The following is a 221,807-nucleotide window of genomic DNA, read 5'->3' as shown; positions in this document are numbered from 1 at the left end:
GCCCGGAACGTCGATTCGCCCTCCGCGCTCTGCAAGCGTTCGACGCGGTCCTGGAGTTCGGCGACGCGGTCCTCCAGCCGATTGACCTCGGCCTCGGCCCGCTGGCGTTCGGTCGCTGCGTCGGCCCGGCGTTCCTTCTCGGCGTCGAGCTGTCGTTCGAGGTGGTGGGTCTCCTCTTCGAGTTCGGCCACCCGCTCTTTCAGCGACGCGCGTCCCAGCAACCGGTCAAGCATCGGTTTGAAGGCAGACGGCGACGGGCTTAAAAGTGACTTCCCGGACTGCCACTACATTGAGAATCCGTCGGTCAATCCGGAGGTTCGCTGTCATCCCGCAGCGACGATATGATGAGTCGCTTGATGCCACGTCGAAGGAGACCACTGGCTGCCGGCTGAGAGATATCCAAATCAGCGGCCACCTCGCTGAGGGTCGCGTTCCGTGGCTCTTCGAAATATCCAGTTTCGAAGGCGACGAGGAGCGCTTCTCGTTGGCTGTCGGTCAACCCAGCGTCCGTATCTCCTAAACTGTCGTATTCGTTCACACGCAGTAAATCGATATCAATCTCGTTCTGTTGTGCGTAGTCCCAGAGATGCACCAGATCCGTCCGATCTGGCATCCACACTGTTAGAATCCAGGCGCTCCCGTCGTTCTCCATGTCGAGGATGACACCGTTCGCGGAGGAAATTACGGGTGAGAGGATCTTCGCTTCGTCCGTATACTCGAAGCTGTAGATGGCCTCATCGTCTCGGGTTTCGATAACTCGTTCGAATTCCCCGATGGTACCATCCTTCCGTAAGCCGTCTTCGAACTGTTGAAAATCAGCTGATTCGATGTGATAGAAGAACTTTCCCGATGTCGGGTCTGTTCCCGCCTCAGACACCGACCTGACTTTCGAACTTCGGTCGTGGGTAACGGTCTCCGTGAGCACAATGTCGGGGTGCTCAGTTCGGACGACCGCCTTGATATCCGTCATAGTTCTGTAAGGTAGTGGGTTAGTGTGCTAAGACGCACAAGTAGGCATTTGGTTGAAATGCCTGGTGAAAATCTGTATCGTGGTTCTTGCTACTGGGGTTATAACAGTGGTCCTGCGGTAGCTTAATTGAGTCGGTTGGTCGTAATTTCTACACATGGGGCTACTGTCCGGTTATTACGTGGATACGAGCCGGTTAGTCCGGGAAGCCTCTCGGAAATCACCCCACCGTTGAACACATCCTCGCCCATCGATGTCGGTGGTTCAGACGCGATGATTGAACAGCACGGCCCAGAAGCGCTCGAACCAGCCGGCCCCGGACGACGGGGTGACCCCGGCGGGGAGATAAACGTTCGATTCGGTCGCTCTGTCCTGATCGCCTGCATGGTTCCGCTGTGGCATACAGGTAAATAGAACGCCCCCAGACCGCATTGCTCTGTAGCTTAAGCGTATAACCTACTTATACGGGCCTCGGAGGAGTGCATCGGTTTCTGCCCCTCGGCGGAAGCGGGGACGCTCACCAGAGCGGAGCTTCTACGCCCTCAGACAGCGGTGTCCGGGAGTGTCGGCGTCCCCTCGGAGATAGAGAGCAGTTGTGCGGCGTGGTCCGCCTTGGCCAGGAACACCTCTTCGAGGCTGGGCGGGTTCCGCACGTTGGCGTCTGCAAGCATCGTTTCTGGGACGACGAGTGTATCCGCCGGGACCTGTTCGTCACCGTGGACTGCGAAGTGCCGCGAGCCGAGTTTCATTACGAGGGGATAGTCTGTGCGCTCGACCCCCTCGCCGGAGGCGTACAACTGTTCGTTCACTCGTTTGTGCTGCTCGCGACACATCGCGGCCGCCGCGTCGTCTCTCGGTTCGACGTAGAGGCGGCCGAGGTAGTATCCGCGCGAAAACTGTTCGAACATCGGTGCATCCGAATGTGTGTCATTGACATACATAAGTGTTCGCCGGCAGCCTTTTGCCGTCGTGCAAACAGCGCGGATTCGGTGGTGGATTCAGCGGCAACGGCTCCCGTCCGACAGGGCTTTGCCGCGAGCGGTCCCGAGTCGATTCATGAGCGAGCAGCGGGGGCCGTTGCCACGTCGCTACGCGCGGTACTACCTTGAGCAGACGCCGAGCCTGGTGTGGCTGCTGGTCGTCAACGCCGTCGCAATGCTCGTCGGCATCCGGTACTACGTCGAGACGATGCCCGAGGTGTCGACGTTCCTCTGGCCGCTATACGCCGACTCGCCGGCGGCGCTGTTCCTGATGACGCTGTCGGTGGCGACCCTGTTGCCGTTTCTTGGGCAGTCACTCGACGAGGTACCGCTGACGGTGCCGCTCGCGTACCTCCACACCATCGCGCTGGTCTGGCTGGTCAAGATGGGGCTGTGGACTGTTGTCGCGTTAAACATCGGCTTCGACGCCTACTTCCCGGCCCCGTGGGCGTATTTCGGCATCATTGTCACCCACCTCGGCTTCGTCGCTGAGGGGCTGTTAGTCCCTCACTACGCCCGGACGACGAAGGGGGCGCTCGTGACGGCACTGGTGTTGGCGCTTGGCAACGACGTGCTCGACTACGGCTTTGGCTACCATCCGCCGCTGCGATACGACCCCGGCCTCGTATTGCCGGTTGCTACCGTCGCGCTCTCGGTGCTGTCGGTGGGAATCGCCTGGTACCTGCTCCCAACGGAGAAGCCGGCTCAAAAGACAGCTTAAACGCTATTGGACGGTCTGTATTTGTTTCAGGAGTCCGTGAACGACACGAACGAAGGCGTTTCTTTTTGATGTGGGAGGGCAGAGGTAGTGATACGAATGAGCCAACGCCAGGCCACGCTCCTCGCGTTGCTGGTCCTCGTCGGGACTGTCGTTGTCGGCCTCCCGGCCGTGACAGCGCAGGAGACCACAACGGAGACGGTGGCCACGCAGAACGACTCTGCCAGCGGGATGGGAGCGCAACTCACCGCGTTCCTCCAGTCGAACTCGGCTGCCGCCAACGACACGGTCAAAAACGGGATGTGGAAGTCGGCATACAACCAATCGAACGAGACCGAACGAACCCAGTTAGTGACGAAACGGGCTGGTTCGCTGGAGCGGCAACTCGAACGGCTGCAGGAACGCAACGCAACGCTCGAACAAAAGTACGAGAACGGAACTATCTCGTCGGAACAGGCCTACGTGGCACAGCGAAGCCGGCTCACCGCGGAAATTTCGGGCCTGCAGACCGCGATTAACGACACCGATTCGGCTGCCGAACAGGCCGGCGTGAACGACACTGCACTGGAGCGGCTGAAACAGAACGCCAGCGAGTTCTCCGGCCAGCAGGTCGCGTCGATCGCCCGCAGTATCGCCGGGCCGCCCGGGAATGTCGGACCAGCCGGGAATGGGCAGGGACCGCCGGCGGATGCCGGCGTCAACCGGAGTGAACAGGGACCACCCGAGAACGTCGGAGTTAACGAAAGCGAGCGGGGGCCGCCCGGCGACGCAGGAGCCAACCGAAGCGGACGGGGACCGCCCGACAATGCGTCTACACAGGGTGCGAACGAGAGCGAGCAGGGGCCATCTGACGGCGCGCCCGGACAACAGGGAAACAACAGCGACCGGGGGCCGCCAGATGACGTGGGTGCTGACAGCGAAAACGAAACCGACACCGCTGCCGGGAGCAACGGAAATGGACGTGACGAGGGTTCGGAACAGGGTGCCGACAGCGATTCTGGGGTTGAAACCGGTGACAACAACGGAGACGGCGGTGTGAGCGGCGATAGTGACGATCAGCCCGGAGATAGCGCCGATTCTGACTCCGCCGATACCGACGACTCTGACGATGGTTCCGACGGGAGCGCTGGCGGAGACACCCAGGGAAATGACAACAACGGGAACGATAGCGGAGACACACAGGGAAATGACAACGACGGAAGCGATAGCGGAGACTCCCAGGTAAATGACGACAACGGGAGCGATAGCGGAGACGCCAGAGGAAATGAGAACAGCGGCCAAGACAGTGATAGCGGAAGCAGCCAAGGGAGCGGGAACAGCGGCCAAGACAGTGATAGCGGAACCAACCAGGGGAACGGGAACAGCGGCCAAGGTAGCGATAGCGGAAACAGTCAGGGGAGCGGGAACAACGGGCCACAGAACGGACGGTAGCCCACTTGCTAACACAGCGCACCACCAAACCGCCCGACGAGAGTCATGCTTTTGAACCGTGACCCGCTACTCACGTATCGATGGACTCCGCCGAGTTACTCAATCTCCTTGGGAACGCCAACCGCCGGCGGATTCTCAAACTACTCGCACACAAACCCTGCTACGTCACCGAAATCAGCGAATACATCGGCGTCAGTCCGAAAGCGGTCATCGACCACCTCCAGAAGCTCGAAGACGCCGGGCTCATCGAGTCCCGGACCGACGACCAGCGCCGGAAGTACTTCTCTATCGCCCGGAACCTTCGCCTAGAGGTCCGTGTCTCTCCCTACGAGTTCGGCACCAAGAGCGCCTATCCGGCCAACCCCGAGTTCGAGATGCCCTCCTGTCGCCACCTCTCGATAGACGTGGGGGCCGCGTCCGACGGGGACTTTCACGACCTGGCGCGGGAACTGGAGCATCTCCAGCAGCTAGAGAACGAACTGTCGCTGGCCCAGCGGTGGGTCCAGGCCCGCATAACCGACGTGCGGGACCGCATCGACTCCGGCTTCGAGAACGGCGACGGGAGACTGTACGCGGAACTGGTCAGCGGCCTCGCAAACGGCATCGACACCGTCCCGGCACTGGCCCGGGAAATCGAAGCCCCGCCGGAGATCGTCGAGGAAGCACTCAAGCGGCTCGACGACGACGACGTGATCGAGCAGACCGACGACGGGTGGGAAATACTCTGAGAAGGCGGTTTGGGACTGCAAACGGACGGAGAGCCGACTCAATCAGCTTTCGACTCGTATGAGCTCGGTACCTCGACCGACAACTGTTCGGAGAGCAGGTACGTCACCAACCCGACAGCGACCAGTCCGATTGGGAGCGCAATATACGCCGAGACACCGTAGCCGGCCATCAGGAACAGCCCGGTCGAGACGACACCGGCCAGCACCGCATATGGAATTTGGGTGTTTACGTGGTCGACGTGGTCGCTCGCGGCGAACATACTCGACATCACCGTGGTGTCGGAGATGGGTGAACAGTGGTCGCCAAACAGTGACCCGGTCAGAATCGCGGCGATAGCTGGTGCTAGCGGCGCGCCCAGCGCGTATCCGAGCGGTATCGCGACCGGGAACAGGATACCCATCGTTCCCCAGGACGTTCCGATACTGAAGCTGATGACGACGGCGCTGAGGAAGACGACGGCGGGCAGCATACCCGGCGTGATGATCCCCTCGCTGATAGCAACGACATAGGGACCGACCCCGAGTGCCTGGCTCACAGCGCCGATAGACCACGCGAGCGAGAGCACCGCAACGGGGAACATCACCATCTTGAATCCCTCGAAAATGGCGTCGCTCACCTTGTCTACTGCGATCCGTGCGTGACCGACCAGAATCGTCAGGATGACCAGACAGGCCGAGAATGAGGCCCACACGATTGAGTCCGCGGTAGCTGCGTTCGACAGCGCATCGGTGAGGCTCCCCCCGGCGAACCCACCGCCGGAGTAATACAGCGAGAATCCGGTCACCGCCACAAGTGCAGCGATTGGCGCGGCGAAGTACCACCACCGCGGCTCAACGTGGTCGGGCGTCACGATATCATCGTCCTGGGTTTCCATCAGCGGGTCCGCGTTGTCGCCGAGGACTTTGCCTTCGTTTCTGGCTCTGCGTTCGGCCTTCGCCATCGGACCGAAGTCCATGTCTGCGAGAACGACAATAAACACCATCGCAAGTGCGAGCAGGCTGTAGAAACGGTACGGAATCGATTCGAGAAACAGCAGGAACGCGCTCCGATCCACTCCGATTGAGGTCAGTTGCTCGGCGATGAGACCGACCTCGAACCCGAGCCACGTCGAGACGACCGACAGCGACGCTGTGGGTGAGGTGGTAGAATCGAGAATGTACGCCAGTTTTTCGCGACTGATATCGAACTTGTCAGTTATCGGGCGCATGACCGACCCGGTGATCATCGTTGAGGCGTACGAGTCGACGAAAATGGTCATTCCCAGCAGCGAGGTGCCAATTGCTGCCTGCCGACGGCTTCGAATGCGCTTGACTATCTGGGAGGCTAGCGCGTTCATTCCGCCCGACAGGAATATCATCCCCAGCATGGCCCCGATGAGGAATGTGAACAGTAGCAGTTTGACGTTGAACGGTTCGGTTACGTTGTCCACGATAAACTGGAGACTCCGAGCGGCTCCAGCGGCTGGGTTCCACCCGATAAGCACTGTCGCACCGATCCAGATGCCCGCAAACAGCGAAAGGAGTACTTGGCGAGTAACCAGGGTCAGTACAATGGCGAGCATTGCCGGAAGCAGACTGATAAGCCCGTACGTTTCTGGCGCCATACGTTGTATCTCTGATTTTACATACAAGAATTATAAGCGTTTTTATTCTAGTATATAAGGTTCAATACGCCCATAAAGAAAGTGTATATCCAAATAATGCCCGAATATATGTACATATGGGATCGAGATATAAATCACTTGAGTGGACAAGCACTATTGAGGTCGCCTGGCGGAAATTCGCTCGGAGAGATGCCGGCTATCCATATCTGTCACGAACAGAGCATCCCGACGCAGCATGTGGCCTCGTTTCATCAAGCTCGGTGGGACCCGATGCAACGAGCACCACGAGTACAGACCACAGTTCGTGATTCAAACGGGCGGGCTTACGAGATGCATCAGAACAGGGGACCAAACGAACTACAAGTCCTTCGTCAGCCCGCTACGGAGGTCCCGACCGAAGTAGTGTCCGACCAGCGCGAGCACGAGGCCGACACCACCGGCGATAGCGAACAGCCGGGTCCCGTTCAGCCCCGCGGCGAGTTGCGGCAGCAGAGAGAAAACAGCTGTGGCACCGCCGCTGATACCCCCAGCAAGCCCTATTTCCAGATAGCGTCGCTCGCTGGCGAGCAGTCCGTAGACAAATCCGCCCAGCAGGACGCCGAGCAGTTCGGTAAAGGGAACGAGCGGTATCAGCCCACCGAGTACCATCCCGCCGCCGACCGCACCGAAGGCAAACAGCAACGCCCGCAGCGAGAAGTAGCTGCCACGCTCTTTCGTGGAATCGTCAGTGACAGTAGACCCATCAGTAACCGATTCCCCGACAGCAGCGTCCGTCTGTGCCGACTCTGACTCACCGATGTCGATCCCGAGGTCACTGCCCGACTGGGCGTCCGCGTCGCGGGTCCGTTCCTCGGTGCGTTCGGCCATACCAAGTGTCGGACCGCGAGCGGTATGGTCCTTGTGGAGGCATACCGCCAGTCATGGCCGTGGCAGCGCTGGCGCTCAGATACCGAGCCAGTCGTCGTTGCGGACGGAGTAGCCGTTCGACCGGCAGAACTTCGCCGCCTGTCGGCGCACGTCACGGGAGCCCGGGAGTTTCTCTTTCTCGTGAATCCGTTCGACGACCCAGTCAGCGATGACGCTGATACCCTCGTCGTCGTCATCCGCGTCGATGGCCTGCAGTTCCCGGAACGTCTGCTCGTACCCGTCTCGCTGGGAGGTGCCGAAAGACGCGCTCTGGTAGGTGTCCGCGGCCTCCACGACACGTTTCATCGCCCCCGCGACCGTCGGCCGCTGGACCCGCGTCCGAACTTCGGCGGGCGATTCGAAGGATTCGACCTGCGCGTCCGGGAGCAGGTCCGCCACGGTGTAGGTCCCCTCAGTCGACTCAACCTCGCGGTCGCCCACCGCAGCGACTACGTCGGCGGCCGTCGCCGGGAATTCGAGTGTTTCGAGCTCTGTTTCGAAGTACGCAAGCTCCGAGGGGTTGACCGGTGGCTCGGGGTCATCAGCGCGTTCAAGCTCCTCGGCGATGGCGCGCTCCCGCTGACGGCGCTCGTCGTTCTGGGCCTGGTTTTCGCGCCCGTTCTTGTTGTCTGCCATACTTGTTAGGAGAGTGTCTAGTCGGATAACCTTGTGGTCTGGTAGCAGTTGTGATTTTTAGTCACGACGTTGATTATTCCAGAGCGGGCGGCAAGGGACACTGCAGTCGGGGATTCCGGCACGTGATCGAGACCGCTCGCCGAAACGAGTGGGTTCAAGTCCCACCGGCGGAAAGTGCCGCGCATGAACGCAGGCGACCGGGTCCGCGTCGAGCGCGCGGCCCAGACCTACGAGGGCGTGTTGCTCCCGTCGAGTACGCCCGATCATCTCGTCGTCAAGCTCGACGGCGGGTACAACGTCGGCATCGACCGCGAGGACGCATCCGTCGACGTGCTGGAATCGGACGTGTACGATGTCGAGAGCGCACAGGACGAACAGGGCCAGTCAGCGATAGAATTCGACGACGACCTGCCGACGGTGTCGCTCATTTCCACCGGCGGCACAATTGCCTCGACGGTCGACTACCGCACCGGCGCGGTAACGGCCCAGTTCGACGCCGAGGACGTGCTTCGGGCAGTTCCGGACCTGGCGGGGATGGCGAACTACCGCGGCCGCGTCGTCGCCAACATCCTCTCTGAGAACATGACCCCGGCCGTCTGGCAGGACCTCGCGCAGGCGGTCCACGAGGAGATCGAGGCCGGCGCGGACGGCATCGTCGTCATGCACGGCACCGACACGATGCAGTACTCCGCGTCGGCGCTGTCGTTCATGCTCGACACGCCGGTTCCTATCGTCTTCACCGGCAGCCAGCGATCGGCTGATCGGCCCTCTTCGGACAACGTAATGAACGCCGTCTCGGCGGTCGAAGCCGCCACGAGCGACTGCGCGGAGGTGCTGGTCTGTATGCACGCCGACGAGTCCGACGACCGGTGTGCGCTCCATCGCGGGACCCGCGTTCGTAAGAACCACACCTCGCGCCGGGACGCCTTCGAGACGGTCGGCGCGAAGCCACTCGGCGAGGTCGACTACGACATCGACAGCGAGAGTACGGTGACGTTCCATCGGGAGTACACCGAACGAGACAGCGTCGACCTCGCGTTACACGACGACATCGAGACGGACGTGGAACTGCTGAAGTTCTCGCCGGGGATGGACACCACGCTGCTCGAAGCCGCCGCCGACGGGAGCGAGGGCATCGTCATCGAAGGGACCGGGCTGGGGCACGTCAACACCGACTGGATCGGAACCATCGAGGACCTGGACATCCCAGTCGTGATGACCAGTCAGTGTCTCGAAGGGCGGGTCTGTGACCGCGTCTACGACACCGGCCGGGACCTGCTCGACGCCGGCGTCATCGAGGGTGAGGACATGCTCCCCGGCACGGCGAAGGTCAAACTCATGTGGGCGCTGGCAAACAGCGACGACGTGGCCGACACCATGCAGGAGCCGCTGGCCGGCGAGATTCAGCAACGCTCGACGCCCTGGCTGTAGCATCGAGCCTGGTACGGTAGTCTGTGCGGGAGCGAGGCAAGCTGCTTGACGCACCGAAGCGATTCTTTTTCACCGTCGCGGGCGAGGCTGCCCGCATGTCGCCGACTGTTCGGACGGCCCGCCACGACGACTACGAGGACGTTGTCGACCTGACCAGCGACGTTTGGCCCGACCGCGTGATGGCCGACTACATCCCGGACGTGTTCCGCGACTGGGTTGAGGCCGACGGCCCGGACCGGAAAACCCTCGTCGTCGACGTTGACGGCCACGCCGTCGGCCTCTGCCAGGCCGTCATGCTCACTGACACCGAAGCGTGGTTTCAGGGCATGCGCGTCGACCCCGACCACCGGGGGAGGGGGTTCGGATCGTTGCTGACCGAGCGGCTCATCGACTGGGCGGCCGACGCCGGGGCGTCCGTCGGTCGGAACATGGTGTTTTCCTGGAACGAAGCCGGGCTCGGGCAATCGCTGGCCGCCGGCTTCGAAGCCGCAACGTCGTTCCGCTGGGCACAGCCCGAGCCCCGAGCGGAAACGCCCGATGCAAGCGTCAAAAACGACCCCGCAACAGCGTCGCGCTACTGGCAGGAAAGCGAGGGTCGGGAGGCACTGGCCGGCCTCGCGCTCGACAGCGACGAGAGCTGGGCGCTTTCGACGCTGACGCGGGAGACGCTGGATCGGCTGGCGACCGACCAGACAGTCCTGACCGTCGGCGGTGACGAACCACGGGGAATGGCCTGTCGCGTCCGAACGACCGAGAGCGACGGCGACCTGCTTGCCGAGTACGCGGTCGGAGTGTGGGACGACGTTGCCGCCGCGCAAGCGTTGTTTTCGGCGATAGCCGCTGATGCGGCGACTCTCGGTGTTGATTCGACACGAGTTCTTATTCCCGAGACGCCCCGCCACGTGGCCCAGGCAGCGTACGCCGGCGGGAACATCGACGACTGCCCGGACTTCGTGTTCGAAATCGACGGCCTCGAAGAGTTATCAGAAGCGATAACACGGACATAACACTCATTGAACGAACAGCCAAACCATCCGTAGATGGATCTAGTTGGGAGTTCACCGGTATTTTTTACGTACGTCGCGGCGTTCGCTCTCGCGGCAGTCGGGTGCGGTGTCGGGCTCCACAGAGCGGCCCGTATCGAGGACCCGGACACGCGCCGCGGAATGGTCGCGCTACTCCTCTGTAGCGGCGGCTGGGCGGCGCTGGAACTCGGATTTTTGCTTACACCGGGGACACTGGGGTACGCCTTCTATCTCGGCAGCCTCATCGTCGGCCTCGCCACGGTCGGCGCGTGGCTGTACTTCTGCTCAGCGTACACGGGCCGGGCCTTCCACCGGAACCGATTGTACCGTGCGGTCGCGGCGGGCACGTATCTCGGCATCGTCATGGTAAAGCTCACCAATCCGTTTCACGGGCTCTACTTCGCCACGCAGTTCGTTTCTGACCCGTTCCCGCACCTGACAATCACACACGGCGTGTTTCACTGGGTGGTGACAGGGCTCTCCTACGCACTCGTCGCCGTCGGCTTCTTCATGCTGTTTGAACTGTTCCTCGAAGCCGACTACGACACCCGCCCGCTCGGCGTCCTCGTCGGCATCACAGCGCTCCCGGCGGCGCTCGATATCGCCGGTTACGTCAGCAACGCCCTGCTCGACATCAACCACGAGCCGCTGGGCGTCGCGCTGTTTGCGGTCGGCATCCTCTACGTGTTCGACGAGGCGTTCCTCGCCGTGCAGTTGACCGACGGCGTCGACGACGCCGTCGTGTATCTCGACGACGACGACCACATCAAGGAGTCCAACGGTGAGGCAAAGCAGCTGTTCCCGACGCTGTCCGGGAGCCGCGGGCAGCACCTCGACGCCGTCCTGCCGGCCATCACGGAAATCCTGGAAACGGACGACCAGATTCTCGAACGGACCCGAAACGGGGAGACGGAATACTTCTTCATCAGCGATACCTCGTTCTCGCTGGGACAGGTCGATATCGGCCGCATGCTCGTGTTCACCGATGTGACCGACAGCGAGCGGCAACGCCGGGAACTGGACCGCCAGAACGAGCAACTGGAGGGGTTCGCCACCGCGATCAGACACGAGCTGCTGAACACGCTCCAGATAATCACTGGTCGCGTCGATGTCGCCGGCGACGCTCTGAACCGCGGGGATGTGGGACTTGCAAAGGAGTCCCTCCAATCGACAGCCGAGACAGCCGACCGGATGTCAAAAATCGTCGATGGACTCGCGACGCTCGCTCGACACGGGCAGACGATCGACGAGACGACGCCGGTCGACCTGCAGCCGGTCGTCGACGGGGCCTGGAAACGCGCCGACACCAACGGCCTCACCGTGGCGGCCGACGTGGACGGGCAAGTCATCGCGGATCCGACCCGCCTGCGCGATCTCTTCGAGAGCGGCTTCACGTTCGCGGCACACAACGGCGCGTCGACAGTCACGGTCACGCGCAACGCCGACGAGATCGTCATCACTGATGACGGAACCCCCGCGGGCGAGACAGCGCCGGAGGCGTTTTTCGAGTACGGCGGCGCAATCCCGGACGCTGCGGCCGGGATGACGCTTCCGAACCTGCGCATGCTCGCCCGGACCCACGGCTGGGATGTATCGCTCGACGTGACGTACCAGGACGGCGTGCGCATCGTCATCTCGAACGTGACGGTTGCGGGGCCGGTAGAAAACTAATTCGGACTGGAATCCGGATCAACCGCCGCTGACCGGCGGGAACAGCGCGAGTTCCGTTCCCTCGTCGACTGGTGTCGCCAGTCCCTCGCCCGCGGCGAACGGGTCCTCGCCGTCGACGAGCACCCGGATGTGGTCGGCCAACTCCTCGTTCTCGTCGAGCACCTCCTCGGCGAGCGCCGGTCGCGCCGCAAGCAGCGCATCGAGCGCCGCCTCGACCGTGGCCTCGCCCTCGATATCGACGCTGACCGACTGGCCGTCGGCCGCATCCCGGAGGTGTGCGAACAGTTTCCACTCCATACCAGTACTCCGGGCGTCCGGCAAAAGAGGGTTCCGGACCGCGGCATGTCCGGCCCTTTCAGGCGGCAGGCGATCCGCCGCGCCACGTTAGCCGTTCCTCCGCTGGAAACAGCGACAACCGCGCCTCAGTTCGGTTTCTCCGAGCCGTCGCCGGCGGTCGATTCGTCGTTGCCATCGTCTTCGGCGTCTGTGGGATCACTGTCGCCGGCCCCGTCGTCAGCAGCTTCGTCGTCCTGATCGCTGATTCGCTCCGCCGGATCCCACACTTCGACGGTGTCGTCGTCGCCCGGTGGGTCCTCGAACGTCTCGTCCGCGGGTAACTCCTCACCAGTGTCATCCGGATCGGCGCTCCGAAGTGCCGCCAGCGGGTCGTCGTCCGGGGACTCGTCGCTGTCGGCGGCATCCGCTATCGTATCGGCCCCGGAGTCCGCCGCTTCGGTATGCCCCGGCGTTCTATCAGCAGCAGTGTCAGCCGGCTCATCGGCAGCATTGGTCTCTGCCGTCCCGTCGGTCTGGGCTGTGTCGACATCTTCAGCACTGTCACTAGTCTTCGCATCGGTCGAATCAGTCGCTGACGCCGCCGTCTCATTGGTCTGCTCGCCGCCATCAGCGGGGTCAGACGCACCTGACGGTTCGTCGTTGTCGTCCGTATCGCCGTCCGGCTGGTCCGACACAGCCGCCGTGGTCCCTTCCGTCGCCTGCTCCAGCCGCCGGAGCGCGTCGGGCGTCGCAATCGCATAGATGGTGTCGCCGGCAGCGAGGACGCGCCCGCGGGACGGAATCGTCTCCGGAGCGGTGTCCTCGCGGGTAATCGCGACCACGGCGACCGACAGACTGCCGACCGCCGCGCCGTCGAGCACGCTTCCCGGTTCGACGGTTGCGGTCCCCATCGTCTCGTCGGCCGCCCGGAGCAGCGAGGCGAACTCCCGATCCGAGCGGTCCTGCACCGGAAGCGTGACCAGCTTGTACTGCGTTTGCGGGTCGAGTTTCGGCGTGTCGGCGGCGTCGATAGCGACCGTCACCACGTCGCCGGCAACGCCTCGGAGTTCGCCGGTGAGCACGCGCTTTGCCGGCGCTTGTTCCCAGACCTGGACGAGGTCGCCGGCGCTTGCGGCGTGGGCCGGGTCGGCCTGGATGGCGACGGCGTTGGTCGAGGGCGGCAACGTCGGACCGATGCCGGCCGCCCGCGATCCGACCGCGAGGTAGTCGACGTTGCCGTCGTCGGCGAGTTCGAGGTCCACGTGGCCGACGCCGTAGTCGGTCTTGAGCCGGGCGACCAGCCGGTCCCGGAGTTCATCTTTCGTCAGCCGCCGCGGGAAGAGAAAGCGGCGGTCTGCGAGCGTCTCTTTGGTCTCCTCGGGCATCGGGTCGTAGCCGATGATGTCGTCGATATCCTCGGGCAGGCGGACCGAGGTGACTCGACCGACGGTCTGGACGATCTCGCTCACGTCGGCGTCGATGTTCCGGCCGCCGGTCGCCGCGAAGAGGTCGACGCCCAGTCGGTCACCGATCCGCATTCCGCCGTAGGCCCCGATGCCGCCGGCGAGGAACGCGGCGAGGTTCAGCAGGATCGCGCCGGCCGCCAGCACGTCCTCGTCGCCGAGGATGACCTCGCTGAGCGCGGTCGTTGCGCCGATAACGAGGACGACCGCGGTGAGGCCGAACAGGAGCGCCAGCCCGGTCTGAATCCGCTCGCGGACGTACCAGCGGTAGAAGAGGGCGATACCGCCCGCCGGCGTCGCGGCGAGGACCGCGATGGCGAGGAGCCACACCACGCCCTGGACCAATGCCTGTGATATCGACCCCAGTTGCAGGTTCGTCCCGAGCTGTGCGACCAGGATGGGGCCAAGCGGCGTCATGCGACCGCCTCCACGAAGGCGTCGAGGGCATCGCGGTGGCCAATCGCGTACAGTTCGTCGCCGGCCTCGACAACCGCATCGCCCCGCGGCGCGACCTGCCAGCCGTCCGGCGTCCGAACGGCGACGATGGCAACGTCGTAGGCCTCCCTGACGTGGGCGTCCCTGAGCGTCGTCCCGTCCAGCGGGCCGTCGGCGCGGACGGTGAGCCGGCGGAACCGGCTACCGGCCCGCCGGAGCAGTGAGACGAGTTCGTACTCCCGGTGTGTCCCGCGGGGTTCGACCACGACCTTCGGCGTCGCCGAGCGCAGCAGCGGTTGCACGTCGGTTCGGGTCACAGCGACGGTGAGCCGGCCCTCGCCGCCGTCGGTCGTCGGTGCCTGGACCGGCGTCGGTGGCGTCTCGGTGTCGGCGATATCCGGGTCCGCCGGCGTCTCGGCGGGCGTCTCATCGGCCGACGACGCCGACCGGGCGCTGACGACGGTCCCGCGGACCTGTGCGTCCTCGGTCAGCACCGTCACCTCGTCATTGCGGGCGAGGCCGGTCGGCAACAGGGCGTCCGCGGAGACGGCGTGGCGGTTGTTTCCCACACGCTTCGACAGCCCGGAAAACGGCGGGGCAGCGACGATCGTTGCTCGACCTTGCTCGTCGATGGAGACGGAGGCGTCGCCGAGATCGAACTCCGATTTCAAGCGCTCCTCCATCCGGCGTTCGAGTTCGCCGATGCGGAGGTCCGCCGGGAACCGCCACTCTTCGCTGCGAATCTCGGCCCGGAGCGGCTCCGACAGCGGCGGATACCCCTCCATATCGGCCACGTCGCCGAGAACGCGGATGCGGACCTCGTCGCGGCCGCCGACGAACTCGACCATGTCCGCGGAGAGTTTCTTCTCACGGAGCCCCTTCAGCGAGAGCCGCTTCGGGAAGGTCGCCCCGAGTTGGTCCCCCTTGCTGTGGGCGTACAGCGACACCATCCCGACGAGGATAATCGCGGTGATGATTCGCTCGGCGTTGGGGGCCTGCGTGATCGACTTATCGGCCAGTGACATGAGCCCGCCGCTGACGCCGGCAAGCGCGATTGCCAGCACGACGACACCGAATCCTGGCACGGTAATGCCGGTAAAGTACTTGAAACTGAACCCCAGCGCCCACGACACGAGCGCCGGAATCACTCCCACCAGTAGCCCCAGATAGATTCCCATCAACACCTCGATCGGGAGTGAAGCCATGTCCACATCCTGCGTGTCCGGTAGTAAATCGCTTCCGGCCCGCGGACAGTACATTTACACCGGACGCTGTAATCTGGATGGGTATGGACAGACCGCGGGATTGGCTGGGGGCACGCGCGACCATCGTGTTGCCGGTGCTCGTGGCAGTGCTGTCGTTCGCCACGGGCGTCATCAACATCAGCGCGGTGTCGATAAGCGGCCCGCTCGGCGAGTTCGTTCCCCGGAGCATCCAGCGAACCGCCGGGTTTACCGGCGCGCTCACGGGGTTTACGCTACTTGTCAGCGTCGTCGGCCTCCGCCGTCGCCTGCGGGTCGCGTGGTACGTGACCGTTATCCTGTTACCCGTCTCGGCGGTGCAGGGCCTGGTCCAGAGTTCTGCGGCGTCGCTCCCGCTCGTCGTGCTCTCGCTGATTTCGCTCCCGACGATGCTGTTGAACCGCCACCGGTTCACCAGACCGGTCGATCTCTCGACGGCACAGCTGGCAGCCGGGGCCGCCCTGATCGGCTCGCTCATGTACGGGACTGCCGGTTCGTACGCGCTACGGGATGAATTTACGAACCTCTCGACGGCGACCGACGCGTTCTACTACACGCTGGTCACCGCGAGTACGGTCGGCTACGGCGACGTAACGCCACAGAGCCAGCAGGCGAAACTGTTTGGCATGTCGGTGGTCGTCGTCGGGACGGCCAGTTTCGCTATTGCGCTGGGGTCGTTGCTGGGACCGGCAATCGAGAAACGGCTTTCGGAGGCACTCGGAAACATGACTGACGCACAACTGGAACTGCTCGAGAACCACGTACTGGTACTCGGCCACGGCGACCTGACCGAACCGATTATCGAAGAACTGACCGGCGCGATAGAGTTCGTCGTCATCACGTCGGACACGGAGACGGCCACGCGGCTCCAGCAGCAGGACATCGCCGTCCTGACCGCGGACCCGAGCGACGAGGAGCCGATGCAACGAGCCGGTATCGAGGACGCCGCGGCGGTCGTCACAGCGACGAACGACGACGCACAGGACGCCTTGGCGATACTGACCGCCAAGACGCTCAATCCCGAGGTCAACATCGTCGCCGCGGCGACCGACCGCGAGAACATCGAGAAGCTCCGGCGAGCGGGCGCGGACACCGTCATCAGCCCGGCAGTGTTGGGCGGGCATCTCATCGTCCAGTCCGCGCTCGGCCGTCAGGGGATGGAGAACATCGCGGACCACCTGCTCGACGTAAAAGACGAGGACGACGCGGATATTTAGGCCCGACCGCGGTCGACGATGGCGATGTCCGTCTCTACGTCCTCCAGCCGTTCGAACGTCGGCGGTGAAATGAACCGCGAGGCTTTGCTGCGGTCGCGGCTCGCCCCGATCATGACCAGATCGTACTGCGGGCCGGTGTCAGCGAGAAACGTCTGGATGTCTGTCCGGGGAACCCGCGTCTCGAAGGCGCCCTCGTAGGGTTCGATGAGGTCCGCGAGCATCTCTTCGACCCGGCGTCGGTCCCCGCCGGAGCCGATACAGGTCGCGACAGCGACCCGGCCGCTCCGGCCCGCCAGGCGCGTGGCGAAATCGACCATGTTGTGGGCCACGTCGCTGACAGACCGCACGGGGACGAGGACGTGCTTCCAGCGGGTCCGGTCGCTACGCGAACGGTGGACGACCACGTCGCTCTTGCTACGAAAGAGTCGCTGTAAATACGGTGTCAGCGCCCCGTTGCGGCTCTCGTAGGGCGCGACGATGAGGTCGCAGTTGGTCTCCTGCGCGGTTCGCAGCGTTGTCGCCGCCGGTGACCCGTCGTCGCTCGCCACGACGACCTGACAGGAGACACCAGTCCGTGTCTCGATCCGAGCAGCATGCGTCTCCAGCCAGTCGACCTGTGCTTCGAGGTTGTGCTGTCCGGATGGCTCGGTCGCGTCTGTCGGCTCGCCGCCGTCGACGGCGAGACGCGTCTGGGCCGGTGGCGTGTCCGACCCGTTCTCGGATCGGATATCCAGCTGTATCGTGTCCCGTGTGAGAGACTGTTCGGTCGCGGCAGCGTCGGTATCCGCGACCATATCCAGCAAGACGACCTTTCCGGCCTCGTGGGCGGCCGCGAGCCGCGCGCCCAGCATCGCCGTCTGTCCGGCCGACTCGCCGCGCATCGGTACCAGCACGTGGTCGTCGCCGGTCATCGACTCGTAGAGGTACGTCGCCCGCTGCTCGTAGAACTCCTCGCGCCAGATGACGAAGATGATCGCGACGATAGAGCTGGCGAGGAAGATACTGACGACGAACGTCGCCCGCTGGTTCGGTTCGACCAGCAGCGCCAGCAAGGCGGTTGAGTACGACGACGGCTCCTCGATGTCCAGGGGCCAGGTGACCACGCCGGTAGCAAAGACGGCGAGACCGGCACCGAGCGCGTTGACGGCGAACTGGCCGCCCGGGGCCGTGAGGTAGCTGTTCGAGACGGCGAGTGCGCCCAGTCCGCAGACCGCGCCGATAGTGAGACCCGCGACGAACCGCTTGGGGTCGGAGTACTTGCTCGTCGGGTCCACGAACAGCGTGTACGACCCCGCCGCAAGCGGCGGAAACAGCAGAAAGCTCAGCTGTGGCACGGCGTTTGCCAGCGTCGTCACCAGCACGATAGCCAGCGGGACGAACACCAGCATGGAGAGGTGGACGAGGTTCTCGGTCACCTCGGCCCACCGCCTGAAATCCTGTAGTTCGCGGCGCTCGACCCGTCGGAGCCGTCTGGCAGCCGCGCGGAGCCGCTTCCGGAACTGGTCGAGCATACAGGTTTGCACGGGAGAACGTCTGTTAAGCCCTCCGCCGGTCGGTGCCACAGACGACTCTGGACACGACGGGAGGGACCTACAGCGACGCGGCCGCCGTCAGACTGATTTCGATGGCACGCTCGACGTTGTTCTTGGCTTTCTCGGGGAGTTCGTCGGCCTCGGTTTCGCCCTTCTGTGTCCCCTCGACGAGGTTCCCGTCGACGGTACAGATAGCGCCCGAGCGCAGGCCCTTGCGGCGACACAGGGAGAACAGCGCGGCGGCTTCCATCTCGACGGCGAGCAGACCGGCGGCCTCCCAGTCGGTGATGTACTCGTCCGTCTCGGCGTAGAAGGCGTCGTCCGTGGCGATGGGGCCGACGTGAACGTCCTCGTCGTTGGCCTCGGCGGCGTCGACCAGCGACGTGAGCACGTCGTAGTCGGGCACGGCCGGCACCGTGTCCGACTCGTAGCGCCCGGTCGTCCCCTCGTCCTTGGCTGCGCCGTTGGCGACGACCATATCACCGATCTCGATGCCGTGCTGGAGCGCCCCGGTCGTCCCGACGCGGATGAGCGTCTCGACGCCGACTGCTTCCAGTTCCTCGACGGCGATGGCCGTCGACGGTGAACCGATACCGGTCGAGCAAATGGTCAGATCGCGGCCCTTGTAGGTGGCGTTGACGAGCTTGTACTCGCGGTTCTGTGCGACGACCTCGTGGTCGTCACAGAGGCCGGCGATGCGGTCGACGCGGCCGGGGTCGCCCGGCACGAGCGCGATGTCTGTCAGGTCACCCGGTTCGACGAGGAGGTGCGGCTGTTTCGCCATACAGGCCCGTCGAACGGGACCGTTTAGTAGCCAGTGGATTCTCGCCGGCCGTAACAGTGAGGGAGGACCCGGACAGAGAGCGGGTATGGCAGACGACCTCTCGCTGTTCGACAGGCGGATGCGGGGGCCGGCGGGAATCGCCGTCGCTGCCGGAGTCGTCCTCGGAGTGCTGACCGGCTACACCGTCGGCGCGGGGACACCGGACGGACCATCGTGGGCGCTCGTCGCCCCCTTCGCACTGCTTGCCACCGTGTTCCTGTATCTCGGGGCCTATCGAAACCTCTCGAAGCGAGTCCGGAACCAGTAGTCAGATTTGTGTGACGAGCACCGGCACGAACAGGGCGAGCGCCGTGCCGTAGATGAACGCCGTCAGCGCCCACTGCTCGACAATTTCGTCACCCCGGTCACGGAGGCTCCCACCGAAGCGGGGCATCGCAATGCGGGCGAAAAAGTAGTAAATGAACGCGGTGACGCCCGCGGCACCGACGACGTGAGGGAGCAGTGGAACGCCGTTGAGCGAGACCGCAGTCGGCAGTACGAACGCGAGGACAGCGACGACCACGCCGTACAGTAGGGCCGCGATGACGGCGGTGACGTGATGGACGAGGACGGCGAGCGGACGACTCACTGCGGTCGGGTTGGTGCGGGTGAGGCCGCCCGCGGCGACGTACGCCGGCAGATACCCCTCGTCCTGCGTCACCATCGGAATGTTCAGCAGCAGGCCCACGAACGCACCGGTGACGGCACAGACGAACGCCCACTGCGAGAGGGGGAAATCGAGCACGTCTCCTCTCTTGCTCGCAGTGCCAATGAGCGTTGTGTCATCCGAATCGTCACGGCCAGAACATATATTTATTCCCGAGAAGATATGACATATCAAGCAATAATATGGCAGACATTCACTATCAGAAGGCAACGCAGGTGGTGGGGCGGTGGGACGACGTGTTCAGCGCGATCACAGCCGAGCCGCGCCGGCAACTCATCGTCGCGTTGCTGGACGCACCGCCAGACGAGACAGTACCGCTGCCGGAGAGTGCCGCCAACCCCAACATCCCACTAGATCCGGACGACCTCCGCCGAGACCTGTATCACCGTCACCTCCCAAAGTTGGCGGACCTCGGGTTCATCACGTGGGACACCGAGCCGCTGGTCGCTGGACGGGGGCCGCGCTTCGAGGAGGTCGCGGTCGTGTTCGAGTGCCTACAATCAGATGCGGCTGCCCTGCCCGACTCGCTCGTGTTCGGCTGTGAGCGGCTCGAACAGGAGCGACAGCGGCATATCAAGGATGCATCGACGGGGTAGTCTCAGACCGGGCTGAACAGGAACAGGACGATGTTGTTCGTGGCCGGACCGATGCCGACGGCGGTCACAAGCGCGAGTAGCAGACTGGCCTCGACAGGGTCCTCTTCGAGGTAGTCGTCCAGCAGGAAGACGACCCCAACCGCCACAAGCAATTTAACGAACACGAACAGCCAGCCCTGTCCGAGATACGGGGCCGTCGGGAGCGTGCCGGCGAACTCCATGATTCGGGCCGGAATCGGCGTTCGCTCCGTAATGCCGATGACATCGACGCCGACCGCCGTCGAGACGCCGTCGAGCATGTGCGCGAAGACGACCGTGGGGGCCGCGTAGCGCATCCGAACGATGATCGGCGTCCGCCACAGTGCGACAGCGAGCACCGTCACCGCGGTGACGACTGCCGCCACGACGACGGCGATAGTCGGCCAGATGAGACCCAGTAGCTCCGAGCGCAGTGCCATCACGACGCCGATGACGAGCAACACCGTCAGGAGACCGATCCCGATGTACCCCAGATTTCGCGATATCGTCTCGCTGTGACCCCGGCGGACGCTGAACAGCGTCAGCGTGATCCAGACCACGCCCAGCGTGACGAAGGTCGTGAGATACACCGCCGGCGCGCCAAATAGCGGCGCGACCACCGGTCTGTAGGCCTCTATCGGCGGCTGATGAAAGGCGTGCAGCGCGCCGCCGAGTGCCATCCACGGCGTCAGCGCCACGACGGTCCGCTGGTCGATCGGTGGTTCGAGGGCGTACAACAGCGCTGTCACCACGAGCGTGCCCGCAAGCAACGCGATAATGTACTCAAGCGGCGGGAGCGCTAACCCCGAAGGCAGTACCATGTCCCCCACGCCGACCCCGACGAGGGAAAACCTTCCGAACGCAACCGACACGGGTGGTACTGCCTCCGTCGCCCGCCGTCTTTACGTACACACCACGCCTCACCCCGCTGTATGGACGACGTGCCAGACCGGATCGAGCATACGGTCCTCGGACCGACAACGACGCCGGACGACGTGAGGGGCTGTCTCGACGAGGCGTTGCAGTACGGGATGCGGGCGTGTATTCCGCCTTGGGCACTCCCGCTGGCGACGGAGTACGCGAACGTCCCGCTGACGGCCGTCATCGACTTCCCACACGGGCAGGGCCAGACCGACAGCGTCTGTCAGGCGGCCAAACTGGCCTGGGATACCGGGGCCGACGAACTGGACATGGTGTGTAACGTCGGCCTCCTCAAGGCCGGGGAAGACGACGCCGTCCGGGACCACATCACGGAAGTCGTCGCCAGCGTCCCGGTGCCCGTGAAAGTCATCGTGGAAGCGCCGCTGCTTTCCGACGACGAACTCGAACGGGTCGGGCAACTCACTGCCGACGCCGACGCCGCGTACCTCAAGACCGCGACGGGATTCAGCGAAGGTGGCGCGACGGTCCACGACGTGGAGATTCTCAGCAAGTACCTCCCGGTGAAAGCCAGCGGCGGCGTCGGGTCGTGGGAAAAAGCGAAGGCGATGTTCGAAGCCGGCGCGGAGCGCATCGGGGCCTCCAGCGGCGACACCATCGTTCGAGAATGGCAGGCCGCGACAGAGGGCGAAACCCCGACCGGGACGGAAACAGACCGGGACAGCGTGGACACGACCGACGCGGATATGGACGGCGCGGACACGGACGACACGGATACGCACGACTCGAACGCGGATGACGGCTACTGACCGGTCCAATCCGTCGCCCTTTTGCCGTCCTGGCGATAGTGTTCGGATGAATGGCCCGGTATCACATCGAGACGTACGGGTGCACCTCGAACAGAGGTGAGACCCAGCAGATCGAGCAGGCGCTCCGGGAGGGCGGGCACCACTCCGCCGACGGGCCGGAGTCGGCCGACGTGGCGATCCTCAACACCTGCACGGTGCTTGAGAAAACCGAGCGCAACATGCTCGCACGGGCCAAAGAACTCGATGCGGAAACGCCGGCCGACCTCGTCGTCACGGGCTGTATGGCACTCGCACAGGGCGAGGAGTTCCAGGACGCCGACATCGACGCCGAGGTGCTCCACTGGGACGACGTGCCCCAGTACGTCCTCAACGGCGAGTGCCCGACGATCACACCGGACACCGAAACGGTACTCAACGGCGTCGTCGGCATCCTCCCCATAGCCCGTGGCTGCATGTCCGACTGCTCGTACTGCATCACCAAGCAAGCGACCGGGAAAATCGAATCGCCCTCCGTCGAGGTGAACGTCGAGAAGGCCCGCGCACTCGTCCACGCCGGCGCGAAGGAAATACGCATCACCGGCCAGGACACCGGCGTCTACGGCTGGGACACGAACCAGGGAACGAGCCGCCTGCCGGAGCTACTCGACCGCATCTGCTCCGACATCGACGGCGATTTCCGGATCCGGGTGGGCATGGCGAACCCGAAGGGCTTGCATGGCGTCCGCGAGGAACTGGCGCGGGTGTTCGCCGAACACGACGAACTGTACAACTTCATCCACGCGCCGGTCCAGTCCGGCAGCGACGACGTGCTAGCCGATATGCGCCGCCAGCACGCCGTCTCGGAGTACCTGGAGGTCGTCGAAACGCTGGACGAGCACCTGGACTACTGGACGCTGTCGACGGACTTCATCGTCGGCTTCCCGACCGAGGAGCCGGCCGATCACGAGCAGTCGATGGCGCTGCTGCGCGAGACCCGTCCCGAGAAGATCAACGTCACGCGGTTTTCCAAGCGGCCCGGCACCGACGCCGCTGACATGAAGGGCCTGGGCGGCCAGACAAAGAAGGACCGCTCGAAGGAGATGAGCGAGGCGAAGATGGAACTGATGGCTGAAGCCTACGAGGAGATGATCGGGCGCACCTCGTCAGTCCTGCTCGTCGAGGACGGGACCGACGAGTCGCTGGTGGGCTACGACGAGGCCTACCGGCAGGTCGTCATCGCCGACGCAGAGGATCGTGGCCTCGAAATCGGTGACACGGTCGACGTGGAGATCACGAGCCACAACACCGTGTACGCCTTCGGCGAGCCAATCGAGCGGGCGCAGGTCGCGGACTAACCGGGTCAGTGACGCAACTTTTCCGTCGGCCCCGACCGGGCGTTAGTCACCGCTGTAGGCCTCACGGAGAAACGTCAGCGCTGCGCCGATCATGGCGAGGTTCCCGAAGAACGCGAGGCGCTCGCCGCTGCGGTCGTCCGGGTCGGCGTTCCAGAAGTCATGCATCGTCGGAGTGACGACGGCAAGGAACGTGGCGACGGCACCGGTCGAGATGCGGGGGAGTCGCCAGAATGCCGTCCCCAGCCCGCCGACCAGCATCATCCCCGAAGCCAGCGGGGCCAGCAGGTCCGGTGCGGGGACGCCCGCCGACTCGGCGTACTCGATGGTGTCGTCCATGTCACGGAAGTCTTCAGCGGCCTGCAGGGCGACACCGAGACCGAACAGCAGTCGTCCGAGCGCTACCCAGCTACGTGATGAGTCGTCACCCATATGCTATCTGATGGCACGGCAGCTATTAAAACGTCATTCCAGGTCAGCGAGCCGCTCGACTTCCTCGTCGTCTTTCCACTCACCAAGTTCCTTCGGGTCGACGTGGACGAACACGTCGTCGACTTCCGGGAGTTCCTCGATAGACTTGATGACCGCCGTCTCGATGTCGTGGGCCTCGAACAGCGTCAGATCGCCCTCCACCTCGATGTGGAGACTCACGTCGATCTCGGGGCCGACGTAGTGGGCGATAACGTCGTGTGCGCCCTGAACCTGCGGGTGGTCGAGGGCGCGCCGGAGGATTTCCCGGCGGAGGTCTTCCGGCGGTGCGCCGCCAACGAGGTAGGTAACGTTGTCCTGGACGACCTCGATACCGGTGTAGATGATCCCGACGGCGACGACGAGTGCGGCCAGCGGGTCGGCGATGGGGTAGCCGATCATCGCACCGGCGACGCCGACAAGCGCCGCCCCCGCAGTGAGGATATCGTTGCGGTTGTCCTTCGCCGTCGCCACGAGCGCCGGGGAGTTCCGGTCCGTGCCCGCACGCAGACAGTACCGGTAGAGGCCGTACTTCGCAGCAGCCGAAAAGGCAAGCACCAGCACGGCGGCCGGCCCCTGTGTCACCGAGATGTTGCCGGTCAACAGAGCGTTTCCGGCGTTCCAGAGGACGAAACCGCCGGCGGCGAAAATTCCTGCGGCGACGAACAGCGAGACGAACGGCTCGATGCGCTCGTGACCGTGTGGGTGCTCGAAGTCCGGCGGGCGCGTCGTCAGGTAGAGTCCAGCGACGATGACCAGCGAGTAGGCGGTGTCGGCGGCGCTGTTGACCGCTTCGGACTGGACGGCAAAGCTCCCAGTTGTGAGCCAGACGCCGCCTTTCAGCAGGACGAGGAGGAGATTCACGCCGAGAACGAGCAGGCCGACCCGTCTGAGCGTCGCGCGGCGTGACATTGCACCACCGTTGTCGGGCCGCCGTCAAAGCCGCTTCGACACCGGATGAACCGCCACAGCATCTGTCCAGCAGCCACACCCGGCCGTCTCAGTCGATGCGGACAGCTTTGTCTTTGTCTTCAGGAGCGGTCGTCCCGTCCTGTGACGCGAACGCGGCGTACAGTCGGTCGTAGGTGTCTTCAACGGCCTCGACGATGACCTTCGTGTCGCTGATGACCGGCATGAAGTTGGTGTCGCCGTTCCATCGCGGCACGATGTGCGTGTGGAGATGGTCGTTGATGGAACCGCCGGCCGCGGAGCCCCCGAGATTCAGCCCGGCGTTGAACGCGTCCGGGGACAGCGCGGTTTCGAGGGCGTCGAAGGTCCGCTGTTTCAGTCGGGCGTGATCGAGCAGCGTCTCGTCGTCGAGGTCGCCGTATTCGCCGGTGTGGGTATGCGGGATGACCATCACGTGTCCGGGGTTGTACGGGTAGTTGTTCAGCAGGACGAAGGCGTGCTCGCTTCGTGCCACGAGGTTGTTCGCCCGGTCGTCGTCCTGGCCCTGAAACGCACAGAACACGCAGTCCACGTCGGGGTTCGTCTCCTCGCGTTCGACCCACTCGATGCGCCACGGTGCGAACACCTTGTCCATACTTCCGCTTGTCGAGCCACCAGCAAAAACGGCGTGACTGAGCGCGCAAAGCACATATATAAAATTGTTGGCCGTTCACGCGTCCAGGTGGCATTTTACGGCTCGACAGAGCCGGGTGAACGTTTTCGCCGATTCTGTGCCCGTCTTCCACAAAAATCGGCTACCGTATGGCGATAAACAGTCTGAACGGACCAGAACGGAAGGGGGTTTTTATGCTGTCTTCCCGGTTTGTCCCAGGTGGGATGGCAGCGATAAACGACGGCGTTGACATGGCTGAACACTGCTCGGCGTGTGACCGTGAGACACCGCACGCGGTGCGTGTCCAGATACAGACAGAATCAGATAAGCGCGAGAACGCGGCGTTTTCCCGAGAGCCGTACCGGGTCAGCGAGTGTCAGGTCTGTGGCACAACCACGTCAACGCGGATGAACAACGCCTGACCATCCCCACACCCCACCCCATCGTTTCCGTACGCCACGTGGTCTCTGACTGCGTGGCCCACACACCCCCACCCCACCGTTTCCGTACGCCACGCGGTCTCTGACTGCGTGGCTCACACACCCCCCACCCCACCGTTTCCATACGCCACGCGGTCACCGACCGTGTGGCATGCACACCCCTTTCCATCACACCCTTTCAGACCGAACATGGAGTGCTGCCGCTCTCGACAGTCAGTAGCAGTAACATAGCCGTCGACCCGTTGACGCACCGTATTCGAAAACGCAGTCCGCTACCGCGAGCGGGTCGTCACTTCACAGCCGTCCTCGGTGATGATGACGGTGTGTTCCTTCTGGCTGACGTAGGCCCCGTCCTGTTCCTTGAGCACCGGGTACCCGTGGACGATGTCCTGCTGTTTCAGCCGGCGGAGCGCCATCTCCGCGCGGGGCGAGTCGAGCCAGCGGGCAGCGAAGGGGAGGGTCCGATACTCCTCCGTGATCTGGTCGAGGACCTGGCGGGCCTGGCGGTTCCGGACCGATCCCTCCCGCTCGAGGGCGAAAATCTCCTCGTCAGCTCCCTCTTGGACCTTTCCGCGGCCGTCAGTTGCGAAGGGCTCGATAGCGACCACGTCGCCCACGTCGAGCGTCGCGCCCTGTGCGACCTCGCGGTTCGGGATGTTCGGCGACGTGTGCTGCTCCCAGTGGCCCAGGCCGTGACCGGTGAGGTTCACAACGGGGTTGTAGCCGTACCCCTCGATGACCTCCTCGACGGCCGCGCCGATCTGGCCCACGTCGACACCGGGGCCGGCAACGTCCAAGGCGGCGTCCAGCGCTTCGGCGGGCGCTTCGGCGAGTTCGTCCTGTCCGGAGAGGTCCACGGTGACGGCGGTGTCGGCGAGCCACCCGTCGACGTGGACGCCGATGTCGAGATTGATCATCTCCTCGCCGAAGGTCGCGTCGTCGTCGCGCTCGGGCGTGGCGTGGGCCGCCTCCTCGTCGATGGAGATGTTGACCGGGAACGCGGGCTTGCCGCCCAACTCCCGTATCTTGTCCTCGGCCCACTGTGCGACTTCGAGGTGGGAGACGCCGACTTCGACGCGCTCGGCGGCCTCGTCGCGTACCTGTGCTAGAATCTCGCCCGCTTCGCGGCATTTCTCGTACTGCTCGGCATCGAGGTCCACGTCGGTCATGCTCGCCGGTTAGTCGGTGGCGGGCAAAGGGGTTTCCCTCTGCTATCTCCGTGCGGTTTGCATCGCGGCGGTGTTCCGCTCGGCCCCGGCGTGACCGGCGTGGTCGAGGACGATGACGCCGGCGCGGCCACCGGTCGCGTCCTCGAAGTCCGCAATCGCCTCCTCGGCGGCCTGCCGCGGGCCGTAGGTATCGAGCATCTCGACAGCGTGGCGGGCCAGCCCGAACCGGGCGATAGCTTCCCCCTCGCCGGTCACACTTGCGCCCCCGCGGTCGTCCGCGTAGAATCCCGCACCGATCTGGGGCACGTCGCCGACCCGGCCCGCCAGCGCGAACCAGCGTCCGGCGGTCGATGTCGCCGCCGCGAGCCGGTCGCCGTCGGTTGCGACAGCGCCGACCGTGTCCGTCCCGGTAAAGTGCTCTCGCACCCATTCGAGATGGTCGGCGGGGCCGCCGTCGGGCGGGTCGGCGTCCGCATATCGCTGGCGCGTCTGCTCGGTCGTGAGATCGCGACCGGTCTCGACGCCGAGACCCGCCGCGAAATCGACGGCTTCGTCGCCGGCCAGCAGGACGTGTGGCGTCTCAGTTGCCACGGGATGGGCCACATCCGCCGCGTGTACAACGCCAGACATTGCACACACCGCACCGGCCTGGCCGTCGTCGGTCATCAGACCAGCGTCGGTCCGGACCTCGCCGTCGCTCTGGATAGCCCCACCGATGCCGGCGTTGAACGCCGGGTCGGATTCGAGCGGGCGGAGCGCGGTCAGCACCGCATCCATCGGCCCCTCCGACCCCGTTGCCCGGGCAGCGGCGTCGGTGAGGGTTTCCTGCCGGTCAGCCGGTGCCTCCGGGGGACTGCCCGCGCCGCCGTGGACGATGACGTGCATGCGTGACCTGTTGACACACAAACCCATATCAACTCCGACTGTGGCGTTGATGCCGTGCCGGCGTGGGGTCGTTGTCCTTTCTTTACGCACCGTGTTACCACGTCTGACGCAAAGCGGCACGCCTTTAGGGGCGACTGTCAATTGGCGGAATATGGGCTACGACTACGACAAAGTGGAGGTTCCCGACGAGGGACAGCAGATTCAGGTCACTGAAGACGACGAACTCGACGTTCCGGAGAACCCGATCATCCCCATCATCCACGGGGACGGCATCGGAACAGACGTGGGGCCGGCCGCACAGAAGGTGCTCGAAGCCGCCGCGAACGCTACCGGTCGGGATATCTCCTGGATGCGCGTCTACGCCGGCCAGTCCGCCCGGGACAAGTACGACGAGAACCTCCCTGATGACACCGTCGAGGCCATCAAGGAGTTCAACGTCGCTATCAAGGGGCCGCTGACGACGCCGGTCGGCGCTGGCTTCCGCTCGCTGAACGTCGCGCTCCGGAAGACACTCGACCTCTACGCGAACGTCCGCCCGACCTACCACATTGAGGGCGTCCCGTCACCGGTCAAGGACCCCGAGGAGATGGATATGGTCACCTTCCGGGAGAACACCGAGGACGTGTACGCCGGCATCGAGTGGGAGGCCGGCACCGACGAAGTCGAGGAGGTCAAGGAGTTCGTCGAGGACGAGATGAACTTCGACGAGACCATCCACGACGGCCCGGTCGGCATCGGCATCAAGCCGATCACCGAGTTCGGGACCAAGCGCCTCGTCCGCGAGGCCATCGACTACGCCCTCGAAGAGGACAAGGACTCGGTCACGCTGGTCCACAAGGGCAACATCATGAAGTTCACCGAGGGTGCCTTCCGCGACTGGGGCTACGAGGTCGCCGAAGAGGAGTACGGCGAGCACGTCATCACCGAGGACGAGCTGTGGGACGAGTACGACGGCGAAGCGCCCGAGGACGCGCTCGTTGTCAACGACCGTATCGCCGACAACATGCTCCAGCAGCTCCTGACCCGTACCGACGAGTACGATGTCATCGCGACGATGAACCTCAACGGGGACTACATGTCCGACGCCGCCGGCGCACAGATCGGCGGCCTCGGCATCGCCCCCGGTGCGAACTTCGGCGAGGCCCGCTGTCTCGCGGAGCCGGTCCACGGCTCCGCCCCGAAGTACGCCGGCGAGGACAAGGTCAACCCGACCGCGATGATCCTCTCCGGCCGCCTCATGCTCGAATACATGGGCTGGAAGGACGCCGGCCAGCTCGTGCGTGACGCCGTCGAGGAGACCATCTCCTCCGGCAACGTCACCTACGACCTCGAACGCCAGATCGAGGGCGGCACGAAGCTCGCCACGAGTGAGTTCGCCGAGAAGGTCGTCGAGAACATCGAGAAACTTGCGTAAGTAAGTTTCTGGGCTCTGGCGGCGAAGCCGTCAGAATATAGAGAAGCTCGCATAAGCGAGTCGTCGCTGACCACCCGGGTTCTACCTTTTTATTGCGCGTACCAGATCGAGACTGGTACGTAGAGCGGCCACGCTGTCAGGAGAGCGATGCTGTAGCTCGTGTGGCCAATATTCGATGATCGTGGAAACCCGGAAGCGTTACTCCGTCAGCGGAAGGAGGACGCCGAACACGAGCGGCGAGAAGAGGCCGATGAGGATACCAAGCATTTCCATGTCGATCAGCAGCGTGTTGCCCCAGGCTGGGAGTGTCCCGAGGACGGCGTGGCCGCCGACTTCGCCCGCGATTCCGAGCAGGAACAGCCCGACGCCGAGCAGGAACCCACGCTTTGCGAGGACGGCGTAGTCTGCGTTCCAGCTGTGACTCATACAGGTCCGTTCTCGTGAGCCTACTAAGCTTTCTCGGATCGAAAAAGCTACAACCGGGTTCACACTGATATCTTCGCACACATGGTTGGCTCAGAATCGGTTCCGGAACTACTCGAACTACTGCTCTCGACGCTTCTCGCAACCGCACTGACCGTCGGAGGGGCACTTACCGAACGGGCCGCACTCGCCGATCTGTCCGGCGGCATCTCCGCAATCGCGGTCTGGGAGGTCTACATGGGACTGGTCCTCCTGTACGCCGGCTACACGCTCGGGACCCGACGGGTGCTGCCCGCCATCCGGAGCGCCTAACGGTCGTCTTTGCGGGATTTCGCGGTGTCGCTTACTGCCGGCCTGACCGCCGGGTGGTGTTTGCGACCCAGCCCGGCTTGTCCACTGTCGTAGCTCCGATCTTTGTCACCCTGATGTCCTGTTTGACACGGACCCACCGCTCGCTCCGCTCAGCGTCGAAAGCAAGCCGAAGTGCCGTGACGGTCCCGTCGTGCCTGACCCGAAGTCGGACAGAGACGTTCCGGGGGTTACTGACGAACAGCGGCGTGATGAGCCGGTCCGGGTTCGTGAGGCGAGTCCCGGCGAGGATGACACTCCCGTCGGTCCGCCTTGCGACGGAGAGGTCGACAGCCTCCCCAACACCCAGTATCGTCCGCCGCTCCGAGAGGTCAGAAACCGGGCCGTCGTCGCGGACGGTCCATGTGACCCGGTGGGGCCGGTTCGCCCGCTCGTCGTACTGGGCCGCGACGATGGAGCCGTTGGTCCAGTAGTCGATGCGGGTGGTGAAGACGTTCAGTTCCGTGCCGTTCTGGTGGAAGTGGCCGGCGTATCTGGTGCTGTTCGCCGCGACGGAGCGCGTGTGGTTGGACCGCCGAAGGACCGTCCCGTTGCGGTCAGTGACCCGCTGGCGCGTGACCAGCGTGTAGTTCGTCGTCGCAAGCGTTCGCGCGTGAGCGCTGGCGAGAGCCTGCGGAACGACCGCGTCATCGCTCACGCCCGGCGGATAGCCGGCTCCATCGGTCGGTACCGGTGCCGGCGTGACCGTCTCGGGACTGTCCTGCTGGACGAACCCCGAGCAGCCGGCAAGCACGAGCGCAAGTGCCACGACAGCGGCCACTGCCCGAGTCATCAATTGGCATACGGTCGCAAGCCACAAACAGTTGTGGTTACTCTTGCCAGTCCGGATCCGTTCTGGGCGGGCTGAACACGTCGATACCGCGGACCGGCTCCTCGCCGTCGTTGCGAGCCTCGTGGGGCTCTTCGCTCGGGATCACGTAGGAGTCGCCGGGGCCGATAACGTACTCCTCGCCGTTGACGTGGAAGGTAAAGGTCCCCGTGGCGACGTAGCCGACCTGCTCGTGGTGGTGGCTGTGTTCCGGGACTGCCGCGCCGGGTTCGATGTGAAACTGCTGGACGCTCATCTGTTCGCCGACCGCCAGCTGTGTCAGGTGGACGCCGTCGACCGCTTCGACCGTCTCACAGGCCGCCTGTGGTACTTCCTCCATGCGCTTTGGTGTTGGTCGGGCTCCACCTAAGCGTTCGTCCGCTCGCAACAGTTGTTGCTGTCTTGGTTCGTACTGATGCCAGCCAGAACGCCCCCGCGCTATCGAACTCCTGCGGCTCTCACGGTTCGCTTCGCTCACCGTTCGGGTAACCGCGGCGCTTCGCGCCGCGCACTCGTTGCGCTCCTCGGCCAAGGCCTGCGGTGCTTACGTCGCCGGGGTTCGCCGATAGCGCGGCCCCTTTCAGTCCCACCCAACGTGGATTGGCCAACCGATTACGGGCAGGCTTTCTGGCTCTCGCCACTGTCCGAAACAACACTCACTCCGGCGTTCGCTGTCGGTGGATTCAGTACCGTCCGGCCCTGACAGAGAGGCATGTACGCGGTAGTGGGGTGTAGCGACTGCAGTGCTTTGTGGGTCACCGAGGGGCAGCCGGAGACGACCCAGTGCCCGCGGTGTGGCACGCGCCGCAAGCACGCAAAGCGCCGAAAGTTCGTCGAGACCGACGACGAGGCCCACGCACGCGAGGTGCGGGCGTCGATGCTGGCGAACCGGCAGGGAGAGGGCGACGCCTTCGCGGAGCTTGACTCCTACGCCGAGATGGAGCGGCAGGTCGACGACGCGGGGGTGGACGACGAGACGTATCTCGGAGATTCGGGGGTGGACACCGAGGCCGTGTCGGCGGCCGCGGACCGCGCCGAACAGGGGGCGACGGGCGGGTCGAGCCGCAAGGAAACGGTCACGAACGCGCTCCGAGATCTGGACGAGCCGACGGAGGACGACATCGTGGCCTACGCCGAGGAGCGGGGCGTCCCAGCGTCGTACACCAGGAAGGCGCTGCAAAAACTGGTTCGCGCCGGCAAGGCATCGGAAAGCCGGGGGCAGTACCGACTGCTATGACTGCGACGCTGGACCTGGAGCCCGGCCCCGTCGCCGTCGGCTCGCTGGTCGGACTCGCTGGGCTGCTGTTTCTGCTCACACCCGTGGTCGAACCTGTCGCCGTGGGTTCACTGCGGGTGAGCACGGTCGCGCTCTCGGCGGTCGTCCTCACGCTCGGGTTCGCGCTGGGGACGGTCGTGTTCGCCCGGCGGGGCCGGCGGTTGTTCGCTATCGCTCATGGCGTCTTCGCCGTGGCCTGGGCGCTGTTGGTGCTCGGTCCGCTGCTGGGCCGGGAATGGCTCCTGCTCGCCGGCGTCGTCGTGCTGGTGGCTGGGGCTGGGTTTCTTGTCAGCCAGAGCCGGCAGTGATAGCGAACTGACGCAGAGACGGCGTTACCGTCCGAGGTCGGCGTGTGCCGAAGACAGATGGCGCGAGGACAGCGCCGCGAGCAGAGAGAGTTCGCCTGCGAGTGCGCCAGCGGCGATGACCTCCGCGAGCGCGTCGGCGTTGCTGCCGGCGGGGTCGCCGCCGCCGCCGTACCCCAGCACGTCCAGCGCTTCGGACTGGGTCGGCAGACCCGTCCCGCCGCCGACAGTGCCGACCTCCAGCGACGCGATGGTGACTGAAGCGTACAGGCCGTCCTCGCGGGCGTCGACCGTCGTGATTGCGTTGCTCCCCTCGACAACCTGGGCCATGTCCTGCCCGAGCGCGAGGAAAGCCGCGGCGACGACGTTGGCCGCGTGGGCATTGAACCCCAGCGCGCCAGCTTTTGCCGAGCCGACGAGGTTCTTGCGGGTGTTGGCCTCGACGATGGCGTCGGAGGTGGTGTCCAATCGCTCCTCGACCTGCTCGTGGGGAATGAGCACGTCCGCGGCGACGGTCCGGCCACGGCCCTCGACAGCGTTGATGGCGGCGGGCTTCTTGTCCGAACAGAGGTTGCCCGACAGCGCCACGAGGTCGGCCGGCGTCTCGGATTCGATGACATCGCAGGCCGCCTCCGTGGCGATGGTCGCCATGTTCATCCCCATCGCATCCTTGGTGTCGTAGGAGAACCGGAGGAAGACGCTGTCGCCGACAACGTAGGGCGTCACGTCCTGCAGTTCGCCGTGGCTCGTCGTGGACTCGGCGGCGTCGGCGAGGACATCGACGTGCTCGCGGACCCAGGCCGATACCTCGCCGGCCTCGGCCACGTCCTCGACGCGGAACACCGGCGCGCGGGTCATCCCGGATTTGAGCACGCGAGCGGTCGCGCCGCCGGCAGTCCGGATTGTCGAGACGCCGCGGTTGACAGAAGCCAGCAGCGCGCCCTCGCTGGTCGCCAGCGGGAGGTGGTGGTCACCCTCGGCGGCCCCGCCGTCGACGGGCAGCGGGCCGACGACGCCCATCGGGACCTGCGCCGCGCCGATCATGTTCTCGATGTTGCTCTCGGCGTCGGCGGCGTCGAAGGTGTAGTCGCCGACCGCCGAGAGGTCCGCGCCGGTCTCCTCGGCCAGCAGGTGTCTGCGGGCCGCCGCCGCGGTGTCGGCGTCGGCGTGATCTTCCAGTTCGTAGAGCCGCAACTCGCCCTCACGGACGCGCTCCGCGAGCGCGACGGCGTCGGAGTCGGTCATACTGACCGGTGTGCGTTCGGGACCCCTAACAGTTGCTCTTGCGGGTCAGCCATCCGGACCGCTGTCCTCGTGTCACGCCGAGACTACCGGACTGCGGGCAGTCGATGCGGGCGAGACGAACAGCGGTCCGTCTCAGTCGTCGGCCGTCGGCATCCCGGTCGGTCCGCTCCCAGTCCCGCCGCCCTCCTCCGTGACCGTCACGTAGAACATGATGAGCATGGACGCGATGAGACAGCCGCCCCAGAGGAACCCGGTCGGCATGAGGAGCGCCACCCCCGCACCCTCGCCCAGCCAGACGATGCCGGGGATGCCCCACTGGCCGGCGACGTACAGCCCCGTGACGGCCGTCCTGAGGTTCCCCGTCACGCCCAGCGCCGGGACGGCAAAGCCCATCACAATGGCCAGTATCGACAGGACCCCCAGGTGCGCGTGCCCGCCGATCATCCAGCCCGGAACCCCGCTCCCGCCCGAGAGGAGGACGAACTGGTACATACCCACAGTCATCATCACCGCCAGTCCGAGGAAGCCGGAAGCTTTGAGTGTGCGTGTCATACACAAGCAAATATATTTTATGCAACAATAACGTTTGCTCCCTTCCCCACCACCCGTTCCAAATATTCTCTCTCAATATTGGTTGGTGATAACTCATATCATAACTGAACAACACCGCAGGTACAGACTCCGATGTTCCCCACAGAGCAGTATTGAAGATAAAATCTTTTCAATGCCGTAGTACGAACGCTAATTCACCCACAGGTGGATACACCGTGCCAGAAATGGAAACCGCTGCGTTCGAAACCGACCTCAGTCTCTTCAAGTACGACAACCTCGAACAACTTCCCCCCAAATACCGGGAACTGGAGAAAAACGAGCGAACGGAGCGCATCAAGAGCGCGCTCGACGAACTCGGCGACGATGTGGTCATCCTCGGCCACAACTACCAGCGCCAGGAGATCGTCGAGCACGCCGACTTCATCGGTGACTCCTACCAGCTCTCGAAGGAGGCCGCCGAGTCCGACGCCGACTACGTGATCTTCGGCGGCGTGACGTTCATGGCCGAATCCGCGGACATCATCACGGACGATGACCAGTCCGTAATTCTCCCGTCGATGGAGGCGTCCTGCCCGATGGCCGGCATGGCAGAGGCGCTGCAGGTCGACGCCGCGTGGGCGGAGCTGACCGCGGCGCTGGACGACGACGAGGAGATCATCCCCATCACGTACATGAACAGCTACGCCGACCTGAAAGCCTTCTGCGCCGAGCAGGGCGGCCTGGTCTGTACCTCCTCGAACGCTCACAAAGCGTTCGAGTACGCCTTCGAGAGGGGCGATAAAGTCCTGTTCCTGCCCGACAAGCACCTCGGCGAGAACACGGCCCACCGGCTCGACATGGCTGACGAGACCGTCGAGTGGGACCCGTGGGACGCCGAAGGCACCGACGCCGCCGACGCTGTCGAGAACGACATCATCCTCTGGGAGGGGTACTGCCAGGTCCACGAGCGGTTCCGCGAGCACCACATTGAGTCCATCCGCGAGGACTACCCCGACGCGAACGTCATCGTCCACCCCGAGTGCCGCCGCGAGGTCGTCGAGGCCGCCGACGTGTCCGGCTCCACGTCGACCATCTGTGAGTCCGTCGCCGAGGCCGACCCCGGCGAGACGTGGGCCATCGGCACCGAGATTCACCTCACCCATCACCTCCAGCGGTGGCACCCCGAGGTGAACGTCGTACCGCTGTGTGGCGAGGCCTGCATGGACTGCAACGCCATGCGCCAGATCGACCCGAACTACCTCGCGTGGGTGCTGGAGGAACTGGTCGAGGGCCGGGAACGCAACGTCATCGAAGTCGCACCCGAGGAGAAGGACCTGGCACAGGTCGCGATGGACCGGATGCTGGAAATCTAACCATGACAGACGACCCACTCACGACGGACGTACTCGTCGTCGGCTCCGGGATCGCCGGGCTGGCAGCGGCGCTCGCTGCGGCCCGCGAAGGTGCCGACGTGACACTGGCGACGAAGGCGACCCGCCCCGAAGGGGCCTCCTCCTGGTGGGCCCAGGGCGGTATCGCCGTCTCGCGGGACACGCCGGAACAGTTCAAGCAGGACATCATGGCCGCCTCGGACGGCACTGCCGACCCCGACGCCGTCGACGTACTGGTCGAGAACGCGAACGAAGCCGTCGAGGACGTGCTGCTGGAGACGCTGGACGTGGAATTTGACAGCGTCGAGCCGCGCTCGATGGGAACGGACGAGCGGGCGTCGGAGACGCCCGTGAGTCAGACGGGTTTCGACTTCACCCGCGAGGCCGCCCACAGCGAGGACCGCATCCTCCACGTCGACGCCTCGACGGGCAAACACATTCACGTCCCGTTCCTGAACTACGTCGCCGACCACGACGGCGTAACGGTTCTGGACGACACCGCTGCGCTCGAACTCATCCGCCACGAGGGCCGCGTTCACGGCGCAATGCTGGAATCCGACGGCGCGGTAGACCCCTGTTTCGCCGGCAGCGTCGTGCTGGCGACCGGCGGCATCGGCGACCTCTACCCGCGGACGACGAACCCCGACAACACGACCGGGGACGGCATCGGCATGGCCGCACTCGCCGGGGCCGAAGTCGAGGATATGGAGTACGTGCAGTTCCACCCGACAGCGTGCATTAGCGAGCCGCGGAGCGGCTCGGACGGAGGCGGTGGAACCGCCGGAGCAGACGACGCCGACAGCGCTGATGTGGCGTTCCTCGTCAGCGAGGCCGTCCGCGGCGAGGGCGGCCTGCTGCGCAACGGAGAGGGCGAGCGGTTCATGCCCGACTACCACGCCGACGCCGAACTCGCGCCCCGCGACGTAGTTTCCCGGGCAGTCAAAGCCGAGCGGGAGGCGACCGGCGAAGTCACGCTGGACGTTTCGCCGCTCGATTTCGCCGCGGAGTTCCCGGACCTCGCAGACAATTGCGAGGAACACGGCATCGACTGGGAAGACGGCATCCCGGTCGCGCCCGCCGAGCACTTCCTCTGTGGCGGCATCAGCGTCGACGACCGCGGCCGGACGACGCTGGACCACCTGTACGCCGTCGGCGAGTGCGCCCGGACCGGCGTCCACGGTGCAAACCGGCTCGCCAGCACGTCCCTGCTCGAAGGGCTGGTCTGGGGCCTGCGAGCCGGCGAAGACGCCGCCGGGGCCGAGCCACAGCCCATCGAAGCGCCGGAGTTGCTCGAACGCGACCCGGACCTGCCGGAGCAGTTCGCCCGCGACAAGTTCCAGCGGCTGACCCGCGTGATGGACGAGTCCGTCGGCGTCGAGCGCGACCCGGCCGACCTCCAGCGGGCGATGGCCGTCCTCCGCCGGCTCAAGGGCGAGGTCGACGCCTACGCCCGCACGCGGACCAGCCGTTCGCTGTACGAACTGCGCCACGCCAGCGTCACCGCCCTGCTGGTCGCGCGCCACGCCGCCGAGAACGAGGAGAGCGTCGGCACGCACAACCTCGTGGACGGCGCGAGCGAGGACCCACCGGAGTCCACGGCCGACTGATGCTCACCGACAGCGATGTCGAGCGGTGGCTCCGCGAGGACGTGGGCCACCACGACGTGACCAACGACGTGCCCGGAACGACGGAGGGCCGGCTGGTGGCCAAGGAGGGCGGCGTCGTCGCCGGTCTCGACGCCGCGACCGCGGTGTTCGAGTATCTGGACTGCTCGGTTGAAACGCCGGTCGACCCCGGGGACGCCATCGACGCCGGCGACGTGGTGTTGCGAGTCGACGGCCCCGCCCAGTCCGTACTTCGGGGCGAGCGCGTCGCCGTGAACGTCACCGGTCACGCCTCGGGTGTGGCGACGAAGACCCGCGCTGCCGTCGACGCGGCAGAATCGGCAACAGCGGAGCCCCCACCCCGCATCGCTGGCACCCGCAAGACGACCCCGGGACTGCGCGGCATCGAAAAGCGGGCGGTGGCGGCCGGCGGCGGCGACACCCACCGGCTGGACCTCTCGCACATGGTGATGGTCAAGGACAACCACATCGCCGAGATGGGCCTTGTTGCGGCCATCGAGCACTTCCGCGAGCGGGCCTCCGTCGCCACGAAACTTGACGTGGAGGTCGAGAAGCCCGAGGACGCTCCGCGGGCCGCCGAAGCCGGCGCGGACATCGTCCTGCTGGACAACATGTCCGCCGTCGAGACCCAGCGGGCCGTCGACCTCGTGGCAGCGGCCGACGCCGACGCACTCACTGAGGCCAGCGGCGGCATTACTGTCGAGAGCGTGCCGGCCTACGCCGAAACGGGCGTGGACATCATCTCGATGGGGGCGCTGACCCACTCCGCGCCGACGCTCGATTTCTCGTTCTGGACTGGGTGAGTCCCGGTTACTCCGGCCGACTCGACGAGGATTCAGTTCTGAGTTCCGGCGGGAGTTCGAGTTGCTTGATACCGACCCGGTCGTCGATCCGGAACCGGTACAGCGCTGTGGCCTCCGTTTCGGCCGCCCGTTCGAACACGTCGGGCGTCCAGGAGGTGTCTATCTGTTCTTCGATTGCGCTGCGTTCGTCGTCGGGAACTCGCTCGATGGACCCCGTCAGCAGGACGCTGCGCCAGTTGAACGTCGTTTCGATGTCGTAGACGAGAAACCGGGCAACGTCCGCGTGGTCGCTCGCGGTCACTTTCCGGCTGTCGGCACCGAGAACGTACACGAAGTAGAGCGCGGACTCGCCATCGTACCAGAAACTGAGCGGGCGCAGTAGCGGTGCGGAATCTGTCGGGACGCCGAGCACACCGACGCTCTTTCGTTTGAGGGTCTTTTCGATGTCCTCACTGTCCATCTGGAGCATCCCGTAGTCTTCCAGTTCGGCAACTGTCATGCCGCTACTTGTCGGCAGATAATCATAAAGCCATAGGGCACTATCGACGGCCGATCCGGTCGGCAGGCCCTGGCGCTCGGCGTCACTCCGTCTCAGTCCAGCCGGCGGGCGAGCATCACTTCGTCGACCAGTTCCCCCCTGATTTCGTAGTGGTCGGCGCGGACGGCCTCGACGGACCAGTCCGACTGTTCGAGGAAGTCGATAGCCCGCTCGTTCGTGGCCGGCAGGCTGTTGTACACCTTCCGGCAGCCGCGGCTGGCGGCCCATTCGACCCCGCGGTGCAGCAGATGGCTGCCGATCCCATGCCGGCGGTAGGTCGCCAAGACGCCGAGCGTGAGTTCGGCCATCGACGCGAGTTCGTCAACTTCGGACATGGTGACGTGGACCCAGCCGACGACATCATCGTCGACGGTAGCGACGAACACGGCGCGACAGCGGTTGGGACACCAGCGGACGAGCGTGTCCTCGTAGGCCAGTTGCTCGGCCATGCCGGCTGCAACGATGTACGGCTCCTCACTGGAGACCTCCCGGATCGTCCCGACGACGCCCGAGAGGTCCGACGGACGTGAGGGCCGTATCTCGTAACTGACGCCGGCCTCGTAGTGTTCGGCCGTCTCGCCGTGGTGGAGCGCGACGGTGAGCTTTCCGTCCTCAGTGGTCTCGATGAGGTCGTCGCGTTTGAGAATGGAGACGTGGTGCTGGAACCGTTCCGGGTCGACGCTGATGGTTTCGGCCACCTCGGCGGGTGCGACGGGGCCGTGCCGTTCAACGAACCGATACACGTCGGCCCGGTCGCCGCCGAGTTCGAGGTCTGTTGGGGACGGCATTTCGCTACGGGCAATTGATGACTGTATCCACTTGAAAATACCCGGCGTTCGTGCCAGATAATTCAGGCTATATCGGGGGTAGCGACGCCATGGCCGCCAGCAAGCCGTCGCTCGTCTGTCGGTGCTTGTGGCTCCCCAGGCCGGGCGCGTGACGCTTTTGTGCGGCCACGATCCATCCCCAACTATGCCAGACGCGGTCCGTCGCTGTCCCGAGGACGGCTTCTTCGAGGGCGAACCCTGCCCGGTCTGTGACAGGACGGGCACGAGCGTTCTCGACGGCCCGCGGCGACGACAGCTCTCGAAGTTTGTCTCCGGCGCACTCAGACACTTTCCCGAAGACGCGGGCATCGAGTTGGACGAGGCGGGGTGGACTCCGTTCGCGTCCCTGCGCACCGCAGTCAAGCGAAAGTACGACTGGGCCGACGGCAAGGCGCTGACGGGTGTTATCGCCACGGACCCGAAGGGCCGGTTCGAGCGGACGGGAGTCAGTGATGAATCGGGCACGATAGCCACTGACAGCCGCGTTCGGGCGGCGTACGGCCATTCGGTCGACGTGACCCTCGACGCGACCGACGACCCGGTCCCGGCGACGCTGTATCACGGGACCGCCCCGCGGAACGTCGCGTCGATACGCGAGGACGGACTGCAGCCGATGGGCCGCCAGACGGTCCATCTCTCGGAATCCGTCGCGGCGGCCCGCGAGGTGGGGCGTCGCCACGGCGACACCCCCGTCGTGTTCGTCGTCGACGCAGACGCGATGCAGACCGACGACCGCCGAATAGCCAAACGCGGGAGCGAGACGTACACGACCGACCGCGTGCCGCCGGCGTACCTCTCCTTGCTGGAAGAATAGCGTGATCGCGTCGCCCGTTACTCGACCAGCGGCGTGCCGGTCATCGCGTCCGGCTGGGCGATACCCATGAGCATGAGCATCGTCGGCGCGAGGTCGGCCAGCGTCCCGCCGTCACGGGCGGTCCGGCCGCCGGCAGTCCCGTCAGGGCCGAGATAGATGAACGGGACCGGATTGGTCGTGTGGGCCGTGTGCGGATCGTCTTCGGTGCCCATGTCGTCGGCGTTGCCGTGGTCGGCGCAGATGAGGACGTGGCCGCCGGCGGCCTGAATCGCCGCGACCAATCGGCCGAGTTGTTCGTCGACGGCCTCGACGGCAGTCACCGCCGCGTCGAAATCGCCGGTGTGACCGACCATGTCGGGATTGGCGAAGTTCAGTACCAGCGCGTCGGGGTTCTCCGTCTCGATGAACTCGATAGCAGTGTCTGCCAGTTCCGGCGCGCTCATCTCCGGTTGCAGGTCGTAGGTCGCCACGTCGGGGCTGTTGACGATCTCCCGGCTCTCGCCGTCGAACGCGACCTCGCGGCCGCCGTTGAGGAAGTAGGTGACGTGGGGGTACTTCTCCGTCTCGGCCAGCCGAATCTGTGTCTTTCCGGCCTTCGAGAGCACCTCGCCAAGGACATCCTCGGGCTGGTTCGGCGGGAAGGCGACCGGCAGGTCGAACGTCTCGTCGTATTGGGTCATCGTCACCAGCCGGGTGTCCGGCGGCTCGGTGTCGGCCCCCCAGTCTTCGGGCCGGATGTCGCCGAGCATGCGAGTGAGTTGCCGGGCGCGGTCCGAGCGGAAGTTGAAGAAGATGATCGCGTCGCCGTCTTCGAGGCCGGCGTGGTCGCCGACGGTCGTTGGCTCGATGAACTCGTCGGTGGTGTCGCGGGCGTAGGATTCGGTGGCCGCCGTGACGGCGTCGCCGGCGTGGTGGTCGCCCTCGCGGTGAACGATGGCGTCGTAGGCCCGACGAGTCCGCTCCCAGTTCTGGTCGCGGTCCATCGCGTAGTACCGGCCACAGACGGTGGCGACGTGGCCGGTCCCGTGTTCCTCGGCATGGGACTGGAGGTCGGCGAGGTAGTCCTCGCCGCCGGTCGGCGAGGTGTCCCGGCCGTCAGTGAAGGCGTGTGAAACGGCGTCGGTCCCGCGCTCGCCGGCGAGTTCGATGAGCGCGTGGAGGTGGTCCTGGTAGGAGTGAACGCCGCCGTCCGATACGAGGCCCATGAAGTGGACCCGGCCGCCGTGCGCTTCGGCGTGTTCGAAGGCAGACAGAATCGTCTGGTTCTCGAAAAACGGCGGGTCCTGTGCGGTGGCATCGGGCGGCGACTCGCCCCGCGAGCGGGCGATACTATCGCTGACGCGAGCGGAGTCCTGCTTGACGACGCGGCCGGCCCCAATGTTGAGGTGGCCGACCTCGGAGTTGCCCATCTGGCCCTCCGGGAGGCCGACTCGGCGGCCGTGGGTGGCAAGCGTCGACGCTGCGCCCGTGTCACGATACCGGTCGAAGTTCGGCGTGTCGGCGGCGGCGACGGCATCCCGGCCGTCGTCGTCCGGGTTCAGGCCCCACCCGTCCAAGATGATGAGTCCGATGTCCATATCCAGTGGGTCACGCGACCGGCCTAATACACTGTCGGTAAGGGGGAGAACGTGACGGTCGATAATGCGGAATTCAGCGGCTCTGGTGGTGCTATCCCCCGCCTCCGGCCCGCTATCGGTGTCGGTACCGGGAACCCCGAAATTAAGAGGATGGCCCGTCTTCAGTCGGGTATGACGCGGAACATTCTCTCGGACGATCTGGCCGACGCAATCGTCACGACAGCCCGGACGGCGACGGGCGATTCGCTCCGGTCAGTGACGTATTTCACACGTGCGAACTTCGAGCAGCTCTACCTGCGGGAGGACCTCGAACAGGACGCCGACCTCAACGACTTCGTCGGCCACGAGTGGCAGGGGTACAAGCAAACCAAGAACGCCTACCAGGAGTCCGAACTGGGCGACTACCGCTTCACCGTCCGCGCGTTCTCCAACGGCTACTTGCTCCGGGCGACGACCGAACGCCAGGGCGTGCTCATCACCACGGACGGCCTGACGATGCAGTCCTACGAGGAGATCGCCGAGGCCATCGAACGCCTGCTTCGCGAAGAATCCGGCAAGGAGTGAACGGCAACTCGGCGGGCGACCAAAGGGTTATGCCCCTTCCCGCGAACGCACGGGCATGACGCTGGACCCGGTCCACGTCGACGGGATCGCCAAGCTCGCCGGGCAGGTCCGCGAGACCGTCGAGACGAGCGACCAGGAGGCGGCCGCCGAAGACGTGTGGGACAGTTTTCTCGACCCGCTGTGGCAAGACGGGACGAAGATTCTGGCGCCACTGGACGAGCAGCGCCGCCGGAAAGTGCCAATCGAAGACATCGCGCTCGCGGACCCACCGTTTCCGACCCAGCACGGCCTGGATTCGGGGACGATCAACCCCACGACGTTCAAGAACGGGCTGGTGCTGGATGTGGCACAGGCGGCGATGGGCAGCGTCCCCTCGGACATCGAACTGCACCGCGGCCGGACCATCATCATGGCCGTCCACTCGAACGACGCGACGTTGGGGTTCGACGGCGAGTGGCAAGGCGGGGACCGCGGCTACGCCAAACGGCGCGTCCTCGACGTGCCACAGGTCGACCGCTACGAGCAGCGGGTCGTCCACGCGCTGGCGCTGTACCTCGCGGAGAGCCAGCACGCGCTGACCAACGCCGACATGGTCGAGGACCTGTTCATCCTCGACGGGCCGATCTACCCGACCGGTGTGCTCCGCTGGGCCGACCGCGACACCGAACTGGCCGACCTGCTCGCGGAGGACGACCGCCCAAAGACGGTGGTGAACAACTACGTCGACCTCGTCGAACGGTTCGTCGAGCGGGACGTTCCGATGGTCGGGTTCATCAAGAACTCCTCGACGAAGGCGCTCACGCGGGCGCTCCGTCGGAAAACGAACGCCCCGTGGGTGAACGACACCGCCTTCTTCCGCCGCATCCTGGAACGTGACGACGACGACGGCGAGCGACAGGCAGACTATCTCACTGCGACGAACTGGTTCCGCTCGCGGGCCGGCACCGACGGTATCATGGCCGCCGACGGGGACGCACTGGGCATCGAACGGTCGCTCGACCCCGAGGCCTACGAGGTGACGTTTTTCGTCCTCTACGACCCACGTTCCGACCTCGTGTTCCGCGTCGAGGCACCCTACGCGTTCACCAAGGACCCGGAGTGTCGCGCCAAGCTCACACGGCAGATACTCCACGACGTGGCCCGTGAGCAGGGACCGCCGCTGGCTATCGGGAAGGCCGACGAGTTGGCGAAGATCGACCGGCAGGGCAGCGAAGAGCTTACCCGCCGCATCGAACGAACCTTCGAGACCGACCGGGAACGGGAGTACAACGACATCCGGTGGGGAGCCGTCGAGGAGTCGTTCTGAAGCGTGCTATCCGCGGCGGGCCAGAACGATGGCGTACAGGAGGACGAGGAGCCCGACGAGTTCTGTGATAGTGCCCGGAAGGGGAAACACCATTCGCGGGAGTACCTGCACTGCACTAAGGGTAACGAGGTACGAGACGAAGGTGAGGAGGCTGATTCCGACGGCCAGCGCGAGCATGGAGCGGGTCCGCCGTCGACGGTAGCCAACGAGCGCTAAAGCGGCAATGAGCAGCCCGATCCCCGTCTGTGCGAGGTGGAGCGCAGTGTTCACGGTGACCCACATTTCGCCGGAGAGGCCGGCAAACTCCATCAGAGCCCCTCCCAGAGGTCCACCAGCGCGTCGGCGAACTCGTGGGTCGTCGACTCGACGGCGAGGCTGACATCGAAGGTCCCGTCGGTGAGACACACGGTGAGTTCGTCCATCTGTGCCTCGTACACGTCCGGGTGATGGCCGTCGTCCGCGAGTCGCGTTCGAGCGGCGACGAGGCCGCAGTCCTCAAGCGCGTCGAGGCGGCGATACACGGTCGAGAGTGACATGTCGCAGTCGTTGCTGAGTTCAGTTGCAGTCATCGGTCTGTGACTCGTGGCTGCAAGGAGCGCGCGAGCGTATTCGTCGTCGAGGAGGGCGAACACCTCGGTCGGGGACGGATCCTCGGCCACGCGCAGTGGCTTCAGCCGCCACTTTGGTATAACGCACTGGTCGTTCGCTGACCCAGAAAACGGACGGTCGGTTACAGCGGACTATGTAGCTACGCCGTTTCGGCCTGCTGCACCGTCACGTCGACTGTCTCACCCGCCACGCCGAGCCGGGCAAACTGCGTTCTGACGTGTTCCTTGGCCGCGTCGATGGCCGCATCGCGCGTCTCGAAGCCGCGGGGCATCGGGGATTCGAAGGCGATCCGGATCTCGCGGTCGCCGATGGACTGGACCTGTCCGCCGCTTTCGACCTCGTAGAAGGCGTCACAGACCCAGACGTAGGGCGTTCCCTCGTCCGGTGCGCCGTTGAATTCGGGCGGCTCCTCGCCCGGTTCGTACAGCGTCCCGGTCAGCGCCGTCCCGCCTGCTGTCCCCCGAATGAGCAACATAGCTCACTGTAGGAGCCACACGGGCAAAAGATTCTCCCCCGGATCAGGGCTCGCAGTCGACCACGACGGGCAGGTGGTCGGAGCCGTAATGGTCGTCGTCGCGGTCGGCGATGACCGCTCTAGTGTCGACAGCGATGTCCTCAGTGACGAACACATGGTCGATCCCCATATCGGGAAGTAAGTCGTGGAAGTCGGTCCGGCTCGTCGTCGGGCCGTGGGTCACGGTCGCTGTGTCGCGGGCATCGACGAGCGTGCGGCCGTCCGGGAGTTCGTGGCCCGCGGCCCGCTCGTAGGCCGGCTCGCCGACGACGCAGTTGAAATCGCCGGTCACGACCGCCGCGGCCTCGCGGGCGATGGAATCGAGGTGATCGAGCACCAGTTCGATGCCCTCGACCCGCGCGGCAGCCCCCTGGTGGTCCAGATGCGTGTTCAGACACAGCAGATCCTCGTCGGTCTCGCGGTCACGGAGGCGCGCCCAGGTCGCTACGCGGGGGTAGGCGGCGTCCCAGCCGACGCTGCTGGGCTCGGCGGGCTGTTCGGAGAGCCAGAACGTGTTCGTGGCCGCGCAGTCGAAGCGCTCGGCCCGGTAGCCGATGGCCGTGTGCTCCCCGCCGGCGTCGACAGAATCACGGGGATCACCGACCCACTCGTAGCCGTCCAGGAGCACCTCAAGCTCCCGGAGCTGGTGGGCCATCGCTTCCTGGACCCCGATGATATCCGGGCTGTGATACCGGATTATCCCCGCCACCAGCCGCCGTCTGTGCGGCCAGCTGTCCAACCCATCCCTGGCGGTGTCGTACCGCACATTGAAAGACATCACCCGCGTCCGCTTCATATGTGTTCGTTGACAGCCACCCGGGTAAGGTTTCACTTTCACGGCGCTGGGGAAAGGTGTTAATCCCCGGCTACCCTGGAGTGGGGTATGTCCGACCTCGGGGATTTCACTGATTTCGACGGCGACGACGCGGCGGCTGACGAGGCGTCCGCCGATTCGGCCGACACGAGCGACGGCGACCGGGCCGTCGACGCGTCGGCGGACACTGATACGACAGCACAGGCCACGGACGACTTCGAGGAGATGGACGTGGCTCCGGCGGGGAGCGACACTGGCCTCGGCGTCCTCTCGGCGGCGAACGGACTGAAAATCAGCGAAGAGGACGACGAGTCCGTCCTGCGGGCGTACGTCACGGCGCGGAACCGCTCGCGGCTGCGCATCGGGACGTACCTGCTTGTTCCGTACCCGGACGGAGAGCGGTTATTCTGTCGCATCAAAGCGCTGGAGTACGCCCAGGAGTTTCACGCCGACGACGCGACGGAGATTCACGCCCGCCGTGCGATGCGCGAGCAGGGTATCGACGAGCGGGACTTCAAGTTCATCGCGGAACTGGAGCCGGTCGCCGTTCTGTACGCTGACGACGCGGCGCCGAAGGGGTCGCGTGAAGCCGGTGAAACCGGCGACAGGGAACTCAAGCGGCGGATGACTGATCGGGTACCCAAGCCCGAAACCGTCGTCCGGGAAGCCACCGACAAGTCCGAGATCAAGACCGGCCTGAAGATCCCCGAAGACGGCGTCTTCCTGGGCCATCTCTCCGTCGGTGGCGAAAAAGTCCGAACGGCCGCCGAGCCGCCGACCATCGACTACCGGCTGAAAGACGACTACGACGCCGGGGACCCGCTCGTGTTCCGGCATACGCTCGTCGCTGGCGGGACCGGGTCGGGGAAGACCCACAGTTCGAAGAACGTCCTGCGGCAGTATCTCGGCCGGACCTACGAGATGGGCGACGGTCGTACCCCCGAACTCGCCGTCGTCCAGTTCGACCCGCAGGACGAGTACGCCCAGATGCACGACGACAACCCCGCAGTGACCGACGACTTCGAGCGCCGGTGTGAGCGGGAGGGGGTCGCCCACGGCGGCTACGACGACACTATCGCGTTCGTGCCGAAGGTGGCCGGGGCCGACTACAACGCCAGCCACCACCGCGCCGAGCAAGTAGAGTTCACCATCCCGTTCTCGCTCGTCCACGAGAACCCCTGGCTCATCGCCGGCTCCAGCCTGAACGACAACCAGTACGGCGCGCTGGTGAACACGCTACTCCCCCGGTTCGAGCGTGAGTACGGCGAAAGCGGCACGTATAACGACTTCCGGACATTCCTCGGGGACCCCGCGCTGAAGGAGGAACTGGACGAGGCCGGCGACGTTCACGAAGCCACGTTCGACGCGGTCAAGCGCCGCGTCCAGGGTTTCGGCGCGGTCTTCGACCAGGACGCCCGCCCCATCACTGACCAGATCTCGCAGTTCGTCCGCGACGGCGGGCTGACGGTCATCCCGACCTACCACATCACGGACTCCCGGACAGCTTCCACCATCGTGCTGGCGGTCTCCAGCCTGCTCATCGACCAGAAACTCTCGAACGACCCCGACTACGACCGCATCAAGGAGACGCCGCTCGTCCTGGGGATGGACGAGGCCCACAACTTCCTCACCGACGCCGACAGCGTCCAGGGCCGCAAGGTCATCGGGAAGTTCACCGAGGCCGCAAAGCAGGGCCGCAAGGAGCGTCTCGGCCTGTATCTCATCACGCAGGACCCACAGGACATCGCGGACCCGGTGTTCAAGCAGATCAACACGACGATGGTGCTGAATCTCGGCGACGAGGACGCCATCTCGGCGGTGAATATCCCCAGCAATCTGGAGTCGAAGGTCCCCTACATGGAGAAGGGCCAGCGCGTCGTCTACTCGCCCGACAACTCCGAACCGGTCGAACTCATCGGCCTGTCGACGTGTGTGACCCGCCACGGTCGAGAGTGAAAACCGCGGGTTCGCTCGGCGATTTCCGGGGCGAAGATTCAAACCAGCCCCAGCGGAAGGGGTGCGTATGGCGAAGCGAATCCTCGTTCCAGTCGACAGTTCCGACCAAGCAACGGCAGCCTGTGAGTTCGCAGCCGAGGAATACCCCGAGGCGACGCTCGTTCTCGTCCACGTCATCAACCCCGCTGAGGCCGGTTACAGCGCTGAGGCGTCGATCCCCTCCTTCTCCGAGGAGTGGTACAACCAGCAGGAAGCCGCCGCGACAGAACTGCTCGATGAACTCGAAGCGACGGTAACCGATGCCGGTGTCGAGTCCGTCGAACGGGTCATCGAGGTCGGGCGGCCGACGAAAGTCATCGTCGACTACGCTGCTGACCACGACATCGACCAGATCGTCATGGGGAGCCACGGCCGGTCTGGAATGTCCCGCATCCTACTGGGCAGTGTCGCCGAAATCGTCGTCAGGCGTGCGTCCGTCCCCGTAACGGTCGTCAGGTAGCTACGCGTGCCTGACGATGTGAACGTCGTACCGGGGGTCTTCCGACACCGGTGAGCCGACGCTACAGACCGGCGTCGACACCCGACCGGCGTTCTCGCTCCCGATGAACACGATGGAGGCCCCTTCCTCGTGAGCCACTTCTCTGATGGTGCGGGTGATGTCCGTCGCCGTCGACGCCATCGAACTCACGTCTTCCGGGATTTCATAGCGGAACGACACCGACGGGGCGACCGCCTCGGCCTGCTCGCGCATCCGGTCGGCGATGGCCTCGATATCCAAGGCCGTATCGGCGTCTATCCAGCCGCGTTCGCGTGCGTACTCCTCGTCATCGGGAATGATCGACAGCGCGATGATCTCCTCGTCTCGGTAGTCCGCGAACTCCGTCGCACGCTCTAGGGCGGCTTTCGACAGGGGCGAACCGTCAAAGGGCACGAGTAGCACCATATCACACGTGTTGCTCGGTTGTGGTTTATTGGTTCCGCACGCAGCCCCGCCACGCGAAGTCCGGATCTTCCAATACCGGTGCTGTCCTGCGGTAAGCCGAGCGAATATCTCGACAAGGAGCCTGTAACTAAGCCTGTGGCGTGTGAGCAATGCCCATGGAATCGATAGAAGATGCACTAACGTACCCCATGGAAAACGACGATTGGACCGTTACCGTCCTCATCGGCGGCATCTTCAGCCTCCTTTCGTTCCTTATCGTCCCTAGTTTCCTCGTGTCCGGCTACCTCGTCCGGGCGGTCCGTGAGCGGGTGCAAGGGGCGACCCAGCCGCCGACGTTCGGGGACTGGGACGAACTGCTCGTCGACGGCATCAAAGCCTGGGCCATCGGACTCGTGTACATGCTTGTCCCGCTCGTGGTGTTGGGCGTGACCGTCGGCGGGAGCCTGCTGACGATACTGAGCGGGACCGACGCCGGGATGGGTGCCGGGCTCGCCGGCCTGGTGGGCGGATTACTTATCACGTTCGTCCTGTCGCTGGTGTTTGGCTACGTTGCGACCGCGGCGATCATCCATTTCGCCTGTACCGGCGAACTCGGTGCCGCATTCGACTTCGGGACGCTGCGGAAACTGGTCCTGTCCCCGGAGTACGCGACGCCGTGGCTGGTCTCGGTTGCGCTGTTTATCGCCGCGAACGTCGTGGTGAACCTGTTCAACGTGATCCCGTTCATCGGGTCGCTCGTCGCCGTGGTTCTCAGCCCGTTTGCCACCTTCTACGTGGTGGTCGTCGCGACGGACCTCTGGGCCGGCGGCTACACCGCCGCGCTCGACGAGCGGGCGGCAGCGGAGTCGGCCGGAACGGCGACAGTTTAGAAAATGTTGGCCTGCTGGTAGACCGAGATGCCGTCGTTCGTGATCTCGTAGGGTTTGGTCTCCCGCGAGTGGTTCGCGTTCCGTATTTTCTGTATCTCGACAGCGAGTCGCGTCTCGCGGGTTTCGGCTCGGACGTACTGGAGGATGAACACGGCGTCGGTCAGGTACTCGATGATGCCGTGTCTGGATGCGAAGGGGTTGTTCTCGTTGGCCTCGGAGACGAGCATCGTCGTCACGCCGGCCTCCTTCAGCGACCGCGTGAAATCGAACACTTCGGTGCGGCGACGGGACTGATCGTCGTACATCATCTCCAGCAGGGAGACGGAGTCGAGCACTAGCCGGTCGGCGTCGAACTTCTCGATGAGCGCCGGGAGTTCCCCCCGGATGTTGTCGAGGCTGTTCGCCATCTCGACTGGGTCGAGGTCGACAATCGCTAGCTGGCCCTGTTCCTCGTACTCCTCGAACCCCCAGCCGCGGTCACCGGCGGTGTCCAGAATCGCCTCGTGTGACTGTTCGAGCGTCAGAAACACCGCGTTCTCGCCGTTTTGCAACCCGTGATGGAGGAACTGTAGCCCGAACGTGGTCTTCCCGGTCCCGGCCGACCCGATGGTGACGATGAGATGCCGTTTCGGAATTCCGCCCTGGATCATCTGGTCGAGGCCCTCGATACCGATGTCGACCCGCGGGATGTCGGACTCGAACTCCTCCTCGAAGCCGCTATCGTCGCCGCCACCGCTTCCGGCGGACTCGAACGCGGTGGCGAAGTCGTCGTCGAAGAGGCCGCCGCCGTCGTCGGGAGCGGAACCGGCAGTGGCGTCAGCGGCCCCGCTTTCGCCGCTGCTGAAGGGGTTATCACCGCTGTCGTCGAACGGGCTGCCGTCGGCACCGTGCTCTGATTGCCCGTCGTCGCTGTCGTCGCCAAACGGATCAGTGTCCGCGGCTACTGTCCCCGCAGCGTCGCTGTCGAATGCTGACGACGACGTGTCGTCGCCGTCTGCCGGTTCGGCGTCGCCGTCCTCGTCGTCCAGCGCGCTTTCGAACCAGTCGTCGTCGGACCCGTCGCCCTCGCTCATATGCACGACCACCGGCCACACGAACGGCCCATGGAAGTGGATACTCGTCAGGACGGATATAATTGCCGTCGTAGAGGGTTTATATGCGGCCGGCCGGAAATTCCGGGCAATGACTGTCGGTATCGTCGCCCAGCGGGACAACGACCGGGCTATGTCGCTTGCCAGTACACTGTGTGACCGGCTGCGTGCTACGTCGGCGGCCGTCGTCGTCGACGAAACGACAGCCGGGGCGCTGGGCGACCACGACGCCTGGGAAGCCGCCGTGCCCGAGTCGGCCCCAGTCGAGGAGATGTCCGCCTGTGAGCTCGTCGTGAGCATCGGCGGCGACGGGACCTTTCTGTACGCGGCCCGCGGCGCGGGGTCGACGCCGATACTCGGGGTCAATCTCGGAGAGGTGGGCTTTCTGAACGCTATCGCGCCCGAGGAAGCCGTCGAAACGGTCGTCGCGGAAGTCGAACACATCCAGAAGACCGGCAGCGCCAGAACGCGAGCCATGCCGCGGCTCCAGGCCAGCGGCGACGACTGGGCGCTGTCGCCGGCACTAAACGAGGTGGTCGTTCAGGGCGAACGCCGCGGTCACGGCGGCGGGGCGACGCTTGACGTGTACGTCGACGACTCGCTGTACACCTCGGGCCACGCCGATGGTGTGCTCATCGCTACCCCCACCGGATCGACGGCGTACAACCTCAGCGAGCGGGGGCCGCTCGTCCACCCCGACGTGGCCGGCCTCATCGTCACAGGGATGGCGGACGCGACGGGGACGCCGCCGCTGGTCGTCGACGTTGATAGCGAAATCGTCATCGAACTCACGGACGCCGACAGCGGTGTCGTCGTGAGTGACGGCCGGGTCCGAAAAGACGTGGTGCCACCGGAGCGAATCACTCTCTCGCGTGCGAGCGAACCGGTCAGGCTCGCCGGTCCGCCGCTGGATTTCTTCACCGCACTGGACAAACTGGCCTAACGCCGACCGACGGCGTACAGCACTGGTGCGAGGACGAGCAGGACCAGACCGAACAGCTTGTACTGGAACGACGACGCGAGGACGCTCGCGCTGTTTGGTTCCATCGCCGATGCCGGCGTAATCACGAGCAACGCGCCCAGCGCGATCGTGTGCAGTCCCAGCATCCGGAGTGATCGTTGTGGGAGAATCGCCACGAGCCCACCGACAAAGCCGAGTAGCAGGACATCACCGATGGTGTAGTTCAGTAGGAAACTATCGATGAGTTGCAGCGGTGACGCGAGCATTCCTATCCAGGATTTCGCCGTGATGGAATCTTTAAAGTTCCGTTCCGCCGCCGACCCACGGGCGGCGTTCGGCGTTTCAATCGCCCGCCGTCTCCAGCGGGGTGAGCAGGAGGTACCCGGTCGACGGGACTCCGGCCGTCCGCACCCGGAACCGACGCGGTTCGTCGTGTGTGGTCGAGAGGGCCACGACATCGAGGTCGGCCGCGCTAACCGTCTCGGCATCCACTTCATCGATACCGGCCACGAGCAGTGCCTCAGAGAGGGCCGTCCCGTCGAGCCGGTCGGACGGTACGTCGAACGTGGTCCCGAACGATTCGTTGGCCGCACGCACGACCGGACCGTGACCCTCGTCAATGAAGTACAGTACCGGGTCCGGGTGCCCGTCGAAGAGATCAATCGGTTGTGGCTCCGGGGCTTGGTCGGTCTCCGCCGAGACCGTCATCGTCTCGTCAGTTGTCTCGGCGGGCGAATCAGCCACCAGGAGATAGGAGACGCCGCCGAGCCCACCGCCGAGTGCCAGGCCGAGACCGACGGTGACCTGTTCCGATAACCCCAACCCAAGCACCGACTGCACTACCAGCGCGACGGTTGCGAGCACGACCGCTCCCGCCCCGATCCAACCGATGACGGCCGCGAGACTCCCGAGGCGCTGTCGGCCGCCTTTGCCCGCCGACGACTCACTCATCGGTATACACTCTATGGGCCATCGGTTAACGCTTTTCGAGAGCATCCCGCCGATAAAACATTTACAGTCGCCACCCCTAGCAGGCCCTACGACAGTGTCCAGAACGACAGGCAGCCAGCTGCGGGTACTCGTTGTCGACGACGAACGTGACGTGGCCGACACACAGGCGCTGAAACTCGGCGAGCGCTACGAGACCACGGTCGTCTACAGCGGCGAGACAGCACTCGACACTGCCGGGCCGGCGTTCGACGCCGTGTTGCTCGACCGGCGGATGCCGGATGTACACGGCGACGACGTGCTGTCGCAGTTGCGCGAACGCGGCTACGACGGCGTCGTTGTCATGTTGACCGCGGTCGACGCCGACCTGAACATTCTAGAGATGCCCTTCGACGACTACCTCCAGAAGCCGGTCGACCAGGCGACGCTCCTGTCGACCCTCGACCAGCATCTGGACCGGGCTGGTCAGGACGACCGACTCGACGAGTACTTCCGGATCTCGTCGAAGCTCTCCGTGCTGGAAAGCGAGAAATCCGCGTCACAACTGGACGCGAGCACGGAGTACACCAAGCTGAAAGAACGAGCCAGGGAGCTGGAGTCCGAGCTGCGAGCCGAAAACGAGGATTTCGAGGAGTTGAAAGAGACACACCAGTCGATCAGCCGGAACTAGCTGTCGAGCAACAGCGTGTCTTCGATGTACTCGTCGATGGTGTCCCGGACCGTCGAAACGGGGTCGTCGTCTCGCGTCGCGTTCTGGAGAATCACGCCGTCGAGTACCATTATCATGAACTGTGAGACCTTTTCGGCGTCGACCTCGGCGAACTCCCCCTGTTCGATGCCGTCCTCGATGATCTGTGCGAACTGTCGGGCGAACAGCTTGTCCGTCTCGGTGAACTTCTCCCGGAAATCCGGGTTCTGAACTGCCTGTGCGCGCATCTCGACGTAGGACCCGAGCACCGCGTTCTTGTCGGGTGTCTCGACGCACTCGGGGAAGTCATCGAGAATCAGGCTGACAAACGTCTTGAGGTCCTGTTCGGGGTCGCCGGTCGACTCTAGCTGGAAGATGCGGTTGAACTCCGTGAGGATGAACTCCTGAAACGACAGCAGTAGGTCTTCCTTGCCATCGAAGTGATGATAGAACGTCGATTTGCTGAGATCGGCCTCGTCCGCGATCCGTTGTATCGAAAGTCCGGCGTACCCGTATTCCCGAAGCGCACGGAACGTGGCTCGCATGATCGCCTCATGCGAGTCGTCCGGTTCCCCGGCGAACGGTATTCCATCACTCATCCCGACCGAATATTCGTTCGGGCTGTAAATACCTTCCCACTGTCACCGAACCACAACGTTGATAGGCGACCGAACGTTCGTTCGATGTACACGGTTCGGACGGGAGTCTGCGCAGAGGTATGTGGGTTGTGACCCGACTGCTCTGTTATACTGGCCCGTCCGAACAGAGCCAACCCAAGGAATGCCCGAAGTGCCCTAACGCATGAAACCACGAACAATACTGACGCTGACTGTTGTCGCATTGCTTATGGCGTCCGGAACGGCGGTCGCCGCCGTGACCGGGAGTCCCGACTTCGACGCGGTGTTCGTCGACAACACTGTTACACCGGGCGAGGAAACGACACTCGACGTTGTACTCGTCAACAGCGGGACGGTTGATCTCGGCTCCTCAAGCCAGGGGATTTCGAACGCCGAAGTAACAACGGCCCGCGGGACGATGGTGGATGTCAAAGACGGAAATGCCCCGATTACGGTATCGACGAACCAACAGGCGATCGGTTCCGTTCCGCAAGGCAAGACCGAACCGGTTCCGTTTGAAATCAGCGTCGAAGATGACGCCAGTCCGGGAAGCTACACAGTGCCCGTTGTCATCGAGTACGAGTATACGAGCTTTATCGCTGAGACCACCAACTTGCGTCGGGAGAATTCCACAACCAAGCGGGTTAGACTGAAGCTCAAGATCGACGATGATGCGGCGTTCGACGTAGTGAACGTCGACTCCGGTGCGCGTGTCGACTCGACCGGAACGGTCGCAGTCACCGTCGAGAACACCGGTGACAAGCGCGCTGAAGAAGCCTCAGTGACACTTGAATCGTCGAACTCCGAACTCACGGTTGGTGGCGACACCAGCAGTTCCCGGTTCGTCGACGCCTGGGAATCCGGCGAACAGCGCACCCTCCGGTACCGTGTCGGCGCAAGCGGTGATACCCGATCCGAGCCCTACCAGTTTGACCTCCAGGTCGACTTCGACAACACGAACGGGGTTCGAAAGAGCACCACCGCCTCCTCAATCGGGATCACACCCGCACAGGAGCAGACGTTCAGCGTCCGGGGAATCGACAGTGACGTGGCCGTCGGCGATTCGGGGACGTACAACGTCACGCTCCACAACGACGGGCCGGTGACTGTCAGGGATGCCACAGTCTCCCTGCGGTCACAGAGTAGCCAGATCGCGTTTGGCGGGTCAGAATCCGCCGAACAGTACATCGGGACGTGGGAGCCCGGAGAGACCCGCACCGTCAGCGTTGAAGCTTCGGTCGGTGAGAACGCGTCCGTCAGGGGCTACGCGCTGTCAGCCACTGTGGGCTATATCGACCCCGAAGGCGATTCCGGCGCTGACGACGGCATTGCCCTCGGCATCCGACCCGAGCCCGAGCAGTCCTTCGCGATGGGGGACGTGGAGTCGACGCTCCAGGCCGGTGACGACGGGACGCTGGAGGCGTCGCTGACCAACACCGGCGACCAGACGGTCCGCAACGTGGTCCTGAACTGGGCGAGCGAGCACGACAACATCTCGCCGAAAGAAACCCAGTACGCGGCCGGCGATCTCGAACCGGGCGAGTCAACGACCGTCTCGTTCGACGCCGATGTGTCCGACAACGCCAACGCCGGCCCGCGGCAGTTCGACTTCGTCGCCAACTACCGCAACAGCGAGGGCGACCAGCGGGCGAGCGATACGCTCGAAATCCGGCAGGACATCCAGGGCAGCGCCAACGAGTTCGCGCTCGAAACCACGAACGCGTCGGTGGATGTCGGCGGCTCCAGCACGTTCGAAGTGACGATCACGAACGAGGCCGGCGAGACGCTGACCGACATCGAGGCGAAGCTGTTCGCCGAGTCTCCGATCTCGGTGTCCGACGACCAGGCCTACGTCAACAGCCTCGAACCAGGCGAGTCCGCAACCATCGAGTTCGGCATCAGTGCGAGCGGCACCGCGATGACGAAAAGCTACCCCGTCTCGGTCGACTTCCAGTACGAGGAACCGGACGGCGACACGCCGGTGTCTGACACCTACCGGATCCCGATTTCCGTGACCGACTCAGGCGGTGGCGGTTCGTCGCTGACGGCGATTATCGGCATCGCGCTCGTGGCCCTCCTGGCCATCGGCGGCTACTTCAGGTTCCGCTAACGCATGGACTACCAGCGCTACATCGACTGGGCGGACGACCGCATCGTCAACGACTCGCGGAAGGTCGTCGTCGCCTTCCTGCTCGTGACGGTGGTGTTCAGCGCCGGCCTCGGGAGCGTCTCGACCAGCGCCGGTACGTCACAGTTCACGAGCGACCTCCCTGCTGAGGAGGCGCTGGAGCGGATCAACACCGAGTTCTCGCCGGCATTCTCGCCGGACACGGGAAGTACCCAGCTCATCCAGCGTGAGAACAACGTCCTCTCGAAACAGGGGCTGTTGCGGATGCTCCGGTCACAGCACCGCATGGAGGACCACGCCAGTCTCCGGGTCACCTCCTCCTCAAGCGCGGCGAGCATCGTCGCCACGCAGTTAGATCCCGAGGCGACGACGACCGAACAGCAGATATACGCCGTCGAGTCCGCGACCCCCAGTGAGATCGACGCCGCCGTTATGCGTGCGGCCGACGAGAGCTCGCAGTTCACGTCGCTGTTGAGCACGGATTTCAACCGCAAGTCGGCCTCGGCGTCAGCGACCATCGGCCTCGTGAATCACGAGGTGCCGGCCGGCATCTCCTCGGGGTCGGGGCAGGGCGGCTCCAGCCCGTTGACGAGCATCCAGCAACAGGCCAGGTTCACCGTCTCCTCCGCGAGCCAGGGGAGTATCACCGTCTTCGGGTCCGGAATCGTCGCTGCGGAGTTCTCGAACGTCATCACGGACTCGCTCATCCTGACCGTCCCCGCGGCGGTGCTGTTCATCCTGCTGTTCCTGACAATCGCCTACCGCGATCTCGCGGACATGGCGCTCGGGCTGTTTTCGCTGTTCATGGCCGTCATCTGGACGTTCGGCTTCATGGGGTTGGCCGGCATCCCCTTCTCGCAGATGCTCATCGCGGTCCCGCCGCTGTTGCTGGCGGTCGGTATCGACTTCGGGATTCACGCGGTCAACCGGTATCGTGAGGAGCGTCAGGACGGCGAATCGGTCGAAACCTCGATGCGGATCACGACCGACCAGTTGCTGGTCGCGTTCTTCATCGTCACCGGCACGACGGTCATCGGCTTCGCGGCTAACCTCACCAGTTCGCTGCCCCCGATTCAGGACTTCGGCTACGTCGCGTCGGTCGGCATCACCTTCACGTTCCTCATCTTCGGCGTGTTCCTGCCCGCCGCGAAGGTGGAACTGGACCGCCTCCGACAGCGCTACCCCATCCCCACGTTCAGCGAGAGCCCGCTCGGCTCCGAGGGGTCAGCGCTCGGGGGCGTCCTCCGTGGCGGGGTCGTCATCGCAGAGCGAACACCCGTCGTCTTCCTGCTGATAATCCTCGTGACGACCGCTGGCGCGGGCTACTACGCGACCGGCGTCTCGACCTCGTTCACGCAGGAGGACTTCCTCCCGCCGGAGGACAACCCCGATATCGTCGAATCGCTGCCGGAGCCGTTCGCGCCCAGCGAGTACACCGTTACGGGGGTGTTGAACTACCTCGAAGACAACTTCGCGTCCACGCAGTCCAGCCAAACGACAGTGTACGTCGAGGGGCCGATGCGGCAAGACTCGGCGCTCGAACAGATGTATCGCGCCGGTGACGACCCGCCGGAGTCGTTCGTCCGGCAGGACGGGCGGGCCGACTCAACCTCCATCGTGACGGTCATCCAGGACCGGGCCGAGCGCGACCCCGAGTTCCGCCGGATGGTCGAGCGAAACGACCGCAACGACAACGGCGTCCCCGACGACAACCTCGGGGAGATCTACGACTACCTGCTCGATTCGTCGTCCCGCAGCCAGGCGCTGAACTACATCACCGAGGACTACCGGAGCGCCCGCGTCGTCTACACCGTCGAGTCCGACGCGAGCGACTCCGAGATCACCGCGGACACGCGGACCGTGGCCGAGGACTTCCGGTACGAAGCCACCGCCACCGGCTCGGTGGTCGTGTTCCAGGCGGTCGCTGACCTGATCTTCGAGTCAGCCATCCAGTCGCTCGCCCTCGCGCTGGCGGGTGCGTCGGTGTTCCTCGTGATCATCTACAGCGTCCTTGAGGGGCGGCCGTCGCTCGGACTCGTCAACATCGTCCCCGTCATCGTCACCGTCGCGCTCCTGGCCGGAACGATGCGGCTGTTATCGATCCCGTTCAACGCGCTGACAGCGACGATGCTGGCCATAACTATCGGGCTTGGCGTTGACTACTCTGTCCACGTCACCCACCGGTTCGCCGACGAGTTCGACGAGAACGACCTCGAAACGGCACTTGACCGGACCGTTCGGGGGACCGGCGGGGCGCTGCTGAGCAGCATGCTGACCACGGTGTTCGGTATCGGCGTGCTCGGGCTGGCAGTGTTCCCCGCTATCGGCCAGTTCGGGATTCTGACCGCCCTGTCGATCGCGTACGCCTTCCTCGCGTCCCTGCTGGTGCTCCCGTCGACGATCATCATCTGGGACCGGGTTTTCAACGCTGACTGGTCGGTCCGTGACATACTCGGGGTCGGGCGGTCGCGCCCACCTGCCCCCGTCGACGGCGACGACTGAACGCGCCGTCCGACAGCCCGCTATTTGGTCGTGTCCGGCCGGGGCACGGCACTGAAGCCTTTATCCCGCGGCAACGCCCTAGCCACCGATATGACTCACGTCGTCATCATCGGCGCGTACGGAAGTGCCGGGGCCGCGGTCGCCGGCGAACTCGTCGAGGAAGAGGGGATCGAACTCACGCTCATCGACAACGGCGAGCCCGGCGGCGGCCTCTGTATCCTCCGGGGCTGTATGCCGTCCAAGGAGGTCCTCTCGGCAGGGGCACACCGCTTCCAGGCGCGCCACGACGAGCGCCTCGTCGGTGACGTACCCGAAGTCGACCTGGAAGCCGTCGTCGAGCGCAAGGACGACCACGTGCTGGGCTGGGCCGGCCACCGCCGGGACTCCATCCACGAGATGGCCGAGCGCGAGGACGTGACCTTCATCCACGACACCGCCACGTTCGTCGACGAGCACACCGTCCTGGCCGGCGGCGAGGAGCACGAGGCCGACTACGTCGTCATCGCGACCGGGTCCAGCGTGAACATTCCGGACACGCCCGGCATCGGCGAGGTCGACTTCATGACCAGCGACCAGGTGCTCGACGCCACGGAGTTCCCCGACTCCGGCATCGTCATGGGCTTCGGCTATATCGGGATGGAGATGGTGCCGTACCTCGCCGAGGCCGGCGGGATGGAACTCACCGTGGTCGAACACGACGACCGCCCCATCGACGAGGGCGACCCCGAGTTCGGCGACGCGGCACTCGACATCTACGAGGACAACTGGGACGTGACCATCCCGACGAACTGCTACGAGAAGGAGTTGGAGGAGACCGAGGACGGCGGCGTCCGCCTCACCGTCGAGTACGACGACGGGAGCGAGGAGACGTTCGAGGCCGACCAGCTGTTCCTCTTTACCGGCCGTCGCCCGACTGTCGGGGGGCTGGGGCTTGAGAACACGCCCGTCTCGGTCGAGGGCGACTGGGCGAAAGACACGATGCAGACCCGCGACGCCGACCACATCTACGCCGTCGGCGATGTCAACGGTAAGGAGCCGATCCTCCACGTCGCCAAGGAACAGGGCTTCACCGCCGCCGAGAACATCGTCCGCCAGGAGGCCGGCGGGAGCCTCGAAGAATACCGGAACGTCCACCACCACGTCATCTTCTCCGGGCTGGGCGTCTACCCGTTCGCCCGCGTCGGCCACAACGAGGAGACGGCGAAAGCGGCGGGCTACGATGTCGTCACGGCGACGCGACAGGCCAGCGACGACGGCGTGTTCAAGTCGAAGGACGTGCCCGAGGGGCTGGCGAAGCTCGTCGTCGACGCCGACGACGGGACCGTGCTTGGCTGGCAGGGGATGCACTACCACGCCGACAGCTTCGCGAAGAAATTCCAGATCATCGTCGAGTTAGGACTCGACGTGCGTGATCTGCCCGACCGGGCCTACCACCCGACGCTGCCCGAGAACGTCGACGGGCTCATCCGGGACTGCGTCGACCAGCTGTAATCACTCGATCTGAATACCGGTCACGTCGAAGCGTGTGCCACCGTCCTCGCTTTCTGAGATAGTGATCTGGCCGCCGTGTGCATCGACGATCTCGGAGACGATAGCCAGCCCGAACCCGGTCCCAGCCTCGCTCGTGGTGTAGCCACGCTCGAACACGGTGTCGCGCTCGTCCTCGGGAATACCCGGGCCGTCGTCCGCGACGTAGAACCCCTGGCCGTCCGAGCGTGTCCCGACGCGGACGGTCACCTGATCGGCGCCATGTTCCACGCTGTCGTCGGACTCCGTCCGACTGCTTGTGGAACCGTGTTCCACGCTGTTCCGGAAGAGGTTCTCGAACAGCTGTTGGAGTCGCGTCTGATCGCCCGTGATTCGTACGTCCGTGTCGACCCGTTCGAGCGTCGCAGCCGAGCTCTCGACGGTGTCCCAGGCGGCCGTAATGATCTGGTCTAGCGACGTATCGGTCGCATCGATGACCTTGTGGCCGCCGCGGGCGAGCGCGAGCACGTCGTCGATGAGTTCGTCCATCCGGTTGAGCGCGCGCCGGAGCGCGTCCACGTGTTCTTGATTCCCGGTGTACTCCTCGTCGATGAGCGTGAGCCGACCGGCGGCGACGTTGAGCGGGTTCCGGAGGTCGTGGCTGACGACGCTGGCAAACTCTTCTAAGCGGTTTCGCTCGCGGGTGAGTTCCGCCTCGCGGCGCTCGCGCTCCTGTTCGTAGCTGACCCAGTTGCCCATCAGCTCCACGAGTGTGACTTCCCACTCGGAAAAGGATTCCCGGGAGTGCCTGTCGTAGAAACAGAACGTGCCGTACACCGACCCGTCGACAACGACGGGCGTTCCCAGGTAACAGGAGACGCCCATCTCCGTGTAGCCGGCTTTCTCGGTCAGCTCCGGTCGGTCTTTGGCGACATCAGCGAGAACGAGCGTCTGCTCTTCGACGACGGCCCGCTCGCAGTTCGTCGCCTCCAGCGGGACCGTATCGCCCGCTTCGGTGTTGCCCGTCTTGTCACAGACGATTTCGAAGACGTACATCTCGCCCTCGATGCGCGACAGGGCGGCCGTTTCCGTCCCGAGAACGTTCTGACCGATTTCGAGCAGGCGTTCGACTTTCTCCTCGAAGTCCAGGTCCTTTCGCGAGATGACTCGGTAGATCTCTCTGAGCGTCCGCTCGCGGCCCCTGAGTTCCTCTTGCTGTTCGTGGCGCTCGGTGATGTCACGGAAGTACACCGAAATCCCTGTCGGCGACGGGTAGACGGACACTTCGAACCACGTCCGCAGCGGTTCGAAGTACGCTTCGAACGAGGTCGGTTCCTGCTCGCTCATCGCCTGCCGGTACTGTTTGCTGAACTCGGTGCCCTCAAGGGACGGAATCGCCTCCCAGAGGTTACGCCCCAACAGGTCAGTGATATCCCCGTCCGCCGCCATCGCACGGCCGATGACACGCCTGCCGCGCTCGTTGGCGTACGTGAACTCCCAGTTCTCGTCCACCGCGAAGAACGCGTCGGTCATCCGGTCGAGAATGTCCGCCTCCTCTTGATGGCGGGCGACGGCCGATCTGATTCGCTGTCGGAGCAGTTCCGTCTGCTCAGAGAGGGGCGTCTTCGTCACGTAATCCGTGACGCCGGCCGAGATAGCGGCGCTGGCGACACTCTCGTCGCCGTCGTCAGTGAACAGCAGAAACGGGAGGTCGAGTGACCGGTCTCGAATCGCTTGCAACAGTTCGACCCCGTCCTGGTCCGGCAGTCGGTACTCGCTGACGACGCAGTCGTACGACGCGCTGTCCAACGCGTCAAGTGCTGCCGACGCACTCTCACACACGGTCACGTTGAATTCGTCGGCACTGTCACGCAGTGTTTCGTTGACCGTTGAGGTATCGGTACTATCCGTATCGACGTAGAGGACGCGTAGCATTCCGTTGGTTCCGCTGTTCCCGTGACGGTTCGACTTGGTCACGGGCGTATCCATACACGGAACACGGCACGCGGGGCTAAAGGTGTACCGCCAGTAGGGTATCATTACCTCGGTGTTACCCGTCCGTGATGGCGTGGACTCAGTCGGGCCGGCGCGCCGACAGCACCGGTATCTCGTCGATGCGCTCCGCCGACAGCGCGTCCCAGTCGACGCCCGTTGGCCTCGCGTGTTGAGTCTCCGTTTCGACCGTTCGCTCCGGCGTCACGACCCAGTCCATCGGCACGTCGTGGGCGTTGACGGGCACGCTGGTGTCGACGACGCCCTCGGGACCGCCGACGACCTGTAGCTCGTGAACCGTGGTTACAACCGGTGTGGAATCGTCGACCAACCCCAGTTCCCGGAGGACGGCGTATTCGAGGTCGCTGTACCCCTCACCCTTGCCGATGCGCGCGCCGTCTTCAGTGACCGCGACGGAACCGGACACCACGAGGTCGACCTGCCCGACCGCCTCGGGGCCGACCTGTCGGGCGTGGTCGGCGACGTTCGAGACCGCCGGGGCCGCCTCGATGTCGTCGAGTTCGGCCGGGTCGAGTTCGTAGAAACAGCGCTCGTCCCGGAGCCGCGGGACGGCCATATACACCGTCTTGCCGGCCCGCAACGCCGCCCGCCGGACCGGGAGCTGTGGCGAGTCAGGATTGGCCTTGACCGTCTCAGCGGCGTCCCAGACCGCCGTCTCGGTAAGGCGCTGTGTGGCCTCGCTCGCGCCCTCGAAGTTCGGAATCCGGTCGTGTGGCGGGAACGGGAACCGGGCGATACCGCGCTCTTCCAGCGCGTCCCAGACCCGTTCGCGGATGGTCTGTTTGTCCATGGCGTTAGGCACCCCGGCGGCGGAGAGTGCCGATCAGCGCGAGCAGTGCGACGAGCGCCGTAACAGCGGTGAATCCGGGGCCGCTGGCGTCGGTCGTGGTCCGGTCCGGCGTCGCATTCGTTGTCGACGGCGCGGTCTGAGTCGTCGCTGTCTCGGTGGGAGTCAGCGCTACGGCCGACCGGGGGACGTAGCTGTCGCCGTCGTAGCGGTCCGGATAGAGCTGTGCGGTGGCGTTGTGGGCGAACCAGACCACGCTCCGCGGGGCGGGCTGATTGATGTCCTGCACCCGAACGGAGACCGTCGAGTTGGTCTCACCGGCGGTCGTGCTGGCGTAGGGTTCGGTCTCGGCGATAGTCGCCGTGTTCTCGGTGACAAACAGCACATCCGGGTCGAGCTGGAGAATGACCTCGTCGCTGAGTTGCGGGTACTGCGTGTGGTTGCGGGCCGCGACGTTCTCAGCGCCCACGAGTTCGATGAGCGACGTGACGAAGGTGTTGCCGGCCGCCACGTACCCGCCGCCCAGCGGGTACAGCGCCGCCGGTCGGTCCTCGACAGCCGCAGTGACCTGCCGAACGGCGTCGACGTTCGCGTCCATCCAGGCGTTGGCCTCGGTCGCGCCCTCGCAGTTGCCGGTCAGGCGGCCGGTCGTCGTCGTTTTGGCCCGAATATCGTCAATCGTTGTCGCAGCGGGGAAGTGATACACCGTGAGTCCGGCCTGCCGGAGCGGGGCCACGTCACCGGCGCTGGCGTTCGGCGCGAGCACCAGGTCCGGCTCCGTGCCGACGACCCGCTCGACGCTGACGCCGAAGCTCGCTGAGACGTTCGTCCGGTTCGCAGCGCCGTCCAGATAGCTCGCGTACTGAGTGAGCCCGACCACCTGTGAGCGGCCGCCGATCTCCCACATCGTCTGGGCGGCCGAGGGGTTGGTCGTCGTGATTCGCTCCGGGCGCTCCTCGATCGTGACTTCGGTCCCAGTCGCGTCGGTCATCGTCACCGGAAACGAGCAGTCGTCGGCTTGCGTTGGGGCTGTCGCTCCAGCCGGTGTGACAGCCGCAAGCGAACCCACGAGCAAGATACAGAGACACGCGAGAGAAAGTCGTCGCATGCTCTAGGCGGGTGTCAGGAGCAATAAATACTTATCTACTGCAAGTGGGCTTTCACACATGCGATTCGCGGGTCGGACTGTCGGGTGGTCGACGGGCCTCGTCGCCGTCCTCTGTGCCGTGGTGACGACGAGCGCCGGCATCGGCCCAGTGTGGATCCCGCCCGACATCGTCGGGAAAGTGCTGCTCAATGCAATCGTCGTCCCGACGGGCGTCACCCTTTCCGGGGCCGCTTTCGACGTGAGCACGACACACGTGTTTTCCTACGCCGTGAGCGACCTCCAGACGCAGATCGTGATGCAGGTCCGACTGCCACGCATCCTGCTCGGCGCGGTCGTCGGCTTCTCACTCGCCGCTGCGGGGACGATCATGCAGGGTATCTTCCGGAACCCGATGGCCGACCCCTCCATCATCGGAGTCTCCTCGGGCGCGGCGGTCGGTGCGGTCGGGTTCATCGTCGCGCCGGTCGTAATCCCGTTCGGGCTCGGCCTCCGCGGTGCGGCCTTTGCGGGGGCGCTGGTCGCGGCCTTCGGCGTCTATCTCATCGCGACGCGGAACGGCCGGACGCCGGTGGCGACGCTGTTACTGGCCGGCGTGGCGATACAGACCTTTCTCGGGGCGGTCGTCTCTTTCCTGTTGCTCCACAGCGGCGAGAGCATCCGCCGGGCGCTGTTCTGGCTCATGGGCCATCTCAAGGGCGCTTCCTGGCCCGAAGTGACCAGCAGCGTCGTGCTCGTTGCCGTTCCGTTTGTCGTGTTGCTCGCCTACGCCCGCGACCTGAACGTCATGCTGCTGGGCGAAGAGGACGCACAGAGCCTCGGTATCGAAGTCGAGCGGACCAAACGGGTCCTGCTTGCGCTGTCGGCAGTCATCACGGCGGCCGGCGTCGCCGTCGCCGGCATCGTCGGTTTCGTCGGCCTCATCGTCCCCCACGTGATGCGGCTGCTCGTCGGCCCGGACCACCGGATACTGCTCCCGACGGCAGCGCTTGCCGGCGCATCCTTCCTCGTGGCGACGGACACGCTGGCGCGCTCGGGTAGCGCCGAGGTCCCGGTCGGCATCGTCACCGCCGTCCTCGGCGCGCCGTTCTTCCTGTATCTGCTCCGGAAGCGGGAGGTGCACGAACTGTGAGCGATCCGAGCGGGTCCGACGGTGTGGACTCGGGACAGAACCGCGCCGGACCGATGCTCGACATATCGGACCTCGCGGTGTCTTTCGGCGACCAGTCGGTGGTCTCGGGCGTCGATTGCAGCGTCGAGCGGGGGACTCTCGTCGGCCTCGTCGGCCCCAACGGCGCGGGCAAGACGACCGTCTTGCGAGCGGTGAAGGGGACGCTGGACCCGGACGCCGGCACGGTCTGTGTCGACGGCGACCCGATCCGAGACAAATCCGCAAAAGCGGTGAGTCGTCTCGTCGCAAGCACGCCACAGGGAACTGCCCTGTCGTTCGATTTCAGCGTCAAGCAGACCGTCGAGATGGGACGGACGCCCCATCTGGGCCGGTTCGACCGGATGGACGAGACCGACCGCCGTGCCGTCGAGCGGGCGATGGAGCGTGCGAGCGTCGCCCAGTTCGCCGACCGTCCGTTCACGTCGCTTTCCGGCGGCGAGCGCCAGCGCGTCCTGCTGGCCCGGGCGCTGGCACAGGAGACACCGGTGCTCCTGCTCGACGAACCGACAGCGAACCTCGACATCAACCACGCCGTCCGGACGCTCGAACTGGTCCGGACGCTCGTCGACGACGGGAAGACGGCCGTCGCCGCGATACACGACCTGAATCTGGCCGCCCGGTACTGCGACGAACTGGTGTTGCTCGCCGGCGGCGGGGTTCGTGCGGCAGGTCGCCCGGTCGACGTGCTCACAAGCGACACGCTCCGTGACGCCTTCGACGCGGAGACGCTTGTGACGACCCAGCCAGGCACCGACGCGCCGCTGGTGACGCCGCTGGCCCAACAGGAGACAGTCGACCGTCGCGTCCACGTCGTCGGGACCGGCAGGCCGGCGGCTGCCGCCGTCTCGACACTCGTCGGGGCCGGCTGTCAGGTCACCGTCGGCGTCGTTCCCGCCGGCGACGCGGCTGCCGAGCGGGCGGCGGACCTCGACTGTGAGGCGGTCACGGTCCCGGCGTTCGCCGGGATCGACGACGCGGCCCGCGAGCGCGCCATTGATCTTGCCGCTGCCGCCGATGCCGTCGTGAGAGCGGGCGAGACCGGTGCCGGCAACAGTGCGGTTATCGATGCGGCCAGTGCCCTACTCAACGCCGCGGCCGGCGACAGAACCGATTCGACCGGTCGCCACGACGCCGTTCCGCTGGACACGCTCCCGGCGGCGGTTGCGTCCCTGTCGCCCACAGCGGAGCGGGGCGGGACGCCCGCGCCCACGCAGTCACCCACCGACTGAGTACACTCCGAGCGAAAACAGCAACACCGATACTTCTCGTCCACGTATCCCGCCCGTGGACGACACGATTGCGTGGCTCCGGGACCGCCCCTACTACGAGGGACAGATCGTCGACCAGCGGACGATCCCCGGTCGAGATGCGCGGACCGCGGACTGCGAGGTGCCGGACCGGCTCGCCAGTGTTCTCGAAGACCGTGGCATCACGGACCTCTACGCACACCAGGTGGACGCTATCGAGGCAGTCCGTGGCGGTGACAACGTCGTCCTCGCGACCGAGACGGCCAGCGGCAAGAGCCTCGCCTACACCGTCCCCGCCTTCGAGCGGGCGCTTGACCGCCGGGCGACGACGCTGTATATCGCGCCCCAGGTCGCGCTCATCAACGACCAGACCGAGACACTGTCGGAACTGGCCCAGGGGCTTGGTTTCGCCTCCGGCGTCTCCGTCGCCCAGTACACCGGCCGACAATCGAAATCCGAGAAGGAAGCCATCCGGGAGCGCCAGCCCACCGTGTTGCTGACGACGCCGGACATGCTCCACTACGGGATTCTACCCCACGCCCACCGCCTGTGGGACTGGTTCTTTCAGCGCCTCGAAACCGTCGTCATCGACGAGATCCACGGCTACCGCGGCGTGTTCGGCAGTCAGGTTTCGCTGGTGATGCGCCGCCTCCAGCGGGTCGCCGAGCGGTTCGACGCCGGAAGCGAGGCCAGCGAGAGCGATGGCGGCGGGAGCGCCAGCGCTACGGCGGGCGGTCCGGAGTGGGTCTGTTGCTCGGCGACCATCGGGAATCCGGTCGAGCACGCGGCGGCCGTCACCGGCCAGCAAGAGTCGTCGTTCGCACTGGTCGACGAGGACGCCAGCGCCAGCGGGCCGCGCCACTGGCTGCTGTGGAATCCCCCGGAGTACGAGGGCGGCGGCTGGGGGAGCGGCCGCCGGAAATCGAACCACGTCGAGACGAAACAGCTGTTCGTGGACCTCGTCGAACGCGGTCTCCAGACGGTCGTCTTCGCCGGGTCGCGCCAGACGGCCGAACGGTATGCCAGCGACAGCGCGGACGAACTGCGGAGCCGCGGCGAACACGACCTCGCCGACAGCGTCGGCGCGTACCAGGCCGCGCTGACCGACGACCGCCGGCGCGAACTGGAGCAGGGGCTGCAGTCCGGCGACCTCCGTGGCGTCTGGTCGACCAGCGCGCTCGAACTGGGCGTCGACGTGGGCGGCTTAGACGCCGTGTTGCTGGACGGCTACCCCGGGACGCGGATGCGGGCCTTCCAGCAGGCCGGGCGGGCCGGTCGGGGCACGGATCCCGCGCTGGTCGCGCTGGTCGGCGGCGAGGACCAACTGGACCAGTACGTCCTGCGCAACCCCGACGCGCTGTTCGAGACGGGGGCCGAACAGGCCGTGACAAACCCCGAAAACGAGCAATTGCTGCCAGCCCACGTCCACGCGGCCGCCTGCGAGAACTGGCTCTCTCCCGGCGACGACCGCCACTTCGGCGAGACGTTCCCCGATGTCGTCGCGGATCTCGAATCGGCCGGAAAGCTCGACCGCCGCCAGACCGACCAGGGGATGCGCTGGCTCGGCAATGGGAGCCCCCACCACGACATGAATCTGCGGACCGTCGACGACGGCGAGGTAAAACTCGTGGCGAAAGGCGACGTGATAGCGAAGCTTTCCGTCGAGGACGCGCTGCGGGACGCCCACCCCGGAGCCATCTATCACCACCAGGGCCGGCGCTACGAGGTGACAGCCCTCGACCTCGACACGGGCGTCGCCGAACTCGACCGGACGTGGGCGGACTACTTCACCCGCGTCCTCCACGACAAAACGATTACTGTCGAGGCCGATTTGGCGGAGCGGCGGCTGCCGACCCGCGAGGACGTGCCGGTCCGGTTTGCGTCCGTGACGATGCGAAAACAGATCACCGGCTACGAGCGCCGTGACGGTTCCTCTGGAGAGGTGCTCGGCCAACGCTCACTCGATCTGCCCGAGACGACCTTAGAGACGAAGGCGCTGTACCACACCGTGCCGTCGGACCTGGAAAGCGAGATCCGGCAAGGAGCCTACGGAGCCGAAAGCGATCCCGGGAGCGGTGATGGGAGTCAACCCGGCGACGCGGCAACCGACGGCGGTAGCGACCCCGGCGACTTCCCGGGGGCCATCCACGCCGCCGAGCACGCCATGATTTCGATGTTCCCCTTCGAGTACCTCTGTGACCGCGGCGACATCGGCGGCCTGTCGACGCCGCGCCATCCCCACACCGGCGAGCCGACGATCTTCATCTACGACGGCTACCCCGGCGGTATCGGCCTGACGCGGGCGGGCTACCACGACATCGGACCGCTGATGGACACCACGCTCTCGATGCTGACCTCGTGTGACTGCGCCGACGGCTGTCCGGCCTGTGTGCAGTCACCCCACTGCGGGAACGCCAACGATCCGCTGGACAAACACGGCGCGATACACCTGCTGGACGGGCTAACGGACGACGCGGCGGAGTAAGGAGACGGTGGGCTGGAGTGGGTATGCTATCGGAAGTCGTTGAGCCGCATCTGGTCGGGCGACAACCCGTCCGGTTCGCCGGCACCGAGCAACCGCGGCAGCGCCGTGTTCGCAAAGGTCAGTCCGATGACGAGCAGTATCGGCGCGAAAAAGAGGCCATAGAACCCGAGCACGACGGGGCCGAGCGTGTACGCGAGCATCAGGAGTCCGACGTGGGTGTTTTCGCCGCTGAGCAGCGGCCGGAGCAGGAGGTCGGGAACAGTGTCGACGACGACCACCGCAACGAGGAGGAACCCAAGCACGTACACGAGCAGCGAGGATTGGCCGTCGAGCACCACCGGGAGGGCGGCGATGCCGGTCAGCGGGAGGTACACTACTTTCATCCCCACGACGGGAATCAGGCTGGCGATACCGGTCAGCGCGCCGGCGAGCGTCGGATACGGGACCTCGACGGCCGCCGGGACGAGCGCGTTGTAGCCGGTGAACGCGGCGATAGCGATGAGCGAGATCGCCAGCACGTTCAGAAGGTTCCCGAACAGCACCGCCTCCAGTTCCTCGTCGACGGCTTCGAGATACTCCCGGATGATGGCGTCATCATCGAACCGGAGCAGCCACTCGCGGATGCGTCGACCGTCCACGAGGAGGTAGTACGTGACGATTGTCGTGATGAACAGATTGAGGACGAACTCGGAGACGACCGCCGTCAGGACCATGGCGTTCTCGCTGAGGAAGGTGACGAACGGCGAGAGCTGGCCCGACTGATAGGCCTCGTACAGCCCCTCGACGGTGAGGTCCGGAACCGAATCCGCCCCGTCGAGCCAACTGACGTGGGTCGCGGCCACGTCGATGAGCGCGTACTGCGTGACGAACTGCCGGGCTTCGACGATGAGGAGGACGGCCGCGTAGCTGACGAGCAACAACAGCGGGAGCGCCAGTGAGGCCATGACGACGACCGCGCGAATCCGCGCGGGGAGGCGCAAGCGACGCAGCGAGCTGTAGTACCGCCGCGTCGAGTAATAGAGGAACACCGACACAGTGAGCGCCGCGATGAACTGATACGCAAGCACACCGACCACCACCGCGACTGCGAGACCGAAGAGGGCGACGACGAAGCGCTTCTCGTCCATATACGTACCAGCTTATGGGCAGTTATAAACATACGGACGCCGGCTCTGTGCCTCTCGAAGGAGACGCGGTCACGCAAAACTGGTTGTCTGCACCGCGTACCGACTGGGAACTATTCGGTCCGCTCGTCCGCCGTCCCGACACCGTCGTGGACACCGATCTCGCCAGAAATATCGTGCTGACTCGTATCGCTGAGGTCGATACCCTCGGCATGGCAGCCCTCCTGGACCTGCTGAATGAACGCTGATCTGACTGAGACGAGTCGGTTCCGTCGCTCGTTGGGAATCCAGATTCGGCCTGTCAGGACGACCGCCGTCGACGCGAGGTCGCTAACCCTGGCTGTCGGCGTCGGCTTCTCCATGACGTGGTCGATGTCGCGGGCGGCGTTCTCGATGATGGCCCGGACTGTGTCGATGTCGTCCTCGTAGCTGATGCCGAACTGGTAGGAGATCCCGATAGGCCCGGTTGAGGTCTGGTTCGTCACCGCGCTCGTCGCCAGCGTCGTGTTGGGGACGATGATGCGCTCGTTGTCCGGTGTCTGAATCCGAGTCACACGCAGGTCGATGTCGACCACTGTCCCCTCCATGCCGTTCCAAGCGATGGTATCGCCGACGTTCAGGTCCGGGTCAGTCACGATGAACGCGCCGGCGACGAAGTTCCCGAGCACGTCCTGTGCGGCCAACCCCACAGCCAGCGTGATGCCCGCTGCCAGCAGCGTCGACCCCGCGAGCGCGCCCCGGAAGCCCGCGACGCTGGCCCCGATGACGACAGCGAGAATGACCGACACCAGATGGACGGCGCTGGTCAGCGCGCTCGCGACCGTCTTGTTAGTCTCCGTTCGCGATAGCCCCCATCGGACCAGCGGTACGGCAAGCAGCCGGCCGATGGTGTAGAGAAGCGCCGCGACGGCAAGAAACTGCGCCCCGTCCGTCGCAAGCTGTCCGTACGTCGAGACGATGTCAATATCCAGGCCCGCCGGGAACTGCATACCGGCTGTCGTAGCTCAATGGATATGAAATAGGGGTGTCACATCCGGACGAATCGGGGCCGCGGCTTCGCCCGGCCGTTCACAATAAAGCGAGGTCGCCCACTCCGTTCAGCGTCTCCCTGCTCCTCACGGCTCCTACCGTCGCCGTTCGGAAGTCCGGGACCTCTCCCTACGGTCGGGCTCTCCCTGCTCACGGCTCCTACCGTCGCCGTTCGCATATTCGAGGGCCGCGCTTCGCGCGCCTCGCTATTCCTCGCGGGTCGTTCCTCCCCGCTCGGACGTTTGGAGACGCTTCACTCTGTTCAGCGTCTCCCTACTCCCCTGCCATCCCCAACACATCATCGAAGAAGCCGAGCGAATCGTGCGGGCCGGGATTAGCCTCGGGGTGGTACTGGCGCGTGATGATGTTCAGGTCGTCGTTCTCCAGACCTTCCGGCGTATCATCGTTGACGTTGACCTGGGTCACGTCGAGCTTGTCGCCGGGGTCAGCGACGGTGTAGCCGTGGTTCTGGGTCGTCATCACGACCTGGTTCGAGCGCAGGTCGCGCACGGGCTGATTGACACCGCGGTGGCCGAACTCCATCTTCTCGGTCTCGCCGCCGAGCGCGTTGGCGACGACCTGCTGGCCGAGACAGATGCCCGCAAGCGGCACATCGCCGACGTAGGTCTCGACGAGTTCGCCGGCCTGCTCGAAGTTCTGGGGGTCGCCGGGGCCGTTCGAGATGAACAGCAGGTCGGGGTCCACCGCGGCCACGTCGTCTTCGCTGGCGTCGTAGGGGAACACGTGGACCTCAGCGTCGCGCTCGACGAGCGAGGAGGTGATGGAGCCCTTCGCGCCGCAGTCGACCAGCGCGACCGTCTCGCCGTCGCCGCCCTCGTTGTAGACCTCCACCTCGTCGACGGAGACCTGCGCGCCGATGTCGGTGTGGTCGGACATGTGCTTGCACTCGTGGAGTTCATCGAGCGCGTCCTGCTCGGTTACGTCCGGGCCAGCGGCGATGCCGCACTTCATCGCGCCCTCGTCGCGGATCTCGGTGACGATATCACGCGTGTCGAGGTGGTCGACGGCGGGAACGCCTTCGGATTCGAGCCACTCGGCCACGTCGTCGGTCATCTCGCGAGCGACGGCGGCGCGCGGGTGGACGCGGTCCGACTCGAAGCGTTCCTCCCGGACGCCGTAGTTCCCGATCAGCGGGTAGGAGAACGTCAGGACCTGCTCCTCGTAGGACGGGTCGGTGAGACTCTCCTCGTAGCCGGTGTATGCCGTTGTGAATACCAGTTCGCCGCGGGCCGTCCCGGGAGCGCGAGCGCGCGCCTCGATGACGCGGTCGCCCTCGATTGCCACGTATGCGTCAGCCATTACGAGATGCGTATACTACAGTCGGTCATAAGGGTTGCTTTCGAAGACGAGTTTCGAATTTCGTAATCCTCAAGTCACGACCGGTGATACTGTCACATCTCGATGGACGACCTCGACAGGGAGATACTCTCGATACTCCGCCGGGACGCCCGAACGCCGTACACGGAGATCGCGGACCGGGTCGGCACGTCGGAGGGGACCGTGCGCAACCGCGTCGAGCGGCTGGTCGATGACGGCGTCATCGAACGCTTTACCGTCGCGACGCGGACCGGCAACGTGAAAGCGATGATCGAGGTCAGCGTCGACGTGAACGTCGACACGGGCGAGGTTTCCGACCGCATCGCCGAGTGGCAGGAGGTCGATTTCGTCTGGCAGGTCTCCGGCGAGGAGGACATCGTCGTGGTCGTCGACGCCGCGGACACCGATGCGGTCAACGGGCTCATCACACAGGCGCGAGAGTTGGAAGAGGTCGTGGGGACGAAGACGAGGCTCATTCTGAACGAGCGAGTTGGGTAGCGCTTGGCGAAGCCGCGCGAGCCAACTCGGTGAATCGGAATTTGCCGAGTGAGGCTCATTCTGAACGAGCGAGTTGGGTGAGTAGCGAGGTCGCGGAGCGACCTCGAAAAGCGAGCGGGGAACGGAGTGACCCGCGAGCAGTAGCGCGGTTCGAGGCGAGCGACTGGGAATCGAGTGCCTCAGTCGTTGTCGTCGTCGATTGGCTGCCCGCGGTAGTATGTCGTCTGGTCGCTCTCCGTATTGTCGGTCGTGGTGTCTTGTGGCGCGACGGGTCGACCGCGATACATGACCCGATTGGCGTTGTCGTCGCCGTCGATGGAGTCCGGACTCTCCTGTTGATGGTTCTCGATGAACTCGGCGGCCGCCTTGAGGACCGATTTGTCGGTCTTGCGGTGGACCCAGCAGTGGTACATCTTCCGTGGGGTCCGGAGCGCGAGTCGGTGCGCACGGAACCCAGTCTTGGTGGTGACATCGGCAACCGACTCGTGTGGGACCTCGATGACTTCGTCGTTCTCGTCTTTCCCGATGAGACAGAGCGTCCGGCGGCCAGTGATGAGAATGACTGTCCGACGGTCCCCGACCGGCGAGTCGGTCTTTCGTTTCGTCCCGCGACCGATGCCACGCTTCCCGTTCGTAAGAACGTACGCCGGTGCCTCCGCGCCGTCGAGGTAGGTCAGCGGCGGGTTGTTCAGCGGCGGTGACGCCGAGAACCGGCTCTCGTGCCCAGCGAGGACCGCCGTCGTAACCGAGTCACTGGGAGCCATCTCCGCGACCGTCTCCGCCCGCTCGGCGACGTTCTCTATCATCGGGCTCCCGAAAGAGCGACAGCGGTTGCAACGCGATGCATACTGGTAGTGCCACAGCCTCGGAAATGAGTGTTACGAACGTGCCATTATTGTCCCAGAACAAGATAGATAGTCACCAGTTGGTGTTGATACCCTACAGATAGCCGAGGTTTAGGCGGAGATAGTTCTAAGTTGGAAGTCAGAGCGGAACAATCAGTTGCGAGTGGGTACCGCGTCAGAACGCCTGTTTGATACCGGTGAACTCAAACCGTGCGCCGCCGCCGTCGCGCTCGGTCACGGTCACGGACCAGTCGTGTGCCGCCGCGATCTCCTTGACGATAGCGAGGCCGAAGCCGGTACCCTCATCAGATGTTGTGTAACCGCTTTCGAACACTGTCTCGCGTTTCTCTGCCGGAATGCCGGGGCCGTCGTCGGCGACGTAAAAGCCCGAGTCGCCGATATCACCGACTTCGACAGTGACCGCCGGGCCGCCGTGTGTCACGGCGTTGTTGATGAGGTTTTCGAGGAGTTGGCGGAGGCGGCTCTCGTCGGCATAGATCGTGCTCTCAGCGGTGATTTCGAGGCTCGCGTCCGATGTCTCGACAGCGTGCCAGCAGGACTGCACGGTCGATTCGAGATCGAGCGGCTCCGTCTCCGAGACCGTGTCCCCCTCGCGGGCGAGGGTCAGCAGGTCCTCGATGAGCTCTTTCATGCGGTCGATTGCGCGATAGCAGCGGTCGAACTGCTCGTCGTCGCCGGTTTCTCTGGCCAGGGCGAGCGAGCCTTCGAGGACGCTGATCGGGTTCCGGAGGTCGTGACTGACGATGCTCGCGAACTCTTCGAGCCGGTCGTTCTGTCGCTCCAGTTCCTTACGGTACTCGATGCGGTCGGAGATGTCCCGGGAGATGACGACGAGGCGGGTGATCTCCTCGTCGGCGAAGATCGGCGTTATCTGCGTCTCCCAGACGCCGGTGGTGTGGAACGCGTCGGTTTCCTCGAACGTAATAGTGCTGTTGGCGGCGACACACCGCTCGTAGTGGGCAGCGATTCGACTCCCAGTGTCCTGGCCGGCGGCCTCGGTCGGGGTCTGGCCGGCCACCGATTCGGTGGCGAGTTCGGTTCGCCGTTCGTAGGCCTGGTTCGTCCGGACATACCGGAAGGTCGGGTCCTCGGTCGCCCCCACAACGTCGACGAGCGCGATGGCGTCGTTCGTGTTCTCGAACACCGCCTCGTATTCGTCGGTGAGTCGGGCCAGTTCCCGCTCGCGCCGTTTCTGCTCCGTGATGTCGGTCGCGACGACACAGAGGGCGTACGGCTCGCCCTCATCGTCGAGTATCGGCGTCTTCCGCGTCAGATGGGTCCGCTCCGTCCCGTCGACGGGAATCACCTCCTCGACTTCGACAGTTTCCTTCGTTTCGAGGGCCTGCTGGTCGTCGGCATAGGTCTGCTCCGCGATCTGGTCGGGGAAGAGGTCGTAATCCGTTAGCCCGACGATAGACTCGTCGGCATCCAGCCCGAGCATGTCGCGGGCCGCGTTGTTGGCAAAGAGAAACCGGCTGTCGATGTCTTTCATCAGGATGTACGTCGGCGCTGTGTCGAGAATCGCCTGGAGTTTCCGGCTCGTGTCTTCGAGTTCCTGTTTCCGCTCCTTTTGATCGGTCACGTCCCGATGGATCCCGACTGCACGAACCGGATCGCCGTTCTCGTCGCGTTCGAACACCTTGCCGATGTCGCGGATCCACCGGTACTCCCCGGTAGCCGTCTTGAGCCGGTGGTCGCATTCGTAGATCTCCGTCTCGCCGTCGAGGTGCGCGTTCAGCGCCTCGTAGGTCCGTTCGCGGTCCTCGGGATGGATCAGTTCGTCCCAGGTGTCCACCGACGGATCGAGTTCGGCGAGCGAGTAGCCGAGCATGTCGGCCCAGCGCTCGTCGAAGGTGACCGCGTCCGTCCTGATGTTCCAGTCCCAGACGCCGAGTTCGGCGCTCGCAAGCGCGAGTTCGTGCCGCTCCGTGAGCGTTCTGAGTTCGCGCTGTCGATCAAGCCTGGACAGCGCCTCCTCGGCGTTGGCAGCCAGCGTTCGTAGCAGGGAGACCGATGCGTCCTCGAACGCGGCGATTTCAGTCGAGGCGGCGATCAGGACGCCGTAGTCACCGAGTGGCATCAGAATCTCGCTCCTGATGTCCGTATCGGGGTTGTACCGGTCCGGATGGGTCGACACGTCGTCGAAGACGCGCGGTTCGCCGGATTCGGACACCGTCCAGGCGAGGCTGTCGCCCTCTCGGAAGGTCGGATGCTCACCGAGGACCGCCTGTGCCCGGTCGGTCACAGCGACCGGCCTGAGGCAATTGGCCGACTCGTCGAAGAGAAAGACGGCGCTCAGCGGGAGGGCGAGCAGATCACGGACAGTATCGACGACCAGTTCGGCAACCCCCTCCCGTGACTCGGCGTGCATCAGCTTCCGGGTCGTGTCGTGCAGCGCCTCGATACGCTCCTGTCGCTTCCGGCGCGCCGTTATCTCCTGGAACTGCGAGAAGATCGCGACAGTCTCACCCGCTTCGCGGATGAGGCGGTTGTGCCACTCACAGACGATCCGGTCGCCGTCGCCGGTCTCGATGTCGAGTACCGCGTTGTAGCCGCCGCTGTCGTCCTGCAGGGCCGTAATCGTCTCCTCGACCGCCGGACGTTCCGAGTCCGGGACGAGTGTATCGAACCGTTTTCCGACGAGGTCCGCTTCCGACCGCCGCAAGATCTCCTCACCTGTCTCGTTGACCTGGACGATCTCGAAGGACTCGTCCCACTCGAGGACGCCCAGTGGTGACTTATCGATAAACAGCGAGAGCCGCTCCCGGCTCGCTTCAAGCGCCCGCCGGGAGCGGTACTGCTCGACCGCGTTCGTGATTCGGTTTGCCAGCAGCGTGAACTGGTCGGTCCCCTGTTGCTTCTGGAGGTAGTCAGTCACACCGGCCGAAATCGCCTCACTCGCTACTTCTTCGGAGCCTTTCCCGGTAAAGACGATAAACGGGATGTCTTCGTCGATAGTCCGGACGGACTCCAGAAACTCGATCCCGTTCTGTCCGGGCATATCGAAGTCCGAAACGACACAGTCGACGGGCTCTTCGCCGAGCCGAGTGAGCCCTTCATCCGCCGACGGTGCCGTTATCACGTCGAAGCGGTCGTCGATACGGCTCAGAAACGCCGCCGTCAGCGACGCGAACTCCGGATCGTCCTCGACGTGCAGAACGCGAACGGCATCGGCCATTGCTCATGTGTGAGCGTGTCCGATCAATAAGTATTATTGCCGGTTTGTTCGAGCGACAGGATCGGTGCCCCGCAGTGAACGACCCGCTCTGAAAGCAACCGGTCGCCTTACTCAGCGCCCCAGTCGCGCTGGGTCTTGGGCCGCTCGTCGATGGCCTGGACGGCGAGTGGCTGGTCGGCGGAGTTGATGGCTTCAAGCGCCGCCTCAGCGCTCTCGTGGGTCGAGAAGTACGTCACGGTCTCCTCGACGCAGGCTTCCAGCACCTCGCGGTCGCGGGAGAGGACGAGGTCGACCTCGCCACTCCGGATGGCGTCGATGATGGCGTCGGTGTCGTCGTAGTCGTCGAAGTCCTGTACGTCGAAGTGCTCCTCGAAGCCGAGGATCGGCAGGTCGACGATGGCCGTCCCCTCAAGCGGGATCGGCTTGCCGACGGCCATCTGGGCCTTCTGGTAGGCCTTGCCGAAGGAGCCGGCGGTACCCATGACCTCGCCGGTGGATTTCATCTCGGGGCCGAGACGCGGGTCCGAACCCGGGAGGCGGTCGAAGGGCAACACGACCTCCTTGACCGACACCTGGTCGGGAATCTGCTCCTGTACGTCGAGGTCAGCCAGCGAGGCCCCGGACATCACCTTCGCGGCAATCTTGGCGATGGGGACGCCGGCGGTCTTGGAGATGAACGGAACCGTACGGGACGAGCGCGGGTTCGCTTCGAGGACGAACACCTCGCCGTCACGGACCGCCAGCTGGACGTTCAGCAGGCCGACCGTGTCCAGCGCGTCGGCGATGTCCTCGGTGACTTCGCGGATGCGGGGCATCACGTCCTTGATCTCCTGGGAGCGGGGCGGAATCATACAGGCGGAGTCCCCGGAGTGGACGCCGGCCGTCTCGACGTGTTCCATCACGCCGCCGATGAGCACGTTGTCCTCGTCGGCCACGGCGTCAACGTCCAGTTCGACGGCGTCCGCGAGGAACTCGTCGACGAGGATCGGCTTGTCCGGGCTCACGCGGACCGCTTCCTCGATGTACGTTTCGAGGTCCTCGTCGTTGTACACCACGTCCATCGCGCGACCACCGAGTACGTAGCTCGGGCGCACGAGGACGGGGTAGCCGATGTCGTGGGCCAGTTCCAGGGCCTCCTCCTCGGAGGTCGCGGAACCGCCTTCGGCCTGGGAGATACCCAGGTCGGCCATCAGCCTGTTGAACCGGTCGCGGTCCTCGGCGAGGTCCATCGCGTCGACGGACGTGCCCATGATCTCACAGTCCAGCCCACGGCGGTCGAGTTCCTGTTCGAGCGGGTGGCCGATGTCGACGGAGGTCTGGCCGCCGAACTGGACCATCACGCCGTCGGCGTTGGTCGCCTCGATGACATCGGCGACCTCCTCGGCGGTGACCGGCTCGAAGAACAGCCCGTCGCTGGTGTCGTAGTCCGTCGACACCGTCTCGGGGTTGTTGTTGACGACGTGGGCGTCGATGCCCAGTTCCTCCAGCGCGCGGACGGCGTGGACCGAACAGTAGTCGAACTCCACGCCCTGCCCGATGCGGATGGGGCCGCCGCCGACGACCACGACGCTTTCGAGGTCGGGATCGATCTGGAGCTCGTTGCGGTCGATGCCCGACACCGGATCCCGCGTCGAGTAGTAGTACGGCGTCGTCGCCTCGAACTCGCCGGCACAGGTGTCGACGAGCTTGAAGTCGCGGTCGGTCGTTTCGGTCTCGACGGTGTCGACAGTGACACCGGAACCGTCGGTAGCCGCTTCAACCTCCGCCTCGTCGCCGCCGTCGTCGCCGAGGTCAGCCGGGAGCCAGGAGACGTGCGTGTCGTTGAACTCGCCGCCGGCCAGCGCGGTGATCTCCTGGTCGGTGAAGCCGGCCTGTGCGGCGGTCTCGTAGTCGCCCTCGCGGGCGGCCTGGGCGGCGTCGGCGACCTCCTTGAACCGCTCGACGTACCACTCCTCGATGTCAGTTATGTCGACGACTTCCTCGATAGTGTAGCCACGCGTGAACGCCTCGAACATCGCGTACGGGCGGTCCGGCGTCGGCTTTTCGAGGTACTCCGTTTCGAGTTCCGAATCGTCGATTTCGTTGAAATCAGCGGCCGGGTTGTACTCCGAGGACCGGAGTGCCTTCAGCAGACTTTCGGGGAACGTCCGGCCGATAGACATCGCCTCGCCGGTGGATTTCATCGCCGTCGAGAGCTCGAACTCGGTGTCCTGGAACTTGTCGATGGGCCAGCGCGGCACCTTCGTCACGACGTAGTCGATGGCCGGCTCGAACGCCGCCGTCGTCTCGCCGGTGATCTCGTTGTCGATCTCGTGGAGGCGCTTGCCCATCGCCACTTTCGCGGTCACGCGGGCGATGGGGTAGCCGGTCGCTTTCGAGGCCAGCGCCGAGGAGCGGGAGACACGCGGATTGACTTCGACCACGCGGTACTCGCCGCCGGGCGTGCCGTCGTCGCGCCAGGCGTGCTGGATGTTACAGCCGCCCTCGATGCCGAGTTCGCGGATGACCTTCAGCGCGGAGTCGCGCATCTCCTGGTGGCCCTCGTCAGGGATGACCTGCGAGGGCGTGACGACGGTGGACTCCCCGGTGTGGATGCCCATCGGGTCGATGTTCTCCATGTTGCAGATTATGATACAGGAGTCGTCGGCGTCGCGCATCACCTCGTATTCGAGTTCGACCCAGCCCTCGATGGACTCGGTGATGAGCACCTCGTTGTTGCGCGAGAGGCGCAGGCCCTTGCGGACGCGCTCGATGAGTTCGTCCATCTCGTCGACGACGCCGGAGCCGGAGCCTCCGAGGGTGTACGTCGTGCGCGCGATGACGGGCAGCCCACCGACCTCGTCGACGGCTGCCTCGACCCGGTCGACGAGCGATTCCTCGTCCAGATCAGTGACCGACTCGCCCTCGTCGAGCGTGATGGTCGTCGAGCGTGCCACCGGCTCGCCGATGTCCTCCATCCGCTGTTTGAACAGGTCCCGGTCCTCCGTCGCGTAGATGGTGTCCAGTGGCGTCCCCATCACGTCCACGTCGTACTCGTCGAGAATGCCCTCCTCGGCGAGTTCGGCCGTGACGTTGAGGCCGGTCTGGCCGCCAAGCCCGGCGATGACGCCGTCGGGGTTCTCCTTCCGGATGATCTCCGAGATGGCTTCGGTGTTGATGGGTTCGAGGTACACCTTGTCGGCCATCTCCGGGTCGGTCATAATCGTCGCCGGGTTCGAGTTCACGAGCACGACGCGAGCGCCCTCCTCCTGAAGGGCACGGCACGCCTGTGCGCCGGAGTAGTCGAACTCGGCCGCCTGTCCGATCTTGATCGGGCCACTGCCGATGAGTAGGATTGTCCGGTCCTCGTCCGCTGTCATTGTACGAGCGGAGTCTACACATCGTAATAAGCCCGGCGAAAGGATGCGAAGCTCGAAGCCAAATTTCGAATATCGTAATGCGAGGGCGTCACACGGTGGGGCGTCTCACCCGCTGGTCTCCGAACTGTCACCCGGCCGGTGTGGCTGCTTCTGAGCGGTCAGTTGTTGCGGGCTGGCACGCGATAGCGGTAGGGCTGGCCCTGAATGACCTCGACCTCGCCGGTCTGGGCACGACGGCCGAGGACGGTCGCTACCCGGTGGGCGCTCCCGACCTCCGCGTCGTGTTCTTCGAGCAGGTCACAGATCTCGCTGGCCGTCAGTGTGCCGTCGGCGTCGGCTTCTTCGAGCACCGTCAGAATGCGCTCGAACTCTCCCTCGCGCATAGCCATACACTGTTACAACACCGCAGCCACCATATAACACCGTCAGACAGCAGTCAGACGGTGGATTTCGGCAAACCAACGGACGGCGTCGTGCCGGTGCTGTCAGACAGCGCGGAGTCGCTGTCTGTCGCGTTCGACCAGCGCTTGCTGACCCACACCGGCCGGGAGACGGCCGTATCGCCGATTGCGGAGTATCGAATTTCGTATCTGACCATGGCGTCCCTGGACGGGTCCCAGTACGAGACCGTGAGCGACTGGACGAATCCGTCCGGCCGGACATCGGCCCGAGCGCTGAAATTTTCGGCTGGTTCGAACGCTGCCGGCGGGTCCGTGGCCATCAGCGTCATGCCGCAGGTGTCGCAGTCGTTCCCCGGGTGCTCGACGCTGACGTTCGTGGCGAGATAGGCTTCGATGAGTCGAGCGGGATCCGGTTCGAGTACCCTGCTGACCGGGGCCGGCGGCCTCGTCGCGGTCCAGGCCCGCTGCGTTCGCTCGTCGTAGCTGTAGCGGCGGTCCCCGTTGGCATACACTCGCTTGGTGTAGTTCTGGTCGACGATCTCGGTTCGATATTCGTAGCGGTGCCTGTCTTCGACAACGACAGAGACGATCTGCGTGCCCCATTCGAGTGACAGTCGGATCCCCAGCACGTACGAGCGGTTCCGCGTCGCGCGCCGGTGTGCCGCCGCGAGTTCCCTTGCGTCGACAGTGTCCGCAGCCACTGCCGCGTCGAGGCGGTCGCCCTGGGACTCCTCGGGGACCGGAACTGGCGTCACAGTCTGGCGGTCCGTCCCACCGAAGGCTCCACAGCCGGCAAAAGCTACGAGTACGAGCGCGAGCAGGACTGCCGCGCGACCAGCCATACGTCACCGTGTGAGCTATACCCACAAAGTACTCGGGTCGCAGGCCGTCAGATTGCGGTGTCCGACCGCCCGTCGAAGTTCCGCTCCTCGCGGTACTGCTCGACGAACGCGTCGACATCGAACTGCAGCATCTGCTCCTCGAACTCGGCCATCACGTCGTCGTCCTCGGCGTGGCTGATGGCGTGTTCCATCAGTTCCACGAGCAGTTCGACGACGATCTCGTGGAGGCGGCGAGAGTCGAAGTCGCTCACCCACGCCAGCGAGAAGCCGACCGACCCGTCCTCGCTGGTGTCGGCGGCGACGACCTTTTCGGGGAACTCCTCCATGACAACGCCCATCAGATGGACCGTCGTGAACTCGTCGTAGTCGTCGTTGGTCTCGATAGTCGCGTGCAGCACCTCGGTGAGAAACTCCGGGACGAAGCGTGCCAGCGGGTGCGGGTCCAGCACGACGGCGTGTGTCTTCCCGCAGTCACACGCGAACTCTCGCATGCCCAGATGGAGGTCATGCGTGTCGACGCGTTCGCCACAGGGCAGTTCGAGTTCGGACTCGCGCCCGCCGGGCACGCGCGGTTCAGCCATTTGCTGTCCGTAGGAGTATCGCGGGGTTAAACGCCGCGGTCTCCGTTCGCAGGCGAGAACCGGTCACCGGCACCGGTCGAGACAGCGAGCGAAAGCAGAGTTCGTGCTCAGAGTTCGCTCTGCTCCTCCGTTGCCCTGACCTGGATGTAGGCGTCCGTAATCACGGCGAGACTGAACGCCTGGACCGGCGCGTTCAGCACCATCGACGTGACCTGCAGGATGGACTGGGAGGGCAGGTCGAACGAGCCGGGGAGGAACACCGACAGGACCGAAGCCGTCGAAGGAATCCCCGGAATGATACCGAGAAGGAACAGGAGAAACAGGAGGACGATGATCTGTGCCGGGGCGTCCATGAACCGCGCGACGGCGTGTTTGAGCGTCTCGACGTAGCCGCCGTCGTACAGAGCAATCGCCTGCAGCAGATACACGAGCGCAAGGCCGACAATCAGTGAGAGGAGGCCGCCGACGATTCCGGCCAGCCCCCCTATCAGTTGACGGCCACTGAAGCTCAGCACAGTGGAACTCATGGAAAACGCGAACGTGAGTATCGCAACTCCGCCGCCGAGAACGACCGCCATGATGGCTCGTTCGGACGTATCGGCTTCCATGATCTCCTGTGGGTCAGCGAACAGTCTGATCCCCCAGAACTTGACCAGTTGACCGATAACCAGGAACAGCAGGACCAGCACGACGGCGATTGGAAGCGCCACATCGAGACCGAACGGCCCAGCGAAATCCGACATCGAGAACCCCGGGGTACCCGCCCCACCGGGACCACCCGCTCCAGTGGGGCCGCCGCCGGCCATCAGTTGGTCGAACAGCGCCCGGGAGAACGACGAATTTGCGACAGTGTTTCCGAGGTTATACAGGAAGAAAACACCGGTAAGCAGGAGTCCGGTTTCACTGAGGAGATCGTCGATACCACTACGCAGGGCGTCACCGATTTGGAGGGCCATATGTGCGGTCGCTATCCGGGAGAATATAAAACCAGTCGAAACGTTGTCACCCGTTCGCAAGCAGGGGGGTCGCGCCCTACGGCCAGTCGTCGCGCTCGTCGTCCTCGGTCGGTGCGTCCGGAGCCTCGGGTTCGCCCAGTTCCCAGTCGGCCGCCTCAGCGGCCTGTTCGACCGGCAGGTACTCCCAGCCCGCCGTCTCGGCGAGGGCGGCGTCATCGTCGTTTGAACCGACAAAGACGTGCCGGTCAGTGTCGAACTGCTCTTTGACGTTTTCGAGGCTCTCCTCGCGGCCGCGTGGGCCGGAGAAGAAGTCCTGCCGGATCCGGTGTTTCCGGGTGAAGTTCGTCACGACGTAGGTGGGCTGTTCGGAGATGACGCCGACGTACTCTGACCACTGGCGCGCGTCGTTGAACACGCTATCGGGATAGGCCAGTTGCTTGAGGGCGTCGAGGTCGAACGCGAGGGTCATATCGCCGCTGCCGCCATCCATACGCAACTCTCCGCTTTAGGCCGAAAAAAGAGCGTCGTTCTCCCGCTGGCAGTCACCGCTCGCGGTGCCGGTCCTGTTCGGCGAGGCGATTGGCCTCGTCCTGTATCTCCGCCATCTCGCTGGCCGCCTGTGCATCGCGCTGGCCGTGGCTGTAGTTGACCGACGAATCGAGCACCGACCCGGCGAAGACACCACTGTCGTCCGAGCCGTCAGTGTCAGCCTCCCGCTCGTCCGTATCAGTCCCGGTGATCCAGCCAAGCACACGGGAAGCGATGTTGCGCATGCTCTTCGCTACGGCCACAGCGCGTAAAAAGATCGGTGTCGACGATTATTCGGCCGGTGCGGGCGTCTGGGCTTTCACTTCTTCGAGGTCCACTTCCTTCTCCAGCAGGAGCTCTTTTTTGTCCGCGACCTTGCGCTCTTCGCGGATGAGCTGTTTGAACGCCGACTGCTGTGAGAGGTCGCCGATCAGCACGCCGCCGACGAGCTGGCCGTCCTCGAAGGCGAGGCGTCGCCACTCGCTGTCGGAGTACTTCCGCTCTGCCTCGTCGTCGCCGCGGGTCGGATGACCGAAGGAGAGGAACGGGAAGTCGAAGTGCGTGATGGAGTACGAGGAGACCCAGCGGAACTCCTCTGCCTCGGCGTCTTCGACCATGTTCGTCCCGGCGACCGAGCCCTGCTCCTTGGCCGAGCCCCACGCGCCGTTTTGTGCCTGGGAGTCGAGGATGGTGTCGTAGAACTGAGTGAGGTCGCCCGCTGCGTAGATGTCCTCGACGTTGGTCTGCATGTACTCGTCGACGACGACGCCGTCGTCGAGTTCGAGCCCCGCACCGTTGAGGAACTCGGTGTTGAAATCGAGGCCGATAGCGACGCCGGCCCATTCGCCGTCGTAGTGGTTGCCGTCGGGATCGACTGCACCGGTGACGTGGCCGTCGTCGTCGACTTCGAAGTGGTCGACGCCGGACTCGAACACCGGCTCGACGCCGTTTTCTTTGAGTGCCTCGTGGATGATCTCCGCACCCTCCTCCGAGAGCGCGTAGCGCCACCAGCGGTTGCCACGCATCAGGTATTTCGCGTCGATGCCCTGGGCGGCACAGACCGCTGCGAGGTCGATACCGAGCAGGCCCGCTCCGACGATGATACCCTGGTCGGCTTCGGCGGCGTGCTCGCGGATGCCGCGCGCGTCCTGGAACGTCCAGAAGTGGTGGACGCCGTCGGCGTCGCTGTTCTCGACCGGTACCTGTGCCGGCGTCCCGCCCGTGGCCACCAGCAGCTTGTCGTACTCGTAGGTGTCACCCTTGTGGGTGTGGATTTCGTGCCCGTCAGGGTCGATGTCCGTCACGTGGGTGTTCAGCTGGAGGTCGATGTCGCGCTCCTCGTACCACTCCGGCTCGTGGATAGAGATCGGGGCCTCCGGCAGTTTCCCCTTGGCGAACTCCTTGATCAGGATCCGGTTGTACAGTGCCTCCCCCTCGTCGGTCAGGACCGTGACCGACGCGTCCGGGTCCGCTTCCCGGATTGTCTCGGCCGCGGACGCACCCGCAATGCCGTCACCGATTATCACGTGCGACGTGCTCATGTACGGCCGATACGAAATCGGGCTTAATGTGGATTGCTATCTGCGTATCGTTTGCGATAGTCCGCTGAATCGGACGGAAGACCGCCGATAGTCGGGGATTTGAAGGCGCTGGGACCCATATCCGGGAGTGACATGAAAATCTACCAGAACCCGCGCCACTGGGCGAGCAAGAAGGCGCTGACGACACCTGGCGTCCGGTCGGTGGCCAACTACGGGCTGGTGAAACTCCACACCAAGATCTTCCTCGGGAAGGCCGACGAGGCCCACCGGGAGGAACGGCGCGACCACCTCGATGACTTCTTCGACGCCACGATGGACACCTACGTGGCCGCGCTCCAGGCAGATTACTCGGAAGCCGAAGCCCGAGAAATCACCCACATTCAGGCGAACTTCGACTTCTACAACCACGGCTGGACGGAGATGATGGAGTTCCCGGCCGGCGAACTCGAAGCCCACTACGAGCGGTACGCGGACTTCTTCGAGGCCCACGACATCACCATCGACGACCCGCTCGGGACGTTCCGCCCGGCCGACGGCGTCGCGGACGCACCGTCGACGCCGGAGAAACTGGACGAGCCGGAACACCCCCACGCAGTCGGTGGGTTCGCCGACGACGTGTACGTCGAAACCGAGGACGGCGAGATGATCGTCGGCGGCGGCCGCGAGGAGCCGGACGACGTGAGCCCGGCCGACGCGCCGGTCATCGACGAGGACGACGTGGAAAACGCGGCCGGCGACTGAGCCGGGGACGTCACACCGGGGTTAGGCGTTCCACTAGCGAACGGGTTTTACTGCAACACAGCGCTCAGCGCTGGGCTTCCGAGAGCGGCGAGTCGTCGGCTGTCGCCGCTGCTGGGTCGCGCGCGATCCGGTCAGCGCACTCGAAGCCCGCGACGATCCCGCCGTTGAGCGACCGCTCCGGATACTGGGCGCGCGAGGCCATGCCGGCGTAGTAGAGCCCGTCCGCGACGGCGTCGCCCAGGTCGTAGGGGATGACCATGTCCAGATAGCCGCGCTCGTAGACTGGGGCCGTCCGGGGGTTGCGGCCCGTGCGGATCCAGTTCACGGCGTCACGGTCGAACTCGGGGAACAGCGATTCGATGCCGTCCAGCCACGTCTCGGCGACCTCGTCGTCGCTCTGTTGCCAGACGGCTTCGGATTCGTCCTGAATGTAGCGGGCGACGTACAGCAGATGCTCGCCGCCGTACCGCTGGGCGGAGACGAAGTTCGTGTGTTCGATGAGCGCGCCGAAAGGGGCGTCGTCGGCGATGTTCAGCCAGTACGTATCGAGCAGTGATTCGTCCATGCTGATGACCGAACACACCGTTCCCTGGAAGTCGATATCACAGGTGTAGCCGGTCAGCGCCTCCAGGACGTTGGGCATCGTCGCGACGACGACGCCATCGACCTCGTGGACCGTCGTCTCGGTTCCGTCAGTGGCCGTCAGCGACGAGACGGTCCCGTCGTTCGTATCGAGGTCAGTCACGCGCGTGCCCGTCTCGATGTTCTCGCGGCCCACGGCCTCGACCAGCGCGTCGAGCAAGCGGCCGAAGCCGCCGTCGAAGTACCCCAGGATCTCGCCGTTCAGGATGTCCCGCTCGCCGCGGAACTTGACCCGGCCGAGCAGCCACGCGGCGCTCACGTCGTCTTTCCGGTCGCCGAATTTCGCGTCCAGCAGCGGCTCGAAGAAGTTCTCGTAGACGCCCCTGGTGGTGTGTTCGACGACGAACTCCTCGATGGGCACGTCCTCGAAGTCCTCCAGTCGCTCGTAGGTGTCGAACGACGGAATACCGCCGCGCACGTCGATATCGAGGACGAGCATCCCCAGCCGGAACGTGTCGTACAGCGAGAGATGCGGATACGAGAGGATTTCCCAGGGCTTGTCCATCGGGTGGACGACGCCGTCGACGTAGTAGGCGTTCTTCCCGATGTGCCACTCGACGGCGTCACCGAGGCCCAGTTCCTCGGCGAGTTCGACGATGGTCTCCTCGGATTTCGAGAGGTGGTGATAGAACTTCTCGATGGGGTCCCCGGCCGTCTCGTAGGTCGCTGCCAGGCCGCCGAGGTCCTCGCTCGCCTCGAAGACACGGACCTCGTGACCGCGTTGCTGGAGCCGGTACGCTGCCGAGAGGCCGGCGATACCGCCACCGACGACGCCAATCATACCTCGACCTATCAGCGGTTGTGGGATTTAGCTTGCGCTTCGGTTGTCACCGTCCCGTCATCGCCGCTGTAATCGGGTCCGTCCTCCGGTTGTTCAGCCACCTGTACGCGCTGGAATTCGAGGATCGCAACGGTCCCCGTCGGCTGGTTGTCTTCGAACCAGAGCGTGCCGCCGTACAGGTCCATCATGACCGAGACGAAGTAGAGTCCGAACCCGCCGGCGGTCTGGTCGGGCGAGAGTCCGCGCTCGAACACCGTCGTCTTCAGTTCGTCGCTCATCCCGGGGCCGTCATCGGCGATGCGGACCTGCAGCCAGTCGCTGGCCTGCTGGACCGACACCGTCACCTGCGGGGTAGGGGAGCTGTTGTGGTCTATCGCGTTCCGGAGAATGCTCAAGAGGACTTCCTCAAGGAGGTCGTTCGCCTGCACGCAGTAGTCGGCGTCAAGTTCGCAGTCGACCGACGCCGAGTCGTACTCGGCCTGGAGCGCCTGGATGGAGCGCCGGATCGTCGCGTTGAGATCAATCGCGTCCAACCGCTCCGCTTCACTCGCCGTCACGGTGTTGTTGATATCGCGGATCGTCTCGCTCATGTCCGCGAGCTTCCCGCACCAGTCGCTAATGCTGTCGAGGTGCCGCTGTTTCGACGGCGACACGTCGTCTCTGATGTGTTCCGCGCGGCCGCGGATGACGACCATGGCGTTGTGCAGCGAGTGCCTGAGGACGCCGTTGAAGAACTCGATCTGCTCGCGGCGTCGTTTGACCGACCCGCGGCTCTGGCGGAGTTCACGCTCGCGCTCAACCTGATCGAGGGCCACCTGCGTGGTCTGTGCGAGAATCGCGGCGTACCGCCTGTCTTCGGTAGCAAAGGTGTTGTCGTGTGACGCGATTGCCATCACGCCGTGAGCGCCAAGCGGCAGCATCAGCGCGTTGTCGAGGGGATCAAGTCCGTCGAGGTCCAGCGAGACGGCCTGTACCTCGCCGGTTTCGTACGTCCGCCAGAGTTTGCTCTCGGGCTCGTCTGTCGGTGTCCCGTACAACAGTTCTTCATCGACGTGGTTTGTAATCGATTCGCTGACGACGGTCGGTTCGAGAACGTTGTCGTCTTCGAGGAACACGCCCGCCGCGTTCTGGTCGAGGACGGCCGTCGCGAACTCCACAGCCATTTCGGCGACTGTCTCGGCGGTTTCAGCCTCGATGAACTGCTGGGTCGCGCCCTGCAGCGCTTCGAGTCGGTCCTGGCGGCGCTGCTGTCCGGTCACGTCCCTGAGCACGACGAGGCGACCACGTTCCGTCCCGAACTGGTCGGTGAGGCTCGTCGTCTGCGGGTTGTAGTACGTCAGCGAGTCGCCGAAGGAAAACACTTCACCCCGTTCGATGTGGTTGGTGAGGCCCGGGATGAGGTCGTCAAGCGACTCCCCGGTGGGGTCTGGGTGTTCCAGTGCGGTCGCCGCCGCGGCGTTGTAATCGATAACGACGCAGTCGTCATCGAGCGCGACCACCGGGTCGGGGAGGTTGTCGACGAGCGTGTCACCCGACAGCGCCGTCACGGACAGCGATTCGTCTTCGAACAGCATCCAGCCCACGAGCACCGCGTTGAGTGAGAACGCGACCGGCGTGAAGTCGATAGCCGGATGTGGGGTGTAGCCGAAGTCGTACAGCACGGCGACGAGTAGCGGGAGACCGGCGCCGATGACGATTGTCGCAGTCTGTCGCCGGTAGACGTTCCGCGACCGGAACAGGAACTCGATGAGGAGGGCGTACCCGATCAGTAACAGCCCGTAGCTGATGGCGAGAAGCGCCGCGGAGGTGGGGCCGCGCTGGATGACGAACAACGTCGCCCCGCGCTGTGTGACCGGGAGTGCCGTCGCCGCAACGAGGCCGTGTACCGGCTCAGTCAGAAGGAGCAGTCCGTCCGCATTCACCACCAGGAACAGCGGAACGAGCCACGAGGGGCGGAGCCACGACTGTCGGCCGGTATACGCGAACGCGAAGACGACCCAGAGCCCGATGACCTGTGCGGCGGCGATCCGTTCGAAGATATGCACTGTCTCTGCGGCAGCAGGGTCGGAAACGAACACCTGCCAGATCGAGACGGCACACCAGCACCCCCCGGCCAGCGCGAGCCAGCCGTACTGGCGAGCGCCGGGGACATCCTGGTTCCGAGCGGCGATAGCCGCGATGGCGAACCCGATGAGCGCCCCACCCGCGTTCCCGAGGATGGCGACTGTGGCGATGTCGACATCCATATCGATACCTACTCGAACGTCATGGTTCCCTGTTTTATGCCTTTGGGCCGCGTTCTCAGTACTGGGAAAGAGTTCCAGTATCGGTTCGCTACCTTTTTGGCGACACTGCTGAAATTCGCAGGCATGCTGACAGTCCGGGCGCCGGCTACCAGTGCGAACCTCGGGAGCGGCTTCGACGTGTTCGGCGTCGCACTGGAGCGTCCGGCCGACGTTGTCCGTCTGGAGAAAGCCGACCGCGTCACGATCGAAATGACCGGCGCAGGCAGCCAGTATATTCCGGAGGACCCCGACAAGAACACCGTGGGCGCAGTCGCGGAGGCGCTCGACGCTCCGGCCCGCATCCAGATCGACAAGGGCGTCCGCCCCGCATCGGGGCTTGGCTCCTCCGCGGCCAGCGCCGCCGCCGCGGCCGTCGGGCTGAACGAACTGTACGACCGCGGGTACTCCCGCGAGGAACTGGTCCCCATCGCCGCCAAGGGCGAGGCCGTCGTCTCCGGCGACGCCCACGACGACAACGTCGCCCCCTCAATCCTGGGCGGGTTCACCATCGCGACCGAAAAGGGCGTCACGCAGGTCGACGCCGACATCCCGCTCGTGGCGTGTCTGCCCGACATCGTCGTGTCGACGCGGGACGCACGCAACGTCGTCCCGGAGACGGCCCGCATCGACCAGATGGTAGAGACAGTGGGCAACGCCGCAGCGCTGACGACGGGGATGCACCGCGACGACCCCGAACTCGTCGGTCAGGGGATGCACGACACCGTCGTGACGCCGGCCCGCGCGAAACTCATCGACGGCTACGAACAGGTCCGCGAGGCCGCCCTAGCGGCCGGAGCCACCGGCGTCACGATCTCCGGGGCCGGGCCGACGGTCATTGCGGCCTGTGCCGAAGAGGACCGCCGGAAGATTGCGAGCACGATGCTCGATGCCTTCGGCGAGCGCGGTGTCGACGCCCGCGTGTATCAGACCCGGATCGGCCGCGGCGCTGAAGTGTTCTAATAACGACCACGGACCGTCTCAAACGACACAGAGAGACAGCCGTCAGAGTAGCTTATGGTTCATTTTCCACGGAGTAAGACGTTTCTGGCCCAACAGAGTCAGGTGCGACCAGCGGCTCAATGAGAATAGTGTCATGAGCCAGAACCGGTCGCTTCGACCGTCCGTCCTGCTCTATGTCTACCAAGTCCGCTTCGATAAGGCGGTCCAAGTCCCGTTGGACTGCCCCGGGGTCACGACCGAGACGCTCAGCTAGCTTGCGCTTGGAGGCAACTGGTTCGCTGTCCAGCGCCTGCAATATCTCGTGGCGCTTGTCGGTAAAGACCCGTGCGGCTGCTTCATGCGAGAGCACCTTCGTGTCACCCCACTCCTCTCCGAGGGAGCGGGCAAGGTGTGTCCGCAGCAACGCCCGCTCGGTGGAAGACTCATCTGGAGTCTCATCAGTGGGCGGGGTTGCGACGGGGTTAGATTTGGAATTGCTCATATGTATAAGCCTCTGTACTGTTGTACGAGGCATCAACATAAAAATGTGACGGTTCTGGCGGTTAGAAGGCTGTTGTCACGACAGGGTGCCATTTTCTCGTACTACCGGAAACTTTATATGTCGGGAAGTTGTAGTAATAATAACGGGTGCGTGCTCAGGGAGATTCTTCCTCTGATTGAGTATCTGTTTAATCTAATATGACTGACGAAAATAGACTACCCTCAGAGAAGTCTGAGGGCAATCGGTGCGACGATAGCATAGCATTAGGAACACATCTCGGGTACGAAGTACACATCGCCATCAGCCAAGACCCGCAAGATGCCCCTGTCCCGCAGGACTACGGCGTCAACCTTTACGTGCGAAATACGGATGGCGAAAACGTCGATATCGCCCGTGTCGACACAGCTCATGCTGGATGCCACATCGACCGTTTTTACCTACCCGAAGGACATAACCAGCGGCTGGAAGACTACGGTGTGAGCTTCAAGAATCCCGAGAGTGCGGTGGCATATATGACCGACAACAGCCGATGGAAAGGCTGGGTGGAACGGTATCAGGACAACCACGGCTTACCATAGTGGTCCCTTGAGGACGGTCAGCTCGGTCTATCCGCCCTGAACGTACTCGTTGCGAACGTCGCGGAGTACTTCTTCGGCATGCCCCTCGGGGTCCGAACGATCCGGATCGTAGACGGACTTGACCTCGCCGTCGGCCAGCACGAACGTCTGGCGGTCCGTCCGGCCGCCGCTCGTATCCAGACCGAATGCTTCGGCGACGGTCCCGTCGGGGTCGGCCAGTAGGTCATACAACAGGCCTTCCTCCTCGGCGAACTCGTCGTGGGTCGACACGTCGTCCATCGAGACGCCGTAGACGGTGATACCGCCCTCGCGGAACTGCGGGAGGTGTTCCTGGAAGTCGCGGGCCTCGATGGTACAGCCGCCGGTGAAATCTTCGGGGTAAAAGTACACCACCGTCGGCTCCTCGAAGTCGGGCGTGACGGGTTCGCCGAACTGGTTCTGTGCGCTGACCTCGGGTGCGGGCATTCCGGGTTCGAGCATACCGTCGGTTGGTCGGCGGGGCCTACACACCTTTGGGTGGCGGCAGCGCGCATTCGCCGTCAAGATTTGGATAACCATTTAACGGACCCCTCGGAAACCCTGGATATGTCGAATCCGCGAATCCTGATTCTCGGACCGCCGGGAGCCGGCAAAGGAACCCAGAGCGCCAACCTCGCCGACGAATACGGCGTCGAACACGTCACGACCGGGGACGCGCTCCGGGCGAACAAGGACATGGACATCAGCGACATGGACACCGAGTACGACACGCCACGGGAGTACATGGAGGCGGGCGACCTCGTGCCAGACGCGGTCGTCAACGCCATCGTCGACGAGGCGCTCTCCCAGGCCGACGGGTTCGTGCTCGACGGCTATCCGCGCAATCTCGACCAGGCAGAGGAACTGGCGGGGATGACCAACCTCGACGTGATTCTCTCGCTTTCCGTCTCCCGAGAGGAACTGGTCGACCGGCTCACCGGTCGGCGGGTCTGTGACGACTGCGGAACGAACTACCACGTCGAGTTCAACCAGCCAGAAGCAGAAGGTGTCTGTGACGAGTGTGGTGGCGAACTGATCCAGCGCGACGACGACAACGAGGAGTCCGTCCGGAACCGACTGGACGTGTTCGACGACAACACCGCACCGGTCATCGACCACTACGAGGACCACGACGGCTTCGTCGCCGTCGACGGCGAGCAGACGCCCGACGAGGTCTGGAACGAGATCCGGGACGCCGTCGACGCGCAGACGGCCTGAAGCCAGAGAGGACCGCCGTTCGAGGCCGATGCCGGCGAGACAGACAGAGTAAAACGTTGATATGCCGTCGCACCTCAATCATATCCAATGGCACGTACCGCGCCGAAGGTAGAACGACTCGCCGAGGACGGCGAGGCAATGACCGACGCGCTCGGGACGGTACTCGCTGCGGCCGAAGAGAACGGGACCGTCACCTGGAGCGACGTGAGCGACGACCTCACGAGCGGCGAATGGGGCCGGCTCATCGAGTCCGGTCTGCTCATCGACGCTGACGGCGAGGGTTTCGTCATCGACGACCCCGAGGGCGTCCGCGAGGCACTCGAAGAGTCCGACGCGGCCCCGAGCGAGGATGACGAGGACAGCGGGTGGTCGAAATGGGATAAGCTCGCTGGCCTCGCGACGCTTGGTCTGTTCGCCGGCTACTCCATGACCTCCGTCCGCGACGTTATCGCGGGCGGGTTCATCGACATCTTCCTCGGGCCGCTCAACGACATGCTGCCGTTCTATGCCGTCATTCTGGTGCTCGCGATCATCACCGGAACCACCTCGACGATCCTGCAGGACAACCTCATGGACATGTCGGGGATGGGCGACCATCAGGAGAAGATGGAGGACCTGAAAGAGCGCCGCAAAGCCGCGAAGGAACGCGACGACCAGGAGGCCCTGGACCGGCTCGAAGAGGAGCAGATGGAGCTGATGACCGACCAGATGGGCATGTTCAAACAGCAGTTCCGCCCGATGGTGTGGATCATGCTCGTCAACATCCCGCTGTTCCTCTGGCTCTACTGGATCGTCTTCGGCGCCGGCGTCGGCACGAGCCCGGTGATTACGCTCCCGATCTTCGGTGAAGTGGAAGCGTGGCGCAACGGCGTCGCCGGCCCGATCCAGGCGTGGATTATCTGGTACTTCCTGTGCTCGCTGTCCTTTACCCAGATCATCCGGAAGGCGCTCAACGTCGAGACGACGCCGACCGGGTAGGCGCGAAGAGACAGCCCTTTCTACCGGGCCACCCCGAACTCCTGTATGTTGATTACCGTCTCCGGCCCGGCCGGCAGCGGCAAGAGCACACTTGCCAAGAGCCTGGCCGACGCCCTGAACTACGAGCATGTCAGCGGCGGCGACATCTTCCGCTCGCTGGCCGAGGAGCGGGGGATGACACCCCTAGAGCTGAACAAGGCCGCCGAGGAGGACGACCAGATCGACCGCGACCTGGACCGCCGGCTCCGTGACATCGCCGCCGAGCGCGACGACCTCGTGCTGGAGTCCCGCCTCGCCGGCTGGATGGCGGGCGAGTACGCCGACATGAAGCTGTGGCTGACTGCGCCACTGGACGTGCGGGCCGACCGCATCGCGACGCGGGAGAACAAACCCTTCGAGCAGGCCAAAACCGAAACACGGGAGCGCGGTGAGAGCGAGGCCCAGCGTTACAGCGACTACTACGACATCGAATTCGACGACCTCTCTATCTACGACCTCTCTGTCAACACCGCTCGCTGGGACCCGCAGGGCGTCCTGAGCGTGACCCTGCACGCCGTCGAGTCGTACAGCCCAGACGGCGACGAGGGGCAAGCGCCGGTCGAGAACATCCGGTACGAGTTCTGAGCCGATGACGCTCCGTGCCCCGCCCGACGAACGGGACCTCGATTCGCTCCGCTCCTTCGGCGTCGTCAACCTCGACAAGCCTCCGGGACCATCTGCTCATCAGGTCGCGGCCTGGATTCGCGACGCAACGGGCCAGGACCGGGTCGCCCACGGCGGGACCCTCGACCCGAAGGTGACGGGCTGTCTGCCCGTGCTGCTGGGCGACGCCGCCCGGATGGCCCAGGTGTTCGATGACGCCGTCAAGGAGTACGTCACCGTGCTGGAACTCCACGACCAGGCCCCGGCCGATATTGCGGACATCGTCGCCGAATTCGAGACCGACATCTACCAGAAACCGCCCCGGAAGAGCGCGGTCAAGCGGCAACTCCGCACCCGGCGAATTCACGCGCTGGATATCCTCGAACGGGGCGACCGGCGACTGTTGCTACGGGTCCGGTGTGCCTCTGGCACCTACATCCGGAAACTGTGTCACGACATCGGGCTGGCGGCGGGCACCGGCGCACACATGGGCGACCTCCGCCGGACGGCGACCGGCAGCTTCGACGACGCGTCGCTGTCGACGATGCACGACCTGTTCGACGCGCTCGCGTTCGCCGAGGACGGCGACGAATCAAACCTGCGCGAGATCATCCAGCCGGCCGAGCGCGCGCTGGTCCACCTGCCACGGGTCACGATTGCGCCGAGTGCCGCCCGCGAGGTTGCGGAGGGCGCGCCGGTGTACGCGCCGGGCGTCATCGAAGTCGGGCCGGCCACGGTGGGCGATGCGACGCCCGAGACAGATTCGCAGGTCGTCTGTGTCACGCCCGACGACGCTGCGGTCTGTCTTGGGACGCTCGTCGGCGACCCGGACGCTGAGCAGGGCGTCATCGTCGAACTCGACCGCGTGTTAGTTTAATTGACGCGTCAGCCCTGTGTGGTCCGCGCGAAGAGCTAAGAGCGATTCCTGCGTATTGGTAACATGGACAAGTGGGTCGACCCCGACGAGGCCGACCCGGCGCAGTGGCGTGGAACGGGACCGTACGACGACCTGCGCCGGGGTTCGGAGATGGTCTCGGTGCTCGAACGCGCAAGCCGGACGCCGCTGCCGTACCAGTACGAGATCGACATCCATTACACCGACGGCGTCGCTGAGCAGTTCCGGTCCGCCGAGTACGAACACGCCCGCATCATCTTCAACAGCGGCGTGGATGCCAACCAGCGGATCAAGCTTCTCACCCGCGGGGTACTGTGGGGTGGCAACGAGACACACCAGCGGTTCCAGGCACAGTACCGCCGGCCACCGCCACCCACTGAGAGCGTCCCCTTCGGGGAGTACACTGTCTGGAGCCGGTACCAGTACGGGACCATCGAGCGAACGGACGACGGGCTGACGTTCACTGCGAGCGAGGAAGGCCCGGACGAATCACTCCGAGACCTCGACTGGGCGACCCTTTTCGACCCGGTCCGTGAACGGCTCGCGGAACTGGAACTGGTTCGGAACCCCGCCTTTGCGAAGTACCGACTGGAAGAACTCGGGGAGTGGACAGCCTATCGAACGCGATTCCAGTACGACCCGGACGCCTTCGCCGTCGGCCCCTGATTAGGGGCTATATAATAAATCGATAGAGTACCCACACATAGCAGCATGAAGCACCTACTAACGATAGTCCCGCTCCAGCCCGGTGGCGGGTTCCTCGAACTGGCGCTACTCTTTCTCGTTCTCGCCGTCGTCGCCGGACTGGCCGGCCTGGGGGGCGTCGCAGGACTCAGTATGCGGATCGCGAAAATCCTGGTCGTCGTGTTCCTCGTCCTGATGGTCGTTAGTTTCCTCCTGTGACGACCGGCCCGAAAACGGTGTCGTCGCCGCACGGTTTCTGAATCCTTTTATCCACGTGACGACTTCTAGCGTGTATGACCGAGCAGGACGCAGCCGACGACACGGCCGCGACGGAGGAGTCGACCGCGAGCGAGGCGCACGCGGACGACGACGCTTTCCAGGGCGCGCCCGAAGACATCGCCGCGGACGAGGTCGACCTGGGCGAGTTCGAGGTAGACGACGAACTGGTCGACCGGGTCGCCGAATCGGACCCCGAAGATATCGCTCGGGAACTTTCTGCGCTGCGGACGCGTACTGACAGCCTCGAATCGCAGGTCGAACAGCAGGACGAGGAAATCGAGGAGCTAGAGGAGAAGCTCAAGCGCAAGCAGGCGGAGTTCCAGAACTACAAAAAGCGGATGGACAAGCGCCGCGAGCAGGAACAGAAACGCGCCACCGAGGACCTCGTGACACGCTTGCTCGACGTTCGGGACAACCTGGAGCGCGCGCTCGAACAGGACGAAGATACGGACATCAGAGGCGGCGTCGAGTCGACGCTCCGCCAGCTTGACGACGTGCTAGACGCCGAGAACGTCGAGGTGATCGATCCCGAACCCGGCAGAGATGTCGACCCGACACAGCACCAGGTGCTCGCGCGGGTCGAGAGCGACCAGCCAGACGGGGCAATCGCCGATGTCCACCGGCCGGGCTATGAGATGGCCGACAAAGTCCTGCGCGAGGCACAGGTGACCGTCAGCGAGAGCGAGGAGTAGCGGGTCGCGCCGGCAGTACAGCGGTCGTATTGCGGTACAGTAAATAAGCATCGGTCGGGGAAGGATACCGAGTATAAAACCGCCCGGAGGAGGGGTCGTCGGGCGCTTTTCGAATCAGTACATCTAGCAACTTTTAACCGGCCCAATCCGCTATGAGCGGGTAAGATGGCGAGCAACAAGATTCTGGGTATCGACCTCGGGACCACGAACAGCGCGTTCGCGGTCATGGAAGGTGGCGACCCTGAAATCATTGTCAACGGCGAAGGCGAGCGGACGACACCCTCTGTCGTCGCGTTCGACGACGGCGAGCGACTCGTCGGGAAGCCGGCGAAGAACCAGGCAATCAAGAACCCCGACCAGACCATCCAGTCGATCAAGCGCCACATGGGCGAAGACGACTACTCGGTCGAACTGGACGGCGAGGAGTACACGCCCGAGCAGGTCTCGGCGATGATCCTCCAGAAGATCAAACACGACGCCGAGGAGTACCTCGGCGACGAGATCGAGAAGGCGGTCATCACGGTGCCGGCGTACTTCAACGACCGACAGCGCCAGGCGACCAAGGACGCCGGCGAGATCGCCGGCTTCGAGGTCGAACGCATCGTCAACGAGCCGACCGCGGCCGCGATGGCCTACGGGCTCGACGACGAGTCCGACCAGACCGTCCTCGTGTACGACCTCGGTGGGGGGACCTTCGACGTGTCCATCCTCGACCTGGGCGGGGGCGTCTACGAGGTCGTCGCGACCAACGGGGACAACGACCTCGGTGGCGACGACTGGGACCACGCCATCATCGACTACCTCGCCGACGAGTTCGAGGCCGAACACGGCATCGACCTCCGGGACGACCGGCAGGCCCTCCAGCGGCTGACCGAGGCCGCCGAGGAAGCCAAGATCGAACTCTCCTCGCGCAAGGAGACCCGGATCAACCTCCCGTTCATTGCGACCACGGACGACGGCCCGCTCGACCTCGAACAGAAGATCACGCGCGCGAAGTTCGAGTCACTGACCGAGGACCTCATCGAGCGCACCGTCGGCCCGACGGAGCAGGCCCTCTCAGACGCCGACTACGACAAGGGCGACATCGATGAAGTCATCCTCGTCGGCGGTTCGACGCGGATGCCACAGGTCCAGAACAAGGTCGAGGAGATGACCGGCCAGGCGCCGAAAAAGAACGTCAACCCCGACGAGGCCGTCGCGCTGGGCGCGGCCATCCAGGCCGGTGTCCTGAGCGGCGACGTGGACGACATCGTCCTGCTCGACGTGACGCCGCTGTCGCTGGGCGTCGAGGTCAAGGGCGGCCTGTTCGAGCGGCTCATCGACAAGAACACGACCATTCCGACCGAGGAGTCGAAGATCTTCACGACCGCCCAGGACAACCAGACGCAGGTCCAGATCCGCGTCTTCCAGGGCGAGCGTGAAATCGCCGAGGAGAACGAACTACTCGGCGCGTTCGCGCTCTCGGGCATCCCGCCCGCGCCCGCCGGCACCCCGCAGATCGAGGTGTCGTTCAACATCGACGAGAACGGCATTGTCAACGTCGAAGCCGAGGACAAAGGCTCGGGCAACAAGGAGGACATCACCATCGAGGGCGGTGCCGGTCTCTCCGACGACCAGATCGAGGAGATGCAACAGGAAGCCGAACAGCACGCCGAGGAAGACGAGCAGCGGCGTGAACGCATCGAAGCGCGCAACGAGGCCGAGGCGTCCGTCCGGCGTGCCGAGACGCTGCTGGATGAAAACGAGGAGGAGATCGAGGACGACCTCCGGTCCGACATCGAGGCCAAAATCGAGGATGTCGAGGAAGTCCTCGAAGACGAGGACGCCACGAAGGAGGACTACGAGGAAGTCACCGAGACCCTGAGCGAGGAACTGCAGGAGATCGGCAAGCAGATGTACCAGGAGGAGGCCCAGCAGGCCGCCGGCGGCGCTGCGGGTGCTGGTCCGGGCGGCGCAGCCGGTGCCGGCCCCGGCGGGGCTGCCGGTCCGGGCGGCGCAGCGGGCGGCGCGGCCGAGCAGGGCGAGGAGTACGTCGACGCCGACTTCGAAGACGTAGACGAAGACGACGAGGACTAGCAGCACGAGTCCGAATCGTAGGCCCGACGGCGAACCGTTCGGAACCGGTATAACGGTCAACTTAAATATACTTTATCAGTGTAAGTATTTTCTATCACTTTGAAGTGAAGACACGGATTTCCTAGATACCGTCGTGCCAACGCCGCTACTCCGCTATGCGTGCCATTTCGGACAGGCACACGATCAAAGTAACCCTGATAATCAAAACAACACTAGATAGTGAAAATAATACATATATATCAGATACCCGAGCGTACGGCCGCGCAGTGAGCAATCAAAAACAGATCCAGCCGCAGTGTCTGAGCGCCCAACTCGATGCGGTACGAGACGAGGACCGCCGGCAGATACTGTTCGCCTTGCGCGACGCGGAGCGGTGGCGGCCGTCCGCCACAGAGTTCGACGACGACGGAGCACTGGTGGGAGAGCCGGCCATTCCGGCGACATGGTATCACCAGCAGCTTCCGAAACTGGCTGAGATGGGATTCATCGACTGGGACCGGGAGACCCATCGGGTGACACGCGGACCGGAATACGAGCGGCTCCGGCCGCTACTCGATTTTCTCTACGAGCACCGCGACGACTGAGAGAAGTGGACTGCGACGGCCCGCTCTGCATAGTTCGCTAATCCTGTTCTACTGGTGTCATTTCGACGACGCCCTGCGAGAGGAGGCGGCGCGCGATGACGATGAGCCCGTTTCTGAGCCCGGTCGCAAAGATGGCCTGTTCGCTGCCCGTCGGCGGGTCGATTGAACTGACCAGCAACGCCGACCGGTCGACGAGCAGGAGTCGGCCGACGGCGGCGTCCTCCTCGGGAGTCATTTCACCACGGAGCCAGTCCAGTTCCGACAGGAACGTGGTCGCCCGCGGGATCTCCTGTTCGACCCGGTCCTGTATCGAAGCGGACCCGCTGCCGATGATGAGGTCGGTGCCCTGGTCGAGCGAGTTGAGTTGTTCGATCAGCGTGTCGCTGAGGATCGCTTCAGTGCCGATAACGAGTACCACTTCGTCGGTCGCGTCATCGATGATTGCCGCGGCGCGGTTCTCGATGGCGTCGGAGCCGGAGAGCGACCAGACCTCCTGTAGCTCAGCCTCGTCGTCGTCGGATTCGATGGTCCCGATATCGCTCAGTGCGGATTGGAGCCGTTCGACCCGATTCTCGTACTGGTCTCGAAGCGTTTCGGTGGCCTCGGAGAGCGGGACCGCACGGAACTGCTGGGGGCTCGAATGCTGGACCTCGACCAGCCCTTTCGCTTCGAGGATCCGAACTGCGTCGTAAACGCGGGTCCTCGGGACTTCCGTCACCTCACTCAGTCCCTTCGCTGTACCGCCGGACATCCGTGAGAGTCCTACAAAACATTTCGCCTCGTACTCTTTCAACCCCAGCTCTTGGAGTAAACTGACCGCCTCTTCGTGTGTTGCATCAGATGTCATGTGTCCCAACCTTCATCTCGGTAGAAGCCGAGTGTGTCTAGGCGGATGACGCCCACAGGTAAAAGACATTGTTACTGTCACACTGTCGCCGTTTGTCTCAGATAGCATATTTTGACATTCAGGGCTCGGCGTTCTGCCGCGAAACGGCTCCCAGCGGTTGATATCGCCGATTCGAGAATTAGTTAAGGTTCTGTTATATTTTGTTTTACTCAGTTAATCACACAACTGTTATACATGGGTGTTGACTATGAGTAGTTGGCACGCAGCGCCCAATGTGTCCCAACCACATCGGCTGCGTGCCGTTTTCACGAAACCACACCTGCAGGCCGCAAGCGGCGCGTTTTGCCACACGCGGATAGTGGTGACGGCCGCTAGCAGTTGTCTGGCAACCGGATCGGTGTCTCCATCGCAGTCATGCCGTCGCCGCTCACAGTCAGCGCGGCATCTTGAATCGACGAACTCATGATATGGGTACTGTACCAGACCGCTATTATAATTTTAAATCATTAAATATATTGCTACGGGAGTATCCAGGGATTTACGCCGATATCGAGGATAGATAATTATATCAATAAAGAGACTTATAACTTGACCGTAGAGTTAATATGATAGATGTGTACATTTCACATAATGAGCGGGTCTGACAACCGGTCCGGGCGGGCACCCGACAGTACTGATCTCCTCCACGCCGAGTTCGACTGGAACGTCATCTCCCCGTCGTTAGCGGTCGTTCAGACGGTCGCAATCGCGGCCGACCGGAAAGCCATAGAGCTCCCACCGCTGATCGAAACGGTCGACCCGGACGCGCTCGACGAACTTTTCGAGTCTCCGACTAAACCGGACAGCAGCATCTCACTCTCGTTTCGGTTGGGTGACTACGCGGTCACCGTGACCGAGTACGGCGACGTGTACGTCCACAACAGCCGCCTCAATTCGTGACCACCCAACAGTCAGCCGGTCTCGTTTGAAACCGTCACCGTGTCGAGCGTCGTCGTCCGCTCGCTTGGGGCGCCGAGTGGCCGGCCGGTCCAGCGGACTGCGACAGTATCGCCGCTATCGAGGTAGAAGCCGACGGAGGCATCGCCATCGAGGTAGTTGCCGTCACCGTCCGAATCCACGCGCGGGTCGTCAACGACGAACATCTCACCCGACTCGATAGGGAGTCGGGCCGCATCCGCCCACAGCAGCGTGGTCGACCGGTTCCGGTCGGCATCGGTGACGACGATCTCCACCGCGTGCGTGCTGGTGTCCGTGAGCCGGTCACCGCCGGCGTGGGTGAGTGTGACCGTCCCCGCCTCAGCGTCGAACTCGCCGTCGATGGTGACCGACGGCGATGCCGTCCGAAGATCCGCGCCGGGACCGACGACAAGCGCGACCAGTCCGGCGACGGCCAGCGCCGCGAGTCCCCAGACGGCGACCCGCTCGACCGTGACGAGACCCCGGCGACCGCGCGACGACTCAGGACTCATTGCCCGAATCCTCCCCCGGCACCGAAATAAGCGCCCCGGTCCGGGCCGACGGTCGGAGTCGCGATGTCTCGCTGCGAGGGGCTGTTCAGTTGGACCACCAAGGCGTCAAGAAAGCGCTCACACGGACTGCTCTGGAGTGTTTCAGTTTGTTCGATACAAGGGTACTCGGTTGACCCTATTCGTGGGTCCCGCTGAGGCTGGTCATCGGCGTCGCACCGGCAACGATAGCACCTGTTGCGAGTAGCGCGGCCGACAGCACGACGAAGTCCCCGCTCGGTGAATACCCGGCCAGTCCAGCACCGGCCTGCACGATGAACACCGTCACGAAGAAACTGAGGATAGCAAACGCCAGCATAACGATTGCCGCGACGATACCGCTCGCTAACGCACCGAACGAATCAAGAAATCCCATTTGATAAGTAACCTCATTTTAAATGAGGAGTACACTGCGGAAACCACTTGGGTTATCTCCTCGTCCGGTGGTACCATTCTCTGTCCCTATGCAGCCGGCCCGCACAGTCGATTCAGGCTATCTTAGCGCCGTGGGACCCCTCGTAAACACCCTGTTGGATCACTGGGAAGAAAGAGAAAGACCGGTTGGCTACTCCGGGCTGGCTGGGCCATCTGCGACAACGCCTCCAGACACGACTAGTCGGCAACCCGTTCTTTTGAAGTAGCTCAATCGTCTATGCCTCGTACAACGAATGAGTCAGGATTTCTACGAGATACTGGGTGTCTCTCAGGACGCCTCCGAAGACGAAATCAAGGAGGCCTATCGAGAGAAGGCCCGGGAGTACCACCCGGACGTGAGCGACGACCCCGACGCCGAGGAGAAGTTCAAGCAGGCCAAGAAGGCCAAGGAGGTCCTCACCGACGAGGAGAAACGCCAGATGTACGACCAGATGGGCCACGACCGCTTCGAGCAGGCCGAGAAGCGCGGTGGCGCTGGCGGTGGCGGCGGCCGTGGCGGTATGGGCGGGGACCCCTTCGGCGGCGGCGCTGGTGGCTTCGATATGCAGGACATCTTCGACCAGTTCTTCGGCGGCGGCGGTGGTCGCGGTGGACGTGGCGGTAGCCGACGGCGGCAGGGCCAGGACCTCCAGACGCGACTCGAAATCGACCTCGAAGAGGCCTACAACGGTGCGACGAAGCAGTTGAACGTCACCCGACCGGAGGCCTGCGACGACTGTGACGGGGCCGGACATCCGCCCGGGGCCGACTCCGAAACCTGTCCCGAGTGTAACGGGCAGGGCCAGACGACGCAGGTCCAGCAGACGCCGATGGGGCGAGTCCAGCAGACGACGACCTGCCGCCGGTGTGACGGTGAGGGAACGCTGTACGACGAGACGTGTTCGACCTGTCGGGGCAACGGCGTCGTCCAGAACGACGCGAGCCTCGAAGTCGAGATCCCCGCCGGCATCGCCGACGGACAGACGCTCCGGATGGAACGCGAGGGCGCGCCGGGCGACCACGGCGGCCCGAACGGCGACCTCCTGATTCAGGTGAGTGTCCGCAACAACCCGGACTTCGAACGCGACGGGGACGACCTGCAACACCAGCAGGCTATCTCGTTCCCGCAGGCCGTGTTCGGCGACACCATCACCGTCCCGACGCTGGACGGCGAAGTCGAGGTCGACGTACCCAGCGGGACCCAGAGCGGCGAAGTGTTCCGTCTGGAAGGCAAGGGAATGCCGCGACTCCGCCGGCGGGGCCGGGGCGACCTCTACGTGCAGGTGCAGGTCGTCACGCCCGACAGCCTCAACGGCGAGCAGAAGGAGGCCCTCGAACAGTTCGCGGAGGCCGGCGGCGAGGAAGTCGACGTTGAGGAAGGCTTCTTCAAAAAGCTGAAGAACTCGCTGTAGTCAGTCGCCGCTCGCTGGCGTTCCGTTCCTGTCTGACCGGCCTTCGTATTTTGCGAGTGCCGCCGAGAGCGCAGCGTCAGCGTCGACATCGAGTTGTTCACACAGCGCCAGCAGCGCGAACAGGGCGTCACCGAGTTCGTCCTCTTGTACCGACAGCGCCGTCGAGTCGGTGCCGTAGCCAGTCGTCTCGTTGACCTCGCCCGCAATAGTGCCGAGTTCGGCCACCACGTCGAGTAATCGATAGGCGGGCGGCGTGTCGATGTCGTTGTGTCTGAGCACGTCGGCGACCTGTTGTTGGCGTTTCATTTATACAGCGTGGGGGAAGCCACCTACATCGGCTTTGTGGCCGCGCTGTTTTTGATCGGTGGGGCCGAACCACGACGCATGCAGGTACTCGGTGATCTCGTCGCGCAGGCCCGCGACCGTGACGGCGTCCTCTTTCGTTCGCCGGAGCGGTCGACGCCGTACAGCTACTCCGACTTCGCCACGAACGCCTGGAAGGGCGGGAATCTGCTGCGCCACTACGGCGTCCGGCACGGGACCCGAGTCGCCGTCGTCGTTGGCCCGAAGGAACCGACCGACGAGGACAAGCCGGGCTACCTTCGGGACGCGCCGGACGCCCTGCTTGCCTTCCTCGCGGCCGCCCTCGACGGTGCGGTCGTGGACATGGACCCGCCAAATGCGGTCGACGCGACGGCGCTGGTCGCGCCGGCGGCGTGGCTCGACCGCTACACACGAGGGCCGGGGACGAAGGGATTGGCCTACGGCGGCCCAGTCGAAGACGCCACCGTCGCCCAGTTCGAGCGGGAACTGTGGAGCGAGAACCCGCTCCAGCCGCCGGGCGAAGTCGCGCCCGACGACGACGTGCTGGCGGCCGACAGAACGTACACACACGGCGAACTCATGGCCGAAAGCGGCCGTGTTGTCGCGGATTACGATATCGACGCGGAGACGACACTCGCCCTTCGCGCGCCGATGACGACAGCGGGCGCGGTCGTCGCCGGATTGCTCGGACCGATGCGGGCCGGCGCAACGGTGGTGTTCGGCGGCGACGAGACCGCGGACATCGCCGTCGCTGACGGGGAAGCACCGGAAAAAACAGTGATCCGGCCGGCCGACGCGACGCCGTCGTAGCGGTCGGTCAGGCGGCTGTTACCGGGGTCGCGCGGTACTCGTTATATTTTATCACGGTAAGGAGCGCGACGAGAACGAACACCGAGTAATCGATCCGTCAGTTGAGAGCCTTTCTTAAAGAATTTACTTGTCCGGCTACAAATGGAACTATGGAATTTGACTTCGTGCCCGCAGTGGCCCCACTCGTCGTGATCGTCGCCGTTGCGACGGTCGCGCTCACGTCCGTCATGCAGCGTTCGACGGTCCTGATGATGGTCCTGCCCTCGATGATCGTATTCTCCGTCATCGCGTTCTTCCTCGGGATGAAACACGGCGAGTTCCGCGCCAGTCCGTAGCGGTCCGTCTCGGCCCCCGAGAGTAACTCATTGCTGCCCGGGTTCCGATTCCGCTCGGTGACCGGACCCTCCATCTCGGACGACACACTGAGCAGGATCAGAGACACAGGTTTCGCCAGTGTGGGACTCGGAGAACGGATTCAGCTAACTGCCGTCGTTCGTGTCAATCCGCAACCGACGGAATACCCCTAGATAGAGATCCGAAGCAACCGTACAGCAGTTGCGTCCTATGTAGCCGAATTCGGCTCTGTAACCTGCTGAACTAATTGAACGACCGGGAAGTCCTCTCGGTAGTCAAACGAGGCGAAAACTGCCCGGTAGCGGTCGGACGGAAAGACGAACACGATGATAGAGTCGAAAATTAACGATTGTGCCTTGTACTGTGCTTCGCCGATAAGCTGTTTAAAATCGTCACCGGTGACCTGGTTCGCCATTATTAGTTTGTACGCCTTGTCGAGGTCAGTATCCGAGTAGCGTTCTTTCAGGTCATCTCGGATATGCCGTACTTCAAAGTCAACGTTCCCCAAGTCAGCAACGACACGGGGTGTCGTATCCTCAAAATTCAGAATGGCGTCAGCGACTTTCGACATGGTGTGTAAACTTATAGCTCATTTTATAAATTTCTTGGTGTAGAATGGATGTTTCGTCTACACGTAGCGTTCATCACCAGCCTTTGACCGCTGGAATCGTGCGATTGCTCTGTATTGCAGTGGCTGCCCTGTGAGCGATGGGCCTGTTGTCTCCATCACGAGCGGACCTGACAGGTTTCAGTCAGCGGCCGCTGTTTCACTGCGCTCGGTAAGAGCCTCGGTGGGTTCGAGAACAACCGATGTTGGAGCCGGGTTCGTCTAACCGGTGGCCTCGCGGTCACTCCGTCGGGCGAACAAGGTCCGCAAGCGTCACCAACAGGCCCAGCACCCACCCCAGCGGGATGGAGATGCCGAGCCAGATAATGACGTAGGCGATGCCTTCCCGGTCGAAGTTCTGGATGAAGAACTCCGCGACACCGACCGAGGCCAGCACCTCATAGAGGAACCAGCGGGATAGCGAGTCGCTCGCGGGGATGACGACAGAGGCGACCGTCTTCGAGTACAGCGCCGCGACGACTGGCGGGAGGAAGATAGCCGTCATGGCGAACGGATACGCCAGTGCGACCGTCGTTCCGCGACCGCCGACGCGCCGAAACGTGACCGCGAGCGCGGCCGACAGCGTCGCGACCCCACCGGCGACAGCGACCGCGGTGAACCCGCCCGAGACGAGGTCGATGCTGCCCGGTTCGAACCGCGCGAGCGCCGCCAGACCGCCCCAGACAAGTACGGAGAGGAGAACGACGCCGACAACGCCCAACCGGGTCGCCGTCCCATCGATCCGACGGGTCTGGTACCGCAGGACGACGCCACACAGTACCAGCGGATAGACCACGGCGATGACTGGGACCCCGAGCGCAGACCAGAGGCGATAGAGGGCCATCCCGAACGAGGAGTCCGGCGTCCACGTCCCGAGGACAGTGTTGTCAGCGTTTCGCTGGCGTGGATACACCAGCTCCATCCACGTTTCATGTAACCTGTTGAGGTCGATACGGATACCGCCGACGACCCCAGTATTTCCGGTAGACATACCGGTGGTTTCGGCCTACCGGCGTTAAATGCTTCACGGCACCTGTGGCATGCGTGATAACGCTGCGAGAGAAGCACCCGATTCGAAACCGACATATTCAGGACGGGGAGTCCCAAACGGTCAGGTATGACAGACGGTAGAGCGGATGTGTCCCGTCGGGGCTTCTTACGGACGGCGGCGGGAGCCACGGCTGCGTCGGCCGCTGCAGGCACCGCAACCGCACAGGAGGAGACCGGCACAGGCGACGGCGGCGGCGGTGGCGGCGGGCCGCCGGACTTCGGCGGTTTCCTCGATGGGGTCGGTAACTTCGACGGGTCGGTTACCGATGCGACCGGACAGGACAGCGCCACTGTCGAAGTCGGCGTCGATAACGGCGGCCAGCCCTACGGGTTCGGTCCGGCGGCGATCCACGTCGACAACGGCGCGACCGTCCAGTTCGAATGGACAGGCGAGGGCGGCGGCCACAACGTCGTCTCGGACGGCGAAGGGCCACTGGATTCCGGGAGCGCCGTCTCCAGCACCGGCGTCAACTACGAGCACACCTTCGAGGAAGACGGCATCTACCCCTACGTCTGTGTCCCCCACGAATCCCTCGGGATGAAAGGGGCCGTCGTCGTCGGCACCGACTACCCGACACAGTCCTCTGGCGGCGATAGCGGCGGGAGCTCCGGCCCGCCGGAAGTACCAAACAGCGCGAAAACGCTCGGCGTCGCAACATCGTTCGTGATGGTCGCGACGCTGGGCCTCGCGTACTTCTTCATCCGCTACGGCGGCGACTACGAGACACCCGAATAGGGCGGCACCCGTTTTCCGGACCCCGCTTCGTCACACCGTGTCCGGACCCGTGTGAATCTCCAGATCAACGTCCCGCTTTTGCCCTTCGAGGTCCTCGACGACCCGTTCGACGATTTTAGTCGCCTCCTTCTTTATAAGCGGCTTCACCTTCTCGATGACCCAGTCCATCGAGACGAGCCTGGGGAGGTCGACGGCGTCGTCCGACGCCGACCCGGGATCGAAGGTGACGTGGAACCGGACGCGTGACGCCGTCTCCACATCTGCCGGGACGCCGTCGGGATCGGGTTCGACCGCCCAGTACCCCTCGGCATCGATGTCTTTGACGATCCGCCAGTCGATCCGTGTCGGCGGAGACACGTCAGTCACCTCCGACCGGGCGGTGTAGGAGAGCTTCCACCACGAGAACACGAGGTCGTAGTTCGTCCCCGGCGAGCCGTCGCCGTCCTGTGTCACGCGGTCGAGATACTCCGAGTATCGAGCATAGCCCGGGAAGTCAAGCAGGAACTCGTAGACTTCCTCAGGTGAGACGTACACGACTGTGCTGACCTCGACTTCGTCCACGTCTGTGACACCGGAGGTACTGAAGGTAAACTTTCGGGCATCGGTCACGGACTTGGCGACCTATGTTGCCGTATTATTTCCATCAAGCATAATTTGGAACAGTAAATATTATCATCCTGTATTGGATAGGGGAGAATACAATGAGTGCATCCGATATCCAGTCCGCTGATACCGACAGCAAACACGAGAACAGCGGGTGGGACGCCGTTCGTGACCTCCCGCCGAGCGCGAAGCTCGTCGCGAAAGTCCTCGAGTACAACGACACCCTGACCCAGAGCCAACTCGCCGAAGAGACGCTACTGCCGCCGCGAACGGTTCGGTACGCCCTCTCCCGGCTGGAAGATGTCGGTGTCATCGACTCCCGGTTCTCGTTTTCAGACGCCCGGAAACGGATCTACACGCTTCAGATCGAGTAGGCCGGTCCCGCTCCCGTGGGTCGCCTACGTGATCCTGCTGTTCCGTCGACTGGTCGTGTGAGGACAACGTTGATTAGTTACCCTCACAAGACATTGTGTATGAAAGTCGTCCTGATTGGTGTCGGGCAGGCCGGTGGGAAAGTCACCCAGTCCCTCACCCAATTCGACTACGATATGGGGTTCGACGCTGTACGGGGAGCCCTCGCCGTCAACACGGCGAAGGCCGATCTCCAGAACCTCGATATCGATACGGCCCTCATCGGGCAAGATCGCGTGAAAGGCCACGGCGTCGGCGGCGACAACGAGCTCGGGGCCCAGATCATGCAGGAGAACACCACCGAGATCCTCGACGAACTCGACGGCCGCATCACGACCGAGGCCGAGGCGCTCGTGGTCGTCGCCGGCCTCGGCGGCGGCACCGGCTCCGGCGGCGCACCGATGCTCGCCCGCGAACTCAAGCGCATCTACGAGAAGCCGGTGTACGTCCTCGGCATCCTCCCCGGTCGCGACGAAGGCGGCCTCTATCAGGCCAACGCCGGCCGCTCGCTCAAAACCGCTGCCCGCGAGGCCGATTCCCTCCTCCTCGTTGACAACGACGCCTGGCGCGGCAGCGGTGACAGCGTGGCCGATGGCTTCAAGCGCGTCAACGACGCCATCTCACAGCGCGTCGGATTGCTGTTTGCCTCCGGCGAGGCAGTCGAAGGGGTCGGCGAAAGCGTCGTCGACTCCTCGGAGATTATCAACACGCTCCGGGGCGGCGGTATCGCCTCCATCGGCTACGCCAGTGCCGAGGCCAGCGAAGACGCCGGCGAGAACGTCAACACGATCACCAGCGTCACCCGGAAAGCCCTCCTCACGAGTATGAGTCTCCCCAACGCTGTCAAAGCCGACTCCGCCCTTCTCGTCGTCGCGGGCGACCCAGAACGCCTCTCGCGGAAAGGCGTCGAACGGGCGCGCCGCTGGGTGGAGGACCAGACCGGCAGTATGGAGGTTCGGGGCGGGGACTTCCCGCTCGGATCCGACAAAATCGCGTCACTCATCGTCCTCTCCGGCGTCGAGCGATCCGAGCGGATCCAGGAGTTCATGGACCGCGCCCGCGAGGCGGCCGAGTCCCAGGGCGCGACGACTGACCCGGACGAGTTCACGAACGACGAACTGGACGGGCTATTCTAGCTGTTTTCGGGACGGAAACGGTACATACTCGACCGGGACGGCAACCTCAGGCGAGGCTGCTTCCGTCGAACTTCGCGCGGTCGAAGTCGTGGTCGAGCAGGTCGAGAATCGTCGGTGCGATGTCGTAGAGGTCGGCGTCATCGATGCGAACGTCCGGGTCATCGACCAGGAGCGTCGCGTTGTCGAAGCTGTGCATGCCGTTTCGCGGACCGACACCGAACACGTCCTCAGAGCCTTTGAACCCGGCCTTGAGGTCGAATCCGTGGTTCGGGACGACGGTGAGGTCCGGGGCGATGTCGTCGTGGTCGCCGCGGAAGGCGTCCTCCTTGGTGACGACGCGGTCGGCGACGGGCTTGCCGTCCGGTCCCTCAAGCGCTTCGAGCTTCTCCTTGAGTTCCGCGCGGACGGACTCGTATTCGTCCTGGGGCACGCTACCGTTCGGTTCGCGGCCCTCCAGGTTGATGTAGAAGCGACCGGGAATGAGCGAGTACGCCTTCGTGTCCTCGCTGATGTCGCCGAGTTCGGAGTGGTCGTCCGCGGCGTAGTCGAGCCACCCCTCCTGCTGGAGCCACTCGTTGAAGTGGACCTCGTAGTCCAGCGAGGTGAAGCCGTGATCCGAGGCGACGACCATCGTCACGTCATCGGGCAGTCGGTCGCGCAGGTCGCCGAGATAGGCGTCCACCTGCTTGTAGAACTCCAAAAAGGCCTCCTTGTTCTCGCCGTCGCGCTCGTAGTCCTTGAACAGGAAGTGATTCACCCGGTCCGTCGTCATGAACACGCCGAAAAACAGGTCCCAGTCGTCCTGGTCGACGTAGTGTTTGAACGCCTCGTAGCGCTTTTCGAGGGTCTCGTGGGCGTCCTCGACGAAGTCGCTCTTGTCGTCGTCGTGGCCGAGTTTGGCGTTAACGTCGATTCGATAGTCGCTTTCCTGGAGATGGTCCCGGAGCTCGTCGGGATATGCGGCCTTATCCACACCCGGTGAGAGGAAGCCCGACACCATCCGCTGGACGTTCCGCTGCGGTGGGAAGGTCACCGGCACGTTCAGGACCGTCGCGTCTCGGCCCTCGTCGGTGACGCGGTCCCAGAGCCGCGTGGCCTGCACGTCACGTCCCATCGGGACGTACGTATCGTAGGAGCCGACTTCGCGGTCCTGAAAGCCATACACACCGGTTTGTCCGGGGTTGACACCAGTCGTCAGCGCCGGCCAGCAGGCGCTAGACTCGGGTGGAACGATGCTGTCGATAGGGCCGGCACTACCCTCCGCAGCCATCTCAGAGAGGTTCGGGAACACGTCCGGGTGTTCGTCGATGAGGCTGAACGGTACGCCGTCGATGCCGAAGAAGGCAACACGCGGTGCGTCGTCTCCCTTCAGACGGTCGAATAATCCCATACGACCCGTTAGTCAGGTCAGGAACAAGAAACTTCTTTTCGCTGCCGCGTCACCGAAAGCGGCAATATCATCGACGCAGTGAACGGTTATGATGACTGGTCCGCGTTCTCCGGAACCACGGTCAGATGTGCGATTCCGGGTGTCGACCGCCGCTTTGCTCGCGGAACGACAGTCGTGTGGTCCAGCGCCGCGTCAGTGTCATCAGTAGCCATACACGTAGCGGTAGCCACTGTACGGTGAAAAGATTACCCATGCTCATACATAATCGGAGAGACCTGCCGGTATTACTTCTGGAAATACGCAGTGGCGGAAAAACCGCAAACGGAGAACGCCCGAAAGCCCTAGTTGAACTCTTCGTCGTACAGTTCCTGTGCGTGGACGATAGCGTCCTTGGCGGCTTCCTTGTCCTCCCAACCCAGCGTTTCGACTTCCTTGCCTTCTTCGAGGTTCTTGTACGTCGAGAAGAACTCGTCGATCTCGTCGAGGGTCTGCTGTGGGATGTCGTCGAGGTCTTCGATGTGGTCGTATCGCGGATCCTCGATGGGGACAGCGATGACCTTGTCGTCCTGCTCGCCGTCGTCGTCCATCTTCATCAGGGCGACCGGGCGGGCCTCGATGACACAGCCGGGGAACGTCTGGTCTTCGACCAGGACTAGCACGTCGAAGGGGTCCTCGTCGTCGTAGTACGACTGCGGAATGAAGCCGTAGTCGGAGGGGTAATGAACGTTTGAATGAAGCACGCGGTCGAGGACGACGCCGGGGATGTCCTTCTCGTACTCGTACTTGTTTCGCTCGCCTTTCAGACACTCAACGACAGCGTAGATTTCTTCCGGCGGGTTCGGTCCGGTTTCGAGATCTTCCCAGAGGTTCGTCATCACCGCCGACTGCGCGACGCCGTCAAAAAATCCTTTCGTAATAGCCACAGCTATCCGCTATTATGTGTTATATAACGCAATAATATCTAACTATAGATATGTTCTTAGATTACACTTACTCCCTGTAATCGACAATCAGAGAGCAAATAAATCGAAAATCCAATTCGGCTTTCCCCAGTACATATACATTTACTGTTATGACTGAGGCTGCTAGTCGTATGGTGGTTAATGGCCCACAGAAGGCGTTGTGCGCCAAATTTAACAAGTGTTAAATAGCCTGCTGACATTTACCCAACTATGTCAGAGGCACAAACAGTAACTGACAGTCCGGGCATTGCAAAAGAACTCACTGCTTTTCAGCAAAACATTCTGGTAATACTCGCTGAAGAGCCGCGGTATGGTCTCGCTATCAAGCGAGAGCTCGAGGAATACTACAACGACGAAGTCAACCACGGTCGCCTGTACCCGAACCTCGACGACCTCGTCGAGATGGATCTCGTCGAGAAGAGCGAACTCGACAAGCGAACGAACCAGTACTCCCTGACGGAGACGGGCAAGGATGCGGTTCTTGACCAGCTCGGATGGATATTCGGCAAGTTCGTTTCCGAGGACGGTCGGGCCGACGAACTCCGCGATCTGATCGCGACGCAGCAGTAGACTCGCAACTGGGCACTGCGAACTGCTGTTAACCAATTATTACCGCGAATTAAACACTGACTACCGGCGGGTGTAGTAGACGACTACGGTTCGGGAACGCGGCCGCCAGCTTCTTCCACAGTGAGTCGGATCGATCTGTCGAGGACCGACCGCTGTTCCTCACTCGGCCACGCGTTGCGACGGACGTAGTCGTCCCGGAACTCCTGTAGCTCCTCCGGCGTCGCCTCGGCGATCGGTTTCGCGTAGTGGTTGCCCATGAAATCAGCGAGCAGTTCCGCGTTCGCCCCGTGAGTCTCGCCGTGTGTGTCGGTAACAGCCTCGACGACAGCCCGGTTTGCAGCATCGATTTCGTCCCACGCGTCGGGGTCGCCGGGACCGGAGAGCCGTATCTCGACGCCGCGGTCGATGTCAGCAACTCGCTCGGGACGGATGACGCCGTCCTCGACCCATTCGACGGGATGGCAGACGAGCACGTCGCCGGTTTCGTCGTTTCTGATGCGGGCAGTGTAGTCGTACTCGGCGAGGATCTCGTCCCGTTCGGTCCTGTAGGCGTCCGCCTCGGCATCGTCGGCCGCCTCGCGGGCGAGTCTCGTGAGTCGTTCGGCCTGTTCAGTCACGTCTGTCGGCAGGTCAGTCATCGTCGAGTGCGTCGTTGGCTAGTTCGTCCGCACGGTCGTTTATTTCCCGCGGAACGTGCTCGATCTGCCAGTCGTCGAAGTCGGTCAGCAGTTCGCGCACGCGGATTCGGTTCTCGCGGAGTTCGGGATTGTTCGTATCCCATTCGCCACGGACCTGCTTGACGATTAGCTCCGAGTCGCCCCGGATGTGAACGTCGTCGAACCCGAAATCGCGCGCGACTTCGACCGCCCGGATGAGCGCTTTGTACTCGGCCTGGTTGTTCGTCGCCGTTCCGATGGTCTCGCCGCCCTCGGTGACGATTCCGCTGTCGTTGACAAGCACGTAGCCGACTGAGGCCGGACCCGGGTTGCCCCGTGACGCGCCGTCGAAGTACGCGTGGACGCGACCGCCGTCGCTGTCGCGCAACAGCGCCTCCAGTTGTGCAGTACCCTCGCCCTGTATGACGATTTTGCCCTCGTAGGCTACTGCGGTCGAACCGCCGTATTCGGCGCGCCACCGCTCGTGGTCGGTGTTTCCCTGCTGGATGTCCAGCCCCGCGTCCACCAGGCGCTCGCGGGCCGTCGTCTCGTCGCATTCGATGACCGGCATTGTCCGAGGTGGCTGACCCGTCGATATAGACGTTGTGGTCGCCCCTCAGTTCCCGGCGCGACCGCTGATTCGCTCCGCACCCGTCTGTCTGCCCTCTTCACCGCCCAGTAGCCGACCGAGGATACCGACGAGGCCACCGACAGTGACGATGGCCCCGGCGGCGAACATTATCGAGAGGATGGGGTCGACGGGCTCGATGAAGATCGGGGAGAGAAACAGGATGATGCCCGAAACGACCGCTAACGCCGCTGCGGCGGGACTTGCCTGCTTGCCAGACGAAACGCGATACGCGGAATGGGCGAGCGCGATAGCCGCGAGCTCCCCGACGAGAAGGTTGACGAGGGCCTGCTGGTAGGCGACCGGGATGATCGCCGAGACGACGATGACGAACATGCTGATCAGCGTGGCTCCGAGCAGGAACCATTTCGTTGTATCCACCATGATTTATATCACCTGTTGTTACTCAATCCAACCCTGTAAGAGTTACTCTCTCACGGGCCGCTGGAAAGGTTCTTATCGGGGAGGGACGAAGGCGTGACAGATGCAACTCGACGAGTTCATCGAGGGGTTCGAGGAAGACGAAGCCGCCCAGCGGCGACGCCTCGCGGCCGAGAAGTCCTACGCGATCACGGATCACCTCGAAAACGTCGAGCAGCAGTTCGAGGCAGCGGTACAGGGCGATTCGCTGTTCGGTTCGACGGCCCCCGAGATATTCGTCGGTCGCTCGGGATATCCCAACGTCTCGACGGGGCTGCTCTCCCCGGTTGACACCGACGCCGCCGCTGCCGGGTTCGCCACAAGCGGTGACTGGTATCAGGAAGGACTGGGCATCGAGGACGTACTCCAGCGTCGGACAGGGATGGTGAACTCCACGCAGACCACGTCGGTTGATTCCGTCAGCACCGGCAGTGGACGCGGCACCGGTGGTGTCCACGACGTGTGGAACGGCTTCGTCGGCGTCCAGCGGGAGGTCGCTATCGCGGACCATCCCGTCGACGTGGAGGTCGGCCTCGACGGCACTCCCGAGATGGACGTGAGCTTCGACGACGTTGGAACGCCCACGGGGCCACGGGCACACGCGACGGGGGCCGACCTCGCGGAGAACCCCCACGTCCCCCGCCCCGTCGAAAAGACGCTGTCGGACGACGACTGGCGCGCGGAGGGCGCGATGGCGTACCTGTACCGCCGGGGGTTCGACGTGTACGATATCAACACGATCCTCTCGGCGGGCGCGCTGGGACAGGCCAGCGAGCGGTCGCTGGTGCCGACGCGGTGGTCGATCACGGCCGTCGACGACACTGTCAGCCAGTACGTCCGCGGGACGCTCCGCAACGCCGAGACCATCGACAAGCCGGAGCTGTGGTACAACGAGTACATGGGGAACCGCTACTGGGTCGTCCTTGCCCCTGGCCGCTGGGAGTTCGAACTCGTCGAGATGAAAGCCCCCCAGAGTGTCTGGAACCCCCGCCCCGAGACGGGCTACTACATGTCGAGTGCCCACGAGGGCTACGAGGGGCGGACCGCCTACGTCGAGGAGACCGCGGGGGCGTACTACGCGGCGCGGCTCGGCGTCCTCGAACACCTACAAGAGCGCGACAAGCAGGCCAAATGTCTGGTGTTGCGGGAAATCACTGACGACTACTGGGCCCCGGTCGGCGTCTGGCAGGTACGTGAGGGGGTCCGGAATGCCTTCGACGGCGAGCCCGGAACCGCCCAGTCCTTCCGGGAGACGTTGACGGCCATCGCCGACCAGCTCCCCGTCAGCCTCGGCCAGTTACGCCGCAAGTCCGAACTCGTCGCCGGGCTTCAGTCGCAACTGAGCGATTTCTGAGGGAGGCGTATTTTGGTGCAAATCGACTGGTGGTCCGTCAGCGTCCGCCGCTGTCACTGTCACCGGCGTCGTCCCAGGCTGAGGTACCGAATCCGTCATCATCGGTGTCGTCACTCCAACCGGAATTATTGACATCGTTGTCACCCATCTGGTCGTCCACGCCCGAGACGGTCCCTGTCGTGGCTCGACCAGTGTGTGTCCCGCTGGTTGCGGTGGCAAGCGGCGGTTCGCCGTACTCTTCCTCGTATGCGTCGGCGAAGCCACAGCCCCAAACGTACATGATCGCCGACTGGCCGATGAACGCCAGAAACGGAACCGCGAAATACCCGATGAGGGTGATCCCAAGAAGGGTCGATCCGATGGACACGATGATGTTGACGGCAAACGCCATCACCACGGCCATCAGCATCGTTCGGTTCGTCCCAACCGACGTGAGAACGTCGCGGTCAAAGCCCGCGGCGATACTGTCCGCCCGGAGAAAGCTCCCCGTCGCAACGGGCAGAATCACTGTCATTGCGATGACGCCAGCGAAATAGAGCAACGCGATGACGAGGACCCCAGCGACCAACAGCCCCTCTGAGCCGCCGAGCCCGCCGCCGATAATCATCGCGCCAGGAATCGCGAGCACGAGGGTGAGCAACAGCCCATACCCCAGAACCACTACGGTATGTCGGACCCCGTCGACGGTTATGTCGACCAGGTCCAGTTCGTCCCAGGCCGGCGGCGTGTCAGTCTCGCCGTTGAGGGCGCGACGCATGACTTCGAGCATGTACCCCTAGAACGTGAACAGCGGAACGATCAAGAAGCCAAGAAACAGTACGACCCCACCGAGGGCGACGCGTTTGACCCAGTCCTCGCCCTGTGTCTGATAGCGGAGTGCCTCCTCTATCATGTGATAATCAGTCAAAATATAGGGTTAAATAAGTTGTGAACGCGCTGAAAACTGAGTTTCCGGTAGCGTGGCTCTCGCAGCAGCCAAGGCAGTGACGGGATGACTCAGGGCGTGTCGGTACTGTGTGGTGAGATTTCGACAAACGCCGGGGTATCAACTGACCCGGCACAGACTGGGCACCCGACCACCAGGAGACGCTCCCGGACACCACCGTCAACCGTTGCACACGCATCACAGTGCGGGCACGTGAAGCGGTACTCCGGCATGTACTCAGGCACGGACTGGGATAGGCGAAGGAACTACCGCCTCAATGTGGAGGGAATATAGGTGGTTGATGTCACATAACGTACTATCGACTCCCCTATCAGTGTCATAAGACGGGGCTGTCGTACGCACTACCGCGTTACGCCAGTGCAAGTGGCCACGTCGGAAAGGTGTCTCTGTTCGATATATAGTCCACAATAGTAGTCTTAGGAAACGTTATTTCACTCGCTTGGGACCACAGCGGTATGACTGATACACCACTGAAGTTCGGCTTCGTCTGTGTCCAGAACGCGGGCCGGAGTCAGATGTCCGCAGCGTTTGCCGAGCGTGAACGGACTCGCCGTGGACTCGAAGACGAGGTCGAGATCCTGACTGGCGGCACGGACCCCGCGGACGAAGTGCATCCGGAGGTCGTCGAAGCCATGCGGGAACGCGACATCGACCTGTCCGACCGGGTACCGCAGGCGGTCTCGAACGAGGACCTCAACAGTTGCACCGTCGTTGCGACGATGGGCTGTTCGACGCTCGACCTCGACGCCGACGTAGCGGTGCGTGATTGGGCGTTAGACGACCCACACGGGCAGTCCATCGAGCGGGTCCGTGAGATCCGAGACGAGATCGAGCGCCGTGTCAGCGACCTGTTCGACGAATACACCGCATAGACGCTACCACTCGACGTAGGTGAGATACTCGGTCCGCTCGTACGCCAGGAGCCACGTCCCATAGCTGTCAGTGACCTCGATTCCCTCGTGGTCCCGGATGCGATCAGTGATCGACTGAAAGGCCTCATCGTCCTCGAAGTAGCCGCCGTCAATCGCTTCCTCGACGACTTCCCGTTCGGCGTCGGAAAGCCCCGTGAGCGTGAACAGGTACTGATCTCGAATCCGGTCGGTAAACGGCTCGACGCCGGACGCGACCTCTGTCACCTCGTATCGGTATTCTGTCTCGGTCGCGGTCCGGGAACTGACGGTGATCCGATAGCGGTCCCCATCGTGGCTGATGATGTCGTACTGCTGCTCCGGAACGAACACCGACCCGTTGCCCACTTCCTCGGCAGTCCCGTAATCGGTGCCCACATCGTATCCCTCTCCGCCGGAGAAGTTCTTGTCCCCGATTATCGAGTCGAGACGGTCGCGGTCCGTCGCCGGGAGGTCCTCGTAGGCGATCTCACCGATTTCTGCGGTCGTGTCAGCGGGGTCGAAATCGATTCGCACCTCGTACACCGTCACCTCGCTACTGTCGAGTCGCGACTCCGAGACCTCGTAGAAGGTGTCCCCGATTCGGACCGTCTCACCGGGATCGAACAGTTCGGATCGGCCGCGGTGCGTCGCGGACCCGTTTTCGATGGCCGCGGAGGCGACGCTGCATGCTGTCGAGTTCGTCTCCGGTGACGTGGAAAGCTGATTAGTGATGTCGGTCGCTGTCGCCTCGTCCATATCGAGGACGACGGCGGGATGACCACAGCCGGCGAGGGCGACCGAAAGGAGGGCTGTTCCACTCGCGAGGAACTGGCGGCGTCGCATACAGCTACTGACAGGGAACTAGAACGAAAGTGTTCCGGGTGTGTTTGTTCGCGGTCGGACTCGTGCAGGTACGCCTCACTCGTGAGAACAGCCTGAGCCGTAGTAAACGCCAGACGGCGGCAGGGTCCGCAAGGTTCGCTTGCGAGTTGACAAATAATTCCTTCGATGGGATTTTTCGATTCCATTGAAACCGACGAACTACGGCGCTGTAGCTCCGGTTCTGGTAAAGCCAAGAACGGGAAGAACTCGGTATGGGCCAACGCGGATTTGAACCGCGAACCTCCCGGTTATCAGCCGAGCGCTCAACCTGATTGAGCTATTGGCCCAACGCATTCAGTTGTACCCGAGGGGTATTGAAAAGGGTAACGTTTCGCTGGCGGTTGGGGATGTGAAACCGCGTCAGGGCTTCACTTTCCGTCGCTGTCCTCGAAGTCAACGTCGGTGGCTTCGTCGGGGTCGAAGGAGCTGCCGGAGCTGGTACTGGAACCAGAACCGGAGCCACCTTCCGGGCCGGTCGGGCCGGAGCCGGCCGGGCCGCCCTCTTCGTCGGGGAACCCACCGATGTACACCTGGCCGCTGGCGAAGCCGCCGGTCTTGGCGTCGATGTAGGGTCGGACGACCCAGCGGCGCGTGGCGGCGCGGACGGGGTACCGGGTAAAGGGCACCGCCAGCAGGAGGCCGACGAAGTCAGTCACCAGGCCGGGGGTGAGGAAGAACGCGCCGGCGGCGATGAGGAGCCCGCCGTCGATGAGTTCGTCGGTGGGGAGTTCGCCGACTGCAAGCCGCTGTTGGATCTTTTGCAGCGTCGCACGGCCTTCGGCGCGGACCAGCAGCATGCCGACCAGCGCCGTCAGGACGACGAGGGCGACTGTCACGTATGGGCCGAGGAACGGTATCGCAACCGTCACCAGCAACACGATGTCGAACAGCGGGATGAGCAGCAACAGCCCGATGACCCGGAGCATACCACCGCTTGCAGGCCCGCCCCCAAACGCCTTTCGAGAGCGGGACCGCAGCGTACAGGCTGGCGGATCGGTCGCTCACCGCTCTCGCAGTCGGACTTCGACTGGCTCTGCGGGACTCAGTGTGATCTGCATCGCCAGCGAGAGTGGGGGTTCGGTGACGGCCTCGACGGCGTACTGCTGGGCGATGGTCGCCAGCGCGAGTTTGGCCTCCATGCGAGCGAAGCGCATCCCGATGCAGTGGCGCGGGCCACCACCGAAGGGGTAGTAGGCGTATTCCGGGAGGGACGCATCGAGGTCGTCGTCCCACCGCTCGGGACGGAACGCGTCGGGTGCGTCGTACCAGCGCTCGTCCCGGTGGACGAGCCACTGCGGAAGGGTAAGCTGGGCGTCCGTCGAGAGGTCGTACCCGCCGAGTGTCACCGGCTCTGTCGGCTGGCGAAACACGGTGAAGGCGGGCGGATACAGCCGCAGGACCTCGTTCAGTACAGCATCGAGATACGGCAGTTCGAACAGGTCCTCGGGCGTCGGCCGGCTGCTCCCCAGCGTCGCGTCGAGTTCCTCGTGGAGGCGCTGCTGGCACTTGGGATTGTTCGCCAGCAGGAACCAGGCGTAGGTCAGCGTCAGCGCCGTCGTGTCGTGGCCGGCGACGAGGAAGGTCAGCAGTTGGTGCCCCAGTCGCTCGCGGTCCATCGTCTCGTCGTCGAGCGAGAGCAGCAGGGAAAGCACGTCGTCGCGCGCCTCGCGGGCGCTCGCGTCCTCGCGCTGGCGGGCGGCGATAACGTCGTCGAGCGTCGACTGGAAGTCCGCAAGCGAGTGGTTGACGGCACGGTTCGTCCCCGTCGGGACCCACAGCGGGACGTACGCCGACAGCGTTCGGGGGTCGAGTCGCTTCCGCAGTGCGTCCAGCAGCGGCTCCAGCGCGTCCGCAGTGGTTTCGATGTCCACGTCAAGCAGCGTCTTCCCCAAAATGTTCAGCGTCAGCGACTGCATGTGCGGCAGCACGTCGATACGCTGGCTGTCGGTCCATCCCGTGGCCGTCCGGGCAGCGAAATCGGTCATCGTCTCGCCGTAGGTGGCGATGCGCTCCCGGTAAAAGGCCGGCTGCAGGGCCGTCCGCTGGCGCTGCCACTCCTCGCCCTCAAGCAGGAACAGCCCCTCGCCGATGAACTGCCCGAGCGTATCCTGGAGGAGTCGCCCCTTCTCGTAGGCGTCGGCCTCGGTCACCAGCACCTGCTCGACGAGATCGGGATGGCAGACGAAACAACCCGTCGTCCCGGCGACGTTGTACCCCACCACGTCCGCCTCATGTGCGCCGGCGCGGTCGTAGAACCCCAGCGGGTCACGCAACATCGCAACGGTGTTGTCCACGAACGGGACGCGACCGAGACGGGGTGGCCGGTCGCCCGGTGTGACCGGCTCCGGCGTGTCGACAGCGGCCTGATGGGCATCCATTACCGTGGTTTGGATCGCCCGACCAATCGGTCTTTCGCCGGGAGTGAGAGGGCCTTTGTACGCCCGCCGCCCAGGCCAGGTATGGACGAATACGCACGCGACACGAAGGTCGAGTGGCGCGAGTGGGGGACGGCTCCCTTCGAGGACGCCGCCGATGCCGGCAAGCCGGTGCTGCTGGCGCTGACGGTCCCGTGGAGCGCCGAGTGCCGGGCGATGGACCGCCGGACGTTCGGCGAGCCCCGCATCGCGGCCAACATCAACGACGGGTTCATTCCGGTCCGCGTCGACGCCGACCGCAACCCTCGGGTCCGCGAGCGATACACGATGGGAGGGTTCCCCTCAACGGTGTTCCTGACGCCGGCGGGCGAGGTCATCACCGGCGCGACGTTCCTCGGCCCGGACGGGTTCCGTGGTATCCTCGATTCCGTGCGAGAGTCGTGGGACGCCCAGGGTTCGGCGGCGGGCTCGATTCCCCGGCAGCTACAGGACGAGTCGCCGCCAGCCGGCGAACTCCGCCCCCGCATCGAGGAGCACATGGTCGAGCAACTGCTGGGTGCGTTCGACGACGAGTTCGGCGGCTGGGGCACCGACGTGAAGTTCCCGCTCCCGCGGACCGTGGAGTTCGCCCTCGTCCGAGCGCGGGACCAGGCCACCCGGACGCTGGAAGCGGTCCGGACGCACCTGCTCGACACCTACGACGGCGGCTTCTTCCGGTACTCGACGGAGCGTAACTGGGGGAACCCCCGCCGTGAGAAACTGCTCGACGAGAACGCCGCCCTGGTCCGGGCGTTCGCCCACGGCTACCGCTACACGGGGACCGAAGCGTACCGGGACGCCGCCCAGCGGACCGTCGACTACCTCACGACAACGCTGTGGGCCGGCGACGCCTTCGCCGCGAGCCAGGCCGGGTCCGACGAGTACTACCGGCTGGAGCCCAGCGAGCGCGAGGGGACGGTGCCGCCCAACGTCGACGAGACGGTGTTTGCCGACCGCAACGGGCTCGCCATCGACGCCCTGCTGTGGGTCGCTGCCTACACCGACGACGAGCGGGCACAGCAGTACGCCAGTCGCGCCAGAGACACCGTCTGTGAATCGCTGGTGGCGGACGGCGAGGTGGCCCACTACGACGGCGCGGACAGCGAGACAGGTCTGCTGCTGGACCAGGCCCAGCTCCTCCAGGGGCTGACGACGAGCTGGCAGGTCCTCGGTGAACCGGGGCCGGCGAGAGCCGTCGCCGACTGGACTATCGAGAACCGACAGCAGGACAGCGGCGCGTTCAGGGACGGCCCCGCGAGCGGGGCCGGGCTCTGTAGCCGCTCGCTCCACCCACTCGATGCGACGGTGGAACTGGCCGACGCGCTGGTCGACCTGGCGGCACTCACCGGCGAGGACCGGTACCGCAACGCGGCGCTTGCGGCCGTCGAGTCCTTCGCCGGCGCGGCCGAACGGATGGGCGTCGAAGTGGCCGGCTACGCGACCGTCGCGGCCCGCCTCCAGCAGCCCGGGACGCTGACTGTCGGGACCGAGGCGGGGTCGGACCTCCACCGCGCGGCGCTACGGCTGGCCGATCACGAAACCACCGTCGTCCCGGATCCGGACGGTGACGGCGCGGCACGACTGCTGGACGGCGACGCCATCGTCGCCGAAGGGACGACACCGGCCGAACTCGAAGCCGCGCTGACCGGCGAGAACTGACAGTTCGTTTCAACCGCCAGAAACGGTGACAAACGGTAAACGCCCGACAAGTTTTTGCGCGCGTGTCTTGATGTATGGGTATGTCCAGTCTCCGAGACCTCGGGCTGTCCGAGTACGAGGCCAAGGCGTACCGGTCGCTGCTGGAAACGGGACCGACAACAGCCAAGGAATTGTCACGGGCCAGCGACGTGCCGATGGGCCGCATCTACGATGTGCTCAACAGCCTCGAAACGTACAATCTGGTCCGCAGCCAGACCGCCAGCCGACCGAAAAAGTACGTTGCTGTCGAGCCTGATACGGCGCTGGACCGCCTGCTCGAAGACAAGAAACGCGAACTCCAGGAGAAGGTTGGCCAGTACGAGGAGATCGTCGACGACCTCTCGTCACAACTGGAGTCCGCGGACCCCGTCGAAGAACCGTTCTGGACGGCCGCCGTCGGCCCCGAGGACTCCCTGGACCTGCTGCTCGAACGGCTGGCCGCCGCCGACGACGAGATCATCATGGTTGGGTCCGCACCGGCCCGCCAAGTGGATATACTCTCTAGCACTGAGCGGATCGTTGACGAACTCGAAGCGGCGCTGGAACGGGGCGTCGAGGTGTCCCTACTCGTCCGGCCGGATCTGTTCGAGAGCTTGCCCGACGAAGCCAACCGCGAGTACTACGACCGGCTCTTCCACTACGACAACTACAGCGCCCGCGCCAGCTCGAACATCAGGTCGGCGTTTGAGCTACTGGACGGCATCGAGGTCTGTATCGAGGTCCCACACCCCCTGGGCCGCGAGGAGACGTTCGGCGTCATCGATATGAAGGACTCCGATTTCACTGCCGATATCAACAAAGCGTTCGAGGAGCACTGGGCCGAGGCGACGCCGGTCGGGCCGCCGTAACTGGGTCGCCCAGCCAAAGAGAGGTCTGTAACCGTCCGACAGGCAGCGACCGCAGTTTCGTGGATCGCATCGCTCAAAAACGACCGCAATCTCGCGAGTCGCTACGCTCACGGCTTCGCTGTTCGCAGCCGAGACGCGTCGCGTCTCGCGCTCCCTGCTCAACATTCCGAGGGCTTCACGTCGCTCAAAAAAGACCGCAGTCTCGCGGGTCGCTACGCTCCCCGCTCGACATTCCGAGGGCTTCGCGTCGCTCAGCCCTCGCTATTCTCGCTATTCGCTAACTTCCTTCCGCAGATCGGCCAGCTGCGCGACACGCTCGGCGTGGGCGTTGTGCTGATGGATGGACTCGTCGTTGGACTGTTTCATCGTCACGATAGCGTCGTCCGACAGGTCCGGGAACGTCTCCACGACGCCCTCGGCGAGTGCGCGGACACAGTCCTCGACGAACTTGGCGTCCTTGTGGGCCTCGTAGGTCATATGGTCCTCGTCGGGCCGCTTCGCGAGGTTGTAGATGCGCGCACTCATGGAGTCGCGGGCGACCTTGATGAGTTCGTTCAGGTCGACCTCGGGCGCGCCGTCGCTCTCGACGGTGAGCGTCGCGTGGCCCCGCTGTGAGTGGCCCGCCTGTGGGTTGGTTTCGAGAAACTCCTCGATGACATCGCCGTCCACGTCGAGCTGTTGCAGCGTCTCACGGGCACGGGAGGCAGACATACCCTGGGAACACGGACAGACCGTCATCCCGGTGACACGAGCGCCGATCTCCTCGCTCGTTCCGTCTTCGGTCGCCGTTGCCGAGGCGATGATGTCAGCGGTCGACTGCGTGGGCATCTCGGAGGCCGGCGTGGACTCGCGGGTGACGTACTCCGCTTCCATCCGGACCTCCGCCTTCGTCGTGTAGTCGTGTTTCTCAAGCAAGAGTTCGGCTGCGTCGCCACAGACATCCTCGACTCGGTACGCTTCCTCCGACACGGCGGTTTCCAGCGTCTCGTCGATGACCTCCATATTGCGGGACATATCCGCCCCTTTTCGCCAGGACGGCAGATCTACAAACACTTCGAACTCCGCCATGAGTACGATGGGATCGCGGTCACGACGCCCCAGTTTGACGAGCTTCTCGACGCCCGTCACACCGACACGATTGAGACCGACCGTTACGTCCGGACTCGACGCCTGCACGTCCGGGAGTTGCTGACTCATTGCCACTCCTAAGGCGGAGAATCGGTTAGTGCTTTCGAAAGGGTAGGCGGGTCACCGTGAACCGCACCGAGCCAGTTACGGCCGCGTGTTGTCCGGCATCTCTTCGCCCGTCTCGAAATCCCGGAACAGCATCTCGAAATCCGTGGCGTCGAAGGAGTCAGTGATCTCGTCAAGCTCGTCCCGCACCGCCGATATCTCGGCTTTCAGGTCGGCGAACTCCGCGCTCTCTTCGAGGACGGCCTCCGATTTCGAGGACTCCAGGGCGGCGTATTTCGCCGTGAGAGAGTAACACTCCCGGAGACGCTCCTCGTAGTCGGCGTACAGAATCAACTGCTCGATTGTCTCGAACAGCTCCGCCTTCGACACCGGCTTGATGACGTACTCGTCAAACGGCATCTCGATGATATCGAAGCCGGGATCCACCGCGGTCACCATCGCGACACGGGTCTCGTAGCGTTGCTCGCGGATCGCCGAAAGGACCTCATCGCCGGAGAGGTCCGGCATCCGTCGGTCCAGCAAGACGATATCGATAGCGGAATCTAACGCCGAGAGGGCTTCCTCACCACTGTATGCCGTCTCGACTGCATACCGGTCGCGCAACTGTTCCGCGTACACGTCGGCCACCTCTGGCTCGTCGTCGACCACGAGGATTTTCGCTCGCCGACCCTTTGTCATTATCTAGCACGTTTTAGATAGAATTTCAAAAGGGTTCCGGCCACCGTGCCCGATGACACCCGATTCAACAAGTGCTACTGGCCAACGATATCGTCGTACCGTGCGCCGGTCTGTTTGAGCGTCGCCGTCGAGTACAGGCGGTCGTGATCGTAGGGGAGATGCTCGGTCGCGAGTTCGTCGATTTTCCGGTCAACGGCGGCGGCTTCGCGGCCGTGAATCATCGTAAAGAGGTTGTACGGCCAGTCCTGGTCCGGGCGGCGCGGCCGGTTGTAACAGAGTGTGACGTACGGGAGTTCGCCGACGGCTTCACCACGCTCGTCGAGCGCGTCGTCCGGCACGTCCCAGACGACCATGCAGTTGTTGTCGAACCCGGTGACGATGTGGTTGACGACACAACCGATGCGCTTGATACAGCCGGTTCGCCGGAGCCGATTGATGGCTGCAAGGACTTCAGTCACGTCAGCGTCGACGGCCGCCGCAACCTCTCGGTAGGGTGTCGCGACGAGCGGGAAGCCGCTCTGGATCTCAAGCAGAAGCCGTCGGTCCAGTTCCGAGAGGTCGGCGGCGGCGTCTTCGCTTATCAGAGTCGCGCTGGCGTCAGTCGTCTCCAAACTCTCCCGTGCGAACCGGTCCCCGTTGACGACCGGAAACTCCAGATCGATGTAGTAGTCGGTCAGCATCGGCAAGACGAGTACCGAACAGCCGGTTCGAGCTTCGATGTCGGCCAGAATCTCGTCGCGCCGCTGTCGGGACCCCGCGGTGACGACGAACCACATGTTCCACTCGTGGTCGCGGGCGTAGTTGTGGTTCACCTGCCGGTATCCGTTGATGACTTCGGCCACCTCGTCGAACCGTTCCTCCGGGGCACTGACGGCAGCCAGCGTCGAGGAGCCGATAACAGGCGGGTTCAGAACCGGACCGAACCGACGGAAGATACCGTCATCCCGGAGCGCAGTAACGCGGTCGAGTGCCGTCTCCGCCGAGACTCCCAGCGCGTCACCGACAGCCTCGAACGGGCGTTCCTGAATCGGGAAGTCGCTCTGGAACTCGTCGATGAGCGCGGCATCTACCTCGTCGATCCGCTCGCGCCACTCGCCCGACTGGAGACTCATTGGTTTCGGTTAGGAGTGTAGTCGTGTATCCCTTTCGGGAACCGGGCGTGTTCTCGCAAAATGGGAATGAAGCACAGGGGCTTTTGAACTCGCGCCCGAACGGGTTCGCATGGCACAAGCGACCCGGGAATACGGTGAATGGCCGCTCAAACGACTCATGACGGAAGTCGTCGGCTCCGGACATAAATCGGCCGACGACATGACGCGGACACAGGCCCGGGAAGCGTTCCAGCGCATCCTCGGTGGCGAACCGGACCACACGACGCTTGGCGCGTTCTGGCTCGCCAACCGCTGGAAACGCAACACCCCCGAGGAACTGGGTGGGTACGTCGACGTAATGGCCGAGGAATCGGTCGAGACAGCGACCCCCGAAGCCGACCCGGTCGATTGCGGGGCCAACTACGACGGCAAAGGCCGGTCGGCGATTCTCGGCGTCGGCGCGGGTGTCGTCGCTGCCGCCGCCGGAACACCGGTCGTCGTCCACTCCGGCGACCGCGTCCCGACACAGAAGCAGGACGCCTACAAGCACGTGCTCGACGAACTGGGCGTTCGAACCGAAATCGCACCGGGCGAAAGCGCCGACATGGTCGACGAGGTCGGGTTTGGCTTCTACTACCAGCCGAACTTCAATCCCGGCATCGACGCCCTGTTCGAGCGCCGCGACAACATGGGGGTCCGGACCTTCGTCAACACCGTGGAAACGCTCGCGAACCCGGCCAACGCCAGCGTCCACCTCGGCAGTTTCTACCATCTGGCGTTCGCGAAGAAGATGGTCCGCACGCTCAGCAACGCCGAGACCAGCACCGTCGAACGGGCGCTCTTCTTCCAGGGCATGGAAGGCTACGACGACGTTCGCCCCGGCGAGACGGTCGTCGCCGAGTGGCCCGTCGAGGGCGAAGAGTCCGACGACGAGGACATCGCGGACTTCGAGATCCGCACCGCCGAGTACGGGATGGACATCGAGAGCGAGGACCTGCAGGTGGACGACATCGCCGAAGAGTCGGCGGCGATAACCGAGGCCGTGCTGGCCGGCGACCGCGAGGACGGCTTCGCCGACGCGATTGCGCTCAACGCCGCGCTCCGAATCTACGCCCGCGAGGACGCTGACAGCATCCAGGACGGGCTCGACCAGGCCCGCGACGCGATTGCCGACGGCAGTGCGGCGGACACACTCGCCGAACTCCAGGCCTTCTAATCCGACGACAGAGCCGAGGAGCGGAACCCACTTTTGCCGAGCGGGCCAACGTATCCCGATGGGACGACACGCCAGCGCTCGCGACAGCACTGGGTGGACGGTGCCCGCGTCGGCGACGCCCGGAACCCACGAACTGATCGACACCAACGGACTCAGACTCCACACCGTGACCGCCGGGCCGCCGGACGGCGATCTCGTCGTCCTGTTGCACGGCTTCCCCGAGTTCTGGTACGCCTGGAAACACCAGATACCGGCGCTCACCGATGCCGGTTACCGCGTGGTCGCGCCGGACCTCCGGGGGTACAACCACTCCGACAAACCCGACGGCGTCGCGGCGTACCACATCGACGAATTGGTCGCCGACGTTTCGGGCCTCGTCTCGGCGTTCGACCGCAAGCAGGCGCACATAGTGGGTCACGACTGGGGCGGGCTGATAGCCTGGCAGACCGCCATCGACCGCCCCGCTGTTGTCGACCGGCTGGCGGTGCTGAACGCCCCGCACCCCTCTGCATACGAGCGACACCTCCGCCGCTCGCCCGACCAGCTCCTGCGCTCGTGGTACGTGCTGTACTTTCAGCTCCCGATTCTGCCGGAGACCGGCCTCCGCTGGAACGACTTCGCCCTGCTAGAGCGGATGCTGACGAAGGGATCGACCCGTCCTGACGCCTTCTCCGAGACGGACATCGAGCGGTACAAGCGAGCACTCGGACAGCCGGGTGCGCTCACGGCGGCCATCAACTACTACCGGGCGCTTGCCCGTCGAAATGCGAAGCTAACGCTCACACAGGGCGGCGTCGGGGACCGCCCGGTGGCGGCTCCGACGCTCCTGATCTGGGGCGTGCAGGACGACGCACTGTCGCTTTCGCTGACCGAGGGCCTCGACGAGTGGGTGCCGGACTGTCGGGTCGAACGGCTCCCGGCGGCGAGCCACTGGGTCCAGTTCGACGCGCCCGAGGCGGTATCAGACCATCTGCTGTCACACCTGCCGTAGCCCACAGTGGCGAACAGCCGACACTCCCGTGCGCGTGGCGGCGTGTCGGACACCCGCTAGACGCCACGCGGTCGCTGGTCAGGACACGGCGGGCGTGATCCGGTGCTGGTATATGGACCTTCGGTCAGTAAGCAGGCTTTTCTGCCGGGCTTCCCTCCGACCGAGTATGAGCGACCTGACTGCGACCCTCCACACGACAGAGGGCGAAATCGAAGTCGAACTGTACGACGAGCACGTGCCGACCACTGTCGAGAACTTCGTCGGCCTGGCCGAGGGAGCCGACGACTACGACGGGACCGAGGTCGGCCCGGGGACCGGCGCGTGGGAAGACCCCGACTCCAGCGAGAAGCGCATCGACCCGCTGTACACCGACATCGACATCCACCGCATCATCGAGGACTTCATGATCCAGATGGGCGATCCGACCGGCACCGGCCGCGGCGGCCCCGGCTACTCCTTCGACGACGAGTTCCACGACGACCTCAGCCACGACGGGCCGGGCGTCCTCAGCATGGCCAACAGCGGCCCCAACACCAACGGCTCGCAGTTCTTCATCACCCTCGACGCCCAGCCCCACCTCGACGGCAAACACGCCGTCTTCGGGAAGGTCATCGACGGGATGGAGGTCGTCGAGTCCATCGGCAACGTCGACACCGACCGCAACGATGCGCCGACCGAAGAGATGCTGCTCGAATCCGTCGAGATTCACCGGTAACCACGCAACGTTTTCGTCGTTCCGTCCGTGCCACCCGACAGTGGCACACGTCGAGCGACTCACCGTCTACCCCGTCAAGGCACTGGACGGCACGGACTGCGAATCGGTATCAATCCTCACCGGCGGTACGCTGGCCCACGACCGCGAGTTCGCCATGTTCGACGCCGACGGCGACGTGGTCAACGGAAAGCGGACCGACCGCATCCACGACATCGACACCGACTACGATCCCGAAACAGGGACGCTATCGGTCACCACCGACGACGACAGCGCGTCGTTTGAACTCCGGGGCGAGCGCGGCCGTTCACTGGCAGCCGACTGGCTCAGCGCGTTTTTCGACGTGGACCTGACCGTCGAGCGCGACGAGACGCTGGGCTACGTGGATCGGCGAGAGATGGGACCGTCGGTTATCAGCACCGCGACGCTCGAAACCGTGTCGTCGTGGTTCGACGGCGTGACCGTCGACGGACTGCGACGGCGACTCCGCGCGAACGTCGAAATCGGTGGGGTCCCGGCGTTCTGGGAGGACCGCTTCGTCGGCGTGGACGCCCCCGCCTTCCGAGTCGGCGGCGTTCGCTTCGAAGGGGTGACCCCCTGCGGTCGCTGTGTGGTCCCACAGCGCGACCCAGACACCGGCGAGCAGACCCCCGAGTTCCGTGAGCGGTTCATCGAACGCCGCCGGGAGACGTTCCCGGAGTGGGCCGACCGGGACGCCTTCGACCACTTCTACACGCTGATGCTCATCGCTCGCGTTCCCGAGGCCGACCGCGGCGCGGACCTCGCCGTCGGGGACTCCGTCGAAATCGTGTCGGCGGCCGAGACGTAACGGGCGAATCTCGGGGAGACCGACAATCGAAAGGCGGTCCGTCTCGAACTGGAACCAATGGCAGACGCGGACGACACCGTCGACCCGAGTGAGTTCGGCGAACAGGACGGCCCCCCAGTCGAGGAAAAGCCCTACAAGATCATCTTCGAGGCCAACAAGTGCTTCGGCGCAGGCAAGTGCGCCGAGAAGTCGCGCAACTGGACGCTCGATCTGGACACCGGCATCGCCAAGCCCGATGCCTACTTCATCGGCGAGGAGGACCTCGACCACAACGTCGCGGCCGCGGAAGCCTGTCCGGCAAAGAAGGACCGCGGCATCATCCACGTCATCGACCGGCGAACGAACGAGGAAATCGCCCCCGACCCCAACGGCGACGGGACGCTCTCGGTCGACTGGTAGCGACTGCCCGGAATCGGTACACGGCCCGGGTCAGTCCTGCCCGTCCCGACAGAGGTGGCAGGCGACCGTATGGCGGTCGGTCCCGTACTCCGGGCCGACCTCGTAATCCGGCTCTTCTCGTGCGCAGATACTCTGTTCCGCAAATCCCTCACGAAGTCGCTCCGTTGCTGTCTCCCAGTCCTCGGCGGCGATATCAGTGAGTGCTGCCGAGAGTCGGTCGCCGGCACCACCGGCTGGAAAGTCCCCGTCGAAGAACCGCTGCCGGATCGCGTCCGGATCCGTCTCGGTGAAGTCGCGGCGCTTGACGTGGCGCATGAACGACCGCACGCGCTCCCACTCCTCGTCGCTCAGGTCGTACTCCGCCGGCGCGATGAGCTTCGGACAGCGGGTGCGGAACCGACAGCCCGACGGCGGGTCGATGGGCGAGGGAACGTCGCCTTCCAGCACGGCGCGGTGACCGTCGGCCCGCGGGTCCGGCACGGGAATCGAATCCAGGAGGGCCTGCGTGTACGGATGGGTCGGATTCTCGAACAGCTCCCGCTTGTCGGCCAGTTCGACCAGTTGCCCCAGATACATCACCGCTACGCGGTCGGAGATGTGCCTGATGACCGAGAGGTCGTGGGCGATGAACAGGTAGGTGAGACCGAACTCCGCCTGCAGTTCGCGCATCGTGTTCAGGACCTGTGCCTGTATCGACACGTCCAGCGCGCTGACCGGTTCGTCACAGACGATGAAGTCGGGGTTGACCGACAGCGCCCGGGCGAGGTTGATGCGCTGGCGCTGCCCGCCGGAGAAGGCGTGAGGATAGCGGTTGTAGTGCTGTGGGTCCAGGCCGACCTTCTCCAGCAGTTCCTGGGCTCGGGCGGCCCGGCCCTCGCTGTCTAACATTCCGTGGGCCTGCATCGGTTCCTCGACGATTTTCCCGACTTTCATGCGGGGGTCCAGCGACGACTGGGGGTCCTGGAAGATCATCTGGATGTCCTTGCGTGTGTTCCGGAGCCGCTCGCCGGAGAGGTCAGCGAGGTCGGTCCCCTTGAAGTAGATGCTCCCCTCGGTTGGCTCCAGCAGTCGGAGAATCGTCCGAGCGAGCGTACTCTTGCCACAGCCGGACTCCCCGACCAGCCCTAGCGTCTCTCCCTTGCGGATAGTGAAGGAGACATCTTCGACGGCTCTGACCCATTCGCGGCCGGTTTCGATGGGGAAACCGTCGGCGTCGCGGTCGAAGGAGAGCCAGGAGAACAGCCCCTCGTCGTTCGCGAAGTACTTGCTGACGTTCTGTACCTCCACGAGGGGGTCGCCGAAGCCGACAGTGTCCGTGCCGTCGGACACCGAGCTAGCGCGTTCAGTCATCGGTCTCACCCCCCGACAGGGACACGTCGAACCCGCCGCCGCCTCCGGTTTCAAGCGGCGGCGACCCCTCGTAGGTCGTCCCGAACGCGTCGTGTTTGATACAGGCGGCCCGGTGTTCCGGGACACCGTCGGTGACGGCTCGGCAGTCAGGGTTCGTCGTCTTGCAGGCCTCGCGAGCGTCCGGACAGCGCGTGTGGAACCGACAGCCCGCTGGCGGATTTATCGCCTCCGGCATCACCCCCGTGATGGGGTTGAGTTCCTCGACCGTCTCGTCGGGCCGCGGGATGGAATCGAGGAGGGCTTCGGTGTAGGGGTGTTGCGTGTCGTAGAACAGGTCGTCGACGGGGGCCTGCTCGACGATTTCGCCGAGGTACATCACGTTCACCCGGTCACAGATTTCGGCGACGACCCCCATGTCGTGGGTTACCCAGACGAAACTGGTGCCGTAGCGCTCCTGGAGGTCCTCGACGAGGTCGAGAATCTGGGCCTCAACAGTCACGTCGAGCGCCGTCGTCGGTTCGTCGGCGATGATGAGCGACGGCTCGCAGGCCAGCGCCATCGCGATGAGCACGCGCTGGCGCATCCCGCCGGAGAACTGGTGGGGGTAGTCGTCGTACCGGGCCTCGGCTTCGGGAATACCGACCTCGCGGAGCATCTGTACCGCCGTTTCTCGGGCTTCCGGCTCTGAGAGGTCGCGATTGAGTTCGATGAACTCCCGGAGCTGGCCGCCGACGGTGAACACCGGATTGAGCGACTCCATCGGGTCCTGGAAGATAATCGCGATCTCCCGACCGCGGATCCGCTCACGGAGTTCGCCGTCCGGTATCGTCGCATCAGTGCGGTACGGCTCGCCGTCGTCGTCGCGTTCCACTTCGATAAGCGTCTCGCCTTTGAACTCGATGCGGCCGCCGACAATCCGGCCCGGCGATTCGACCAGCCGCATGATCGCCGAGACGGCGACGCTCTTGCCGGCACCGGATTCGCCGACCAGGCCGACCAGTTCGCCCTCGCGAACGTCGAAACTGATGCCATCGACGGCCTGGACGACGCCGTCTTCGGTGAAAAACTGAACTTGGAGGTCGTCAACGCGGAGGAGTGGGGCAGACATGGTTAGTTGTTGAGTCGGGGGTCGAGCGCGTCTCTGAGGCCGTCACCGAACATGTTGAACGCGACCACCGTGATGAGGATGCACATTCCGGGCCAGACGCTGAACCACGGGTTCTGAATCATGTAGTTGCGTGAGACCGACAGCATCTGTCCCCACGACGGGGTCGGCGGCTGGATGCCAAATCCGAGGAACGAGAGGCCGGCGATGATGATGATGGCCGTCCCGACCTGCAGCGTCGCCTGGACGAGCACCGGCGCGAAACTGTTCGGGATGACGTGCCGGAGAATGATGTTCCGGTCGCGGACACCGGCGGCCTTCGCCGCCTCGACGTACTCGTCCTCGCGCACACTGACGACGCGCGAACGGATGAGGCGCGCGAATTTCGGTATCGACGCGACGCCGACGCCGACCATCGCGAAGGTGATGCTCCGGCCGAAGGCGGCGATGAACGCGAGCACCAGAACAAGGAAGGGGATCGCGTACAGGGTCTCGGCGAGACGCATCAACACGTCGTCGGTCCAGCCGCCGTAGTAGCCCGACACGGCCCCGATGACCATGCCGCCGACAAGGCCGATAGTAGTCGCCAGCACGCCGACCAGTATCGCGATGCGAGTCCCGTAGATCAGGCGAAGCAGGATGTCACGGCCGCGGTCGTCGGTCCCGAGTGGATGCGCCCAGGTCCCCTGACCGAACGTGTTCTCCATGCCGACGGGCGGCAACAGCGTCGGCGTCCCGGCCGGTTCCGCGGTCGGGCTCATCCACAGCGTCTTGGCGAGCCAGTACTTCTCGACGCCGAACTGGGCGAATACCTGATACTGGGCCAGATACTCGAAGACGACGGCGTCGATAGTCGTCACCACCGCGACGACGGAGGCGACGGCGATGACGACGAATCCGGCGAAGGCTGTCGGGTCTTTCCGAACCTGAGCGAGCGTGTAGCGCCAGCCCACGCGGGCCTCGACTGCGTCTTCCGACTCGTCGAAGTCCTCAACCGATTCGCCACCTAACGTCTCCGAATCCGAATGTGTCGTAGCCATAGTTACTCCTGATCACCGTATGAGACCCGTGGATCGATGTACGCGTAGGAGATGTCGGTGATGATGACGCCGACGACGAACACGAGCGCGAACACGAACGTCGTCCCCATCACCACCGGAAAGTCCTGTCGAGAGATGGAGCTGACGATGAGTCGCCCCATCCCGTTGATTTCGAACACTGTCTCGGTTAGCACCGCGCCGCCGATCGCGGTCGTTAACTGCAGCCCAATGATGGTGATGACCGGCAACTGTGCGTTCCGGAAGGCGTGTTTCCGGAGAATCGTCCGCTCCGTGACGCCGTAGGCACGCGCAAGACGGACGTAGTCGTCGGACAGCACCTCTAGCATCGACGACCGCTCGATGCGCGTTATCGCCGCCATCTGGAGCGTCCCGAGCGACAACATCGGGAGCAGGAGGTGGGCACCAGCGACGTAGAGCACGCCGAGACGGGTACTCGCGCCGCTGACGGTCGACGGATGCGCCCACGGCATGATGAGATTCGTCGCCGGTAACACGCCGAGGTTGTACGAGAACAGGATGATAAGCACCAGCCCGATCCAGAACGACGGCGTGCTCACGCCGACGAGCGAGACGATGCGGGTGACGTGGTCGGTCGGTTTGTTCCGACGCTTGGCCGAGATGACCCCGAGCGGGACCGCCGTCGCAATCGCGAAGGCGAAACTCGACACCATCAGCAGTAACGTCTGGGGGAGCCGCTGGGCGATTTTCGTCGTGACCGGCGCGTCGTAGTAGATGCTCCGGCCCATATCGAGTTGTACCAGGTTGACCAGGTACTTCCAGAAGCGGACGTGCAGCGGCTGGTTGAGGCCGTACTTGGCCTTGAGCGTCTCGACGGCCGCCTGGTTCGGCGACGGGCCGAGCATGATCTCGACGGGGTTGCCCGGCGCGGCGTTGATAAGCGTGAACGTGATGGCGACGACACCGAGGAGTACGGGAACCGCCTGGACGACCCGCCTCCCTGAATAGCGTAAGAGGCCCATATATAATCAAGATGGAATGACCCGCCTACTGGACGGAGGTGTTGTTGAACTCGCTGACGAGCGAGAACTGGTCTATCGGGTGGGCCTTGAAGTCCTGCACTCGGTTGCGAACACCGAAGCTGTTTTTCAGCGTGTACGACGGGATATGCGGCCGGTCCTGCATGAGCGTCTCCACCGCAGAAATGTACAGCTCGCGGCGCGTCTCGCGGTCGGTCTCCTGGCGGGCGTCCATGATAGCCGAGTCGACCTCGTCGTTGCGGTAGTACGTCCCGTTGGTGACGCCGATCTGTTCCTGGGAGAACAGGAAGTACATGAACGTATCTGGGTCTGGTGATCCGGACCAGCCCAGCGTGTACATGTTGTAGTCGTCGGCGCTCCCGGAGACGTACTGGTCGAGGAACGCACCCCAGTCCAGTCGCTGGACGGAGGCGTCGTAGCCGGCCTCGCTGAGCCCGTTTGCGACGGAGGTACCGATCTGCTCGCGCTTCTCGTCCGGCGGGACGATGATGCGGGCCTCCCAGTCGCTGGGGACGTTGTCGTTGTCGTCGAGCATCGATTTCGCCTGGTCGATGTCTTGCTCGTGGGTGATTTCGCTCCAGTCCTCTTGTGGGAAGTCCCAGGCTTCGGCGAGCGTCTTGGGAATCGGCGAGACCGCACGGACGCCGGAGGGGTCGACAAACCGTTCAACAGCCGTCTGCATGGAGAAGGCGTAGTCGATGGCCTCCCGGACCTCGGGGTCTGCGGTCGGGCCTTCGTTGCAGTTGAACGCGAGGTAGAAGTAGCTCATCCCGAGGGCGGATGCGATGCTCGCGCTGTCCATCCCCTCGACCGTGCCCCAGGACTTCGGTGGGATGGTCTTCACGACATCGTTCTTCCCGTTTTTGAGCGTCGTGATGCGGGTCGTGGGTTCCTCGACGGGAACGAACTCAAGCGTCGAGATGTTCGGCATCGGGTCGTCCCAGTAGTCGTCCCACCGGGAGAGCACCACGGACTCGCCTTCGGTCCAGTTCTCCAGCGTGAACGGGCCGGAGCCGACGGGGTCCTCCTTGTTGAACGCCTCGCGGTCCTCCGTCCGGACACTCTTGGGGACGATGTTGCGGTTCGTGTAGTACTTGAACGCGCCGAACTGGTACTTGAGGTCGAACTGCACCGTCGCCTCGTCGACGGCGGTTATCGAGTCGATCATGTTGACCTCGCCGGCGTTTTCGGTCTCCTCCTCGACCGGCGCGAGGAACGTGTGTTTCACGTCCTCCGCGGTAACGGTGTCGCCGTTGTGGAACGTCACGTCAGTGTTTAGCGGGACGATCCATCGCTGGCCGTCCCGCTCGACCGTCGGCATCTCCGCCGCGACTTTTGGCTGTAGCTCGGTCCCGTCCTCGTTGTACACATACAGCGGGTCGAAGATCATCATTGCCACTTCGAGCGACGGGACATCGTTGAGAACGACGGGGTCGAACTCCACCGGCGATTTCGCCTGTGCGAGACGGAGTCGCGAGCCACCACTCTCGCCGTCGCCACCGCCGCCGTCCGCTCCAGTCTGGCTGCCACCACCATCTCCGCCGTCGGTCGGTCCCTGACAGCCAGCGAGGAGGGTGGCCGCACTACCGCCTGCGAGCGCTCGTAGCAGTTGTCGTCGCGATACGTCGGATCGGTTGGGGGACTCAGGTAGCGCCATGCTAACGCAACACACCGATATCGTGAAGGCTTGTTGTAATAAATGGATGGGTTGTTTCCTGGTAATAGTATCACAAAACCTGATGTAGAAGGGTTATATTCCGTCGAAAACAGCAGTCTGAGTTATATCGGTGACGTGCCAAATTTGCCAGAGTTATCACGGGCATATCGAAAGGACCATTCATCAGCCCCCGCAGAGTTCAATCTGCGCGAGGGTAGCCGAGCTTGGCCAAAGGCGGTGGGCTTAAGACCCGCTCCCGTAGGGGTCCGTGGGTTCGAATCCCATCCCTCGCATTCTGTTGCGAACAATCCGTGAGCAACGAATGTCGTCGTGGGATTCGAACGACGCAAACGCGAGCAATGCGGACGGGTACGTCCCAGATGTGGCAAAAGTGTGTGGGCCACAAATTCGGGGGCAATATTCGGCGAATGGGATTCGAGCGCCCCGACGCGATGCGCTTTTGCACGTCTACGGCCTATACCGGCCTAATGACTGACGTGCCAGACGAGGTTGCCGAGGCGTTTGACCGACACGACGCGCTCGTTCCGGCCGGGGACAGCTACGCCGTCGAGACGACGAACTTCGACGGTCGCGTGACCGCGACCGAGGGCGAGGAGTGGCGGACGAACTACGAGGTCACGGTCAGCGCGCCGTCGCTACAGGCCGCGACGAGCGACGAGGTCGGTGATGCTGTCCTCGACGGCTGGTTCGAAACGCTAGAGCGGCGGCTTGAGGACGCCCCGAAAGCGACCCGGACGGCCGTCGAACTGGACGATTACGGTGTCGTCGAGGACGGCGAGCAGGTCGTGGTCACGTTCGAGTACACGATGGGCGGTGAACGGCAAGCCGCGGACGTTGCCAAGACCTTCGTCGAGTACGTCGAAGGGACCTACGTCGAGGGTGTCATCCCCGGCTACGACTACGTCGGCGTCGTGGCCGACCTACTCGATTCGGCGAGTACCGGCGGAAGCGACGGGACCCGCGGCGGGACGCCGCTGTAGCTGTTCGGGTCCGAGAACGGAGAACCGCGGCCCTGCCGTTCAGTCCATCGCGATATACGTCTGTGTGGTTTCGACGCCCTGAATCTCCTGGATGTGCGTCGCCGCAACGTCCTTGACTTCGGCGGGCGTCTCGACCTCGACCTTGGCGATGAAGTCGACATCGCCGGCGACGATGTGGGCCTCGACGACGCCGTCGACGGCTTCGATATCGTCTTTCAGCCGGTCCGCGTCACCAGTGTGGGCTTTGACCATCACGTAGGCAATGACCATGTTCAGGCACCTCCGAGCGCGGTCGCACGACCTGATTCGCCGACGACGATGCTGCGAACATCGGAGAGCGTCCCGAAGTCCGCGAGTATCACGACCCGGTCGCCGGCCTCAAGCGTTTCATCGGGGTTAGGGATGGCGAGCGGGGCCTCACCTTTCCCGTGTGCCATCAGCCGAGAGTTGGACGGGAGTTCGAGTTCCGACAGCGAGTATCCCTCCATCGGTGATTGGGCCTGAATCGTGAACTCCACGAGCTGGAGGTTCTGTGCGATGTCGGCGACCGCACGGATGTTCCCGCCCAGCAGCGCGTTCTTTGCGGCGATAGCACCCAGCCGTTCCGGGTAGATTACCTCGTCAACATCGGAGGCGTAGCGTCGGTAGATCTCCTCGCGGTAGTCCTCGTCGATTCGCATGACGGTTCGACAACCGTGTTCCTTGGCGATCATACAGGCAACGAAGTTGTCGTTCAGGTCGCCGGTGAGCGCACCGAGCGCGTCGGCGGCTTCGAGGTCGGCACCGCCGAGTGTCTCCTCGATAGCGCCGTCGCCCGCGATCACTTCGAAACCGGCAGTCCGTGCGCGCTCGACTGCGCTCGCATCGCGCTCGATGAGGACAACTTCGTGGCCGCTCTCTTGCAGGACGCGAGCCGTCCGCAATCCGACACGGCCTGCACCCACGATAACGAATCGCATACACGCCCCTATGGGACCGGGGTGAATAAAAGTACCCACCCGCAGGAACCACCGGACGCCTTGATCGTGCTATCGAACAACAGGTCTGTTGTTTACTCGTGGCAGAAACCTTTTCGTGTTATGATACAACATACCATAGTATGGTCAACGCGTTCATTATGGTCAAGACGGCCGCGGGCAAATCCGAAGACCTCCTCGCGGCAGTCCGTGACGCCGAGGGCATCACCGAGGCACACATCGTCGCCGGCCAATACGACATCATCGCCGAGGCGACGGGTGCGGAAGTGTACGACATCATGCAGTCCGTCGCGAACCGGGTTCGGGGCCTCGACGGCGTCGCCGATACGCGGACGTACATTTGTCTGGAGTAGCGTCCGCCTGGCGCGTTTCGACACGGCAAAGGGACTTGCCGACCAACGGCAGGTATGGTCAGTGTCGCCGGGGTCATCGGCCTGCTTGTCATCGTGCTGGTCAACAGTGCCGTGACGGCGCTCATGACGCGCTTTTTCCGCGTCCGACTGCACACGCGATGGGGGAGTCTCATCTACTCGATACTCCTTTGTCCGGTCGTTATGGTCGTCATCCTCATCGTATTGAGCGGTGTGTTCAGTCTCGGCGCGAACCTCGGGAGTCAGACGGCCGTCATCCTCGTAACGGTCATCATCCCGTTAGCCGTCGGGATCACCTTCGATTACTTCTGGATGCCCGCCCCTGACGAGGTTGAACTGCCGGCGTCGATGGACTAATCGAGAATCGCCGCTCGGACCCGCTCGTAGACGGTATCCGGATCGGCAGTCGCGTCGACGCGAACGAACCGCTCGGGATCGGCATCGATGAGCCGTTCGTAGTTGTCACGCACCGTCGCAAGGTACGTAGCGGTCTCGAACTTGTTCGTCGCGCCGCTTCGCTGTGCGGCGGTTTCGGGATCGAGATCGAGATACACGGTCCGGTCCGGGGGCCGGGTCCAGGGGGCGTGGACTTCACGGACGTACGAGAGCGGGTCGTCGAACGCGTCGTGTTCCGCGAGTGTCGCGCCCTGATAGGCGTACCGGGAGTCGCTGTAGCGGTCGGAGACAACGAGTCTGTTCTCGCTGAGGGCTGGCCGCACCGTGTTCGAGAGATGCGCGGCGTGGTCGGCAGTGTAGAGGAACAGTTCGGCCAGCGAGTCCGCGTCGTTGTCGTCGATGGAGCGCTGGACGGCATCCCCGTACCAGGTGTCGGTCGGTTCGCGCGTGAATACGGCCTCGTCAGGGACCGCGTCGTCACTTCGGAGCCGTTCCCACACAGTCGTCTTGCCGCTCCCATCCAGTCCTTCGAGCGTGACGAGCATACACCACAATCCGTGCGGGGGGATGTAAGCGCCCCGACCTGGACAGTTCCTACGTAGGTTGACACAAGTGGCCGGACTGCGGGCCGGTCAGCCGAACAAACACGCCCACCTTTACGGGTCTACCGCCCGTATCAGGTTCTATGGATGTACTTGTCGTCGGCGGGACTGGATTCATCGGACAGCACCTGTGCCGTGAACTCGACGAGCAGGGACACGCTGTCACTGCGCTGTCCCGGTCGCCGGAGGACGCGACACTTCCCAGTAGCGTCGAAACCGTCGCCGGGGATGTCACGGACTACGACAGCATCGAGAGCGCGTTCGAGGGGCAGGACGCGGTGTATTATCTGGTCGCACTGTCGCCCCTGTTCAAACCGGACGGCGGCGACAAGATGCACGAACGGATCCACCTCGGCGGAACCGAAAGCAGCGTGCAAGCCGCCGAAGAGCACGGTGTCGAGCGGTTCGTCCAGCTGAGCGCGCTGGGTGCAGACCCCGACGGCGACACGCATTACATCCGCTCGAAAGGGCAGGCCGAGCGGGTCGTTACGGAGTCCTCACTGGACTGGACCATCTTCCGGCCGTCGGTCGTTTTCGGCGAGGGCGGGGAGTTCGTCTCCTTCACGAAGCGCCTCAAAGGGATGTTCGCGCCGGGTGTCCCGCTGTATCCGCTTCCCGGAGGTGGGAAACAAACGAAGTTCCAGCCGATCTGGGTCGGTGACCTCGTGCCGATGCTCGTCGACAGTATCGAATCCGATGACCACGTCGGCGAGACCTACGAGATCGGTGGGCCGGAAGTACTGACGCTCAGAGATGTGACCAACCAGGTGTACGATGCCGAGGGATCGTCGGTAAGCATCGTCCCGCTTCCGATGCCGCTGGCGAAAGTCGGCCTCTCGATCCTGGGGAGTGTCGGCTTTCCGATGGGGACGGACCAGTACCGGTCACTCAAGTTCGATAACAGTCCAAGGAAAAACGAAATCGATGCGTTCGGGGTTAGTAGTGACTCTTTAACCACACTCAGTGGATATCTCCGCGGATAAGTGACGCGAGTAGTCACTCCCTACAAGAACCGTTATCAGACAGTATTAATTTTCAGGTGAGAGTTTCACGGCTGAGATCCGGGCAAAACACTTATACTCGCTATCGCTCTTTGACCCTTTAAGCGGAGAACCATATAATGAAACTGGCGATGATCGGCTTCGGGCAGGCCGGTGGCAAAATTGTGGACAAATTCCTCGAGTACGACAAGGAGACTGGCTCGGGAATCGTCCGCTCGGCTGTGGCTGTCAACACAGCAAAAGCAGACCTGCTTGGGCTAGAACACATTCCGGAAGAGAATAGAGTGCTTATCGGCCAGGCCCGCGTCAAGGGCCACGGCGTAGGCGCTGACAACGAACTCGGCGCGGAAATCGCCGAAGAAGACATCGACGAGGTGCAGGGTGCGATCGACAACATCCCCGTCCACGAAGTCGACGCCTTCCTCATCGTCGCCGGACTCGGCGGCGGGACGGGATCGGGCGGGTCGCCGGTCGTCGCGAAACACCTCAAGCGCATCTACACCGAACCAGTGTACGGCCTGGGCGTGCTACCGGGCAGCGACGAGGGTGGCATCTACACGCTCAACGCCGCTCGCTCGTTCCAGACGTTCGTGCGCGAGGTGGACAACCTGATGGTGTTCGACAACGACGCCTGGCGACAGACCGGCGAGTCCGTCGAGGGCGGCTACGACCACATCAACGAGGAGATCGTCCGGCGCTTCGGCGTGCTGTTCGGGGCCGGCGAAATCGAGGCCGGCGACAACGTTGCCGAAAGCGTCGTCGACTCCTCGGAGATCATCAACACGCTCGACGGCGGTGGCGTCTCCACCGTCGGCTACGCCTCCGAGGACGTGGAAGTCTCCTCGGGCGGTGGTGGTCTGCTCTCACGGTTCAAGGGCGACGACTCGACCGACGACGGGATGGATACGGCGAACACGACCAACCGGATCACGTCGCTCGTCCGGAAAGCCGCACTCGGTCGGCTCACGCTTCCCTGCGAGATTGAGGGCGCGGAGCGCGCGCTGCTGGTGATGGCTGGGCCGCCGAAGCATCTGAACCGGAAGGGAATCGAGCGCGGCCGGAAGTGGCTCGAGGAGCAGACCGGCTCGATGGAGGTCCGCGGTGGCGACTATCCGACCAATGCTCCGAAGGTGGCCGCATCCATCCTGCTGGCCGGCGTCCACAACGTTCCACGCATCAAGGAACTCCAGCAGGTCGCCATCGAGGCCCAGGACAACATCGACGATATCCGTGACCAAAGCGAAGATAACTTAGAGGACTTAGTCGAAGACGACGAAGATGAACTTGATCCGCTGTTCTAACAAGACCGCCGCACTCCTCTGTGTTGTCGCGTTGCTCGCGACTGCCGGCACAGCGAGTGCGTTCTCTGTCTCTGCCGAGGGGGTCCCGAGCGAGACCGCCGTCGACGAAGAGGTATCTGTGACGTACACCATCGACGACCCGTTCACCGATGCGCCAAACGAGTGGACGCTCGCCGGGTCGACCGAACTCCAGAACGTTAGCTGGACGGTCACCGTGCTGCGTGCGGGTGACCAGGTGAACCAGGAGACGTACGGCGACCAGTCCTTCGAACAGGGCTTAGATATCGATAATAACGGGGATCAAGTCCGTATCGAACTCGTCGGTACGACGCAGGCGGTCTCGAACTACACCTACGAGCCGCCAGAGAGCTACCAAGTGGCCTCGCTTAGCCGTATCAGCGGGAACAACGAGGACGAGTTCCGCAACGACACCGCCCACCACTACACCGAAGAGAGTCAGGCGGCCAGACAGGCCATCGATGATGCCCAGGCCGCAATCGACGAAGCCGGTGGGAACGCAGAGGCCGAAGACCTGGTCAGTAGCGCGGTCTCCTCTTACGAGAACGGGAACTTCCAGAACGCTCAGGACCTCGCCGGACAGGCCGAGAGCCAGGCACAGCAGGCCCAGCAGAGCGCCCAGACCCAGCGGACGCTGCTCATGGTCGGTGGCGGGCTTGTCGTCCTCCTGTTGCTGGTCGGTGGCGGCTACTACGCGTACACCCAGATGGGTGGAGACGACTACTCCAAGCTGTAATGCGCGTCGTCGTCCCCGTCTCGGGGTCTGACCCCAAAACGCGGCTTTCCGCTGTTCTATCTCCCGACGAGCGCCGCGAGTTCACCGAAGCGATGCTCGCTGATGTCGTGGATGCGGTGACGGCAGCGGGCCACGAACCCGACGTTATCTCGACAGCGCCGATTGACTGTCCCGTGCCGGTCACCGTCGACGACCGCGGCCTCGACCCGCTCGTCAACGACCTGCTCGCGTCGACAGTGACTGCCGATGAGGACGGACTCGCCGTCGTGATGGCCGACCTTCCGCTCGTGACACAGGAGGGTATCGAGCGGCTGTTCGCCCCCGATGCCGACGTGGTGCTGGCCCCGGGACTGGACGGCGGGACGAACGCCTTCGTCAGTCGGCACCCCGAGTTCAGGGTCGACTATCACGGCGCGTCGATCCGAGACCACCGGCGGATCGCTCGGGATGTGGGGGCCGAAACTGTCGAGGTCGATTCCCGGCGCCTTGCAACCGATATCGACCAGTCGAGCGACCTCGCAGAGGTGCTGCTCCACAGCGACGGCGCGGCCGCCGACTGGCTCGCCGACGCCGGCTTCAGTCTGTCGCTCACAGACGGACGTGTGACTGTCAGCCGCGAGTGAAGGTTTTTGTCCGTGGGGTGCAGACCCCGGGACGTGATACCCGGCACGGACGCGTACGACATCAACATCGAGATCTCGGACGCCGACATCGAGCGCCTGCTGTCGGTGATGCCCGAGGATGTCGAGGCTGCGTCTTCGCTGTCGTATTGCCGGAACGTGTTCCTGCCGCTGACGACCGCCTGCCGCTACACCTGTACGTACTGCACGTACTACGACCCGCCGGGACAGGCCGAGTTGATGGACCGTGAGGAGATCCGTGAGACCTGCCGCCGCGGGGCCGACGCCGGCTGTACCGAGGCGCTGTTTACCTTCGGTGACGACCCCGACGACCGCTACACCGCGATCCACGACCAGCTCGCCGAATGGGGCCACGACTCCATCCACGAGTACCTCCGGGAGGCCTGTGAAATCGCACTGGAGGAGGGGCTGCTCCCGCATGCGAATCCGGGCGACCAGACGCGCGAGCAGATGGCTCACGTCGCCGACCTGAACGCCTCGATGGGCGTCATGCTGGAGACGACCACGGAGGTCCAGGCCCACGGCGGCCCGCGAGCGAAGACCCCCGGCCAGCGGCTCAACACGCTGCGCGTGGCCGGCGAACTCGGCGTCCCGTTCACGACGGGCATCCTCGTCGGCATCGGCGAGGACTGGCACCACCGCGCCGAGAGCCTGCTCGCTATCCGTGAGCTACACGAACGCTACGGCCACATCCAGGAGGTCATCGTCCAACCGGTCGTCGAGAACGAGCGCTGGCAGGGTGGCTCCCCCGACCTGGCGACGATGCGCCGGGTGACGGCGATGGCCCGCGCGGCGCTTCCCGAGGAAGTGTCGGTCCAGGTCCCGCCGAACCTCGCGCCCGCCCGGGACCTGACCGACTGCGGCATCGACGATCTGGGCGGCGTCTCCCCCGTAACTGTCGACCACATCAACCCCGAGTACGAGTGGCCCGCCCTGCAGGAACTGACGGCCGTCGCCGAGGCCGCCCAAGTGCCCCTCCGCGAACGGCTGCCGGTCTACGAGCGGTTCGTCGATGACGGCTGGCTCTCGACGCCAATCGAGACAGCTATCGACTCTGCGGACGACGCCGGCAAACGGTTCCGGTCGATACTGGAGTGTGGCGAAAACCCGGTCAGCACCGAACGGTGACTCGTCCCAGCAGAGTGCTTTGCTGCAATATCCGTGTGAATTGTTATCTAAACACTATCGCCTAGTCCTCTAGGCCATGGCTACATATATCGAGCGGACCAATATATATCATGCCTGGGGCGTGCCTCTGACAGCCATCCCGGGCCAATACTGTGCAACCCACGGCCTGCCCAGCCGTGGTTTTCCGCTTTCGACGATACCGAGATGAGACAGGTAGCCGCGCTCAATCGACCAGCGGCGTGCCGTCGGCTCGCGGGCCGAGTTGCGGCCCGAGTACGTCGGCGTCAGGGTCGATGACCCGGCGCTGTTCGTAGTCCGTCGAGCGTTCGACCGGCGTCCGGCCGATAGCGGTAATCATGTCGGTGTACTCCTGGAACGACCGGAACTCGCCGTAGTCGCCGCCGGCGCGTTTGGTGATCTCCTCCGAGAGAATCGTTCCCATGAAGTCGTCCGCGCCGCAGGTGAGCATCTTCAACCCCTGCGTGTCGCCGTATTTGACCCACGACGCCTGGATGTGGTCGATGTTGTCGAGGAAGAGTCTGGAGACGGCGATCAGCAGTTCGTCCTCGTCGACAGTCGCGCCCGACTCGACCATGCCGCGCTCGTACAGCGGCGTCTCCTCGTGGACAAAGGATAGCGGGACGAACTCCGTGATCGCGCCGGTTCGGTCCTGCAGGTCCCGGATGCGCTTCAGGTGCAGCGCGCGGTGGCGCTCGTTCTCGACATGGCCGTACATCATCGTCGAGGTCATATCGAGGCCGACCGACGCGGCCGCCTCCATCGCTTCGAGCCACTCGTCGGTGCGGATCTTCCCCGGGCAGATCACGTCGCGGACCTCGTCGACGAGGATTTCCGCGGCGGTGCCGGGGACGCTGTCGAGGCCGGCGTCTTGCAGTCGGCTGAACACCTCCTCGTAGGACCAGTCAGTCCCCCGGCGGGCGTGGTAGGCTTCCTCCGGCGTCATCGAGTGGACGTGGACGCCGCCGGCGTTCATCGCGTTGAGTTGCTCGCAGTAGGTGGCCGGGTCCTTTTCGTACTCCTCGGGCGAGCGGTAGTTCAGGTCGCCGCGGTCGCTGGCTTCGAGCATCTCCCGGTGTTCGCCGTCCAGCGCGAGCGCGGGGTGGAGTCCCGACACTGAACAGACCTCGTAGATGCCCCGGTCGAGAGCGTCCCGAACGATCTCGCGGGACTCGCTCGGCGTTTTCGTGAAGCCGCCGTGGTCCTCCTGGTACTCGCTGCGAAATTGTTCGGAGCGGTCCTTGAAGTTACAGAACAGACACCCCGTGTTGCAGGCCGTGGTGACGTTGTTGTTGAGATTCGCGACGAAGGTGACTTCGTCGCCGACGACCTCTGCCCGGCGGCGGTCGGCCGCTTCGAGCACCTGTTCCTTCCGGCGGTGGTCGATGCCGCCCCGGTCGGTGCCCGTCGTAAAGAGTTCGACCGCGTCGTCGACCGTCAGTCGCGTCCCGTTGCGCGCCTTGGCGAGCGCGTTCTCGAACGACTGGTCGGTCGTCGGACGGTGGTCGAACTCGATGGCCCCGTCCGGTGTATCGATAGTCTCTGAGACATCCGGCATTGCTGAACAGGAGGGAAAGAACGGTCAAAAGCGTATGGGTCCGCACATGGCCCACAGGGCCGACAGGGCGGTGAGCGGCGACGGACTGACGCAGTTCTGCGGGGCCATCGTCAGGTCGGCAGCACGCCACCCACCCAGCCCGCTGTCTCGACGACGACCCACGCGACGAATGCCGCGTAGGCACCGAGCAGCGCGTACGATTCAAGCTCGCTCAACACGAGGTCGGTCCGGAGAACGGTGAACAGGAGAATCGTTGCCCCGGTCAGGACGCCGAACATCGGCACGGCCATCGCGAAGTCGACGGTCCACGTGCCGGCGATGAGAACGCCGAGCGGGATGGCGACGAGCAGGTCGAACGTGTTCGAGCCGAGCACGTTCGCGAGCGACGTGACCCCGCGGTCGTCGCGGGCCGCGCGGACGCTGACGAGCGTGTCGGGGAGGCTCGTCGCCGCCGCGAGAATCGTCACGCCGAGGAGGAACTCCTGGACGCCAGCGGCCTGCCCGATGACGCGGACCGCATGGACCAGGTTCTCCACAGCCACGAGGATGACACCGAGTCCGAGCAGGAGAAAGAGCCACTGCCGGCCGACAGAGATCCCGGCGGTCCAGTCCTCCTCCGGGTCGTGGTCGGCCGTGTCCTGGTACTGGATGAAGACGTACAATCCGTAGAGCGCGAGTGGAATCGCCGCCAGCGGCCGCGTGATGTCGCCCGTGAGCGGTGCCTCGCCGGGATAGTAGATGACTGCAAGCGCCATCGTGATGAGGAGGACTGAGACGGCGAGCATGTAGAACTGCGCCTCTTTATACACGAGCGTTCGGCTCGATTCGAGGTCCTCGTCCGTGGCGATGGCCGCGGCTGCGGGGATGATGAGGATGTTGAAAATCGCCGAGCCGACGATGGCACCGACACCCAGCGGCATCGACCCGCCGATCGCCGCAACGACGACGGTGGCGACTTCCGGGAAACTGGACCCGACGGCGACGATGATCGCTCCCTGTACGACTTCCGGGAGGCCGTAGTACGTCGCGAGCCGTTCGCTCGAGGACTCCAACCAGTCGCTTCCCTTCCAGATCGCCACGGTCGCCGCGAGGATGATCGCCACCTCGACCAGTACGGTAGCCGCCATCAGGCGGTCGGTCGGGACCACGACGGAAAACAGTGCCCCCCGAGCGCGAGTGAGAAACGTCTTTGTCCCCGGCCCGAAAGGCGGGCACAATGACGAGCGTCAAGGAATTCCGTGTGGACGAACCGGCGACGGCCGAGGGGCTCGGCCGCGGCGCGTTCGTGTTCACGGACGACTACTCCGTGTTCGACTGGGGCAAGATGCCGGACCAGATCCCCGACAAGGGCGCGTCGCTGTGTACGATGGGCGCGTACAACTTCCAACTGCTTGAGGAGAACCACGTCCCGACACATTACGAGGGCGTCAGGCTCCCCGACAGCGACGCGGTGCTGGATCTCGGCGAGGCGCTATCGGCCGACGCCGCTCCCGAGGAAATGGTCATCGAACTCACACAGGTCCCGGACCTCCCTTTCGAGGGCGGGAGCTACGACTACGACACCTACCACGAGGCAGCCGACGAGAACTACCTCATTCCACTGGAGATCGTCTTCCGGAACCGCGTCGGCGTCGGGTCGTCGCTGCGGTCCCGCACCGAGCCAGCCGACCACGGGCTCGACTACGATACCTGGCCCGAGGAAGTCGTCGACCTCGACGAGCCAATCGTGGAGTTCTCGACGAAATACGAGGAGCAGGACCGGTATCTCGACCGCGAGGCGGCCGACCGGATCGCCGGTACGGCCAGCATCGACCGCCTCGAAGAACTGGCTCGCGCGGTCAACCACATCGTCACCGAGCAGGCCGCCGAGGCCGACCTCGTCCACGAGGACGGGAAAATCGAGTGCCTGTACTACGACGGGGAGATCCGCGTGGCCGACGTGGTCGGTACGTTCGACGAGAACCGCTTCTCCTACGAGGGCCAGCAGGTCTCGAAAGAGGTCATCCGCCAGTACCACAAGCGCACCCAGCCCGAGTGGGTCGAGGCCGTCAGCGAGGCCAAACAGCGGGCCGATGCGGAGGGCGTCGCCGACTGGAAATCCCTCTGTGACGAATCGCCGGAACCGCTCGATGAGGACGTAATTCAGGTCGCACGGGACCTCTACTGTGCCGGCACAAACGCCTACGTCGGGGGGAGCGTGTTCGACGCGCCGTCGCTGGATGAAGCCGTCAGCGCCGCTAGCGAACTCTGAATCGGGTCGAAATACGTCGCGTCAGTCGTCGGCCTGGATCTCACCGTCGTCCTCGGCGACGAACTCGCCGAGTCCGTCGATGGGACGGTCGGGGTTCAGCTGGTCGAGTTTTTCCGGTGCGCCCAGCTGGGCCGAGGTCTCTTCTGGGTCCCGCAGTTTCGTCCGGCCGCGATGGACGCTCACGTCGTCGTTGAGGTGGAGCTTGATGGCCTCGATGAGCGCCTCGGCTTCAAGCGGCTGGCCGATCTGCTGGAGCTCCTCTTCGGTGGCGTCATCGGGGACGTTGAACGCTCGTTGGGTGATGATCGGTCCCTGATCGAGGTCTGTCGTCACGTAGTGGGCGGTGACGCCGGCGATGCGGACACCCTCTTCGATGGCCTGCATGTACGCCGACGCGCCGGGGAAGGCCGGCAGCAGGCTCGGGTGGACGTTGATGATGCGGCTCTCATAGCGGAAGACGACATCCGGCGAGAGGATGCGCATGTAGCGGGCCAGAGCGATGAGGTCGGCGTCGTACTCCGCCAGCAGGTCGAGCAGCTGGTCCTCGTCGGGCGTGCCCTTCTCGTCGCCGATGTCGTGGAACGGCACGTCGTATTTCGCCGCCAGCGGTTCGAGGTCGTCGTGGTTCCCGATGACCACCTCGATATCGGCCCCGAGGTCGCCGTTGGCCCAGGCCTCGAACAGGGCCTCAAGGCAGTGTGACTCCTTCGTGACGAGGACGGCGATGGTCTGTGTCTCGCGGTCGGCGGGGAACCGGACCTGCACGTCGACGCCGAGTTCGTCGCCCAGTTCGGTGAGGTCCTCGCGGAGCTTCTCCTCGGTCGTCACCATCTCGGCGGTGTCGACGCGCATGGTCATCCGGAAGACCCCCTCCCGGACGGCCTGGTCGAGGTCCTCGATGTTGATGCTGCGCTCGAACAGCAGTGAGGTCACTTCGGCGATGAGGCCCGTGTCGTCCTCGCCGACGACCGTGATCTCGGTCAAGCCACGTGTCACAGTACCCACCACCGGACAGCGTCGGGATTCATTTGCCCCTGATTCGGCAGTCCCACGGCAAAAGCCTTCGTTTTCCACACAGCTTGGACGCCAACGCTTTGTGTATCCGTCCGTGTATGTACGGCAGTGATGAATGATTCGCCGACCGCTCTCTGTGCCCACCCGGACGCCGACGAGCGGGCGGAGACGGCTGACGTGCTCGCCGACGCCGGACTCACCGTCAAGGAGGTCGGCTCCGTCGACAGGCTGGACGCGGCACTTGACCGGTCGATTGACTGTGTCGTGACGGCCTTTGACTTCGAGAACGGAGACGGGTTCGACGTGGTGGATGCGGTCCGCGACGTGAACCCGGACTGTGTCGTCATCCTCTATACGGAACACGCGCCCTCGGACCTCCCGCGTGGCAGTCCCGAACAGGTCGTTGAGTACGTGCCACAGACGGTCCCGGAGTCCCGGGAGCGGCTTGCGGACATCGCTGCTATGGCTGCCGCCGAAGTGACGCAGGCGGCCTATCCCGTTCCGGACACCGAGACGGAGCGACTGGCGGCAGTCCAGGCATACGACATAGACCAGTTGGCAGCGGCCGACGCGTTCGACCGACTGACGGCACTGATGACCAGTCACTTCGACATCGACGTGGCCTTTGTCGGGCTCATGGACGAACACGAGGAGCGGTTCCTCGCGTGTGAGGGAGCCAACTGGCGGACGCTCTCCCGCGAGGACTCAATCTGTACCCACACGATTCTCTCGGACGAGACGATGGTCGTCGAAGACACCCACGAGGACCCCCGTTTCGCCGAGGTCGACGCGCTGAAACAGCTCGATATACGGTCCTACGCCGGCGTGCGAATCACGGACGAAGAGGGGCATGCGATCGGTGCGGTCTGCTGTACCGACGGCGAACCGCGGCGCCACACGCGGGCCGAACTGGACGACCTCCGACGGTTCGCCGACGAGGTCGAGGAGCAACTGCTGTTGCGGCGACGACTGCAGAGGGATACCTAATGGCACAGCGACGAGACGACCGATACGCGTTCGACGGCCTCCCGCTGAACCCGGTCGAACCGGGGACGAACCTACTCGTCACCGGACCAGTGCTGAACGGGGCTCGGGAGCTTGGACTGCGCCTGCTCTGTAGTGCTGAGGCCGACGGCGGGACCGTCCTCATTTCGACGGACAGTAGCGCGACGGCCATCCTTGAGGACTTCGAGGGCTGTGGCGGCGTACTCGCCCGTGAGCGGGTCCGCGTCGTCGATTGCGCACAGGAGGGAGGGGACCTGCCGGAAGACAGCGTGTCCACGGTCAGCACGCCGGCGGACCTGACCGGCATCGGTATCGAATACTCCGGCCACTACGAATCGACGTACGCCAGCGGATACACGCGCGTGCGGACCGGAATCATCACGCTGACGCCGCTGCTCATCTACAGCGACGATGTCAGGACGGTGTACCGGTTCATCAACACCGTCACCGGCCGGATCGGCTCCGCGGGCGGTCTCGGCGTCTGCGTGCTCGACCCGAACGCCCACGAGGAACAGGTCGTCGAGAGCGTGGCGCAGTTCTTCGACGGTCGGGTCGACGCTCGCGCCGACGCCGGCAACCTCGAACTCCGTGTGACGGGGCTGCGCGACCAGCCGACCGAGTGGACGCCGGTCGGCGCTCGCACCTGAGACTGCCGGAAGAACACAAGCGTTTTCTCCGCTGCCCGCTCGCTTGCCAGTAATGACCGCCTTTACCGCGACTGTCACCGTCCGGCTCAAGCGGGGCGTCCTCGACCCCGAAGCCGAGACGACACAGCGCTCACTGGAACGACTCGGCTTCGAGCTGAACGACCTCCGCTCGGCGGACGTGTTCGAACTGGACCTCAACGCCGACAGCGCCGAGGACGCGGCCGAACGCGCCGATGAGATGGCCGAGCGGCTCCTGGCGAACCCCACCATCCACGACTACGATATCGAGGTGACCGAGGCAGAATGACCACCGCCTCGAACCTGGCGGCGGTACTCTGTTCTCACACGGGGTGGCTCGTGTGACTATCGCCTCACTACTGACGGCAATGGTCTGTTCCCACACGGGGTGGTCACTGTGACCATTGCCGTCATCCAGTTCGGCGGCTCGAACTGCGACCGCGACTCCGTGCAGGCACTGGAGTCGCTCGACTTCGACGCCGAGCTCGTCTGGCACGAGGACGGCCTCCCCGAGGATGTCGACGGCGTCGTCCTCCCCGGCGGCTTCTCCTACGGTGATTACCTCCGTGCCGGCGCGATGGCCGCCCGCTCGCCCATCATGGCCGAAGTCCGCGAGGCCGCAAGCGAGGGGACGCCGGTGCTGGGCATCTGTAACGGCGCACAGATCGGCTGCGAATCGTCGCTGACCCCCGGCGCGTTCACGACCAACGAGAGCGCCCGGTTCCAGTGTGAGCACGTCCATCTACGGGTCGAGAACGCCGACACGCCCTGGACCAGCCAGTACAAAGAAGGCGAAGTCGTCGAACTCCCCATCGCCCACGGCGAGGGTCGCTACGAGATTCCCGACGACCGCCTGGACGAACTCGAAGCCGAGGATCGAGTTCTGTTCAAATACTGCGACGAGGACGGGACAGTCACGCCCGAGGCGAACCCGAACGGGTCGAAACACAACGTGGCTGGCGTCACCGGCGAGGCAGCACACGTCGCCGTCATGATGCCCCACCCCGAGCGAGCCACGCTGTCAGACCTGGGCCGGATCGACGGCCAGGGCGTTCTCACAGGCTTCGCCGAGTAACGTCGCCCTATTTCTGTTTGCCTGACGACGGCGTTCCAATACCGTGAGCAGCGCCGCTATGCAGTGTTGTTTCAAAGGGGTGGGACCAGCGGAGCGTGTGACATAGTCCGGCGGTCCCTAGCATGGAATTGCAGGTCCAGCCGTATAAACACACGCTTACCGGAGTGTAAGTGAAATCTCCAGAGATGGACCGTCTATCTGGAACTCTGCGGCTCTCGACCCCGTAGCGGTTCTGTCGATGAAGACACACTGTTATAAAATCAGTTGCCATCCATGGCTTGTGGTGAACCCCGACATAGCGCCGTCGCCACGTCGCACACTCCGTTTGGACTAGTGATATTCAGACTACGTAAACTATATTTAATGTTGGTCCTTCGGTGTATCCATGCCGATACAACGACGGGAGTTCATCACTGCGATAGGCGCAGGGGCGTTAGCAAGCACCGCTGGATGTGCCCAGTTCGGGGAAAGCAGCGGCCAGTCTGACGGGGAAAGCGGCGGCCAGGCGGGAGTTTCCGGTGAGACCCTCACACTCACGACGACGACAAGCACCTACGATACAGGACTGCTCGACGAGATCCATCCCGACTTCGAGGACAGGTACGGAGTGACCGTCGACGCGGTCGCACAGGGGACAGGCGCGGCCCTGGAGTCGGCACGCAACGGCGATTCAGACGTGGTAATGGTCCACGCCCGGGGCCTCGAAGACGAGTTCATGCGAAACGGCTACGGCATCAACCGCCGCGACCTGATGTTCAACGACTTCGTCATCGTCGGCCCGGAGAGCGACCCGGCGGGAATCCAGGGAATGAGTTCGGCGACCGAGGCGCTCACTGCCATCGCCGACTCGGAGGCCACGTTCGTCTCACGCGGGGACAACTCCGGAACCCACACCAAGGAACTCAACCTCTGGGAAGCCGCGGGAACCGAGCCGGGCGGCGACTGGTATCAGGAGACCGGGACCGGGATGGGTGAGGCGCTAAACGTCGCCAATCAGCAGGACGCCTACACGCTCTCGGACCGCGGGACGTTCATCTCACAGCGCTCGGAGATCGATCTCGTGATTCTGGTCCAGGGGCCTATCGAGGACGGGCCGGAAATCCTCGCGAACCCCTACGGGATCATGGCAGTCAATCCCGGCGTCCACGACAACGCCAACTACGACCTGGCGATGGCCTACATCGGGTGGATTACCAGCCCCGGAGTACAGGACGCCATTTCGAGCTATCAGGTCAACGGGGAGCAGCTGTTCTTCCCGGAAGCCGTCTCAGAGGACCCGGACTTCCAGCAGTACGTTCCGGAAGGGTGGAGTAGCAACTCGACCGGCGAGTAAGCGTGCCGCTCGAATCAGTCGGACACCTGCTGCCAGCCGTCGTCGACCTTCCGTTCCGGGAAGGCTACGTGTCGAGCATCATCTACGTCTCGCTGTACGTCAGCGTCATCGCCGTGACGCTGAGCACGCTGGTCAGCATTCCGGTGGCCGTCGTGATGGGGTTCAGCGACTTTCCCGGCAAGCAGTTCGTGAAGTCGGTCATCAACACGGGGATGGGGTTTCCAAGCGTCGTCGTCGGCCTACTGGTGCTGTTCGCCGTCTCCAATCAGGGACCGCTGGGGACGCTGGAGCTGATATTCACCAAGGAGGCGATGATTATGTCACAGTTCGTCCTCGCGACGCCGCCGATCACGGCCATCAGTCTCGCGGCCATCACTGGCGTTGACGAGGGCGTCCGCGACGCCGCACACGTCCTCGGCGGGACACGCCTCGACGTGTCGCTGGTCGTGCTCAAGGAAGCGCGGTACGGCATCGCAACGGCGATTCTGGCGGGGTTCGGTCGCGCTATCAGCGAGGTCGGTTCCGTGCTCATCGTCGGCGGCAACATCACGAGCGCGGAGGGCATCTCGAAGACGCGGACGCTGACGACGGCGATTCAACTCGAAGCCCGCCAGGGGCAGTACGAAACCGCGATGATACTCGGCGCGGTGCTGGTCGTGCTCGTGCTGACTGTCAACGCCGTGGTCGTCCGGTTAGGCGACCAGGAGGTACAACGCTAATGCTACAAGCAACTGGTGTGTCACAGTGGTATGGGAACGAATGCGTGTTTCGGGACCTCTCGATAGATGTCGAAACCGGGGAGGTCGTCGCCGTCATCGGGCCGTCGGGCGTCGGCAAGACGACGTTACTCCGGATGCTCGCGCTCTCGCTAGAACCCGACGACGGGACGGTCACCTTCGACGACACAGACGTGTGGGCCGTCGACGAGGGCGAACGGCTCTCGCTTCGTCGGCGCATCGGGATGGTGTTTCAGGAGGCGAGCCTGTTCGACGCCCCGGTCGCCCGAAACGTCGAGTACGGGCTCCGCATCCGCAGGTCGTGGGCAGACCGGCTCGGTTCGGTCCTGCGGTCGAACGGAACCGCCGACGCCGTCCGTGAGGCCCTCGATATCGTCGGGCTGACGGACAAAATGGACCAGCGCGCGGAGTCGCTCTCGGGCGGCGAGGCACAGCGGGTGTCGTTCGCCCGTGCGCTGGCCTACGACCCGGACATACTGCTGCTGGACGAGCCGACATCCGATCTGGACCCGCGAAACACGGCGGTTATCGAGGACGCGATTTCCGAGGCTCGGGACCGGGGTATCGGCGTCGTCGTGGCGACACACGATATGCACCAGGCCGAGCGCGTTGCGGATCGGGTCGCGGTGTTGCTCGACGAGCGCATCACGGAGATCGCTCCGACAGAGGTGGTTTTCCAGAACCCGTCGGACAACCGCACCCGGCAGTTCATCTCGGGCGAGTTGGTGTACTGACTGGGCGGCCGGCACCAATCTCTTTGTGACCGCCCGCCCTTGCGACGGTATGGACGCGACCGCGGACGTTGAAGTACAACTGGGGCAGGGCGACGTGGCGCTGACCGCCCGTGACCGGAGGCTCCTGCAGGCGGTCGCCGCCCACGGGTCGCTGAACAGCGCCGCCGACGCCCTCGGCCGGTCCTACGCTCACGCACAGCGGCGGATCGTCGAACTCGAAGAGACCTTCGGGCCGCTGGTCGACCGCAGTCGCGGCGGCAGCGGCGGCGGCGGCAGCGAACTCACGGACACCGCCCAACAACTGCTAGCCCGCTTTCAGCGCCTCCAGGCCGAGTTCGATGGCGTCGCCACGGCCGAAGAGACCGTCCTCCGGGGAACCGTCGTCGACCGCGACGGCGAACTGGCGACCGTCGAGACGCCGTCGGGGACGGTCCGGGCCATCGTCGACACCGACGCCGACGCCGGCGACGCGGTTGAGGTCGGGATCCGTGCGGATACGGTGACGCTAAACGCACCGCCAGAGGCCCCCGAACCGACCGGGACCAGCGCGCGGAACCAGTTCGCTGGCACCGTCGAACGTGTCGATGAGGGGGCCGCTATCGCGCTGGTCTCGCTGGCTATCGACCCGGACACGACGCTGTCCGCGCTGGTGACCGACACGAGCCTCGACAAACTCGACATCACCCCGGGCGCGGAGCTGGTCGCATCGTTCAAGGCGACCGCGACTGTCGGTGTCATTCCCGCTATCGAACAGCCGGGGTCGGGCGAATCGTCGTGATCGAACAGAGAAAACCGCGGCCGGACGCAGGTTCAGAGGCCCCAGCCGGACGGCAGCAGGTCGGACTGGCAAGCGGTACAGGCGACCATCCCGTCGTCACCGATACACTGCCGCCGTTCACCGCACAGGTCACACTCCGTGACCGTTCCGCGTGTGTTGAAACTGCGCCTGTCCTGGTTGCCGTTGGGGGTCATATCGAACAGTCTTACGCGCGAGAGCCGGATAAGAGTTGGTCGACAGTTTGTCACACGGTTTCTGGAGGCTCCGAACGGTCCGACGGCACTACCGAGCGAGCGGGAGCGAGTAGCTCCGTTCGCGCTCGATGACGGCGTCCCACGTCGCTTCGCACTCGCAGCTAACCTGCTCGAACACCGACGGGTCCTGTCGCAGGTCGAAGTCCTTGATCGCGCGCTGGACCTTGTCGTCGCACTCCCCGCAGTTGTGCGGGCCGCGGTCGCTGCCGTGGCCGACAGGGTCCGAGACGACGATAACGTCCTCGTCGGCGGTCGATTCCAGCACGTCGGCGACCGACCAGAGCCACGGCGGTCGGTAGCCGCCGTCGTGGTACAGCTCCTCGACCATCGTGTAGCGCTGGACGTTACAGGGGTTCATCGAGACAGTGTGACAGCCCTCAACGGCCGCACAGCGCCGCACCGACCGCTTCATGTCCTCGACGGCCTCGGATTCGGCGAGGAACGGCGGCTTCATCAGGAGGTACGCTTTGACGCCAGCGCCAGCGGCCTGGGCCGCTTCGGAGGCGTCCTCGAAGTCGGCGAAATCGAAGTACTTGTTCACGCAGTCGTGACGCACGCGGTCAGTTGCCGTCTCCAGGCCCACCGCAACGTCGGTTTCGAGGCCCACGTCCACGAAGTCGCCGACCGTCTCCTCGTCGACGAAGTCCGGCAGGGACTCAACGACGATGCGCTCGCGGTCCGCGAAGGTTTCGGCGATGGCCCGACGCGTCTCCGCTGGGACTTCGCGCTCGTCGAGGAAGCTTCCGGAGGTGTAGATCTTGATGAGGCCGCTCTGCTCGTCGCTGTTCTCGGCCTCGTGGTCCAGACAGTGCTGGATCTGGGCCATGAGGTCCTCGTGGGCGACGCTGCCGCCCTCGACGCTCTCGGCGACGTAGCCACACATCGTACAGCCGCCGGCCCGCGCCCACCGGCAGCCGCCGGTGTTCAGGATGATGGTCAGACTCTGGTAGACGCCGTCGGGGGTGTTGTCCTCGTCGAGCCACACGCGGGTTGGCTCTCGGGGGTCGTACGTCGAGTCGTTGCGCGACCGGATGTCACGCATCACGGAGTTGTGGGCGTCCATGCCCTTGCCCTCCTCGTAGACCTCGGGACTGGGCTTGCTCATTGGGGCGAGGTAGCCGATGGGTGCGTAAAGCCGCTTCGTTACTGCCGGGATTGTGGGTCGGTTCGGTCCGAAAGCGCGCCGGAGCGGTGGGCCGCGAGCCACGCCAGCCCGGCCAGAACAGCCCCAGCGGCGTTGGCCACGAAATCAGCGCCGCTCGTTCCACGCGAAGGAACGAGTCCCTGTAGGAGTTCCACGCCGGCCCCGTAGCAGACGGAGACAGCCACGAGCACTGCGACCGCGACCACATTGCGTGCGCGTCGCCCCCACGCCAACAGTACCGCAAGCACACCGTAGCTCGCGGCATGGACCCACTTGTCCAGTGCCACGCCGAGTAACACAGGAACCTGCTCGCTCGCGCCCTCGGGAACGGGAAGCAGCGAGGTGACGAGCAACAGTAGGGAAAACCCGACAGCGGGCAGGTATCGCCGGTGTCCCGACCAGTCCATATCGGCGGTTACCCCGCACTGCTGATAAGTCGCGCGGTCAGGCGGAAACGCCGGACAAGTCACCAATAACCGACAGAGACGGGGCTACTGCTCTTCGGTGTGGCGCATCTGAACCGCGATACCCCGCGTCGAGGACTGCATCTCCGGGCCGCTCATCTGCGCGCGGCCGACGCCGAAGGCCGCATCGCCCTGAATCACCACGTCGTCGCCGACACGGATGTCGTCGCTTGCGTCCGTGATTCCCGGAGCCAGTACCGAGCCGTGCGGGACAAAGGGCTCGATTTCGACCGTTTTGGTCGGCACGTCGCTCTCGACCCAGCGGCGCGCCCCGGCGGTGGTCAGCGAGAGGACGCCGTACTGCTGGGCCAGCGCTGCCAACTGCTCGCCGTCGGCGTCATCCGCGCGCAGTTGCGGATACCGGCCCTGCGTCGAGAGGTCGTCGAACAGTTCGTCGCCAGCGCCCTCGCCGAACTGGTAGTCCGCGACAGCGCGGATGGTGTTGTGTTCGCGCTCCCGCTTCGGGTAGCGGTCCCAGCCTTCCAGTTCGGCGGCGAGATTCCCAAGCGAGTCCGCCGTCGTCGGGTGGTCAGTGACGGTGTAGGTAAACTCTCGACCCAGCGAATCGGCCACGCGCTCGCAGATGTCGCGGTAGCCTTCGCCGGGAACGTGCGCGATAATTTCCGGGTAGTCAGTCCCTTCTAAATAGCGTTCGAGCACGCGGCTGACGAACTCAATCTCGGTGGCGGTCCAGTTGCCCGTCACCACCGAATCGTAGTGCTGGGCTGGGTACGTGAGTTCGAGTTCCTGCGGGACGACACCGATGGGCGAGGTCATCGACACGACGTGGGCGCGCCACTTGATGGCGTCGTGGTACTGCTTGTGGCTCTGGGAATCGCTATAGGGTTTCCGTGCCGAGCACGGGACCAACACGAGCGGGCGGTCGTCGAAGCGCGGGACGTAGCGGTCGGTGACGCGCTCGGCGAACCGCTGGATCTCGACACGACGCAGCGAGTCGTCGCTGGCCGCCGAGAGGTCGGCCCGCCGGATGAGTGGTGTGCGCTCCGCCAGGTAGCCGTACTGCTGGTCCAGTCGTCGGAACGTCGCGGTGAGCCAGTTGTCCTGTCTGGCCTGTCCCTCGATGTAGTCCCGGAGGCGGCCATCGCGGATACGGCGACGAACCCGCCGGAGTTCCGCGGCGAGGGCGTTGACGTTGTGTTCGACACAGTCCTCGCGGTCGAACTCATCGCGCGGTTGCTGACAGGCCGGACAGGCACACGGAAGTTCGTCGAGATCTTCGAGGAAGTACGCCTCATCGGTCGTGAGATATCTACCCTCAGTCCCGCGGACGACAGCGCGGTCGGGGTCCACGAGGTCGATACCGGCGTAGACGAGCGTCGCAACGTTACGCGGCGTGGCGACACCCGGGAGATAGAGGGCGGTGTCGGCGGGGGTGGCCTCCTTGACAGTTGTCACGGCGTCGACGAACGCCGACGCGTGCCCGACGTAGCCGGGCGCACCCGCGAGGACGTACGCGTCACTGCCGTGGTTAGTTGCAGTGTCCGGAGAAACGACTGCTGCGCTCGGGAAGTCCACGTCGGGGTAGTCGACAGCGAACGCATCGGCGACTTCGTCCGGCGTTCCGGCGGGGAGTCCGCGGTGCGGGAGGACGGTGAGCAACGATTCATCGCCCGCAGGGTCGGCCTGCTCGGTGTGCCAGTGGCTCCCGGCGTCGTCGAGGACGTGCCGGCAGTCGCCCGGCGTATCGGTGTCCACGTCGTCGATCAGCGCCGGCGTCGTCACGGCGTCGGCGAGTCGCAACTCGCCCACTCGCGCGGCGCTGTCGCGCTCATGGACCTCGAAGTAGTCGGTCATGCAATGGCGTCAGCCACGCGCGACCAACTATCTTGCCTTTGGGCCGGCGCTGGACAGGGGAGCGAGGACAGAAGAACGGGTTGTTGACAGTTCGTGCAGCTAAACGGCCCTGATTATCGCGAACGGACCGTCCTCCCCTGATTAATCGCACCCTAACTAACTCTATAGAGGACAGCGCATCGCACGTGCAGCGCCAGACACGACGAGACGTGTTGCTCGCGATTTCGGGGACGGCCGCGGCGTTGGGTGGCTGTTCGACCGGGTTTCCCTCGGGAGACTCGAACGCGAGAGCCCCGTCGGAGGGGACGCCATTACCGACTGAACGGGCGTCCGAGTCAGCGATACCCAGCAGACCCGCGATGTTCATCCATCTCGATACGCTGGCTGCGATTCGGTCCCGCGTCGAGACCGATGACAGCCCGTGGGCGGAAGCCTACGAAGCCTTCACGGCCGATGTCCAGAACGCGATGTCGGCGACTCCGGAGAGCGTTACGGACAACGGCGACGGCCACGAGTTCAAAGCCAAAGGACCCGAGGACCCCGAAGCACGCAAGGACTACGTCGCCGCCATCAGGACCGGGGACTGGATCCGAGATCTCGGCCTCGCCTACCAGTACACCGGGTCTGATCAGTACGCCGAGAAAGCCATCGAACTGTTGGACCACTGGTTCCTGGACTCCGAGACGCGGATGGCCCCCGTGACCACAAACAGCATCGAACTGTTCATCACGCTCCCGAAGATGTGGTGGGGGGCGGAACTCGTTCGCGGGCACGACGGGTGGAACAACGACGGGGTCGCCAGTGAAGCCGATCTACAGGAGTGGATCCGGACGTTCCTGGACGACGTGGGCCACGAAATTCCGACCTCCTTTGGCCAGCAGAACATCTTCAACTGGCAGGAGATGACCCATGCCGCCGGTTCGGTGTATCTCCGTGACTGGGACCAGTTCCGGAACGCCATACAGCGGAACCGCGAAGACGGCTTCAACCAACTCCGGGAAGACGGCCTGCTGGAAAACGAAATCGTCCGTGCGTCGAGCCTGGCGTACTCGCTGTACGCGGCGAAAGCACTGGTCACCGCCGCGGAACTCAGCCGTGTCTACGTCGACAGACTCGACGGCCCTACCCTGTACGAACACCAGAAATTCAGCGGTGACACGGGCGCTATCGAGCGTATCCTCGACGCCCACGCCCCCTACGTGGGTGATCCCGAGGCCTGGGAAGCGCTGGGCGAGGGGGACCCCGAGCGGTTCGCCAACGAACACGGCTTCCCGGCCAGAAAGCAGGAAGCGGCCTCCTCGCTGTACGAAGTCGCGTACTCCTACTACGAGAAAGACACGTATTTAGAGACGCTCAAACAGAGCGGACAGCCGGTGAAGAACGTCCCGACGTACGCCTCGGCTCAGCAGGCCGCTATCAACGACCCCGACCGACCGCACCGAGACGAGCGCATCCTCGGCTGGACGACGTTCACGCACGGTGAGCGGTTCCGGCTCGACCGGTAACGGATCGAACGACACCGATCGGTCGGGGAAGCCACACCACCACATTTTGGAGACCGGCGGTCACAGAACGGATATGGATGTTGTCGTGACCGGCGGCCGGGGCAGTTCCGGGCGCTGGATCGTCGACCGACTCGCCGGACCGCACGACGTGACGGTCCTCGACCGCCGACTTCCCGACGAGGAGGGCCATCCGGCCGTCGACTACCAAGCACTGGATCTGACAGACGCCGGAAGCGTCTTCGATTCGCTGACCGCAATCAACCCAGACACGGTGGTCCACTGGGCGGCGATCCCGGTGGCCGGAAATCACCCGGGAGTGGACCTCTTTCGGAACAACACGCTCGCGGCACACACCGTCCTCTCGGCGGCCGGCCGCATCGGCGCTGACGTGGTCCAGGGGTCCTCAGACGGGGCGTACGGCTTCTTTTTCGCCGAGGAGACGCCCGTGCCGGACGAGCTCCCGATTACGGAACAGCACGCGTGCAGGCCCGAAGACGACTACGGCCTCTCGAAGGTCGTCACCGAGGAGATAGGGCAAACGATTGCTCGCCGGGACGGCATCTCCGTGGCGTCGATTCGCCCCTCGTGGATACAGATACCAGGCGAGTACCCCTGTCGGGCCGACGAGTACGTCGACGATCTCGCGGCCGGGGCCGGCAACTACTGGTCGTACGTGGACGTGCGGGACGTGGTCGACCTCGTCGAGGCCGCACTCGCGGGTGAAGTCGACGGTCACGAGGCGTTCAACTGCGTCGGCCCCGACAACGCGCTGGGCCGGCCGCTCGTCGAACTCATGCGAGAACACTACGGCGCGGTTCCGGACGACTGCACGGTTGAAGGAGACGCCGCGGCGTACTCGACGGCTAAAGCCACGGAGCGGTTGGGCTGGGAGCCGACCCGCTCCTGGCGCGATTCCGCCGACGAGGACGTGGACGTGCCGAGAGCCTGACCGCCAGCAGCCGGGACAATTGCGTCGTCAGTCTCTCGCGTGGAGGTCACGCAGGCGGACGCTGTCGGGCACGCGGTCGAGCGCCGTCGCCGGCCAGTCGTCGTGGACCAGCGTGAAGGACACGTCGGGATGGAGTTCGACCAGCCGCCGAACACCGTTCGCTGCGGCCTCGTAGGCCGCCCGGTCGGTCCGGTCCGGGACCTCCGCGGTCAGGGGGTACGTGTCGGCGAGTTCGCGCGGATACGGGCCAAAGGGTGGGAGAACCCCCCAGGTTTCGTCGTAGCGTGCGCTGGAACTTCCCTCGGTTAGCAGGACTTCATCGCCCTCGACCGGCAGCCGCTCCAGCCGGTCCTGATGCCGGTGAACCTCGGGTCTGCGGGCGCTTTCGTTCGATGTGTAAAAGAAGGCGTCCTTCGAGACGGGATCGGTCCGTTCGAGTTGTTCAGCGTGATCGAGCAGCGCACGGTAGCCGTCGAGCATCGCCGGATGACCGCGGGCGCGGCTGTCGACCAGTTCCATGAGGTTGCCGGCGCGGATGGCCTGCTTAACCGTCCGGATTTCGCCGTAGGTAACGTGGAGGTTGTGCCGCGCGAGCAGTTCCTCGCGCTGGTCGGCGTCCATCCCGTCGAGTTCTGCCGGCGTGTGGTCGGTACAGACCGGACAGTGACACGGGAAGTAGGTCAGTTCATCGAGCAGTTCCGTCCCCTGGACCGTGAGATACCGGTCGTCGCGGGCGTACAGCGCGTACGCTGCGGAGTCGAACAGGTCACACCCCAGCGCCGCCGCCATCGCGAACATCATCGGATGGCCCGCGCCGAACAGGTGGACCGGGCCGACCTCCCCCAGCCCGCGCTTGCAGGCCGCGACGACATCCGCGAGGTCGGCGTAGCGGTACTCGTTCATCAGCGGGACGACGGCCCCCAGTGGGAACACGTCCAGTCCGGTTGTGACAGCGTCTGCGGCGGCGCGCTCCCGGAGGTCCGGGTAGGTCGACCCCTGGACCGGCGCGCTGACGAGCATGTCGCCGGTGTCGACGGTCCCGGCGTGTTCGAGCCGCCTCTGGGTCGTCGCAAGCTCTTCGGTCGCCCGCTCGCGGTCCACGTCCGGTGGCGTCGGAATGTCCACCGGCGTCCCGATGTCCGACCCGATCTCGTGCTGAAATTCGAGTATCTCCTCGGTCGTTACGTCGATGTCGCCGTACTCCGCCAGTTGAAACGAGCCGGAGTCGGTCATGATGGCCCCATCGAACCCGAGCAGATCGTGGAGGCCCCGCTCCAGCACCGGCTCGCGGAGGTCCTCGGAGCCGTGCAGGATGTAGCTGTTCGTGATGAGTATCTCCGCCCCGAACTCCGACGCCAGCGTCGCCGGCGCGACCGTCTGGACGTGGGGGTTGACCACGGGCAGGATGGTCGGCGTCTCGACGGTGACGCCGGCCCGCGGCACCGTTAGCTCGCCCAGCCGGCCCGCAGCGTCGTACTGGCGGACCTCGAAATTCGTCATTACGTTGCGTCGTCGGTCAGCGCGCCTAAGGGTTGTGTTCCCCCATGGGCGAAGCCGTTCGCAGTCGGTGCAGCAGTGGACAGAGCGACGCGTCGGCCGGCACAGCACCGCTATTCGTCGGGTCGCTCCGGTCCGCCGGGCACCAGTTTGCGCTGGGGTCGGTGGACGGTCCCGGACTCCTCGTCGGCGACGTACGCCTGCGTGGTTCGGAACATATCGACTACCTCGCCGCGGGACTCGTACGCGTCCTCGACTAGTCGTTCGAGCAACTCCGCCCGAGAAACCGGCTGGCCGGTCCGACGGCGGACGGCCGCACGCAGTTTATCCAGCCGACGTTCCGTCTGGTCGTCGAGTGTAGTCGAGACCATGTTACATGATACCAGTCGACAGGTTTTCAAGCTGTCGTCGGTTCAGTGCTCGAACAGCGCGTAGTACATGATACCCAAGGCGGCACGCCCGTCTCGAAGTGTGCCGTCACGCACCGACTGGACCAGCGAGTCGAAGTCTGCAGTATCGACGCGGATCGATTCGTTGTGGTCCAGGTCCTGGTCGGCCGTCGCCTCGCACCCACGCGCAGCGTAGTAGTGGAACACGTAGTCGGTGTTGCCGTTGGCCGGTTCGCCCGTGTAGAGGTGGTCGAAGGTGTCGGCCTCATAGCCCGTTTCCTCGCGGAGTTCGCGGGCGGCGGCGACTGTTGGATCGTCGTCCCCGCCCTCCATCGTCCCGGCCGGCAAGCCGCGGTTGACTCGGCGGACCGGTTGCCGCCACTCCTCGATGACGACCACGTCGCCGTCGGTAGTGAACGGGAGGATGACGACGCTGTCACCGTTCTGTACGTAGTCGAACTCCCCCTCGGTCCCGTCGGGGAGGCGAACGTCCTCGCGGATGACCTCGAACCCCGGACAGGTGTAGGCGGTTTCGGCACCGAGCGTCTCCCACGCGAGTTCCTCGTCCATACCGGGAGTGGGATCCCGACGGGCAAAGTCCACACGGGTCCACGCAAATGCAGGCACCAGACGGATACGGCAGGCCGCGCTACGTGTAGTTGAAATGAGAATATCGAATATCGTCCTCCTGCTCGGCGTGGTATTGTTCGCTCTCCCAGTCCCCGGTACGTTCATCGGCGGGGGACTGGTGCTCGTGGTCGGCGCGCTGGCTCGGTGGTTCGGCCTCTGAGAGCGTAACAACGACTACAGTTTGTCAGCGGCCTGGGCCTGCTCAGCCCGTCGGTTCGCCTGTTCGAGGCGCTGTCGGGCCGCGTTCGATAGCGGGTCCGAAAGGCCGTCGCTGGCTTCCTCGATACGGGTCGCCACACGCTGGAGTCGGTCGGCGACGGCCTGGAGTTGCTTGTCGGCGTTTCCGCGGTCGCCGGCCTCGGCACGTTCCGTCGCCCGCTCGGCGGCCTCGACGACGGCGGCCAGCGCGCGTTCGAGGCCCCGGACAGCGTTGACCGAGCCGCCACCGTCGAGGATGCCGTCGTCGCCGTCCATCTGTTCGGCGACCGATTGGCGCGTCTCCTCGGCGATGTCGGCGAGGAACGACGCCAGCGACGCCTTGCCAGTGCGGGGCTGGTCGATTCGGGCGGCCGTGTCGGCTTCGGGGTCCGGGTTCACGCGGAACGCGCCGATCTCATCGTCGCTGTCCCGGACTTCCGTCGTGTACGCGCCGCCGCCGTGGACGTACACGGCGGCGGGCTCGGAAAGCGGTGCGTCGTACAGCCGTCCCGCGAAGTCGTCCTCCACGGCGAGGTCGGTGAGGTCGCTGTCGGCCCCTGACGAATCGACTTCGAGACGAGTGGCGTTCTCCCGAGCGACGAGCGGGACCTCGCCGTCGACACCGGCTCTGGTCGGTCCGTCGGCTGTCTCCGCGTCGGGAACAGACACCGTCTCGCTGTGGGGCGCGACACCGGCCCCGTTGACAGTAAAGCGGTGGTCACCTTCGGGTACGTCCTGGACCACGGCCAGCCCCGAAAAGGTCGGGACGGCCTCGGGATCGCTCTCCAGCAGGGCGACGGACTCGACGGTAGTGTCCTGGGTCGTCAGCCCCTCGTCTTCCGGTGCGTCGTCGTTCGAGACGGCTTCGGAAAGGCTGGCGACGACGGTCCGTATCTCCGCCGGCTCGCCGATAGCGTCGTAGCGCTCGGCCAGCGCCGCCCGGTGGTTCGGTTCGGAGATGTCCGCGGCGGGGTTCTCGTATCGCGGCTGGTCCCAGGGCGCGCCCGTCGTCGTGATGTGACCCGAGATCGCATCCTCGGCGAACTGGGGGACGGCGAACTCGAAGCTCAACTGCGGCCCGGTGAAATCGGCGATGTGTTCCAGTTCGCTGCTCGGCACGAGGTCGTACTCGATGTCCGGGTCAGCCTCGCCGCGGTCGGTGTGCTGGAAGACGAGCCCGGTCTCCCGCGTCGGCAGATCCGTCGGTGGTCGGGTGAGGCTGTCGAACGAGCGGACCGTGAGCGACTCCGAGATGAGGTCCTCGCGGCTGACCGAGGGCAGCCGCTCGTGTTCGTACAGCGGCGCGCCCTCGTACTCCGGAACGAGGTAGGGGAGCCGGGACCCCTCGTCCCGTGGGAGGCCGTAGGCGACAGGGATTTCGGCGAGGTCCTCGATGGTCTCGACGGCGCTGTTCGTGATGTCCGCGAACCGGTCGCCCTCCGGCAATCGGGTGAACCGGTCGCGGACATCGTTGACCGACAGCGCGCTGGAGTGCGAGCCCAGTTCCGAGAGGATACGCGGCACCATCTCCGGGTCGGGGTCGAGGAACTCGTTGTTGGGCACCTTCCGGGAGTGCGAGCTGGCAACGTACAGTTGGGGGTCCTCGGTCTCCGTGTCGACGAAGACGTGCAGGACCTCCCAGTCGTGCCAGTGAAAGTTCGTCGTGAACTGGTCGAACGCCGAGTAGAACCAGAACTGGACGACCGCAAGCGGCGAGTTCTCGTACTCGACGGCGTGGTAGAACGCTGTTGGGTTCGGCGGCTCGCCGTCGGTCATCCGCTCGTGATACCCGTTGAAGGCGTCGAACCCGTCGACGATGGTCTCGCCGTCTTGCTCGCTGGTGTACGGCCGCGGGTCCGTCGGGAACCACGGCTCTTCCTGGTCGAAGTACAGCGTCGGCGCGAACCGACGCGCGAGCTCCTCGGCCCGCTCGCCGTCGACCGGCGTAGCCGTGTCGTCGCTCCCGCCCTCGAACGCCGAACAGCCGGCGACAGACGCGAGGCCGGCCCCGGCGACCGACTGCAGGACGGCGCGGCGAGAGAGTCGCTCGCTGTCGCTCTGTCGACATCGTGACAACCGTCCGTTGTCCCGGCAAACGCCGGTCTCCGAGCCCAATAATCCCATACGCTTTTCAGCGAATCGCGGGGGAAAACCCTTCTGGCAGAATGCGAGAACTCCTTCAGTACTGCTCGAACCCGCCCGTATCGAGGTAGTTGTGTGCGACCGTGATCGCGTGGTCGGCGTGCAGGGCCGCAGGCCCCAGCGAAACGCGCTCCTCGACGTGGTCTGCCAACAGATCCGTCTCTTCGTCACGAAAGTCGTGGTGATCCGAGAGGACGAAGACGGGATCCGACGGCGGGTCGACATCGACGACAGGGTCGCCGTCCTCGTGCAGTTGGACGACGGTGCCCCGGCGAGCAACAGCATCGAGCGTTCCATCGAAGCCCCGCCTCGTGAGCGACACGCCTGGCGAGGTCTCGACCGGGATGTGCCCGATGGCTTCCTCGCGCTCCTCCAGCGCTTTCCGTATCAGCGCTGCCGTGGACCGCTCGTCCGGGTTCAGTCGGCGGAGGTCGCTCCCCTCGAACGTCACGGTGTACTCCTCGCCCAGAATCAGGTGGACACGCACGTCCTCGCGGATGGCGTGACTCAGGAAGAACGCGCTGGTGACACACCGACAGAGCACGTCGAGCCGGCCGGCCGCGCCGGCCAGGTCGTCGAGGGAGAACTCCGGCGTCGTCGGGGCATCGTGGCCGATGATGACGAACTGGCGCATACGGGTGCGAAGCCGGTCAGGGACTTACGTGCATCGACAGCGAAGTCGCGGCGCATCCGAGCCGACGGTGCGCCAGCTACCATGTGAGCCCAACCGTTAGGTCACGCGGCACTGTCGCCCACCGTTGCTACTTCTGCCTGTGACTTGTTAGACAAGTCGCTGTATCTGGCGGGACAGGCAGAGTTGTACCACAGGAAGTCTGCCAGGTTTTAATTTCCTACAGGTGCGTCTGAAAGGGACAGAGCATCTATGCAGCACGACGGGTCTGATTGTGTCGTTGCAGTACTGCTGAACCGGGTTCTCAGTGGGCTGGCGTTGTAGTCACAATAGGAATGCGAACACTGGGTATGAAGCGGTAACCGCCAGCGACGGCGTCAGCACCCACATTGTCACGATACGCTTGGCCGCTGCCGGGTCGAAGAGGCTTCGTTCGTCGATGTCTGCCGGCCCCTCAGCGCCGACATCTGGGATGTCCGGAATCTCATCCGGCTTCTCTGCAGGTTTCTCTTCTCGAGCAATGTCGCCGATGGTCGGCCCAGCAGGCGCATCTTCGGCGCGTGAGGTGACCAACGCGCCAGTCGAGACCGCGACATCCGGCCGGTCAGGCGATGGCGTCGCTAACTCCGCCAGCGTCGCTGCCCGACTCGCTCGACCCCAGCCAAGCCCAATGATCGTTGAGGTCGTACTGACGGCGAGACTCGCTGGAATTCCAAACGATGAGAGAATGGTGATGACCGTTCCACCGACCACGGAAACGATCAGTGATGCGAGAATCGGGAGTTCCGTGATATCGTCCCCAACCGTTTCTAGCGTGCGACGGGCGATAGTGAAACTACCCAGCCCGAAGGCCCCTACCGCGAGCAGGACACCCTGATTGACGGTGAGCGACCCGCCCGAACCGACGAGGGGAGCGACAGCGTTCGCAGCGTTCGATGCCCCGGCCGAGAACGCCATGTAACAGCCGATGATGATAACTGAGAGTGATCCGATGGTATCCTGCAGTGATGCGTTCGGATTGACGTACGGTCGTGGAATCGCTCCCGACCGGTTGAGTTGGATGAAGTGGAGATTGAATGTGGTAAAAGCGATGTAGCGATCAAGATAAGGGTACACATAGCGGCCGACTACGACGCCGATACACAAACAGATCAACGGGGCGACAATCCAGGCTGAAACGATAACGAACATCAGCGCCTGATTAAGGGTGCCGGATGCGAGCCCCAATCCGACGATGGCACCCACAGCGGTCATTGATGTCGAGGCTGGAACGCCATAGAGATTCGAGATCAACAGTGCTGCGCCGGTGAAAAATAGAACGGTAACACTGGCGATAGGCGTGAACTGGGCTGCCGGCACAATACTACTACTCATCGTTGCGATGACTTCCCGACCAACGGTCCACGCCCCGAGAAAGCCAAAGCCAACGAACAGTGCTCCCGCAGTTGTCTTCCGAATGAGGCGTGACCCGACTGCAGGGCCGAATGCCACACCCGTCGAGGAACCCCCGATATTGAATCCAACAAATATGGCGACAGCGATACCGACAACCGTCAGGAACATCACCATCGTAATGCTCTCAATATTGCCAGACCCAGGTTTATAAGTTCTGAACCGCTTCCCGGTTGACAACTCTTGCTGAATACTGTACAAGGGATTAGCACGGTCGGGGTTCTGCTAACGGTTTTACCGAGAGTGACAGCACTGACCGACCCAATCCAGTTGTATTTGGAAATGGTTCTGCGCGAGAGACGCGGCCTGTATCTTGCACGGCTGCTAGAAAGTATATTTATGTTGACATTAATTAGTGGCCAATGTACGGACTAATCTCATAGGTGTTTTACTTATTCCTAGCTGGAAATCAGTAGTACCGACTTCACAAGCAAGTTACCGTCTGGTTAGTACTGCGAGCACATCTTGGGCTTGTTCAGAGTCACCGTCGCTTATGCAAGTTCGTCAACTAACCCTGACGCCACTCTATGGCCTCCGTGCTTTCAGCTACTTCTTCTGCGGTGGTAATTCCTGCTACAGCTGACAGGCTTTTGGCTGCTGCTAGAAGTCTCTCAACCGACGATTCTCGCTGCTACCACTTCACGTGATTGCGTTGCGAGAGAAATGGGCCGGCGCGAATCGCGAATTACGCCCAGACGTGCTCGCTTCGCTGCGCGCGACTGGTCTACTTCGAATTCGTGCGGCTGCACGTGCTGCCCGCTCACGAGTTTGTTCGCGGGCAGAAAGTGGGCCGGCGCGAATTCGAATCGCGGTTACGGCCACCCGAAGGCCGAAGGATACCAGGCTACCCCACCGGCCCGTGCGATAGCAATCGAACAGAAGACAGGGGCAGTTTTAACGGTTGCGAAACGGGGAGAAGCGGCGCGGGTGCACGGGAGGTCAACACGCGGGCAGTATGCGGCAACGATGCCAGAGTGGGACACAGTGAGACACCGCTACAGAGCCGCAGTAGAGACGAACCGGTAGTCACGGCGTATCCGGAGCGGACCGCTATCACGCCGGAGGTGCTGCTTTTTTGAATATGAACGTGCACCATGGATAGCCAGGTTGCACAAGAAGAACACATACCTGAACAGAAGATTGATTACGCATCGTGGTTACTCACTATCTGAGTAACTATGACGATCCTCATTACTGGCGGCGACGGCTACGTCGGGTGGCCGGCCGCCCTGCGAATCGCAGACCGAACGGACGACCGGGTGCTGCTCGTAGACAACTTCGGCCGACGGGAGTGGGTCGAGGATGTCGGCGCGACAAGCGCGACACCGGTCGCAAGCATCGACGAGCGCCTCGACGCCGCCCGCGAGGTCCACGGACTGACAAACCTCTCCTTTGTCGAGGGCGATCTGGCCGAGAAGTCCTTCGTCGACGAGCTACTGGCGGTCCACGAACCCGAGGTCGTCGTCCACACCGCCGCACAGCCGTCCGCGCCGTACTCCCAGATCAACGGCGAGCGGGCGAACTACACACAGCACAACAACCTCCAGGCGACGCGGAACCTGCTGTGGGGCCTCGAAGAACACGACCTCACTGACACCCACTTCGTCGAGACGACGACGACCGGCGTCTACGGCGCGCCGGAGTTCCCGATTCCGGAAGGCGGCGCAGCGATGGAAAATCAGGACGAGCGCGACGACGTGCCGTTCCCCAATATGGGTGGGAGCTGGTACCACGCGACGAAGGGCTTCGACGCACAGAACATGCGGCTGGCCCACACGCAGTTCGACATCCCGATCTCGGACGTGCGGACGGCCATCGTCTACGGGACCGAAACCGAGGAGACCCGCGCGGACGACCGCCTCAAGACCCGCTTCGACTTCGATTACTACTTCGGAACGGTCACGCACCGCTTCTGTGCACAGGCCGTCGCGGGCTACCCCGTCACCGTCTACGGCAAGGGCGAGCAGCGAAAGCCGTTCATCTCGCTCGAGGACGCCGTCGAGGGGCTGGCCGAAGTGGCGCTGACCGACCACGAGGAGCGCCCCGAGGGTCTGACTGTCTACAATCAGGTCACGCGCGCAATCAGCATCGTCGAGATCGCCGAGACGATTGCCGATGTCGGCAGCGAGTACGACCTCGACGTAGATGTCGAGCACTTCGAGAACCCCCGCGACGAGGACGAAACCCACAAGATGGAGATCGAGAACGACCGGTACGCCGACCTCATCGACGGCCAGTCACAGTCCTTCGAGGACGGTGTCGGCGATATCTTCGAGACGCTGACCCGCCACGCCGACACCATCGAGGCCCACGAGGACCGCTTCCTGCCGGGCGTCCTGAGCGAGGACTGACGATGGACGTGCTGGTCACCGGGGCCTGTGGCTACATCGGCAGTGCGCTAGTCCCTTTGCTGCGGGCAGACGACCGGGTGGACAGCGTCGTTGTCTTCGACGACCTCTCCTCGGGGTCGCCGCGGGCGCTGCTGGGGACGCTCGGCGACGGCTTTGAATTCCGCCGAGGCGATGTCCGCGAGTACGGCGACGTAGAGAGCGCCATGCGCGGCGTCGACCGCGTCATCCACCTCGCGGCCATCACCGGCGCGTCGAGTACCCACGAACGGCGCGAGGAGACGTTTGCCATCAACTACGACGGCACCGAGAACGTCCTGACTGCGGCCGGCAAACTCGGCGTCGACCACGTCGTCTTCGCCTCCTCGTGTAACGTCTACGGCCGCGCGACCAGCACTGCCATCGACGAAACGGTCGATCCGGACCCCATCAACCCCTACGCGGAGACGAAACTCCAGTCCGAGACGCTGCTGCGGGAGTACTGCGAGGAGTTCGACATGACCGGCACCGCCCTGCGGATGGCCACCAACTTCGGCCACTCGCCTGGCATCCGTTTTAATCTCGTCGTGAACTACTTCGTGTTCCGCGCGCTCACCGACCGCCCGCTCACCGTCTACGGCGACGGCTCGAACTGGCGGCCGTTCATCCATGTCCGGGACGCCGCCCGCGCCTACGCGGAAGCCGCGTGCGACCCCGAATCCTGGGACGAACCGGTGTACAACGTCGGGTCGATGGACTCGAACTACCAGATCTCGGAGATCGCCGACATCGTCGCCGACGAGGTCGCCCCGGTCGACGTGACCTATCTCGAAGACGAACACCCCGGCCCGTCCTACCACGTCAACTTCGACCGCCTGAGCGGGACCGGCTTCGAACCATCGTGGACGCTCCGCGAGGGCGTCCGCGACCTGGCGGAGAAATTCACATCCAATGTCTGATTCAGAATCCACGAACGAACGCCCCCACGTCGCCGTCACTGGCGGTGCGGGCTACATCGGCAGTCGCGTCATCTACGAGCTACAGCAGGCCCACCCCGACTGGGAGATCACCGCCATCGACAACTTCTATCTCGGCACCGTGCAGTCCGTCGGCGATGTCGACATCGAACACGTCGACATCCGGAACCGGGACCGACTGGAAGCAACCCTTGACGGGGCCGACATCGTGATGCACCTCGCCGCCGTGTCGGGTGTCGACGACTGCGAGGAGAACCAGGATCTGGCCTACGAGGTCAACGTGCAGGGGACCGACAACGTCGCCTGGTTCTGTCGCAAGACCGGCGCAGGACTGATTTTCCCGTTCTCGATGGCCGTCATCGGCGACCCGACGGAGTTCCCCATCACGGTCGACCATCCGCGGGGTCCGCTGAACTGGTACGGCCGGACGAAACTGCTCAACGAGCGCGCCATCGAGACGTACGCGGACGGCGCGTTCCCGGCCCACCAGTTCATGATCTCGAACCTCTACGGCAGCCACGAACTGGACGGGCAGACCGTCTCGAAGGGGACCGTCATCAACTTCTTCGTGAACCGCGCGCTCGCCGGCGAGACGCTGACCGTCTACGAGCCTGGTACGCAGTCTCGGAACTTCATCCACGTCAAAGACGTGGCCCGGGCCTACGTCGACAGCTGCGAACGGCTGCTGGCGCAACTGGACCGTGGTGAGACTGGTGTCGAGAAGTACGAGATCGCCAGCGACGAGGACCCGAGCGTCCACACCGTCGCCAAGCTCGTCAGGGATATCGCCGCCTCCGTCACCGGTGTCGAGGTGGCTGTCGAACTGGTCGAGAACCCCCGGGGCGACGACGAGACGCTCGTCGATTCCTTCCCGGTTGACACCGACCGAACGGCCGACGTACTCGGCTGGCATCCGGAGCACGACGTGGAATCCGCGATCCGAGCGGCGATAGAGTCGGCGAACGCGTAGGACATCGAATCCCGATGGATTTATTCGCCAGACCGGAAAGAGAGAACACATGAGCGATACGCCCGGGGCGGGAGCGATACTCGATGACCGGCCCGAGCTGCGATCCGCGACAGAGGCGGTGCTGGCCGTCGACGACGAACAAGACGGCTGGACGTTCGACGACATCCCCCTCGATTCGGGCCAGTTCGGCGAACTCGTCTCAGCGGGTATCGTCGAGAAAGACGGTGACGAGTATCGCGTCGCCGATCCCGACGCTGTGCGGGCCGCTCTCGACGGCGAAACGGTTGACACCACAGAGAGCGAGCGTACTGTCTCTCTCTCAAACACTCTGGATTTGAATTTCAACGCACGCGCTACGGGCCTGCTCACCGCCGCACTGGCCGTCGTGTTCCTCGCCCGAACGTACGCCATCGGGTCGGTCTACCGCGGCGGCGACATCGTCCTCTCGGGCAACGACCCCTACTACTACCGGTACCACGTCGAACAGATTGCCGCGAATGCCGGTAGCGCGGCCGATCTCGGGACGCTCTCCGTACTTCCGAATAGTGTGACCCACGGGGAGCCGCTCATGGTCGCCACGCTCTGGTGGGTCGCCAGTCTCCTCGGCGGGAGCAAGGAGGTGATCGGCCAGGTGCTCGCGTGGTATCCGGTCGTGTCGGCACTCGTTACAGCCGTCTTGCTGTATTTGCTTGCGGTCCGAGTGTCCAGCGACCGACGGGTCGGCCTCGCGTCAGTCCTCTTTCTGGCGATCATTCCGGGCCACACATTCCGGACGAGCCTCGGCTTCGCGGACCACCACGCCTTCGACTATCCCTGGCTGGTACTTACGGCGCTGGCACTCGTGGTCGCGCTGACAGCAGTCTCCGACAAGGAGTCGCTTCGACGGCCGCTGCCCTGGTTTGGCGCGGTCGGCATCGCTGTCGGTATTGCCGGGCAGGTCCTCGCGTGGGAGGCCGGGCCGCTGCTCGTCCTTCCGGTCGGACTGGTCGTGCTGGGACAGACGCTCGTCGATGTCGCTACCGACCGGTCGTCGCTAGTCAAGAATGCACCAGTACTTGCCGGAGTCAGTCTCGGTGCGCTACTCGCTTGGAGTGTCCACGCTGTCGTCGGCTGGCAGACCGCACTCGTCGCTGGTACGCCGGCAATACTGACGGTCGGCATAATCGTCGTTATCGCAACAGCGGAAGCAGCCAGGCGCTTCGGGAGGACTGGCAGGCAACTGGCTGCAGTCGATGTCGGGCTTGGCGTCGTTGGCCTCCTCGTCTTCCGCTTTGGTTTCACGGAGCAGTGGGGAACGTTCAGTAACCGGCTGGATACGCTGTTTCGCTCCGACGCCATCGCCGAGACGTACGGCCTGTTCAATACCGACGGCTTTGGCTTCCTGCTCCTGCTCGGTCTGACGCTGTTCCTGGGGCTCCCCGCGATGGCGTGGGGTATCGACCTCGCTCGCCGCGACCGGAGCGGCTGGCTCGTCGCCAGTAGCTACGCCGGGGTGCTGCTCGCACTGGCCGTCATCCAGGTCCGCTTCGTCGGCGAACTGGCGCCGTTCCTCGCGCTGTTTGCCGGCCTCGCCTTCGTCTGGGCCGCCTCGTGGGTCGATATCGCCAGACCAGTGCTGACAGCCGGTGACGGCGACCTCCGGGACGCGCTCGTTCCGGACACCCGCGCACTCGGGTCGCTGTTCGTGCTGTTTCTCCTGTTCGGTGCCCTCGGAATGGTTCAGGTCCCGGTGAAAACCAGCCAGATACTCGTCGACGACGGGAGCTACGGCGCGGCGACTGCAATCGAAACCGACGCCGCCGAGAACGGGCTCGAATACCCCGAAAACTACGTTCTCAGCCAATGGGGACAGAACCGTGTCTACAACTACTTCGTCAGCGGTGAGTCAGAGAGCTACGGCTACGCTCAGCAGACCTATGAGAGATTTGTCACGTCGACGGACCCCGATCAGGCCCACAGTCAAATTGCCGGACGAGTCGGCTACGTCGTTACGACGGACACATCGCTTGAGGAGCCGACGACGATGCACGTTCGGCTCCACCAGCACTTCGGCAGTCAGAGCGGCGATGTGTCCGGACTGGCACACTATCGCCCGGTCTTCGTGAGCGAAGACCGGAGCTACAAAGCGTTCGCAGTAGTCCCCGGTGCGACGATACAGGGCACTGCAGCGCCAAATTCGACCGTATCAGTCGAAACGACAATCACGGTTTCGGACAGCGAAATCACATACGAACGCCGGACGACGGCCGATCAGACCGGGGCGTTTACCGTGCCCGTCGCAAACCCCGGAACGTACACCGTGACGACCGAGGGCGAAGGTGAGACGACCGTTGAAGTCCCGGAACAGACGGTGTACGACGGTGGAAACGTAACGGTCGAGTGATTTTTAGAGGGGTGTGCCGTTGGTCGGCCGCATAAGCCGCTGAAGCGAAACGACCATTGCGTCCACCGAGAGAAGACAGCGTGTGCACGTCTGGGTTCGTGTCGCCATCGCCCTCAGTGTCTGTCTGGCACTCGGTGGGCTGTTCGTCCATGCAGAGCTGACGGAAGACCAGCGGTCGCCGTACCCGGATGCCGAGGACCTGTCGTCCGGGTACGACTCGTACGTGGGACAGCAAATCATGGTGTTGGGGACAGTAACAGAGTCCAGTGAAGCCGGGATAGAAATCGTAGCCGAAAACGACGGTACGTCAGTCACGCTCCAGGTGACCGGAATCGAAACAGCCGTCGAACCCGGTGGAGTCGTCCAAGTGTACGGAACGCTCGAACCGGACCAGACGATAGCGGCCGAACGTATCGAAGTCGTCAACAGTAGCCGGTGGGCAGAGTTCTACAAGTACGGAGCCTCAGCAGTCGGGGCAGTCGGATTCCTGTTGCTGTTCTTCCGGTACTGGCGCATCGACAGCGATACGTGGACACTGGAGGCACGCGATGGCTGACCTGCTGACACACCTTCTCGTCCCGTACATCCTCCTCACAAGTGCGAGTTGGAGCGTCGACTGGCTCGACCAGCGCTGGGTCGTCGTCGGAATGGGCGGTGCGGCAATCCCCGATTTGGTCAAAGTCGAAATTGTGCTGGACGACAGCACGGTCGAAGCGCTCCTCGGCATCCCATTCAGTTATGCACCCATCTCGACACTCGGTGGGGTTTTGCTGCTGGCCGGTGTTATCACCGTCGCGTTCGAGCGACGCCACTGGGGACGGGTGTTCGGCCTTGTGTCCTTTGGCGGCCTCACCTCGCTGCTTCTCGATGGACTGCGAGTGTACGCCGACGGGCGTGCGAGTGCGTGGCTGTATCCGTTCACGAACTGGCGGCCACCGACGCCGAGCCTGTACGTGTCTTCAGATCCCACCGTACTCGTCGTGGCGCTACTCGTTGCCGGCGTGGTAGCAGTCCTCGACAGACGAATGAAAGCGCGTCGCTAACCGCGCTACCAGGTCAGGCCTTCGTAGGTGATACCGTCGCGCCGCTCAATGATGCGTCGGCCGTCAACGACGACGGGGGCAGCCATGTCGTCGAACTCAGTGTCAAGCGCCGCGAACTCGTCCCAGTCGGTGACGACCACAGCGCCGGATGCATCCGCAAGTGCGGCCCCAGCCGAGTCCGCATACTCGATGTCGGGATAGCGCTCGCGCATGTTCTCGGTCGCAACGGGGTCGTAGGCGACGATCTCAGCGCCACGCTCCTGCAATCCGTCGATGACCGGAACCGCGCGGGTGTTCCGGATGTCGTCGGTCCCGGGCTTGAACGCTAGCCCGAGCACGGCGACGCGTTTCCCGGACACGTCAACGTGGTCATCGAGCAGCGAAAGGAGACGCTTCGGCTGCTCGTCATTCAGCTCGACGGCCGCCGAAAGGACTGCCGGGTCATAGCCCTGTTCTCGCGCCGCAGCGATGATGGCGTCCGTGTCCTTCGGGAAGCAACTGCCGCCCCAGCCGACGCCGCTCCGAAGGAACTGTTCGCCGATACGGTCGTCGAGGCCAATTGCGTCGGCCACCTCGTAGGCGTCGACGCCGAACTCCTTGCAGATATTTCCGATATCGTTGATGAGGCTGATCTTCGTCGCCAGGAACGTGTTGTTGGCGTACTTGATCATCTCGGCTTCTGCGATACCGGTTTCGACGACCGGCACGTCGCCGTCAGCGGCCTCGCGGAGCGGGGCATAGAGGTCGTGGAGCGTGGCGGTCGCGCGGTCGTCGTCCGTCCCGAAGACGAGCTTGTCGGGGTTCAGGAAGTCCGCGACGGCCGTCCCCTCGCGCTGGAATTCCGGATTGGACGCGACGAGGAAGTCCGTCCCGCGTTCGAGACCCGCTTCGGCGATACGGGGCGCGAGCCGTTCCTCGGTCGTGTTCGGAACGACAGTCGACTTGGTAACGACGAGATGCGGGTCGTCGGCCGCGTTCTCGGCACCGGCCAGCGCCTCACCGACGGATGCCGCGCCGGCCTCCATGAACTGGAGATCGATGCTCCCGTCGTCGTTCGACGGTGTCGGGAGCGCCAGCATCGTCAGTTCGGTGTCGAGAATCTCGTCGTAGTCCGTACTCGCCCGGAGTCGACCGCCGCCGTGCTCGGCGACGAGTTCGTCAAGTCCGGGTTCGTGTATCGGCGACTCGCCATTGTTGACTGCGTCGACGATGTCCTCGTCGATGTCTATCGTTACGACTTCGTGCCCGAGGTCGGCGAGACACGCCGCGACTGTGGTCCCGACGTATCCGCTGCCGACAATACTGACGTTCATCAAGCGGCGATAGTCGAGGCGCGGATATTATAATTCGGGTCCTATAATTCGACAAGAGTTTTATCGGACGACCAACCAATGAGGTTATATGAAAGCTGTCGTACTCGCCGCTGGAGAAGGGACCCGTCTCCGACCGCTGACCGAAGACAAGCCAAAGGGGATGGTAGAAGTCGCGGGGAAACCGATTCTGACACACTGCTTCGAGCAGTTGATCGAACTGGGTGCCGACGAACTCCTGGTAGTCGTCGGCTACAAGAAGCAGGTCATCATTAACCACTACGAGGACGAGTTCGAGGGCGTCCCGATCACGTACACCCACCAGCGCGAGCAAGACGGGCTCGCGCACGCGCTCCTGACCGTCGAAGAACACGTCGACGACGACTTCATGTTGATGCTCGGCGACAACATCTTCGAGGCGAACCTCCAGGATGTCGTCAATCGCCAGCAGGAGGACCGCGCCGACGCCGCCTTCCTCGTCGAGGAAGTTCCGTGGGAGGATGCAAGCCGATACGGCGTTTGTGATACCAATAAGTACGGCGAGATAACCGAAGTGGTCGAGAAACCGGAGGACCCACCGTCGAATCTGGTGATGACCGGGTTCTACACGTTCACGCCGGCTATTTTCCACGCCTGCCACCTGGTACAGCCCTCGAACCGCGGCGAGTACGAGATCAGCGATGCGATTGACCTCCTGTTGCAATCCGGGCGAACGATCGACGCGATCCGCATGGACGGCTGGCGAAACGATATCGGCTACCCCGAGGACCGCGACCAGGCCGAGAAACGGCTGCAAGGCGAAGTCGACTCGGAAATGGCGGCCGAGAACATCGCGACAAGCGAATGAGTCATCGTTCGCGGTCGCCGTCTCTCGCAGAGCCACGACAGTGAGCCGAGACAATAGCTGGGTCACGAAAGCGGTCCGGAAAAGCGATACTCTCGCAGATGCTCTGAACGAACAGGCTTGCGGAACCGGCGGAGCAACAGCTGCGATAACTGTGCAGATACGCTCATGATGAGTGTTCCAAAGCAAGACCGACTCTCCGATGTCACTTTCACCAATAATCACGATGTACATTTGGGGCAAGGCGTCCGCCCGACCACTTAGAAGGGTTTCAATGTTTGACTACGGGGACGCAGGACTTATCCCGGAACTCGGTAATCACACTGATAATGGATAGTGGCTGGCGGTATCGGGTTGCGAGTGTGGCCGGCGTTGTGGCACTGACAGCGATTGCCGTCGCACTCGTCAACAACGCTACCGTCCAGTCAGTCGCAACCACAGTCCCCTTGTTTAGACGGCTCCCTGCCGACCCACCGGCGGGGTCGGAGTTTACGTTCGAACTTCTCGTCACGGTCGTCGTCGTCGCCAGCGTGTTCCTCCCACTGTACAAGCCTCGCCCGCGGCGGATTCTTGATGCCGTTGCGCTAGCCCAAAAGCGGGTGCTCGTCGCAGTTCTTGTCTTGGCGACAATCGGTTACTTCGACTATACCTACCGCTTACCACGCTTGACCGTCGTACTATTGACACCGCTGCTGCTGGTCGTCTTGCCCGTATGGTTCGTATGGATTCGGAAGCGGCCGTCGACGAACGGTGAGCGAACCATCGTTGTCGGTGATGATCTCACGGTGATCGAAGAGGTCTCCAGTGAGGTTGAAGGGACGCTCTTAGGCTATCTCTGTCCGACGAGCGTGCTTACGACGCCCGCCAGATCTGAAGCCATTGCCGACGGCGGTAGCAACGCTGGTGGGCTGGAACGACTCGGCGGCCTCTCACGGATCGAGGACATACTTGTGGAGTACGATGTCGATACTGTTGTGTTGGCATTTGAGCATGCAGACCGAGCGGAGTTCTTCGGTGCACTCGATGCCTGTTACGAGTACGGTGTCAACGCGAAGGTGCACCGAGACCATACGAACTCCGTATTGACGGCAAGCAGTGGGGTCGGAACACTGGTCAGCGTCGAAATCGAGCCCTGGGATATACAGGATTACATCCTCAAGCGAGCGTTCGACATCGTGTTTGCGTCAGTTGGACTGATTGTGCTATCGCCCGTAATCGTGGGGATCGCGGCAGCTATCAAAATCGATGACGGCGGACCGGTTCTTTACACGCAAGAACGAACCGCGGTATTCGGCGAAGCATTCAATATTTATAAATTCAGGAGTATGACTCCCGGTGGGGAATCAGCAACACCGGTAGAAGACGAAGAAAACAGCCGCATAACTGATATCGGAAAGATTCTCCGTCGAACACATCTCGACGAAATCCCACAACTCTGGTCGATTCTCGTCGGCAATATGAGTGTGGTTGGGCCACGAGCGGTCTGGACGGAAGAAGAATCCCTGTTAGAAGCTGATACACAGTCTTGGCGCCAGCGGTGGTTCGTCAAGCCAGGGCTGACTGGTCTGGCACAAGTCAATAATATCGAGAGCACAAATCCTTCGGAAAAACTCCGCCTCGATTTGAAGTACATTCGCAAACAGTCCTTCTGGTTCGACGTGAAATTAGTCACCCGTCAGATCTGGAAGACACTTGGCGACCTTCTTGCTACAATTCGGGTAGCAATCCTTCGCTGAGGGAGAAATTCAGAGTCGGGTGGTCGGCGAGATGTATAGATATCCTAGAAGATGGAGCGTCCGTTAGAGAGCTGTTCTGGGAATTAAACGAAAAGGCCATACATCGGCCGGGAAATGGGCCAGTATGGAGTCGATCGAAGAGTCGTCTGGAATCATCGACGACGAGGGGAACCTGTTTGGCGTCGTCAACATCGTCGATGCCCTTGTCGTTATGCTCGTTCTCGCGGTCCTTGTCGCCGGTGTCAGCCTGGTACTAACGGATGGTGGCGATTCTGATGCAGCACCAACAGAGGGGACGACCAATGTGACGCTCGATCTCGGCTCACAGCCGGAGTACGTTATTTCGCAGATATCGATCGGGGACAGCTACAGTCCGGCTGGAGATTCGACCCTCAGAATCACGGATATCCATTTGACTCCGCAAGGTGAGTCTACGCGGGCAGTGGTGCGTGCTGAATTGTCTGCCCCCCTTTCGGAAGAAACCATCCAGTACAACGGCGCGCCACCACGGTACGGCCGACAGCTCGAGATTCAGACCGACACGTACTCCGCGACTGGAACGATCAGTGAAGTCGGTGGCAGTTCCGAAGTCACCACAACCGAGACAGAGGTGTTAGTCAGAGCAAATCTGTCAGAAACCGATGCCAGACAGGTCAGTGCTGGACAGTCAATTCTTGTGGATGGACGGGAAGCAGCCACTATCGAGTCAGTGACGACATACGGAACTGGAAATCCGGATAAGAAGACCGTTCTCCTCGGGCTGAGGCTGCAGACCCTATCGCACAACGATAGACAGGAGTTCGGTGAGACAACGGTCCGGCCAGGAGCGGGCCTTTCATTGCCGACAGACGCAGGCATCATTGAGGGAGAGATCATACGAGTCGGGACGACATCCCAGCGTGGCCAACCCGCGACTCGTACTGTCCAACTACAGGTTACAGGTGTGTCACCGTTACTCGCCGAGAGCATCGTCCCGGGGATGACGGAATCGTTCGACGGTGAAACAACCGCACGGATCACCGAGGTCCAGCGCGAGAACGCAACGGTCGTCATCTCCGGACAGGATGGGGACATCTACGAGCGCGACCATCCGGTACAGCAAGATGTCACGTTTACCGCAAACCTCTCTGTCCGAGAAACTGAGACCGGTGTCACGTTCAAAGGACAGACGCTCCAACAGGGGCGCGTCGTAGCACTGGATCTGGGAACCGTAACGATCAGAGCGACTGTCGTCTCGGGCTATCGATGAGCAAAACAGCAGCGGTTACAATGATGAAACAGCGACTCAAGGCAGCTGTCGAGAACTCGGCACTCAAGTCGGTCTCAGATGCGTTCGCAAGGGGTCTCGAGCGTTCGATACTCAAATCGAGTTCTGATACATTCTCACGGGGGTTCGAGACTTCGGTGCTCAGTACAGTCTGTGCACGGATAGTCGAAATAACGAAGGCATCCTGGTGTTACCGATGGCTCACAGCAGAACCGGAACCGGATGTTATTGTCATCGATCTACGCGAAACGTACACCGTCGGTCCGTTCATCGCAGTACTCGATGCTATCGCGCCACGGATCGCGCGGTTCTGGCGGAACTCCGGCCTCGCATCCGTCGCAGAACGGCTGGAGCAGGTCCTCTCGGCTTCAGCAACAATTCAGCTGGTGGCGAAGCTCCTCGAACCGCCGGAGCCGCCAGAAAACAACGATCAGCGCAAGTAGCGGGCTACGCGGTGTTCACTCGACGGTCACACTTTTCGCCAGGTTGCGCGGCTTGTCGATATTCCGCCCCAGCAACGCGGCCGTGTGATACGACACTAACTGTAGATGCGTGTTCGCCAGCACAGCGGCGGCCCGCGGATGGGTTTCCGGAATCTCAAGCACGTGGTCGGCGTAGCGCTCAACGTCGCTTTGCCCGTCGGTAATCGCGACCACCGGTGCGTCCCGCGCCTCGACCTCTTTGACGTTTCCGATCGTCTTGCGGGCGCGCTCGTCGTCGCCGGTCACGATAGCGAACACGGGTGTGTTCTCGGTCACGAGCGCCAGTGGCCCGTGTTTCAGCTCGCCCGCGGCGAAGCCCTCGGCGTGCTTGTACGTGATCTCTTTCATCTTCAGTGCACCTTCGAGCGCCACGGGCTCCTGGTAGCCGCGGCCGATGAAGAAGTAGGCATTCGCGGCCTGATACAGTTCGGCCACCTCTTGGGCGGCGGATTCGTCGAGGATCTCCTGGACGTGACCAGGGAGGTCACGGAGCGCGCTGATAACCTGCCGAGCGTCACCAGTCGTGGATGTTCCGAGTGCAAGCAGGTTCAGTGCGGTTAGCTGCGAAGCGAACGTCTTCGTAGCGGCGACACCGATCTCCGGGCCAGCGCGGATGTACAGCGCGTGATCACATTCGCGGGCCGCGGTCGACCCAACGACGTTGGTTACGGCCAGCGTCCGCGCGCCGCGGCGACGAGCGGCTCGAAGTGCCGAAAGCGTGTCGGCGGTCTCGCCGCTCTGGGTGACGCCGACGACGAGCGCGTCGCCGATTGGCGGCGTCGCGGTCGCATATTCGCTGGCGAGGAACGCCTGCGCGGGGATACCCGCTTCACGGAACAATTGCGCGCCGTGCAGGGCTGCGTGATACGAGGTCCCACAGGCGACGAACTGGACGCCGGTCGGGGAGAGGTCACCGAGATCGCCGATGTCGACTGTTCCGGCGAGTTCGTCGACGCGGCCCCGCAAACACTGCCGGAGCGCGCGCGGTTGCTCGTGGATCTCCTTGAGCATGAAGTGTTCGTAGCCGCTCTTGCCGGTCTCCTCGGGGTCCCACTGGACAGTGTCGATGTCCTTCTCGATGACGGTGCCGTCGGTGTCGGTGACGGTCCAGCCGTCGCCGTTGAGCCGAGCGAACTCGCCGTCGGAGAGGTAGACGACCTTGTCGGTGAAGTCCCGGAAGGCGGGCACGTCGCTCGCGAGGTAGGTCGCGTCCTCGCCGATGCCCAGGACGAGCGGCGAGTCGTTGCGCGCGGCGAACACCGAGTCACAGCCGGCGATGACGACGGCGACGGCGTAGCTCCCGTCGAGGCGACTGATCGCCTCTCTGACGGCGTCTTCGGGATCAGCACCACCTTTCAGTGCGTCCTCGATGAGATGGGGGACGACCTCGGTGTCGGTGTCGGAGGTGAAGGTGTGGCCGGCCCCGACGAGTTCGTCCCGCAGGGACTGGTAGTTCTCGATGATGCCGTTGTGGACGACCGCGACATCCCCGGTGCAGTCCTGGTGTGGGTGAGCGTTCTCGTCGGTCGGCGGGCCGTGCGTGCTCCAGCGGGTGTGGCCAATGCCGACCGAACCCGAGAGCGTTCGGTCAGAGAGGGCCTCGCGCAGATCAGCGATTTTGCCGGAGTGTTTACACATGTCGATATGGCCGTTCGCCAGCGCGACACCGGCGGAGTCGTACCCGCGGTATTCCAGTTTCGAGAGGCCGTGAACGAGCGTATCGAGGGTCTCATCGCCGCGGCCAACACAACCGATGATACCGCACATCAGCGGACCACCTCCGCGCCTTCACGGACAGTCCCATCGACCGTCACGCCGGTAGCGAGTCGAGCATTGGGACCCACGAGCGATCCGGGGACGAAGCTCACGTCACCCAGCGCCGTGGCACGGTCCGCGATGACCGCGCCGAGCCGCTGGTTCTCGAACACCGTTGTCCCGACCTGTACGTCGGCCGGGCCGCCGGGGACGACCGTGTTGACGCCGAGGTTCGTGTCCTGACCCGTAACGGTGTCGACGAGGGTCGAACTCGGGTCGACACGCGTGTCCGCATCGAGCACGGAGTGCTGGACGACGCTGTTAGCCCCGACGGTGACGTTGCGCCCGAGCGCCACGTCCGGACCGATGACGGCGTCCGGCCCGATTTCACAGTCCGGCCCGATGACGACCGGTGACTGGAGGACGGCTTCGTCGTGGACGCGCGCGGAGCTGTCGACCCAGACCTGCTCGTCGCGGGCCGATTCGACGACCCGCCCTCGCGCCAGCACCTCGCGGGCGACTGTCAGCAGGTCCCACGGGTAGGTCGCGTCGACCCACATCCCGTCGACCTCAACGGCCCGAACGCGGTCGGACTCGATCAGGAGTTCGATGGTGTCAGTTAACGCCAGTTCGCCGGCGTGGCGCGTTGTCTCGTCAATAGCCTCGAAGATGTCACCGTTGAACGCATAGACGCCACCGTTGATGAGCCTGAAGTTGCCGTGTTGGGGCTTCTCGACGATGTCGACGATGTCGCCGTCGTGAACCTCGACCGCGCCGTAGCGACTGGTGTCCTGTCGTTCGAGAACAGCGATACTCGTGTGGCCGGTCTCCGCGTAGGAACTGTCTACCGCCTCGATAGTCGCCGCGTCGACGAGTCGATCACCGTTCATCACCAAAAGCGGGCCGTCGACAGCGTTTCGCGCTTGGAGGAGAGCGTGCCCGCTGCCCAGTTGTTTCGTCTGGCTCACGTAGGTGATCGGGACGCCGCGATAAGTCGGACCGAAGTGGCCCTTGACCCGGTCGCGCTTGTAGCCGACGACGACGACCAGTTTCTCGATGCCGGCCTCGACCAGCGCGTCGAAGACGTGTTCGAGGATCGGGCGGTTCGCAGCCGGCAACATGGGCTTTGGCCGGTTGCGCGTCAACGGCCGCAGGCGAGTCCCCTCACCCGCAGCGAGGACCACAGCCGTGTCGATGTGCATACCGGTAGGAAGCGGAGGAGGGGCTTCAATATGGCGGCCTTACTGAGATTGGGTACTCTATACTCTCTACGCATGTCCAGTTCTGGCGTGAAAACCGGACAGTCGAGACAGTTGTTACGCCAGACACGCATTCTCTCGCCCAGAGCGCCCAGATCCGGTCATCTATCCAAATAAAATCGTTTCCCACAGAATAATTTGGTGAAGACGGTGGACAAGCAGAACGTCCAAACACTCAATAATCGGGTTAACCAACACAGAAATATGGCCACAATCGAGATTGATGAGGAGGTGTACGAGGCGTTGCAAATCCCTGAAAAAGACCGATCCCAGACGATGAAACAAGAGTTGGCCGTTTCACTCTACGCCCAAGATGTTCTCTCGTTCGGCAAGGCACGTGCGTTAGCAGAACTGTCCAAACGAGAGTTCCACGAACTCCTCGGCGAGCGGGAAGTTCCACGTCATTATACCGAAGCTGAGCTTGCCGAAGACCTCGAATATGCCAAATAATGAGCTTGTAGTCTCGGATACCTCACCACTGCTGAATCTAGCACTTATTGATCAGTTTGCCTTGCTCAAATCGCAGTTTCTGAGTATCACGGTTCCCAATCAGGTTTGGGAGGAACTCACTGACGGCGAAAGAGGATTGGACGCACTTCGTGGACTGCGTACCGACGGGTTTCTCACAGTGGTTGAGGTGGAACGGTCGGACCTGTTCGTCGAAATCTTTCACGAACTAGATCTCGGTGAAACCGCCGCTATCTGTCACGCTATCCAGCAAGATGCCGACCTCATCCTTATAGATGAGAAAGACGGCCGAGAAGTTGCTCGCAGACATGACCTGACAGTGACAGGGGTCGTCGGAATACTACTTCGGGAAGCCAACGCTGGTAACATAGAGTTGAGACAAGAACTCGACTCCCTTCGAGAGGCCGGCTTCTGGATCTCTGACGAACTCTATTCGAGAATCCTCTCTGAAGCAGACGAATAATTGTTTTGCTAGTGCTATACCGCTCTTACAGAAGCCACCACTCGGTCCCAAAGGATCTCGAAATCCTCACTGCTCGCCCATCCGCTCCCCAGCGACCCGCCGCCCCTTCGTCGTCAGGTTCACTTCGGTCCGCTCCCGGAGGACGCTTATCACGTCGAGTTCGATCAGACGATCGAAGATTTCCTCGGTCTTTTCGACATCGATACCGACGAAGTTCGGGATGTCAAATGGCGACACGCCGGAGTGTAACGCCATGATGACACGCTTTTCGGTCGAACTCAGATCTAGATCAGCGCGGTTCTGTTCGGCGCTGTCTTCGAGCATTGTCTGGAGGACGGTGGCGTGGAACTCCTCGCCTGCGAGATGCGTTTCGACGCTGATGTCGTCCTCGCTGTGCTCGACCTGAATGACGGTTCGCTCCTCGCCGGAGACTTGCTTCTCCTCGACGGCGAGGTCGCCGATGTCGGCCCGTTCGATGATGACGGCCTGCCCGTCGGCCATCGCGAGTTTCAGCGCCTCATCGGTCACTTTCAGCCGCCCTTTGGTCCACTCAGCGGACTGGACGACACCGCCTTTCAGTGCGGGGTGCTGGACCAGCACTATCGCGCCGTCGAGACTCGCTCGGTAGAAATCGATCTCGAACGTCTCGTGGTCCGACGCCGAAACCAGGACAACGTCCTCGCCGATGTAGAGTGCAATGTAGTCCGAGACGCCGGCGCTCTGTTGGTTCACGTCGAATCGGTCGGCGATACGGTCGATATCAGTGAGTGAAATCTGTCGCTTATTGTCGCCAAGCAGGGCGACCCGCTCGGTGGTGAGGACGATACGACAGTTTCGCCACTCGGCGTCGGTGAGCCGCTGGCCCTGTGAGACCGCCTGTAGGTACTGCCCCTTCGTATCGGCGATCTTCTTTTCGGTGTCGCTCATGCCCCGTGCCGGCCTCTCGTACACCTGTTGACCACAGCACTCAATATAAGTTCCGTCGCCAATGTCGAAAGTGAGAACGGCCGGCCGTGTCGTCGCTGAGTCACTTGGGGCAAAATCATACATAATTAGAGAGGAGGTTTTTGAGTGCGCCGATGTATTGTCAATTGATGGCACAGGGTGACGGACCGGGTCGGGACCAGCCCTACACGGAGCGAGCGACGGTCGAACCGCCGGACTGGTTCGTCGAACAGGCGAACGTGACGGACCCGGCTGTCTATGACCGCTTCGAACGGGAATGGCCCGATTGCTGGCGCGACGCCGCTGAGTTGCTCGACTGGGAGACGCCCTTCGAAGCAGTATTTCGGGGAACGGACGGCCCGCCCTTCGAGTGGTTCCCCGGCGGCCGGTTAAACGCCGCCTACAACTGCATCGACCGGCACCTCCCTGAGCGGAAGAACCAACTCGCGCTGGTCTGGGAGGGGCATCTCGGCGAGTCCCGAACTTACACCTATCTCGAACTGTACCGGGAAGTCAACGCCTTCGCCGCGGCGCTGCGCGAGCGCGGCGTCGGGCCGGACGACGTGGTGACGCTGTACCTGCCGATGGTTCCTGAACTCCCGGTCGCCATGCTGGCCTGTGCGCGGCTGGGCGTGCAACACAATGTCGTTTTCGCTGGGTTCTCCGCGGACGCGCTGGCGACGCGGATGGAGCGGGCCGACTCGGCGTATCTCATCACCTGCGATGGCTACTACCGACGGGGCAGCGCCGTTGCACAGAAGAACAAGGCCGATAACGCGCGCATCGCCGTCGACCACGAGGTGTCTGTTGTCGTGCTTGATCGACTGGGCCGCGACGTGCATTTAGGCGACGACTACGACGACTACCACGACCTGCTTGCGGCCCACGAAGGGGCCGAAATCGAGCCGGTCCCACGCGCGGCTGACGACCCGCTCTTTCGCATCTATACGTCGGGGACGACCGGCCAGCCCAAGGCCGTCACACACACGACCGGCGGGTATCTCGCACACGTCGCCTGGACCGCCCGGTCGGTGCTCGACATCAAGCCCGAGGACACCTACTGGTGTTCGGCCGACATCGGCTGGATCACCGGCCACTCCTACATCGTCTACGGCCCGCTCGCGCTCGGGACGACGACGGTACTGTACAACGGCACGGCGGACCATCCCGAGAAAGACCGGCTGTGGGAACTCATCGAGAAGTACGCTGTCGACGTGTTCTACACCGCACCAACAGCCGTTCGGGCGTTCATGAAATGGGGCGAGGAGTACCCCCAGAAGCACGACCTCTCTAGTTTGCGCCTGCTCGGCACGGTTGGCGAACCGATGGACGCCCGCGCCTGGGAGTGGTATCGCGAACACATCGGCGGCGGCGAGTGCCCGGTCGTCGACACCTGGTGGCAAACCGAGACCGGCGCGATCCTCGTCTCCACGCTGCCCGGCATCGACGAGATGAAACCCGGGGCCGCGGGAACGCCGCTACCGGGGATCGAAGCGTCCGTCGTGGACCGGTCGGGGACGGCGGTCGAAGCGAATACGGCCGGCGAACTCGTCGTGACCCGCCCCTGGCCGGGGATGCCGCGCGCGCTCCTTGACGGAACGAACTGGGGCAGCATATCTGACAGTGCCGAGAAATGGCGATACTACCCCGAAGACAGCGTCTCGGCCGACGAGGACGGCTATATCACGTTCCTCGGACGGATCGACGACGCGATCAACGTCGCCGGCCGGCGGTTCAGCACCAAGGAACTGGAGTCGACAGTCGCCGGTGTCGATGGTGTCGCTGAAGCTGCCGTCGTCGGTGCCGACGACGAGAGGACCGGCACGGCGGTGTACGCCTTCGCGTCCCCGGAAGACGGCTACGCCGAGAGCGAACTCCGGGACGCAATCGAAGACGCCGTCGTCGATGCCATCGGCGGCATCGCCCGCCCCAAGAAGATCGTGTTCACGCCTGACCTCCCGAAGACGCGCTCGGGCAAAGTTATGCGCCGTCTGCTGACGGCGGTGGCAAACGATGAGGACCTGGGCGACACCAGTGCGCTGCGCAATCCCGAAATTCTCGGCGAGATCCAGTCGACGACGAGGACAAAATAGTTATTTCGTTTTTCTCTTTGATTGCGAAATGGTTTCGGAGTGTTTCTCTCTTTAGGGACTGTTTTATCATTCGCTTCGTCCCTGATACCATTACGTGACCGGAATACTTATTTCGGTATTCTATTAATTTCCGAAATAAGATGGACGAGACAGCGAACCGGATCGGTGAGCGGGGGTACGAACAGCTCCGTCGCGCGGCCGAGACACACCGGGCCGATCTCGTACTCCGGCTTGGCGCGGAGGTCGGGCTCCGCCCGGCGGAGATGACGGCCGTCCGGTTGGCTGATATCACCGAGTTCGAGGGGCACCTCCTGCTTTCCGTTCGGGATGACGGCGAAGTTGTACGCGAGGCGTACCTCCCGGCGTCAGTCGAACACGACATGCGGAAATACGCGAACGCGGCCGGGAACGCAGACGACGAGCCGCTGTTTGCCGTCTCCCCACGGCGGCTCCAGATGCTCGTTAGCGAGGTCGCCGACCGCGCCGCAGACACCGCGCCGCACCTGGAAGGGGTCTCCTCGCGCGACCTCCGGTGGCGGTTCGCAGCGAGCCTGCTGGACGACGGTGTGTCGCCGGACATCGTCTGTGCGCTCGGTGGCTGGGACCGCCTTGACCGGCTCGGCCCGCTACTCGACGAACCGGACCGAGAAACCATCGTCACGGCCATCGACGGACCCGACGAGCGGGCGACGCCGGGCGGGACCCGCGAGAGCATCGACTGGATCGGGGCAATCAGCGAGGGGCTTGCGGCCGCCGCGACCGGGGAGGCCATCGCGGCGACCGTCTGTGACCACCTGACCGAGACAGCGGGCTTCGAATTCGCCTGGCTCGCCGAACGCACCGGCGATGGACTGACACCCCGTGCGACGGCAGAGATCGGCGAGACAGCTGTCGAGCAACAGATCGACGCCCACATCGAGTCGTTCGGGTCCGCGCTCGACGTAGGCGATATCCGGGTTGTCGACGACAGCACCGGACCGGTCGCGCTGATCCCACTCGTCAGGGAAAACGCCGTGTCCGGCGTCATCGGAGTCGGCACAGACGAGGGACTCACCGACGCGGAACGTACCCTCTTCGCAGCGCTCGGCGTCCAGGTCGGCCATGCACAGGTCGCGGCCGAGCGAAAGCGTCTCCTGCTTGCCGACACAGTGACCGAGATCGAGTTTCACTGTGCGGACGAACGGACCTTTACTGCCGGCGTCTCCGCGGCATTGCAGTGTACGGTCGAACTGTCCGGCGTCGTTCCCGTTGCCGGCCAGTCGCTGCTGTACTACCTGACGGTCGAGGGAGCTTCGGCCGACTCGATCCTGTCCTATGCGGACACCGACGACGGTGTGACCGATGCCAGACTCCTCGAAGAGCACAGCGACGGCGCGCTGTTGGAGGTCGTCGTCACCGACACGCCGGCGCTCACACTGGTCGAGCGCGGCGGTCGCATCCGTTCGGTGACAGCCGCCGACGGCGTGGCGACTATCGCCGTCGAACTCCCCGGGAAAGTCGACATCAGACCGACCGTCAGCGAAATCACCGATGCCTACCCGGAAACCTCCTTAGCAGCGAAACGGGAGACAGAACGCCCAGCCGAGACAGAGACAGGGTTCCGCGACCGGTTGAGCGATCAGCTCTCGGAGCAACAGGAGACCGTCCTCCGGGCAGCCTACCACAGCGGCTACTTCGAGTGGCCCCGCGGGTCGACCGCCGAGGAGTTAGCGGACTCGCTAGACGTGTCGTCGCCGACGCTACACAACCACCTCAGGAAAGCCCAACAGAAGGTACTGACCGCGTTTTTCGACGACAGACCGACAGAGCGCCGGCGACCGGTCGACAACTGACCCTATGTTTCGTGTTATCGTAGTTAGACCCCCTGTTTATATGGCCGCTATGAAATATTGATGATAGACTATGTCAGATGAAGATGTTCAACTCGAAGCGCGGCTCGAAGAACAGGAGGTCTTCGAGCCCTCGGCGTCGTTCGCCGAGCAGGCGAACCTCACTGACGAGGGTATCTACGAGGAGTTCGAGGAGAATTGGCCGGAGTGTTGGGAAGGAGCCGCCGACCTCCTCGACTGGGAGGAGGACTACGACCAGGTACTCGACGACTCGAACCCGCCGTTCTACGAGTGGTTCACCGACGGGACACTGAACGCGTCGGCGAACTGTCTGGATCGACACCTGGCGGAGCGCGGCGACGAGGCCGCTATCGAGTGGGTCGGGGAACCGGTCGAGGAAGACAACATCACCTACACCTACGAGGAACTCCACCAGAAGGTCAACGAGTTCGCGGCCGGCCTGCGGGAGATGGGCGTCGGCGAAGGCGATGTCGTCACGATGTACATGCCGATGATCCCGCAGCTCCCGATTGCGATGCTGGCCTGCGCTCGCATCGGTGCCCCTCACTCCGTCGTGTTCGCCGGCTTCTCTGCGGACGCGCTGGCGACACGGATGAACTCCGCCGACTCGGAGTATCTGGTCACCTGTGACGGCTACTACCGCCGCGGGGACCCACTCGACCACCTCGACAAAGCCAACGAGGGCCTGAGCGGTGTCGACCACGAGGTCGAACGCGCCATCGTCGCCGAGCGGCTGATGGACGGCGACGGCTTCGACCACGACTACGCGGATAACCAGGTCGCCTTCGAGGACATCATCGCCGACAACGAGGGTGCGACGGTCGAGCCGGTCGACCGCGACGCCGAGGACATGCTGTTCTTGATGTACACCTCCGGAACGACCGGAAAGCCGAAAGGTGTCAAACACTCCACCGGGGGCTACCTCGCCTGGGCAGCCTGGACCTCGCAAGCGGTACTGGACATCAAACCCGAAGATACGTACTTCTGCTCGGCCGACATCGGCTGGATCACCGGCCACTCCTACATCGTCTACGGCCCGCTCGCGCTCGGGACGACGACGATGATGTACGAGGGGACGCCGGACTACCCCGACAAGGACCGCCTCTGGGACATCGTCGAGGAATACGAGGCCGACCAGCTCTACACCGCGCCGACGGCCATCCGCGCGTTCATGAAGTGGGGCAAGGAGTACCCCGAGCAGCACGACCTCTCCAGCCTGCGCCTGCTGGGCACCGTCGGCGAGCCGATCAACCCCCGCGCCTGGAAGTGGTACTACAAGCACATCGGGGGTGAGGAGTGCCCCGTCGTCGACACCTGGTGGCAGACTGAGACCGGTGGCATGATGATAACGACACTGCCCGGCGTCAAAGACATGAAACCCGGGTCAGCCGGCCCGCCACTGCCGGGCAACGACGTACGTATCGTCGACACCGAGGGCGAGGAAGTACAGCCCGGCCGCGCCGGCTACCTGACGGTCAACAAACCGTGGCCCGGCATGCTCCGGACGCTGTACAAGAACGACGAGCGGTTCATCGACGAGTACTGGGCCGAGTACTCTGACACCGACAGCGACGACCCCGACGACTGGGTGTACTTCCCCGAAGACGGGGCGAAGATCGACGAGGACGGCTACATCACCGTCCTGGGCCGCGTCGACGACGTGATCAACGTCTCCGGCCACCGCCTCGGAACGATGGAGATCGAAAGCGCCATCGTCGGCGTCGAGGGCGTCGCCGAAGCCGCCGTCGTCGGTGGAGACCACGACATCAAAGGCGAGGCAGTGTACGCCTACGTCATCACCGAGGATGGCTACGAGGAGACCGAGGAACTGCGCAGTGCGATTATCGAGGGCGTCGAGGACGCTATCGGACCGATTGCCCGACCGGAAGCCGTCATCTTCACACCGGAACTCCCGAAGACCCGCTCCGGGAAGATCATGCGCCGCCTGCTGGAAGACATCGCCAACGGCGAGGAGCTGGGCGATACGAGCACCCTTCGAAACCCTGAGGTTGTCAGTGATATCGCGACCAAAGTCCAGGGTGACTGAGCCGTAGCAGCGAACAGTACCACGAATTTTCAAGCATTCAAACCTATGTCAAGAGACACGCCCGCGGACCGGAAAGAGTCAAATATCCAACCAGACGGCGGCACGGAAGCCGCTCACGAAGACATCGACTACCTCGACAGGGAGGTGAACCTGTTACGGCCGAGCACGCCGTTCATGCGCGACCACCTGAAGATCATCTGGAGTAGTTTCGTGCTCTGGGCGCTGGTCGTGTTCGGGCCAGTGACGATGACCGCTATTGCGCCGGAGATGATGACCGTGCAGACGCCCCTATTCGGCTTCCCCCTGCACTACTTCCTCGTCTCGCTGGGCGCGCCGACGGGTGCGCTCATCCTGGCGGTCGTCTACACGCGCTACCGGGACCGGCTCGATCAGAAGTACGGAATAGAGCCCGATTCCGTCGAGAACGCGGCTCCCGAGGGTAGCGAAGCGACGGCCGCTGACGGAGGTGTCGAGCAGTGACGGTCCCAATGCAGGCCGAGGCGCTGGACATCTCGTTCAAACTCGTCCCGGCGATCATCGTCTTCCTGATGATGGCCTCGTTCCTCGTCATCGGCTACGTGTTCAAGGTGGCCGACACCGAGGGGATGTGGGTTGCCGGCCGCGGCATCGGGAACATCGAGAACGGGATGGCTATCGGCGCGAACTGGATGTCCGCCGCGTCGTATCTGGGGCTGGCCGGCCTGGTCGCGCTCTCGGGCTTTTACGGCCTGGCGTTCATCGTCGGCTGGACGACTGGCTACTTCATCCTGCTCATCTTCCTGGCCGCTCAGATGCGGCGGTTCGGGAAATACACCGCGCCGGACTTCGTCGGTGACCGGTTCAACTCGCCGACCGCCCGCGCGCTGGCCGCGTTCACGACGCTGCTCATCGCGTACGTCTACTCCGTCGGGCAGGCCCGTGGCATGGGACTGGTCGGCCAGTACGTCTTCGGACTGGATATCATCCCAATGATTATCGTGATGATGACGATCACCGTCGGCTACCTCGCGCTCTCGGGGATGCTGGGCGCGACCAAGAACATGGCCGTCCAGTACACGATCCTCATCGTCGCGTTCCTCGCGGGCGTGTACGTCGTCGGCTTCTCACAGGGGTACTCGACGATACTCCCGCAGGTCGAGTACGGCGCACTGATCGCCGACCTCGGCCGCGAGTTCTCCGCGCCGTTCGTGAACCAGCCGTTCTACCTCTGGATCGCGACAGCGTTCTCGCTCATCGTCGGGACCTGCGGCCTCCCGCACGTCCTCGTCCGGTTCTACACGGTTAGAAGCGAGCGCGTCGCCCGCTGGTCCTGCGTGTGGGGGCTGTTCTTCATCCTCCTGCTGTACTGGGCGTCGCCCGCAATGGCGGCCTTCGGCGTCGACCTCTTCGAAGCAACGACGGGTGCGAGCGCCTACGCCGCGGAAGGCGGTATGTCCGGCGCGGAGGGTGACGTGATCGTCGTCCTCGCCGCACAGTTCGCCAACCTTCCGACGTGGTTCGTCGGCCTCGTCGCCGCCGGTGCGATGGCCGCCGCCATCGCAACGACTGCCGGGCTGTTCATCACGGCCTCCTCCGCGGTCGCACACGACATCTACACTGAACTGATCAACCCCGAGGCGACCCAGCGCCAGCAGGTGCTCATCGGCCGCGCGACGATCATCGGGATGGGCGCGCTAGTGACGGTGACCGCGTTCAACCCGCCGGCGCTCATCGGCGAACTGGTCGCCTACGCGTTCTCGCTGGCCGGCGTCGTGCTGTTCCCGATGTTCTTCCTGGGCCTCTGGTGGGAGAACACGAACCGCCAGGGCGCACTGGCCGGGATGGTGCTCGGCCTGCTTATCTGGATCACCTCGATTATCAACAGCGTCCTGCCGAACTACATCGGCGCGCTCGGCGCAGCTACTGGTGAAAGCGGCGCGCTCGTCCCGATATACTCCCAGTACGTCCCGCCAATCGGCGCTGCGCTGATCGGGACGCCAGTCGTGTTCATCGTCACCATCGCCGTCTCGCTGGCGACGCCCGAACCACCACTGGAGACCAAGAAGATGGTTCGACAGTGTCACAGCCCCGAACCGATGGGGCAACAGGAGACCGCCGCAGACGTTGTCGGCGACAGCACCAGTGGCGGCACTCCCGCAGACGATTAAACCCATGTACGACAACATCCTCGTTCCGACCGACGGCAGCGACACCGCCGAAAACGCGGTCGATCAGGCGGTCGACATCGCCTCGAAGTACGGCGCAACGGTTCACGCGCTGTACGTCGTCGATGTCGACGCCACCAGCTACTCGCTGGGCACCGAGCAGGTCGACCGCATCCGCCAGGGGAACCTGGAGGAGATGACCGATATAAAGGAAGACGCCGACGAAGCCACCGGCTACGTCCGCGACCGTGCCGCCGAACACGGCATCGAAGTAAAAGAGCACATTACCGCCGGCGAGCCGGCCCGCGCGATTCGGAAGTTCGTTGAGGACAACGACATCGACCTCGTCGTGATGGGGTCTCACGGCCGCTCGGGCCTCAAACGCGTCATCCTCGGCAGCGTCACGGAGAAAGTACTGCGACGGACCCGGCTGCCGGTGCTCGTCGTCGACGTGCACGGCGAAACCGCCATCGACGAGTGACTAGCATGGAACTGAACCGACCACAACTGCCACGGACGACGCGGGGCCGACGATGAGCGTCGTCGACACCCTCCGCGATCACGTGCGCGACCACAAGCGGGGCATGTTCGTCGACCTCGTGTTCGCCATCGCCTGGGTGACCGCCGTGAGTGTCATCTTCGACCTGCTGTCGGCTCCCCAGTGGGTCTATTACCTGACGCTGGCCGGCGGCGTCGTCGCGTACTACGGCTTCTTCTGGTCGCTGGAGCTGGCGATGGAACAGCAGTAGGTCGGAATCAGTTTTTCGCGGCGTAAATTCGCCCCTAGCTTGCGTTACCCATGTGAAAAATACACATACTGTGGCCCAACTACCGGCACACCTGTGCTATCCAAGCACCCCTCTATGCTCAAGCCCGGCGAATTTCGGCTCCGCCGGTAGTAATAAGACAATGTAGATCCATTGACTTGTTCGACGGCAGCGGACGCTGTGGAACCAGCAATGATATACGAAAGTTCGACGGGAGAGTACTACAGTGGTCTCGACATCTGGATGCGCTTCGAATCGGGGCTCTGGGAACCACACGACTGGAGCCAGGAAACGGGACAGGAGTGGGTCCAGACTGAGGCGGGCGAAGTCCTCACCCTGACGCCGATCCCGGAGTCCGAACTCCCCGATGGGCTGTCGGTGACGGAGGCTGCGGACGTTGACTACCTGGGTGAGTGACCGACAGGGAGACGCGAGCGGCCCACGAGTCCGCCTGGGTCACACCGCAAACGATCCCCGCTTGCGGGCAATGTGGGCCACACTGGACGTGCCGTTCGGCCGTCCTCCTACGGCCCCGGGCGACGCGCGGTCCCCGCCTGTTTTTTGTAGGGGCCGTGTAAGACGAGGGGCAATCAGCGACGCGTAGCGCCGCCCTACTTCTCGCGGGTCGCGTTGCTCCCCGCTCGCTTCGAGGGCCGCTCACTACGTTCGCGCCCCTCGCTACTCACGGCTTCGCCGTTCGTTCTGTGGCGCGGAGCGCCTCTCTATTTCTCACTCATCGCTTCACTCGCCATATTCCGCCCTTGCGCGTTCAGCGCAACTTCGGTGCGGACCCGAACCTCATCGACCGCACCGATCTCAAGGAGTCGCTGATAGATCTCTTCGACCTCGTCGGGGCTGGTCCCGACGAAATCAGACATCTCGAAGGGGGAAACGCCGGAGTACAGTGCCATCAACACCTGGCTCTCCATCTCCGAGAGCTCGTAATCGTCCTCGCGGCCCTCGATGACGCGGGTAAACAGCGTCTTTAGCGCCCGGGTGTGGTGGTCCATCCCCGAGATGTGGGTTTCGACGCTGCGGTCCTCGTCGTCGGTGTGTTCGACCTCGATGACCTCCCGCTCCTGGCCCATCACGGTACTGGTCCCGGTTTCGATGGTCCCGACATCCTCGATCTCGAAGGACATGCTCTTGCCACCGGGGAACTGGAGGCGGATGACATCGTCATCCAGTTGAAACCGTGCCTTGCTCCACTCGGCGTCCTCCTGGACGACGCCGCCGACGACCGCCTGCTGGCGCGCGAGGATGACCTCGCCCTGCAGCGTCGCGCGAACGTATTCCGTCTCGAAGTCGTCCATATTCGGTGTGTCGACGAGAAGGACGTTGTTGCCAACCTCCAGTGCGGTCGCACCGCCGGTCCCGCCGTCGGGAACCAGATCGTCAGGGTTGGACGGCAGAGAGATATTTGAATGCGGGATCGGCTGTTTCGAGCCGTTCGTCGCCAGAATAAGCCGCTTGTTGGTGACGATAAGCCGGCAGGACTGCCATTTCGGATCGGCCACGGGGTCGCCGTCGCGGACGACGTACTGGAAGTCCCCCGATGTGTCGACTAGCTTGCGTTCGTCACCACTCATAGCCGCTGGTACTACTGATTTGACGCCGAAGGATAAATAAGTTCCAGCACCGCTCTCACAGCGCGACGAGCAGGCCGCCCACGACACCAAAGCCACCAAACACCGTACAGACCGCCCAGAACGGGACCTGCCGCACCAGCCGGACCAGCGCGCCGACGGTGAGGTAGCCGACGATGGCGCTCACGACGAGTGCGACGACGGCCGGCAACGGATCGATTGCGGGGACACCGTCGTCGACGAGAACCAGTACGTTCGCGGCGAGTGCGGCCGGAATCGACAGCAGAAACGAGAGCCGAAGCGACGACTCGCCCTCGTGGCCCCGGAGCAGCAGGGCACTCACCGTCGTCCCGGACCGAGAGACACCGGGGAGAATAGCCAGTCCCTGCAGCACGCCCACCAGCACAGCGTCGAGCCCGTCCGGAACCTCGCGCTCGCCCAGCGACAGCGCCGCGGCGAACCGCTGGAGCAGGCCGGTGATGACGAGCAGGCCACCGACCAGCGCCAGAAACAGTCCGCCCTCAAGATTTGAGACAGCCGCGTCGAGCACCAGATACGCCGGCAGGCCGGTGACGGCCGTCGCCAGCGTCGCGATGACGATAAACGAGAGGTCCGCCGTCTCGTCGGCGAACGGGCGGCGTGAGAGGTCCCGAATAGACTGCAGAATCGTCCGGACCTCGGTGCGGTAGTAGGCCGTCGCCGCGACAGCGGTCCCTGCGTGGAGGAAGAGCGCGAGGCGGGTCGCGGCGGCGGGCGAGACGCCGGTGACAACCGTCGAGGCGAGCGCGACGCCGCCCTCGCTGGAGACCGGAATCCACTCCAATACCCCTTGCAGCAGGCCCAGCAGAATAGCGACGAGAATCGGGTTCATACCCACGGAGCGGACGCCGCGGGACAAAGGCCGTTCGGTTCGTGCCGTCGACGTGGCAGTATATATACCGCCGGTGTCCAAGCGGGGGTATGCAACTGGGAAGCGGGGTGGTCGACCTGCTGTCGGGGCTGCCGGCCTGGCAAGGGTTTCTGGTGCTCGTCGGCAGTGGAGTCGCGCTCGCGCTGGTCATCCGTGTCCTGGGCGACCGACTGCTCAAGCGGATAACACCCCACATCGAGGGCGAAATCGACGATATCGTCTTCCGAGGCGTTCACACTGCCGTGTACGTCTCGGTCGGTCTCGGCGGCGCGTACGCCGGCGCGCAGGTGTACGACATCCGGCCGGCGGTCGCTGTCTCACTTGAGGCCGGGACGCTCTCGCTGATCGTCGTCGTCTGGATGGTGACGCTGCTGCGCATCGGCCGCCGGGCGTCGAGCATGGCCACGGATTCGGCGTACATCGACCGCCAGATGGTTCCCATCCTCCAGAACGTCTGGAGCGCGCTCGTCTCCGGCGGGGGCATCCTGCTCCTGCTGGTCCTCTGGGACATCGACGTGACACCGCTGCTGGCCTCGGCAGGGATTATGGGCATCATCGTCGGCTTGGCGGCCCGGGACACACTGGCGAACTTCTTCGGCTCGCTGTCGCTGTATCTCGACGGGACGTACGCGGTCGGCGATTTCGTCGTCCTCGAAACCGGCGAACGCGGCCGCGTCGAGGATATCTCCGTGCGCTCGACGGTCATCCGCACCCGCGACGACATCCTCGTCACCGTCCCGAACTCGAAGCTCAACAACGCCGCCATCGTCAACGAGTCGACGCCGAGACGCAAGCGCCGGATTCGAGTCCCCATCGGCGTCGCCTACGGAACGGACATCGACCATGTCGAGGAGATTCTGCTGGAACTGGCCGCGGCCGAAGACCTCGTTCAGGACCGCCCCAGCCCGCGGGTCCGCTTCCGAGAGTTCGGCGACTCCGCGCTGAACTTCGAGCTGCTGTGCTGGGTCGGCAACCCCGCACTGACCGCCCGCACGACCCACGAACTCAACAGCGCGATCTACAAGCGGTTCCAGGCCGAGGGCGTCGAAATCCCGTTCCCCCAGCGGTCCGTCTCAATCTCGGCCGAAGAGATCCCGGGCGAACTGTTCGACCAATCGCCGTCGAGCGGCGTGGCCGACGGCGGCGTGACCGACGGGTGAGGGGGAGCAGGGTCGCAGGTCCGCTTGGCCTGCGCGACCAAGAGGTCGAAACGCAGTTACGGGGGCGACGCGTCGGCTCAGGCAATGAGCATACTTGAGGACGCCCGTGCGGCGCTTGCGACCGGGCCGCTGTGTGATTCCTGTCTCGGCAGACTCTTCGCCGACCGGAGTTTCGGGCTGGCCAACGCCGAACGGGGTCACGCCCTGCGGGTGACGCTCGCGCTGGCAGACGACGACCCCTTCGAGGAGAGCGAGGACTGCTGGGTCTGCGAAGGCGAGTGTGACCGCTTCGACTGGTGGGCCGAACAGGCCGCAACCGCGGTCCGGGGCTACGACTTTGACACCTACCAGGTCGGGACGAAAGTGCCGCCGCTGCTCGAAGAGAACGACGAACTGCTCCGGGAGGACGTGGGCCTCGAGCCCGACGCCGGCGAGGCACTCAAGACCGAACTCAACCGCGAGGTCGGCAAGCGGATCGGCGACCTGACCGGCGCGGAAGTGGAGTTCGGCCGACCGGCAGTCCAACTCACGCTCGACCTCGCCACGGACGAGGTAGAGACCCACGTCAACTCCGCGTTCGTCTACGGCCGCTACCGCAAACTCGAACGGGACATCCCCCAGACGAAGTGGCCCTGCAACGACTGCAACGGGACCGGGCTGTGGCAGGGCGAACCCTGTGACGGCTGTGGCGGCAGCGGCTACCGCTACGACGAGAGCGTCGAGCAACTGTCCGCGCCAGTCGTGCAGGAAGCGATGGACGGCGAGGAGGCGGTGTTCCACGGCGCTGGCCGCGAGGACGTGGATGCCCGAATGCTCGATTCGGGCCGCCCGTTCGTCATCGAGGTGATGGAACCGCGCAAGCGAGACGTTGACACCGGGGAGCTCGAAGCCGACATCAACGCCTTCGCCGACGGGAAAGTCGAGGTGACGGACCTCCACCTGGCGACCCACGAGATGGTCGAGCGCGTCAAGGAACTGGACGCTTCCAAGACCTACCGCATGGACGTTGAATTCGGCGCGCCGGTCGACGCCGACGCTCTGCAGGACGCACTGGCCGAACTGGACGGCGCGACAATCGAGCAGGAGACGCCCCAGCGGGTCACCCACCGCCGGGCCGACATCACCCGGACGCGGACGGTGTACGACGCCGCGGGCGAACTGACCGACGACCGCCACGCCGAACTCCGCATCCACGGTGAGGGCGGGCTGTACGTGAAGGAACTCGTCTCCAGCGACGAGGGCCGCACGAAACCGAGCCTGGCCGGCCTGCTCGATACCGATGCCGTGGTGACAGCCCTCGACGTAATCGACGTACAGGGCGAGGACGAACCGTTCGCGAAAGACGAGTTCCTCAAGGAGTAGCGCGGGACCGCCGTCCAACCGGAAGCTGTTTTTGTGGTGCTATCCAGAAGACAGCCATGCGATTTGGCGTCGACGAGGCCGGAAAAGGGCCGGTGCTGGGGTCGATGTTCGCCGCCGCCGTCCGGGCCGACCCGGCGGCCCTACCGGAGGGTGTTGGCGACTCGAAGAATATCAAGCCAGAGCGCCGCGAGCGACTCGCCGCTGACATCCGTGAATCGGCCGACGCCGTCGGTGTCGTCGAGATTCCGGTCGAGCGCATCGACGCCGACGAGACGGACATGAACACGCTGACCGTCGAGGCACAGGCCGAGGCACTGTCGGCGGTCGCTCAGGACAGCCTGTCGGGCATGGTCGACGCCGGCGACACCGACGCGGCGCGGTTCGGTCGCCGAGTCGCCGATAGGGTCGACGCCGACGTGACGGTGACCGCGGAACACGGAGCCGACGAGACGGACCCGCTGGTCGGTGCGGCCTCGATTATCGCGAAGGTGGCCCGCGACGCACACGTCGCGGAGTTGGCAGAGACGTACGGTGACGTGGGGTCTGGCTATCCCAGCGACCCGACAACGCGGGCGTTCCTGGCGGACTACGTCGACCACCACGGGGCGCTCCCGGCGTGTGCTCGCCGATCATGGTCGACGTGTGACGACGTGCTGGCGGCGGCCGAACAGGCGTCGCTGGGCGAGTTCTAAAACACGAGATTCGATCTGAAGCCGACCAGTGATAGCAGTTCAGTCCTCGTCCAGCACCAGGTTCCGGAGGATGTCACCGTAGGCCGGCCGCGTCACGAGCACGCCGATGAGGACGCCCACGATAGTGATAATGGCGAACCCGGAGAGGTCACCGAGTGGCAGGACCATCAGCGGACTCATCGCCATGATCGTCGTCGCCGCGGCCGCGCCGATGACCCAGAACGCCTTGCGGAAGCGGCTCTGGAACACGCGGCCGGTCTCGACTTTCCCCTCCTGGAGGATCTCGTCGGCAATGATGATGAGGTCGTCCACCCCCGTTCCGATGACCGCGATGAACCCGGCCAGATGCGAGAGGTTCAGCGGATACTGGACGAAGGCGACGAACCCGAGGAGGATGAACACCTCCGACAGCGCGGTGACGATCATCGGGATGACGACTTCCGCTCGTTTGTACCGGACATACACAACGAGACTGACCATTAGAACTGCGATCAACCCCGTTACCAGGGAGTTCTGCTTGAATCGTTCGGCCAGCGCTGGGTCAAGAGAGGCCCCAGAGTCCTGAGAAAGGTCAAGCGGTGCAGGAAGCTGCCCGGCCTCAAGGTTCAGCGCGATCTCGTTAGCCTGCTCAGAGCCGTTAGTTGGGACGATATACACCGGATTGTTAGAGAACTCACCGTTTGCGAAGCTCTGTCCGAGGTCTGTCCGAACTCCGCGGGCGGTGACGACTTCGCCGTTCAGTGTGTGGACCAAGCACCCATCACCCTCTGTTTGCTGGATATCAGAGTGGTTATAGTTACCACAGTCTGCCCCGTCACCGAATCCGGCATCAACCATCCGCTGTGAGAACTCATCGGCGGCTTCGGGCCGGACTGTAATGAAGACCGCCCAGTTGTCACTCTGTTCTGACTGTGTACTGGCCGAAATATCATCCATCTGATCCCGCTGCAGGACCTCTTCGCGGACGTAGCTCCCGTCCTCGCCACCCGGATACACGGCATATATTTTGACCACACCGCGCTCGTTCAGGATATCGACCAGTTCCTCACGGTCTCGGTCGGGAGCGGTGATGCTGATGAAGTTCTCCCCACCAGGAACGTTGACAATCTGGACCGATGCGCCGCTGAGCGCCGATGTTCGTAACTTCTCGTCGATACTCCGGACCATTTCTTGGCGTGTCTCCGCTGTCACACCATCGCGCACCGTCTCCGGCTGATATCCGTTGTTCCCCAGTGCAGTGCGCAGTTCCGACTGCGTAACGTTTTCTGTGACAACCTCGACGGCACCCATCTGGCGGTCAGGACCCCGTGGCCGGACCCGGACATCGATACTATCGATGTCAAGAGCGTCAGCTAATGTGCTCTCTAATTGCACACGATCTGCCTCTGTGACATTAATGCCCTCAGCTGTAATCCCGACAATCGGCGCTCTGAGGCGGGTGCCACCGCTAAGCTGAATGCCGTAATTGAGATTCGTCGACCGGTCGGTTGCCGCGCCCTCAGAACCCGTTGTCCCAGGCGGGACACCAGGCACAAACAGTGCAACGGCACTGAGAAGCAGTAAGGTAACGAGCATAACGACCCGCCAGTTCTCTTTGAGCGTACTCATCGATTGACCCCCTCATATTTGTACCATCGAAGCAGCGTCACGTTGAGCATATAGGTGTTCATCAGGTCTGCAGTGAGTCCGAGAACCAGGATCAGCCCAATATCCGCCATCAGGTCAATACCAAATACGGTGGCCGAGATTGCCATTACTGCCATCGCAGCGATGGACGTAACGGTCATCGTCACACCGGTCTGCATTGCCCGACGAGTGGATTCATAGAATCCACCCGAGCGCCGAAGGACGTGATTGTTCAGCAAAATATCTGAGTCAACGGAGTACCCGATCAGCATGAGCAACGCAGCGACGATACCCAGTGAAAGCTTGATTCCCAGAAGGTTCATTATTGCAACGGGGATGATAATGTCAGAGAAGGCCGACACGACGATGGCAATACTCGGAACAAACGTCCGAAAGAAGGCAAAAGCGAGGAGACTCATCCCAAGGAAGGCCACACCGACACCGATGACCGCAAGGCGTTGGTTCTGTGCGCCAAACAGCGGTGATGTGTTTCCGCTTCCCAAGAGTGTCAAGTCTTCGGTAGACTGGACTGTGGTCCGAACCGACTCTGTGTTCACAGTGTTATCGAACGTGACCACATACTGATTCTCGTACTCCGCATCCGTCCCAGTATTAATCCCCTGCACGGAGACGGTTGGTTCGTCGAACAACGAGTTGATTTCTTCGTTGGTATACTCGGCGTTCGTTCCGATTGTTAACTCTGTTCCACCAGTAAAGTCGATGCCCCGGTCGACTGGTGCTCCGGTGACAACCCACCACCCGAAGATGACCGCGAGCGCCAAGCCGAGTACCACCAGCGGAACCGCCACCAACTGGCGGTTCGAGTACTGGGTGTAATCGACTTCCGGGACCTCGAACTCGAACATGACCGAACGATGTGAGACGGGCGCGAATAAGCCTTCTCAATCACTGCCGCTGACATCCGCCGTGCCGTACATCTATGGTACTCAGTCACGCATGTTGAGACATGCCAGACAGTGCTACGACGGTCGAACTCTCCTACCCGGCGGACCTCAGCGGCTGGGGCCGCGACAAGGTCGAGGGGTCGCCGTTCCGGGCGTACCTGCGGAAGACACGTGACATCGCTGAGACGGGCGACGTGTGGACGGAGTTCGTCGGCGTCGGTTGCTGTGGCGACACGCTGGATTTCCCGCTCCGGGTCGAGTCCGTCGACGGTGGCGCGGCGGTGACCGAAGACACGGAGTTCGTCTACATCGAGCGCGAGGCGTGTGGGGTCGCCGGCGGCTGGCAGGTCCAGAGCGCCGCTGGACCGACCGAATAAGAAACGGCGGCGTATGGGAGAACGCGTCAGTCCGGCAGATACCGCACGCTGACGACCCCGTCGGCCGTCCGAACCTCGACGCGGTCGACGCCGAGCCTGGCCGCCCGCGAGAGAGTCGCCTCGTCGCCGACGACATCCGCGGCGGCCTCGGCCGTCTCATCTTCCGGGACCGTGAGGACGTGGACTTCGCCCTCGCCGGCGCGTTCGAACGTCGTTAGTTCGCCGGGAGCCTGCTCGGCCGCGATCTCGGTCGTCTGTGTCGTCGGCGCGAGATCGACCGTCTCGACGGGAATGCGTCGCCGCTCGACAACGTCCGTAACGGTGTAAGTGACCTCCATCGGCGGCTCCGGTTCGACAGTCCCCTCGACTACTTCGCCGGTCTCGACACCGGGGTTGTCCGACAGTGTCAGCACCTGCGAGTCCGCGACGTTCCGGAGCGTCGCCGACGCGTCGTCGGCGTTCGTGACCAGGAATGTCCCTTCAATCGCTGTCATGCGGATATGTTTGTGATGGGCGTTCTTGCCCGTTTCGACCCGCTATCGCAACAACCGATGAGTCAGGTACATCAAAAGCGTCGCAAGCAGCGGCGGGACAATGCCGGCAAGCGGCGGCAGCGAGTAGAAAAAACCGACGACGGTGCTCTGTGTCGGCTCGCGCAGTTCCGCCGGCGCGGAGGTCAACAATGCGAGATACAGCGATCCGATAAACAGGAACGCCGAGAGCCCGAGTGCGCGGTCGTAGGCGACTGACGATGCGGTCCGACGGTGGCGGCGGGCGACCGAAAGCACCGGAGCCAGCAGCGGTGCGACGAGCAGCAGGCCGATGAACAGGAAGAAGCTCCGCGAGAAGGTGAACGTCCCGCCGCGGACACTCCCAGTCGCAGCGAGTTGGGTGACCAGTCCGAAGACGAACACGAGCGTGATCGCCGCGGACAGGAACAGCGCAACCGGGACGTAGGCTTTGAACAGGAGCGAGTCGCTGGCCCGGAACGCGTACGGAAACGCACCGGGGAGCCCGTTGTACGGTTCGGGCCGGTCGTCATCAGCGTCGCCGGCAGCGGCGGGGTCGTCAGTCGTGACGGACTGCTCTGCCGTCGCGTCTGTCATACCTGTTCGTTAGGCGAGGGCGTGGTTAAGCGCGGTGTTGTCCGACCGGCGGTGACAGCGGGCTCGACGCCGCCGCCCGCCAGCCCCTCCGGGAGTTGTTTGTACCCACCGGTCGACAGCCCCACTATGCACGTCGATATCGGAGCCGCGCTTGCCAGTGCTGCCGACCCGGGCGTCGAACGAGCGGCGCTCGATGAGTTGGACGAACGGGTAGCCGCGGCCCACGACCGAATTGAGCAGGGGCGAAACGACGACGAGTTCGGCTACGCGTCGCTGAACCTCCCGGAGACGACTGACGCCGAGGCCATCCGGGACGCTGTCGCTCCGGTCGCCGACGCCGAGTCGGTCATCACCGTCGGCATCGGCGGGTCCGCACTGGGGGCGAAAACTATCACAGAGGCGCTGGCCGCGGACCCGGACAGCCACGTCGTGCTGGACAACGTCGATCCCGAGCACGTCCGCCGAACGCTCGACGGCCTCTCCCTCACCGATACGGCGATCAACGTCGTTTCTCGCTCGGGGACGACCGCGGAGACGCTGGCGAACTTCCTCGTCGTCCGTGAGGCCTACGAGGACCGCGGCGTCGACTGGACCGAGCGCATCGTCGTGACCACGGGCGAGTCCGGGCCGCTCCGGGCACTCGCCGACCAGCACGACCTGCCGACGCTGCCGGTCCCAGAGGGCGTCCCGGGCCGGTTCAGCGCGCTGTCGGCAGTCGGCCTCGTTCCGCCAGCCATTCTCGGTGTCGACATCGAGGGGCTGCTCGGCGGCGGCCAGACCGCGGCCGAGGACCTCGAGCCGTCGCTGTACGACTCGCCGGCCTACGCCTACGGCGCGATGGCCTATGCACTCGAAGAGGAGGGCGCGAAAGTCAACGCATTCATGCCCTACGCCGAGCGCCTGGAGTCCTTCGGCGAGTGGTTCGCACAGCTCTGGGCCGAGAGCCTGGGGAAAGACGGGCGGGGCCAGACACCGGCGCGAGCGCTGGGTGCGACCGACCAGCACTCCCAGCTCCAGCTGTACCGCGCCGGGCACCGGGACAAGGTCGTGACGTTCGTCCGACCGCGCGAGCGGGCCGACGTGGCGATTCCCGATCCGGACCACGAGGACCTGTCGTATCTCGCCGGAACCGACCTCGGCGGCCTCATCGACGCCGAGTACGAGGCGACGGTGGCGAGCCTGCCGGCGGCTGACCGGCCGGCGCTCGAACTAGAAATCGACCGCCTCGACGCCGAGAGCGTCGGCGAACTGCTGTACGCGATGGAGGCTGCCTGCGTCCTCGTCGGCGAACTCGCGGGCGTGGAGACGTTCACGCAGCCGGCCGTCGAGTGGGGCAAGAACGCGACGCGGGCGCTCATCCGCGGCGAAGCGACGGACGAAACCGCAGCCATCGACGAGCGCGAGCGGCTGCGGATCGGCGAAACGGAGTCCCTTTAGGCCGGCGCGACCGACTGCCGATAATGGACGACACTGCCGCGAACTGGGGTGTCCTCGCCGCTGGCCTCGGTCTCGTCGTACTCGTCGCCACCGAAACAGGCATCGTTGGCTGGATGACACCGACGACGGCGGTCGGTCCGGTCACCGCCCGACAGGTCGCCGTCGCCGGCTTCGTCATGGCCGCGCTCGCGTTCTCGCTTGTCCGCCACGGTGCGGTCGAGCCGCGGCAGGCTGGTCTCGGTGCAATGGGAGCGAGTGCCATCGCAACCCTCGCAACGCTCGTCGCCTTCTTCGGACCGGAGCACCGGCCCGGCGTCGAGGCAACGGTCGGTCTCGCAGTCTATCTCACGATGCTGGCCGGCGGCGTCACAGTCGCACTTGGCTGGGCGCTGGCGACCGGCGTGCCGAACAATCGGCTGTACACGGTCGCCAGAGCGCTCTCGGTCGCGACGGGAATCGGTCTGGCCGGCTTCCTCGTCGGCACGCTGTTCGCCCAGTTCGTCGTTCTCGGGGTCGCAGCCACAGGGCTGCTCGGCGCTGGGGCGCTGGACAGCGGGACCGTCACCGGCCCGGCGTACATCACCCTCACTATCGGTATCGGCGTCGGCTTCATCGGCTTCGGCGCGGCAGTCGCCAACCAGTTGGACCGGACCTGGGCCGACCTCGATCTGCGCCGGCCCGGAATCCGCGATATCGGCTACGGGGTCGGCGGCGTCGTCGTCCTCATGGTCGCGCTCTTTGGCTTCAGTTACCTCATTCAGGCCCTCGGCCTCGAAGCGGCCCGGAGTAACGTCGAGGAGGTCGCCAACAGGGACCCCTCGTTCCTGCTCGTGATGGTGCCGCTTGCGTTTCTCACGATCGCCCCGAGCGAGGAGTTTATCTACCGGAACATCATTCAAAAGTACCTCTACGACGATTTCGGTGAGCTGCAGGCAATCGTGCTCACAAGCGCCGTCTTCGGCGTCGTCCACTTCGGTCAGTACGCCGCTGGGACGCCGACACAGACCGCCCTTTCCTTGCTCCTTGTGTTTGTCCTCTCGACGCTGCTGGGTCTGAGCTATCTCAAAACTGAAAATCTGCTCGTCCCCATCTTCATTCACGGCGCATTCAACGCCATCCAGTTTCTCACATTGTACATTGAAATTACAGGAAATCCGGCGATTTGAACCGTCTGACTGCTGTCTGACGGGTGTTTATGCGAACTACCGTTGTAGGCGATTGCATGGCTCGGCGGTTCACCATCGTCTGTGATGACGACCAAGCGCGGATCATCGAGACGCTCGCGCGGCGCTACGGCATCACAGAGGAGGAAGTACTCACACAGTTGATCGATCTCGGGCTGGACGCCCGGGACGAACAGACTGTTTAGGCCGGGTTCTTCCGCGAGAGCGAACTCCCACAGATGGGACAGCGGTCGCGGTTCTCGTCGAACTCGCGGCCGCAGCCGGCACACTGGAACAGCCAGTCGCGCTGTTCGGAGATCCCTTCACGGGCGATAACTTCCACCGCCACGTCGAGTTTCTCCGCGACGTTTTGCATGGCGTAGTCGTCCGTGACGAGCCGGCTATCGAGTTCGAACGCGGCCGCGATCAGCCGGATATCAGTTTCGGAAAGTTCCGCCAGATCGCCGGTCTCGCTGGCGGCGCGTTCGATGCGCTCGACAGTGTTGTCCTCGGGGATATGGAGATGCATACCCGAGCCTTCGAGAGCATCGAAGCGATAGGCGGCCTCGTCTTCCAGTTCGTCTCTGACGAGCGGAATCGTCGCTATCTGCTCGTCGGTGTGGTACTCGTTGATAAACGCCGAGGAGTCCAGAACGTACATCTAGCGTTTGACGATCATGTGGTCTTTCACCGCCTTGACTCGTTCGACCGGAACAAGCAGGCGGCCCTGGTCACTGTACTCGAAATCCGTGTTGCGGAGCGACTCCGCGGGGTCGATGACGAGGTTGTGCAACGCGCCCGAGGAGAAGTCCATCGTGATGTTGTAGAGACTGCCGATCTCCGCACCATCAGTCCCCATCACGTCTTTCCCCGACAGGTTTTCTGCGAGTATTGCAGCCATACCCCCTTGTTCCGAACGAGGTTACATAAACGCCACGGGGATGTCTGACCAGCGACTCGCCACGACTTTCGGAGGGCTGTCACAGCGAAGGGGCTGCCATGCCACCATCGGAAACGTCGGCGAGCACGGGTATCAGTTGCTCTGTCTCGGGGAAGGGAACGACCCAACGCTGTGGGCAGCAGCCCTAAGCGGGAGGCACCCGACTGGGATGCATGGACCGAAACAGGCGGCGGTTTCTCGGAGTGCTTACGGCCGCTGTCACGGGAACTGTTGCAGGCTGCAGTGGCGACGGCGGTGACGCGTCGTCCCCGACAGACACAGCCACAGAAGCGTCGACCGAAACCGCGACGCCGACTGAGACGGCCACGCCGACCGAGACGCCGACACCGACTGCCACAGCCACCCCGACCGAGACGACGACACCCACACCAACCGGAACGCCGGGCGGCGCCGAGCAGGAAGTCGCTGTCGCGCCTGGCAGCTTCAGATTCGATCCGAAAACCTTCGAGATCCCGGTCGGAAGCACCGTGCTGTGGGTCTGGGAGGCCGACGGCCACAACGTCAAGCCGACCGCGACGCCGGCCGACAGCGACTGGTCAGGGACGCCCGGCGACGGGACGTATTCCAGCGGCCACCAGTACGCATACACGTTCGAGGTCCCCGGCGAGTACGAGTACCACTGTGTCCCCCACCAGGGGTTTGGCATGACGGGATCGTTCACTGTCACCGAGTGACGCCCGCTAAGCCCCGCGTTCGGTCGCGTGCGTCTGATGACGACGAACTTAACTGCCACCGACGACTCGGTTCTGACAACTTCTGGAGCCATTTATGTCTGACACGGACCCCACCACAGCCGACGACGACACCCTGCGGACGCCCATCGTCGCCGTCCTCGGCCACGTCGACCACGGAAAGACGAGCCTGCTCGACAAGATCCGCGGCTCGGCCGTCACTGCCGGTGAATCGGGCGCGATTACCCAGCACATCGGCGCGACCGCCGTCCCGCTCGACGTGATTTCGGAGATCGCTGGTGATCTCGTCGACCCGACGGATTTCGACCTGCCCGGCCTGCTGTTCATCGACACGCCGGGGCACCACTCCTTCTCGACGCTTCGCTCGCGGGGCGGTGCGCTCGCGGACATCGCTATCCTCGTCGTCGATGTCAACGACGGCTTCCAGCCACAGACACTGGAGGCCATCGACATCCTCAAACGAACGCAGACGCCGTTCATCGTCGCCGCGAACAAGATCGACACCGTCCCCGGCTGGAACCCCAACGAGGGCCAGCCGGTCCAGCAGACGATGGACGCCCAGTCCGACCGCGTCCAGTCCGACCTCAACGAGAAGCTCTACGAGATCATCGGCGAACTCTCGGACAACGGCTTCTCCGCGGACATGTACTGGCGCGTCCAGAACTTCCAGGCCAACATCGGCGTCGTGCCGGTCTCGGCCGAAACGAGCGAGGGCATCCCTGACCTGCTGACGGTGATGATGGGGCTGTCCCAGCGGTACATGAAAGAGGAGATGGAGATCGACACGACCGGTCCCGGTGTCGGGACCGTCCTCGAAGTGAAGGACACCCAGGGCTTTGGAACGACGCTCGACGCCATCATCTACGACGGGACCATTCGCAACGACGACACCATCGTCGTCGGCGGCCTGCAGGGGTCAATCGTCACCGACGTGCGGGCACTGCTCCGGCCGCGCCCGCTCGAAGAGATCCGGACCGAACAGGAGTTCGAGCAGGTCGAGCAGGTCGCCGCCGCCGACGGTGTCAAAATCGCTGCGCCGGACCTCGGCGACGCGATGGCCGGCGCGCCGATCCGCGTCATCCGCGACCGCGACCGTAGCGAAGTCATCGCCGAGGTGGAAGAGGAACTCGCCGAAATCGAGGTCACCACACAGGAGGAAGGCGTCGTCATCAAGGCCGACACGCTCGGCTCGCTGGAGGCCCTCTCCAGCACCCTCGAAGAAGAGGAGATCCCGGTCATGCGCGCCGAGGTTGGCGCGGTCGCACCGCGAGACGTGCGGGTCGCCGAAACGGCCGGCGAGCCGACAAACCAGGCGATTCTCGCGTTCAGCGTCGAGGTGCTTGATGACGCCCGGGACCTCGCCGAACAGGAGGAGGTAGAGCTGTTCGAGGACGACGTGATCTACCAACTCGTCGAGTCCTACGACGACCACGTCACCGCCATCGAGGAGGCCCAGCAGGAGCAGATCCTCGATAACATCACCCGACCCGCAAAGTTCCGAGTCCTGCAGGACCACACCTTCCGCCAGTCCGACCCCGCTGTCGTCGGCGTGGAAATTCTCTCCGGTGAACTCCGACGGAACGTTAACGTCATCAAATGGGAGGACGGCGAGCCACATCGCGTCGGGACGCTCAAGACGATCCAGGACGAGGGCGAGGATGTCGACTCGGCCCGCGCCGGCGAGCGCATGGCCGTCTCGATCCAGGGGCCGACCGTCGGCCGCCAGATCGAGGAAGGCGACGACCTCTGGGTCGAAATCCCGGAGAAGCACGCGAAGATTCTCGAACAGGAACTCAAAGAGGACATCTCCGTCGACGAGCGCGAGGCGCTGTCGATGTATCTGGAAAAACACCGGAACCGGGACCCCTTCTGGGGCAAGTAGGCGGTTGGCAGCGCACCGTTTGCACGAGTAATAATATTTAATTAGTAGGCATGTCTCTGTAGAGACAGGAATGTCCGGCCGCCCGTCGATACCCGACCTCGTGCTCGCCAGTATCGCCCTCTCGATGCTGCTGGCGTCGCTCGGCGCAGTCGTTACCTCTATCAGTTTCGTCACGGCGCTGAGTGCCGGCAGTCTCCCCGCCGGTGGCTCCATCGGCTACGCGCTGTTTTATAATCCGCCAGTCGCCGGCGGCGGGCGCTAATACTCGCCCGCTACGTTCCACTGACGCTACTGTCCCGGCGATAACTGGAAAACGGCGACCGTTACTGCGCCGTCGGCGACGTATCGTCGCCCATCACTTGCTTGACCTGCAACGCGGCGGAGGCAGCGATTCCCTGGGCGAGGTCGTCACGTTCGGCGTCGGAAATGCTCGCGCTTTCGGGGTCCTCGGGCGTGTAGTCCGCGCTGACGACTGATCCGACAGGGGGCTGAACCGCGATTGTGGCCCGTGGGCCTGTCGTACTGTTGCTGATTTCGGAGCCGACGACGAACTCACCGGGCAGGAGCTCGCGGGTCCGGGCGGCGACGCTTGAGAGGTCCCGGCGGAGCTTCTCACGCTGTTCCGTGGTCAGCGTCACTTCCTCCGTCTCCCCACCGAACGACGTATTCCCGTACATGAACGTTCTCTGTCTCTATGAGGGGGAGCACTAAAAACCCAGGGTCGAGCACAGTTCTGGCCGCAACCGTCAGCGCGCTGGTACTCACACGACCGGGTGACTCTCGCCGTATGTGGCGAGGACGACGGCGCTGGCGTACTCGGTATCCGAGGTCGCCGACTCGACGTAGACGTTCTCCTCGACGAACTCCCAGTCCCGCAGGTCACGACCGGCGGCCAGGCCCTCGCGGATCTCCATCCGGACCGCGTCCTCGCTGTCCCCGTCGACCTCGTAGAAGATGCCCGGTCCCGCCTCGCTGCGAGCCCAGCCGATGCCAGCGGCCACGCTCTCACCGGGCTCGGCTGTCGCCGAGGACTGGACGACCTCTAGCGCTTCGCCGGGCGGCCCCAGGTCCGGTGCGGTCCCCATCACCTCGAGAGCCGGCTCAGCAGGAATGACGGACGAGAGCGAGAGGAGATTGTAGTTGTGGACGCCTGCTTCGGCGAGTGCCGCGTCGTAGGCGGCCAGCGCGGTCGGGCCGGTTGCGGTCCCCCACACGACCCGAATGGTGCTCATAGACCGGAGTCGACGGTCCGCGGGCTAAGGGGTTTCGCTTCGTTACGCCGGAACGAGCTTGTAACACATGCCCGGTCGGTCCGGGTCGCCGTCGACCGCGCGTTCCGTGTAGTAGATGCCGTCAGGGGTCACCAGCGGCGCGCTCGTCACGTGGCCGCGGTTGTCGGTGGTCCAGGCCACCTCGCCGGAAGCTCGCTCTAATGCGTACAGCCGCGTGTCGTAGGACCCGACAAGCACGTGGTCCCGGGTAGCGACGACGCTCCCGATGATCCACCCGCCGGTGTCGTAGCGCCACTGCTCCTCGCCGCTGTCGAGGTCGATTGCGTACAGCCGGTCGTCGTGGCTGCCGACGTAGACGGTGCCGTCGTGGACCGCCGGCGCACACATCACGTCGGCGTCGGCCTCGAACGTCCACTGCTCCGTGCCGTCGGTCACGTCGACGGCGGTGACGGTTTCGGCCCACGATGGCACGATAGCGGTCCCCTCAGTGACGGCGATAGGGGCTTTCACGTCGCCGCCAGTGTCGTAGCGCCAGACCTGCTCCAAGCCCGGAAACGACCACGCGTAGCAGTAGCCATCGTTGGAACCAAACAGCAGGCGGTCGTGCTCGCGGTCCAGCGCCACCGTCGAGTGGGGGTGGTCGGTCGGCCGGCTATCGCGCCACTGCACGTCGCCGGTCGCGGCGTTGACGGCGGCGACGCTCCCGCTGGGAGCCGAGTGCTCGACAGCGACGTACAGCGACCCGTTGTAGTAGGTCGGGCTCGCGCCGATGGCGTCCCCCAGCTCCGTCCGCCAGCGGTACTCTCCGGTGTCGAGATCCAGCGCCGACAGCGCGCCGTCGTAGGCCCCGATATAGACGGTCTCGTTTGCGATAGCCGGCGTGCCGTGGCTCCCACGGGTAGCTTGGGTTATCGTCGTCGTCCACTGGACCTCACCATCCGGTGCAATGGCCCGGACGCGGCCGGTGTCGTCGGCCAGGATCAGGTCACCGGTCGGCGCGAGCGCCGGACTCCCCTTCGCAGCAGTGTGCTCCCCGCGGTTGGTCGGTCGTTCCCACGCCCGCTCGACAGCGTCGGGTACCGCGGTGTCCTGATACCCCTGGTTCAAAAGCCCCTGCCGGAACTGCGTGGCGGCGTGTTCGTCCAGCGTCGTCGATGCGAGTGGGTCGAACGACGACTGACACCCCGCGATTGACCCGACCGTCGTCGCCGCGAGCGTCCCCAGAAACGCCCGCCGCGTCCGTCCACGCTCTGTCACGAGCACCGATACCGGGCGGGGTGGCTTAAATCAGGCGGGGACGAAGGCTGTTCGGTGAAAACAAGAGCGATGTTCGCGGTGTGTGTCGAGTGTCACACTGACACCTCTGTGCGGTACTCAAAACCGAAAACCGATATCAGTCGGACTGTCCGCGAGCGAAGTGAGCGGTTCACCGCGCTCGAACACCGTGAGAGCGCGGCCTTTTTCGCCCACGTTTTTCAAGGAGCCTTCCCGCAGCGCACTCTACGAGTGCGTGAGGAAAGGCGACGCTGAAAAAGGTGGTTGTTAGGCGAACGCGACCGGCACGCTGCTGGCGTCGTCGTCGGCCTCGATCTTCGCTAGAGCGTCGTGGAGGTCGGACTGCTGGACCGTCGTCCGGCCGTCGCGGATGGCGAACATCCCGGCTTCGGTCGCCAGCGACGCTAGCTCCGCGCCGGAGAGGCCGTCGGTTTCGGCGGCGAACGCACCGAGGTCCACGTCGTCGTCGAGGTTCATCTCTTGCGTGTGGATTTCGAGGATGCGCTCGCGGCCCTCCACGTCGGGGTTCGGCACTTCGATGAGGCGGTCGAAGCGGCCGGGGCGGAGGATGGCCCGGTCGAGCATGTCGAAGCGGTTCGTTGCCGCGATGATACGGATCTCGCCGCGCTCGTCGAACCCGTCCATCTCAGAGAGCAACTGCATCATCGTCCGCTGGACCTCGGCGTCGCCGGAGGTCTTCGACTCCGTTCGCTTGGCCGCGATGGCGTCGATCTCGTCGATGAAGATGATAGCCGGTTCGCGCTCGGCGGCGAGTTCGAACAGGTCCCGGACGAGTCGCGCCCCCTCGCCGATGAACTTCCGGACCAGTTCGGAGCCGGCCATCTTGATGAACGTCGCATCGGTCTCGTTGGCGACGGCCTTCGCCAGCATCGTCTTGCCGGTGCCGGGCGGGCCGTGCAGCAGGACGCCACTCGGCGGCTCGATACCGACCTCGCGGAACTGGTCGGCGTTGATAAGCGGCTCCTCGACGGCTTCCCGGACCTCCCGGATCTGCTCTTCGAGGCCGCCGATGTCCTCGTAGCTCACGTCCGGCGAGCCATCGACCTGCATCGCCTGTGCGCGGGCGTCGGTCTCGGGGTCAAGGATCTGCTTGACGCCGAAGGAGTCGTTGATGGCGACGCGGTCGCCGGCCTCCAGCCCGTCCCGGATGGACGGCGAGACCTCCGTCAGCACCTCCTGGTTGTTGCCGTGTTGTTTGACGACGACGCCGTCGTCGGTCAGCTCCTCGGCCGTCGCGATGTACAGCGAGGAGGTCTTGAGCGTCTCGTTTTCCCGTTCGAGCTGATCGACCTCGTCGGTGAGGCCGTGTTGCCGGTCACGGGCCGCATCGAGTTGCTCGGTGAGCTGTTCGTTGACCTGTACGATCTCTTTGAAGTGTTCCCGGAGTGCCTCCAGACGCTCGTCAGGCGTCATATCGGGGTCGAGTTCCAACCGTGGTCGTTCCGGAAGCGAGGGACTGCGCGACATTTGGATGGTCGGTACTATACGGTTGAGACACAAAGTGCCTTCGGGTCACACGGGGGTGAAACAGTTATCCGTGTCGGGACGAGGGCTGTCTGTACAGCCCAGACCGTGCCGGAAACGGGGAGCCTAGCGTCGCTCTACAGCAGTTCGGCGAACTCGTCGAGGTATGCACCGTACGTCGAGAGCGCGGACTCGACCGGGTCCGGACTCGCCATGTCGACGCCGGCGTCTCGAAGCAGTTCCAGCGGGTACTCCCGGGACCCGCTCCGGAGGAAGTCGATGTACCGCTGGGCAGCGGGCTCGCCCTCATCGAGGATCCCGTCGACGAGCGCGACGGCCGCCGAGATGCCGGTCGCGTACTGGTAGACGTAGAACGCCCGGTAGAAGTGCGGGATACGCATCCACTCGCGGGCGATGCGGTCGTCAAGTACCGCCGGCTCGTAGTAATCGCCCTTCAGGTCGGCGTAGAGGTCGTCCAGTCGGTCTGGGGTCAGCGGCTCGCCGGCCTCGGACATCTCGTGGGTGCGGTGCTCGAACTCGGCGAACATCGTCTGCCGATAGAGGGTCGACCGGAACCGTTCGAGGTATTCGTTGAGGATGTGCCGGCGCAGACGCTCGTTCTCGACGGTGTCCAGCAGGTGGTGAGTCAACAGGGTCTCGTTGACCGTTGAGGCGACCTCGGCGACGAAGATCTCGTAGCCGGAGTAGACGTAGGGCTGTTCCTCGCTGGTGTACTCCGAATGCATCGAATGCCCGAGTTCGTGGGCCAGCGTGTACATCGACTCCACGTCGTCCTGGTAGTTCATCAGGATGAACGGCTGGGAGTCGTAGGTGCCCCCGGAGTACGCACCGGACTGCTTGTGCTCGGTCTCGTAGACATCGACCCAGCGGGACTCCAGCCCCTCGGCGAGGCGGGACTGGTAGTCCTCCCCCAGCGGCGCGACGGCCTCGGTGACGTACTCGCAGGCCTGTTCGTACTCGATTTCGGGCGATTCCTCCTGGACGAGTGGGACGTAGAGGTCCCACATCCGGAGTTCGTCAGCGCCGATTGACTGGCGCTTGAGGTCGGCGTGGCGGTGCAGCGTGTCGAGGTTGTCGTTGACGGTGTCGACGAGCGTGTCGTACACCTCGACGGGGACGTTGGGGCCGTCGAGCGCGGCCTCGCGGGCGGTGTCGTAGTTGCGGGCGTTGGCCATCTTCACGTCCGTCTTGACGGCGTTCTTGTAGGCCGTGCCGACCGCGTTGCGGACGGTTCCCCACTCGTCGTAAAACGCCTCGTAGACGCGCTGGCGGAACTCGCGGTCCGGGTGTTTCTGCAGCGTCGTGAAGTTGTTGAGCGTGATCGGCTGCTGGTCGCCGTCGGGGTCCTCGACCGTGGGGAACTCCATGTCGGCGTTGGCCAGCATGTTGTACACCTCGCCGGGCGCGCCGGTGACTTCGCCGAGTTCGGCGAGCAGGTTCTCGACCTCGGCCGAGCGGGTGTGGTCTTTCATCCGGAGCACGTCGTCGAAGTAGTGCTCGTACGGTTCCAGCGCCGGCTCCGCGTCGATCATCGCTTCGATGTCGTCGTACTCCAGTTCCTGCAGTTCCGGATCCAGGAACGAAGCGGCCGAGCTGGCCTCCGAGGACAGCGACTGCGTGCGAGCGGTCAGCGCCTGATAGGTGTCGTCGGTCGTGTCCTCGTCCCGGCGCATCCGGGCGTAGGCGGCGACGTTGGACACCGCCCGCATCAGCTCCTCGTAGGTCTCTAGCGTCGCTAGCAGGGTGGCGGCGTCCTCGGTGGCCCGCCCCTCGTAGGCGGACAGGTCCTCGATCAGTCCCTCCGTTTCCTCGTAGGCGGCTTCCCAGTCCTCGTCGCTGGCGTAGAGGGATTCGAGGTCCCACTTGTACGCCTCGTCGATGTCGCTCCGTGCGGGTACCGAACTCATAGCCCGCCCTTGGGACGGGGGCGAAGTAAGCCTTCGTTTCAGCGACGGAGGGGCGCGGGTTACAGCCCGTCAATGACGTGACCGGCGACCCGTGCTGTCGTTCGGGCCGTCGCGCGCCGGTGCTCGAAGACCCGCCGTGCATCCGCAGCGGCGTCCTCGTCCCGGGTGAAGGTCACGTCCGGGTAGCGCACGTCGGTCAGTACGAGCGGTTCGGGCGGGGCCGGCGGGACGCCATCGGGACCGCTGACGGGCTCCGGCGAGAGGATGCGGTCGATCTTCGACAGCGGGGCCGAGCCCTCCGCGACGGCGGCCGCAAGCGAGACGAGCCGGCGAACGAGCTGGCGACAGAACCCGCCGGCCGTGAACTGAACGACGAGGAACTGGCCGTCCCGCTCCCAGTCGATGTCGACGGTCCGCTTGGTACCTGTCTTGTCAGAGGTGAGGTTGTGGAAGTCGTGGTCGCCGGCGAGCGCGTCAACGGCATCGGCCCACCGCTCGTCGTCGACGGGGCTGTGTCCGTGGCGGTCCGCGTCCGGCGGCGCGTACAGGTAGTAGGTGTACGCCCGTTCGGTGGCGTCGTGGGTCGCGTGGAACCCGGCGGGAACGTCGGCGCTGGCCCACACGCGGATGTCGTCGGGGAGTTCGCCGTTGAACGCCGTCGGTGAGAGCCACGCCGGGGCGTCGAAGGCGACGGTCTGTGCCCGCGCGGACACGCCGGCATCGGTCCGGCCAGCAGCCGCGTAGTGCTCGGGCAGGCCGTCGCCGCGCTCGCAGACGCCCAGCCGGACTAGCGCCGAACGCAGTCGCCCCTCGACAGTGTCGACATCGGGCTGGCGCTGGAACCCGTGATACGACCGCCCGTCGTAGGCCACGCGGTAGGCGCGCATACCGATTCCTCGGCAGCAAGCCACTTGTCTCACCCGAATCCCAGTTGCCGAGAAGGATAGACGAACTTAGGGAGCCCGAGTGCAAAGTAGAGAACATGTCCAACGCCGCCGCGGCGGATCACGACTTCCCCCGCCCGCCCGAAACGTTCACCGACCACGACGGGCGGACGGTGACAATCGAGGCCTACGACGGCGATATCGACCCGCTTGTGGAGATGTACGCCGACTTCGGGAACGACTCACGGTCACAGGGCGTCCCACCCCGGACCGAAGCGGACATCCGCGACTGGCTGCCGGACCTCGTCGAAAACGGCCTGAACGTCGTCGTCTGGCACGAAGGGGACGCCGTCGGCCACGCCGTCCTCGTCCCGTACCAAGACACCTCGGAACTGGCGATTTTTGTTCACCCGGACTACCAGTACGCCGGCATCGGCTCGCGGCTCATCCGCGTGCTGCTTGGCTACGGGCAGGAAAACGACCTCGAACGCGTCTGGCTCTCCGTCTCGAACACCAACCACGTCGCACGAGCGCTGTACGAGTCCGTCGGCTTCGAGACGGTTGCCAAGGAGCGCGTAGAGATGGAGATGGAGCGGGCACTCTAAGGGCGGAGGGAGTGAGCCGCACAGGTCTAAATAGAGTCCGCTCGAACAGCGCTGTATTGACCTCACTTTGCACCCGGAGACGCTAATCTGCGCGGGGTGTGGCCGCTTCCAAGACCGAGAGTATTTGAGCAATCAACTGGGGGCAACAGATGGTAACTGTTCGTGAGGACTATTTATCATCGTTCCGGTGGTTTATACCGAATAGACAGGAATCAGGGTCATGAGTGAAAGAACCGGTATGAGCGAGGATGAAATGCAGGCAGGTGAGACAACCGAGTCTGAGAACGAAGCCGAAGAGGAGCTACAGAGTGACAGGACAAAAGCTCCTTGCGTGGTCTGCGGCACTCGGACACGCCAGCGTGTGGACGGAACCCCTCTCTGTAGTAGTTCATGCGTGCCAAAGAATAAACGGGGGATGCTATTCAGACAGTATTCGAGCCTGCCGAACGGGGTGAAAAAACTCCCGTTAATAGTCCTGATAGGAATCGTCTCCATCATTGTATTGGGCACGATTGCTAATACCTCCCTTGCAGTGAATGCCGGCCTTACGGTAGCTGCATTCTACATCCTCCAACTGATTAGAAGCCCATATTCAGTAACTGATGTTGGAACGTACAATCGGACTGACTCGGTAACAAAGACGCTCTGGATAGACAAGTGCGTAATATGCGATACAAAGACAACAGACGGGGTAGAACGGGTAGCCACGACTGACCTTGTTATCTTCGGTGCTCATCTGATATGGAGTGTCGACGCACGCAACTATTACTGCATGGAACACGCAAAGGAGACGGGCACTGACGCCGTATAGGAGCACTACTGGCCAGTGTATCGGAAGTGGACTGACAGCTGATATCCTCCGCAAGAGTTTTTCACTCACCTTTTCGTCATCAGGGGTAGTACGAATGTCTGAACTGACGGGAACGGATATCGAGGGCACGGGCTACCTGCCGGCGACCGAGCAGGATGGCCGGCTGTGCGCCCGACCTCGGCGACGTAGTCGACCCGGGCCCCGACGACGTGCTTCTGTACGTCCGCCTGACTGACAGCGGTATCGAGGTCGTTAGCACGACGGGGTGAAACGAGAGTGGCCTGCGAGTCGTCGGCTGTGAGTCGGCTACGGCGACCGCGAACGACGGCCCACCGTCACTCGGTTTCGAGACTGAGTTCTCTGTCCGTCGCACGGGCCTCGTCCTCGGATTCGTCGTTCGCCGAGAGTGATTCGGTCTCCAGCAAGCGATCCAGCCGCCGTTCGAACTCGCTGTCGGTCAGTTCGCCGCGGGCGTAGCGCTCCCGGAGGCGGTCAACCGGGTCCACTGTCGATTCCGCTGGGTCGATCACAGTGGCTTCGTCCGTCTCTGTCCCGTCTTCCGGGGACTCGATCATCGGAAGTTCCGAACCCAGCAGGGCGACGAGCGGGGCCAGGATGAACCAGCCGAGGATGATCGACACCGGTGCGAGCACGTTACCGAGGCCGGCCGCACCGCCGAGCATGGCGACGCCCGTCGAAACGATCACGATAACCGCGACAAGCTTCCACCTCGGGAGGGCGATGGAGGGGAGCTGCATGTCGAACAATCAACACGGCGGTCGCAAAAAGTTACTGTCGTGGACCGGCCGCTCGGCCACGCTATTCGGTGAAGTCCTCGAACGTCGGCCGGTCGTGATCGCCCGGGAACGCCGACAGCGGGACGCTGACCTGCTCGCCGTCGTCCATCTCCTTGAGCGTCACCTCGTCGTTTGCCAGGTCCTGCTCGCCGACGATAACGACCGTCTCGGCGTTGATGCCGTCGGCGTAGCCCATCTGTGCGCCAAAGGAGCGGTCGGCAACGTCGCTCTCGACGACGTGGCCCCGCTCGCGCAGGTCCCGGGCGATGCGGGCCGCAGTCGGACGCGTGTCGCCGACCTGCAGGACGTAGTAATCCGTCGATAGCTCCTCGGCGGGCCAGACACCGGCGCGCTGGCAGAGGAGCTGGAGCGTTGCGTGGCCGGGCGCGAACCCGACGGCCGGCGTCGGCTGGCCGCCGAAACCCTCGATGAGGTCGTCGTAGCGGCCGCCGCCAAAGACCGAGCGCGAGACTTCGCCCGTCGAGTCGAAGCACTCGAAGACGACGCCGGTGTAGTAGTCCAGCCCGCGGGCGGTCGTCAGCGAGACGGTGAGGTACTCGCGCACGCCGAAGTCCTCAGCGGCATCGAGCACCGCCTGGAGGTTGTCGGTCGCCGCCCGAACGTCGTCGGAGCCGGTGAGGTCCGCCAGCGTGTCGATCTCCTCGGCGTCGATCTGCAGCATCTCGTCGAACTTGTCGGCCTGGCCGTAGTTGAGCCCCGCCTCCACGAGCGCATCGAGGTACTCGTCGTGGTCGATCTTCGCCCGCTTATCGACCGCACGGATGGCCTCGGGCACGTCCACGTCGGCCCCGAACGACTCCAGTACGCCC

General features: G+C 64.0%; 233 protein-coding genes and 3 tRNA genes (2 of these 236 cut by a window edge). 116 read left to right on the top strand and 120 right to left on the bottom strand.

All coding sequences use genetic code 11. From position 1 onward, the window contains the following. The 4 genes from NDI54_RS12175 to NDI54_RS12160 form a co-directional block, all read right to left on the bottom strand. On the bottom strand, positions 1-233 hold the beginning of the coding sequence (locus tag NDI54_RS12175; protein ID WP_310896711.1) for a Vms1/Ankzf1 family peptidyl-tRNA hydrolase. Its footprint begins 661 nt before the window's first position; only the first 233 of its 894 coding nucleotides appear in the window; the start codon lies at positions 231-233; the stop codon falls past the left edge of the window. Positions 234-304: 71 nt separating this feature from the next. Further along, on the bottom strand, positions 305-970 hold the full coding sequence (locus NDI54_RS12170) for a helix-turn-helix domain-containing protein (RefSeq protein WP_310896710.1): 666 nt from the start codon (positions 968-970) through the stop codon (positions 305-307). A gap of 261 nt (positions 971-1,231) precedes the next feature. Further along, a complete protein-coding gene (locus NDI54_RS12165; protein WP_310896709.1) occupies positions 1,232-1,369 on the bottom strand; it encodes a hypothetical protein in 138 nt (45 codons plus the stop codon). A gap of 140 nt (positions 1,370-1,509) precedes the next feature. Next, the gene (locus NDI54_RS12160; RefSeq protein ID WP_310896708.1) at positions 1,510-1,875 is read right to left on the bottom strand and encodes a DUF5802 family protein; all 366 of its coding nucleotides are present in this window, start codon (positions 1,873-1,875) and stop codon (positions 1,510-1,512) included. A gap of 148 nt (positions 1,876-2,023) precedes the next feature. Here NDI54_RS12160 and NDI54_RS12155 point away from each other — a divergent pair, with 148 nt between their 5' ends. From NDI54_RS12155 to NDI54_RS12145, 3 genes are all read left to right on the top strand, one after another. Next, positions 2,024-2,668, top strand: coding sequence for a DUF1405 domain-containing protein (locus tag NDI54_RS12155; RefSeq protein ID WP_310896707.1), 645 nt, complete (start codon positions 2,024-2,026; stop codon positions 2,666-2,668). 96 nt (positions 2,669-2,764) lie between these two features. Then, positions 2,765-4,096: a hypothetical protein gene (locus NDI54_RS12150; RefSeq protein WP_310896706.1), complete on the top strand. Its 1,332-nt coding sequence runs from the start codon at positions 2,765-2,767 to the stop codon at positions 4,094-4,096. A gap of 80 nt (positions 4,097-4,176) precedes the next feature. After that, complete coding sequence (locus NDI54_RS12145; protein WP_310896705.1) at positions 4,177-4,824, top strand: ArsR/SmtB family transcription factor; 648 nt, start codon at positions 4,177-4,179, stop codon at positions 4,822-4,824. Between the two features lie 38 nt (positions 4,825-4,862). On the opposite strand, the gene NDI54_RS12140 is transcribed toward NDI54_RS12145, so the two are convergent. The 3 genes from NDI54_RS12140 to NDI54_RS12130 all read right to left on the bottom strand — a co-directional run bounded on the left by NDI54_RS12140 (position 4,863) and on the right by NDI54_RS12130 (position 7,970). Then, on the bottom strand, positions 4,863-6,428 hold the full coding sequence (locus NDI54_RS12140; protein ID WP_310896704.1) for a Na+/H+ antiporter NhaC family protein: 1,566 nt from the start codon (positions 6,426-6,428) through the stop codon (positions 4,863-4,865). A gap of 357 nt (positions 6,429-6,785) precedes the next feature. Beyond that, a complete protein-coding gene (locus tag NDI54_RS12135) occupies positions 6,786-7,295 on the bottom strand; it encodes a hypothetical protein (RefSeq protein ID WP_310896703.1) in 510 nt (169 codons plus the stop codon). Positions 7,296-7,370: 75 nt separating this feature from the next. After that, a complete protein-coding gene (locus tag NDI54_RS12130) occupies positions 7,371-7,970 on the bottom strand; it encodes a DUF5789 family protein (RefSeq protein WP_310896702.1) in 600 nt (199 codons plus the stop codon). Positions 7,971-8,153: 183 nt separating this feature from the next. Between NDI54_RS12130 and gatD the strand changes: the two genes are divergently transcribed. From gatD to NDI54_RS12115, 3 genes are all read left to right on the top strand, one after another. Then, on the top strand, positions 8,154-9,401 hold the full coding sequence (gene gatD, locus NDI54_RS12125) for a Glu-tRNA(Gln) amidotransferase subunit GatD (protein WP_310896701.1): 1,248 nt from the start codon (positions 8,154-8,156) through the stop codon (positions 9,399-9,401). A 95-nt stretch (positions 9,402-9,496) separates the two neighbouring features. Next, the gene (locus NDI54_RS12120; protein ID WP_310896700.1) at positions 9,497-10,408 is read left to right on the top strand and encodes a GNAT family N-acetyltransferase; all 912 of its coding nucleotides are present in this window, start codon (positions 9,497-9,499) and stop codon (positions 10,406-10,408) included. 33 nt (positions 10,409-10,441) lie between these two features. After that, positions 10,442-12,097 (top strand): histidine kinase N-terminal 7TM domain-containing protein, encoded by a 1,656-nt coding sequence (locus tag NDI54_RS12115; protein WP_310896699.1) that lies wholly within the window; start codon positions 10,442-10,444, stop codon positions 12,095-12,097. 18 nt (positions 12,098-12,115) lie between these two features. On the opposite strand, the gene NDI54_RS12110 is transcribed toward NDI54_RS12115, so the two are convergent. The 3 genes from NDI54_RS12110 to NDI54_RS12100 all read right to left on the bottom strand — a co-directional run bounded on the left by NDI54_RS12110 (position 12,116) and on the right by NDI54_RS12100 (position 15,530). Beyond that, complete coding sequence (locus NDI54_RS12110) at positions 12,116-12,394, bottom strand: ubiquitin-like small modifier protein 1 (RefSeq protein WP_310896698.1); 279 nt, start codon at positions 12,392-12,394, stop codon at positions 12,116-12,118. Positions 12,395-12,519: 125 nt separating this feature from the next. Next, positions 12,520-14,253 carry a potassium transporter TrkA gene (locus NDI54_RS12105; protein ID WP_310896697.1) on the bottom strand — a complete coding sequence of 578 codons (1,734 nt, stop codon included), beginning with the start codon at positions 14,251-14,253 and terminating at the stop codon, positions 12,520-12,522. Next, on the bottom strand, positions 14,250-15,530 hold the full coding sequence (locus NDI54_RS12100) for a potassium channel family protein (protein ID WP_310896696.1): 1,281 nt from the start codon (positions 15,528-15,530) through the stop codon (positions 14,250-14,252). Before NDI54_RS12100 ends, NDI54_RS12105 begins: the two co-directional genes overlap by 4 nt. Before the next feature lie 29 nt (positions 15,531-15,559). Here NDI54_RS12100 and NDI54_RS12095 point away from each other — a divergent pair, with 29 nt between their 5' ends. Next, on the top strand, positions 15,560-16,729 hold the full coding sequence (locus NDI54_RS12095) for an NAD-binding protein (protein ID WP_310896695.1): 1,170 nt from the start codon (positions 15,560-15,562) through the stop codon (positions 16,727-16,729). Here NDI54_RS12095 and NDI54_RS12090 read toward each other — a convergent pair. Beyond that, positions 16,726-18,240: an HPP family protein gene (locus NDI54_RS12090; RefSeq protein WP_310896694.1), complete on the bottom strand. Its 1,515-nt coding sequence runs from the start codon at positions 18,238-18,240 to the stop codon at positions 16,726-16,728. The genes NDI54_RS12095 and NDI54_RS12090 overlap by 4 nt on opposite strands. Before the next feature lie 79 nt (positions 18,241-18,319). Continuing rightward, entirely contained in the window at positions 18,320-19,045 is a 726-nt protein-coding gene (locus NDI54_RS12085; protein WP_310896693.1) for a nucleoside phosphorylase, read from the bottom strand. Positions 19,046-19,130: 85 nt separating this feature from the next. Here NDI54_RS12085 and NDI54_RS12080 point away from each other — a divergent pair, with 85 nt between their 5' ends. Continuing rightward, on the top strand, positions 19,131-19,352 hold the full coding sequence (locus tag NDI54_RS12080) for a hypothetical protein (protein WP_310896692.1): 222 nt from the start codon (positions 19,131-19,133) through the stop codon (positions 19,350-19,352). On the opposite strand, the gene NDI54_RS12075 is transcribed toward NDI54_RS12080, so the two are convergent. Then, positions 19,353-19,829: a hypothetical protein gene (locus NDI54_RS12075; RefSeq protein ID WP_310896691.1), complete on the bottom strand. Its 477-nt coding sequence runs from the start codon at positions 19,827-19,829 to the stop codon at positions 19,353-19,355. 104 nt (positions 19,830-19,933) lie between these two features. Here NDI54_RS12075 and NDI54_RS12070 point away from each other — a divergent pair, with 104 nt between their 5' ends. After that, a complete protein-coding gene (locus tag NDI54_RS12070; protein ID WP_310896690.1) occupies positions 19,934-20,347 on the top strand; it encodes a hypothetical protein in 414 nt (137 codons plus the stop codon). A 2-nt stretch (positions 20,348-20,349) separates the two neighbouring features. Here NDI54_RS12070 and NDI54_RS12065 read toward each other — a convergent pair whose 3' ends face one another. After that, positions 20,350-21,186, bottom strand: a complete 837-nt coding sequence (locus NDI54_RS12065) for a DUF63 family protein (RefSeq protein ID WP_310896689.1) — start codon at positions 21,184-21,186, stop codon at positions 20,350-20,352. Between the two features lie 111 nt (positions 21,187-21,297). On the opposite strand from NDI54_RS12065, the gene deoC reads away from it, so the two are divergent. Together deoC and NDI54_RS12055 are read left to right on the top strand one after the other, a co-directional pair. Beyond that, complete coding sequence (gene deoC / locus NDI54_RS12060) at positions 21,298-22,053, top strand: deoxyribose-phosphate aldolase (protein ID WP_310896688.1); 756 nt, start codon at positions 21,298-21,300, stop codon at positions 22,051-22,053. A gap of 50 nt (positions 22,054-22,103) precedes the next feature. After that, positions 22,104-23,387, top strand: a complete 1,284-nt coding sequence (locus tag NDI54_RS12055) for a tRNA (N(6)-L-threonylcarbamoyladenosine(37)-C(2))-methylthiotransferase (protein WP_310896687.1) — start codon at positions 22,104-22,106, stop codon at positions 23,385-23,387. Positions 23,388-23,429: 42 nt separating this feature from the next. Here the strand turns inward: NDI54_RS12055 and NDI54_RS12050 are convergent, their stop codons facing one another. The 3 genes from NDI54_RS12050 to NDI54_RS12040 all read right to left on the bottom strand — a co-directional run bounded on the left by NDI54_RS12050 (position 23,430) and on the right by NDI54_RS12040 (position 25,395). Further along, positions 23,430-23,816 carry a DoxX family protein gene (locus NDI54_RS12050; protein ID WP_310896686.1) on the bottom strand — a complete coding sequence of 129 codons (387 nt, stop codon included), beginning with the start codon at positions 23,814-23,816 and terminating at the stop codon, positions 23,430-23,432. Between the two features lie 33 nt (positions 23,817-23,849). Beyond that, positions 23,850-24,764 carry a cation diffusion facilitator family transporter gene (locus NDI54_RS12045; RefSeq protein ID WP_310896685.1) on the bottom strand — a complete coding sequence of 305 codons (915 nt, stop codon included), beginning with the start codon at positions 24,762-24,764 and terminating at the stop codon, positions 23,850-23,852. 88 nt (positions 24,765-24,852) lie between these two features. Then, the gene (locus NDI54_RS12040; protein WP_310896684.1) at positions 24,853-25,395 is read right to left on the bottom strand and encodes an HIT family protein; all 543 of its coding nucleotides are present in this window, start codon (positions 25,393-25,395) and stop codon (positions 24,853-24,855) included. Between the two features lie 242 nt (positions 25,396-25,637). Here NDI54_RS12040 and NDI54_RS12035 point away from each other — a divergent pair, with 242 nt between their 5' ends. Next, positions 25,638-25,835 carry a DUF7835 family putative zinc beta-ribbon protein gene (locus NDI54_RS12035; protein WP_310896683.1) on the top strand — a complete coding sequence of 66 codons (198 nt, stop codon included), beginning with the start codon at positions 25,638-25,640 and terminating at the stop codon, positions 25,833-25,835. A 290-nt stretch (positions 25,836-26,125) separates the two neighbouring features. Here NDI54_RS12035 and map read toward each other — a convergent pair whose 3' ends face one another. Together map and NDI54_RS12025 are read right to left on the bottom strand one after the other, a co-directional pair. Beyond that, a complete protein-coding gene (gene map / locus NDI54_RS12030; RefSeq protein WP_310896682.1) occupies positions 26,126-27,022 on the bottom strand; it encodes a type II methionyl aminopeptidase in 897 nt (298 codons plus the stop codon). A gap of 42 nt (positions 27,023-27,064) precedes the next feature. Continuing rightward, a complete protein-coding gene (locus NDI54_RS12025) occupies positions 27,065-27,907 on the bottom strand; it encodes an isoaspartyl peptidase/L-asparaginase (protein WP_310896681.1) in 843 nt (280 codons plus the stop codon). Between the two features lie 151 nt (positions 27,908-28,058). Here NDI54_RS12025 and icd point away from each other — a divergent pair, with 151 nt between their 5' ends. Beyond that, on the top strand, positions 28,059-29,321 hold the full coding sequence (gene icd, locus NDI54_RS12020; protein WP_310896680.1) for an isocitrate dehydrogenase (NADP(+)): 1,263 nt from the start codon (positions 28,059-28,061) through the stop codon (positions 29,319-29,321). Positions 29,322-29,519: 198 nt separating this feature from the next. On the opposite strand, the gene NDI54_RS12015 is transcribed toward icd, so the two are convergent. Continuing rightward, the gene (locus tag NDI54_RS12015; RefSeq protein WP_310896679.1) at positions 29,520-29,747 is read right to left on the bottom strand and encodes a DUF7860 family protein; all 228 of its coding nucleotides are present in this window, start codon (positions 29,745-29,747) and stop codon (positions 29,520-29,522) included. An 81-nt stretch (positions 29,748-29,828) separates the two neighbouring features. Here NDI54_RS12015 and NDI54_RS12010 point away from each other — a divergent pair, with 81 nt between their 5' ends. Continuing rightward, on the top strand, positions 29,829-30,056 hold the full coding sequence (locus NDI54_RS12010) for a hypothetical protein (protein ID WP_310896678.1): 228 nt from the start codon (positions 29,829-29,831) through the stop codon (positions 30,054-30,056). Between the two features lie 31 nt (positions 30,057-30,087). On the opposite strand, the gene NDI54_RS12005 is transcribed toward NDI54_RS12010, so the two are convergent. Both NDI54_RS12005 and NDI54_RS12000 read right to left on the bottom strand, forming a co-directional pair. Further along, positions 30,088-30,885, bottom strand: coding sequence for a hypothetical protein (locus NDI54_RS12005; protein ID WP_310896677.1), 798 nt, complete (start codon positions 30,883-30,885; stop codon positions 30,088-30,090). 37 nt (positions 30,886-30,922) lie between these two features. Further along, a complete protein-coding gene (locus tag NDI54_RS12000) occupies positions 30,923-31,261 on the bottom strand; it encodes a cupin domain-containing protein (protein ID WP_310896676.1) in 339 nt (112 codons plus the stop codon). Positions 31,262-31,633: 372 nt separating this feature from the next. Here NDI54_RS12000 and NDI54_RS11995 point away from each other — a divergent pair, with 372 nt between their 5' ends. Then, a complete protein-coding gene (locus tag NDI54_RS11995; RefSeq protein WP_310896675.1) occupies positions 31,634-32,158 on the top strand; it encodes a DUF5817 domain-containing protein in 525 nt (174 codons plus the stop codon). Beyond that, entirely contained in the window at positions 32,155-32,505 is a 351-nt protein-coding gene (locus NDI54_RS11990; RefSeq protein ID WP_310896674.1) for a hypothetical protein, read from the top strand. The genes NDI54_RS11995 and NDI54_RS11990 overlap by 4 nt, the downstream gene beginning before the upstream one ends. 24 nt (positions 32,506-32,529) lie before the next feature. Here the strand turns inward: NDI54_RS11990 and hmgA are convergent, their stop codons facing one another. Together hmgA and NDI54_RS11980 are read right to left on the bottom strand one after the other, a co-directional pair. Further along, the gene (gene hmgA, locus NDI54_RS11985; RefSeq protein ID WP_310896673.1) at positions 32,530-33,747 is read right to left on the bottom strand and encodes a hydroxymethylglutaryl-CoA reductase (NADPH); all 1,218 of its coding nucleotides are present in this window, start codon (positions 33,745-33,747) and stop codon (positions 32,530-32,532) included. 132 nt (positions 33,748-33,879) lie between these two features. After that, a complete protein-coding gene (locus tag NDI54_RS11980) occupies positions 33,880-34,299 on the bottom strand; it encodes a hypothetical protein (RefSeq protein ID WP_310896672.1) in 420 nt (139 codons plus the stop codon). A gap of 224 nt (positions 34,300-34,523) precedes the next feature. On the opposite strand from NDI54_RS11980, the gene nadA reads away from it, so the two are divergent. The 3 genes from nadA to nadC are packed head-to-tail and all read left to right on the top strand — an operon-like array spanning position 34,524 to position 38,097. Then, positions 34,524-35,651: a quinolinate synthase NadA gene (nadA, locus tag NDI54_RS11975; RefSeq protein WP_310896878.1), complete on the top strand. Its 1,128-nt coding sequence runs from the start codon at positions 34,524-34,526 to the stop codon at positions 35,649-35,651. A 2-nt stretch (positions 35,652-35,653) separates the two neighbouring features. Beyond that, positions 35,654-37,276: an L-aspartate oxidase gene (locus tag NDI54_RS11970; RefSeq protein WP_310896671.1), complete on the top strand. Its 1,623-nt coding sequence runs from the start codon at positions 35,654-35,656 to the stop codon at positions 37,274-37,276. After that, the gene (gene nadC, locus NDI54_RS11965; RefSeq protein WP_310896670.1) at positions 37,276-38,097 is read left to right on the top strand and encodes a carboxylating nicotinate-nucleotide diphosphorylase; all 822 of its coding nucleotides are present in this window, start codon (positions 37,276-37,278) and stop codon (positions 38,095-38,097) included. The genes NDI54_RS11970 and nadC overlap by 1 nt, the downstream gene beginning before the upstream one ends. A 7-nt stretch (positions 38,098-38,104) precedes the next feature. Here the strand turns inward: nadC and NDI54_RS11960 are convergent, their stop codons facing one another. Together NDI54_RS11960 and NDI54_RS11955 are read right to left on the bottom strand one after the other, a co-directional pair. Then, complete coding sequence (locus NDI54_RS11960) at positions 38,105-38,596, bottom strand: pyridoxamine 5'-phosphate oxidase family protein (RefSeq protein ID WP_310896669.1); 492 nt, start codon at positions 38,594-38,596, stop codon at positions 38,105-38,107. A 92-nt stretch (positions 38,597-38,688) separates the two neighbouring features. Continuing rightward, the gene (locus tag NDI54_RS11955; protein ID WP_310896668.1) at positions 38,689-39,423 is read right to left on the bottom strand and encodes a bifunctional helix-turn-helix transcriptional regulator/GNAT family N-acetyltransferase; all 735 of its coding nucleotides are present in this window, start codon (positions 39,421-39,423) and stop codon (positions 38,689-38,691) included. A 184-nt stretch (positions 39,424-39,607) separates the two neighbouring features. Between NDI54_RS11955 and NDI54_RS11950 the strand changes: the two genes are divergently transcribed. Continuing rightward, positions 39,608-40,276, top strand: coding sequence for an RNA 2'-phosphotransferase (locus tag NDI54_RS11950; RefSeq protein ID WP_310896667.1), 669 nt, complete (start codon positions 39,608-39,610; stop codon positions 40,274-40,276). Between the two features lie 17 nt (positions 40,277-40,293). Here NDI54_RS11950 and gpmI read toward each other — a convergent pair whose 3' ends face one another. Beyond that, complete coding sequence (gene gpmI, locus NDI54_RS11945; protein ID WP_310896666.1) at positions 40,294-41,853, bottom strand: 2,3-bisphosphoglycerate-independent phosphoglycerate mutase; 1,560 nt, start codon at positions 41,851-41,853, stop codon at positions 40,294-40,296. A 171-nt stretch (positions 41,854-42,024) separates the two neighbouring features. On the opposite strand from gpmI, the gene NDI54_RS11940 reads away from it, so the two are divergent. Beyond that, positions 42,025-42,417 carry a DUF7522 family protein gene (locus tag NDI54_RS11940; RefSeq protein WP_004593761.1) on the top strand — a complete coding sequence of 131 codons (393 nt, stop codon included), beginning with the start codon at positions 42,025-42,027 and terminating at the stop codon, positions 42,415-42,417. Positions 42,418-42,472: 55 nt separating this feature from the next. After that, entirely contained in the window at positions 42,473-43,723 is a 1,251-nt protein-coding gene (locus tag NDI54_RS11935) for a DNA double-strand break repair nuclease NurA (protein WP_310896665.1), read from the top strand. 6 nt (positions 43,724-43,729) lie between these two features. Here the strand turns inward: NDI54_RS11935 and NDI54_RS11930 are convergent, their stop codons facing one another. The 4 genes from NDI54_RS11930 to NDI54_RS11915 form a co-directional block, all read right to left on the bottom strand. Then, the gene (locus tag NDI54_RS11930; protein WP_310896664.1) at positions 43,730-44,032 is read right to left on the bottom strand and encodes a DUF7521 family protein; all 303 of its coding nucleotides are present in this window, start codon (positions 44,030-44,032) and stop codon (positions 43,730-43,732) included. Next, positions 44,032-44,382, bottom strand: a complete 351-nt coding sequence (locus NDI54_RS11925) for a winged helix-turn-helix domain-containing protein (protein ID WP_310896663.1) — start codon at positions 44,380-44,382, stop codon at positions 44,032-44,034. Before NDI54_RS11925 ends, NDI54_RS11930 begins: the two co-directional genes overlap by 1 nt. An 89-nt stretch (positions 44,383-44,471) precedes the next feature. After that, entirely contained in the window at positions 44,472-44,807 is a 336-nt protein-coding gene (locus NDI54_RS11920; protein ID WP_101349340.1) for a DUF7113 family protein, read from the bottom strand. Between the two features lie 43 nt (positions 44,808-44,850). Beyond that, positions 44,851-45,642, bottom strand: a complete 792-nt coding sequence (locus NDI54_RS11915; protein WP_310896662.1) for an endonuclease/exonuclease/phosphatase family protein — start codon at positions 45,640-45,642, stop codon at positions 44,851-44,853. An 87-nt stretch (positions 45,643-45,729) separates the two neighbouring features. Here NDI54_RS11915 and NDI54_RS11910 point away from each other — a divergent pair, with 87 nt between their 5' ends. Together NDI54_RS11910 and NDI54_RS11905 are read left to right on the top strand one after the other, a co-directional pair. Next, complete coding sequence (locus tag NDI54_RS11910; RefSeq protein ID WP_310896661.1) at positions 45,730-47,616, top strand: ATP-binding protein; 1,887 nt, start codon at positions 45,730-45,732, stop codon at positions 47,614-47,616. Positions 47,617-47,683: 67 nt separating this feature from the next. Beyond that, complete coding sequence (locus NDI54_RS11905) at positions 47,684-48,115, top strand: universal stress protein (protein ID WP_310896660.1); 432 nt, start codon at positions 47,684-47,686, stop codon at positions 48,113-48,115. Here the strand turns inward: NDI54_RS11905 and NDI54_RS11900 are convergent, their stop codons facing one another. Next, positions 48,116-48,559 (bottom strand): universal stress protein, encoded by a 444-nt coding sequence (locus NDI54_RS11900; protein ID WP_310896659.1) that lies wholly within the window; start codon positions 48,557-48,559, stop codon positions 48,116-48,118. Between the two features lie 155 nt (positions 48,560-48,714). On the opposite strand from NDI54_RS11900, the gene NDI54_RS11895 reads away from it, so the two are divergent. Next, a complete protein-coding gene (locus NDI54_RS11895; RefSeq protein WP_310896658.1) occupies positions 48,715-49,428 on the top strand; it encodes a DUF4013 domain-containing protein in 714 nt (237 codons plus the stop codon). On the opposite strand, the gene NDI54_RS11890 is transcribed toward NDI54_RS11895, so the two are convergent. Beyond that, positions 49,425-50,501, bottom strand: a complete 1,077-nt coding sequence (locus NDI54_RS11890; RefSeq protein WP_310896657.1) for a KaiC domain-containing protein — start codon at positions 50,499-50,501, stop codon at positions 49,425-49,427. The genes NDI54_RS11895 and NDI54_RS11890 overlap by 4 nt on opposite strands. Before the next feature lie 109 nt (positions 50,502-50,610). Here NDI54_RS11890 and NDI54_RS11885 point away from each other — a divergent pair, with 109 nt between their 5' ends. Beyond that, positions 50,611-51,462: an NAD(+)/NADH kinase gene (locus NDI54_RS11885; protein ID WP_310896656.1), complete on the top strand. Its 852-nt coding sequence runs from the start codon at positions 50,611-50,613 to the stop codon at positions 51,460-51,462. Here NDI54_RS11885 and NDI54_RS11880 read toward each other — a convergent pair. Next, positions 51,459-51,746: a hypothetical protein gene (locus tag NDI54_RS11880; protein ID WP_004593774.1), complete on the bottom strand. Its 288-nt coding sequence runs from the start codon at positions 51,744-51,746 to the stop codon at positions 51,459-51,461. The two genes, NDI54_RS11885 and NDI54_RS11880, sit on opposite strands and share 4 nt — an antisense overlap. Before the next feature lie 76 nt (positions 51,747-51,822). After that, positions 51,823-52,431, bottom strand: a complete 609-nt coding sequence (locus tag NDI54_RS11875; RefSeq protein ID WP_310896655.1) for a hypothetical protein — start codon at positions 52,429-52,431, stop codon at positions 51,823-51,825. A gap of 94 nt (positions 52,432-52,525) precedes the next feature. On the opposite strand from NDI54_RS11875, the gene NDI54_RS11870 reads away from it, so the two are divergent. Next, complete coding sequence (locus NDI54_RS11870; RefSeq protein ID WP_310896654.1) at positions 52,526-53,098, top strand: response regulator; 573 nt, start codon at positions 52,526-52,528, stop codon at positions 53,096-53,098. Here the strand turns inward: NDI54_RS11870 and NDI54_RS11865 are convergent. Continuing rightward, positions 53,095-53,715 carry a TetR/AcrR family transcriptional regulator gene (locus tag NDI54_RS11865; protein ID WP_310896653.1) on the bottom strand — a complete coding sequence of 207 codons (621 nt, stop codon included), beginning with the start codon at positions 53,713-53,715 and terminating at the stop codon, positions 53,095-53,097. The genes NDI54_RS11870 and NDI54_RS11865 overlap by 4 nt on opposite strands. 202 nt (positions 53,716-53,917) lie before the next feature. Here NDI54_RS11865 and NDI54_RS11860 point away from each other — a divergent pair, with 202 nt between their 5' ends. From NDI54_RS11860 to NDI54_RS11850, 3 genes are all read left to right on the top strand, one after another. Then, complete coding sequence (locus NDI54_RS11860) at positions 53,918-55,843, top strand: COG1361 S-layer family protein (RefSeq protein ID WP_310896652.1); 1,926 nt, start codon at positions 53,918-53,920, stop codon at positions 55,841-55,843. Between the two features lie 3 nt (positions 55,844-55,846). Continuing rightward, positions 55,847-58,363, top strand: a complete 2,517-nt coding sequence (locus NDI54_RS11855) for an efflux RND transporter permease subunit (protein WP_310896651.1) — start codon at positions 55,847-55,849, stop codon at positions 58,361-58,363. A 90-nt stretch (positions 58,364-58,453) separates the two neighbouring features. Beyond that, complete coding sequence (locus NDI54_RS11850; protein ID WP_310896650.1) at positions 58,454-59,854, top strand: dihydrolipoyl dehydrogenase family protein; 1,401 nt, start codon at positions 58,454-58,456, stop codon at positions 59,852-59,854. Here NDI54_RS11850 and NDI54_RS11845 read toward each other — a convergent pair whose 3' ends face one another. The 3 genes from NDI54_RS11845 to NDI54_RS11835 form a co-directional block, all read right to left on the bottom strand. Beyond that, on the bottom strand, positions 59,855-61,819 hold the full coding sequence (locus NDI54_RS11845) for an ATP-binding protein (protein WP_310896649.1): 1,965 nt from the start codon (positions 61,817-61,819) through the stop codon (positions 59,855-59,857). A gap of 85 nt (positions 61,820-61,904) precedes the next feature. Beyond that, positions 61,905-62,633 (bottom strand): 5-formyltetrahydrofolate cyclo-ligase, encoded by a 729-nt coding sequence (locus NDI54_RS11840; RefSeq protein ID WP_310896648.1) that lies wholly within the window; start codon positions 62,631-62,633, stop codon positions 61,905-61,907. A gap of 4 nt (positions 62,634-62,637) precedes the next feature. Continuing rightward, the gene (locus NDI54_RS11835) at positions 62,638-63,738 is read right to left on the bottom strand and encodes a PGF-CTERM-anchored ABC transporter substrate-binding protein (RefSeq protein ID WP_310896647.1); all 1,101 of its coding nucleotides are present in this window, start codon (positions 63,736-63,738) and stop codon (positions 62,638-62,640) included. Positions 63,739-63,796: 58 nt separating this feature from the next. Here NDI54_RS11835 and btuC point away from each other — a divergent pair, with 58 nt between their 5' ends. From btuC to NDI54_RS11820, 3 genes are read left to right on the top strand one after another with little or no spacing between them, the layout of a single operon-like run. Then, positions 63,797-64,867, top strand: a complete 1,071-nt coding sequence (btuC, locus tag NDI54_RS11830; protein ID WP_310896646.1) for a vitamin B12 ABC transporter permease BtuC — start codon at positions 63,797-63,799, stop codon at positions 64,865-64,867. Positions 64,868-64,920: 53 nt separating this feature from the next. After that, on the top strand, positions 64,921-66,135 hold the full coding sequence (locus tag NDI54_RS11825; RefSeq protein WP_310896877.1) for an ATP-binding cassette domain-containing protein: 1,215 nt from the start codon (positions 64,921-64,923) through the stop codon (positions 66,133-66,135). 55 nt (positions 66,136-66,190) lie between these two features. Then, positions 66,191-68,638 (top strand): DEAD/DEAH box helicase, encoded by a 2,448-nt coding sequence (locus tag NDI54_RS11820; protein WP_310896645.1) that lies wholly within the window; start codon positions 66,191-66,193, stop codon positions 68,636-68,638. 26 nt (positions 68,639-68,664) lie between these two features. On the opposite strand, the gene NDI54_RS11815 is transcribed toward NDI54_RS11820, so the two are convergent. The 3 genes from NDI54_RS11815 to carA form a co-directional block, all read right to left on the bottom strand. Then, positions 68,665-69,765, bottom strand: coding sequence for an AI-2E family transporter (locus tag NDI54_RS11815; protein WP_310896644.1), 1,101 nt, complete (start codon positions 69,763-69,765; stop codon positions 68,665-68,667). A 110-nt stretch (positions 69,766-69,875) separates the two neighbouring features. Beyond that, entirely contained in the window at positions 69,876-70,751 is an 876-nt protein-coding gene (locus tag NDI54_RS11810) for a mechanosensitive ion channel family protein (protein ID WP_310896643.1), read from the bottom strand. 313 nt (positions 70,752-71,064) lie between these two features. After that, complete coding sequence (carA, locus tag NDI54_RS11805) at positions 71,065-72,111, bottom strand: glutamine-hydrolyzing carbamoyl-phosphate synthase small subunit (protein ID WP_310896642.1); 1,047 nt, start codon at positions 72,109-72,111, stop codon at positions 71,065-71,067. A gap of 102 nt (positions 72,112-72,213) precedes the next feature. Here carA and NDI54_RS11800 point away from each other — a divergent pair, with 102 nt between their 5' ends. Further along, entirely contained in the window at positions 72,214-72,627 is a 414-nt protein-coding gene (locus tag NDI54_RS11800) for an Lrp/AsnC family transcriptional regulator (RefSeq protein ID WP_310896641.1), read from the top strand. A 179-nt stretch (positions 72,628-72,806) separates the two neighbouring features. On the opposite strand, the gene NDI54_RS11795 is transcribed toward NDI54_RS11800, so the two are convergent. The 10 genes from NDI54_RS11795 to NDI54_RS11750 form a co-directional block, all read right to left on the bottom strand. Beyond that, the gene (locus tag NDI54_RS11795; RefSeq protein WP_310896640.1) at positions 72,807-73,433 is read right to left on the bottom strand and encodes a hypothetical protein; all 627 of its coding nucleotides are present in this window, start codon (positions 73,431-73,433) and stop codon (positions 72,807-72,809) included. Between the two features lie 214 nt (positions 73,434-73,647). Then, complete coding sequence (locus tag NDI54_RS11790; RefSeq protein ID WP_310896639.1) at positions 73,648-76,671, bottom strand: PAS domain S-box protein; 3,024 nt, start codon at positions 76,669-76,671, stop codon at positions 73,648-73,650. Between the two features lie 107 nt (positions 76,672-76,778). Continuing rightward, positions 76,779-80,030, bottom strand: coding sequence for a carbamoyl-phosphate synthase large subunit (carB, locus tag NDI54_RS11785; protein WP_310896638.1), 3,252 nt, complete (start codon positions 80,028-80,030; stop codon positions 76,779-76,781). A 158-nt stretch (positions 80,031-80,188) separates the two neighbouring features. Continuing rightward, positions 80,189-80,419 (bottom strand): hypothetical protein, encoded by a 231-nt coding sequence (locus tag NDI54_RS11780; RefSeq protein ID WP_310896637.1) that lies wholly within the window; start codon positions 80,417-80,419, stop codon positions 80,189-80,191. A 47-nt stretch (positions 80,420-80,466) separates the two neighbouring features. Next, on the bottom strand, positions 80,467-81,273 hold the full coding sequence (locus NDI54_RS11775; protein ID WP_310896636.1) for a hypothetical protein: 807 nt from the start codon (positions 81,271-81,273) through the stop codon (positions 80,467-80,469). A gap of 47 nt (positions 81,274-81,320) precedes the next feature. Continuing rightward, on the bottom strand, positions 81,321-81,854 hold the full coding sequence (locus tag NDI54_RS11770) for a DUF5815 family protein (protein WP_310896635.1): 534 nt from the start codon (positions 81,852-81,854) through the stop codon (positions 81,321-81,323). A 107-nt stretch (positions 81,855-81,961) separates the two neighbouring features. Beyond that, entirely contained in the window at positions 81,962-82,810 is an 849-nt protein-coding gene (locus tag NDI54_RS11765) for a hypothetical protein (RefSeq protein ID WP_310896634.1), read from the bottom strand. A gap of 76 nt (positions 82,811-82,886) precedes the next feature. Further along, on the bottom strand, positions 82,887-83,300 hold the full coding sequence (locus tag NDI54_RS11760) for a DUF7124 domain-containing protein (RefSeq protein WP_310896633.1): 414 nt from the start codon (positions 83,298-83,300) through the stop codon (positions 82,887-82,889). A gap of 52 nt (positions 83,301-83,352) precedes the next feature. Then, complete coding sequence (locus NDI54_RS11755) at positions 83,353-83,583, bottom strand: hypothetical protein (protein ID WP_310896632.1); 231 nt, start codon at positions 83,581-83,583, stop codon at positions 83,353-83,355. 45 nt (positions 83,584-83,628) lie between these two features. Further along, on the bottom strand, positions 83,629-84,879 hold the full coding sequence (locus tag NDI54_RS11750; protein ID WP_310896631.1) for an NAD(P)/FAD-dependent oxidoreductase: 1,251 nt from the start codon (positions 84,877-84,879) through the stop codon (positions 83,629-83,631). 132 nt (positions 84,880-85,011) lie between these two features. On the opposite strand from NDI54_RS11750, the gene NDI54_RS11745 reads away from it, so the two are divergent. Next, the gene (locus NDI54_RS11745; protein ID WP_310896630.1) at positions 85,012-85,620 is read left to right on the top strand and encodes a DUF6149 family protein; all 609 of its coding nucleotides are present in this window, start codon (positions 85,012-85,014) and stop codon (positions 85,618-85,620) included. Between the two features lie 64 nt (positions 85,621-85,684). Here NDI54_RS11745 and NDI54_RS11740 read toward each other — a convergent pair whose 3' ends face one another. Further along, positions 85,685-87,043 (bottom strand): NAD(P)/FAD-dependent oxidoreductase, encoded by a 1,359-nt coding sequence (locus tag NDI54_RS11740; protein ID WP_310896629.1) that lies wholly within the window; start codon positions 87,041-87,043, stop codon positions 85,685-85,687. A gap of 11 nt (positions 87,044-87,054) precedes the next feature. Next, positions 87,055-89,289, bottom strand: coding sequence for a sensor histidine kinase (locus tag NDI54_RS11735; RefSeq protein WP_310896628.1), 2,235 nt, complete (start codon positions 89,287-89,289; stop codon positions 87,055-87,057). A 123-nt stretch (positions 89,290-89,412) separates the two neighbouring features. Between NDI54_RS11735 and NDI54_RS11730 the strand changes: the two genes are divergently transcribed. Next, the gene (locus tag NDI54_RS11730; RefSeq protein WP_310896627.1) at positions 89,413-90,288 is read left to right on the top strand and encodes a homoserine kinase; all 876 of its coding nucleotides are present in this window, start codon (positions 89,413-89,415) and stop codon (positions 90,286-90,288) included. Between the two features lie 52 nt (positions 90,289-90,340). On the opposite strand, the gene NDI54_RS11725 is transcribed toward NDI54_RS11730, so the two are convergent. Beyond that, a complete protein-coding gene (locus NDI54_RS11725; RefSeq protein WP_310896626.1) occupies positions 90,341-90,769 on the bottom strand; it encodes an HVO_A0114 family putative DNA-binding protein in 429 nt (142 codons plus the stop codon). 197 nt (positions 90,770-90,966) lie between these two features. Between NDI54_RS11725 and NDI54_RS11720 the strand changes: the two genes are divergently transcribed. After that, positions 90,967-91,347, top strand: a complete 381-nt coding sequence (locus NDI54_RS11720; protein WP_310896625.1) for a DUF7718 family protein — start codon at positions 90,967-90,969, stop codon at positions 91,345-91,347. Positions 91,348-91,374: 27 nt separating this feature from the next. On the opposite strand, the gene NDI54_RS11715 is transcribed toward NDI54_RS11720, so the two are convergent. After that, the gene (locus NDI54_RS11715; protein WP_310896624.1) at positions 91,375-91,827 is read right to left on the bottom strand and encodes a peroxiredoxin; all 453 of its coding nucleotides are present in this window, start codon (positions 91,825-91,827) and stop codon (positions 91,375-91,377) included. A 105-nt stretch (positions 91,828-91,932) separates the two neighbouring features. Between NDI54_RS11715 and NDI54_RS11710 the strand changes: the two genes are divergently transcribed. The 9 genes from NDI54_RS11710 to NDI54_RS11670 all read left to right on the top strand — a co-directional run bounded on the left by NDI54_RS11710 (position 91,933) and on the right by NDI54_RS11670 (position 99,413). Next, positions 91,933-92,583 carry an adenylate kinase gene (locus NDI54_RS11710; RefSeq protein WP_310896623.1) on the top strand — a complete coding sequence of 217 codons (651 nt, stop codon included), beginning with the start codon at positions 91,933-91,935 and terminating at the stop codon, positions 92,581-92,583. Between the two features lie 87 nt (positions 92,584-92,670). Next, positions 92,671-93,561, top strand: coding sequence for a DUF106 domain-containing protein (locus tag NDI54_RS11705; RefSeq protein WP_310896622.1), 891 nt, complete (start codon positions 92,671-92,673; stop codon positions 93,559-93,561). Positions 93,562-93,606: 45 nt separating this feature from the next. Then, positions 93,607-94,185, top strand: a complete 579-nt coding sequence (gene cmk, locus NDI54_RS11700) for a (d)CMP kinase (RefSeq protein WP_310896621.1) — start codon at positions 93,607-93,609, stop codon at positions 94,183-94,185. 4 nt (positions 94,186-94,189) lie between these two features. Next, positions 94,190-95,080, top strand: coding sequence for an RNA-guided pseudouridylation complex pseudouridine synthase subunit Cbf5 (locus NDI54_RS11695; protein WP_310896620.1), 891 nt, complete (start codon positions 94,190-94,192; stop codon positions 95,078-95,080). Positions 95,081-95,143: 63 nt separating this feature from the next. Then, complete coding sequence (locus NDI54_RS11690; RefSeq protein WP_310896619.1) at positions 95,144-95,764, top strand: hypothetical protein; 621 nt, start codon at positions 95,144-95,146, stop codon at positions 95,762-95,764. A 45-nt stretch (positions 95,765-95,809) separates the two neighbouring features. Continuing rightward, positions 95,810-96,001, top strand: a complete 192-nt coding sequence (locus NDI54_RS11685) for a DUF1328 family protein (RefSeq protein ID WP_310896618.1) — start codon at positions 95,810-95,812, stop codon at positions 95,999-96,001. Between the two features lie 74 nt (positions 96,002-96,075). Then, positions 96,076-96,753, top strand: a complete 678-nt coding sequence (locus tag NDI54_RS11680) for a nucleotide exchange factor GrpE (RefSeq protein ID WP_310896617.1) — start codon at positions 96,076-96,078, stop codon at positions 96,751-96,753. 165 nt (positions 96,754-96,918) lie between these two features. Continuing rightward, entirely contained in the window at positions 96,919-98,829 is a 1,911-nt protein-coding gene (gene dnaK, locus NDI54_RS11675; RefSeq protein ID WP_310896616.1) for a molecular chaperone DnaK, read from the top strand. A 266-nt stretch (positions 98,830-99,095) separates the two neighbouring features. Next, positions 99,096-99,413, top strand: a complete 318-nt coding sequence (locus tag NDI54_RS11670; protein WP_310896615.1) for a hypothetical protein — start codon at positions 99,096-99,098, stop codon at positions 99,411-99,413. A 37-nt stretch (positions 99,414-99,450) separates the two neighbouring features. Here NDI54_RS11670 and NDI54_RS11665 read toward each other — a convergent pair whose 3' ends face one another. Next, complete coding sequence (locus NDI54_RS11665; RefSeq protein ID WP_310896614.1) at positions 99,451-100,260, bottom strand: TrmB family transcriptional regulator; 810 nt, start codon at positions 100,258-100,260, stop codon at positions 99,451-99,453. Between the two features lie 630 nt (positions 100,261-100,890). Between NDI54_RS11665 and NDI54_RS11660 the strand changes: the two genes are divergently transcribed. Then, complete coding sequence (locus NDI54_RS11660) at positions 100,891-101,199, top strand: HalOD1 output domain-containing protein (RefSeq protein ID WP_310896613.1); 309 nt, start codon at positions 100,891-100,893, stop codon at positions 101,197-101,199. An 11-nt stretch (positions 101,200-101,210) separates the two neighbouring features. Here NDI54_RS11660 and NDI54_RS11655 read toward each other — a convergent pair whose 3' ends face one another. Beyond that, positions 101,211-101,729: a hypothetical protein gene (locus tag NDI54_RS11655; RefSeq protein WP_310896612.1), complete on the bottom strand. Its 519-nt coding sequence runs from the start codon at positions 101,727-101,729 to the stop codon at positions 101,211-101,213. A gap of 175 nt (positions 101,730-101,904) precedes the next feature. Beyond that, positions 101,905-102,141 carry a hypothetical protein gene (locus NDI54_RS11650; RefSeq protein WP_310896611.1) on the bottom strand — a complete coding sequence of 79 codons (237 nt, stop codon included), beginning with the start codon at positions 102,139-102,141 and terminating at the stop codon, positions 101,905-101,907. Between the two features lie 292 nt (positions 102,142-102,433). On the opposite strand from NDI54_RS11650, the gene dnaJ reads away from it, so the two are divergent. Then, positions 102,434-103,591, top strand: coding sequence for a molecular chaperone DnaJ (gene dnaJ, locus NDI54_RS11645; RefSeq protein ID WP_310896610.1), 1,158 nt, complete (start codon positions 102,434-102,436; stop codon positions 103,589-103,591). Here the strand turns inward: dnaJ and NDI54_RS11640 are convergent, their stop codons facing one another. Beyond that, positions 103,592-103,897 (bottom strand): MazG-like family protein, encoded by a 306-nt coding sequence (locus NDI54_RS11640; RefSeq protein WP_310896609.1) that lies wholly within the window; start codon positions 103,895-103,897, stop codon positions 103,592-103,594. A gap of 78 nt (positions 103,898-103,975) precedes the next feature. On the opposite strand from NDI54_RS11640, the gene NDI54_RS11635 reads away from it, so the two are divergent. Together NDI54_RS11635 and NDI54_RS11630 are read left to right on the top strand one after the other, a co-directional pair. Further along, the gene (locus NDI54_RS11635; protein WP_310896876.1) at positions 103,976-104,725 is read left to right on the top strand and encodes a hypothetical protein; all 750 of its coding nucleotides are present in this window, start codon (positions 103,976-103,978) and stop codon (positions 104,723-104,725) included. Between the two features lie 149 nt (positions 104,726-104,874). Continuing rightward, a complete protein-coding gene (locus NDI54_RS11630; protein ID WP_310896608.1) occupies positions 104,875-105,060 on the top strand; it encodes a DUF7333 family protein in 186 nt (61 codons plus the stop codon). Between the two features lie 227 nt (positions 105,061-105,287). Here the strand turns inward: NDI54_RS11630 and NDI54_RS11625 are convergent, their stop codons facing one another. Together NDI54_RS11625 and NDI54_RS11620 are read right to left on the bottom strand one after the other, a co-directional pair. Further along, positions 105,288-105,650: a hypothetical protein gene (locus tag NDI54_RS11625; protein WP_310896607.1), complete on the bottom strand. Its 363-nt coding sequence runs from the start codon at positions 105,648-105,650 to the stop codon at positions 105,288-105,290. 277 nt (positions 105,651-105,927) lie between these two features. Further along, positions 105,928-106,677 carry a hypothetical protein gene (locus NDI54_RS11620; protein ID WP_310896606.1) on the bottom strand — a complete coding sequence of 250 codons (750 nt, stop codon included), beginning with the start codon at positions 106,675-106,677 and terminating at the stop codon, positions 105,928-105,930. A gap of 126 nt (positions 106,678-106,803) precedes the next feature. On the opposite strand from NDI54_RS11620, the gene NDI54_RS11615 reads away from it, so the two are divergent. Further along, positions 106,804-107,472 carry a halocyanin domain-containing protein gene (locus NDI54_RS11615; RefSeq protein ID WP_310896605.1) on the top strand — a complete coding sequence of 223 codons (669 nt, stop codon included), beginning with the start codon at positions 106,804-106,806 and terminating at the stop codon, positions 107,470-107,472. Positions 107,473-107,502: 30 nt separating this feature from the next. On the opposite strand, the gene NDI54_RS11610 is transcribed toward NDI54_RS11615, so the two are convergent. Continuing rightward, positions 107,503-108,033: a type II toxin-antitoxin system RatA family toxin gene (locus NDI54_RS11610; protein ID WP_310896604.1), complete on the bottom strand. Its 531-nt coding sequence runs from the start codon at positions 108,031-108,033 to the stop codon at positions 107,503-107,505. A gap of 140 nt (positions 108,034-108,173) precedes the next feature. On the opposite strand from NDI54_RS11610, the gene NDI54_RS11605 reads away from it, so the two are divergent. Further along, a complete protein-coding gene (locus NDI54_RS11605) occupies positions 108,174-108,449 on the top strand; it encodes a MarR family transcriptional regulator (protein WP_310896603.1) in 276 nt (91 codons plus the stop codon). Between the two features lie 99 nt (positions 108,450-108,548). After that, a complete protein-coding gene (locus NDI54_RS11600) occupies positions 108,549-109,622 on the top strand; it encodes a tubulin/FtsZ family protein (protein WP_310896602.1) in 1,074 nt (357 codons plus the stop codon). A gap of 46 nt (positions 109,623-109,668) precedes the next feature. On the opposite strand, the gene NDI54_RS11595 is transcribed toward NDI54_RS11600, so the two are convergent. The 3 genes from NDI54_RS11595 to NDI54_RS11585 form a co-directional block, all read right to left on the bottom strand. Next, positions 109,669-111,012, bottom strand: a complete 1,344-nt coding sequence (locus NDI54_RS11595) for an alkaline phosphatase family protein (protein ID WP_310896601.1) — start codon at positions 111,010-111,012, stop codon at positions 109,669-109,671. Positions 111,013-111,098: 86 nt separating this feature from the next. Continuing rightward, positions 111,099-111,224, bottom strand: a complete 126-nt coding sequence (locus tag NDI54_RS11590; protein WP_268812788.1) for a hypothetical protein — start codon at positions 111,222-111,224, stop codon at positions 111,099-111,101. Positions 111,225-111,353: 129 nt separating this feature from the next. Then, positions 111,354-111,887 (bottom strand): inorganic diphosphatase, encoded by a 534-nt coding sequence (locus NDI54_RS11585; protein ID WP_004593839.1) that lies wholly within the window; start codon positions 111,885-111,887, stop codon positions 111,354-111,356. A gap of 297 nt (positions 111,888-112,184) precedes the next feature. Between NDI54_RS11585 and NDI54_RS11580 the strand changes: the two genes are divergently transcribed. Next, positions 112,185-112,544, top strand: coding sequence for a PadR family transcriptional regulator (locus NDI54_RS11580; RefSeq protein ID WP_310896600.1), 360 nt, complete (start codon positions 112,185-112,187; stop codon positions 112,542-112,544). 83 nt (positions 112,545-112,627) lie between these two features. Here NDI54_RS11580 and NDI54_RS11575 read toward each other — a convergent pair whose 3' ends face one another. The 3 genes from NDI54_RS11575 to NDI54_RS11565 are packed head-to-tail and all read right to left on the bottom strand — an operon-like array spanning position 112,628 to position 114,212. Next, complete coding sequence (locus tag NDI54_RS11575; RefSeq protein ID WP_310896599.1) at positions 112,628-113,182, bottom strand: DUF7108 family protein; 555 nt, start codon at positions 113,180-113,182, stop codon at positions 112,628-112,630. Next, complete coding sequence (gene rnhA / locus NDI54_RS11570) at positions 113,175-113,771, bottom strand: ribonuclease HI (protein ID WP_310896598.1); 597 nt, start codon at positions 113,769-113,771, stop codon at positions 113,175-113,177. Before rnhA ends, NDI54_RS11575 begins: the two co-directional genes overlap by 8 nt. A gap of 45 nt (positions 113,772-113,816) precedes the next feature. After that, the gene (locus tag NDI54_RS11565) at positions 113,817-114,212 is read right to left on the bottom strand and encodes a hypothetical protein (protein ID WP_310896597.1); all 396 of its coding nucleotides are present in this window, start codon (positions 114,210-114,212) and stop codon (positions 113,817-113,819) included. Between the two features lie 100 nt (positions 114,213-114,312). Here NDI54_RS11565 and nreA point away from each other — a divergent pair, with 100 nt between their 5' ends. Further along, positions 114,313-115,602, top strand: coding sequence for a DNA repair protein NreA (gene nreA, locus NDI54_RS11560; RefSeq protein WP_310896596.1), 1,290 nt, complete (start codon positions 114,313-114,315; stop codon positions 115,600-115,602). 37 nt (positions 115,603-115,639) lie between these two features. Here nreA and NDI54_RS11555 read toward each other — a convergent pair whose 3' ends face one another. After that, positions 115,640-116,371 (bottom strand): DUF4013 domain-containing protein, encoded by a 732-nt coding sequence (locus NDI54_RS11555; protein ID WP_310896595.1) that lies wholly within the window; start codon positions 116,369-116,371, stop codon positions 115,640-115,642. Positions 116,372-116,598: 227 nt separating this feature from the next. Then, on the bottom strand, positions 116,599-116,760 hold the full coding sequence (locus NDI54_RS21535) for a DUF7560 family zinc ribbon protein (RefSeq protein ID WP_455032224.1): 162 nt from the start codon (positions 116,758-116,760) through the stop codon (positions 116,599-116,601). 243 nt (positions 116,761-117,003) lie between these two features. Here NDI54_RS21535 and NDI54_RS11550 point away from each other — a divergent pair, with 243 nt between their 5' ends. Next, entirely contained in the window at positions 117,004-117,420 is a 417-nt protein-coding gene (locus NDI54_RS11550; RefSeq protein WP_310896594.1) for an arsenate-mycothiol transferase ArsC, read from the top strand. A gap of 3 nt (positions 117,421-117,423) precedes the next feature. Here the strand turns inward: NDI54_RS11550 and NDI54_RS11545 are convergent, their stop codons facing one another. The 4 genes from NDI54_RS11545 to NDI54_RS11530 form a co-directional block, all read right to left on the bottom strand. Continuing rightward, complete coding sequence (locus NDI54_RS11545; protein ID WP_310896593.1) at positions 117,424-118,281, bottom strand: hypothetical protein; 858 nt, start codon at positions 118,279-118,281, stop codon at positions 117,424-117,426. A gap of 252 nt (positions 118,282-118,533) precedes the next feature. Then, positions 118,534-118,607: transfer RNA gene (locus NDI54_RS11540), tRNA-Ile, on the bottom strand. A gap of 81 nt (positions 118,608-118,688) precedes the next feature. Next, positions 118,689-119,246, bottom strand: a complete 558-nt coding sequence (locus NDI54_RS11535) for an FxsA family protein (protein ID WP_310896592.1) — start codon at positions 119,244-119,246, stop codon at positions 118,689-118,691. A 75-nt stretch (positions 119,247-119,321) separates the two neighbouring features. Continuing rightward, complete coding sequence (locus tag NDI54_RS11530; protein WP_310896591.1) at positions 119,322-120,698, bottom strand: cytochrome P450; 1,377 nt, start codon at positions 120,696-120,698, stop codon at positions 119,322-119,324. 81 nt (positions 120,699-120,779) lie between these two features. Here NDI54_RS11530 and NDI54_RS11525 point away from each other — a divergent pair, with 81 nt between their 5' ends. Both NDI54_RS11525 and NDI54_RS11520 read left to right on the top strand, forming a co-directional pair. Next, the gene (locus tag NDI54_RS11525) at positions 120,780-122,393 is read left to right on the top strand and encodes a DUF255 domain-containing protein (RefSeq protein WP_310896590.1); all 1,614 of its coding nucleotides are present in this window, start codon (positions 120,780-120,782) and stop codon (positions 122,391-122,393) included. 80 nt (positions 122,394-122,473) lie between these two features. Then, the gene (locus NDI54_RS11520; protein WP_310896589.1) at positions 122,474-123,280 is read left to right on the top strand and encodes a TrmB family transcriptional regulator; all 807 of its coding nucleotides are present in this window, start codon (positions 122,474-122,476) and stop codon (positions 123,278-123,280) included. Positions 123,281-123,550: 270 nt separating this feature from the next. Here the strand turns inward: NDI54_RS11520 and mptA are convergent, their stop codons facing one another. From mptA to ahbB, 3 genes are all read right to left on the bottom strand, one after another. Beyond that, positions 123,551-124,477 carry a GTP cyclohydrolase MptA gene (gene mptA / locus NDI54_RS11515; RefSeq protein WP_310896588.1) on the bottom strand — a complete coding sequence of 309 codons (927 nt, stop codon included), beginning with the start codon at positions 124,475-124,477 and terminating at the stop codon, positions 123,551-123,553. A 75-nt stretch (positions 124,478-124,552) separates the two neighbouring features. Next, the gene (locus tag NDI54_RS11510) at positions 124,553-125,152 is read right to left on the bottom strand and encodes a response regulator (RefSeq protein ID WP_310896587.1); all 600 of its coding nucleotides are present in this window, start codon (positions 125,150-125,152) and stop codon (positions 124,553-124,555) included. Between the two features lie 74 nt (positions 125,153-125,226). Next, entirely contained in the window at positions 125,227-126,264 is a 1,038-nt protein-coding gene (gene ahbB, locus NDI54_RS11505) for a siroheme decarboxylase subunit beta (protein WP_310896586.1), read from the bottom strand. Positions 126,265-126,373: 109 nt separating this feature from the next. On the opposite strand from ahbB, the gene NDI54_RS11500 reads away from it, so the two are divergent. The 5 genes from NDI54_RS11500 to NDI54_RS11480 all read left to right on the top strand — a co-directional run bounded on the left by NDI54_RS11500 (position 126,374) and on the right by NDI54_RS11480 (position 130,390). Then, positions 126,374-127,459: an anthranilate phosphoribosyltransferase gene (locus NDI54_RS11500; RefSeq protein WP_310896585.1), complete on the top strand. Its 1,086-nt coding sequence runs from the start codon at positions 126,374-126,376 to the stop codon at positions 127,457-127,459. Positions 127,460-127,517: 58 nt separating this feature from the next. After that, positions 127,518-128,450, top strand: a complete 933-nt coding sequence (locus tag NDI54_RS11495) for an alpha/beta fold hydrolase (protein ID WP_310896584.1) — start codon at positions 127,518-127,520, stop codon at positions 128,448-128,450. A gap of 166 nt (positions 128,451-128,616) precedes the next feature. Then, a complete protein-coding gene (locus NDI54_RS11490) occupies positions 128,617-129,165 on the top strand; it encodes a peptidylprolyl isomerase (RefSeq protein WP_310896583.1) in 549 nt (182 codons plus the stop codon). Positions 129,166-129,205: 40 nt separating this feature from the next. Further along, the gene (locus tag NDI54_RS11485; protein ID WP_310896582.1) at positions 129,206-129,991 is read left to right on the top strand and encodes an MOSC domain-containing protein; all 786 of its coding nucleotides are present in this window, start codon (positions 129,206-129,208) and stop codon (positions 129,989-129,991) included. Between the two features lie 57 nt (positions 129,992-130,048). After that, on the top strand, positions 130,049-130,390 hold the full coding sequence (locus tag NDI54_RS11480; protein ID WP_310896581.1) for a ferredoxin: 342 nt from the start codon (positions 130,049-130,051) through the stop codon (positions 130,388-130,390). Positions 130,391-130,420: 30 nt separating this feature from the next. Here the strand turns inward: NDI54_RS11480 and NDI54_RS11475 are convergent, their stop codons facing one another. Genes NDI54_RS11475 through NDI54_RS11455 form a run of 5 tightly spaced genes read right to left on the bottom strand, consistent with a single transcriptional unit; the run spans position 130,421 to position 136,561 of the window. After that, a complete protein-coding gene (locus tag NDI54_RS11475) occupies positions 130,421-131,740 on the bottom strand; it encodes an ABC transporter ATP-binding protein (protein WP_310896580.1) in 1,320 nt (439 codons plus the stop codon). Continuing rightward, positions 131,733-132,848: an ABC transporter ATP-binding protein gene (locus NDI54_RS11470; RefSeq protein ID WP_310896579.1), complete on the bottom strand. Its 1,116-nt coding sequence runs from the start codon at positions 132,846-132,848 to the stop codon at positions 131,733-131,735. Before NDI54_RS11470 ends, NDI54_RS11475 begins: the two co-directional genes overlap by 8 nt. Before the next feature lie 2 nt (positions 132,849-132,850). Then, on the bottom strand, positions 132,851-133,885 hold the full coding sequence (locus NDI54_RS11465) for an ABC transporter permease (protein ID WP_310896578.1): 1,035 nt from the start codon (positions 133,883-133,885) through the stop codon (positions 132,851-132,853). Positions 133,886-133,887: 2 nt separating this feature from the next. Then, positions 133,888-134,886: an ABC transporter permease gene (locus tag NDI54_RS11460; RefSeq protein WP_310896577.1), complete on the bottom strand. Its 999-nt coding sequence runs from the start codon at positions 134,884-134,886 to the stop codon at positions 133,888-133,890. Positions 134,887-134,911: 25 nt separating this feature from the next. After that, on the bottom strand, positions 134,912-136,561 hold the full coding sequence (locus NDI54_RS11455; protein ID WP_310896576.1) for an ABC transporter substrate-binding protein: 1,650 nt from the start codon (positions 136,559-136,561) through the stop codon (positions 134,912-134,914). Between the two features lie 208 nt (positions 136,562-136,769). Between NDI54_RS11455 and NDI54_RS11450 the strand changes: the two genes are divergently transcribed. After that, positions 136,770-136,854, top strand: a tRNA-Leu gene (locus NDI54_RS11450). Positions 136,855-137,049: 195 nt separating this feature from the next. Next, the gene (locus NDI54_RS11445) at positions 137,050-137,562 is read left to right on the top strand and encodes a DUF5813 family protein (protein ID WP_310896575.1); all 513 of its coding nucleotides are present in this window, start codon (positions 137,050-137,052) and stop codon (positions 137,560-137,562) included. Positions 137,563-137,601: 39 nt separating this feature from the next. Here the strand turns inward: NDI54_RS11445 and NDI54_RS11440 are convergent, their stop codons facing one another. Next, positions 137,602-137,832: an Lrp/AsnC family transcriptional regulator gene (locus NDI54_RS11440; protein ID WP_137682804.1), complete on the bottom strand. Its 231-nt coding sequence runs from the start codon at positions 137,830-137,832 to the stop codon at positions 137,602-137,604. Between the two features lie 2 nt (positions 137,833-137,834). Next, a complete protein-coding gene (locus NDI54_RS11435) occupies positions 137,835-138,521 on the bottom strand; it encodes a potassium channel family protein (RefSeq protein ID WP_310896574.1) in 687 nt (228 codons plus the stop codon). A 140-nt stretch (positions 138,522-138,661) separates the two neighbouring features. On the opposite strand from NDI54_RS11435, the gene NDI54_RS11430 reads away from it, so the two are divergent. Together NDI54_RS11430 and NDI54_RS11425 are read left to right on the top strand one after the other, a co-directional pair. Next, a complete protein-coding gene (locus NDI54_RS11430) occupies positions 138,662-138,892 on the top strand; it encodes an Lrp/AsnC family transcriptional regulator (RefSeq protein WP_310896573.1) in 231 nt (76 codons plus the stop codon). 54 nt (positions 138,893-138,946) lie between these two features. Beyond that, complete coding sequence (locus NDI54_RS11425; RefSeq protein ID WP_310896572.1) at positions 138,947-139,267, top strand: hypothetical protein; 321 nt, start codon at positions 138,947-138,949, stop codon at positions 139,265-139,267. Here the strand turns inward: NDI54_RS11425 and tmk are convergent. Next, positions 139,264-139,851 carry a dTMP kinase gene (tmk, locus tag NDI54_RS11420; protein WP_310896571.1) on the bottom strand — a complete coding sequence of 196 codons (588 nt, stop codon included), beginning with the start codon at positions 139,849-139,851 and terminating at the stop codon, positions 139,264-139,266. The two genes, NDI54_RS11425 and tmk, sit on opposite strands and share 4 nt — an antisense overlap. A gap of 140 nt (positions 139,852-139,991) precedes the next feature. On the opposite strand from tmk, the gene NDI54_RS11415 reads away from it, so the two are divergent. The 5 genes from NDI54_RS11415 to cofG all read left to right on the top strand — a co-directional run bounded on the left by NDI54_RS11415 (position 139,992) and on the right by cofG (position 144,733). Further along, on the top strand, positions 139,992-140,891 hold the full coding sequence (locus NDI54_RS11415; protein WP_310896570.1) for a complex I NDUFA9 subunit family protein: 900 nt from the start codon (positions 139,992-139,994) through the stop codon (positions 140,889-140,891). 137 nt (positions 140,892-141,028) lie between these two features. Next, a complete protein-coding gene (locus NDI54_RS11410) occupies positions 141,029-142,210 on the top strand; it encodes a tubulin/FtsZ family protein (protein WP_310896569.1) in 1,182 nt (393 codons plus the stop codon). Beyond that, the gene (locus tag NDI54_RS11405) at positions 142,188-142,964 is read left to right on the top strand and encodes a hypothetical protein (RefSeq protein WP_310896568.1); all 777 of its coding nucleotides are present in this window, start codon (positions 142,188-142,190) and stop codon (positions 142,962-142,964) included. Before NDI54_RS11410 ends, NDI54_RS11405 begins: the two co-directional genes overlap by 23 nt. Continuing rightward, the gene (gene cofC, locus NDI54_RS11400) at positions 142,964-143,587 is read left to right on the top strand and encodes a 2-phospho-L-lactate guanylyltransferase (RefSeq protein WP_310896567.1); all 624 of its coding nucleotides are present in this window, start codon (positions 142,964-142,966) and stop codon (positions 143,585-143,587) included. Before NDI54_RS11405 ends, cofC begins: the two co-directional genes overlap by 1 nt. A 33-nt stretch (positions 143,588-143,620) precedes the next feature. Further along, positions 143,621-144,733 carry a 7,8-didemethyl-8-hydroxy-5-deazariboflavin synthase subunit CofG gene (cofG, locus tag NDI54_RS11395; protein ID WP_310896566.1) on the top strand — a complete coding sequence of 371 codons (1,113 nt, stop codon included), beginning with the start codon at positions 143,621-143,623 and terminating at the stop codon, positions 144,731-144,733. Between the two features lie 223 nt (positions 144,734-144,956). On the opposite strand, the gene cofH is transcribed toward cofG, so the two are convergent. Together cofH and NDI54_RS11385 are read right to left on the bottom strand one after the other, a co-directional pair. After that, positions 144,957-146,309, bottom strand: coding sequence for a 7,8-didemethyl-8-hydroxy-5-deazariboflavin synthase subunit CofH (cofH, locus tag NDI54_RS11390; RefSeq protein WP_310896565.1), 1,353 nt, complete (start codon positions 146,307-146,309; stop codon positions 144,957-144,959). A gap of 110 nt (positions 146,310-146,419) precedes the next feature. Beyond that, the gene (locus tag NDI54_RS11385; RefSeq protein WP_310896564.1) at positions 146,420-147,436 is read right to left on the bottom strand and encodes a sodium:calcium antiporter; all 1,017 of its coding nucleotides are present in this window, start codon (positions 147,434-147,436) and stop codon (positions 146,420-146,422) included. A gap of 89 nt (positions 147,437-147,525) precedes the next feature. On the opposite strand from NDI54_RS11385, the gene NDI54_RS11380 reads away from it, so the two are divergent. Further along, entirely contained in the window at positions 147,526-148,560 is a 1,035-nt protein-coding gene (locus NDI54_RS11380; RefSeq protein ID WP_310896563.1) for a phosphoribosylaminoimidazolesuccinocarboxamide synthase, read from the top strand. A gap of 21 nt (positions 148,561-148,581) precedes the next feature. Here the strand turns inward: NDI54_RS11380 and NDI54_RS11375 are convergent, their stop codons facing one another. Beyond that, positions 148,582-149,565 (bottom strand): formyltetrahydrofolate deformylase, encoded by a 984-nt coding sequence (locus NDI54_RS11375; RefSeq protein WP_310896562.1) that lies wholly within the window; start codon positions 149,563-149,565, stop codon positions 148,582-148,584. A 120-nt stretch (positions 149,566-149,685) separates the two neighbouring features. Between NDI54_RS11375 and NDI54_RS11370 the strand changes: the two genes are divergently transcribed. The 8 genes from NDI54_RS11370 to NDI54_RS11335 all read left to right on the top strand — a co-directional run bounded on the left by NDI54_RS11370 (position 149,686) and on the right by NDI54_RS11335 (position 155,901). Beyond that, the gene (locus tag NDI54_RS11370) at positions 149,686-150,561 is read left to right on the top strand and encodes a GAF domain-containing protein (RefSeq protein ID WP_310896561.1); all 876 of its coding nucleotides are present in this window, start codon (positions 149,686-149,688) and stop codon (positions 150,559-150,561) included. Beyond that, complete coding sequence (locus NDI54_RS11365; RefSeq protein ID WP_310896560.1) at positions 150,561-151,226, top strand: DUF7504 family protein; 666 nt, start codon at positions 150,561-150,563, stop codon at positions 151,224-151,226. The genes NDI54_RS11370 and NDI54_RS11365 overlap by 1 nt, the downstream gene beginning before the upstream one ends. A gap of 52 nt (positions 151,227-151,278) precedes the next feature. After that, the gene (gene purS, locus NDI54_RS11360) at positions 151,279-151,533 is read left to right on the top strand and encodes a phosphoribosylformylglycinamidine synthase subunit PurS (protein ID WP_310896559.1); all 255 of its coding nucleotides are present in this window, start codon (positions 151,279-151,281) and stop codon (positions 151,531-151,533) included. Positions 151,534-151,641: 108 nt separating this feature from the next. Further along, entirely contained in the window at positions 151,642-152,319 is a 678-nt protein-coding gene (gene purQ, locus NDI54_RS11355) for a phosphoribosylformylglycinamidine synthase I (RefSeq protein ID WP_310896558.1), read from the top strand. Between the two features lie 385 nt (positions 152,320-152,704). Continuing rightward, positions 152,705-153,652: a substrate-binding domain-containing protein gene (locus NDI54_RS11350; protein WP_310896557.1), complete on the top strand. Its 948-nt coding sequence runs from the start codon at positions 152,705-152,707 to the stop codon at positions 153,650-153,652. Between the two features lie 2 nt (positions 153,653-153,654). Next, a complete protein-coding gene (locus NDI54_RS11345; protein ID WP_406600179.1) occupies positions 153,655-154,371 on the top strand; it encodes an ABC transporter permease in 717 nt (238 codons plus the stop codon). Then, positions 154,371-155,123 (top strand): amino acid ABC transporter ATP-binding protein, encoded by a 753-nt coding sequence (locus NDI54_RS11340; protein WP_310896556.1) that lies wholly within the window; start codon positions 154,371-154,373, stop codon positions 155,121-155,123. The genes NDI54_RS11345 and NDI54_RS11340 overlap by 1 nt, the downstream gene beginning before the upstream one ends. A 49-nt stretch (positions 155,124-155,172) precedes the next feature. Further along, on the top strand, positions 155,173-155,901 hold the full coding sequence (locus NDI54_RS11335) for a TOBE domain-containing protein (RefSeq protein WP_310896555.1): 729 nt from the start codon (positions 155,173-155,175) through the stop codon (positions 155,899-155,901). Positions 155,902-155,933: 32 nt separating this feature from the next. Here the strand turns inward: NDI54_RS11335 and NDI54_RS11330 are convergent, their stop codons facing one another. The 4 genes from NDI54_RS11330 to arcS form a co-directional block, all read right to left on the bottom strand. Next, positions 155,934-156,095 carry a hypothetical protein gene (locus NDI54_RS11330; protein WP_310896554.1) on the bottom strand — a complete coding sequence of 54 codons (162 nt, stop codon included), beginning with the start codon at positions 156,093-156,095 and terminating at the stop codon, positions 155,934-155,936. A gap of 88 nt (positions 156,096-156,183) precedes the next feature. Next, complete coding sequence (locus NDI54_RS11325; RefSeq protein WP_310896553.1) at positions 156,184-157,260, bottom strand: archaeosine biosynthesis radical SAM protein RaSEA; 1,077 nt, start codon at positions 157,258-157,260, stop codon at positions 156,184-156,186. 38 nt (positions 157,261-157,298) lie between these two features. Next, positions 157,299-157,706: a VanZ family protein gene (locus NDI54_RS11320; protein ID WP_310896552.1), complete on the bottom strand. Its 408-nt coding sequence runs from the start codon at positions 157,704-157,706 to the stop codon at positions 157,299-157,301. 84 nt (positions 157,707-157,790) lie between these two features. Further along, complete coding sequence (gene arcS / locus NDI54_RS11315) at positions 157,791-159,578, bottom strand: archaeosine synthase subunit alpha (RefSeq protein ID WP_310896551.1); 1,788 nt, start codon at positions 159,576-159,578, stop codon at positions 157,791-157,793. Between the two features lie 359 nt (positions 159,579-159,937). On the opposite strand from arcS, the gene NDI54_RS11310 reads away from it, so the two are divergent. Together NDI54_RS11310 and NDI54_RS11305 are read left to right on the top strand one after the other, a co-directional pair. Further along, positions 159,938-161,083, top strand: a complete 1,146-nt coding sequence (locus NDI54_RS11310) for an alginate lyase family protein (protein ID WP_310896874.1) — start codon at positions 159,938-159,940, stop codon at positions 161,081-161,083. A gap of 73 nt (positions 161,084-161,156) precedes the next feature. Continuing rightward, complete coding sequence (locus NDI54_RS11305; RefSeq protein WP_310896550.1) at positions 161,157-162,032, top strand: NAD-dependent epimerase/dehydratase family protein; 876 nt, start codon at positions 161,157-161,159, stop codon at positions 162,030-162,032. 27 nt (positions 162,033-162,059) lie between these two features. Here the strand turns inward: NDI54_RS11305 and tgtA are convergent, their stop codons facing one another. The 3 genes from tgtA to NDI54_RS11290 all read right to left on the bottom strand — a co-directional run bounded on the left by tgtA (position 162,060) and on the right by NDI54_RS11290 (position 164,488). Further along, positions 162,060-163,532: a tRNA guanosine(15) transglycosylase TgtA gene (tgtA, locus tag NDI54_RS11300; RefSeq protein WP_310896549.1), complete on the bottom strand. Its 1,473-nt coding sequence runs from the start codon at positions 163,530-163,532 to the stop codon at positions 162,060-162,062. A 110-nt stretch (positions 163,533-163,642) separates the two neighbouring features. Next, on the bottom strand, positions 163,643-163,900 hold the full coding sequence (locus NDI54_RS11295; protein WP_310896548.1) for a hypothetical protein: 258 nt from the start codon (positions 163,898-163,900) through the stop codon (positions 163,643-163,645). A gap of 42 nt (positions 163,901-163,942) precedes the next feature. Continuing rightward, entirely contained in the window at positions 163,943-164,488 is a 546-nt protein-coding gene (locus tag NDI54_RS11290; protein ID WP_310896547.1) for an NUDIX hydrolase, read from the bottom strand. Between the two features lie 94 nt (positions 164,489-164,582). Between NDI54_RS11290 and NDI54_RS11285 the strand changes: the two genes are divergently transcribed. Beyond that, positions 164,583-164,708, top strand: coding sequence for a hypothetical protein (locus tag NDI54_RS11285; RefSeq protein WP_310896546.1), 126 nt, complete (start codon positions 164,583-164,585; stop codon positions 164,706-164,708). Between the two features lie 14 nt (positions 164,709-164,722). Here NDI54_RS11285 and NDI54_RS11280 read toward each other — a convergent pair whose 3' ends face one another. The 4 genes from NDI54_RS11280 to NDI54_RS11265 form a co-directional block, all read right to left on the bottom strand. After that, complete coding sequence (locus NDI54_RS11280) at positions 164,723-166,870, bottom strand: hypothetical protein (protein ID WP_310896545.1); 2,148 nt, start codon at positions 166,868-166,870, stop codon at positions 164,723-164,725. Positions 166,871-166,925: 55 nt separating this feature from the next. Beyond that, positions 166,926-167,522 (bottom strand): tRNA (pseudouridine(54)-N(1))-methyltransferase TrmY, encoded by a 597-nt coding sequence (trmY, locus tag NDI54_RS11275; protein WP_310896544.1) that lies wholly within the window; start codon positions 167,520-167,522, stop codon positions 166,926-166,928. Positions 167,523-167,843: 321 nt separating this feature from the next. After that, complete coding sequence (locus tag NDI54_RS11270) at positions 167,844-169,088, bottom strand: inorganic phosphate transporter (protein ID WP_310896543.1); 1,245 nt, start codon at positions 169,086-169,088, stop codon at positions 167,844-167,846. A 669-nt stretch (positions 169,089-169,757) separates the two neighbouring features. After that, a tRNA-Pro gene (locus NDI54_RS11265) sits at positions 169,758-169,830 on the bottom strand. A 319-nt stretch (positions 169,831-170,149) separates the two neighbouring features. Between NDI54_RS11265 and NDI54_RS11260 the strand changes: the two genes are divergently transcribed. From NDI54_RS11260 to NDI54_RS11235, 6 genes are all read left to right on the top strand, one after another. Further along, complete coding sequence (locus NDI54_RS11260; protein ID WP_310896542.1) at positions 170,150-171,322, top strand: NAD-dependent epimerase/dehydratase family protein; 1,173 nt, start codon at positions 170,150-170,152, stop codon at positions 171,320-171,322. 2 nt (positions 171,323-171,324) lie between these two features. Further along, the gene (locus tag NDI54_RS11255; protein ID WP_310896541.1) at positions 171,325-172,257 is read left to right on the top strand and encodes an NAD-dependent epimerase/dehydratase family protein; all 933 of its coding nucleotides are present in this window, start codon (positions 171,325-171,327) and stop codon (positions 172,255-172,257) included. Next, complete coding sequence (locus tag NDI54_RS11250) at positions 172,250-173,245, top strand: NAD-dependent epimerase/dehydratase family protein (protein ID WP_310896540.1); 996 nt, start codon at positions 172,250-172,252, stop codon at positions 173,243-173,245. Before NDI54_RS11255 ends, NDI54_RS11250 begins: the two co-directional genes overlap by 8 nt. A 49-nt stretch (positions 173,246-173,294) precedes the next feature. Further along, positions 173,295-175,628 (top strand): STT3 domain-containing protein, encoded by a 2,334-nt coding sequence (locus tag NDI54_RS11245; RefSeq protein WP_310896539.1) that lies wholly within the window; start codon positions 173,295-173,297, stop codon positions 175,626-175,628. A gap of 82 nt (positions 175,629-175,710) precedes the next feature. Further along, positions 175,711-176,184, top strand: coding sequence for a single stranded DNA-binding domain-containing protein (locus tag NDI54_RS11240; protein ID WP_310896538.1), 474 nt, complete (start codon positions 175,711-175,713; stop codon positions 176,182-176,184). Beyond that, entirely contained in the window at positions 176,177-176,671 is a 495-nt protein-coding gene (locus NDI54_RS11235; RefSeq protein ID WP_310896537.1) for a hypothetical protein, read from the top strand. Before NDI54_RS11240 ends, NDI54_RS11235 begins: the two co-directional genes overlap by 8 nt. A gap of 5 nt (positions 176,672-176,676) precedes the next feature. Here NDI54_RS11235 and aglM read toward each other — a convergent pair whose 3' ends face one another. Next, positions 176,677-177,984: a UDP-glucose 6-dehydrogenase AglM gene (gene aglM / locus NDI54_RS11230; RefSeq protein ID WP_310896536.1), complete on the bottom strand. Its 1,308-nt coding sequence runs from the start codon at positions 177,982-177,984 to the stop codon at positions 176,677-176,679. A gap of 88 nt (positions 177,985-178,072) precedes the next feature. Between aglM and aglF the strand changes: the two genes are divergently transcribed. The 4 genes from aglF to NDI54_RS11210 all read left to right on the top strand — a co-directional run bounded on the left by aglF (position 178,073) and on the right by NDI54_RS11210 (position 182,271). Beyond that, the gene (gene aglF, locus NDI54_RS11225) at positions 178,073-178,828 is read left to right on the top strand and encodes a UTP--glucose-1-phosphate uridylyltransferase AglF (RefSeq protein WP_310896535.1); all 756 of its coding nucleotides are present in this window, start codon (positions 178,073-178,075) and stop codon (positions 178,826-178,828) included. A gap of 326 nt (positions 178,829-179,154) precedes the next feature. Further along, the gene (locus NDI54_RS11220) at positions 179,155-180,561 is read left to right on the top strand and encodes a sugar transferase (RefSeq protein ID WP_310896534.1); all 1,407 of its coding nucleotides are present in this window, start codon (positions 179,155-179,157) and stop codon (positions 180,559-180,561) included. A gap of 124 nt (positions 180,562-180,685) precedes the next feature. Continuing rightward, positions 180,686-181,810: a DUF4330 family protein gene (locus tag NDI54_RS11215; RefSeq protein WP_310896533.1), complete on the top strand. Its 1,125-nt coding sequence runs from the start codon at positions 180,686-180,688 to the stop codon at positions 181,808-181,810. After that, positions 181,807-182,271 carry a hypothetical protein gene (locus NDI54_RS11210; protein WP_310896532.1) on the top strand — a complete coding sequence of 155 codons (465 nt, stop codon included), beginning with the start codon at positions 181,807-181,809 and terminating at the stop codon, positions 182,269-182,271. Before NDI54_RS11215 ends, NDI54_RS11210 begins: the two co-directional genes overlap by 4 nt. 15 nt (positions 182,272-182,286) lie before the next feature. On the opposite strand, the gene glmS is transcribed toward NDI54_RS11210, so the two are convergent. After that, positions 182,287-184,077 (bottom strand): glutamine--fructose-6-phosphate transaminase (isomerizing), encoded by a 1,791-nt coding sequence (gene glmS / locus NDI54_RS11205; RefSeq protein WP_310896531.1) that lies wholly within the window; start codon positions 184,075-184,077, stop codon positions 182,287-182,289. Continuing rightward, the gene (gene glmU / locus NDI54_RS11200) at positions 184,077-185,267 is read right to left on the bottom strand and encodes a bifunctional sugar-1-phosphate nucleotidylyltransferase/acetyltransferase (RefSeq protein ID WP_310896530.1); all 1,191 of its coding nucleotides are present in this window, start codon (positions 185,265-185,267) and stop codon (positions 184,077-184,079) included. Before glmU ends, glmS begins: the two co-directional genes overlap by 1 nt. A gap of 261 nt (positions 185,268-185,528) precedes the next feature. On the opposite strand from glmU, the gene NDI54_RS11195 reads away from it, so the two are divergent. Together NDI54_RS11195 and NDI54_RS11190 are read left to right on the top strand one after the other, a co-directional pair. After that, positions 185,529-185,774, top strand: a complete 246-nt coding sequence (locus NDI54_RS11195) for a UPF0175 family protein (RefSeq protein WP_310896529.1) — start codon at positions 185,529-185,531, stop codon at positions 185,772-185,774. Continuing rightward, a complete protein-coding gene (locus NDI54_RS11190) occupies positions 185,764-186,255 on the top strand; it encodes a DUF3368 domain-containing protein (protein ID WP_310896528.1) in 492 nt (163 codons plus the stop codon). Before NDI54_RS11195 ends, NDI54_RS11190 begins: the two co-directional genes overlap by 11 nt. Positions 186,256-186,321: 66 nt before the next feature. On the opposite strand, the gene NDI54_RS11185 is transcribed toward NDI54_RS11190, so the two are convergent. Next, complete coding sequence (locus NDI54_RS11185; protein ID WP_310896526.1) at positions 186,322-187,182, bottom strand: CheF family chemotaxis protein; 861 nt, start codon at positions 187,180-187,182, stop codon at positions 186,322-186,324. Between the two features lie 167 nt (positions 187,183-187,349). Between NDI54_RS11185 and acs (NDI54_RS11180) the strand changes: the two genes are divergently transcribed. The 8 genes from acs (NDI54_RS11180) to NDI54_RS11145 all read left to right on the top strand — a co-directional run bounded on the left by acs (NDI54_RS11180) (position 187,350) and on the right by NDI54_RS11145 (position 196,518). Further along, positions 187,350-189,293 (top strand): acetate--CoA ligase, encoded by a 1,944-nt coding sequence (gene acs / locus NDI54_RS11180; RefSeq protein WP_310896525.1) that lies wholly within the window; start codon positions 187,350-187,352, stop codon positions 189,291-189,293. A gap of 140 nt (positions 189,294-189,433) precedes the next feature. Further along, positions 189,434-191,125 carry a bacterio-opsin activator domain-containing protein gene (locus NDI54_RS11175; RefSeq protein ID WP_310896524.1) on the top strand — a complete coding sequence of 564 codons (1,692 nt, stop codon included), beginning with the start codon at positions 189,434-189,436 and terminating at the stop codon, positions 191,123-191,125. A 70-nt stretch (positions 191,126-191,195) separates the two neighbouring features. Further along, a complete protein-coding gene (gene acs / locus NDI54_RS11170) occupies positions 191,196-193,190 on the top strand; it encodes an acetate--CoA ligase (protein ID WP_310896523.1) in 1,995 nt (664 codons plus the stop codon). A 45-nt stretch (positions 193,191-193,235) separates the two neighbouring features. After that, positions 193,236-193,670 carry a DUF4212 domain-containing protein gene (locus tag NDI54_RS11165; RefSeq protein WP_310896522.1) on the top strand — a complete coding sequence of 145 codons (435 nt, stop codon included), beginning with the start codon at positions 193,236-193,238 and terminating at the stop codon, positions 193,668-193,670. 8 nt (positions 193,671-193,678) lie between these two features. Next, positions 193,679-195,337: a sodium:solute symporter family transporter gene (locus NDI54_RS11160; protein WP_406600180.1), complete on the top strand. Its 1,659-nt coding sequence runs from the start codon at positions 193,679-193,681 to the stop codon at positions 195,335-195,337. Between the two features lie 4 nt (positions 195,338-195,341). Continuing rightward, positions 195,342-195,815, top strand: coding sequence for a universal stress protein (locus NDI54_RS11155; RefSeq protein WP_310896520.1), 474 nt, complete (start codon positions 195,342-195,344; stop codon positions 195,813-195,815). A gap of 52 nt (positions 195,816-195,867) precedes the next feature. Then, entirely contained in the window at positions 195,868-196,083 is a 216-nt protein-coding gene (locus NDI54_RS11150) for a hypothetical protein (RefSeq protein WP_014039456.1), read from the top strand. Between the two features lie 210 nt (positions 196,084-196,293). Next, on the top strand, positions 196,294-196,518 hold the full coding sequence (locus tag NDI54_RS11145) for a hypothetical protein (protein WP_310896519.1): 225 nt from the start codon (positions 196,294-196,296) through the stop codon (positions 196,516-196,518). 305 nt (positions 196,519-196,823) lie between these two features. Here the strand turns inward: NDI54_RS11145 and NDI54_RS11140 are convergent, their stop codons facing one another. Both NDI54_RS11140 and NDI54_RS11135 read right to left on the bottom strand, forming a co-directional pair. Continuing rightward, positions 196,824-197,690 (bottom strand): CheF family chemotaxis protein, encoded by an 867-nt coding sequence (locus NDI54_RS11140; protein ID WP_310896518.1) that lies wholly within the window; start codon positions 197,688-197,690, stop codon positions 196,824-196,826. A gap of 55 nt (positions 197,691-197,745) precedes the next feature. Next, entirely contained in the window at positions 197,746-198,558 is an 813-nt protein-coding gene (locus NDI54_RS11135; protein ID WP_310896517.1) for an undecaprenyl-diphosphate phosphatase, read from the bottom strand. An 89-nt stretch (positions 198,559-198,647) separates the two neighbouring features. Between NDI54_RS11135 and NDI54_RS11130 the strand changes: the two genes are divergently transcribed. The 3 genes from NDI54_RS11130 to rnhB all read left to right on the top strand — a co-directional run bounded on the left by NDI54_RS11130 (position 198,648) and on the right by rnhB (position 201,811). Beyond that, positions 198,648-199,757 (top strand): mechanosensitive ion channel family protein, encoded by a 1,110-nt coding sequence (locus NDI54_RS11130; RefSeq protein ID WP_310896516.1) that lies wholly within the window; start codon positions 198,648-198,650, stop codon positions 199,755-199,757. Positions 199,758-199,841: 84 nt separating this feature from the next. Continuing rightward, positions 199,842-201,119, top strand: a complete 1,278-nt coding sequence (locus tag NDI54_RS11125) for a tRNA pseudouridine(54/55) synthase Pus10 (protein WP_310896515.1) — start codon at positions 199,842-199,844, stop codon at positions 201,117-201,119. A gap of 56 nt (positions 201,120-201,175) precedes the next feature. Beyond that, the gene (gene rnhB / locus NDI54_RS11120; protein ID WP_310896514.1) at positions 201,176-201,811 is read left to right on the top strand and encodes a ribonuclease HII; all 636 of its coding nucleotides are present in this window, start codon (positions 201,176-201,178) and stop codon (positions 201,809-201,811) included. 39 nt (positions 201,812-201,850) lie between these two features. Here rnhB and NDI54_RS11115 read toward each other — a convergent pair whose 3' ends face one another. Both NDI54_RS11115 and secF read right to left on the bottom strand, forming a co-directional pair. Beyond that, complete coding sequence (locus NDI54_RS11115; protein WP_310896513.1) at positions 201,851-203,419, bottom strand: preprotein translocase subunit SecD; 1,569 nt, start codon at positions 203,417-203,419, stop codon at positions 201,851-201,853. Further along, on the bottom strand, positions 203,416-204,303 hold the full coding sequence (secF, locus tag NDI54_RS11110; RefSeq protein ID WP_310896512.1) for a protein translocase subunit SecF: 888 nt from the start codon (positions 204,301-204,303) through the stop codon (positions 203,416-203,418). Before secF ends, NDI54_RS11115 begins: the two co-directional genes overlap by 4 nt. A 101-nt stretch (positions 204,304-204,404) precedes the next feature. On the opposite strand from secF, the gene NDI54_RS11105 reads away from it, so the two are divergent. Beyond that, the gene (locus NDI54_RS11105; RefSeq protein WP_310896511.1) at positions 204,405-204,719 is read left to right on the top strand and encodes a hypothetical protein; all 315 of its coding nucleotides are present in this window, start codon (positions 204,405-204,407) and stop codon (positions 204,717-204,719) included. A gap of 26 nt (positions 204,720-204,745) precedes the next feature. Here the strand turns inward: NDI54_RS11105 and NDI54_RS11100 are convergent, their stop codons facing one another. Further along, the gene (locus tag NDI54_RS11100) at positions 204,746-205,213 is read right to left on the bottom strand and encodes a DUF5812 family protein (protein ID WP_310896510.1); all 468 of its coding nucleotides are present in this window, start codon (positions 205,211-205,213) and stop codon (positions 204,746-204,748) included. 42 nt (positions 205,214-205,255) lie between these two features. Further along, the gene (locus tag NDI54_RS11095; RefSeq protein WP_310896509.1) at positions 205,256-205,825 is read right to left on the bottom strand and encodes a hypothetical protein; all 570 of its coding nucleotides are present in this window, start codon (positions 205,823-205,825) and stop codon (positions 205,256-205,258) included. A 126-nt stretch (positions 205,826-205,951) separates the two neighbouring features. Here NDI54_RS11095 and NDI54_RS11090 point away from each other — a divergent pair, with 126 nt between their 5' ends. From NDI54_RS11090 to NDI54_RS11080, 3 genes are read left to right on the top strand one after another with little or no spacing between them, the layout of a single operon-like run. Then, a complete protein-coding gene (locus NDI54_RS11090; RefSeq protein ID WP_310896508.1) occupies positions 205,952-207,262 on the top strand; it encodes a glucose-6-phosphate isomerase in 1,311 nt (436 codons plus the stop codon). Positions 207,263-207,285: 23 nt separating this feature from the next. After that, on the top strand, positions 207,286-208,428 hold the full coding sequence (locus tag NDI54_RS11085; protein ID WP_310896507.1) for a CPBP family intramembrane glutamic endopeptidase: 1,143 nt from the start codon (positions 207,286-207,288) through the stop codon (positions 208,426-208,428). Positions 208,429-208,484: 56 nt separating this feature from the next. Then, a complete protein-coding gene (locus tag NDI54_RS11080) occupies positions 208,485-208,631 on the top strand; it encodes a CopG family transcriptional regulator (protein ID WP_310896506.1) in 147 nt (48 codons plus the stop codon). Here the strand turns inward: NDI54_RS11080 and NDI54_RS11075 are convergent. Both NDI54_RS11075 and NDI54_RS11070 read right to left on the bottom strand, forming a co-directional pair. After that, the gene (locus NDI54_RS11075) at positions 208,628-209,086 is read right to left on the bottom strand and encodes an NOB1 family endonuclease (RefSeq protein ID WP_310896505.1); all 459 of its coding nucleotides are present in this window, start codon (positions 209,084-209,086) and stop codon (positions 208,628-208,630) included. The genes NDI54_RS11080 and NDI54_RS11075 overlap by 4 nt on opposite strands. Then, complete coding sequence (locus NDI54_RS11070) at positions 209,087-209,326, bottom strand: PRC-barrel domain-containing protein (protein WP_137682922.1); 240 nt, start codon at positions 209,324-209,326, stop codon at positions 209,087-209,089. It lies immediately after the preceding gene. A 212-nt stretch (positions 209,327-209,538) separates the two neighbouring features. Between NDI54_RS11070 and NDI54_RS11065 the strand changes: the two genes are divergently transcribed. From NDI54_RS11065 to NDI54_RS11055, 3 genes are all read left to right on the top strand, one after another. Continuing rightward, positions 209,539-210,060 (top strand): plastocyanin/azurin family copper-binding protein, encoded by a 522-nt coding sequence (locus tag NDI54_RS11065; RefSeq protein ID WP_310896504.1) that lies wholly within the window; start codon positions 209,539-209,541, stop codon positions 210,058-210,060. 94 nt (positions 210,061-210,154) lie between these two features. Next, the gene (infB, locus tag NDI54_RS11060) at positions 210,155-211,960 is read left to right on the top strand and encodes a translation initiation factor IF-2 (protein ID WP_310896503.1); all 1,806 of its coding nucleotides are present in this window, start codon (positions 210,155-210,157) and stop codon (positions 211,958-211,960) included. A 70-nt stretch (positions 211,961-212,030) separates the two neighbouring features. Continuing rightward, a complete protein-coding gene (locus tag NDI54_RS11055; protein ID WP_310896502.1) occupies positions 212,031-212,222 on the top strand; it encodes a hypothetical protein in 192 nt (63 codons plus the stop codon). A 61-nt stretch (positions 212,223-212,283) separates the two neighbouring features. Here NDI54_RS11055 and NDI54_RS11050 read toward each other — a convergent pair whose 3' ends face one another. The 6 genes from NDI54_RS11050 to truA all read right to left on the bottom strand — a co-directional run bounded on the left by NDI54_RS11050 (position 212,284) and on the right by truA (position 218,767). Next, a complete protein-coding gene (locus NDI54_RS11050; protein WP_137682927.1) occupies positions 212,284-212,637 on the bottom strand; it encodes a DUF5811 family protein in 354 nt (117 codons plus the stop codon). A gap of 84 nt (positions 212,638-212,721) precedes the next feature. Next, positions 212,722-213,192, bottom strand: a complete 471-nt coding sequence (locus NDI54_RS11045) for a pyruvoyl-dependent arginine decarboxylase (protein WP_310896501.1) — start codon at positions 213,190-213,192, stop codon at positions 212,722-212,724. 42 nt (positions 213,193-213,234) lie between these two features. After that, positions 213,235-214,449 (bottom strand): PQQ-binding-like beta-propeller repeat protein, encoded by a 1,215-nt coding sequence (locus NDI54_RS11040; protein ID WP_310896500.1) that lies wholly within the window; start codon positions 214,447-214,449, stop codon positions 213,235-213,237. A 285-nt stretch (positions 214,450-214,734) separates the two neighbouring features. Further along, positions 214,735-215,955: a proteasome-activating nucleotidase Pan2 gene (gene pan2 / locus NDI54_RS11035; RefSeq protein WP_310896499.1), complete on the bottom strand. Its 1,221-nt coding sequence runs from the start codon at positions 215,953-215,955 to the stop codon at positions 214,735-214,737. Between the two features lie 134 nt (positions 215,956-216,089). Next, on the bottom strand, positions 216,090-217,880 hold the full coding sequence (pepF, locus tag NDI54_RS11030; RefSeq protein ID WP_310896498.1) for an oligoendopeptidase F: 1,791 nt from the start codon (positions 217,878-217,880) through the stop codon (positions 216,090-216,092). A 59-nt stretch (positions 217,881-217,939) separates the two neighbouring features. Beyond that, positions 217,940-218,767 (bottom strand): tRNA pseudouridine(38-40) synthase TruA, encoded by an 828-nt coding sequence (gene truA, locus NDI54_RS11025; protein ID WP_406600178.1) that lies wholly within the window; start codon positions 218,765-218,767, stop codon positions 217,940-217,942. Between the two features lie 95 nt (positions 218,768-218,862). Here truA and NDI54_RS11020 point away from each other — a divergent pair, with 95 nt between their 5' ends. Together NDI54_RS11020 and NDI54_RS11015 are read left to right on the top strand one after the other, a co-directional pair. Continuing rightward, a complete protein-coding gene (locus NDI54_RS11020) occupies positions 218,863-219,369 on the top strand; it encodes a GNAT family N-acetyltransferase (RefSeq protein WP_310896497.1) in 507 nt (168 codons plus the stop codon). A 220-nt stretch (positions 219,370-219,589) separates the two neighbouring features. Further along, positions 219,590-220,180 carry a hypothetical protein gene (locus NDI54_RS11015; RefSeq protein ID WP_310896496.1) on the top strand — a complete coding sequence of 197 codons (591 nt, stop codon included), beginning with the start codon at positions 219,590-219,592 and terminating at the stop codon, positions 220,178-220,180. 335 nt (positions 220,181-220,515) lie between these two features. Here the strand turns inward: NDI54_RS11015 and NDI54_RS11010 are convergent, their stop codons facing one another. Both NDI54_RS11010 and hisS read right to left on the bottom strand, forming a co-directional pair. After that, positions 220,516-220,938: an SHOCT domain-containing protein gene (locus NDI54_RS11010; protein ID WP_310896495.1), complete on the bottom strand. Its 423-nt coding sequence runs from the start codon at positions 220,936-220,938 to the stop codon at positions 220,516-220,518. Between the two features lie 61 nt (positions 220,939-220,999). Further along, positions 221,000-221,807, bottom strand: partial view of a histidine--tRNA ligase gene (hisS, locus tag NDI54_RS11005; RefSeq protein WP_310896494.1) — the 3' portion only. Its footprint extends 500 nt past the window's final position; 808 of the gene's 1,308 nt are visible here — the last part of the coding sequence; the start codon falls outside the window, past its right edge; its stop codon occupies positions 221,000-221,002.

The sequence above is a fragment of the Haloarcula terrestris genome, assembly GCF_031624315.1.
GTDB lineage: Archaea > Halobacteriota > Halobacteria > Halobacteriales > Haloarculaceae > Haloarcula > Haloarcula terrestris.
Note: the sequence above shows the minus strand (reverse complement) of the source record. Positions and strands in the feature narration are given on the sequence as shown.

Coding starts and splice junctions, on each gene's coding strand:
- NDI54_RS12170 (WP_310896710.1), bottom strand. CDS start 970: ATGACGGATATCAAGGCGGTCGTCCGAACTGAGCACCCCGACATTGTG.
- NDI54_RS12165 (WP_310896709.1), bottom strand. CDS start 1,369: ATGCCACAGCGGAACCATGCAGGCGATCAGGACAGAGCGACCGAATCG.
- NDI54_RS12160 (WP_310896708.1), bottom strand. CDS start 1,875: ATGTTCGAACAGTTTTCGCGCGGATACTACCTCGGCCGCCTCTACGTC.
- NDI54_RS12155 (WP_310896707.1), top strand. CDS start 2,024: ATGAGCGAGCAGCGGGGGCCGTTGCCACGTCGCTACGCGCGGTACTAC.
- NDI54_RS12150 (WP_310896706.1), top strand. CDS start 2,765: ATGAGCCAACGCCAGGCCACGCTCCTCGCGTTGCTGGTCCTCGTCGGG.
- NDI54_RS12145 (WP_310896705.1), top strand. CDS start 4,177: ATGGACTCCGCCGAGTTACTCAATCTCCTTGGGAACGCCAACCGCCGG.
- NDI54_RS12140 (WP_310896704.1), bottom strand. CDS start 6,428: ATGGCGCCAGAAACGTACGGGCTTATCAGTCTGCTTCCGGCAATGCTC.
- NDI54_RS12135 (WP_310896703.1), bottom strand. CDS start 7,295: ATGGCCGAACGCACCGAGGAACGGACCCGCGACGCGGACGCCCAGTCG.
- NDI54_RS12130 (WP_310896702.1), bottom strand. CDS start 7,970: ATGGCAGACAACAAGAACGGGCGCGAAAACCAGGCCCAGAACGACGAG.
- gatD (WP_310896701.1), top strand. CDS start 8,154: ATGAACGCAGGCGACCGGGTCCGCGTCGAGCGCGCGGCCCAGACCTAC.
- NDI54_RS12120 (WP_310896700.1), top strand. CDS start 9,497: ATGTCGCCGACTGTTCGGACGGCCCGCCACGACGACTACGAGGACGTT.
- NDI54_RS12115 (WP_310896699.1), top strand. CDS start 10,442: ATGGATCTAGTTGGGAGTTCACCGGTATTTTTTACGTACGTCGCGGCG.
- NDI54_RS12110 (WP_310896698.1), bottom strand. CDS start 12,394: ATGGAGTGGAAACTGTTCGCACACCTCCGGGATGCGGCCGACGGCCAG.
- NDI54_RS12105 (WP_310896697.1), bottom strand. CDS start 14,253: ATGACGCCGCTTGGCCCCATCCTGGTCGCACAGCTCGGGACGAACCTG.
- NDI54_RS12100 (WP_310896696.1), bottom strand. CDS start 15,530: ATGTACTGTCCGCGGGCCGGAAGCGATTTACTACCGGACACGCAGGAT.
- NDI54_RS12095 (WP_310896695.1), top strand. CDS start 15,560: ATGGACAGACCGCGGGATTGGCTGGGGGCACGCGCGACCATCGTGTTG.
- NDI54_RS12090 (WP_310896694.1), bottom strand. CDS start 18,240: ATGCTCGACCAGTTCCGGAAGCGGCTCCGCGCGGCTGCCAGACGGCTC.
- NDI54_RS12085 (WP_310896693.1), bottom strand. CDS start 19,045: ATGGCGAAACAGCCGCACCTCCTCGTCGAACCGGGTGACCTGACAGAC.
- NDI54_RS12080 (WP_310896692.1), top strand. CDS start 19,131: ATGGCAGACGACCTCTCGCTGTTCGACAGGCGGATGCGGGGGCCGGCG.
- NDI54_RS12070 (WP_310896690.1), top strand. CDS start 19,934: ATGGCAGACATTCACTATCAGAAGGCAACGCAGGTGGTGGGGCGGTGG.
- NDI54_RS12065 (WP_310896689.1), bottom strand. CDS start 21,186: ATGGTACTGCCTTCGGGGTTAGCGCTCCCGCCGCTTGAGTACATTATC.
- deoC (WP_310896688.1), top strand. CDS start 21,298: ATGGACGACGTGCCAGACCGGATCGAGCATACGGTCCTCGGACCGACA.
- NDI54_RS12055 (WP_310896687.1), top strand. CDS start 22,104: ATGGCCCGGTATCACATCGAGACGTACGGGTGCACCTCGAACAGAGGT.
- NDI54_RS12050 (WP_310896686.1), bottom strand. CDS start 23,816: ATGGGTGACGACTCATCACGTAGCTGGGTAGCGCTCGGACGACTGCTG.
- NDI54_RS12045 (WP_310896685.1), bottom strand. CDS start 24,764: ATGTCACGCCGCGCGACGCTCAGACGGGTCGGCCTGCTCGTTCTCGGC.
- NDI54_RS12040 (WP_310896684.1), bottom strand. CDS start 25,395: ATGGACAAGGTGTTCGCACCGTGGCGCATCGAGTGGGTCGAACGCGAG.
- NDI54_RS12035 (WP_310896683.1), top strand. CDS start 25,638: ATGGCAGCGATAAACGACGGCGTTGACATGGCTGAACACTGCTCGGCG.
- map (WP_310896682.1), bottom strand. CDS start 27,022: ATGACCGACGTGGACCTCGATGCCGAGCAGTACGAGAAATGCCGCGAA.
- NDI54_RS12025 (WP_310896681.1), bottom strand. CDS start 27,907: ATGCACGTCATCGTCCACGGCGGCGCGGGCAGTCCCCCGGAGGCACCG.
- icd (WP_310896680.1), top strand. CDS start 28,059: ATGGGCTACGACTACGACAAAGTGGAGGTTCCCGACGAGGGACAGCAG.
- NDI54_RS12015 (WP_310896679.1), bottom strand. CDS start 29,747: ATGAGTCACAGCTGGAACGCAGACTACGCCGTCCTCGCAAAGCGTGGG.
- NDI54_RS12010 (WP_310896678.1), top strand. CDS start 29,829: ATGGTTGGCTCAGAATCGGTTCCGGAACTACTCGAACTACTGCTCTCG.
- NDI54_RS12005 (WP_310896677.1), bottom strand. CDS start 30,885: ATGACTCGGGCAGTGGCCGCTGTCGTGGCACTTGCGCTCGTGCTTGCC.
- NDI54_RS12000 (WP_310896676.1), bottom strand. CDS start 31,261: ATGGAGGAAGTACCACAGGCGGCCTGTGAGACGGTCGAAGCGGTCGAC.
- NDI54_RS11995 (WP_310896675.1), top strand. CDS start 31,634: ATGTACGCGGTAGTGGGGTGTAGCGACTGCAGTGCTTTGTGGGTCACC.
- NDI54_RS11990 (WP_310896674.1), top strand. CDS start 32,155: ATGACTGCGACGCTGGACCTGGAGCCCGGCCCCGTCGCCGTCGGCTCG.
- hmgA (WP_310896673.1), bottom strand. CDS start 33,747: ATGACCGACTCCGACGCCGTCGCGCTCGCGGAGCGCGTCCGTGAGGGC.
- NDI54_RS11980 (WP_310896672.1), bottom strand. CDS start 34,299: ATGACACGCACACTCAAAGCTTCCGGCTTCCTCGGACTGGCGGTGATG.
- nadA (WP_310896878.1), top strand. CDS start 34,524: ATGGAAACCGCTGCGTTCGAAACCGACCTCAGTCTCTTCAAGTACGAC.
- NDI54_RS11970 (WP_310896671.1), top strand. CDS start 35,654: ATGACAGACGACCCACTCACGACGGACGTACTCGTCGTCGGCTCCGGG.
- nadC (WP_310896670.1), top strand. CDS start 37,276: ATGCTCACCGACAGCGATGTCGAGCGGTGGCTCCGCGAGGACGTGGGC.
- NDI54_RS11960 (WP_310896669.1), bottom strand. CDS start 38,596: ATGACAGTTGCCGAACTGGAAGACTACGGGATGCTCCAGATGGACAGT.
- NDI54_RS11955 (WP_310896668.1), bottom strand. CDS start 39,423: ATGCCGTCCCCAACAGACCTCGAACTCGGCGGCGACCGGGCCGACGTG.
- NDI54_RS11950 (WP_310896667.1), top strand. CDS start 39,608: ATGCCAGACGCGGTCCGTCGCTGTCCCGAGGACGGCTTCTTCGAGGGC.
- gpmI (WP_310896666.1), bottom strand. CDS start 41,853: ATGGACATCGGACTCATCATCTTGGACGGGTGGGGCCTGAACCCGGAC.
- NDI54_RS11940 (WP_004593761.1), top strand. CDS start 42,025: ATGACGCGGAACATTCTCTCGGACGATCTGGCCGACGCAATCGTCACG.
- NDI54_RS11935 (WP_310896665.1), top strand. CDS start 42,473: ATGACGCTGGACCCGGTCCACGTCGACGGGATCGCCAAGCTCGCCGGG.
- NDI54_RS11930 (WP_310896664.1), bottom strand. CDS start 44,032: ATGGAGTTTGCCGGCCTCTCCGGCGAAATGTGGGTCACCGTGAACACT.
- NDI54_RS11920 (WP_101349340.1), bottom strand. CDS start 44,807: ATGTTGCTCATTCGGGGGACAGCAGGCGGGACGGCGCTGACCGGGACG.
- NDI54_RS11915 (WP_310896662.1), bottom strand. CDS start 45,642: ATGAAGCGGACGCGGGTGATGTCTTTCAATGTGCGGTACGACACCGCC.
- NDI54_RS11910 (WP_310896661.1), top strand. CDS start 45,730: ATGTCCGACCTCGGGGATTTCACTGATTTCGACGGCGACGACGCGGCG.
- NDI54_RS11905 (WP_310896660.1), top strand. CDS start 47,684: ATGGCGAAGCGAATCCTCGTTCCAGTCGACAGTTCCGACCAAGCAACG.
- NDI54_RS11900 (WP_310896659.1), bottom strand. CDS start 48,559: ATGGTGCTACTCGTGCCCTTTGACGGTTCGCCCCTGTCGAAAGCCGCC.
- NDI54_RS11895 (WP_310896658.1), top strand. CDS start 48,715: ATGGAATCGATAGAAGATGCACTAACGTACCCCATGGAAAACGACGAT.
- NDI54_RS11890 (WP_310896657.1), bottom strand. CDS start 50,501: ATGAGCGAGGGCGACGGGTCCGACGACGACTGGTTCGAAAGCGCGCTG.
- NDI54_RS11885 (WP_310896656.1), top strand. CDS start 50,611: ATGACTGTCGGTATCGTCGCCCAGCGGGACAACGACCGGGCTATGTCG.
- NDI54_RS11880 (WP_004593774.1), bottom strand. CDS start 51,746: ATGCTCGCGTCACCGCTGCAACTCATCGATAGTTTCCTACTGAACTAC.
- NDI54_RS11875 (WP_310896655.1), bottom strand. CDS start 52,431: ATGAGTGAGTCGTCGGCGGGCAAAGGCGGCCGACAGCGCCTCGGGAGT.
- NDI54_RS11865 (WP_310896653.1), bottom strand. CDS start 53,715: ATGAGTGATGGAATACCGTTCGCCGGGGAACCGGACGACTCGCATGAG.
- NDI54_RS11860 (WP_310896652.1), top strand. CDS start 53,918: ATGAAACCACGAACAATACTGACGCTGACTGTTGTCGCATTGCTTATG.
- NDI54_RS11855 (WP_310896651.1), top strand. CDS start 55,847: ATGGACTACCAGCGCTACATCGACTGGGCGGACGACCGCATCGTCAAC.
- NDI54_RS11850 (WP_310896650.1), top strand. CDS start 58,454: ATGACTCACGTCGTCATCATCGGCGCGTACGGAAGTGCCGGGGCCGCG.
- NDI54_RS11845 (WP_310896649.1), bottom strand. CDS start 61,819: ATGGATACGCCCGTGACCAAGTCGAACCGTCACGGGAACAGCGGAACC.
- NDI54_RS11840 (WP_310896648.1), bottom strand. CDS start 62,633: ATGGACAAACAGACCATCCGCGAACGGGTCTGGGACGCGCTGGAAGAG.
- NDI54_RS11835 (WP_310896647.1), bottom strand. CDS start 63,738: ATGCGACGACTTTCTCTCGCGTGTCTCTGTATCTTGCTCGTGGGTTCG.
- btuC (WP_310896646.1), top strand. CDS start 63,797: ATGCGATTCGCGGGTCGGACTGTCGGGTGGTCGACGGGCCTCGTCGCC.
- NDI54_RS11825 (WP_310896877.1), top strand. CDS start 64,921: ATGCTCGACATATCGGACCTCGCGGTGTCTTTCGGCGACCAGTCGGTG.
- NDI54_RS11815 (WP_310896644.1), bottom strand. CDS start 69,765: ATGGACGAGAAGCGCTTCGTCGTCGCCCTCTTCGGTCTCGCAGTCGCG.
- NDI54_RS11810 (WP_310896643.1), bottom strand. CDS start 70,751: ATGCAGTTCCCGGCGGGCCTGGATATTGACATCGTCTCGACGTACGGA.
- carA (WP_310896642.1), bottom strand. CDS start 72,111: ATGGCTGACGCATACGTGGCAATCGAGGGCGACCGCGTCATCGAGGCG.
- NDI54_RS11800 (WP_310896641.1), top strand. CDS start 72,214: ATGGACGACCTCGACAGGGAGATACTCTCGATACTCCGCCGGGACGCC.
- NDI54_RS11795 (WP_310896640.1), bottom strand. CDS start 73,433: ATGATAGAGAACGTCGCCGAGCGGGCGGAGACGGTCGCGGAGATGGCT.
- NDI54_RS11790 (WP_310896639.1), bottom strand. CDS start 76,671: ATGGCCGATGCCGTTCGCGTTCTGCACGTCGAGGACGATCCGGAGTTC.
- carB (WP_310896638.1), bottom strand. CDS start 80,030: ATGACAGCGGACGAGGACCGGACAATCCTACTCATCGGCAGTGGCCCG.
- NDI54_RS11780 (WP_310896637.1), bottom strand. CDS start 80,419: ATGGCTATGCGCGAGGGAGAGTTCGAGCGCATTCTGACGGTGCTCGAA.
- NDI54_RS11775 (WP_310896636.1), bottom strand. CDS start 81,273: ATGGCTGGTCGCGCGGCAGTCCTGCTCGCGCTCGTACTCGTAGCTTTT.
- NDI54_RS11770 (WP_310896635.1), bottom strand. CDS start 81,854: ATGGCTGAACCGCGCGTGCCCGGCGGGCGCGAGTCCGAACTCGAACTG.
- NDI54_RS11765 (WP_310896634.1), bottom strand. CDS start 82,810: ATGGCCCTCCAAATCGGTGACGCCCTGCGTAGTGGTATCGACGATCTC.
- NDI54_RS11760 (WP_310896633.1), bottom strand. CDS start 83,300: ATGGATGGCGGCAGCGGCGATATGACCCTCGCGTTCGACCTCGACGCC.
- NDI54_RS11755 (WP_310896632.1), bottom strand. CDS start 83,583: ATGCGCAACATCGCTTCCCGTGTGCTTGGCTGGATCACCGGGACTGAT.
- NDI54_RS11750 (WP_310896631.1), bottom strand. CDS start 84,879: ATGAGCACGTCGCACGTGATAATCGGTGACGGCATTGCGGGTGCGTCC.
- NDI54_RS11745 (WP_310896630.1), top strand. CDS start 85,012: ATGAAAATCTACCAGAACCCGCGCCACTGGGCGAGCAAGAAGGCGCTG.
- NDI54_RS11740 (WP_310896629.1), bottom strand. CDS start 87,043: ATGATTGGCGTCGTCGGTGGCGGTATCGCCGGCCTCTCGGCAGCGTAC.
- NDI54_RS11735 (WP_310896628.1), bottom strand. CDS start 89,289: ATGGATGTCGACATCGCCACAGTCGCCATCCTCGGGAACGCGGGTGGG.
- NDI54_RS11730 (WP_310896627.1), top strand. CDS start 89,413: ATGCTGACAGTCCGGGCGCCGGCTACCAGTGCGAACCTCGGGAGCGGC.
- NDI54_RS11725 (WP_310896626.1), bottom strand. CDS start 90,769: ATGAGCAATTCCAAATCTAACCCCGTCGCAACCCCGCCCACTGATGAG.
- NDI54_RS11720 (WP_310896625.1), top strand. CDS start 90,967: ATGACTGACGAAAATAGACTACCCTCAGAGAAGTCTGAGGGCAATCGG.
- NDI54_RS11715 (WP_310896624.1), bottom strand. CDS start 91,827: ATGCTCGAACCCGGAATGCCCGCACCCGAGGTCAGCGCACAGAACCAG.
- NDI54_RS11710 (WP_310896623.1), top strand. CDS start 91,933: ATGTCGAATCCGCGAATCCTGATTCTCGGACCGCCGGGAGCCGGCAAA.
- NDI54_RS11705 (WP_310896622.1), top strand. CDS start 92,671: ATGGCACGTACCGCGCCGAAGGTAGAACGACTCGCCGAGGACGGCGAG.
- cmk (WP_310896621.1), top strand. CDS start 93,607: ATGTTGATTACCGTCTCCGGCCCGGCCGGCAGCGGCAAGAGCACACTT.
- NDI54_RS11695 (WP_310896620.1), top strand. CDS start 94,190: ATGACGCTCCGTGCCCCGCCCGACGAACGGGACCTCGATTCGCTCCGC.
- NDI54_RS11690 (WP_310896619.1), top strand. CDS start 95,144: ATGGACAAGTGGGTCGACCCCGACGAGGCCGACCCGGCGCAGTGGCGT.
- NDI54_RS11685 (WP_310896618.1), top strand. CDS start 95,810: ATGAAGCACCTACTAACGATAGTCCCGCTCCAGCCCGGTGGCGGGTTC.
- NDI54_RS11680 (WP_310896617.1), top strand. CDS start 96,076: ATGACCGAGCAGGACGCAGCCGACGACACGGCCGCGACGGAGGAGTCG.
- dnaK (WP_310896616.1), top strand. CDS start 96,919: ATGGCGAGCAACAAGATTCTGGGTATCGACCTCGGGACCACGAACAGC.
- NDI54_RS11665 (WP_310896614.1), bottom strand. CDS start 100,260: ATGACATCTGATGCAACACACGAAGAGGCGGTCAGTTTACTCCAAGAG.
- NDI54_RS11660 (WP_310896613.1), top strand. CDS start 100,891: ATGAGCGGGTCTGACAACCGGTCCGGGCGGGCACCCGACAGTACTGAT.
- NDI54_RS11655 (WP_310896612.1), bottom strand. CDS start 101,729: ATGAGTCCTGAGTCGTCGCGCGGTCGCCGGGGTCTCGTCACGGTCGAG.
- NDI54_RS11650 (WP_310896611.1), bottom strand. CDS start 102,141: ATGGGATTTCTTGATTCGTTCGGTGCGTTAGCGAGCGGTATCGTCGCG.
- dnaJ (WP_310896610.1), top strand. CDS start 102,434: ATGAGTCAGGATTTCTACGAGATACTGGGTGTCTCTCAGGACGCCTCC.
- NDI54_RS11640 (WP_310896609.1), bottom strand. CDS start 103,897: ATGAAACGCCAACAACAGGTCGCCGACGTGCTCAGACACAACGACATC.
- NDI54_RS11635 (WP_310896876.1), top strand. CDS start 103,976: ATGCAGGTACTCGGTGATCTCGTCGCGCAGGCCCGCGACCGTGACGGC.
- NDI54_RS11630 (WP_310896608.1), top strand. CDS start 104,875: ATGGAATTTGACTTCGTGCCCGCAGTGGCCCCACTCGTCGTGATCGTC.
- NDI54_RS11625 (WP_310896607.1), bottom strand. CDS start 105,650: ATGTCGAAAGTCGCTGACGCCATTCTGAATTTTGAGGATACGACACCC.
- NDI54_RS11620 (WP_310896606.1), bottom strand. CDS start 106,677: ATGTCTACCGGAAATACTGGGGTCGTCGGCGGTATCCGTATCGACCTC.
- NDI54_RS11615 (WP_310896605.1), top strand. CDS start 106,804: ATGACAGACGGTAGAGCGGATGTGTCCCGTCGGGGCTTCTTACGGACG.
- NDI54_RS11605 (WP_310896603.1), top strand. CDS start 108,174: ATGAGTGCATCCGATATCCAGTCCGCTGATACCGACAGCAAACACGAG.
- NDI54_RS11600 (WP_310896602.1), top strand. CDS start 108,549: ATGAAAGTCGTCCTGATTGGTGTCGGGCAGGCCGGTGGGAAAGTCACC.
- NDI54_RS11595 (WP_310896601.1), bottom strand. CDS start 111,012: ATGGGATTATTCGACCGTCTGAAGGGAGACGACGCACCGCGTGTTGCC.
- NDI54_RS11590 (WP_268812788.1), bottom strand. CDS start 111,224: ATGGCTACTGATGACACTGACGCGGCGCTGGACCACACGACTGTCGTT.
- NDI54_RS11585 (WP_004593839.1), bottom strand. CDS start 111,887: ATGACGAACCTCTGGGAAGATCTCGAAACCGGACCGAACCCGCCGGAA.
- NDI54_RS11580 (WP_310896600.1), top strand. CDS start 112,185: ATGTCAGAGGCACAAACAGTAACTGACAGTCCGGGCATTGCAAAAGAA.
- NDI54_RS11575 (WP_310896599.1), bottom strand. CDS start 113,182: ATGACTGACCTGCCGACAGACGTGACTGAACAGGCCGAACGACTCACG.
- rnhA (WP_310896598.1), bottom strand. CDS start 113,771: ATGCCGGTCATCGAATGCGACGAGACGACGGCCCGCGAGCGCCTGGTG.
- NDI54_RS11565 (WP_310896597.1), bottom strand. CDS start 114,212: ATGGTGGATACAACGAAATGGTTCCTGCTCGGAGCCACGCTGATCAGC.
- nreA (WP_310896596.1), top strand. CDS start 114,313: ATGCAACTCGACGAGTTCATCGAGGGGTTCGAGGAAGACGAAGCCGCC.
- NDI54_RS11555 (WP_310896595.1), bottom strand. CDS start 116,371: ATGCTCGAAGTCATGCGTCGCGCCCTCAACGGCGAGACTGACACGCCG.
- NDI54_RS21535 (WP_455032224.1), bottom strand. CDS start 116,760: ATGCCGGAGTACCGCTTCACGTGCCCGCACTGTGATGCGTGTGCAACG.
- NDI54_RS11550 (WP_310896594.1), top strand. CDS start 117,004: ATGACTGATACACCACTGAAGTTCGGCTTCGTCTGTGTCCAGAACGCG.
- NDI54_RS11545 (WP_310896593.1), bottom strand. CDS start 118,281: ATGCGACGCCGCCAGTTCCTCGCGAGTGGAACAGCCCTCCTTTCGGTC.
- NDI54_RS11535 (WP_310896592.1), bottom strand. CDS start 119,246: ATGCTCCGGGTCATCGGGCTGTTGCTGCTCATCCCGCTGTTCGACATC.
- NDI54_RS11530 (WP_310896591.1), bottom strand. CDS start 120,698: ATGGATGCCCATCAGGCCGCTGTCGACACGCCGGAGCCGGTCACACCG.
- NDI54_RS11525 (WP_310896590.1), top strand. CDS start 120,780: ATGGACGAATACGCACGCGACACGAAGGTCGAGTGGCGCGAGTGGGGG.
- NDI54_RS11520 (WP_310896589.1), top strand. CDS start 122,474: ATGTCCAGTCTCCGAGACCTCGGGCTGTCCGAGTACGAGGCCAAGGCG.
- mptA (WP_310896588.1), bottom strand. CDS start 124,477: ATGAGTCAGCAACTCCCGGACGTGCAGGCGTCGAGTCCGGACGTAACG.
- NDI54_RS11510 (WP_310896587.1), bottom strand. CDS start 125,152: ATGACAAAGGGTCGGCGAGCGAAAATCCTCGTGGTCGACGACGAGCCA.
- ahbB (WP_310896586.1), bottom strand. CDS start 126,264: ATGAGTCTCCAGTCGGGCGAGTGGCGCGAGCGGATCGACGAGGTAGAT.
- NDI54_RS11500 (WP_310896585.1), top strand. CDS start 126,374: ATGGCACAAGCGACCCGGGAATACGGTGAATGGCCGCTCAAACGACTC.
- NDI54_RS11495 (WP_310896584.1), top strand. CDS start 127,518: ATGGGACGACACGCCAGCGCTCGCGACAGCACTGGGTGGACGGTGCCC.
- NDI54_RS11490 (WP_310896583.1), top strand. CDS start 128,617: ATGAGCGACCTGACTGCGACCCTCCACACGACAGAGGGCGAAATCGAA.
- NDI54_RS11480 (WP_310896581.1), top strand. CDS start 130,049: ATGGCAGACGCGGACGACACCGTCGACCCGAGTGAGTTCGGCGAACAG.
- NDI54_RS11475 (WP_310896580.1), bottom strand. CDS start 131,740: ATGACTGAACGCGCTAGCTCGGTGTCCGACGGCACGGACACTGTCGGC.
- NDI54_RS11470 (WP_310896579.1), bottom strand. CDS start 132,848: ATGTCTGCCCCACTCCTCCGCGTTGACGACCTCCAAGTTCAGTTTTTC.
- NDI54_RS11465 (WP_310896578.1), bottom strand. CDS start 133,885: ATGGCTACGACACATTCGGATTCGGAGACGTTAGGTGGCGAATCGGTT.
- NDI54_RS11460 (WP_310896577.1), bottom strand. CDS start 134,886: ATGGGCCTCTTACGCTATTCAGGGAGGCGGGTCGTCCAGGCGGTTCCC.
- NDI54_RS11455 (WP_310896576.1), bottom strand. CDS start 136,561: ATGGCGCTACCTGAGTCCCCCAACCGATCCGACGTATCGCGACGACAA.
- NDI54_RS11445 (WP_310896575.1), top strand. CDS start 137,050: ATGACTGACGTGCCAGACGAGGTTGCCGAGGCGTTTGACCGACACGAC.
- NDI54_RS11440 (WP_137682804.1), bottom strand. CDS start 137,832: ATGGTCATTGCCTACGTGATGGTCAAAGCCCACACTGGTGACGCGGAC.
- NDI54_RS11435 (WP_310896574.1), bottom strand. CDS start 138,521: ATGCGATTCGTTATCGTGGGTGCAGGCCGTGTCGGATTGCGGACGGCT.
- NDI54_RS11430 (WP_310896573.1), top strand. CDS start 138,662: ATGGTCAACGCGTTCATTATGGTCAAGACGGCCGCGGGCAAATCCGAA.
- NDI54_RS11425 (WP_310896572.1), top strand. CDS start 138,947: ATGGTCAGTGTCGCCGGGGTCATCGGCCTGCTTGTCATCGTGCTGGTC.
- tmk (WP_310896571.1), bottom strand. CDS start 139,851: ATGCTCGTCACGCTCGAAGGACTGGATGGGAGCGGCAAGACGACTGTG.
- NDI54_RS11415 (WP_310896570.1), top strand. CDS start 139,992: ATGGATGTACTTGTCGTCGGCGGGACTGGATTCATCGGACAGCACCTG.
- NDI54_RS11410 (WP_310896569.1), top strand. CDS start 141,029: ATGAAACTGGCGATGATCGGCTTCGGGCAGGCCGGTGGCAAAATTGTG.
- NDI54_RS11405 (WP_310896568.1), top strand. CDS start 142,188: ATGAACTTGATCCGCTGTTCTAACAAGACCGCCGCACTCCTCTGTGTT.
- cofC (WP_310896567.1), top strand. CDS start 142,964: ATGCGCGTCGTCGTCCCCGTCTCGGGGTCTGACCCCAAAACGCGGCTT.
- cofH (WP_310896565.1), bottom strand. CDS start 146,309: ATGCCGGATGTCTCAGAGACTATCGATACACCGGACGGGGCCATCGAG.
- NDI54_RS11385 (WP_310896564.1), bottom strand. CDS start 147,436: ATGGCGGCTACCGTACTGGTCGAGGTGGCGATCATCCTCGCGGCGACC.
- NDI54_RS11380 (WP_310896563.1), top strand. CDS start 147,526: ATGACGAGCGTCAAGGAATTCCGTGTGGACGAACCGGCGACGGCCGAG.
- NDI54_RS11370 (WP_310896561.1), top strand. CDS start 149,686: ATGAATGATTCGCCGACCGCTCTCTGTGCCCACCCGGACGCCGACGAG.
- NDI54_RS11365 (WP_310896560.1), top strand. CDS start 150,561: ATGGCACAGCGACGAGACGACCGATACGCGTTCGACGGCCTCCCGCTG.
- purS (WP_310896559.1), top strand. CDS start 151,279: ATGACCGCCTTTACCGCGACTGTCACCGTCCGGCTCAAGCGGGGCGTC.
- NDI54_RS11350 (WP_310896557.1), top strand. CDS start 152,705: ATGCCGATACAACGACGGGAGTTCATCACTGCGATAGGCGCAGGGGCG.
- NDI54_RS11340 (WP_310896556.1), top strand. CDS start 154,371: ATGCTACAAGCAACTGGTGTGTCACAGTGGTATGGGAACGAATGCGTG.
- NDI54_RS11335 (WP_310896555.1), top strand. CDS start 155,173: ATGGACGCGACCGCGGACGTTGAAGTACAACTGGGGCAGGGCGACGTG.
- NDI54_RS11330 (WP_310896554.1), bottom strand. CDS start 156,095: ATGACCCCCAACGGCAACCAGGACAGGCGCAGTTTCAACACACGCGGA.
- NDI54_RS11325 (WP_310896553.1), bottom strand. CDS start 157,260: ATGAGCAAGCCCAGTCCCGAGGTCTACGAGGAGGGCAAGGGCATGGAC.
- NDI54_RS11320 (WP_310896552.1), bottom strand. CDS start 157,706: ATGGACTGGTCGGGACACCGGCGATACCTGCCCGCTGTCGGGTTTTCC.
- arcS (WP_310896551.1), bottom strand. CDS start 159,578: ATGACCGACTACTTCGAGGTCCATGAGCGCGACAGCGCCGCGCGAGTG.
- NDI54_RS11310 (WP_310896874.1), top strand. CDS start 159,938: ATGTTCATCCATCTCGATACGCTGGCTGCGATTCGGTCCCGCGTCGAG.
- NDI54_RS11305 (WP_310896550.1), top strand. CDS start 161,157: ATGGATGTTGTCGTGACCGGCGGCCGGGGCAGTTCCGGGCGCTGGATC.
- tgtA (WP_310896549.1), bottom strand. CDS start 163,532: ATGACGAATTTCGAGGTCCGCCAGTACGACGCTGCGGGCCGGCTGGGC.
- NDI54_RS11295 (WP_310896548.1), bottom strand. CDS start 163,900: ATGGTCTCGACTACACTCGACGACCAGACGGAACGTCGGCTGGATAAA.
- NDI54_RS11290 (WP_310896547.1), bottom strand. CDS start 164,488: ATGGACGAGGAACTCGCGTGGGAGACGCTCGGTGCCGAAACCGCCTAC.
- NDI54_RS11285 (WP_310896546.1), top strand. CDS start 164,583: ATGAGAATATCGAATATCGTCCTCCTGCTCGGCGTGGTATTGTTCGCT.
- NDI54_RS11280 (WP_310896545.1), bottom strand. CDS start 166,870: ATGGGATTATTGGGCTCGGAGACCGGCGTTTGCCGGGACAACGGACGG.
- trmY (WP_310896544.1), bottom strand. CDS start 167,522: ATGCGCCAGTTCGTCATCATCGGCCACGATGCCCCGACGACGCCGGAG.
- NDI54_RS11270 (WP_310896543.1), bottom strand. CDS start 169,088: ATGGTGATGTTCCTGACGGTTGTCGGTATCGCTGTCGCCATATTTGTT.
- NDI54_RS11260 (WP_310896542.1), top strand. CDS start 170,150: ATGACGATCCTCATTACTGGCGGCGACGGCTACGTCGGGTGGCCGGCC.
- NDI54_RS11255 (WP_310896541.1), top strand. CDS start 171,325: ATGGACGTGCTGGTCACCGGGGCCTGTGGCTACATCGGCAGTGCGCTA.
- NDI54_RS11250 (WP_310896540.1), top strand. CDS start 172,250: ATGTCTGATTCAGAATCCACGAACGAACGCCCCCACGTCGCCGTCACT.
- NDI54_RS11245 (WP_310896539.1), top strand. CDS start 173,295: ATGAGCGATACGCCCGGGGCGGGAGCGATACTCGATGACCGGCCCGAG.
- NDI54_RS11235 (WP_310896537.1), top strand. CDS start 176,177: ATGGCTGACCTGCTGACACACCTTCTCGTCCCGTACATCCTCCTCACA.
- aglM (WP_310896536.1), bottom strand. CDS start 177,984: ATGAACGTCAGTATTGTCGGCAGCGGATACGTCGGGACCACAGTCGCG.
- aglF (WP_310896535.1), top strand. CDS start 178,073: ATGAAAGCTGTCGTACTCGCCGCTGGAGAAGGGACCCGTCTCCGACCG.
- NDI54_RS11220 (WP_310896534.1), top strand. CDS start 179,155: ATGGATAGTGGCTGGCGGTATCGGGTTGCGAGTGTGGCCGGCGTTGTG.
- NDI54_RS11215 (WP_310896533.1), top strand. CDS start 180,686: ATGGAGTCGATCGAAGAGTCGTCTGGAATCATCGACGACGAGGGGAAC.
- NDI54_RS11210 (WP_310896532.1), top strand. CDS start 181,807: ATGAGCAAAACAGCAGCGGTTACAATGATGAAACAGCGACTCAAGGCA.
- glmS (WP_310896531.1), bottom strand. CDS start 184,077: ATGTGCGGTATCATCGGTTGTGTTGGCCGCGGCGATGAGACCCTCGAT.
- glmU (WP_310896530.1), bottom strand. CDS start 185,267: ATGCACATCGACACGGCTGTGGTCCTCGCTGCGGGTGAGGGGACTCGC.
- NDI54_RS11195 (WP_310896529.1), top strand. CDS start 185,529: ATGGCCACAATCGAGATTGATGAGGAGGTGTACGAGGCGTTGCAAATC.
- NDI54_RS11190 (WP_310896528.1), top strand. CDS start 185,764: ATGCCAAATAATGAGCTTGTAGTCTCGGATACCTCACCACTGCTGAAT.
- NDI54_RS11185 (WP_310896526.1), bottom strand. CDS start 187,182: ATGAGCGACACCGAAAAGAAGATCGCCGATACGAAGGGGCAGTACCTA.
- acs (WP_310896525.1), top strand. CDS start 187,350: ATGGCACAGGGTGACGGACCGGGTCGGGACCAGCCCTACACGGAGCGA.
- NDI54_RS11175 (WP_310896524.1), top strand. CDS start 189,434: ATGGACGAGACAGCGAACCGGATCGGTGAGCGGGGGTACGAACAGCTC.
- acs (WP_310896523.1), top strand. CDS start 191,196: ATGTCAGATGAAGATGTTCAACTCGAAGCGCGGCTCGAAGAACAGGAG.
- NDI54_RS11165 (WP_310896522.1), top strand. CDS start 193,236: ATGTCAAGAGACACGCCCGCGGACCGGAAAGAGTCAAATATCCAACCA.
- NDI54_RS11160 (WP_406600180.1), top strand. CDS start 193,679: ATGCAGGCCGAGGCGCTGGACATCTCGTTCAAACTCGTCCCGGCGATC.
- NDI54_RS11155 (WP_310896520.1), top strand. CDS start 195,342: ATGTACGACAACATCCTCGTTCCGACCGACGGCAGCGACACCGCCGAA.
- NDI54_RS11150 (WP_014039456.1), top strand. CDS start 195,868: ATGAGCGTCGTCGACACCCTCCGCGATCACGTGCGCGACCACAAGCGG.
- NDI54_RS11145 (WP_310896519.1), top strand. CDS start 196,294: ATGATATACGAAAGTTCGACGGGAGAGTACTACAGTGGTCTCGACATC.
- NDI54_RS11140 (WP_310896518.1), bottom strand. CDS start 197,690: ATGAGTGGTGACGAACGCAAGCTAGTCGACACATCGGGGGACTTCCAG.
- NDI54_RS11135 (WP_310896517.1), bottom strand. CDS start 198,558: ATGAACCCGATTCTCGTCGCTATTCTGCTGGGCCTGCTGCAAGGGGTA.
- NDI54_RS11130 (WP_310896516.1), top strand. CDS start 198,648: ATGCAACTGGGAAGCGGGGTGGTCGACCTGCTGTCGGGGCTGCCGGCC.
- NDI54_RS11125 (WP_310896515.1), top strand. CDS start 199,842: ATGAGCATACTTGAGGACGCCCGTGCGGCGCTTGCGACCGGGCCGCTG.
- rnhB (WP_310896514.1), top strand. CDS start 201,176: ATGCGATTTGGCGTCGACGAGGCCGGAAAAGGGCCGGTGCTGGGGTCG.
- NDI54_RS11115 (WP_310896513.1), bottom strand. CDS start 203,419: ATGAGTACGCTCAAAGAGAACTGGCGGGTCGTTATGCTCGTTACCTTA.
- secF (WP_310896512.1), bottom strand. CDS start 204,303: ATGTTCGAGTTCGAGGTCCCGGAAGTCGATTACACCCAGTACTCGAAC.
- NDI54_RS11105 (WP_310896511.1), top strand. CDS start 204,405: ATGCCAGACAGTGCTACGACGGTCGAACTCTCCTACCCGGCGGACCTC.
- NDI54_RS11100 (WP_310896510.1), bottom strand. CDS start 205,213: ATGACAGCGATTGAAGGGACATTCCTGGTCACGAACGCCGACGACGCG.
- NDI54_RS11095 (WP_310896509.1), bottom strand. CDS start 205,825: ATGACAGACGCGACGGCAGAGCAGTCCGTCACGACTGACGACCCCGCC.
- NDI54_RS11090 (WP_310896508.1), top strand. CDS start 205,952: ATGCACGTCGATATCGGAGCCGCGCTTGCCAGTGCTGCCGACCCGGGC.
- NDI54_RS11085 (WP_310896507.1), top strand. CDS start 207,286: ATGGACGACACTGCCGCGAACTGGGGTGTCCTCGCCGCTGGCCTCGGT.
- NDI54_RS11080 (WP_310896506.1), top strand. CDS start 208,485: ATGGCTCGGCGGTTCACCATCGTCTGTGATGACGACCAAGCGCGGATC.
- NDI54_RS11075 (WP_310896505.1), bottom strand. CDS start 209,086: ATGTACGTTCTGGACTCCTCGGCGTTTATCAACGAGTACCACACCGAC.
- NDI54_RS11070 (WP_137682922.1), bottom strand. CDS start 209,326: ATGGCTGCAATACTCGCAGAAAACCTGTCGGGGAAAGACGTGATGGGG.
- NDI54_RS11065 (WP_310896504.1), top strand. CDS start 209,539: ATGGACCGAAACAGGCGGCGGTTTCTCGGAGTGCTTACGGCCGCTGTC.
- infB (WP_310896503.1), top strand. CDS start 210,155: ATGTCTGACACGGACCCCACCACAGCCGACGACGACACCCTGCGGACG.
- NDI54_RS11055 (WP_310896502.1), top strand. CDS start 212,031: ATGTCCGGCCGCCCGTCGATACCCGACCTCGTGCTCGCCAGTATCGCC.
- NDI54_RS11050 (WP_137682927.1), bottom strand. CDS start 212,637: ATGTACGGGAATACGTCGTTCGGTGGGGAGACGGAGGAAGTGACGCTG.
- NDI54_RS11045 (WP_310896501.1), bottom strand. CDS start 213,192: ATGAGCACCATTCGGGTCGTGTGGGGGACCGCAACCGGCCCGACCGCG.
- pan2 (WP_310896499.1), bottom strand. CDS start 215,955: ATGTCGCGCAGTCCCTCGCTTCCGGAACGACCACGGTTGGAACTCGAC.
- pepF (WP_310896498.1), bottom strand. CDS start 217,880: ATGAGTTCGGTACCCGCACGGAGCGACATCGACGAGGCGTACAAGTGG.
- truA (WP_406600178.1), bottom strand. CDS start 218,767: ATGCGCGCCTACCGCGTGGCCTACGACGGGCGGTCGTATCACGGGTTC.
- NDI54_RS11020 (WP_310896497.1), top strand. CDS start 218,863: ATGTCCAACGCCGCCGCGGCGGATCACGACTTCCCCCGCCCGCCCGAA.
- NDI54_RS11015 (WP_310896496.1), top strand. CDS start 219,590: ATGAGTGAAAGAACCGGTATGAGCGAGGATGAAATGCAGGCAGGTGAG.
- NDI54_RS11010 (WP_310896495.1), bottom strand. CDS start 220,938: ATGCAGCTCCCCTCCATCGCCCTCCCGAGGTGGAAGCTTGTCGCGGTT.